The sequence below is a fragment of the Kitasatospora sp. NBC_00070 genome, assembly GCF_045041205.1.
Classification (GTDB): Bacteria; Actinomycetota; Actinomycetes; order Streptomycetales; family Streptomycetaceae; genus Kitasatospora.
Map to the genome: position 1 here is coordinate 7,396,038 of NZ_CP108247.1, position 222,268 is coordinate 7,618,305.

General features: G+C 72.5%; 226 protein-coding genes, 1 tRNA gene and 3 pseudogenes (2 of these 230 only partly in view). 104 read left to right on the forward strand and 126 right to left on the reverse strand.

From position 1 onward, the window contains the following. On the forward strand, positions 1-287 hold the end of the coding sequence (locus OHV05_RS33515) for an FAD-dependent oxidoreductase (RefSeq protein ID WP_405021069.1). Its footprint begins 1,096 nt before the window's first position; only the last 287 of its 1,383 coding nucleotides appear in the window; its start codon lies beyond the left edge, outside the window; its stop codon occupies positions 285-287. Between the two features lie 41 nt (positions 288-328). Here the strand turns inward: OHV05_RS33515 and OHV05_RS33520 are convergent, their stop codons facing one another. Both OHV05_RS33520 and OHV05_RS33525 read right to left on the reverse strand, forming a co-directional pair. Further along, positions 329-1,582, reverse strand: coding sequence for a putative PEP-binding protein (locus OHV05_RS33520; protein ID WP_405021070.1), 1,254 nt, complete (start codon positions 1,580-1,582; stop codon positions 329-331). Beyond that, entirely contained in the window at positions 1,583-3,466 is a 1,884-nt protein-coding gene (locus OHV05_RS33525) for an FAD/NAD(P)-binding protein (protein WP_405021071.1), read from the reverse strand. 332 nt (positions 3,467-3,798) lie between these two features. On the opposite strand from OHV05_RS33525, the gene OHV05_RS33530 reads away from it, so the two are divergent. Continuing rightward, positions 3,799-4,434: a DUF6629 family protein gene (locus tag OHV05_RS33530; RefSeq protein WP_405021072.1), complete on the forward strand. Its 636-nt coding sequence runs from the start codon at positions 3,799-3,801 to the stop codon at positions 4,432-4,434. Between the two features lie 158 nt (positions 4,435-4,592). On the opposite strand, the gene OHV05_RS33535 is transcribed toward OHV05_RS33530, so the two are convergent. After that, entirely contained in the window at positions 4,593-5,384 is a 792-nt protein-coding gene (locus tag OHV05_RS33535) for an NPP1 family protein (RefSeq protein WP_405021073.1), read from the reverse strand. Between the two features lie 235 nt (positions 5,385-5,619). Here OHV05_RS33535 and paaK point away from each other — a divergent pair, with 235 nt between their 5' ends. Continuing rightward, entirely contained in the window at positions 5,620-6,963 is a 1,344-nt protein-coding gene (paaK, locus tag OHV05_RS33540; RefSeq protein WP_405021597.1) for a phenylacetate--CoA ligase PaaK, read from the forward strand. Between the two features lie 94 nt (positions 6,964-7,057). On the opposite strand, the gene OHV05_RS33545 is transcribed toward paaK, so the two are convergent. Further along, positions 7,058-7,402: a RidA family protein gene (locus OHV05_RS33545; RefSeq protein ID WP_405021074.1), complete on the reverse strand. Its 345-nt coding sequence runs from the start codon at positions 7,400-7,402 to the stop codon at positions 7,058-7,060. 95 nt (positions 7,403-7,497) lie between these two features. Then, positions 7,498-8,535, reverse strand: a complete 1,038-nt coding sequence (locus OHV05_RS33550) for an NlpC/P60 family protein (RefSeq protein ID WP_405021075.1) — start codon at positions 8,533-8,535, stop codon at positions 7,498-7,500. Between the two features lie 347 nt (positions 8,536-8,882). On the opposite strand from OHV05_RS33550, the gene OHV05_RS33555 reads away from it, so the two are divergent. From OHV05_RS33555 to OHV05_RS33565, 3 genes are all read left to right on the forward strand, one after another. Then, positions 8,883-9,257: a YciI family protein gene (locus OHV05_RS33555; RefSeq protein WP_405021076.1), complete on the forward strand. Its 375-nt coding sequence runs from the start codon at positions 8,883-8,885 to the stop codon at positions 9,255-9,257. Between the two features lie 75 nt (positions 9,258-9,332). Next, complete coding sequence (locus OHV05_RS33560; protein WP_405021077.1) at positions 9,333-10,580, forward strand: RNA polymerase sigma factor; 1,248 nt, start codon at positions 9,333-9,335, stop codon at positions 10,578-10,580. 106 nt (positions 10,581-10,686) lie between these two features. Further along, complete coding sequence (locus tag OHV05_RS33565) at positions 10,687-11,280, forward strand: NAD(P)H-dependent oxidoreductase (RefSeq protein ID WP_405021078.1); 594 nt, start codon at positions 10,687-10,689, stop codon at positions 11,278-11,280. Positions 11,281-11,286: 6 nt separating this feature from the next. Here the strand turns inward: OHV05_RS33565 and OHV05_RS33570 are convergent, their stop codons facing one another. Further along, positions 11,287-11,619 (reverse strand): YkvA family protein, encoded by a 333-nt coding sequence (locus OHV05_RS33570; RefSeq protein WP_405021079.1) that lies wholly within the window; start codon positions 11,617-11,619, stop codon positions 11,287-11,289. A gap of 170 nt (positions 11,620-11,789) precedes the next feature. Here OHV05_RS33570 and OHV05_RS33575 point away from each other — a divergent pair, with 170 nt between their 5' ends. From OHV05_RS33575 to OHV05_RS33605, 7 genes are all read left to right on the forward strand, one after another. Continuing rightward, entirely contained in the window at positions 11,790-12,074 is a 285-nt protein-coding gene (locus OHV05_RS33575; RefSeq protein WP_405021080.1) for a hypothetical protein, read from the forward strand. 453 nt (positions 12,075-12,527) lie between these two features. Next, positions 12,528-13,178 (forward strand): hypothetical protein, encoded by a 651-nt coding sequence (locus tag OHV05_RS33580; protein ID WP_405021081.1) that lies wholly within the window; start codon positions 12,528-12,530, stop codon positions 13,176-13,178. Then, complete coding sequence (locus OHV05_RS33585; protein ID WP_405021082.1) at positions 13,175-14,041, forward strand: hypothetical protein; 867 nt, start codon at positions 13,175-13,177, stop codon at positions 14,039-14,041. Before OHV05_RS33580 ends, OHV05_RS33585 begins: the two co-directional genes overlap by 4 nt. A gap of 69 nt (positions 14,042-14,110) precedes the next feature. After that, a complete protein-coding gene (locus tag OHV05_RS33590; protein ID WP_405021083.1) occupies positions 14,111-14,275 on the forward strand; it encodes a hypothetical protein in 165 nt (54 codons plus the stop codon). A gap of 20 nt (positions 14,276-14,295) precedes the next feature. Next, positions 14,296-14,550: a hypothetical protein gene (locus tag OHV05_RS33595; protein WP_405021084.1), complete on the forward strand. Its 255-nt coding sequence runs from the start codon at positions 14,296-14,298 to the stop codon at positions 14,548-14,550. 263 nt (positions 14,551-14,813) lie between these two features. Continuing rightward, entirely contained in the window at positions 14,814-15,482 is a 669-nt protein-coding gene (locus tag OHV05_RS33600) for a hypothetical protein (protein ID WP_405021085.1), read from the forward strand. 28 nt (positions 15,483-15,510) lie between these two features. After that, the gene (locus tag OHV05_RS33605) at positions 15,511-16,146 is read left to right on the forward strand and encodes a class F sortase (protein WP_405021086.1); all 636 of its coding nucleotides are present in this window, start codon (positions 15,511-15,513) and stop codon (positions 16,144-16,146) included. Between the two features lie 191 nt (positions 16,147-16,337). On the opposite strand, the gene OHV05_RS33610 is transcribed toward OHV05_RS33605, so the two are convergent. From OHV05_RS33610 to OHV05_RS33635, 6 genes are all read right to left on the reverse strand, one after another. Continuing rightward, complete coding sequence (locus OHV05_RS33610) at positions 16,338-17,711, reverse strand: IS1380 family transposase (protein ID WP_405021087.1); 1,374 nt, start codon at positions 17,709-17,711, stop codon at positions 16,338-16,340. 122 nt (positions 17,712-17,833) lie between these two features. After that, complete coding sequence (locus OHV05_RS33615) at positions 17,834-18,733, reverse strand: endonuclease/exonuclease/phosphatase family protein (protein ID WP_405021088.1); 900 nt, start codon at positions 18,731-18,733, stop codon at positions 17,834-17,836. Between the two features lie 85 nt (positions 18,734-18,818). Continuing rightward, the gene (locus OHV05_RS33620) at positions 18,819-19,652 is read right to left on the reverse strand and encodes a PIG-L family deacetylase (RefSeq protein WP_403035389.1); all 834 of its coding nucleotides are present in this window, start codon (positions 19,650-19,652) and stop codon (positions 18,819-18,821) included. A 92-nt stretch (positions 19,653-19,744) separates the two neighbouring features. Next, positions 19,745-20,116, reverse strand: coding sequence for a hypothetical protein (locus OHV05_RS33625; protein WP_405021089.1), 372 nt, complete (start codon positions 20,114-20,116; stop codon positions 19,745-19,747). Between the two features lie 115 nt (positions 20,117-20,231). Next, positions 20,232-21,524: a M48 family metallopeptidase gene (locus tag OHV05_RS33630; RefSeq protein ID WP_405021090.1), complete on the reverse strand. Its 1,293-nt coding sequence runs from the start codon at positions 21,522-21,524 to the stop codon at positions 20,232-20,234. Positions 21,525-21,648: 124 nt separating this feature from the next. Further along, a complete protein-coding gene (locus OHV05_RS33635) occupies positions 21,649-22,371 on the reverse strand; it encodes an LURP-one-related/scramblase family protein (RefSeq protein ID WP_405021091.1) in 723 nt (240 codons plus the stop codon). 266 nt (positions 22,372-22,637) lie between these two features. On the opposite strand from OHV05_RS33635, the gene OHV05_RS33640 reads away from it, so the two are divergent. From OHV05_RS33640 to thpR, 3 genes are read left to right on the forward strand one after another with little or no spacing between them, the layout of a single operon-like run. Next, entirely contained in the window at positions 22,638-23,387 is a 750-nt protein-coding gene (locus OHV05_RS33640; RefSeq protein ID WP_403035384.1) for an ABC transporter ATP-binding protein, read from the forward strand. Next, the gene (locus OHV05_RS33645) at positions 23,384-25,102 is read left to right on the forward strand and encodes a hypothetical protein (RefSeq protein ID WP_405021092.1); all 1,719 of its coding nucleotides are present in this window, start codon (positions 23,384-23,386) and stop codon (positions 25,100-25,102) included. The genes OHV05_RS33640 and OHV05_RS33645 overlap by 4 nt, the downstream gene beginning before the upstream one ends. Before the next feature lie 43 nt (positions 25,103-25,145). Then, a complete protein-coding gene (gene thpR, locus OHV05_RS33650) occupies positions 25,146-25,727 on the forward strand; it encodes an RNA 2',3'-cyclic phosphodiesterase (protein WP_405021093.1) in 582 nt (193 codons plus the stop codon). Between the two features lie 7 nt (positions 25,728-25,734). Here the strand turns inward: thpR and OHV05_RS33655 are convergent, their stop codons facing one another. Further along, a complete protein-coding gene (locus OHV05_RS33655) occupies positions 25,735-27,138 on the reverse strand; it encodes a mycothione reductase (RefSeq protein ID WP_405021094.1) in 1,404 nt (467 codons plus the stop codon). Positions 27,139-27,266: 128 nt separating this feature from the next. On the opposite strand from OHV05_RS33655, the gene OHV05_RS33660 reads away from it, so the two are divergent. The 3 genes from OHV05_RS33660 (at position 27,267) to OHV05_RS33670 (ending at position 28,908) form a co-directional block, all read left to right on the forward strand. Further along, a complete protein-coding gene (locus OHV05_RS33660; protein WP_405021095.1) occupies positions 27,267-27,968 on the forward strand; it encodes a helix-turn-helix domain-containing protein in 702 nt (233 codons plus the stop codon). 95 nt (positions 27,969-28,063) lie between these two features. Beyond that, positions 28,064-28,618 carry a dihydrofolate reductase family protein gene (locus OHV05_RS33665; RefSeq protein ID WP_403035376.1) on the forward strand — a complete coding sequence of 185 codons (555 nt, stop codon included), beginning with the start codon at positions 28,064-28,066 and terminating at the stop codon, positions 28,616-28,618. 104 nt (positions 28,619-28,722) lie between these two features. Then, positions 28,723-28,908, forward strand: coding sequence for a hypothetical protein (locus OHV05_RS33670; protein ID WP_405021096.1), 186 nt, complete (start codon positions 28,723-28,725; stop codon positions 28,906-28,908). Positions 28,909-29,024: 116 nt separating this feature from the next. Here the strand turns inward: OHV05_RS33670 and OHV05_RS33675 are convergent, their stop codons facing one another. Together OHV05_RS33675 and OHV05_RS33680 are read right to left on the reverse strand one after the other, a co-directional pair. Further along, positions 29,025-30,230, reverse strand: coding sequence for a saccharopine dehydrogenase family protein (locus tag OHV05_RS33675; protein WP_405021097.1), 1,206 nt, complete (start codon positions 30,228-30,230; stop codon positions 29,025-29,027). Positions 30,231-30,344: 114 nt separating this feature from the next. After that, positions 30,345-31,466: an FAD-dependent oxidoreductase gene (locus tag OHV05_RS33680; RefSeq protein WP_405021098.1), complete on the reverse strand. Its 1,122-nt coding sequence runs from the start codon at positions 31,464-31,466 to the stop codon at positions 30,345-30,347. Positions 31,467-31,519: 53 nt separating this feature from the next. Here OHV05_RS33680 and OHV05_RS33685 point away from each other — a divergent pair, with 53 nt between their 5' ends. The 3 genes from OHV05_RS33685 to OHV05_RS33695 all read left to right on the forward strand — a co-directional run bounded on the left by OHV05_RS33685 (position 31,520) and on the right by OHV05_RS33695 (position 33,782). Further along, a complete protein-coding gene (locus OHV05_RS33685) occupies positions 31,520-32,212 on the forward strand; it encodes a TetR/AcrR family transcriptional regulator (protein ID WP_405021099.1) in 693 nt (230 codons plus the stop codon). Between the two features lie 214 nt (positions 32,213-32,426). Next, positions 32,427-32,909 carry a hypothetical protein gene (locus OHV05_RS33690; protein ID WP_405021100.1) on the forward strand — a complete coding sequence of 161 codons (483 nt, stop codon included), beginning with the start codon at positions 32,427-32,429 and terminating at the stop codon, positions 32,907-32,909. Between the two features lie 123 nt (positions 32,910-33,032). Beyond that, the gene (locus tag OHV05_RS33695) at positions 33,033-33,782 is read left to right on the forward strand and encodes an ATP-grasp domain-containing protein (RefSeq protein ID WP_405021598.1); all 750 of its coding nucleotides are present in this window, start codon (positions 33,033-33,035) and stop codon (positions 33,780-33,782) included. Between the two features lie 54 nt (positions 33,783-33,836). On the opposite strand, the gene OHV05_RS33700 is transcribed toward OHV05_RS33695, so the two are convergent. The 5 genes from OHV05_RS33700 to OHV05_RS33720 form a co-directional block, all read right to left on the reverse strand. After that, the gene (locus OHV05_RS33700; RefSeq protein ID WP_405021101.1) at positions 33,837-34,172 is read right to left on the reverse strand and encodes a hypothetical protein; all 336 of its coding nucleotides are present in this window, start codon (positions 34,170-34,172) and stop codon (positions 33,837-33,839) included. Positions 34,173-34,269: 97 nt separating this feature from the next. Further along, a complete protein-coding gene (locus OHV05_RS33705; RefSeq protein WP_405021102.1) occupies positions 34,270-35,511 on the reverse strand; it encodes an ABC transporter permease in 1,242 nt (413 codons plus the stop codon). Beyond that, positions 35,508-36,221, reverse strand: coding sequence for an ABC transporter ATP-binding protein (locus tag OHV05_RS33710; protein WP_405021599.1), 714 nt, complete (start codon positions 36,219-36,221; stop codon positions 35,508-35,510). The genes OHV05_RS33705 and OHV05_RS33710 overlap by 4 nt, the downstream gene beginning before the upstream one ends. A gap of 2 nt (positions 36,222-36,223) precedes the next feature. After that, the gene (locus tag OHV05_RS33715; protein WP_405021103.1) at positions 36,224-37,270 is read right to left on the reverse strand and encodes a peptidoglycan-binding protein; all 1,047 of its coding nucleotides are present in this window, start codon (positions 37,268-37,270) and stop codon (positions 36,224-36,226) included. Continuing rightward, positions 37,267-37,785, reverse strand: coding sequence for a hypothetical protein (locus OHV05_RS33720; protein ID WP_405021104.1), 519 nt, complete (start codon positions 37,783-37,785; stop codon positions 37,267-37,269). Before OHV05_RS33720 ends, OHV05_RS33715 begins: the two co-directional genes overlap by 4 nt. 86 nt (positions 37,786-37,871) lie before the next feature. Here OHV05_RS33720 and OHV05_RS33725 point away from each other — a divergent pair, with 86 nt between their 5' ends. Further along, positions 37,872-39,050: an ATP-binding protein gene (locus OHV05_RS33725; protein WP_405021105.1), complete on the forward strand. Its 1,179-nt coding sequence runs from the start codon at positions 37,872-37,874 to the stop codon at positions 39,048-39,050. Between the two features lie 5 nt (positions 39,051-39,055). Continuing rightward, positions 39,056-39,715, forward strand: coding sequence for a response regulator transcription factor (locus tag OHV05_RS33730; protein ID WP_405021106.1), 660 nt, complete (start codon positions 39,056-39,058; stop codon positions 39,713-39,715). A 181-nt stretch (positions 39,716-39,896) separates the two neighbouring features. Here the strand turns inward: OHV05_RS33730 and OHV05_RS33735 are convergent, their stop codons facing one another. From OHV05_RS33735 to OHV05_RS33750, 4 genes are all read right to left on the reverse strand, one after another. After that, complete coding sequence (locus OHV05_RS33735; RefSeq protein WP_405021107.1) at positions 39,897-40,250, reverse strand: hypothetical protein; 354 nt, start codon at positions 40,248-40,250, stop codon at positions 39,897-39,899. A gap of 58 nt (positions 40,251-40,308) precedes the next feature. Further along, positions 40,309-40,848: a DUF4259 domain-containing protein gene (locus OHV05_RS33740; RefSeq protein WP_405021108.1), complete on the reverse strand. Its 540-nt coding sequence runs from the start codon at positions 40,846-40,848 to the stop codon at positions 40,309-40,311. A gap of 213 nt (positions 40,849-41,061) precedes the next feature. After that, positions 41,062-41,784 (reverse strand): dienelactone hydrolase family protein, encoded by a 723-nt coding sequence (locus OHV05_RS33745; RefSeq protein ID WP_405021109.1) that lies wholly within the window; start codon positions 41,782-41,784, stop codon positions 41,062-41,064. 200 nt (positions 41,785-41,984) lie between these two features. After that, on the reverse strand, positions 41,985-42,902 hold the full coding sequence (locus OHV05_RS33750; RefSeq protein ID WP_405021110.1) for an NAD(P)H-binding protein: 918 nt from the start codon (positions 42,900-42,902) through the stop codon (positions 41,985-41,987). 109 nt (positions 42,903-43,011) lie between these two features. Here OHV05_RS33750 and OHV05_RS33755 point away from each other — a divergent pair, with 109 nt between their 5' ends. Beyond that, the gene (locus tag OHV05_RS33755; RefSeq protein ID WP_405021111.1) at positions 43,012-43,944 is read left to right on the forward strand and encodes a LysR family transcriptional regulator; all 933 of its coding nucleotides are present in this window, start codon (positions 43,012-43,014) and stop codon (positions 43,942-43,944) included. A 181-nt stretch (positions 43,945-44,125) separates the two neighbouring features. On the opposite strand, the gene OHV05_RS33760 is transcribed toward OHV05_RS33755, so the two are convergent. Then, on the reverse strand, positions 44,126-44,425 hold the full coding sequence (locus OHV05_RS33760; protein WP_405021112.1) for a hypothetical protein: 300 nt from the start codon (positions 44,423-44,425) through the stop codon (positions 44,126-44,128). A gap of 232 nt (positions 44,426-44,657) precedes the next feature. Here OHV05_RS33760 and OHV05_RS33765 point away from each other — a divergent pair, with 232 nt between their 5' ends. Both OHV05_RS33765 and OHV05_RS33770 read left to right on the forward strand, forming a co-directional pair. After that, on the forward strand, positions 44,658-45,518 hold the full coding sequence (locus OHV05_RS33765) for a LysR family transcriptional regulator (RefSeq protein WP_405021113.1): 861 nt from the start codon (positions 44,658-44,660) through the stop codon (positions 45,516-45,518). A gap of 115 nt (positions 45,519-45,633) precedes the next feature. Further along, positions 45,634-46,500, forward strand: a complete 867-nt coding sequence (locus tag OHV05_RS33770; protein WP_405021114.1) for an NAD-dependent epimerase/dehydratase family protein — start codon at positions 45,634-45,636, stop codon at positions 46,498-46,500. A 107-nt stretch (positions 46,501-46,607) separates the two neighbouring features. On the opposite strand, the gene katG is transcribed toward OHV05_RS33770, so the two are convergent. Both katG and OHV05_RS33780 read right to left on the reverse strand, forming a co-directional pair. After that, entirely contained in the window at positions 46,608-48,833 is a 2,226-nt protein-coding gene (katG, locus tag OHV05_RS33775) for a catalase/peroxidase HPI (RefSeq protein ID WP_405021115.1), read from the reverse strand. A gap of 551 nt (positions 48,834-49,384) precedes the next feature. After that, a complete protein-coding gene (locus OHV05_RS33780) occupies positions 49,385-50,185 on the reverse strand; it encodes a hypothetical protein (RefSeq protein ID WP_405021116.1) in 801 nt (266 codons plus the stop codon). Between the two features lie 394 nt (positions 50,186-50,579). Between OHV05_RS33780 and OHV05_RS33785 the strand changes: the two genes are divergently transcribed. Both OHV05_RS33785 and OHV05_RS33790 read left to right on the forward strand, forming a co-directional pair. After that, complete coding sequence (locus OHV05_RS33785) at positions 50,580-50,906, forward strand: nuclear transport factor 2 family protein (RefSeq protein WP_405021117.1); 327 nt, start codon at positions 50,580-50,582, stop codon at positions 50,904-50,906. Between the two features lie 128 nt (positions 50,907-51,034). Next, positions 51,035-52,486: an MFS transporter gene (locus OHV05_RS33790; protein WP_405021118.1), complete on the forward strand. Its 1,452-nt coding sequence runs from the start codon at positions 51,035-51,037 to the stop codon at positions 52,484-52,486. Between the two features lie 136 nt (positions 52,487-52,622). Here OHV05_RS33790 and OHV05_RS33795 read toward each other — a convergent pair whose 3' ends face one another. Next, positions 52,623-53,351, reverse strand: coding sequence for a class I SAM-dependent methyltransferase (locus OHV05_RS33795; protein ID WP_405021119.1), 729 nt, complete (start codon positions 53,349-53,351; stop codon positions 52,623-52,625). A 241-nt stretch (positions 53,352-53,592) separates the two neighbouring features. Between OHV05_RS33795 and OHV05_RS33800 the strand changes: the two genes are divergently transcribed. Continuing rightward, the gene (locus OHV05_RS33800) at positions 53,593-54,012 is read left to right on the forward strand and encodes an SsgA family sporulation/cell division regulator (protein WP_405021120.1); all 420 of its coding nucleotides are present in this window, start codon (positions 53,593-53,595) and stop codon (positions 54,010-54,012) included. 90 nt (positions 54,013-54,102) lie between these two features. On the opposite strand, the gene OHV05_RS33805 is transcribed toward OHV05_RS33800, so the two are convergent. Both OHV05_RS33805 and OHV05_RS33810 read right to left on the reverse strand, forming a co-directional pair. Continuing rightward, a complete protein-coding gene (locus tag OHV05_RS33805) occupies positions 54,103-54,819 on the reverse strand; it encodes a hypothetical protein (protein WP_405021121.1) in 717 nt (238 codons plus the stop codon). A 391-nt stretch (positions 54,820-55,210) separates the two neighbouring features. Then, positions 55,211-55,984, reverse strand: a complete 774-nt coding sequence (locus tag OHV05_RS33810) for a response regulator (protein WP_405021122.1) — start codon at positions 55,982-55,984, stop codon at positions 55,211-55,213. Between the two features lie 113 nt (positions 55,985-56,097). Here OHV05_RS33810 and OHV05_RS33815 point away from each other — a divergent pair, with 113 nt between their 5' ends. Together OHV05_RS33815 and OHV05_RS33820 are read left to right on the forward strand one after the other, a co-directional pair. Further along, entirely contained in the window at positions 56,098-57,708 is a 1,611-nt protein-coding gene (locus tag OHV05_RS33815; protein WP_405021600.1) for an ATP-binding protein, read from the forward strand. Then, the gene (locus tag OHV05_RS33820; protein ID WP_405021123.1) at positions 57,705-58,898 is read left to right on the forward strand and encodes a PP2C family protein-serine/threonine phosphatase; all 1,194 of its coding nucleotides are present in this window, start codon (positions 57,705-57,707) and stop codon (positions 58,896-58,898) included. Before OHV05_RS33815 ends, OHV05_RS33820 begins: the two co-directional genes overlap by 4 nt. Before the next feature lie 244 nt (positions 58,899-59,142). Here the strand turns inward: OHV05_RS33820 and OHV05_RS33825 are convergent, their stop codons facing one another. The 4 genes from OHV05_RS33825 to OHV05_RS33840 form a co-directional block, all read right to left on the reverse strand. After that, positions 59,143-62,400, reverse strand: a complete 3,258-nt coding sequence (locus tag OHV05_RS33825; protein ID WP_405021124.1) for an error-prone DNA polymerase — start codon at positions 62,398-62,400, stop codon at positions 59,143-59,145. 42 nt (positions 62,401-62,442) lie between these two features. After that, the gene (locus tag OHV05_RS33830; RefSeq protein ID WP_405021125.1) at positions 62,443-64,005 is read right to left on the reverse strand and encodes a DNA polymerase Y family protein; all 1,563 of its coding nucleotides are present in this window, start codon (positions 64,003-64,005) and stop codon (positions 62,443-62,445) included. 1 nt (position 64,006) lies between these two features. Further along, on the reverse strand, positions 64,007-64,681 hold the full coding sequence (locus tag OHV05_RS33835; RefSeq protein WP_405021126.1) for a hypothetical protein: 675 nt from the start codon (positions 64,679-64,681) through the stop codon (positions 64,007-64,009). Between the two features lie 143 nt (positions 64,682-64,824). Further along, complete coding sequence (locus OHV05_RS33840) at positions 64,825-65,688, reverse strand: LLM class flavin-dependent oxidoreductase (RefSeq protein ID WP_405021127.1); 864 nt, start codon at positions 65,686-65,688, stop codon at positions 64,825-64,827. Positions 65,689-65,826: 138 nt separating this feature from the next. Between OHV05_RS33840 and OHV05_RS33845 the strand changes: the two genes are divergently transcribed. Beyond that, entirely contained in the window at positions 65,827-66,909 is a 1,083-nt protein-coding gene (locus OHV05_RS33845) for a helix-turn-helix transcriptional regulator (RefSeq protein ID WP_405021128.1), read from the forward strand. Positions 66,910-66,960: 51 nt separating this feature from the next. Here the strand turns inward: OHV05_RS33845 and OHV05_RS33850 are convergent, their stop codons facing one another. From OHV05_RS33850 to OHV05_RS33860, 3 genes are read right to left on the reverse strand one after another with little or no spacing between them, the layout of a single operon-like run. Beyond that, positions 66,961-67,383, reverse strand: coding sequence for an arsenate reductase ArsC (locus tag OHV05_RS33850; RefSeq protein ID WP_405021129.1), 423 nt, complete (start codon positions 67,381-67,383; stop codon positions 66,961-66,963). Between the two features lie 37 nt (positions 67,384-67,420). Continuing rightward, a complete protein-coding gene (locus OHV05_RS33855) occupies positions 67,421-68,167 on the reverse strand; it encodes an aquaporin (RefSeq protein ID WP_405021130.1) in 747 nt (248 codons plus the stop codon). Continuing rightward, on the reverse strand, positions 68,164-68,550 hold the full coding sequence (locus tag OHV05_RS33860; protein ID WP_405021131.1) for an ArsR/SmtB family transcription factor: 387 nt from the start codon (positions 68,548-68,550) through the stop codon (positions 68,164-68,166). Before OHV05_RS33860 ends, OHV05_RS33855 begins: the two co-directional genes overlap by 4 nt. 88 nt (positions 68,551-68,638) lie before the next feature. Between OHV05_RS33860 and OHV05_RS33865 the strand changes: the two genes are divergently transcribed. Then, positions 68,639-69,067, forward strand: coding sequence for an ArsI/CadI family heavy metal resistance metalloenzyme (locus OHV05_RS33865; RefSeq protein WP_405021132.1), 429 nt, complete (start codon positions 68,639-68,641; stop codon positions 69,065-69,067). A gap of 97 nt (positions 69,068-69,164) precedes the next feature. Here OHV05_RS33865 and OHV05_RS33870 read toward each other — a convergent pair whose 3' ends face one another. From OHV05_RS33870 to OHV05_RS33895, 6 genes are all read right to left on the reverse strand, one after another. Next, positions 69,165-70,148: a hypothetical protein gene (locus tag OHV05_RS33870; protein WP_405021133.1), complete on the reverse strand. Its 984-nt coding sequence runs from the start codon at positions 70,146-70,148 to the stop codon at positions 69,165-69,167. Further along, the gene (locus OHV05_RS33875) at positions 70,145-70,660 is read right to left on the reverse strand and encodes a SigE family RNA polymerase sigma factor (protein ID WP_405021134.1); all 516 of its coding nucleotides are present in this window, start codon (positions 70,658-70,660) and stop codon (positions 70,145-70,147) included. The genes OHV05_RS33870 and OHV05_RS33875 overlap by 4 nt, the downstream gene beginning before the upstream one ends. A 348-nt stretch (positions 70,661-71,008) precedes the next feature. Continuing rightward, positions 71,009-71,392, reverse strand: coding sequence for a hypothetical protein (locus tag OHV05_RS33880; RefSeq protein ID WP_405021135.1), 384 nt, complete (start codon positions 71,390-71,392; stop codon positions 71,009-71,011). Between the two features lie 401 nt (positions 71,393-71,793). Beyond that, positions 71,794-71,991 (reverse strand): hypothetical protein, encoded by a 198-nt coding sequence (locus OHV05_RS33885; protein ID WP_405021136.1) that lies wholly within the window; start codon positions 71,989-71,991, stop codon positions 71,794-71,796. Positions 71,992-72,208: 217 nt separating this feature from the next. Continuing rightward, positions 72,209-72,475, reverse strand: a complete 267-nt coding sequence (locus OHV05_RS33890; RefSeq protein ID WP_405021137.1) for a hypothetical protein — start codon at positions 72,473-72,475, stop codon at positions 72,209-72,211. After that, a complete protein-coding gene (locus OHV05_RS33895; RefSeq protein WP_405021138.1) occupies positions 72,472-72,726 on the reverse strand; it encodes a hypothetical protein in 255 nt (84 codons plus the stop codon). Before OHV05_RS33895 ends, OHV05_RS33890 begins: the two co-directional genes overlap by 4 nt. Positions 72,727-73,077: 351 nt before the next feature. Between OHV05_RS33895 and OHV05_RS33900 the strand changes: the two genes are divergently transcribed. Further along, positions 73,078-73,806, forward strand: a complete 729-nt coding sequence (locus OHV05_RS33900) for an SDR family oxidoreductase (RefSeq protein WP_405021139.1) — start codon at positions 73,078-73,080, stop codon at positions 73,804-73,806. 549 nt (positions 73,807-74,355) lie between these two features. On the opposite strand, the gene OHV05_RS33905 is transcribed toward OHV05_RS33900, so the two are convergent. The 3 genes from OHV05_RS33905 to OHV05_RS33915 form a co-directional block, all read right to left on the reverse strand. Further along, on the reverse strand, positions 74,356-74,502 hold the full coding sequence (locus OHV05_RS33905; RefSeq protein WP_405021140.1) for a DUF6087 family protein: 147 nt from the start codon (positions 74,500-74,502) through the stop codon (positions 74,356-74,358). 108 nt (positions 74,503-74,610) lie between these two features. Then, a complete protein-coding gene (locus tag OHV05_RS33910; protein ID WP_405021141.1) occupies positions 74,611-75,045 on the reverse strand; it encodes an NUDIX domain-containing protein in 435 nt (144 codons plus the stop codon). A 47-nt stretch (positions 75,046-75,092) separates the two neighbouring features. Continuing rightward, a complete protein-coding gene (locus tag OHV05_RS33915; RefSeq protein WP_405021142.1) occupies positions 75,093-76,463 on the reverse strand; it encodes a tetratricopeptide repeat protein in 1,371 nt (456 codons plus the stop codon). A 123-nt stretch (positions 76,464-76,586) separates the two neighbouring features. Here OHV05_RS33915 and OHV05_RS33920 point away from each other — a divergent pair, with 123 nt between their 5' ends. After that, positions 76,587-77,636 (forward strand): NAD-dependent epimerase/dehydratase family protein, encoded by a 1,050-nt coding sequence (locus OHV05_RS33920; protein ID WP_405021143.1) that lies wholly within the window; start codon positions 76,587-76,589, stop codon positions 77,634-77,636. A gap of 65 nt (positions 77,637-77,701) precedes the next feature. Here OHV05_RS33920 and OHV05_RS33925 read toward each other — a convergent pair whose 3' ends face one another. Next, a complete protein-coding gene (locus OHV05_RS33925; RefSeq protein ID WP_405021144.1) occupies positions 77,702-78,580 on the reverse strand; it encodes a glycosyltransferase family 2 protein in 879 nt (292 codons plus the stop codon). A 30-nt stretch (positions 78,581-78,610) separates the two neighbouring features. Between OHV05_RS33925 and OHV05_RS33930 the strand changes: the two genes are divergently transcribed. Together OHV05_RS33930 and OHV05_RS33935 are read left to right on the forward strand one after the other, a co-directional pair. Then, positions 78,611-79,354 (forward strand): hypothetical protein, encoded by a 744-nt coding sequence (locus tag OHV05_RS33930; protein WP_405021145.1) that lies wholly within the window; start codon positions 78,611-78,613, stop codon positions 79,352-79,354. Between the two features lie 11 nt (positions 79,355-79,365). Next, complete coding sequence (locus OHV05_RS33935; protein ID WP_405021146.1) at positions 79,366-80,724, forward strand: hypothetical protein; 1,359 nt, start codon at positions 79,366-79,368, stop codon at positions 80,722-80,724. 11 nt (positions 80,725-80,735) lie between these two features. Here the strand turns inward: OHV05_RS33935 and OHV05_RS33940 are convergent, their stop codons facing one another. Next, positions 80,736-81,227, reverse strand: coding sequence for an ASCH domain-containing protein (locus OHV05_RS33940; protein ID WP_405021147.1), 492 nt, complete (start codon positions 81,225-81,227; stop codon positions 80,736-80,738). Positions 81,228-81,322: 95 nt separating this feature from the next. Between OHV05_RS33940 and OHV05_RS33945 the strand changes: the two genes are divergently transcribed. Next, complete coding sequence (locus tag OHV05_RS33945; protein ID WP_405021148.1) at positions 81,323-81,610, forward strand: hypothetical protein; 288 nt, start codon at positions 81,323-81,325, stop codon at positions 81,608-81,610. A 157-nt stretch (positions 81,611-81,767) separates the two neighbouring features. Here the strand turns inward: OHV05_RS33945 and OHV05_RS33950 are convergent, their stop codons facing one another. After that, positions 81,768-82,106 carry a hypothetical protein gene (locus OHV05_RS33950; protein ID WP_405021149.1) on the reverse strand — a complete coding sequence of 113 codons (339 nt, stop codon included), beginning with the start codon at positions 82,104-82,106 and terminating at the stop codon, positions 81,768-81,770. A 396-nt stretch (positions 82,107-82,502) separates the two neighbouring features. On the opposite strand from OHV05_RS33950, the gene OHV05_RS33955 reads away from it, so the two are divergent. The 3 genes from OHV05_RS33955 to OHV05_RS33965 all read left to right on the forward strand — a co-directional run bounded on the left by OHV05_RS33955 (position 82,503) and on the right by OHV05_RS33965 (position 84,528). Beyond that, the gene (locus OHV05_RS33955; protein WP_405021150.1) at positions 82,503-82,649 is read left to right on the forward strand and encodes a hypothetical protein; all 147 of its coding nucleotides are present in this window, start codon (positions 82,503-82,505) and stop codon (positions 82,647-82,649) included. Between the two features lie 203 nt (positions 82,650-82,852). After that, positions 82,853-83,614 carry a maleylpyruvate isomerase family mycothiol-dependent enzyme gene (locus OHV05_RS33960; RefSeq protein WP_405021151.1) on the forward strand — a complete coding sequence of 254 codons (762 nt, stop codon included), beginning with the start codon at positions 82,853-82,855 and terminating at the stop codon, positions 83,612-83,614. Positions 83,615-83,916: 302 nt separating this feature from the next. Next, complete coding sequence (locus OHV05_RS33965; RefSeq protein WP_405021152.1) at positions 83,917-84,528, forward strand: SMI1/KNR4 family protein; 612 nt, start codon at positions 83,917-83,919, stop codon at positions 84,526-84,528. A gap of 238 nt (positions 84,529-84,766) precedes the next feature. On the opposite strand, the pseudogene OHV05_RS33970 reads toward OHV05_RS33965, so the two are convergent. The 3 genes and pseudogenes from OHV05_RS33970 to OHV05_RS33980 form a co-directional block, all read right to left on the reverse strand. Next, positions 84,767-85,769, reverse strand: a pseudogene (locus OHV05_RS33970) (IS5 family transposase). 349 nt (positions 85,770-86,118) lie between these two features. Continuing rightward, the gene (locus tag OHV05_RS33975; RefSeq protein ID WP_405021153.1) at positions 86,119-86,763 is read right to left on the reverse strand and encodes an NADPH-dependent F420 reductase; all 645 of its coding nucleotides are present in this window, start codon (positions 86,761-86,763) and stop codon (positions 86,119-86,121) included. A gap of 45 nt (positions 86,764-86,808) precedes the next feature. After that, positions 86,809-87,624, reverse strand: coding sequence for an inositol monophosphatase family protein (locus OHV05_RS33980; protein ID WP_405021154.1), 816 nt, complete (start codon positions 87,622-87,624; stop codon positions 86,809-86,811). Between the two features lie 115 nt (positions 87,625-87,739). Between OHV05_RS33980 and OHV05_RS33985 the strand changes: the two genes are divergently transcribed. After that, a complete protein-coding gene (locus OHV05_RS33985) occupies positions 87,740-88,666 on the forward strand; it encodes a LysR substrate-binding domain-containing protein (RefSeq protein WP_405021155.1) in 927 nt (308 codons plus the stop codon). A gap of 44 nt (positions 88,667-88,710) precedes the next feature. Here OHV05_RS33985 and OHV05_RS33990 read toward each other — a convergent pair whose 3' ends face one another. The 4 genes from OHV05_RS33990 to OHV05_RS34005 form a co-directional block, all read right to left on the reverse strand. Continuing rightward, a complete protein-coding gene (locus OHV05_RS33990) occupies positions 88,711-89,103 on the reverse strand; it encodes a hypothetical protein (RefSeq protein ID WP_405021156.1) in 393 nt (130 codons plus the stop codon). Between the two features lie 93 nt (positions 89,104-89,196). After that, on the reverse strand, positions 89,197-89,817 hold the full coding sequence (locus OHV05_RS33995) for an L-threonylcarbamoyladenylate synthase (RefSeq protein WP_405021157.1): 621 nt from the start codon (positions 89,815-89,817) through the stop codon (positions 89,197-89,199). Between the two features lie 82 nt (positions 89,818-89,899). Beyond that, entirely contained in the window at positions 89,900-90,217 is a 318-nt protein-coding gene (locus tag OHV05_RS34000) for a hypothetical protein (protein ID WP_405021158.1), read from the reverse strand. Positions 90,218-90,779: 562 nt separating this feature from the next. Next, positions 90,780-91,253: a DIP1984 family protein gene (locus tag OHV05_RS34005; protein WP_405021159.1), complete on the reverse strand. Its 474-nt coding sequence runs from the start codon at positions 91,251-91,253 to the stop codon at positions 90,780-90,782. Positions 91,254-91,396: 143 nt separating this feature from the next. On the opposite strand from OHV05_RS34005, the gene OHV05_RS34010 reads away from it, so the two are divergent. Continuing rightward, on the forward strand, positions 91,397-91,630 hold the full coding sequence (locus OHV05_RS34010) for a hypothetical protein (protein WP_405021160.1): 234 nt from the start codon (positions 91,397-91,399) through the stop codon (positions 91,628-91,630). Positions 91,631-91,915: 285 nt separating this feature from the next. Continuing rightward, entirely contained in the window at positions 91,916-92,287 is a 372-nt protein-coding gene (locus OHV05_RS34015) for a hypothetical protein (protein WP_405021161.1), read from the forward strand. 111 nt (positions 92,288-92,398) lie between these two features. Here the strand turns inward: OHV05_RS34015 and OHV05_RS34020 are convergent, their stop codons facing one another. Next, positions 92,399-92,839 carry a VOC family protein gene (locus OHV05_RS34020; protein WP_405021162.1) on the reverse strand — a complete coding sequence of 147 codons (441 nt, stop codon included), beginning with the start codon at positions 92,837-92,839 and terminating at the stop codon, positions 92,399-92,401. 309 nt (positions 92,840-93,148) lie between these two features. Between OHV05_RS34020 and OHV05_RS34025 the strand changes: the two genes are divergently transcribed. Then, complete coding sequence (locus OHV05_RS34025; RefSeq protein WP_405021163.1) at positions 93,149-93,352, forward strand: hypothetical protein; 204 nt, start codon at positions 93,149-93,151, stop codon at positions 93,350-93,352. Positions 93,353-93,366: 14 nt separating this feature from the next. Here OHV05_RS34025 and OHV05_RS34030 read toward each other — a convergent pair whose 3' ends face one another. The 6 genes from OHV05_RS34030 to OHV05_RS34055 form a co-directional block, all read right to left on the reverse strand. After that, positions 93,367-94,860 (reverse strand): FAD-binding oxidoreductase, encoded by a 1,494-nt coding sequence (locus tag OHV05_RS34030; protein ID WP_405021164.1) that lies wholly within the window; start codon positions 94,858-94,860, stop codon positions 93,367-93,369. A 175-nt stretch (positions 94,861-95,035) separates the two neighbouring features. After that, a complete protein-coding gene (locus OHV05_RS34035; RefSeq protein ID WP_405021165.1) occupies positions 95,036-96,283 on the reverse strand; it encodes an MFS transporter in 1,248 nt (415 codons plus the stop codon). Between the two features lie 101 nt (positions 96,284-96,384). Next, on the reverse strand, positions 96,385-97,377 hold the full coding sequence (locus tag OHV05_RS34040) for a TauD/TfdA family dioxygenase (RefSeq protein WP_405021166.1): 993 nt from the start codon (positions 97,375-97,377) through the stop codon (positions 96,385-96,387). Positions 97,378-97,380: 3 nt separating this feature from the next. Continuing rightward, a complete protein-coding gene (locus tag OHV05_RS34045; protein ID WP_405021167.1) occupies positions 97,381-98,787 on the reverse strand; it encodes a hypothetical protein in 1,407 nt (468 codons plus the stop codon). Continuing rightward, on the reverse strand, positions 98,784-100,319 hold the full coding sequence (locus OHV05_RS34050; RefSeq protein WP_405021168.1) for an FAD-dependent oxidoreductase: 1,536 nt from the start codon (positions 100,317-100,319) through the stop codon (positions 98,784-98,786). The genes OHV05_RS34045 and OHV05_RS34050 overlap by 4 nt, the downstream gene beginning before the upstream one ends. Beyond that, positions 100,316-102,061, reverse strand: a complete 1,746-nt coding sequence (locus OHV05_RS34055) for a glycoside hydrolase family 36 protein (RefSeq protein ID WP_405021169.1) — start codon at positions 102,059-102,061, stop codon at positions 100,316-100,318. The genes OHV05_RS34050 and OHV05_RS34055 overlap by 4 nt, the downstream gene beginning before the upstream one ends. Positions 102,062-102,251: 190 nt before the next feature. Here OHV05_RS34055 and OHV05_RS34060 point away from each other — a divergent pair, with 190 nt between their 5' ends. Continuing rightward, entirely contained in the window at positions 102,252-103,262 is a 1,011-nt protein-coding gene (locus OHV05_RS34060; protein ID WP_405021170.1) for an aldo/keto reductase, read from the forward strand. Between the two features lie 82 nt (positions 103,263-103,344). Here the strand turns inward: OHV05_RS34060 and OHV05_RS34065 are convergent, their stop codons facing one another. The 8 genes from OHV05_RS34065 to OHV05_RS34100 form a co-directional block, all read right to left on the reverse strand. Beyond that, entirely contained in the window at positions 103,345-106,059 is a 2,715-nt protein-coding gene (locus tag OHV05_RS34065; protein WP_405021171.1) for a M4 family metallopeptidase, read from the reverse strand. A gap of 167 nt (positions 106,060-106,226) precedes the next feature. Further along, positions 106,227-107,216 carry an ATP-grasp domain-containing protein gene (locus OHV05_RS34070; RefSeq protein ID WP_405021172.1) on the reverse strand — a complete coding sequence of 330 codons (990 nt, stop codon included), beginning with the start codon at positions 107,214-107,216 and terminating at the stop codon, positions 106,227-106,229. Beyond that, positions 107,213-107,767 (reverse strand): hypothetical protein, encoded by a 555-nt coding sequence (locus OHV05_RS34075; RefSeq protein WP_405021173.1) that lies wholly within the window; start codon positions 107,765-107,767, stop codon positions 107,213-107,215. Before OHV05_RS34075 ends, OHV05_RS34070 begins: the two co-directional genes overlap by 4 nt. Next, a complete protein-coding gene (locus tag OHV05_RS34080; protein ID WP_405021174.1) occupies positions 107,764-109,068 on the reverse strand; it encodes a glycosyltransferase in 1,305 nt (434 codons plus the stop codon). The genes OHV05_RS34075 and OHV05_RS34080 overlap by 4 nt, the downstream gene beginning before the upstream one ends. Next, a complete protein-coding gene (locus OHV05_RS34085; protein WP_405021175.1) occupies positions 109,065-109,769 on the reverse strand; it encodes an HAD family hydrolase in 705 nt (234 codons plus the stop codon). Before OHV05_RS34085 ends, OHV05_RS34080 begins: the two co-directional genes overlap by 4 nt. Further along, on the reverse strand, positions 109,766-110,428 hold the full coding sequence (locus OHV05_RS34090; protein WP_405021176.1) for a PIG-L deacetylase family protein: 663 nt from the start codon (positions 110,426-110,428) through the stop codon (positions 109,766-109,768). Before OHV05_RS34090 ends, OHV05_RS34085 begins: the two co-directional genes overlap by 4 nt. Next, positions 110,425-111,606, reverse strand: a complete 1,182-nt coding sequence (gene wecB, locus OHV05_RS34095) for a non-hydrolyzing UDP-N-acetylglucosamine 2-epimerase (RefSeq protein ID WP_405021177.1) — start codon at positions 111,604-111,606, stop codon at positions 110,425-110,427. Before wecB ends, OHV05_RS34090 begins: the two co-directional genes overlap by 4 nt. Further along, positions 111,606-113,279, reverse strand: coding sequence for a purple acid phosphatase family protein (locus OHV05_RS34100; RefSeq protein WP_405021178.1), 1,674 nt, complete (start codon positions 113,277-113,279; stop codon positions 111,606-111,608). The genes wecB and OHV05_RS34100 overlap by 1 nt, the downstream gene beginning before the upstream one ends. A 258-nt stretch (positions 113,280-113,537) precedes the next feature. Between OHV05_RS34100 and OHV05_RS34105 the strand changes: the two genes are divergently transcribed. Next, positions 113,538-114,314 (forward strand): VOC family protein, encoded by a 777-nt coding sequence (locus OHV05_RS34105; RefSeq protein WP_405021179.1) that lies wholly within the window; start codon positions 113,538-113,540, stop codon positions 114,312-114,314. A 74-nt stretch (positions 114,315-114,388) separates the two neighbouring features. On the opposite strand, the gene OHV05_RS34110 is transcribed toward OHV05_RS34105, so the two are convergent. From OHV05_RS34110 to OHV05_RS34125, 4 genes are all read right to left on the reverse strand, one after another. Then, on the reverse strand, positions 114,389-114,811 hold the full coding sequence (locus OHV05_RS34110; RefSeq protein ID WP_403035219.1) for a hypothetical protein: 423 nt from the start codon (positions 114,809-114,811) through the stop codon (positions 114,389-114,391). 179 nt (positions 114,812-114,990) lie between these two features. Beyond that, a complete protein-coding gene (locus OHV05_RS34115; protein WP_405021180.1) occupies positions 114,991-115,728 on the reverse strand; it encodes a class I SAM-dependent methyltransferase in 738 nt (245 codons plus the stop codon). Positions 115,729-115,767: 39 nt separating this feature from the next. Further along, complete coding sequence (locus OHV05_RS34120; RefSeq protein WP_405021181.1) at positions 115,768-116,544, reverse strand: SGNH/GDSL hydrolase family protein; 777 nt, start codon at positions 116,542-116,544, stop codon at positions 115,768-115,770. Then, complete coding sequence (locus OHV05_RS34125; RefSeq protein ID WP_405021182.1) at positions 116,531-117,100, reverse strand: PadR family transcriptional regulator; 570 nt, start codon at positions 117,098-117,100, stop codon at positions 116,531-116,533. Before OHV05_RS34125 ends, OHV05_RS34120 begins: the two co-directional genes overlap by 14 nt. Before the next feature lie 84 nt (positions 117,101-117,184). Between OHV05_RS34125 and OHV05_RS34130 the strand changes: the two genes are divergently transcribed. Next, positions 117,185-117,607, forward strand: a complete 423-nt coding sequence (locus tag OHV05_RS34130) for a nuclear transport factor 2 family protein (protein WP_405021183.1) — start codon at positions 117,185-117,187, stop codon at positions 117,605-117,607. A gap of 84 nt (positions 117,608-117,691) precedes the next feature. Beyond that, positions 117,692-118,435: a hypothetical protein gene (locus OHV05_RS34135; protein ID WP_405021184.1), complete on the forward strand. Its 744-nt coding sequence runs from the start codon at positions 117,692-117,694 to the stop codon at positions 118,433-118,435. A gap of 82 nt (positions 118,436-118,517) precedes the next feature. On the opposite strand, the gene OHV05_RS34140 is transcribed toward OHV05_RS34135, so the two are convergent. Then, on the reverse strand, positions 118,518-120,056 hold the full coding sequence (locus tag OHV05_RS34140) for a carbohydrate binding domain-containing protein (protein ID WP_405021601.1): 1,539 nt from the start codon (positions 120,054-120,056) through the stop codon (positions 118,518-118,520). A 542-nt stretch (positions 120,057-120,598) separates the two neighbouring features. Between OHV05_RS34140 and OHV05_RS34145 the strand changes: the two genes are divergently transcribed. Continuing rightward, positions 120,599-121,897, forward strand: coding sequence for an ABC transporter substrate-binding protein (locus tag OHV05_RS34145; RefSeq protein ID WP_405021185.1), 1,299 nt, complete (start codon positions 120,599-120,601; stop codon positions 121,895-121,897). A gap of 111 nt (positions 121,898-122,008) precedes the next feature. Here the strand turns inward: OHV05_RS34145 and OHV05_RS34150 are convergent, their stop codons facing one another. Then, entirely contained in the window at positions 122,009-122,830 is an 822-nt protein-coding gene (locus OHV05_RS34150) for an SAM-dependent methyltransferase (protein ID WP_405021186.1), read from the reverse strand. A gap of 164 nt (positions 122,831-122,994) precedes the next feature. Continuing rightward, complete coding sequence (locus tag OHV05_RS34155; protein ID WP_405021187.1) at positions 122,995-123,405, reverse strand: hypothetical protein; 411 nt, start codon at positions 123,403-123,405, stop codon at positions 122,995-122,997. Positions 123,406-123,621: 216 nt separating this feature from the next. Here OHV05_RS34155 and OHV05_RS34160 point away from each other — a divergent pair, with 216 nt between their 5' ends. Continuing rightward, entirely contained in the window at positions 123,622-124,368 is a 747-nt protein-coding gene (locus OHV05_RS34160) for a hypothetical protein (protein WP_405021188.1), read from the forward strand. Positions 124,369-124,533: 165 nt separating this feature from the next. Next, complete coding sequence (locus OHV05_RS34165; protein WP_405021189.1) at positions 124,534-125,301, forward strand: hypothetical protein; 768 nt, start codon at positions 124,534-124,536, stop codon at positions 125,299-125,301. Here OHV05_RS34165 and OHV05_RS34170 read toward each other — a convergent pair. From OHV05_RS34170 to OHV05_RS34185, 4 genes are all read right to left on the reverse strand, one after another. Then, a complete protein-coding gene (locus tag OHV05_RS34170) occupies positions 125,291-126,517 on the reverse strand; it encodes a cytochrome P450 (RefSeq protein WP_405021190.1) in 1,227 nt (408 codons plus the stop codon). The two genes, OHV05_RS34165 and OHV05_RS34170, sit on opposite strands and share 11 nt — an antisense overlap. Before the next feature lie 65 nt (positions 126,518-126,582). Then, positions 126,583-126,786 (reverse strand): ferredoxin, encoded by a 204-nt coding sequence (locus tag OHV05_RS34175; RefSeq protein ID WP_405021191.1) that lies wholly within the window; start codon positions 126,784-126,786, stop codon positions 126,583-126,585. A 148-nt stretch (positions 126,787-126,934) separates the two neighbouring features. Next, the gene (locus OHV05_RS34180) at positions 126,935-127,381 is read right to left on the reverse strand and encodes a MarR family winged helix-turn-helix transcriptional regulator (RefSeq protein ID WP_405021192.1); all 447 of its coding nucleotides are present in this window, start codon (positions 127,379-127,381) and stop codon (positions 126,935-126,937) included. 65 nt (positions 127,382-127,446) lie between these two features. Next, positions 127,447-129,183, reverse strand: a complete 1,737-nt coding sequence (locus OHV05_RS34185; protein WP_405021193.1) for an MFS transporter — start codon at positions 129,181-129,183, stop codon at positions 127,447-127,449. A 192-nt stretch (positions 129,184-129,375) separates the two neighbouring features. Here OHV05_RS34185 and OHV05_RS34190 point away from each other — a divergent pair, with 192 nt between their 5' ends. Next, on the forward strand, positions 129,376-130,467 hold the full coding sequence (locus OHV05_RS34190; RefSeq protein WP_405021194.1) for a VWA domain-containing protein: 1,092 nt from the start codon (positions 129,376-129,378) through the stop codon (positions 130,465-130,467). A gap of 93 nt (positions 130,468-130,560) precedes the next feature. Here the strand turns inward: OHV05_RS34190 and OHV05_RS34195 are convergent, their stop codons facing one another. After that, entirely contained in the window at positions 130,561-131,124 is a 564-nt protein-coding gene (locus OHV05_RS34195) for a dihydrofolate reductase family protein (protein WP_405021195.1), read from the reverse strand. Between the two features lie 468 nt (positions 131,125-131,592). Next, a complete protein-coding gene (locus OHV05_RS34200; RefSeq protein WP_405021196.1) occupies positions 131,593-132,507 on the reverse strand; it encodes an NAD(P)-dependent oxidoreductase in 915 nt (304 codons plus the stop codon). Positions 132,508-132,559: 52 nt separating this feature from the next. Here OHV05_RS34200 and OHV05_RS34205 point away from each other — a divergent pair, with 52 nt between their 5' ends. Beyond that, the gene (locus tag OHV05_RS34205; protein WP_405021197.1) at positions 132,560-132,928 is read left to right on the forward strand and encodes a winged helix-turn-helix transcriptional regulator; all 369 of its coding nucleotides are present in this window, start codon (positions 132,560-132,562) and stop codon (positions 132,926-132,928) included. 405 nt (positions 132,929-133,333) lie between these two features. After that, entirely contained in the window at positions 133,334-134,071 is a 738-nt protein-coding gene (locus tag OHV05_RS34210; protein ID WP_405021198.1) for a DUF1206 domain-containing protein, read from the forward strand. Positions 134,072-134,484: 413 nt separating this feature from the next. Here the strand turns inward: OHV05_RS34210 and OHV05_RS34215 are convergent, their stop codons facing one another. Beyond that, positions 134,485-134,877 carry a nuclear transport factor 2 family protein gene (locus OHV05_RS34215; protein ID WP_405021199.1) on the reverse strand — a complete coding sequence of 131 codons (393 nt, stop codon included), beginning with the start codon at positions 134,875-134,877 and terminating at the stop codon, positions 134,485-134,487. A gap of 118 nt (positions 134,878-134,995) precedes the next feature. Here OHV05_RS34215 and OHV05_RS34220 point away from each other — a divergent pair, with 118 nt between their 5' ends. Both OHV05_RS34220 and OHV05_RS34225 read left to right on the forward strand, forming a co-directional pair. Further along, positions 134,996-135,448: a MarR family winged helix-turn-helix transcriptional regulator gene (locus tag OHV05_RS34220; RefSeq protein ID WP_405021200.1), complete on the forward strand. Its 453-nt coding sequence runs from the start codon at positions 134,996-134,998 to the stop codon at positions 135,446-135,448. Positions 135,449-135,571: 123 nt separating this feature from the next. After that, on the forward strand, positions 135,572-135,859 hold the full coding sequence (locus OHV05_RS34225) for a hypothetical protein (protein ID WP_405021201.1): 288 nt from the start codon (positions 135,572-135,574) through the stop codon (positions 135,857-135,859). 17 nt (positions 135,860-135,876) lie between these two features. Here OHV05_RS34225 and OHV05_RS34230 read toward each other — a convergent pair whose 3' ends face one another. Together OHV05_RS34230 and OHV05_RS34235 are read right to left on the reverse strand one after the other, a co-directional pair. Further along, a complete protein-coding gene (locus OHV05_RS34230; RefSeq protein WP_405021202.1) occupies positions 135,877-136,290 on the reverse strand; it encodes a PPOX class F420-dependent oxidoreductase in 414 nt (137 codons plus the stop codon). Positions 136,291-136,407: 117 nt separating this feature from the next. Next, positions 136,408-137,928, reverse strand: a complete 1,521-nt coding sequence (locus tag OHV05_RS34235; protein WP_405021203.1) for a S8 family serine peptidase — start codon at positions 137,926-137,928, stop codon at positions 136,408-136,410. A 454-nt stretch (positions 137,929-138,382) separates the two neighbouring features. Between OHV05_RS34235 and OHV05_RS34240 the strand changes: the two genes are divergently transcribed. Continuing rightward, positions 138,383-138,721: a cyclic-phosphate processing receiver domain-containing protein gene (locus OHV05_RS34240; RefSeq protein ID WP_405021204.1), complete on the forward strand. Its 339-nt coding sequence runs from the start codon at positions 138,383-138,385 to the stop codon at positions 138,719-138,721. Between the two features lie 45 nt (positions 138,722-138,766). Further along, on the forward strand, positions 138,767-138,922 hold the full coding sequence (locus OHV05_RS34245; RefSeq protein WP_405021205.1) for a hypothetical protein: 156 nt from the start codon (positions 138,767-138,769) through the stop codon (positions 138,920-138,922). Positions 138,923-138,981: 59 nt separating this feature from the next. On the opposite strand, the gene OHV05_RS34250 is transcribed toward OHV05_RS34245, so the two are convergent. After that, the gene (locus OHV05_RS34250; protein WP_405021206.1) at positions 138,982-139,419 is read right to left on the reverse strand and encodes a hypothetical protein; all 438 of its coding nucleotides are present in this window, start codon (positions 139,417-139,419) and stop codon (positions 138,982-138,984) included. A gap of 431 nt (positions 139,420-139,850) precedes the next feature. On the opposite strand from OHV05_RS34250, the gene OHV05_RS34255 reads away from it, so the two are divergent. The 5 genes and pseudogenes from OHV05_RS34255 to OHV05_RS34275 all read left to right on the forward strand — a co-directional run bounded on the left by OHV05_RS34255 (position 139,851) and on the right by OHV05_RS34275 (position 142,804). Further along, entirely contained in the window at positions 139,851-140,546 is a 696-nt protein-coding gene (locus tag OHV05_RS34255) for an alpha/beta fold hydrolase (RefSeq protein WP_405021207.1), read from the forward strand. Between the two features lie 91 nt (positions 140,547-140,637). Next, positions 140,638-140,898: pseudogene (locus OHV05_RS34260) on the forward strand (ATP-binding protein); the annotation flags it as partial. 149 nt (positions 140,899-141,047) lie between these two features. After that, entirely contained in the window at positions 141,048-141,893 is an 846-nt protein-coding gene (locus tag OHV05_RS34265; RefSeq protein ID WP_405021208.1) for a hypothetical protein, read from the forward strand. A gap of 310 nt (positions 141,894-142,203) precedes the next feature. Continuing rightward, positions 142,204-142,425 (forward strand): hypothetical protein, encoded by a 222-nt coding sequence (locus OHV05_RS34270; protein ID WP_405021209.1) that lies wholly within the window; start codon positions 142,204-142,206, stop codon positions 142,423-142,425. A 190-nt stretch (positions 142,426-142,615) separates the two neighbouring features. Further along, the gene (locus OHV05_RS34275) at positions 142,616-142,804 is read left to right on the forward strand and encodes a hypothetical protein (protein WP_405021210.1); all 189 of its coding nucleotides are present in this window, start codon (positions 142,616-142,618) and stop codon (positions 142,802-142,804) included. Positions 142,805-142,982: 178 nt separating this feature from the next. Here OHV05_RS34275 and OHV05_RS34280 read toward each other — a convergent pair whose 3' ends face one another. Both OHV05_RS34280 and OHV05_RS34285 read right to left on the reverse strand, forming a co-directional pair. Next, entirely contained in the window at positions 142,983-143,765 is a 783-nt protein-coding gene (locus tag OHV05_RS34280; RefSeq protein ID WP_405021211.1) for an SH3 domain-containing protein, read from the reverse strand. Between the two features lie 193 nt (positions 143,766-143,958). Continuing rightward, positions 143,959-145,569, reverse strand: a complete 1,611-nt coding sequence (locus OHV05_RS34285; RefSeq protein WP_405021212.1) for a hypothetical protein — start codon at positions 145,567-145,569, stop codon at positions 143,959-143,961. A 369-nt stretch (positions 145,570-145,938) separates the two neighbouring features. Between OHV05_RS34285 and OHV05_RS34290 the strand changes: the two genes are divergently transcribed. Continuing rightward, positions 145,939-147,600, forward strand: coding sequence for a hypothetical protein (locus OHV05_RS34290; protein ID WP_405021213.1), 1,662 nt, complete (start codon positions 145,939-145,941; stop codon positions 147,598-147,600). Between the two features lie 227 nt (positions 147,601-147,827). Then, on the forward strand, positions 147,828-149,522 hold the full coding sequence (locus OHV05_RS34295; RefSeq protein WP_405021214.1) for an ABC transporter substrate-binding protein: 1,695 nt from the start codon (positions 147,828-147,830) through the stop codon (positions 149,520-149,522). A 213-nt stretch (positions 149,523-149,735) separates the two neighbouring features. Here OHV05_RS34295 and OHV05_RS34300 read toward each other — a convergent pair whose 3' ends face one another. Then, the gene (locus OHV05_RS34300; RefSeq protein WP_405021215.1) at positions 149,736-150,128 is read right to left on the reverse strand and encodes a hypothetical protein; all 393 of its coding nucleotides are present in this window, start codon (positions 150,126-150,128) and stop codon (positions 149,736-149,738) included. 239 nt (positions 150,129-150,367) lie between these two features. On the opposite strand from OHV05_RS34300, the gene OHV05_RS34305 reads away from it, so the two are divergent. Further along, a complete protein-coding gene (locus OHV05_RS34305) occupies positions 150,368-153,190 on the forward strand; it encodes a BTAD domain-containing putative transcriptional regulator (RefSeq protein WP_405021216.1) in 2,823 nt (940 codons plus the stop codon). A 45-nt stretch (positions 153,191-153,235) separates the two neighbouring features. Here OHV05_RS34305 and soxR read toward each other — a convergent pair whose 3' ends face one another. Then, positions 153,236-153,700, reverse strand: a complete 465-nt coding sequence (soxR, locus tag OHV05_RS34310) for a redox-sensitive transcriptional activator SoxR (RefSeq protein WP_405021217.1) — start codon at positions 153,698-153,700, stop codon at positions 153,236-153,238. A gap of 96 nt (positions 153,701-153,796) precedes the next feature. On the opposite strand from soxR, the gene fdxA reads away from it, so the two are divergent. Further along, a complete protein-coding gene (gene fdxA / locus OHV05_RS34315; protein WP_405021218.1) occupies positions 153,797-154,120 on the forward strand; it encodes a ferredoxin in 324 nt (107 codons plus the stop codon). A gap of 123 nt (positions 154,121-154,243) precedes the next feature. Here fdxA and OHV05_RS34320 read toward each other — a convergent pair whose 3' ends face one another. Next, the gene (locus tag OHV05_RS34320; protein WP_405021219.1) at positions 154,244-155,194 is read right to left on the reverse strand and encodes a GlxA family transcriptional regulator; all 951 of its coding nucleotides are present in this window, start codon (positions 155,192-155,194) and stop codon (positions 154,244-154,246) included. A 71-nt stretch (positions 155,195-155,265) separates the two neighbouring features. On the opposite strand from OHV05_RS34320, the gene OHV05_RS34325 reads away from it, so the two are divergent. The 3 genes from OHV05_RS34325 to OHV05_RS34335 all read left to right on the forward strand — a co-directional run bounded on the left by OHV05_RS34325 (position 155,266) and on the right by OHV05_RS34335 (position 158,639). Then, positions 155,266-155,916 (forward strand): HD domain-containing protein, encoded by a 651-nt coding sequence (locus OHV05_RS34325; protein WP_405021220.1) that lies wholly within the window; start codon positions 155,266-155,268, stop codon positions 155,914-155,916. A 126-nt stretch (positions 155,917-156,042) separates the two neighbouring features. After that, entirely contained in the window at positions 156,043-156,561 is a 519-nt protein-coding gene (locus tag OHV05_RS34330; protein WP_405021221.1) for a DUF4240 domain-containing protein, read from the forward strand. 395 nt (positions 156,562-156,956) lie between these two features. Next, positions 156,957-158,639, forward strand: coding sequence for a serine/threonine-protein kinase (locus OHV05_RS34335; protein WP_405021222.1), 1,683 nt, complete (start codon positions 156,957-156,959; stop codon positions 158,637-158,639). Positions 158,640-158,666: 27 nt separating this feature from the next. On the opposite strand, the gene OHV05_RS34340 is transcribed toward OHV05_RS34335, so the two are convergent. Then, on the reverse strand, positions 158,667-159,248 hold the full coding sequence (locus OHV05_RS34340) for a TetR/AcrR family transcriptional regulator (protein ID WP_405021223.1): 582 nt from the start codon (positions 159,246-159,248) through the stop codon (positions 158,667-158,669). A gap of 118 nt (positions 159,249-159,366) precedes the next feature. On the opposite strand from OHV05_RS34340, the gene OHV05_RS34345 reads away from it, so the two are divergent. After that, positions 159,367-160,410 carry an FAD-dependent oxidoreductase gene (locus OHV05_RS34345; protein WP_405021224.1) on the forward strand — a complete coding sequence of 348 codons (1,044 nt, stop codon included), beginning with the start codon at positions 159,367-159,369 and terminating at the stop codon, positions 160,408-160,410. A 50-nt stretch (positions 160,411-160,460) separates the two neighbouring features. Here the strand turns inward: OHV05_RS34345 and OHV05_RS34350 are convergent, their stop codons facing one another. Both OHV05_RS34350 and OHV05_RS34355 read right to left on the reverse strand, forming a co-directional pair. Then, positions 160,461-161,702, reverse strand: coding sequence for a hypothetical protein (locus OHV05_RS34350; protein ID WP_405021225.1), 1,242 nt, complete (start codon positions 161,700-161,702; stop codon positions 160,461-160,463). Between the two features lie 77 nt (positions 161,703-161,779). Continuing rightward, on the reverse strand, positions 161,780-162,325 hold the full coding sequence (locus OHV05_RS34355; RefSeq protein ID WP_405021226.1) for a SigE family RNA polymerase sigma factor: 546 nt from the start codon (positions 162,323-162,325) through the stop codon (positions 161,780-161,782). A 142-nt stretch (positions 162,326-162,467) separates the two neighbouring features. Between OHV05_RS34355 and OHV05_RS34360 the strand changes: the two genes are divergently transcribed. After that, entirely contained in the window at positions 162,468-162,908 is a 441-nt protein-coding gene (locus tag OHV05_RS34360; RefSeq protein WP_403041019.1) for a hypothetical protein, read from the forward strand. 264 nt (positions 162,909-163,172) lie between these two features. Here OHV05_RS34360 and OHV05_RS34365 read toward each other — a convergent pair whose 3' ends face one another. Then, the gene (locus OHV05_RS34365; RefSeq protein ID WP_405021227.1) at positions 163,173-164,981 is read right to left on the reverse strand and encodes a choice-of-anchor P family protein; all 1,809 of its coding nucleotides are present in this window, start codon (positions 164,979-164,981) and stop codon (positions 163,173-163,175) included. A 293-nt stretch (positions 164,982-165,274) separates the two neighbouring features. Further along, a complete protein-coding gene (locus OHV05_RS34370) occupies positions 165,275-165,727 on the reverse strand; it encodes a hypothetical protein (protein ID WP_405021228.1) in 453 nt (150 codons plus the stop codon). Between the two features lie 304 nt (positions 165,728-166,031). On the opposite strand from OHV05_RS34370, the gene OHV05_RS34375 reads away from it, so the two are divergent. Beyond that, the gene (locus OHV05_RS34375; RefSeq protein WP_405021229.1) at positions 166,032-167,237 is read left to right on the forward strand and encodes an alpha/beta hydrolase family protein; all 1,206 of its coding nucleotides are present in this window, start codon (positions 166,032-166,034) and stop codon (positions 167,235-167,237) included. Positions 167,238-167,438: 201 nt separating this feature from the next. On the opposite strand, the gene OHV05_RS34380 is transcribed toward OHV05_RS34375, so the two are convergent. Next, the gene (locus OHV05_RS34380; RefSeq protein WP_405021230.1) at positions 167,439-168,185 is read right to left on the reverse strand and encodes a nucleotidyltransferase domain-containing protein; all 747 of its coding nucleotides are present in this window, start codon (positions 168,183-168,185) and stop codon (positions 167,439-167,441) included. A 247-nt stretch (positions 168,186-168,432) separates the two neighbouring features. Here OHV05_RS34380 and OHV05_RS34385 point away from each other — a divergent pair, with 247 nt between their 5' ends. Further along, a complete protein-coding gene (locus OHV05_RS34385; RefSeq protein ID WP_405021231.1) occupies positions 168,433-168,885 on the forward strand; it encodes a hypothetical protein in 453 nt (150 codons plus the stop codon). 27 nt (positions 168,886-168,912) lie between these two features. Here the strand turns inward: OHV05_RS34385 and OHV05_RS34390 are convergent, their stop codons facing one another. Continuing rightward, positions 168,913-169,350: a hypothetical protein gene (locus OHV05_RS34390; RefSeq protein ID WP_405021232.1), complete on the reverse strand. Its 438-nt coding sequence runs from the start codon at positions 169,348-169,350 to the stop codon at positions 168,913-168,915. Between OHV05_RS34390 and OHV05_RS34395 the strand changes: the two genes are divergently transcribed. From OHV05_RS34395 to OHV05_RS34410, 4 genes are all read left to right on the forward strand, one after another. Continuing rightward, complete coding sequence (locus OHV05_RS34395; RefSeq protein ID WP_405021233.1) at positions 169,329-170,060, forward strand: DUF6193 family natural product biosynthesis protein; 732 nt, start codon at positions 169,329-169,331, stop codon at positions 170,058-170,060. The genes OHV05_RS34390 and OHV05_RS34395 overlap by 22 nt on opposite strands. 52 nt (positions 170,061-170,112) lie before the next feature. After that, positions 170,113-170,982, forward strand: a complete 870-nt coding sequence (locus OHV05_RS34400; RefSeq protein ID WP_405018835.1) for an IS5 family transposase — start codon at positions 170,113-170,115, stop codon at positions 170,980-170,982. 26 nt (positions 170,983-171,008) lie between these two features. After that, on the forward strand, positions 171,009-171,389 hold the full coding sequence (locus OHV05_RS34405) for a hypothetical protein (RefSeq protein WP_405021497.1): 381 nt from the start codon (positions 171,009-171,011) through the stop codon (positions 171,387-171,389). A gap of 69 nt (positions 171,390-171,458) precedes the next feature. Further along, entirely contained in the window at positions 171,459-171,839 is a 381-nt protein-coding gene (locus OHV05_RS34410) for a hypothetical protein (RefSeq protein ID WP_405021234.1), read from the forward strand. Positions 171,840-172,072: 233 nt separating this feature from the next. Here OHV05_RS34410 and OHV05_RS34415 read toward each other — a convergent pair whose 3' ends face one another. From OHV05_RS34415 to OHV05_RS34430, 4 genes are all read right to left on the reverse strand, one after another. Then, positions 172,073-172,639, reverse strand: a complete 567-nt coding sequence (locus tag OHV05_RS34415) for an FABP family protein (RefSeq protein WP_405021235.1) — start codon at positions 172,637-172,639, stop codon at positions 172,073-172,075. Between the two features lie 234 nt (positions 172,640-172,873). After that, positions 172,874-175,627 carry a hypothetical protein gene (locus OHV05_RS34420; RefSeq protein WP_405021236.1) on the reverse strand — a complete coding sequence of 918 codons (2,754 nt, stop codon included), beginning with the start codon at positions 175,625-175,627 and terminating at the stop codon, positions 172,874-172,876. Between the two features lie 283 nt (positions 175,628-175,910). Then, positions 175,911-177,047 carry a peptidoglycan recognition family protein gene (locus OHV05_RS34425; protein WP_405021237.1) on the reverse strand — a complete coding sequence of 379 codons (1,137 nt, stop codon included), beginning with the start codon at positions 177,045-177,047 and terminating at the stop codon, positions 175,911-175,913. A 234-nt stretch (positions 177,048-177,281) separates the two neighbouring features. Further along, on the reverse strand, positions 177,282-181,010 hold the full coding sequence (locus OHV05_RS34430) for an XRE family transcriptional regulator (protein ID WP_405021238.1): 3,729 nt from the start codon (positions 181,008-181,010) through the stop codon (positions 177,282-177,284). A gap of 394 nt (positions 181,011-181,404) precedes the next feature. Between OHV05_RS34430 and OHV05_RS34435 the strand changes: the two genes are divergently transcribed. Next, positions 181,405-181,986: a fascin domain-containing protein gene (locus OHV05_RS34435; protein WP_405021239.1), complete on the forward strand. Its 582-nt coding sequence runs from the start codon at positions 181,405-181,407 to the stop codon at positions 181,984-181,986. Between the two features lie 103 nt (positions 181,987-182,089). Here OHV05_RS34435 and OHV05_RS34440 read toward each other — a convergent pair whose 3' ends face one another. The 4 genes from OHV05_RS34440 to OHV05_RS34455 all read right to left on the reverse strand — a co-directional run bounded on the left by OHV05_RS34440 (position 182,090) and on the right by OHV05_RS34455 (position 185,784). Further along, positions 182,090-184,042: a protease pro-enzyme activation domain-containing protein gene (locus OHV05_RS34440; RefSeq protein WP_405021240.1), complete on the reverse strand. Its 1,953-nt coding sequence runs from the start codon at positions 184,040-184,042 to the stop codon at positions 182,090-182,092. Positions 184,043-184,287: 245 nt separating this feature from the next. Further along, positions 184,288-184,692, reverse strand: a complete 405-nt coding sequence (locus OHV05_RS34445) for a hypothetical protein (RefSeq protein ID WP_405021241.1) — start codon at positions 184,690-184,692, stop codon at positions 184,288-184,290. A 167-nt stretch (positions 184,693-184,859) separates the two neighbouring features. Continuing rightward, entirely contained in the window at positions 184,860-185,393 is a 534-nt protein-coding gene (locus OHV05_RS34450) for a hypothetical protein (protein WP_405021242.1), read from the reverse strand. Positions 185,394-185,619: 226 nt separating this feature from the next. Further along, positions 185,620-185,784, reverse strand: a complete 165-nt coding sequence (locus tag OHV05_RS34455; protein ID WP_405021243.1) for a hypothetical protein — start codon at positions 185,782-185,784, stop codon at positions 185,620-185,622. A gap of 326 nt (positions 185,785-186,110) precedes the next feature. On the opposite strand from OHV05_RS34455, the gene OHV05_RS34460 reads away from it, so the two are divergent. The 3 genes from OHV05_RS34460 to OHV05_RS34470 all read left to right on the forward strand — a co-directional run bounded on the left by OHV05_RS34460 (position 186,111) and on the right by OHV05_RS34470 (position 188,248). Beyond that, a complete protein-coding gene (locus OHV05_RS34460; protein ID WP_405021244.1) occupies positions 186,111-186,284 on the forward strand; it encodes a CsbD family protein in 174 nt (57 codons plus the stop codon). A 224-nt stretch (positions 186,285-186,508) separates the two neighbouring features. After that, positions 186,509-187,267 (forward strand): nuclear transport factor 2 family protein, encoded by a 759-nt coding sequence (locus OHV05_RS34465; protein ID WP_405021245.1) that lies wholly within the window; start codon positions 186,509-186,511, stop codon positions 187,265-187,267. Positions 187,268-187,825: 558 nt separating this feature from the next. Further along, entirely contained in the window at positions 187,826-188,248 is a 423-nt protein-coding gene (locus OHV05_RS34470; protein WP_405021246.1) for an HIT family protein, read from the forward strand. Between the two features lie 12 nt (positions 188,249-188,260). Here the strand turns inward: OHV05_RS34470 and OHV05_RS34475 are convergent, their stop codons facing one another. Next, on the reverse strand, positions 188,261-188,485 hold the full coding sequence (locus OHV05_RS34475; RefSeq protein ID WP_405021602.1) for a VOC family protein: 225 nt from the start codon (positions 188,483-188,485) through the stop codon (positions 188,261-188,263). Between the two features lie 491 nt (positions 188,486-188,976). Between OHV05_RS34475 and OHV05_RS34480 the strand changes: the two genes are divergently transcribed. From OHV05_RS34480 to OHV05_RS34505, 6 genes and pseudogenes are all read left to right on the forward strand, one after another. Further along, positions 188,977-189,159 carry a hypothetical protein gene (locus OHV05_RS34480; RefSeq protein ID WP_405021247.1) on the forward strand — a complete coding sequence of 61 codons (183 nt, stop codon included), beginning with the start codon at positions 188,977-188,979 and terminating at the stop codon, positions 189,157-189,159. A gap of 228 nt (positions 189,160-189,387) precedes the next feature. Then, on the forward strand, positions 189,388-190,053 hold the full coding sequence (locus OHV05_RS34485; protein ID WP_405021248.1) for a glyoxalase: 666 nt from the start codon (positions 189,388-189,390) through the stop codon (positions 190,051-190,053). Positions 190,054-190,185: 132 nt separating this feature from the next. Then, the gene (locus OHV05_RS34490; protein ID WP_405021249.1) at positions 190,186-190,599 is read left to right on the forward strand and encodes a VOC family protein; all 414 of its coding nucleotides are present in this window, start codon (positions 190,186-190,188) and stop codon (positions 190,597-190,599) included. Positions 190,600-190,741: 142 nt separating this feature from the next. Beyond that, positions 190,742-191,176 (forward strand): YdeI/OmpD-associated family protein, encoded by a 435-nt coding sequence (locus OHV05_RS34495; RefSeq protein ID WP_405021250.1) that lies wholly within the window; start codon positions 190,742-190,744, stop codon positions 191,174-191,176. A gap of 385 nt (positions 191,177-191,561) precedes the next feature. Then, positions 191,562-191,900, forward strand: a pseudogene (locus OHV05_RS34500) (VOC family protein); the annotation flags it as partial. A gap of 65 nt (positions 191,901-191,965) precedes the next feature. Continuing rightward, positions 191,966-192,364, forward strand: a complete 399-nt coding sequence (locus OHV05_RS34505; RefSeq protein WP_405021251.1) for a hypothetical protein — start codon at positions 191,966-191,968, stop codon at positions 192,362-192,364. A 260-nt stretch (positions 192,365-192,624) separates the two neighbouring features. Here the strand turns inward: OHV05_RS34505 and OHV05_RS34510 are convergent, their stop codons facing one another. The 3 genes from OHV05_RS34510 to OHV05_RS34520 all read right to left on the reverse strand — a co-directional run bounded on the left by OHV05_RS34510 (position 192,625) and on the right by OHV05_RS34520 (position 194,176). Continuing rightward, complete coding sequence (locus OHV05_RS34510; RefSeq protein WP_405021252.1) at positions 192,625-193,041, reverse strand: hypothetical protein; 417 nt, start codon at positions 193,039-193,041, stop codon at positions 192,625-192,627. Between the two features lie 220 nt (positions 193,042-193,261). Next, on the reverse strand, positions 193,262-193,423 hold the full coding sequence (locus tag OHV05_RS34515; RefSeq protein WP_405021253.1) for a hypothetical protein: 162 nt from the start codon (positions 193,421-193,423) through the stop codon (positions 193,262-193,264). Positions 193,424-193,627: 204 nt separating this feature from the next. Further along, a complete protein-coding gene (locus tag OHV05_RS34520; protein ID WP_405021254.1) occupies positions 193,628-194,176 on the reverse strand; it encodes a hypothetical protein in 549 nt (182 codons plus the stop codon). A gap of 549 nt (positions 194,177-194,725) precedes the next feature. Here OHV05_RS34520 and OHV05_RS34525 point away from each other — a divergent pair. From OHV05_RS34525 to OHV05_RS34545, 5 genes are all read left to right on the forward strand, one after another. Continuing rightward, entirely contained in the window at positions 194,726-195,166 is a 441-nt protein-coding gene (locus OHV05_RS34525; RefSeq protein ID WP_405021255.1) for a cupin domain-containing protein, read from the forward strand. 113 nt (positions 195,167-195,279) lie between these two features. Beyond that, positions 195,280-195,951 (forward strand): GNAT family N-acetyltransferase, encoded by a 672-nt coding sequence (locus tag OHV05_RS34530; protein ID WP_405021256.1) that lies wholly within the window; start codon positions 195,280-195,282, stop codon positions 195,949-195,951. Positions 195,952-196,369: 418 nt separating this feature from the next. Beyond that, positions 196,370-196,519 (forward strand): GNAT family N-acetyltransferase, encoded by a 150-nt coding sequence (locus tag OHV05_RS34535; protein ID WP_405021603.1) that lies wholly within the window; start codon positions 196,370-196,372, stop codon positions 196,517-196,519. A gap of 944 nt (positions 196,520-197,463) precedes the next feature. Next, the gene (locus OHV05_RS34540; RefSeq protein ID WP_405021257.1) at positions 197,464-198,003 is read left to right on the forward strand and encodes an ArsR/SmtB family transcription factor; all 540 of its coding nucleotides are present in this window, start codon (positions 197,464-197,466) and stop codon (positions 198,001-198,003) included. A 17-nt stretch (positions 198,004-198,020) separates the two neighbouring features. After that, positions 198,021-199,286 carry an MFS transporter gene (locus tag OHV05_RS34545; RefSeq protein ID WP_405021604.1) on the forward strand — a complete coding sequence of 422 codons (1,266 nt, stop codon included), beginning with the start codon at positions 198,021-198,023 and terminating at the stop codon, positions 199,284-199,286. 355 nt (positions 199,287-199,641) lie between these two features. Here OHV05_RS34545 and OHV05_RS34550 read toward each other — a convergent pair whose 3' ends face one another. Beyond that, positions 199,642-200,304 carry a deoxynucleoside kinase gene (locus OHV05_RS34550; RefSeq protein WP_405021258.1) on the reverse strand — a complete coding sequence of 221 codons (663 nt, stop codon included), beginning with the start codon at positions 200,302-200,304 and terminating at the stop codon, positions 199,642-199,644. A gap of 367 nt (positions 200,305-200,671) precedes the next feature. Between OHV05_RS34550 and OHV05_RS34555 the strand changes: the two genes are divergently transcribed. Next, a complete protein-coding gene (locus tag OHV05_RS34555) occupies positions 200,672-201,868 on the forward strand; it encodes a hypothetical protein (protein WP_405021259.1) in 1,197 nt (398 codons plus the stop codon). Positions 201,869-202,197: 329 nt separating this feature from the next. Here the strand turns inward: OHV05_RS34555 and OHV05_RS34560 are convergent, their stop codons facing one another. The 3 genes from OHV05_RS34560 to OHV05_RS34570 are packed head-to-tail and all read right to left on the reverse strand — an operon-like array spanning position 202,198 to position 205,619. Beyond that, positions 202,198-202,812: a hypothetical protein gene (locus OHV05_RS34560; RefSeq protein WP_405021260.1), complete on the reverse strand. Its 615-nt coding sequence runs from the start codon at positions 202,810-202,812 to the stop codon at positions 202,198-202,200. 33 nt (positions 202,813-202,845) lie between these two features. After that, positions 202,846-204,645, reverse strand: a complete 1,800-nt coding sequence (locus tag OHV05_RS34565; RefSeq protein ID WP_405021261.1) for a hypothetical protein — start codon at positions 204,643-204,645, stop codon at positions 202,846-202,848. Next, complete coding sequence (locus OHV05_RS34570) at positions 204,642-205,619, reverse strand: sensor domain-containing protein (RefSeq protein WP_405021262.1); 978 nt, start codon at positions 205,617-205,619, stop codon at positions 204,642-204,644. The genes OHV05_RS34565 and OHV05_RS34570 overlap by 4 nt, the downstream gene beginning before the upstream one ends. Before the next feature lie 908 nt (positions 205,620-206,527). On the opposite strand from OHV05_RS34570, the gene OHV05_RS34575 reads away from it, so the two are divergent. The 3 genes from OHV05_RS34575 (at position 206,528) to OHV05_RS34585 (ending at position 207,888) form a co-directional block, all read left to right on the forward strand. Then, on the forward strand, positions 206,528-206,860 hold the full coding sequence (locus tag OHV05_RS34575; protein WP_405021263.1) for a metalloregulator ArsR/SmtB family transcription factor: 333 nt from the start codon (positions 206,528-206,530) through the stop codon (positions 206,858-206,860). Further along, complete coding sequence (locus tag OHV05_RS34580) at positions 206,857-207,603, forward strand: DUF2071 domain-containing protein (RefSeq protein WP_405021605.1); 747 nt, start codon at positions 206,857-206,859, stop codon at positions 207,601-207,603. Before OHV05_RS34575 ends, OHV05_RS34580 begins: the two co-directional genes overlap by 4 nt. A gap of 90 nt (positions 207,604-207,693) precedes the next feature. Continuing rightward, entirely contained in the window at positions 207,694-207,888 is a 195-nt protein-coding gene (locus tag OHV05_RS34585; protein ID WP_405021264.1) for a hypothetical protein, read from the forward strand. A 340-nt stretch (positions 207,889-208,228) separates the two neighbouring features. On the opposite strand, the gene OHV05_RS34590 is transcribed toward OHV05_RS34585, so the two are convergent. Continuing rightward, entirely contained in the window at positions 208,229-208,615 is a 387-nt protein-coding gene (locus tag OHV05_RS34590) for a hypothetical protein (RefSeq protein WP_405021265.1), read from the reverse strand. A 387-nt stretch (positions 208,616-209,002) separates the two neighbouring features. Next, positions 209,003-209,743 carry an alpha/beta fold hydrolase gene (locus OHV05_RS34595; protein ID WP_405021266.1) on the reverse strand — a complete coding sequence of 247 codons (741 nt, stop codon included), beginning with the start codon at positions 209,741-209,743 and terminating at the stop codon, positions 209,003-209,005. A gap of 607 nt (positions 209,744-210,350) precedes the next feature. On the opposite strand from OHV05_RS34595, the gene OHV05_RS34600 reads away from it, so the two are divergent. Together OHV05_RS34600 and OHV05_RS34605 are read left to right on the forward strand one after the other, a co-directional pair. After that, a complete protein-coding gene (locus OHV05_RS34600) occupies positions 210,351-211,196 on the forward strand; it encodes a helix-turn-helix domain-containing protein (RefSeq protein ID WP_405021267.1) in 846 nt (281 codons plus the stop codon). Between the two features lie 276 nt (positions 211,197-211,472). Then, positions 211,473-211,826, forward strand: coding sequence for a WXG100 family type VII secretion target (locus OHV05_RS34605; RefSeq protein WP_405021268.1), 354 nt, complete (start codon positions 211,473-211,475; stop codon positions 211,824-211,826). A gap of 532 nt (positions 211,827-212,358) precedes the next feature. On the opposite strand, the gene OHV05_RS34610 is transcribed toward OHV05_RS34605, so the two are convergent. Beyond that, positions 212,359-214,893 (reverse strand): collagenase, encoded by a 2,535-nt coding sequence (locus OHV05_RS34610; RefSeq protein WP_405021269.1) that lies wholly within the window; start codon positions 214,891-214,893, stop codon positions 212,359-212,361. A 992-nt stretch (positions 214,894-215,885) separates the two neighbouring features. Between OHV05_RS34610 and OHV05_RS34615 the strand changes: the two genes are divergently transcribed. Further along, a tRNA-OTHER gene (locus OHV05_RS34615) sits at positions 215,886-215,980 on the forward strand. Between the two features lie 120 nt (positions 215,981-216,100). Here OHV05_RS34615 and OHV05_RS34620 read toward each other — a convergent pair. The 4 genes from OHV05_RS34620 to OHV05_RS34635 all read right to left on the reverse strand — a co-directional run bounded on the left by OHV05_RS34620 (position 216,101) and on the right by OHV05_RS34635 (position 218,499). After that, complete coding sequence (locus OHV05_RS34620; RefSeq protein ID WP_405021270.1) at positions 216,101-216,775, reverse strand: hypothetical protein; 675 nt, start codon at positions 216,773-216,775, stop codon at positions 216,101-216,103. Continuing rightward, on the reverse strand, positions 216,772-217,596 hold the full coding sequence (locus OHV05_RS34625; RefSeq protein WP_405021271.1) for an ATP-binding cassette domain-containing protein: 825 nt from the start codon (positions 217,594-217,596) through the stop codon (positions 216,772-216,774). The genes OHV05_RS34620 and OHV05_RS34625 overlap by 4 nt, the downstream gene beginning before the upstream one ends. After that, complete coding sequence (locus tag OHV05_RS34630) at positions 217,593-218,078, reverse strand: hypothetical protein (protein WP_405021272.1); 486 nt, start codon at positions 218,076-218,078, stop codon at positions 217,593-217,595. The genes OHV05_RS34625 and OHV05_RS34630 overlap by 4 nt, the downstream gene beginning before the upstream one ends. Before the next feature lie 241 nt (positions 218,079-218,319). Next, the gene (locus OHV05_RS34635; RefSeq protein WP_405021273.1) at positions 218,320-218,499 is read right to left on the reverse strand and encodes a hypothetical protein; all 180 of its coding nucleotides are present in this window, start codon (positions 218,497-218,499) and stop codon (positions 218,320-218,322) included. A 277-nt stretch (positions 218,500-218,776) separates the two neighbouring features. Between OHV05_RS34635 and OHV05_RS34640 the strand changes: the two genes are divergently transcribed. Further along, the gene (locus OHV05_RS34640) at positions 218,777-219,256 is read left to right on the forward strand and encodes a hypothetical protein (protein WP_405021274.1); all 480 of its coding nucleotides are present in this window, start codon (positions 218,777-218,779) and stop codon (positions 219,254-219,256) included. Between the two features lie 45 nt (positions 219,257-219,301). Here OHV05_RS34640 and OHV05_RS34645 read toward each other — a convergent pair whose 3' ends face one another. From OHV05_RS34645 to OHV05_RS34655, 3 genes are all read right to left on the reverse strand, one after another. Then, complete coding sequence (locus OHV05_RS34645; protein WP_405021275.1) at positions 219,302-219,991, reverse strand: hypothetical protein; 690 nt, start codon at positions 219,989-219,991, stop codon at positions 219,302-219,304. 137 nt (positions 219,992-220,128) lie between these two features. Beyond that, positions 220,129-220,506: a hypothetical protein gene (locus tag OHV05_RS34650; protein WP_405021276.1), complete on the reverse strand. Its 378-nt coding sequence runs from the start codon at positions 220,504-220,506 to the stop codon at positions 220,129-220,131. Positions 220,507-220,794: 288 nt separating this feature from the next. Beyond that, complete coding sequence (locus tag OHV05_RS34655) at positions 220,795-221,529, reverse strand: hypothetical protein (RefSeq protein ID WP_405021277.1); 735 nt, start codon at positions 221,527-221,529, stop codon at positions 220,795-220,797. Between the two features lie 691 nt (positions 221,530-222,220). Here OHV05_RS34655 and OHV05_RS34660 point away from each other — a divergent pair. Further along, on the forward strand, positions 222,221-222,268 hold the 5' end (the start) of the coding sequence (locus OHV05_RS34660; RefSeq protein ID WP_405021278.1) for a hypothetical protein. The gene runs 84 nt beyond the window's last position; the window shows 48 of its 132 coding nt (coding positions 1-48); it begins with the start codon at positions 222,221-222,223; its stop codon lies beyond the right edge, outside the window.

The following is a 222,268-nucleotide window of genomic DNA, read 5'->3' on the forward strand; positions in this document are numbered from 1 at the left end:
GCGTGCCGTGGGACATGTCGGTCGGCGGCGACCTGCGGTTCCCGTTCGTGGAGGGCCGGCGGACGCTGCGGGTGCGGCTGCTCAACCGCTACGTGGCCCGGCTGCACCGGGTGGCGGCGGTGGACCCGGAGGTGGCGCGGGCGTTCCTGACGGTGGCCAACCTCAGCTCGCCGCCGCAGGGGCTGTTCGCGCCGAAGGTGCTGCGCCGGGTGTTGCGCGGGCCGTCGGGCGGTGCCGGGGCGCGGGCGGCGGTGCGTCCGCCCTCGGCGCAGGCCACGGGGGCCTGACGGCGGGGGCGGACGCTCCGGAGCGGACGGCTGAGGCCCGGTCAGGCCGCCCGTCCCGTCGGGGTGGAGAAGTCGGGGGCGGACCTGAGCAGCACCTGGCGGAGCTCGGCGGTGCACATCATGAAGCCGTCCGGGGTGGGCAGGTTCTGCAGGTAGTGGGCGAGGTCCGCGCCGAGGGCGAAGACCCGGACCGGGGTGCCGGCGGCGCGGGCGGACTCCACCACCCGGCGGACGCCGTCCAGCACCGCCGGGTGGCGGGTCTGGTAGGACTCGGCCACCAGGTGGTTGCCCCGGTCGGCGGCCAGGTAGAACTGCACCAGGTCCTTCACCCCGACGAACAGCTCACCCGCGCCGGCCGCGCAGATCGCGGGAGTGGCGTGCACGGCGGCGGGCGTCTCGATGAAGGCGGAGAGCGCCACCTCGGGCGGCAGCCGGAGGTGGGCCCTGAGCTGGGCGAACTCCTCCGCGTCGTTGAGGAAGGGCACCGAGAGGTGCACCCGGCGGGCGTCCTCGCCGAGCCGCTCGCGCAGTGCGCCGAGCACGGTGTGCAGGGCGTCCCGGTACTCGGCCGACCCCAGCAGCCAGCGGGCGCCGTGCAGGCCCAGCTCGGGGTTGGGCTCGACCGCGACGGCCGCCAGCTCGGTGACGCCGGCCGCGTGGTCGGAGCGGAGGTCCAGCAGTCGCAGGACCAGCCGCTGGTCGGGCAGCAGCACCTCGGCGAAGGCGCACAGCCGGTCCGCGACGGCCCGCCCGTAGGCGGCGATCGCGGCCGGGCCGCCGGCCAGGGCGTCCAGCGGCCGCAGACCCGCCGCCAGGCAGAGGAACTCCTCCCGGATGAAGAAGGACTCGACCCGTTTGGCGTTCGGGCCGCAGGCGTTCACCGTCTCGATGTCCTGGAGGTCGGCGATGACCGCGCAGGCCGAGCCCAGGTCGTCCACCGAGGGGGTGCCGCCGCCGGGGCCGGCGTCCCCGGTGCCGGGGGCGGAGCCGAGGACGATCGACTGGCTCTCCAGATGCAGCGTCACCTCACCGACCAGGTCGGCGAGATCGGCCTGGTCGACCCGGAGCACCGGGATTCCCCGGCCCCGGCAGAGCGACTGCATGTGGCCGGTCAGCCCACCGGAACCGCAGACGACCGCTCTCGCCGCCACGATCGCCTCGTACAGGCCGGCTTCCAGGGAAGGGGCGACGAGGATGGATCCCTCGCGCGGGGTTCTGGTGCGGTTGCAGGTGCCGTGCAGGACGTTCTGCGTGCCACCGGTCAGCAGGAATCCCTGAATCCGTCGCCCGTTCAACTAGTCCTCCAGATCCTCGGCGTCCGCCAGTCCCAGTTGTCGGCGCAGCTGTCGTGGCGTCACGGAGATGTCGGTGAGTCGTTCGACGGCCGCCCGGTTGACGGCCGCCCTGATCAGGCGGCCGGACCGGAAGGCGTCCATCGGGAGGGTCAGGAGTTCGCCCACGGACCTGAGTCGGGCGTCCAGGTGTGCGTCGAGCAGTTCCCGCTCATTTCGGGTCCGGGCGGCCAACCTCTTCGCCTCCAGGAGAACAGCGTCCTCGAAGCCCACCCGGGTCGCTTCCTCGATGTTGCCGAGATGGCCGTGCAATTGAGCCATGTTTCGGGCCAGACCTTCGTCGCGCAGCTCCACCTGCTCGATCGCCCGCGCGGCGACCGCGATCGAATGGTTCTTGATGGCGGCGAGATTGAAGGTGAACGCCCCGGTACGGCCGTTCCGGACGATCTCGTCACCCTCCCGCAGGACGCCGACCGCCGAGATCGGCCCGGCCGGCTCGCCCTCGGCGGTCAGCAGTGCGCCCTGGTCGTCGACCTCCAGGCCGCGCCCGGTGCGGGCGTGCGGGACGGCGATCCCCTTCCGGAGCAGGTTCCGCCAGAGGGCCTGGCCGACCCGGAGGTAGTCCGACTCCCGGCCGAAGTTGGCCACCACCAGATCGGCCTCGATGGTCTGCCGCCGGGCCGGGGCGACCACCGAGACGGCCAGCCGCCCGGAGCCGGTCGGCGCGATCTCGGCCACCCGGCCGACGACCAGCCGCACCGGCCCGTCGGCCGGGTGCAGGGCGCGCTCGATGACGGACATCGTGTACTCCACCGCACCGACCCGGAACGCCGCGATGGCGGTGCCGAACTCGTCCAGCAGGCCGCGCAGTTCGGCCGAGGGAATCCGGTCGATCGCCTCCGGCAGGTGCGGCTCCCACGCCTTGGCCACCCGCTCCGCGACCACCACCGGGTCGACCTCGGGGTGCTCCCGGGTCACCGCCGAACAGGCCGTCTCCCACTCGGTCCTGACCCGGCCGAGGAACTCCTCCCGGTTCCGGTACGGCTCCAGCAGCGTTTTCGGGCAGGGCAGTTGCAGCACCCCGTGCTCGTGACCGCCGGGGTAGGTCCGGAACATCGTGCCCGTCCTGGAGATCAGGTGGATCCGCCCGGTGTGGCCGCGCCGCAGCAGCAGGCCCGCCGAGTCGTACGCGCTCAGCACGGAGCCGACGATCGCGACGGTGGCCTCCGGTGGCAGCGCCTCCAGCCGGCGGACGGCGGAGGCGGAGTACGGGTTCCGGACGAAGGCCGCGTGGCCGCGTACGCCGGTGGCGAAGGGTGGATCACGCTGTTCGAGACCGGTGGCGAGCACGACGTGGTCGGCGAGCAGCACCGCCGGCTCCGGGCCCTCGCCGGCCGGTCGGCCGGCCGTGCTGAGCTGCCGGACCGTCACCTCGACCCCGGCGGGGCGGACCTCCAGGTCGACCGCCTCGCCGTCCGCCTCGATCAGCACCACACCCGGACCGGCCTCGCGGCGGGCCTCGGCCAGCCGGTCGGCCAGGTAGTCCTGGAAGATCCGCCGGGGTGCCGGCCCCTGTTCGACGAACTGCAGCCCGGCCCAGGGCTCGGGCCAGCTCCGGCGGTCGGCCTCGTGGTTGGCCCAGCGGACGAAGTCGAGGACGTCCTCCCGGAACGCCGACATCCGGCCGGCCTGGATGTTGAACACGTGGTCCCAGGGATTGCCGTCCCGGTGGTACGCGACCCCGGCGTTCCGGTAGTCGGACCGCCGCTCCAGCAGGACCACCTCGAGCGGGCTGCGCGCGAAGCGGAGCAGGCGGATCGCCGTGGCGGTGCCGGCCAGGCCCGCACCGACGACGAGCACCCTGGGGCACATGCCTGTTCGACTCATGGTGAAGCCTCCGGTGTGAGGGGTGGGGACGTGGCGCGGCGGTTGCGTTCGATCCCGGGGCCGGGTCGCCGGCCGGGCGGACGCGGGGTGTCCGGCCACCAGGCTAGGGGAGGTGGGGGTGGCCGGACGGTGGGTTGTGCAGGGTGATGCCGGGTCAGATCGCTTCTGCCGGTGAAGAGTTGGGGCCGGTGGTGCGGCCGGGTGACGAGTGGCGAGATGGTTGCCGGGGAGCGGCAGCGAAGGAGGGGGAGGTCCCGGTCGGCGGGTCGGACCGCCCGGGGCGGGGCGTCGGCTTACCGTGGACCAGCGATCATGGCCGCTGGGAGGAGCCGATGTGCTGGAGCGCCGAGGCGGATCTGGTCACCGGTGCCGTCGTCACGGGCCTCGGGGTGGCGTGCCTGAGCGGGGTGCGGCACCGGCGGCAGCTGGCGCTCGCGGCACTGCCGCTGCTGCTGGGCGTGCACCAGCTGGTGGAGGCCCTGGTCTGGCTCGGCGGTGAGGGCCGGGTCGACCCGACGGTCGCTCAGGCCGCGCGGTTCGTCTGGGCGTTGATCGCGATGCCGGTGCTGGCGGTGCTGGTGCCGTTCGGCGCCTGGTGCGCCGCCGGTCGGCCCCGGCGCCTGCTGCCGTTCCTGGTGCTCGGGGTCGCCACCGCGGTGCCGCTCACCGCGGCGATCCTGACCGGCCCCGTCACGGCGGAGGCCCACGGGCACACCCTCAGCTACGCGGTCGGCCTCCCGCTGGCACCCCTGCTGCTGGCCGGCTACCTGGTGGCCACCCTCGGCCCGCTGGTGGCCGGCCCCGACGCGGAGCTGCGCCGGCTCGGGTGGGCGATGGCGGCGGGCGCGCTGGTCTGTGCGGTCCTCTGGCGCACCGCCTTCGCCTCCACCTGGTGCGCGCTGGCCGCGCTGGTCAGCGTCCTGCTGCTGCGCTGGGTCCGGGGGACGGCGGGCGTGCGTGCTCGTTGAGCAGCTGGTCGTACGGGAGGGGGTGCTCAAGTGTGCACCGGGCTGGGGTGGTTGGTCGCTCGGCGGGGTCACCTCCGGGTTCCGGCCGCTGGGGAGTTGAGGCCGGAACGCCGACGGGTCCGCTGCCGTGGCGCGGTACGGCAGCGGCCCGGCCGGGCTCAGGCGTACGGGTCGAACGGGAGGCCGGCGGGCTTGGCGTTGTTGAGGGCGTCGTCGAAGGTGCTGTCGGTGATCTTGATCGTCGCCGAGCCGAAGTCGGCGGTGGTGAGCCGGTCGCGCAGGCCGGCCGGGTAGCCGCCCCAGCCGACCAGGCGCGGGTGGAACCAGCCGCCGGTGGTGTTCTCCGGCGGCTCGTCGTTGCCGTTCGCGAGCCGGAAGAAGTGGGTCGAGGCGCCGTCCTTGTGGTAGACGACCTTCGGGTGCGTCCCGTCGAAGCGCACCTGCGAACTCGGGTACCACTTCCAGCCGCTGTGCTGCGAGGTCGAGACGTACCGGACCTGGTTGTCGTTGATCCACACCACCACGTGTTCCCAGTCGTGACGGTGCCCGATGGCGGCCGGCCCGAGGGTGGCCTGGTCCTTCTCGAAGTAGCTCGCGTACACGACGGCGCACCAGCCGTTGTTGCACTTCTCGCGCGAGTACGTGTTGGAGTTCGCGAGCTGGGCGTAGTCGCGGCAGTGCCCGTTCACGTCCCCGCCGAGCTTCAGCCCGGGGTTGAGGGTGCCGTCGGGGCTGATCGCGGCGGTCGCGTAGCAGCCGTCCCGGTCGTAGTCGTAGGCGGGGGAGAAGGACTGCTCCAGCCCGTCGGCGTTCTGCGGGAGGGACTGGATGACACCGGCGTGCGCGACGCCGGGGACCGCCAGGGCCAGGGCGGCGGCGCTGAGCAGGCACACGGCTGCGGACTTCCGGCGCCGGGCCGGACGGGGGGTCGGTGAGAGCGGGCTGCGCACATCAACTCCTTGGCGGGGAAGGGGTGGTGAGGTGCCACGGGGTGGGGCTGGGCAACCCCGGTGGGCCACTGTAGTGGCCTCGGGGCAAGGCCCGGTGTTCCGGGCGTGAACATGCGTCATCCCTTGACAGGCGGCTCGAAAGCTTGATTGGTTGACGAGGCAGCAGGCCAACCGAATGTCCGGTCGGTTCATCGGGCGGAATCCGGTGGCCGGGACGGAGAAAGGCATGGAGACCATGAGTGTCGAGCCGACCGCCCCGGCCCTTGCACCCCGCCTGGGGGAGCCGCTGCCCGCCGAGCTGCTGGACGCCGGGGAGCGGCTGAGCCCGGCCGAGCTGCGCGAGCGTCAGCTGGCCGGTCTGCGCTGGACGTTGCGGCACGCGTACGACAACGTCGAGCTGTACCGCCGCAAGTTCGACGCCGCCGGGGTGCGGCCGGAGGACTGCCGCAGGCTGGACGACCTGAGGCGGTTCCCGTTCACCACCAAGGCCGACCTCCGCGCGTCGTACCCGTTCGGGATGTTCGCCGTGCCGCAGGCCGAGGTGCGGCGGATCCACGCGTCGAGCGGGACGACCGGGCGGCCCACGGTGGTCGGCTACACCCAGGACGACCTGGACATGTGGGCCGACGTGGTGGCCCGCTCGATCCGCGCGGCGGGCGGCCGCCCCGGGCACAAGGTGCACATCTCCTACGGCTACGGCCTGTTCACCGGCGGACTCGGGGTGCACTACGGCGCGGAGCGCGCCGGGTGCACGGTGATCCCGGCCTCCGGCGGGATGACGGCCCGCCAGGTGCAGATCATCCAGGACTTCCGTCCCGAGATCATCATGATCACGCCGTCCTACCTGCTGACCCTGCTGGACGAGTTCGAGCGGCAGGGCGTCGACCCGCGCAGCACCTCGCTCCGGATCGGCATCTTCGGGGCCGAGCCGTGGACGGAGGCGATGCGCCGGGAGATCGAGGGGCGCCTGGACATCGACGCGGTGGACATCTACGGACTCTCCGAGGTGATCGGCCCCGGCGTGGCGCAGGAGTGCGTGGAGACCAAGGACGGGCTGCACATCTGGGAGGACCACTTCTACCCCGAGGTGGTCGACCCGCTCACCGACGAGCTGCTCGCGCAGGGCGAGAGCGGCGAGTTGGTGTTCACCTCGCTGACCAAGCAGGCCCTGCCGGTCATCCGGTACCGGACCCGTGACCTGACCCGGCTGCTGCCCGGTACCGCCCGTCCGGCCTTCCGGCGGATGGAGAAGGTCACCGGACGCTGCGACGACATGATCATCATCCGGGGCGTCAACATCTTCCCGACCCAGGTCGAGGAGATCGTGCTCCGGACGCCCGCCGTCGCGCCGCACTTCCAGCTCCGGATCACCCGGCGGGGCCGGCTGGACCACCTGGCGGTGGTCGTCGAGGCCCGTCCCGGCGCCACACCCGACCAGCGCACCGCGGCGGCGGCCGAGATCGCCCGGGGCGTCAAGGACGGTGTCGGCGTCTCGGTGGAGGTGACCGTGGTCGACCCGGACACCATCGAGCGCTCGGTCGGCAAGATCCGCCGCGTCCACGACCTGCGCACCGGCTGAGACCTGACGCCCGGTCGGCACCACCAGGACGGCGCGCCCGGGTCGGGGCTCGCCCCGGGGTCGACCGGCGGTGGCCGGCCCCGGGGCGGGTGGCTCAGAGCGCGGCGGTGACGACGATCTCGACCCGGACCTCGGGGCGGTAGAGCGCGGCCTGCACGGTGGCCCGGGCGGGGGCGGCGTCGGCGGGCACCCAGGCGTCCCAGGCCAGGTTCATGTCGGCGAAGTCGGAGATGTCGGCGAGGAAGATCTCCGCGCGGAGGATCCGGCTCTTGTCGCTGCCGGCCTCGGCCAGCAGGCGGTCGATGTCGGCCAGTACCGTCTTGGTCTGCAGCTCGACGTTCTGGGTGAGGTCGTCGGCCACCTGGCCGGCCAGGTACACCGTGCCGTTGTGCACCACGGCTTCACTCATGCGCTTGCTGCTGCCGAACCGCTGGATCATGGACGTGCCTTCGCTAGTGCCGTTCAGGAGCGCCGATGGTACCGGCGCCGCCGAGCGGCCGTCGGGGGTGTCCAAACCGGGGCGTCGGGGGATTCTCAGACCCGGCGGATGGTGTTGATCTTGATGGCGTCGGCCTGCATCACCTTGACCACGTCGCCGGCCCGCGGGGCGTGCACCACCAGGCCGTTGCCGATGTACATGCCGACGTGGCTCCGGTCGGACTTGTAGATCACCAGGTCGCCGGGCAGGGCGTTGTGCCAGTCGGTGCCGACGCTGGTGCCCACCCCGGCCTGGGCCTGCGAGGTACGCGGCAGGGAGACGCCGGCCTTCGCGTAGGCGTAGACCATCAGGCCGGAGCAGTCGAACTTGTCGGGGCCGCCGGCGCCCCACAGGTACGGGTCGCCCTGCTGGGCGAGCGCGGTCTGCACCGCGACCGCGGCGTAGCCGCCGGCCGGGGGGAGCGAGGCGGGGTCGACCCGGGAGGAGCTGCGGGAGGCGGCGCCGTCGGAGCCGCGCAGGATCGCGGTCCGGTCCGCCACGCTGAGCTGGTTGAGCAGCTTCTGCGCCTCCTGGAGCTTCTGCTGCACCTCGGTCTTGGTGCTGTTCAGCGTCTGGGTGTTGCGGTCCAGCTCGGCCAGGACGGCGGCCGTCTCCTGCTTCTGCTGGTCGAGGCGGCGCTGCTGGTCCTGGAGCGACTTCAGGGTCTCGGCCTGGGTCCGGTTCACCTGGTCGACGCTGGAGGCCTTGGTCAGGTAGTTCTCCGGGTCGGAGGAGAGCATCAGGGCGATGGTCGGGTCCACCCCGCCGTCCCGGTACTCCTGGGCGGCCTCGGCGGCCAGGCCGCTCTGCAGGGTCGTCATCTGCTCCTGGCTGCGGGCCACCTGGTCCTGGAGCTGGTCGGCCTGCCTGCGCAGCTGCTCGGTCCGCTCCTTGGCGCCGTTGAACCGCTCGGTGGCCGCCTCGGCCTGCTCGTACAGGGCGTCGACCTGGACCTTGACCTCGTCCTTGCCGGGCTTGGCCGGCGCCGCCTGGGCGCCCGACTGCGCGGAGAGGGCGACCACGGTCGCCGCGGCAGCGGTCAGCACGGAGACCTGGGCCCGGCTCGGCTGCTTGGGGCGGCGGTGGGAAGCCAAGGGAGGTGCTCCTTCTGCCCGGCCGGCCTCACCCGTTCGAGTGATGATCCGGATCGCTGGTTGACGTCTGACCGTAGTGAAGTCCCTGCTTCGCGTCCACTCCGGTTCTCGAACCGGTCCTGCCGGAGGGAGAGGTGACGGGCCGTCAGCGATCGGGGTGGACCGCGGGGGCAGCCAGGTCTGCCCGGGCGGGCACGCGGAGTTTCCCTTCCGGACCGGCACAGGGCAGGCCGCCCGCTGGGTGGCGGGAAATTTCTTTCCGGTGGAGTGTCGATTCGGTCGGTCCCCGTTCGACGTACGGATGAGAGGCGGGGAACGGCCCCGCTTCCGGGCTTGAGGAGTGCACCGTGCCGCGTTACCTGACACTGATCCGTATCGACGAGCAGAAGGCCGCGGCCTTCGAGGCCGATCCCGGCTTCGAGGAGCGGATGGGCGCGCTGTTCGAGGAGATCACCAAGGCGGGGGTGATGCTGGAGACCAACGGGCTGAAGCCGACCTCCGAGGGGGTCCGGGTGAAGTGGGCCGGTGGTGCGCTGAGTCTGACCGACGGCCCGTTCACCGAGGCCAGGGAGGTCGTCGGCGGGTACGCGATGCTCCAGTGCAAGGACATGGCGGAGGCCGTGGAGTGGACCCGGCGCTTCCTGGCCACCCACCCGGTGGGCTGGGAGGTCGGCGCGGAGGTCCGGCAGTTCGACGAGGCGCCGCAGCTGCCCTCGGCCTGACCCGTGCGGTTCCGGGGTGGGGCAGAGCGGCCCGCGCGCCGCTTTGCCCCACCCCGGCGGGGGCTGCTCTGATGGGTGACCGTGACGGAGTGGGACGCGACGGCGGTCGAGACGGTGTTCAGGATCGAGTCGGCGCGGATCATCGCCGCCGTGACCCGGATCGTGCGGGACGTCGGCATCGCCGAGGAGATCGCCCAGGACGCGGTGGTCGCCGCGCTGGAGCAGTGGCCGCGGACGGGCGTCCCGGACCGGCCGGGGGCGTGGCTGACGGCGGCGGCGAAGAACCGCGCGATCGACCTGGTCCGCCGACGGGAGGTCTACGCGCGCAAGCTGGCCGAGGTGGGCCGCACCATGGAGGACGTGCCGCCGCCGGAGGTGGCCGAGCCGGACGACATCGACGACGACCTGCTGCGGCTGGTCTTCACCGCCTGCCATCCGGTCCTGTCGGCGGAGGCCCGGATCGCGCTGACGCTGCGTCTGGTCGGCGGGCTGACCACCGCCGAGATCGCCCGGGCCTTCCTGGCCGCCGAGCCGACGGTGGCGCAGCGGATCGTCCGGGCCAAGCGGAGCATCGCCGCCGCGAAGGTGCCGTTCGAGGTCCCGGTCGGCGCGGACCGGGCCGGGCGGCTGGCCTCCGTGCTGGAGGTCATCTACCTGATCTTCAACGAGGGTTATGCCGCCACCGCCGGTGACGACCTGCTGCGGCCGGCCCTGTGCGAGGACGCACTGCGGCTGGCCAGGGTGCTGGCCGGGCTGATGCCCGAGGAGCCCGAGGTGCACGGACTGGCCGCGCTGGTGGAGCTCCAGGCCGCGCGGCTCGCGGCGCGAACCGGGCCGGACGGCGAGCCGGTGCTGCTGGCCGAGCAGAACCGGGCCCGGTTCGACCGGCTGCTGATGCGCCGTGGAGCGGCGGCCCTGACCCGGGCCGGGGTGGCGCGGCCGGAGGCCGGTCCGTACACCCTGCAGGCCGCGATCGCCGCCTGCCACACCCTCGCCCCGCACTGGGTGGACACCGACTGGGTGACTATCGCCGGGCTGTACGCCCGGCTGGCCCGGCTGAACCCGTCCCCGGTGGTGGAGTTGAACCGGGCGGTCGCGCTGTCCTACGCCCAGGGGCCGGCGCAGGCCCTGGAGCTGGTGGACGCGCTGGCGGCGGAGCCCGCGCTGCGGGACTACCACCTGCTGCCCAGCGTCCGCGGCGACCTGCTGGAGCGGCTGGGCCGGCCCGCCGAGGCCCGGGCCGAGTTCGAGCGGGCCGCCGCGCTGGCCCGGAACACCCGGGAGCGGGACCTCCTGCTGGGCCGGGCCGTGCGCGGGGGGTGACGGTCCGTCGGGCCGGTGCGGACGTGCTGCGGCCGACCCCGGGTGGGGCGGGAACGCGGCCGGTCCGTACGGTGGTCGACGACGTCCGAGCCACCGGGGGAGAGACATGCGCATCGGGGTGTACCTCGCACATCCGCGACCGGGGAGTTTCAACCACGCGGTGTACGGCGCGGTGGTGGGGGAACTGCGGCAGCGGGGAGCCGAGGTGGTGGCGCACGACCTGTACGGCGAGGGGTTCGGACCGCTGCTGTCGGCCGAGGAGACGGGGACGGTCGGGGCGGCGGACGCCGCGCAGGACCCGCAGGTGGCGCTGCACCGGGCGGAGGTGGGCACGCTGGACGCCCTGGTCTTCGTCCACCCGAACTGGTGGGGCATGCCGCCGGCCGTCCTCACCGGCTGGGTGCAACGGGTGCTCGCCCCCGGCGTCGCCTACAAGCTCGGCACGGCGGAGGGGGAGCCCGCCGGACTCCTGAAGGCCGGCCGGGCCCTCGTGCTCAACACCTCGGACACGCCCGCCGAGCGGGAGCGGGACGAGTTCGGCGACCCGCTGGAGCGGATCTGGGCGGCCTGCGTGCTGCCGTACGTCGGGGTCGGCGAGGTGCGCCGGGTGGTCCTGCGGACCGTCGGCGACTCGACCGCCGCCGAACGGGCGGCCTGGCTGGCCGACGTACGCCGGGAGGCGGCCGCGCTGCTGGGCTGAGCGCCGCTACGCCAAGGTCTCGGGCGGCCGCTTCGACGGCGGGACGGCGGCCGCCCCGGTGCCGTCGGCGCCCGCCGCGCCGGCCTGGGTGAGGGAGCGCAGGGCGAACAGCAGGAAGCCGATGTCGTCCAGCAGGATCGGGTCGGGCAACAGGTCCACCGGGCTGACCAGGTAGACGACGGCCGCCCAGAACAGGACCTTCTTCGACATCGGGATGCCGGTCGCCCCCAGCGCCTTCTTGGCCCGGACCAGCTTGACCACCAGCACGACCGCCGTCGCCAGGGTGACCGCGACCACCGTTCCGCCCGCCACCCACCAGAACACCTCGCTGCCGGTCACCCGGCCACCTCCACTCGTAGCGTTCGCTCCCCAGCAGCCTGCCCTACTTTCGGCGGACCGTGCGCGGCAGGCTCCGCGTTGCGTCCGTGGGACGACAACGCCCGGGTGGGTCAGGCGAGTTGACCGTGCCGTTGCTGGTTCGTCGGCGCCGATGCGGGCAGACGGGGGCCATGAGAGGCATCCATTCGATCATCAGAGCAGTCGCCCACATCGTCGCAGGCATCCTGGTCATCTGGATCCTGATGGACCTGCTCGACGCCAACCAGGGGAACACCGTGGTCAGTTGGTTCCACTCGGCCGCCGACTGGCTGGCCGGCTGGTCGCGCGGGCTGTTCACGGTCTCCGGGCACACCCTCCAGGTGCTGCTCGACTACGGCATCCCGGCCGTCGTCTACGTGGTGGTCGGCAACCTCATCGGCCGGGCGGCGGACCGGAGCCGTGCTCCGAGCAGGTGATCACCGGTCCCTGAGCGGGCCCGCCGTCGTGCGCACACCGCCGCCCGGCCCGGGGAGTGTGACTCCCGTCACCTCCGGCGTCCGAGGTGGCCGGGCGAGCGGTCTGCGTGACCGTCGCCGGGCACTCCCATGAGCTGCGCAGACCCCAGTGCGCGAGGAGATCTGACGGGCCGGTTACCTGACGGCCCGTCATGATCGTTGGCTGATCGGCGAAATCGGTGGTTTCGGCGTGCGTGAACAGACACGGTCGCTTGGTTTGCTGGAACCAGGCCGAAACAAGGCCGGAACGAACCGATCGCACGTCAACCCTCGACGAATCAGGACGTTATGAACACCTACTCGGTCAAGCCCGGTCCGCAGCGATGGAAGCGGCACCGCAGAACGAACGAGCTGCGGGTCCGGTCGGGTGGTGCGGGCAGGACCCGCAGCGGGTACCCGGGCTGGGAGGCCTAAGTGACCGACGACCCGACCCCGGTTGGTCCCTTCCGCGCGCCCGACCCCGAGCCCGAGGTCACCGTGTGGGGTGCCCGGGTGGAGAACCCGGTGGACAACCTGCCCGTCGACTTCGAAGCCTACGTGCTGACCAACTACGACGTCTTCGTGGGCTTCGCCATCGAGATGCTGGCGGACCGGCACACCGCGACCGAGGTCGCCGTCGAGGTGTTCTCGCAGATAGCGATCGACTGGCCCAGGATCCTCCGCTCGCCCAACCTCGAGGACCACTGCTGGTCGATGCTGACCTCGGCGGTGCGGGTGCGGGTCATCTGCCGGGGCATCGAGACGGACGTCCGTGACCGGCTCGGTCGGGCCCGGCAGATTCTCGACCAGATGCGACAACTCCTGTACGACCCCGACGCCGAGGACAGCGACGTCGGTCTCTACCAGGCGCTCGGCCGGCTGACCCAGCGGGAGTTCGACACCGTCGTGCTCAAGCGTCTGATGGGCCGCACCACCCTGTTCGCCGCCAGCGTCCTGGCCGTCCATCCCGCCACCGTCGACCGCAGTTACGACAAGGCCATGACGCACCTCAGGACCGTCCTGCAGCGCCGCAAGCTGCTCAAGCCCACCCAGCCCGAGAGCCCCAGCAGAGGAGCCCGCCGGTGACCATCGACCCGAACAGCGGCGGACCCGCCGACAACCGTCTCGCCGACCACGACCGGGACGTCGAGCACCTGCTGGAGACCGGCTTCCTCGACACGGGTCACCGCACCCGCCCGGCCGAACGCGACCAGATCGTCGGCGAGTTCCTCAACCTCACCCAGCTGCCCGAGCCGGCTCCGGTCCCCGGTGGCGACCGGATCGGCGACGCACTGCGCCGGATCTCCGCCAACGTCGCCCGGCACCAGGCCGGCAGCTACGAGCGGCCCGCCTGGTGGCACGAGTACAACCGCGCCCGGAAGAGCCTGAACCAGATGGCCCGACAGGCGATCGCCAGGCCCAAGGCGTTGAACCTGCTGTCCCGGTTCGCCAGTCGCGACCAGGACGACCCGTACGAGGTGCAGGCCGAGAACACCATCTTCAGCGACGACGACCTCGACACCGAGATCAGCGGGGCACTGCTCTTCGGCTACCTGCTCCACCTGGCCGGACACCCCGTCAGCGCCAGCTTCTGGTGGAAGATCGCGGCCGGGGCGGGGGACCGCAACGCCGCCTTCGCGATGCACCTGCACCACCTCCAGCGCGGTGAGATGTCCGACGCCGCGTGGTGGTTCGTCGAAGCGTGCGGCACCACCGACGGCATCGGCGACGCCCTGCCGCCGAGCCTGCCTGCGGTGCCGGGCTACCACCGGGCCGTGCCCGCCGTGACGGAGCAGCAGCACGGTGGGAGTGAGTGCTCGCCCGTGGTGATCGCCGAGATGGTCAACAACCTGGTGGTCTGCGGGGACTCCGGCTGGTTCGACGAGATCGCCGAGCGGCCCGACCGCCGGATCGCCCCCCAGCTCGCCGACCTCGTCGGCCACTGCTGAGGCCCTTCCCGGTGGTGCCCGGCACCGACCGTCCGCCGGGCACCACCTCCGACCACCGGGACCACCACCATGTTCATCCTTGAGCCCGGCATCCTCGCGATGACCGTCCTCGGCCTCGGGTACGCGGCCGCGCCGGCCGCCATCTCGCTCGCCGCCCGATCGGCTCGCACCGCCGAACGCCGCCACCAGGCCCGCCGGCTCCGCGCGATCCTGTACCTGCACCGCACGTCCTGACCCGTCGTCCGGGAGCAGTCATGCCCGAAGAAGAGCAGTGCCCCACCCCCGAGCTGATCGACCTCGCCGCACGCCAGGCCCTCAACGTCACCGCCGGGGCCCATGCCACGATCAACATCGTCACTGCGGACCGGGGAGCCGCCGCCGGTGTCGGCGAGCACCCGCCCGCGAACCCGCCCGTCCCGATCGGGCACCGTACGACCGTCGTCTGGGCCGCCCTCTCCGCGCTCGCGACACTCGGCACCCTGGTGGTGGCCTGGTTCGCAGTGAGGTAACCCCCCACTGCTTCGCCCAGGAGGTCAGAGTGGGCCCGCTGGTCAATGATTCGTGAACGAATCAGATGATGGAGTTCTGTCGCGCGGACGGATTGAGCCGAGCGGGTTGAACGGTCACTCCAGCCGGGTGTCGGTCATCGGCAGCCGAGGGAGCCGGGGTTTGGCGGGGGCGGTAATTTCACAACCATTGCGTAAATGTCCGATACGCGAGCCGAGTCCGACCCCGGGTCGGACTCGGCTTCGGTTGTGAAAGGGGCTCGGAGATGGCCAAGTTCGCTATGGGACTGGCGGGTGCCGCGGTGACCGCGGCATTCCTGGGTACGGGTGGGTCGGCTTTCGCGGTGCCCCGGGACGGGATGCCGCCCGGGTGGTGTGCCACCCACCCCACCCGGTGCGGTGAGCCGCCGAAGGCCAAGTCGGCCGAACCGGATCCGGCCGATCCGGCCGATCCCGGCGGCCCTGGGGCGGCCGGGCCGGTCCCCGCCGCGGCGGTACCGCCCGCGCCGGTGCCCATGACGGTGGACCCGCCCACCACGCACCCGGGCGGGACGGTGCTGGTCAACATCGGGACACCCTGCCCCGACGGCGGTGTGACGCTGTCGTCCCCGGCGGTGCCCGCGCCGGTGCAGCTGCCGCCCGGCAGTCCCGGGGGCCAGCTCGTGCTGCCCGCCGACCTGCCCCCGGGGACGTACCCGGTGACCGCGACCTGCCAGGGCCGTCCGGTGACGGCCGGGACCGTCACCGTGGTGGCCCCGGCGGCGCCCGCCACCGGCGGTGGCGGTGGCTCCCGGCCGGTCGGTGGTCCCCCGACCCTGGCCGGGTACGGGGCGATCGCGCTGACCGGTGGGGCCGTCGGCGCCGCCGCGCTGCGGCTGCTGCGGCACCGGCGGGGCCGGGCCGCAGGCGGTGGCCGAGCTGTGCCCGGTGCCTGAACGGGGGCCGCGCCGTGGTCGGCGGGCGATGGCGGCACTGTCCGGGGTGGTGCTCCTGGTCGCCCTGGCCGGAGCCGCCGGCGAGGACGATCCGGGGCCGGAGGCGCAGGTCTCCGGCGCCCCGGTGGCCGCTGCGGTGCGGCCCGCCGCGCAGGTGACGGACCCTCAGGGCGCGTCGCCCCCGCCCGGCGGGCTCGCCCCGCTGGCCCCGTCCACCCCGCTGCGCCTCGCCATCCCCGCGATCGGCGTCGATGCGCCGCTGCTGGCGCTCGGTACCGACGACCGGGGCAGGCCGGAGCTGCCGCCGTACTCGCTGCCCGGCACGGTGGGCTGGCTGCGCGACTCCCCGACCCCGGGCGCGCCGGGCGCCGCCGTGCTGGCGGGACACGTGGACACGCTGCACGGGCCCGCCGTCTTCTGGTCGCTGGCCAGCGTCCCGGCCGGCGCCGTCGTCGAAATCACCCGGCTCGACGGTGGTACGGCCGTATTCACCGTGGACGACGTCCGCACGTTTTCCCGGCAGGAATTTCCGAATTCCCTGGTCCGCGGTCCGACATCGGCCGCCGAACTGCGCATCATCACGTGCGGCGGGCGCTTCAACCGCGCGGAACGTGAATACACCGGAAATGTCATCCTGTTCGCCCATCTGACCGGATCGCGGTGAGTGGGCCGACCGGACTAACCTCGATCTTGCATGACGGCTCGTCAGTTTGGCTGGCGGGTCGTTTCTGCTTGTCCGGGCTGGGTTTTCTGCCTGTAGAAATGCCGAGGGCCCGGCTGTCGCGTCGGGTGGGCGCCGGGTTCCACAGCTCCGGAAGTGGTCGAGTGCTCGTCGGGGTGGGGCGTTATCGCTGGTCAGCCGGGGTCTGGCAGGGCGTGTAGGCGTGCGAACGCGCTGGTGATCGTGTCGGTCCAGGGCCAGTGGCGGGCCAGGCGGAGGTAGCGGCAGCGGCCGGTGGTGACGAGCTGGGCGGCGGCGGAGAACAGCCGCAGCCGTAGGCGTTTGGGTTCCCAGCGGCGGGCGGTGCCGGTCAGGGCGAGCATGGGCATCCAGGCGAGCAGGTCGAGTGCGAGCTGGACGATCTCCAGCCAGACCTGGTTCTGCGCGAACCGGTGGAGGGGCAGGTTGCGCAGTCCGGTGTCGCGGGCGGCGCGGATGCGGTCCTCAGCGCGGGCCCGCTGGCGGTGCCGCAGCTCCAGCCGGGCTATCGGGGCGTGGGTGGTGTTGGTGGCGAAGCAGGTCAGCCGCATGCCGTCGGCGTCGGTGAAGCGCAACTGCGCGCCGGGGTGCGGCCGTTCCTTGCGGACGATCAGCCGCATCCCCTTCGGCCAGCCTTTGAGGACATCGCCGGCGAGCTCGGCAACCCAGGCGCCGTCGCGGATCTCTCCGCCGGGTTCGACTGCGGGGGTCCAGGCAGAGGCCGGGATCTTCAGCACGGCCTGGTGGATGCCGCCGGTGATGGTCATCCCCACCGAGTAGGACAGCCACCGGCCGCGTGTGGTGAGCCAGTTCAGGAAGTCGTGGGTGCCGCCGGCGGAGTCGGTGCGGATCAGGGTTCGGCGTCCGCGCCGGTACTTCTTCGGTAGCTGGGCCAGTGCCGTCCGGGCCGCTTCGATGTGGTCTGCGGCCGTGTTGCTGCCGGCGTTCCCCGGCCGCAGCAGCCCGGCGACCGGCTCTCCAGACCCGCCTGGGCCGTGGTCGACGAACGCGAACAGTGGGTGGTGCCCGAACGTCTTCTTCCAGGTCTTGGCCGCGTCCTGCTTTTCGGAGTGCGCGAGGACCAGCACTCCGTCGATGTCCACGACCACCTCGCCGCCCGCGTCCGGGGCCGCCTCGCCGGCCAACCGCCAGGCCCGCTCGCGGACTTCGGCCCGCGCCCGCCGGATCGCCGCGAGTGCGCGGGGCCCGGCCGCGGCGAGGGTGTCGACCAGACGGGAGACGGTCGGGTCGGAGGCCACCGGGCCGAACACGGCGGGCTCGGCCCGCAGCATCGCGACATCAGCCAGGCAGTCCCCGCCAAGGGCCACCGCGAGCGCGACATCCAGCAGGACCTTGCCGGGATCATGGACCACACGCGCCTTGCGCCACGGCACCAGCGCCGTCGATATCGCCGCATCCAGCCCCACCTTGCGGGCCGTCTCGACCAGCAGCACGGCACCGGACTGCGAGACCACCCCACGACCGTTGCCCTCGACGCGAACACGCGGATACGACCCGATACTGTTCACCTGAGAAGTGCTTCTTTCCACGCAGCTGACTGGACCCTAGACAAGTCCCATCGTTGCAGGTCAGAAGCACTTTTCTCTTTTCTGATCACCCGTCGGACAGTGCCCGCCGTGAAAGGCCGAGGCTAAAGCGGCAGCTCGACCACCAAGGGCCGGTGGTCCGAGATCGGCATTGCGGGTGCCCGCACCGGATCGGGCCGGAACACATCGAGGCCGGCCACGAGGACGTGGTCGAGCTGCACCAGGGGCCGGTGCGCCGGAAAGGTCCGGACCCGGCCGGCCGAACGCCAGCCCGCCCGGGGCGTCGCGGACCGCGACCGGGGGAGCAGGCCGGCCGCGTCGAGGGTGGCGGTGGGGATCGCGCCGCCGAGGTTGAAGTCGCCCAGCAGGACGTGCGGGCGGGGCAGGTCGGCGATCCAGCCGGGTACGGCGAGAAGTTGACGGACGTTCCACCCCGGGACGTACGACAGGTGCAGCGCCACCGCCGTGAACGGGCCGCGCCGTCCCTGGAGCACGGCGGCCAGGGCCGCGCGCGGCCGGTCGCGGATCACCGTGAGACCGGCCCGCCCGGCCACCGGCAGCGGCAGGGCGACGGGAGGCGCGGTGAACCGGCGGGCCCGCCAGTGCAGGACCGGCAGTGAGGTCAGCAGCGCCACGCCGTGGGAGGGGGCCGTGCCGTTGTGCCCGGTACCCGGCGGGCCGTACACCCGCATCCCCGGTTCGGACCGGTCGGGCTCCCAGACCCGGCCCGGCCGCGACCGGGCGTGCAGGGCCGAGACGTACCGCCAGTCGGTGGCGCCGGTCGCCTCGGCGATCGCCCGGGCCTGGTCGACGGAGCCGGACCGGTCCTGGAAGCGGTCGAGCTCCTGAAGTGCCACCACGTCCGCGTCCAGGGCCGCGACGGCGTCGACGAGCGGGCCCACGGTGGCGGTGCCGGGGGCGGTCGACGGCCGGCCGTCGGCACCGGCCTGCCGTCCGTGCAGGACGTTGAAGGTGGCCAGGCGCACCGGCGGGGAGTCGATCACGGTCAGACGCTACAACAGCGGTACCGGCCGCAGGCGTTGGGGGACGACCGCCCGGCCCGGGCGGGGCCGGGCGGTCGACGGGGGATCAGCGCAGACCGGCGAACAGGTCGTCCTCGGGCAGCGCCGCGCCGGTGGTGTCCCGGACCCGGACGAAGGTCTCCACACCCATCAGCTCGGTGAACCGCTCCAGGCCCATCTTCAGGAAGAAGATGTTCTCGCCCTGGCTGGCGTGCGCGGCCAGCGAGTCGAACTTCTGGGCGCTGAACGCCGCGGTGTCCACCCAGGTGCGGATCTCCTCGTCGGGGAGCCCGATCTCGGGGAACTCGAAGTCCTCCTCCGACTCCGGCTGCCCGCCGGTGTCCCCGAGCTCGCGCATGACCTCGCCGAACCGCCGCATCGTCGAGTGCGGCATCGTGGTCCAGTACACCTTCGGGGTGAGGTCGGTCAGCTCCAGCGCCGCCGTGGTGATGCGGTTCGCCTGGATGTGGTCGGGGTGGCCGTAGAAGCCGTTCTCGTCGTACGTCACCACCACGTCGGGCCGGTACTGCCGCAGCAGCTCGGCCAGGCGGGCGGCACCCTCCGCCACCGGTGTCCGCCAGAAGGAACCGGGCGCGTCGTTGGCGGCCCAGCCCATCATCCCGGAGTCGGCGTAGTCCAGCAGCTCCAGGTGACCGATGTTCAGCACCTCGCAGCTGGCCTCGAGTTCCCGGCGGCGCATCGCCGCGACGGCCGCCGGGTCGTGCCCGGGTTCCCCCGGCTTCACGCCGCCCGGTCCGTCACCGCACCCGCCGTCGGTACACGTGACGAGCACGGTGCGGATGCCCTCCGCGGCGTAGCGGGCCAGGACGCCGCCCGTCCCGGTGGCCTCGTCGTCGGGGTGGGCGTGGACCGCCATCAGGGTCAGGGGCCGGTCAACCATGGAAGACATCCTCCGGTTCGAATGGTGCCCGCCGCGTCGGCGGCCGGGTCCGGTCAGTCGATCAGTACGCGGCCCGGGGGCCGCGTCCGGGGTCACAGCGGGACGAGCACGTCCTCGTGCGCCCCGTCCAGGACGAAGCCGTTGTCGAAGCGGACCCGCACCGTCACCCGGTTCCCCTGCTCCCGGAAGGCCGCCCACTCCGGCTCCAGGGCGGCGATCCCGCCCTCCAGGCGCCTGCGGCTCTCCGTCGGCATGGTGTGGCCGTAGTCCTCGAACAGCGCCTTGAGCCGCCGGTACTCGCGGACCGCCTCGCGCTCCGGGAGTTCGCCGTCGACCCGCTCCACGGTGCCCTCGACCCCGGCGCCCAGGGCGAGGAAGCCGACCACGGCCGATCCGGAGACCGCCTCGCCGATCCCGAGGTCCACCGCCAGCCGTACCCGCCGACCCTCCGTCAGCCCGCCCATCCGCTCTCCGCCTTCCACCCGCTCGGTACCGCCGGCCCGGCCGGCCCGCTGCCCTGCCATTATCCGCCGCGTCCGACGCTGTTCCGGTTGCGGCCGCCGCTCCGCCGGGACCGGGTCAGCCGGTCAGCAGGTCCCGGCCCACCCGGTCCCGGGCGGGGGCGAGTTCGGCCTCCACCCGGTCCTGGTCGGCCTGGTCGAACGGCACCGGGGACGGTTCCACCGGACGGGCCAGCAGCAGCTGGATCCTCAGGTGGGTCGGCGGGTGGGTGACGTCCACCGCGCCGAACTCCCGGGCGGAGAGCCGCAGCCGGCGCTCCCGCTCGCGTGGGGTGAGGCTGTCGGTGAGGGTGGACAGCTCGGTCCAGAGGTCCGCCGTGGCGGGGCCCCCGGGACCGCGCTGTGACCGGCTGCGGGCCCGGACGACGGCGCTCTCCACGCTCGGGCCGAGCAGGAGCGTGCCGAGCATGTTGCGGGCCGCGGCCGGCGAGGCCACGGTGGCGGCCAGCTGGTCGGCGAGGTACTCGGCACCCTGGCCGGAGCGGACGCTGAGCCGGTCGAGCAGGGACAGCAGACGCTCCGTCAGGGTGAGCAGCAGCTGCCGCGGCAGCACCAGCAGGGCCTGCGCCAGGTCGACCAGCGAGTCGCCGGAACGACTGCCGCCCTCGCGGGCCAGCAGGTGCCACTCCTGCAGCGCCGTCAGCGCGGAGTGCAACCACAGGCCGCGGCGGTGGTCGCCGTTGACGTCGTGCCCGAACTCGTGCCCGAGCAGGGCGACGCGCTGCGGCGCGGTCAGTACCGCCCAGAACGGCAGACCGATGCTCAGCACACTGCGGCGGCGCAGCCCGTGCCGGCCGAAGGAGGCGTTGAACTCGTCGGTGACCTGGATGAAGTCGACCGGCCGGGCGCCCACGGCGGCCGCCACCCGGTCGGCGAGCGCGTAGAGCGCGGGCGCCTGAGTGCGGGTCAGGAAGGTGTGGTCGGGCCTGATCCGGCCGAGGCGGGGCCGCACCAGCAGGGCGAGCAGCAGGCCGAACCCGCCCAGTACGCGGAGCGGCAGGGTGCTCGACAGCACGACGAGCCACAGCGAACCGAGCAGCACGGTCAGGGTCACCAGGTGGACCAGGCCCGCCAGTGCGGCGGCGGCGATCCAGCTCCGGTCCTGCACGGCGCTGTCGCCACGCTCCAGCGACTGGTACAGCTGCTCCACCCGGTAGCGCACCAGCTGCTTGCGCCGCTCGTCCCTGGCCTGCGCGCGGGCCGCCCGGCGGCGGCGCTTCGGGTTCGGCGCCGGGGCCGGCCCGGCGGGCACCAGGTTCCACTCGCAGGCGTGGCACCAGGTCGGGAACCGGTCGTCGGACTCCAGAACGGTGGAGCAGTCGGGGCACCGGGTGGGGGTCGTTGTGGGCACGGAGCGAGATCATGCCAGACCGGAACGACAAGATCGGATGCATTTTCGGGAGACGGTTCGAGGTGCGCGGGAGCCCCGTCCTCCGACGTGCGGAGGACGGGGCCCGGACCGGCGCGCGGTGTGGCTAGCCGAAGCCGCGGGCGTCCTGCTTCAGGGCGGTGTCCACGGTCAGCGCGGTCGCCACGACCAGGCTGAGCAGCGGGTCGGCGAGCGGCCGGTGGATCTGGAGCACGTAGTTGTCGGCCGTGGTGAACATCGTCTTCGCCAGGCCCTCCCAGGTCTTGGTGATCCGGGCGATCTCGGTGTCCGTCTCGTCGACGATGGAGAAGTTCCAGGCCCGCCAGTTCTCCGCCTTGACGGCGCCGATCTTCCGGCCGCCGACCACGAGCGCGAAGTTGATCTTGCCGATGGCGTTCTGCTGGACGATCTGGCCGACCTCCTGGCCGTCCGGACGCTGAACGATCACCCGCGACTTGATCAGCTTCGCCGGGCGGGTCAGCAGCAGCACCGGGGCACCCTGCGGGTCGCGGATCTCCAGCTTGTGGGTCAGGTACTGGTCGATCGAGAGGACCAGGCGCAGCGCCTTGCGCAGCGCACTCTGACCGACCTGGACCACCGAGCCGAGGGTGGCGCCCTGCTGGTCGAAGACCGCGTACTCGTTGGTCAGCTCGATCAGCTTGGCCTTCTGGTTCACCACCAGGACCGGCTCGGAGAAGAGGGTGCCGCCGCCACCGGAGACCGGTCCGACGCCCGCCTGCTGCTGCACCTGGCGCTGCACCTTGGCGGGGTCGCCGGCCGGGGCGGCCGGCTGCCCGGGGACACCCGGGGTGTTCGTGTTCTGGGACATGGCGGGCAGGCTAGGCCCGATCCGCCGCGCGCAGCCAGATCGTTTCCGGCTCCGGCCGCACCGGTGGTCCGTGGATTCGGCTGCGGTCGGCGGCAGTTGGCGCAGGGGGCGACGGGCGGGTGTGGCCCATCTCACAGCCGGATCCGGGGCGTCACCGGCGGAACACGCGGCGTCCCGCCGGATCCGGGTCGGTGCGGCCCTCGTCGGGCCGGCCGGCGGCCGGTCGGTACTGTGGGCGGACAACCCGTTGAGAGGCGCCCTCCCCCATGGTCAAGAACGCCGCCGAACCACGCGCCGCAGCCCGCAAGGCCCTGCTGCAACTGACCGGCGTCAGCCGCTCGTACGGTGAGCGGGAGGTGCTGCACCCCGTGAGCCTGTCGCTGGCCGCCGGCGAGTGCGTCGCGCTGCTCGGGCACAACGGCTCGGGCAAGTCGACCCTGCTCCGGGTCGCGGCCGGCCGCGACGCACCCAGCAAGGGCACGGTGCGCTTCGACGGCATCCCGATGGACGAGAACGACCCCCGGGTCCGGGCCCGGGTGGCGGTGGTCGGCGACACCGTCGCCTGCTACCCGGATCTGACCGTCCGTGAGCACCTGCTGCTGGTCGCCGTCGCGCACGGCGTCGCCGACGCGCCCGACTGGGTCGCCCAGGTGCTCACCGACCGGATGCTCACCGAACGCGCCGACGCACTCCCCTCGGCGCTCTCCTCCGGGCAGATGCAGGCCCTGCTGCTGGCCTGCGCGCTGGTGCGCCCGCGCGACCTGCTGCTGCTGGACGAGCCCGAGCAGCGGCTCGACCCGGACGCCCGGCGGCACCTGGCCGAGCTGCTCAAGGGCGAACTGGCGGACGGCGTCGCGGTGTTGCTGGTCACCCACCACACCGACCTCGCGCTGGACGTGGCCGACCGGGTGGTGGTGCTGGAGGACGGCAAGATCCTCAAGCAGGGTGCGACCCGCAAGGTCCTGGCGGCGGAGTTCGCCGCCCGCACCGCCGCAGGCTCGGCGGGTGCCCGGTGACCACCGCCCACCCGGCGGCCGAGGCCGACTCCGCCGTCGATTCCGAGTCCGCTGTCGAGCCCTGGACGGACGACGACGACTGGACCGACGAGACCCTCGCCCTGCTGCGTGCCCTGCGCGCCCCGCACCGGCGCAGCCGCGCCAAGTCCGTGGGCTTCGCGGTCTACTGCGTGGTGCTGATCCTGATCATCTGGGGCGGCGTGCCCAGCCTCGGCCTGTTCCTGCAGGCGTCGATGGGCGCCGACTACACCGGCCACGGCGGCGACCTGCTCGCCGCGATGCCCGCCGGCATCACCGCGATCGGGCTGGCCACCTTCCTGCTGCTGGTCCGGGACGGCCTGTGGCGCGGCCCGGTGGTGCCGCCCCGGGCGGCGGCCGACTGGCTGCTGATCCACCCGGTCCGGCCGCGCCCGGTGCTCCGGCCGTGGTTCTGGCTGTCCTGCGCGGTGGCCGCGTTCCCCGGCCTGGTGGCGGCGGTCGGCGGCATGGTCGCGCTCGGGCTGACCGTCCGGGTCGGCCTGCCGGCCGCGCTCGGCTGGTGCCTGCTCGGCGGGCTCGGGGTGCCGCTGCTGGCCACCTGCGCCGCGCTGCTGGTGGAGCGCAGCGACCGCGCCGCCCGCTGGGTGCGCCGGCTGACCCCGTACCTGACCCTGCTGATCGTCGCGCTCGCGGTGCAGAGCGGGCTGGCCGTCGCCGGTCACCCCGTGCGGTGGCTGGAGTCGGTCGAGCTGTGGTCGGGCCCGTGGGGCTGGGCCGCGATCGCAGCCCTGGCGCCGACCCCGGCCGCCGTGGCGGGCGGTTGGGTGGCCGCCGGACTGCTGCTGGTGTCGACCGCCGCCGCCCTGGTGCTCGCCGACCGGGCCGCCGCCACGGTGCCGCTGGCCCGGCTCCGGGAGCGGGCCAGGACGGCCGCCGGGGTGCTTGCCGCGCTCCGGACGGTCGAACTGCGCAGCGCGCGGCTGGCGGTGAACAGCGCCAACGGCAGCTCCCGGCAACGCCGGGTCCGGCTGCCGGCGCCCCGGCGGGCCTGGCTGGTGGTGCCGTGGCGGGACACCCTCGCGCTGCTCCGCTCCCCGGCCCGGCTCGGCCGCGCGGTGGTGCTGACGGTGCCCGCGGCGCTCTGCGCCGTCCTCGCGCACGGTGCCACCGGCGGGCTGTCCTGGCTGGCCACCGCCGTGGCGCTGGTGTTCGGCTACCTGGCCGTCGCGCAGTTGCTGGAGCCGGCCCGGATCGAGACGGACGACGTCCGGCGGGCCTCCTGGTCGCCGTACCCGTTCGCCGGCCTGATGCTGCGTCATGCGATCGTCCCGACGCTGGCCGCGGTCCTGCTCGGGCTGGCCTGCACCGGGGCGCTGCTGGCGGCGGGCACCGGTCCGGCGGCCTGGCTCGCCCCGGCCGCCGCGCCGGCGCTGGTCGCGGCGGGGCTGGTGAACGCCTGCCGAGGGGTGCTGCGCAAGGACCTGATGTTCTCCCCGGCGCAGGGTGCGGGCGGCGGGACGGGCCCGGTGCTGTTCGCCGCCTGGTACGCGGCCGGACCCGCCGTCGGCGTGGCGGTGCTGACGCCGCTGTTCTCCTCGGCGCTGCGCGCCGGGGCGGCCGGACCGGTCGGCAGGGCCGCCCTGATGGCGTTGGTGATCGCGGTCCTGCTGCTGCGCTGGGCACAGGCCAGGGCCGTGAAGATGAGCAAGGCCCGCCCCGGGGAGAGCACCGCCTAGCGCGGTGGGGCCTGGGGCGTCGGGGAGGTGCTAGAAATCCCTGGTGAACGATCTTCCCGAGCCCTCGACCATCCGCGTCTTCGTGGCGCTGGCCCCGCCGGACGAGGCCAAGGACGAACTGGCCGAGGCCCTGTGGGCCGCCACCGCCGGGTACCCGCGGCTGCGGTGGAACCGGATCGAGGACTGGCACGTCACCCTGGCGTTCCTCGGTGAGCTCCCCGCCACGGCGGTCCCGCCGCTGCGGTCGGCGCTGGCCGGCCTGGCGGCGTCGCACGCCGCGCTGCACCTGGGCCTGCGCGGCGGCGGCCACTTCGACGGCCGGCTGCTGTGGAGCGGGATCGACGGGGACCTGGACGGACTGCACCGGCTCGCCGCCGACGTCCGGGACGTGGTCGGGTCCTGCGGGATCGCGTTCAACGAGCGTCCGCTGCGGCCCCATCTGACCCTGGCCAGGGCCCGCCGCGACGATCCCACCAGCGTGCCGGAGGTGGCCGCCGCCCTGGCCGGGTTCGCCGGCCGGCCGTGGCGGGCCGAACGGCTCCACCTGGTCGGCAGCAACGTCGGCCGGGGGCCCGGGCCGATCCGGTACCGCGACCTGGAGGCGTGGCGGCTCGGGGCCGGCTGACGGTGGGTCAGTCCAGCGGGAGGTCCCGCAGGGCGTTCTCGACCAGTTCGGGCATGGCCGGGTGGATCCAGTACTGGTTCTCCGCCATGGCGCGGGCGTCCAGCCCGAAGGACATGGCCTGGATCAGCGGCTGGATCAGGGTCGGCGCCTCCGGGCCGATGATGTGGGCGCCGAGCAGCTCCCCGGTGGCCGGGTCGGCCAGGATCTTGGCGAAGCCGGTGGTGTCCTCCATGGCCCAGCCGTAGGCGATGCCGCTGTACTCGCGGGTCGCGGTCACGTAGCGGCGTCCGTCGGCCCGGGCCTGCTGCTCGGTCAGCCCCACCGAGGCGATCCTCGGGGCGGAGAAGACCGCGTGCGGGACGTAGCGGTGGTCGGAGCTGCGAGGGGCGTCCGGGTGCAGCAGGTTGTGCCGGACCGTGCGGGCCTCGTGGTTCGCGACGTGCTTGAGCTGCCGGCGGGAGGAGACGTCGCCGAGGGCCCAGACACCGGGCACCGTGGTCGCCTGCCGGGCGTCCACGACGATCCGGCCGTCCGGGTGCAGGGCGAGCCCGCCCGCGGCGGCGTCCACCAGATCGGCGTTGGGCCGGCGGCCGGTGGCCACCAGGAGTTCGTCGGTCTCCAGGGTCTCGGGGCCCTCGGGACCGTCGAGGTGGAGCAGCAGGGTGTCCCCGGTGCGGGCGGCGCGCCGCAGGGTGCGGTTCAGGCGGACGTCCCACTGCCCCTGGGCCAGCTCGGTGAAGCGGCGCGCGAGGTCGGTGTCCTCCTGACGCAGCAGCAGGTCGCCGCGGGCGACCAGGGTGACCTCGACGCCCAGCGAGGAGAACACGTGGGCCAGTTCGGCGGCGACGAAGCCGGAGCCCAGGACGGTCATCCGGCGCGGGAGCCGGTCCATCCGCATGACGGTGTCGCTGGTGCGGTAGCCGAGCGCGTCGTCCAGGCCGGGCACGTCGGGGATCACCGGGCGGCTGCCGACGGCCACCACGACCCGGTCGGCGGTGAGCGTGACGGGACCGTCCGCGGTGTCCACCCGCAACTGCCGCACGCCGGTGAAGCGGGCCGTGCCGCGGTAGAGGGTGACGTTGTCGGACCCGGTCGCGCGGTAGCGCTCGCCGGCGGCCGCGATGGGGTCGATCCGGCCGAAGACCCGGTCGCGAACGGCAGGCCAGTCGACGCCGCGCAGCGCCAGGTCGAGGCCCAGGACGGCGCCGTGCTCGGGGGCGCGGGCGGTGTCGGCGGTGTGGACGAACATCTTGGTCGGGATGCAGCCGACGTTGAGGCAGGTGCCGCCGAAGCTGTCGAGCGGGCCGACGCCCTGCTCGACGAGGGCGACCTGCCAGGCGTCGAAGCGCTGGTCGACGATCGAGTTCCCGGAGCCGGTGCCGATGACGACGAGATCGAGATGACGGTCCATGAGGGAGACCCTATCGGCCGGGTGCAAGGCCACCGGGTGGCGCTGCGGATGCCGGCCGGGCCCGTTGTCGGAGGGAGGTGTGAGACTGGAGGTGCCGGGTCGGCCGGGTGGTCTGCGAGGAGTGCGGGATGGGTCTGGTGATCGAGAGCCGGCCGTCGGAGCTGGCCCACGTCGAGCGGGTGTGGCGCAGTCGCAGCGAGGACGCCGGCCGGATGATGTCGGTCGCGACGTCGCACTGGGAGCTGGTGTTCTGGGAGCGGCACGGCCTGACGCAGGCGGCGGTGCTGGGGCCGGAGGCGAAGGCGTCCTGGGCGCCGGTGCCGGGGGACGCGGCCTTCTTCGGGATCAGTTTCGCGCTGGGCACGTCGATGCCGCACATCCCGGTCAGCCGGCTGGTGGGCGGCAACGCGTCGATCCCGGACGTGACGCGGCGTTCGCTGTGGCTGAAGGGTTCCGCCTGGCACGTTCCCGACTACGACAACGCCGAGGCGTTCGTGCTGCGGATGGTGCGCGAGGGCATCGTGGACCTGGACCCGGTGGTGCCCGCCGTGCTCGGCGGCGCCGGCCCGGAGGTCTCCGACCGCACCCTGCAACGGCGGTTCGTCGCGGCGACCGGCCTGACCCAGGGCGCCGTCCGGCAGATCGGGCGCGCCCGCCAGGCCGCCGTGCTGATCCGGGAGGGGGAGCCGGCCCTGGAGGTCGGGCACCGGCTGGGGTACTTCGACCAGCCGCACCTGGCCCGGTCGTTGAAGCGGTACGTGGGTCGGACGGCCACGCAGCTGAGCAGCCGGGACACGGCCGAGCCGCTGTCGCTTCTGTACAAGACCTGACCTCGGGGCCCGCCTAGTGTTCACGACGTGGCCGACGGGACCGGCCCGTCCCGACCGGGACGGGCGGTGGGTCCCGCACTCATCGTGGAGGAATCATGCGCAAGGTGGTCTCGGGTCTGTTCGTCTCGCTCGACGGTGTCGCCCAGTCGCCGAACGAGTGGCAGTTCGCGTTCGACGAGGAGATGGGAGCGGCGCTCTCCGGCACGCTGGAGTCCGCCGACACCATCCTGCTGGGCCGGGTGACGTTCACCGAGTGGGCCGGGTACTGGCCGACGGTGACCGACGGGGAGGACGCCGGCTTCGCCAAGTGGATCAACGACTCGCCCAAGCACGTGGTCTCCTCGACCCTGGACAGCGTCGCGGACTGGGCGAACAGCACGCTGGTCAAGGGCGATCTGGTGGCCGCGGTGAACGAGCTCAAGGCGGGCGAGGGCAAGGACATCACCGTCGCGGGCAGCCCGACCCTGGTGCGTTCGCTGCTGGAGCTGGACCTGCTGGACGAGCTGGTGCTGCTGATCCACCCGGTGGTGGCGGGCGAGGGTCGCAGCAGGCTGTTCGCCGCCGACGGTGCGATGAAGAAGCTGGAGCTGGTGAGCGCACTGCCGACCAGCAGCGGGGTGATCATCGCGACCTACCGACCGGTGCGCTGAGCCGGGCCGCGACGCTGCCGGGGGCGGCGTCGCGGGCCGGTGCCGGGAGGCGTAGTGTGCGCCGGCGTGGTGCTGGTTTCGCCTGGTGGGGGAGTGGTTGTCGGATGCGGGTTCGGTCGGTGCGGTCGCAGGCGCGGTCGTTGTGGTGGCGGGTGGCGGCCGTGGTGACGGCTGCGGGATGGCTGCTGTTACACCACCCGTTCTGGCAGACGGTGTTGGTGGGGGTCTTCCTGGCGGTGAGCGTGGTGGACCTGGCGCTGGGCGTCGTGCAACGGCGCCGGGACCGTTGACCCGTGGCGGTTCCCCTCGTTCCCCGGCACGGGGCCGCGCTGTCGTCCCGGTAGTCGTGGACTCGCCGGTGACCGACTCGGCGTTCAGCCGGGTGGGCGGCTCCCGGCCCGCGTGTTCACTTGGAGGGCGGCGGGGTGTCCAGGACCCGGAAGGAGATGCCCGCCGCGACCAGTCGGTCGATCAGCGGCCGGCCCATCGCCACCGCCGTGGTCAACTGCCCTGCCACGGGCGGCAGATCGTCGTACGCCAGGCAGAGTGCCGACTCGGCCAGCATCTTCGCGGTCTCCTGGTAGCCCGGGTCGCCGCCGGACACCTCGGTGAAGACCGTCCGCCCGCCCTCGGCCCGGGCCAGGAAGCGGACGGTGAACCAGGAGCGGGCCCGCTGCTCCGCACTCGGCCCGTCGCCGGGCTTCCGCAGCTTCCCCAACGCCCGGCGCAGCGAAGGAAGTTGGGCGGCGACGGCGAGGGAAGCCACCGCAGCGGCACCGCCGAGGGCGATCGGCAGCCGGCGGACCGCCGCGTAGTGCGTGTAGCCGAAGTCCGGGCCGTACTCGTCCAGCGCGGCCGCCGAGCGGGACACCACCTGCGGGTCGATCGTGGGCATCGGCACGGCCCAGGCCCGCGCGGCCCGCGACCGGTGCGGCCGGCCGGTCGGCGTCCGGACCAGCCGCCCCTTCGGCCGGGGTTCGACCGCGCGGCGGGCCCGGGCGGCCCGCGCCATCGCCCGGGGCCGGGAGAAGGCCGTCATCGCCGAGGCGAAGGTGCCGCCGGAGACGGTGCCACCGGCCCGGACGAAGCCCTCCACCGAGAGTCGGGCCACCGGGCCGCCGCCGCGCAGCAGTTCCTCGACGGTGAACAGCACGCCGAGGTCGTGCGGCACCGAGTCGAAGCCGCAGGCGTGCACCAGCCGGGCGCCGGTCGCGACCGCCCGCTCGTGGTGGCGCAGGTACATCCGGTCGACGAACTCCGGCTCGCCGGTGAGGTCCACGTAGTCGGTGCCGCTCTCCGCGCAGGCCGCCACCAGCGGTTCGCCGTGCCGCAGGTACGGCCCGACCGTGGACAGCACCACCCGGGCCGAGGCGGCCACCTCGCGGAGCGCCTCGCGGTCGGCGGCGTCCACGACCAGCAGCGGCAGGTCGGCCCAGCGCGGGTCGGCCTCCGCGAGCTTCGTCCGGACGGCGGCGAGCTTGCGCTCGTTGCGCCCGGCGAGCGCCCAGCGGCAGCCGTCGGGCACGGCCCCGGCCAGGTACTCGGCGGTGAGCCCGCCGGTGAACCCGGTGGCACCGAACAGGACGAGGTCGTACGGGCGCGCCGTGGCCATCTGCAGTCCCTACTCGCGGGTAATCGACGGCGCCACGCTAGGAGCCCGTCGTGGCACTGTCAACGGCTCGGGCCCGCCGGCTCGGCGGGCCCGAGGCTTTGGTGCGCTGAGCGGTCAGGACGGGTGGACCCGGTCGAAGAGGGCGAGGGCCTGGGCGGGGTCCGGGCTCACCAGGCGTTCCAGCCCGGCTGTCGTGATCTTCGCCCACCGGCCGGCCCGCGCCCACATCCGCTCCTCGAAGGCGCGGACGGTCCCGTCCAGGTCTTCGGGGCCGGTGGCGACGGACTCGGCGAGTTCGGCGCCCTCCAGCATCGCGAGGTTCGCGCCCGCTCCCAACGGGGGCATCAGATGGGCGGCGTCGCCCAGGAGCGTCACCCCGGGGACGTGCGTCCAGGTGTGGGACACGGGCAGGACGTGGAGGGGCCGGTGGACGAAAGCGGCGCCGTGGCGGAGCAGGTCGCGGACGGGAGCGGCCCAGCCGTCGAACAGCGCCAGCAGGCTCGATCGCACGGCGTCGACGTCGGCCAGGTCCAGGCCGGTGTGCCAGTCCAGCGGCGCGCGGAACTGGGCGTACACCTTGACGTGGCCGCCGCTGTTGCGCTGGGCGACGAGCGCCCGGTTCACGCCGTACACGGCCAGGGAACCGTCGCCGACCAGCCGGGCGAGGTCGGGGTGGCGGGTGTCGACGTCGTCGAGGGAGGTCTCGACCGAGGTGACGCCGGTGTAGTGCGGCGTCACCGGTGAGACCGCCGGACGGGTCCGCGACCAGGCGCCGTCCGCGCCGACCACGAGGTCGAAGGTCTCCTCCCGCCCGTCCGCGCAACGGACCAGGACGCCGCCCCGGTCCTGCCACGGCACCACCTGTGTCACGTCCCGGCCCCACCGGACGTCGAGCGGGCCGAGCAGCAGGTCGCGCAGTCGTCCGCGGTCGATCTCCGGATTGGCCCGGTCGTCCGGCCGCGCCGGCCAGTCGCGCAGGACCGTCCCGCCCGGGTCGAGGATGCGCATGGCCTGTCCCTCGGGGCGGGACAGCGCCTCGAAGTCCGTCAGCAACCCCGCCTTGTCCAGCGCGAGTTGGCCCAGCTCCTGGTGCAGGTCGAGCATGCCGCCCGGGGGCCGGGCGTCGGGCGAGGGGTCGCGTTCGAGGACGGTGACGGGGTGGCCGTGGCGGTGCAGGACACGGGCGAAGGTGAGGCCGCCGGGTCCGCTCCCGACGACGGCGATACGATGTCTCATACCGATACACTGTATTCCGTCAGGGTGATCCAGCACAGCAGAACGGTGTGACCATGACCGTGTGGGACCGGCCGGAGCCGTCGGCACGCCCCGTGCCGCTCGACCGGGAGCGGATCGTCGCGGCCGCCGTCGCGCTGGCCGACGAGGGCGGGCTGGAGGCGGTGTCCCTGCGCAAGGTCGCCGCCCGGCTGAACGCCGGCCCGATGCGGCTGTACGGCTACATCGCCACCAAGGAGGAGCTGCTGGACCTCCTGGTGGACGAGGTCCAGGCCGAGATCCTCCCCGAGCAGCAGCCCGGTGACTGGCGGGAGGCACTGCACGTCCTCGCCCACCGCACCAGACAGGCCGCACTCCGCCACGAGTGGCTGGCCGACCTGCTCGGCGGCCGCCCGACCCTGGGCCCGAACGGCCTCGCCGTGACCGAGGCCAAGCTGGCCGCCCTCGACGGCCTCGCCGACGTCGACACCGCCCTGCGCGCCGTGGAGACCGTCAGCGCCTACGTCACCGGCGCGATCCGGCGCGAGATCGCGAACCTGCGGGCCGAGCGCGCCACGGGCCTGTCCAAGCGCGACTGGCAGCGCGCCTCCGGCCCGCACGTGACGAGGACGCTGGCCACGGGCCGCTTCCCGGCACTGGCCAAGGCCGTGCACGAGGGCACGGACGTGGACGCCGAGGCATCCTTCGCCACCGGCCTGGACTGGGTCCTCGACGCCGTGGCGGCCAGACTGAGCCCACCGCCTGCGTGACGCTCAGCCCTTGCCGGTCGTCGTGGACGGAGGCCCCTCCGCCCGGACGAGGCGCACCGGCTCGTCCGGGAGTTCGGCGCCATCGCGGAGGGCGAGGACGCAGTCCACTGCTTGCGGCAGGTTCAGCTGCTCCCAGCTCTCGGACCGCCGGGCCCCGGAGTGGAACCGCGGTGCGGTGGTTCGTCGTCGTACGGCAGGACCTTGGGGGAACATCGTGTACGCGTTCTTTGCGCTCGTCTTCGGCCTGCTGGCCTGCCTCGTTGCCGCGCCGGTGCTGACGATCCTCGGGATCAGGGCGGTGGTTCGGAGCGGTCGGGTTTCCGGCCGGGCGGACGGGGTGCGGGCGGTGGCTCTCCTCTCCGCCGCCGGGGCCGTGGTGGCGTACCTGTGGGGGGCGGTCAACCTCCTCGGTGCCGTTCTGACGACGGATGACAGTGGGGCCGACGCCTTCCCGATCCGCCCGTGCCGCGAGGGCGGGATCGATCGGGCGGAGACGGTCGTGGACCACCGGGTGAGCTTCCTGCCGTTGCGCTACACGTGCGTGCGTCGCGCCGGGGGTGACTACGCCGTGGCCGTGCCCGGGTACGTGAACCCGTTGGTGAGCGTCCTCGGGGTGAGCGCGGTCGTCGGTGGGACCTACGCCGTCGTGGCGGCGCGGCGCACCGGCCGCAGGCAACCGGTCTCCGGGGCCGTCTGACGGTCCGGTTCTCCGGCCGCCGGATTTCTCGGCTGCGGCTGACGGTGCGTCGGCACTAGCCTGGTGGTTTTGCGGAGTGGAGGAGTCGTGGTGCTGGTCATGCCCGGGCGGCGGACGTCGACGATGGAGCTGCTGGCGGTCGAGGCGGCGGGACGCGGGATGGCCGTCCGGGCTGCGGAGGATCCGGGCCCGGTGACGGGGCCGGCGTACTGGTACGGCGGGCCGGTCGCGGGTACGGGGTTGGCGGACCGGCTCGGGTTCGCGTTGCTCGAACCGACGGACGGGTGGCTCGCCGAGCTGCCGGAGGAGTTCACGGGCCGTCAGGTCCGGGCCGGGACCGTGGTGGACGCGTGGGCGCTCGACCGGCCGACGTTCGTCAAGCCGCCCCGGGAGAAGTCCTTTCCGGCGGACGTGTACGCGGACGGGTCCCGGCTGCCCGCCGGCCTGGACCCGGTGACACCGGTGCTGCTGTCGGAGGTGGTGACGTTCGCGGCCGAGTACCGGCTCTTCCTGCTGGACGGCCGGATCGCCACCGGCAGCCGGTACGCGGTGTTCGGCCGCCTCGACCCGCGCCCGCTCCTCGGGACCGGGACGGACCGCGCGGACCGGGTCGTCGCCGGGGAGATCGCGGAGTTCACCGACCGGCTGGTCGCCGCGGCCGGGCCGACGCTGCCGAGCGCCGTCGTGGTGGACGTCGGGCAGCTGCTCGACCCGTACCGCCCGGGCCACCGCTGGGCCGTGGTGGAGGCCAACATGGCGTGGTTCTCGCACGCGTACGCCGCCGAGCCGGCGCGGGTGCTGGACGTGGTGCTGCGGGCGGCGGGGCCGCGCGAACGGGTGCGGCCGGAGGACCTGGCGTTCGTGCGGGCCTGAGCGACGGTCCTGCGGCGGCCGTCCCGGGGCGAGCCCGGGTGCGAGGCCGTCGTCCTAGAGTGCTTCCTCGTAGGGGTCGCCGTGCGGCAGCCGGCCGTCCTCTTCCTGTTGGCTCGGCGGGCTCCAGGTGCCCGGCCAGGGGTTGGGGACCCGGCCGTCCCGGATGGCCCGGCGGGCGGCCCGGGTGTTGCGGTACCGGAGCGGGATCAGGGTCAGGGGCAGTTCCGCGCCCGTGCTGTCCGACCAGGCCCGGGACGGTCGGAGGTAGGTCCGGCGCCCCGGGCCGAGCTTGATCCACCGGGAGAGTGGGCACGCGACGTCGCCGGCGGGGTGCTCGATCAGCACCATGACGTCGGCGTAGTCGCTGGGGTGTTCGACGGAGTCCGGCACGACGAGGAGCGTAGCGGAACCGACCCTTCGGAGGCAGTGATCCGGCCGGGTCCGACCGTCCGATCGGAACGGGGCGGACGGACCCGGCGGCGGGCCGTCAGGGCTGGGCGAGGGCCTCGGTGGGGGAGAGGCGGGCGGCGCGGATCGCGGGGTAGAGGCCGGCGGCGGCTCCGATCAGGAGGGTCGAGCCGACGGCGGTGGCCTGGGCCCAGGCGGGGACGGAGACCGGCCAGTGCTGGGTGGCGGCGTAGCCGGCGGTGACGGCGGTGCCGAGGACGACACCCCCGGCGCCGCCGAGGGCGGACAGCAGCAGTGCCTCGGTGAGGAACTGGACGCGGATCTGGCCCCTGGTGGCGCCGAGGGATCTGCGCCAGCCGATCTCGCCCCGGCGCTCCAGCACCGAGATGATCATCGTGTTGGCGACGCCGACGCCCCCGACCAGCAGGGCGACCGCGCCGAGGCCGAGGAGCAGACCGGTGAAGGTCTGGTTGGTGGCCTGCTTGACCCGCAGGGCGTCCGAGGGGCGGTCGACGCGGACCTCGTTGGGGTGTTCGGGGTTGACGGTGCGTCCGAGCAGGGTCCGTACGTCGTCGACGGCGGCGGGGTTGATCCTGACGTAGAGCGTGCTCATCCGTCCGTCGAAGCCGAGGTGCTGTTGGGCGGCGCTCCAGCCGACGAAGGCGGTTCCGTCGAGGTCGGGGGCCAACGGGGTGGGGGCGAGCACGCCGATGACGGTGAACCACTGGCCGCCGAGCCACACCCGGGTGTCGGGGGAGGCGGTGTCGATGCCCAGGTAGCGGGCGGCGGTGGCGCCGAGGACCACGGCCTCGCCGTGCTCGGTGGCGCTGTTGAGCCAGCTGCCGGCGGCGAAGGTGGCGCCGACGGTGGCGGGCAGGTCGGCCCGGGCGGCCAGCACGGCGATGCCGTTGGTGTTGGCGGCCGGGACGCGGTCGGTGCGGTAGACGGACGCCTTGGTCCGGCCGGTGGCGGAGAGGTGTTCGACGTCGGGGATGCGGCCGGTCATGGCGGTGGCGGTGTCGGGCAGCGCGGCCTCCGCGCCGGCGAAGTCGGTGCCGGGGGTGACGGTGAGGACGTTGGTGCCGTAACGGGCGAGCCGGTGGTCCAGGTCCAGGCGGCTGGAGGAGGTGATGCCGACCACGGCGACCATCGCGGCGATGCCGATGGCGATGCCCAGGGCGGACAGCGCCGCCCGTACGGGGCGGGTGCGCAGGCCGACCGCGCCGACCCGGGCGACGTCGGCGGGCTTCAGCCGGGTGGGCTTGAGGGCCGAGCGCGGCGGTGTTCCCGGGGCGTCGGCGGTGGGGTGACGGTCGGTCATGGCCGGCTCCCGGCAGTTGCCCCCGCGCCGCCACTCGGGCGGGCGAGGGGTCGGTGGTCGTCGGTGACGCGGCCGTCGCGCATGAGGATCCGGCGGGGCAGGCCGGCCGCGAGGTCGTGGTCGTGGGTGATGACCAGGACGGTGGTCCCGGCCGCGTTCAGCTCCTTGAGCAGGGCCACGACACCCGCGCCGGAGGCGCTGTCGAGGTTGCCGGTCGGCTCGTCGGCCAGCAGCAGTCGCGGGGCGGCGACCACCGCGCGGGCGATGGCGACCCGCTGGCGCTCGCCGCCGGACAGCTCGTGCGGACGGTGCGTCAGCCGGTGCCCCAGGCCCACCCGTTCCAGCGCCTGCCCGGCCCGTTCGCGGCGGCGGCGCAGCGGCACGCCCAGGTAGAGCAGTCCGTCGGCGACGTTGTCGAGCGCGCTGACGCCCTGGGCGAGGTGGAACTGCTGGAACACGAAGCCGATGGTGCGGGCCCGCAGCGCGGCGACCCGCCGGTCCGCGAGGGTGGAGACGTCGTGGCCGGCCACCAGGACGCGGCCGGCGGTCGGGCGGTCGAGGGTGCCGGCGAGGTGCAGCATGGTGGACTTGCCGGAGCCGGACGGCCCGACGATCGCGGCGAGTTCGCCTTCGGCGACCTCCAGGCTGACGTCGTCCAGGGCCACCACGCCGCCGGGGTACTCCTTGCGGACCGCCTCCAGGGCGAGGATCGTCACGGGCCGGCCACCCCAACCCGGGTGCCCTCGGCGAGGCCGGGTCCGCTGACCTCGGCCCGCCCCTGGGCGAACATGCCGACCTGGACCGGGACCACGTGCCGGCCGCCGGGCCCGAACACCTCCACGCCGTAGCCGTCGCCGACGGCGAGCAGGGCGACGATCGGCACGGTGAGGGCGTCCTTCTTCTCCCCGCGCACCACCGTCACCTCGACCGCGTCGCCGCCGCCGAGTCCGGCCTGGTCGGCCGGGGTGGCGGTGACCCGGGTCTTGCCGCCGCCCTTCTGCCCGGTGTCGCCGTCGGCCGTGTCCGCCGGGCCCGTCGCCGTCACGGTGCCTTCGAGGGGTGTGCCGCCCGGGGCCTGCAGCCGGACCTTGGTGCCGACCTTGACCAGGGACACCTGCCGGTCCTCCAGCGTCACCGTCACCGAGCGGGTGGTGCCGGTGGTGGTGAGCACCGCCGTGCCGGGCGCGGCGGCGTCGCCGACGCGCTGCTTGTGCTCGGCGACCCGCACCGGCGCCGCGACGTACACGACCCGGCCCAGGTCGAGGGTGCCGCTCTCCGGCAGGCCCAGCGCCTTCTGCCACTTCTTCAGGGCGGTGGCCGTCGACTTGTCGAAGACGGTGTCGACCTTGAATCCGCCGTAGCCCAGCGCGCGCAGGTTCTCCTCGAACTGCCGCACGTCCGGGCCGCTCACGCCGTCCGCCAGCGCGCGGTACGCGGGCAGCGCGCCGAGCAGCACCACCACCGGCTGGTCGTCCACCCGGTACGCGGCGTCGCCCCGGTCCAGCACGGTGCCCGGGGCGGCGAGCGCGGTGACCGTGCCGGCCGAGCGGGCCGCGAGCGGCTGCGCCGGCCCGAAGTCCGCCCGGCCCGCCAGGCGTACCTGGTCCACGAGCGTGGCGCGGGTGACCAGCGCCGTCGAGGGGGCCGGCGGCTTCGGCGCGGGCGCGGGCCCGCCGCCGTCGTAGCCGAGGCCGGCGAAGACCGCCACCGCGACGCCCACCGCACCGGTCGCCGCCACGACGACCGTACGCCGGCTCACTTCGCCGCTCCGCTCGCGCCGTCGGCGTCACAGGCGCGGGACGCGTCGTCCAACTTGGTGACGGCCTGCGGGTCGTTCGGATTCATCGGCACGGCCTGCGCCTGGCCGTCCGCGGTCGGGTCGGGGTAGTCGATCCCCCGGGACCGCATGCACTGCGCGAACTTCACCCGCTGCGCCAGGTCGGCGGCGCTGAGCTTCTGCGGCTGCCCGCCGTTGGGGAGGAAGGCCCGGCACTTCTCGAACGCGTTGTCGTCCTCCGGCAGGTCCACCGCGCCCCCGCTGCTCAGCGCCTGCGGACCGGTGGACGCGGCGGGGTCCGGACCGGTGCCGATCCGACCGTCCTGCGTATCGGACATGTCCACCCCGTGCTCGCGCATGCACTGCGCGAACTTCCGTACCTGCTCCTGGTCCCCGCCCGCTGACGCACCGTCCGGATCCGCGCCGGACGCGCACCCGGTCAGCAGCAGCACCCCGACGGCGACGATGGGCCCGAGAGCCCGCAATGTCCTCTTCATGCCGCCACCCTCGCCGCGACACGGTGGCAGCCCCGTGTGGTGGGGCCACACACGGATCACACACCCGGTGTGGTCACAATGGGCGGATGAGCATGATCACCATCCGTGGGCGCCTCACCCTCTGGTACGCCGCCGTGTTCGTGGCCACCGGGGCGGCGGTGCTCGCCGCGATGTACTACCTGGTGCGGCGGGAGTTCATCAGCGCGGGACAGGCGGTGATCGACGGCATCGGCACCCCCGTCGCGGTCGAGCCCAGCGGCGTCGCTCCCAGCGGCCCCGGCGCCCATCCCAGCGCGATGGCGGGCACACCGCTGCCCTCCGTTTCGGCACAGCCGGCCAACGTCGAGGCCGCCACCACCCAGGCCCGCACCGACGCCCTGCGCACCATCGTTCTCGACACCGGAGCGCTGTTCGCGGTCCTGACCGTCGTGTCCCTGCTGCTGTGCTGGCTGGTCGCCCGCCGCGCGCTGCGCCCGCTGCGTCAGATCACCGCCACCGCCGCCGAGTTGTCCCACGACAGCCTGGACGCCCGGATCGCCCTGCCAGGCCCCCGCGACGAGATCCGCACCCTCGCCGACGCCTTCGACGCCATGCTCGACCGCCTGCAACGCGCCTTCCGCAGCCAGCGCCTGTTCGTCGCCAACGCCTCCCACGAACTGCGCACACCCCTGACCATCATCCGCACGGCCGCCGAGATGGCCCTGGACCGGGAGACCAGACCCGAGGCCCAGTACCGCCAGGCGCTGGCCACCATCGCCACCGCCGCCACCCGCAGCGACGCGATCCTCACCAGCCTGCTCCACCTCGCCCAGACCCGGCACAGCCCGACCCGCACCCCGGTGGACCTCGACCGCCTGGCCGCCGACGCCGCCGCCGCCTGGCCGGCCGACGCGCCGCGACTGCGCACCCACCTCGACGCCGCCCCCTGCACCGGCGACCCGACCCAGCTGGAGCTCCTGCTGCGCAACCTGCTGGACAACGCCGTCCGGTACAACACCGACCCCGGTGAGGTCTGGCTGGCCACCGGACGCGGCGACCGGACCTGCTGGCTGCGGGTGGACAACACCGGCCCCGTCGTCCGGCCCGGCGACGTGCCCGCGCTGCGCGAGCCGTTCCAACGCGGCGCCACCCGTACCGGCACCACCGGTGCCGGCCTCGGCCTGGCCATCGTCGACGCCATCGCCGACGCCCACGGTGCCCGGCTGACCGCCGCCGCACGCCCCGGTGGCGGACTGACCGTCACCCTCACCCTCCCCGTCAGGTGACCACCATGCTCCGAGTCCTCGTCGTCGAAGACGACACCGTCCTGGCCGGCCTCGTGGCGGAGGGCCTGCGCGAGCACGGGATGGTCGTCGACGTCGTGCACGACGGTGCCGCCGCCGTCAGCCGCGCGCTGGACGTCGTCCCCGACGTGCTGGTCCTCGACCGTGACCTGCCGGTCCTGCACGGCGACGACGTGACCCGGGCCCTGATCCGCGAAGGTTCCCCGGCCCGCATCCTGATGCTCACCGCCGCCGCCACCCTCGACCACCGCGTCGAGGGCCTCCAGTTGGGCGCCGACGACTACCTCGCCAAGCCCTTCGCCTTCCGCGAGCTGATCGCCCGGGTCACCGCACTCGGCCGGCGGGCCCCCGACCGCCGGCCCGCCGTCCTGACCCGGGGCGACCTGCACCTCGACATCGGCCGGCACGAGGTCCGCCGGGCCGGTCGCCCGGTCGCCCTCACCCGCAAGGAGTTCGGCGTGCTGACCGAACTCCTGCGCGCCGACGGCGAACTCGTCAGCGCCGAGCACCTCCTCAACCGCGTCTGGGACGAGAACGCCGACCCCTTCACCACGGCCGTCCGCACCACCGTCAAGACGCTGCGCCACAAGCTCGGCGGCCCCGACCCGATCACCACCGTGGTCGGTCGCGGCTACCGCCTGACCTGACGTCAGGTCCCGCCGTCACACCGTCGGCGCCCGCTCCGGGCGCTGTTCACGGCGGCCTCAAGACCCTTGGCCGGGCGGGTACACAGTGACGGGCCGCAGCGCCTGCGGACCGGGGGAACCGTCCGGCACGTCCTCCCCGACCTCGGCGAGGCTCTGCTCGACGCGAATCGCTGACGAGGCGTCACTGATGGTCCGGTGGCGACCTGTTGTGGGGTGCGTGGGATGCCGTTGCCCGTTCTGGCCGAGCCGCGCGGGGCCGCGAAGCCGACCCGGCCGGCTCGGTGAGGCGGGTCGACTGCTTCCCGTCGCGGTGCGAGAAGAGGTGCCCGATCGCAATGGCGGCCAAGCCGCTGATCGGTGAGGCATAAGCGCTGACCGTCTCGACGTCCATGCCTCGGATGATCCCCGTGAAGAGCACCACGGCCAGTACGGTGACCAGCAGTACCGCGAGCCAGAAACGGCTGTGCAAGGTGAAGAGGTACGCCCGGTCCTCGACACTCGTACGGCCGGGCGTCGGGGTCTCGTCACCGCTCATGTGCCGACGCCATCCGGCACCCGGGGCCGGTCGAGGTCGGTGACGCCGAGTCGACACGTCAGAGCTCGAACAGTGCGTCCTCCTGGGGCTCGGTCCGGGGGGCGAGGACTTCTCGGAGGTGGCCGACGCTCCGGCGCCACCGTGGGCCGTCTCTGGTGTCGTCCCAGAGTTCGGCGAGTTCGGATTCCGCTGCGAGGACTCTGCCGAGTGCCTCGGCGGCGAGCGTCCTTAGGTCGGTGGCGAAGGTAGGCAGCGCCTCGTGGGGGCCGAACCCAGTGGTGACCGGCTCGCCGTTCGGGCACTGCGCCGCGATGAGGGCAGCGGCAGCGACGGCCTCCACGGCTTCCGAGGCGTCGAGACTGTCCTGGGCCTCGACGGTGCGGAGCAGCGCGCGCCGGACGAGCTTCTCCCGCTCGTCCGGTTCCGCCTCGTCGAGGTCACCGGCGAAGTCCGCCGCCGTGTCGTCCTCGAAAGGGCCGATGCCCCAGGTGCCCATGCCGATCTCCTCGCGTTGCCGTTCGGGGATCCTCGCACCGGTCACCGACAGCGAGACCGCGCCGCGAGTGGTGGGGCGCCCGACGGCACCAGCGCCGGACAAGGAGCGCAACGTCTGTCCTCGGTCTGCCGGCCGGCGGGCTCGCGGCTCGCGCGGGGCCCGGCACGGCACGGTCAACCGCTCTGCCAGGTGGGCGCGTTCATGCTTCAGGCGCTGTGGGCCGCCGCCAACTCGGCGGCGGCCCACAGCGCCCGTCGGTGAGCAGTGTCGTGGCCGACGCCGCTCACCGTCGGGAGGTGGCCTGACGGCCCGGTGTCACTTCAGGTGGCGGTCCAAGAACCGGCAGCCGTCCTCGAGTTCGAACGCCGGGGTGCCGACGTGCCCGCCCAGGTTGGCGTGCAGCGTCTTCTGCTTGCTGCCGAAGGCGTCGAACAGGTCCAGGGCCCGCTGCCGGGGGTTCCCCTCGTCGTCCCACTGCAGCAGGAACAGCAGCGGAATGGTGACCTGCCGGGCCTCCTCGCGCTGGGCGCGAGGCACGTAGCCCCCGGCGAAGAAGCCTGCGGCGGCGATCCGAGGTTCGACCACGGCCAGCCGGATGCCCAGGGCGGTCCACCCGCCCGAGTAGCCGACCGGGCCGCCGATTTCGGGGAGCGAGAGGAGGGCGTCCAGGGTGGTCCGCCAGTCCGGGACCGCCTTCTCGACCATCGGGCCGATGAAGGACTCGAAGATCTCGTCGACCGGCTCGCCCGCCTGCATCGCCCGGCGGAGCTCGGCGCGGGCCTGGTCCTCGGCAGCGGTACGGGGCCGGTCACCGCACCCGGCGGCGTCGATGGTGGCCACCGCGTAGCCGCGCGCCGCCGTGTACCGGGCCCGGGCCATCAGGCGGGGATCCGCCTTGGGCAGGCCGTTGTTGTGGGACATCAGGATCAGCGGTGCCGGTGCGGACCCGGTCGTCCACAGGGTGCCGGGGATCTCGCCGAGGGTGAACTCGCGCTCGAGGACGCCGTCGTCGAAGCGCTGCTCGGAAATGAACTGCATGGTGGTGCCTTTCGGGAGTGCTCTGGAACGGCGCTCCCGGACGACCTATCGCCCGACCATGACCCCGGAGAGGAGCACCCATGTCGTCACTGTGTTCACGGGTACCACCTCCTTGTTCTCTCGCACGGCCACCGGCACCGTAGCAGCGGTCGCCGCCGCCCGCCAACGGGTTTTCGCGCGGGCCGCTCCGACCGTCGGCCTCAGTGCGGGTCGCCTGCCGCCGGTGCGGCGAGGACGGCGGGCTTGAGGGTCTGCGCGCACCACTGCGCGAACCCGGTGCCCGGGCCGGCCTGCGGCGCGCGGGTGCCGCCCGAGTCGAGGCCCTGGTCCTTGGCGCGCTTCATCTCGACCATGCCCTCGACGAACGCCTCGTCGAGGCCGTAACCGAGCAGGGCGGACCGCAACTCCTCGTACGGCTGGCGCTGGTAGCGGACCGGGCGGCCCAGTTCCTCGGTCATGATGCGGGCCAGGTCGTCGGGGGAGAGGTCCTGCGGGCCCAGCACCGGGACACTGTCGACGCCGGTCCAGGAGCGGTCGAGCAGCAGCTCGGCCGCCGTCGCGGCGATGTCGGCGACGGCCACCAGCGGGGCCGGCCGGTCCGCGGCGGCGGTGTCGGTGAAGACGCCGTGCTCGCGGATCGAGTCGGCGTCCTCCAGCAGGTTCTCGAAGAAGGACGGGTTGGCCAGGGCGCGGTAGGCGACGCCGGAGTCGGCGATCAGGTCGTCCATGGCCAGGGAGGCGGTGACCAGCCCGGCCCGGGCGGCCAGCGGGGTGCCGCGACCGAGCGCCGAGACCCCGACCACATGGCCGACGCCGTGGGCGGCGAAGGCCCGGGCGGCCGGGCGGGTGAAGCCGCGGTACGCCTGGTCGGGCGTGGTCGAGCCGTCCGGCGGGACCAGCCAGAAGACGGCGTCGGCCCCGGTGAAGGCGCGGTCGACGGTCTCGGCGTCGCCGTGCGAGCCGGTGACCACCTCGACCCGGCTGAGGACGGCCTCGGGGAGCCGGGCGGGGTCGCGGACCACGACGCGCAGCTCCTCGCCGCGTGCGGGCGCGGCCTCGACCAGCAGCGACAGCAGCCGTCGGCCGATGTTCCCGGTGGGGGCGGTAATGACGATCATGAAAACCTCGCGGTCTGGGTCGGATCGGTGGGGCCCCCTCATCCTGCTGATCCGAGTCGTGTTGCCACAATGGGAACTCCAGCAACAGATCATTGCCCGAAACGGAATCATGCCGGTGAGCAGCCCAGTCCCGAACCTCGACGCCAACCTCGCCGTCGCCCTCGACGCCCTGCTGACCGAGCAGAGCGTCACCCGCGCCGCCGCGCGGCTGCACACCTCTCCGGCGGCGATGAGCCGCACCCTGGCCCGGCTGCGACGGGTGCTCCAGGACCCGCTGCTGGTGCGGGCGGGGCAGGCGATGGTGCCCACACCCCGCGCCGAGGAACTGCGGGACGAGGCCGCCGCGGTGGTACGCCGGCTGGAGGCACTGCTCACCCCGAGCGGTGGGATCGACCCCGCCGCACTGCGGCGTACGTTCACGGTCCAGACCTCGGACCTGGTCGGCGCGGCCCTGGCGCCCGGTCTGCTCGGGCTGGCAGGCCGTCGGGCGCCCGGTGTCTCGCTGCGGGTGCTGGCCGAGGAGTGGGAGGCGGGCCCCGCGCTGCGCGAGGGCCGGATCGATCTGGAGATCGGGTCCATCGACCACGTCGACCCGGAGACCCGGGTCGAGGAACTGGTCACGCTCCGGATGGCCGCCGGCGTCCGGGCCGGCCACCCGCTCGCCGAAGGACCCCTGACCCCCGCCCGGCTGGCCGCCGTCGAGCACGTGGCGGTCAGCCGCCGGGGACGCTTCACCGGCCCGCTGGACGCGGCCCTGGCCGAGCGGGGACTCAGCCGCCGGGTCAGCGCCGTCCTGCCCGGACACCTGGCGGCGATGGCCCTGGCCGCAGCCGCCGACGTGGTCTGCCTGGTGCCGACCGCCCTGCCGGGGGAGCCTCCTTCGCCACTCGGCGACGCGGCACACGCGCTGGGGCTGCGCCTGCTGGAGATCCCGCTGCCGCTGCCACCCCTGACCATCGGCATGGCCTGGCACCCACGCCACAGCGCGGACGGTGGGCACCAGTGGCTGCGCGGCGCCGTACGGCAGGTACTGGAAGCCTGAGGGTACGGCGGGCCGGCAGCTGACAGGTCGTCAGGGGCTGCTGTACGAAGCAGGGTTCATCGGGTCATGGCCGGCTCGTCCGCCGCGGCTCGACCGCCGAGAAGGGCTGCCAGGCCGGGGTCCGGCCGGCGAGTAGGGAGCGGCCCGGCCGTCGCCGGGCCGCTCCTTCAGCTGGTGACGATCAACAGACCGCGGTGCGCTTGTAGGTGTACGGGCTGAAGCTGATCGTCGCGGTGCGCCCGGAAGGCATGGCGAGGCACTGGGTCTCGCTGCCGTTCGTGAAGACGATCGTGATGTACATCGTCTTGCCGCAGGAGTTGCCGAGGTAGACCTTCTTCAGCGACGTGTCGACGCTGCGGCTGACGCAGGCGGGCGCGGTGCCGCCCGCGGCCTGGGCCGCGCTCGCGAGGGCCACCGGTGACGCGATGGCGACCGCCGCCAGGGCGGCGGCCGTCATCTTGCTCTTCAAGGTCGTCAACATCCCGAACTTCCCTTCAGTTACCCGTCATCCGAATCGTTTGACGAGGTACGGACAATCTAGGGATTCGGCAGTGCACAAACCTTGCAGGCTGATTGCACGGCAGGTCAGGGTCACCGACCCGAATCCCGGCAGGGGGGCGGAAGCCAGGTCCCGCCAGGGATCGGTGGCCTCCCCGGTGACGGGGCCGGGAGGAGTTACGCTGGCGCACGATGTCCGTACGGTGGGAGATGTCGTGGATGTCGATCTGCGCAAGGTGCGGTACTTCGTGGCCGTGGCGGAGGAGTTGCACTTCGGCCGGGCCGCCGAGCGGCTGCACGTCACGCAACCGGTGCTGTCCCGGCAGATCCGCGCGCTGGAGCAGGAGTTGGGCGCGCAGCTGTTCGCCAGGAACAGGCGGACCACCGAGTTGACGGCCGCCGGCCGTCAACTCCTGGAGGACGCACGCCCCCTGTTGGCCGCCGCGCAGGCTCTGTGCCACCGGGTCCGGCAGGCCGCCCACGGACCTTCGGCGTTCACGGTGGGCTTCATGCCCGGGATCACCGTGACCGGCGCGGTGCGCGCCTTCGCCACCCGGCATCCCGAGCTGAGTGTGGAGGTGGTGCGCACGTCCTGGGACGACCAGGTCCAAGGGGTGCGCGAGGGCCTTCTCGACGTGAGCTTCGTACGGCTGCCCGTCGACCGTCGCGGCCTGGAACTGCGCCCGCTCTTCCAGGAGCCGCGCGTCGCCGTACTGCCGGCGGACCACCGGCTGGCGGGCAAGGAGTCCATCGTCATCGCGGATCTGGCGTCCGAGCGGCTGTTGCAGGACCCCGACGCCGCCCCCGAGTGGCGCGACCTCCCCGGGCGGGCCGGTGGCCAGGGAGCGGGGCCGCGGCCCTCGTTCGCCTCCGTCGAGGAGAAGCTGGAACACGTCGCGACCTCAGGGGGCGTCGTCGTCCTGCCGCTGTCCACCGCGGTCTACTACACCCACGCCGATGTCACGCACGTGCCCATCGATGACATCGGCCCGGGCGAGGTCTGCCTCGCCTGGAGTGCCGACCGCCGGTCACCGCTGCTCCCGGAGTTCGCCGACATCGCCGCCGGCCGGCGCTGATGCTCCAGGGGCATCAGTGGTGACGGAAGAGGTCTTGGACGCCGGGAGTGACGCGGGGTCAGGGTGGGGGAGCGGCGGAAACCCCCGCCGTCCCTTCTGACAAGGACCGCGAGAGATGCAGATCTTCCTCACCGGTGGCTCCGGCTACCTCGGCCGCTCCACCATCCGCGCACTGGTCGCGCGCGGTATCGGCGTGACGGCGCTGGCGCGCAGCGAGCACGCGGCGCGTACGGTGTCGGAGCTCGGTGCCACCCCGGTTGCCGGGGCGCTCACCGACACCGACGTCCTGCGTGCGGCGGCCGGCCGGGCCGACGGGGTCATCCACCTCGGGGTGGACTACGCCGAGGGCACCGCCGACATCGACCGCGCGGCGGCGCAGGCACTGCAGGACGGCGTGGGAAGCGGCCCCTATGTGCACACCGGCGGGGTGTGGGTGTACGGCGACACCGACGGGGTCGCCGACGAGGACGCCCCGCTGAGCCCGCCGCGCATCACCGCCTGGCGGCCGGAGAACGAGCAGCGGGTGCTCGCCCGGGCCGCCGCCGGAGGGCGCCCGGTGGTGGTGATGCCGGGACTGGTCCACGGCCGCTCCGGTGGTCTGGCGCAGTCGTTCTTCGTCGACCCGGGGCGCATCGCAGGTGCGGTGCCCTGCATCGGGGACGGCTCCAACCACTGGGCGCTGGTCCACGTCGACGACATCGCCGAGCTGTACGTGCTGGCCCTGAACGCCCGGGCCGGTTCCGTCTACGCCGGGGCCGGCGGCCAGAACCTTCCGCTGGCGCACATCACCCGAGCCCTCGCCCACGCCGCCGGATGCCCGGGCAGGATCGACTCGCTGACCCTTGACGAGGCCGTGGGGCGGATGGGCCCGATCGCGGAGGCATTCGCCCTCGACCAGCAGTTCAGCGGCGTTCGGGCGCGCCGTGAACTCGGTTGGACACCCACCCGTCTCGACGCCCTGGCCGAACTCGCCCAGGGCTGAGTCTCCAGGTCCGCGACGGGCGTCACCCGTGGTGCGTCGGCGGCCGCAGCACGTGCCGGGGCGGGGGCGTCCGGGCATGCCGGTTCGGGCAGGCCAGGTCGCCGCGCTCAGACCAGGTCGAAGCGGTCGAGGTTCATCACCTTGACCCACGCCGCGACGAAGGCGGTCACGAACTTCTCCTTCGCGTCATCGCTCGCGTAGAACTCCGAGAGTGCGCGGAGTTCGGAGTTCGACCCGAAGACGAGGTCGACCCGGCTGCCGGTCCACCTCACCTCGCCCGTCGTGGCGTCGTGGCCCTCGAACGTGTTCGCGTCCGCGGACGTCGCCGTCCACGTCGTGCCGAGATCGAGCAGGTTGACGAAGAAGTCGTTGGTCAGGGTCCCGGGGTTGGCGGTGAAGACACCGAGCTGCGACTGCGGGGAGGTCACACCCAGGACGCGCAGGCCCCCGACGAGGACCGTCATCTCGGGGGCGCTCAGGGTCAGCAGGTTCGCCCGGTCGAGCAGCAGGTACTCGGCCGACATCCGGTTGCCCGCCCCGAGGTAGTTGCGAAACCCGTCGGCGGTCGGTTCGAGCACTGTGAAGGACTCCACGTCGGTCTGCTCCTGCGACGCGTCGGCGCGGCCCGGCGCGAAGGGGACCTCGACGTCGAAGCCCGCGTCCCCGGCGGCCCGCTCGACGGCCGCACTCCCGGCGAGCACGATCAGGTCGGCGAGCGAGAGGCGCTTTCCGCCGTGCTGCGCGGCGTTGAACGTCTCCTGGATGCCCTCCAAGGTGCGCAGCACCGTGGCCAGTTGCCCGGGATCGTTGACCGGCCAGCCGCTCTGCGGCTGGAGGCGGATGCGCGCGCCGTTGGCACCGCCGCGTCTGTCGCTGCCCCGGAAGGACGAAGCCGACGCCCACGCGGTGGACACGAACCGGGCCGGCGGCAGCCCCGAGGCGAGGACCTGGCGCTTGAGGGAGGCGATGTCGTCCGCGTCGATCGGGTCGTGCGTGACGGCCGGCAGCGGATCCTGCCACAGCAGTGCCTCGGCCGGGACTTCCGGGCCGAGGTAGCGCACGACCGGGCCCATGTCGCGGTGGGTCAGTTTGAACCACGCCCGGGCGAACGCGTCCGCGAGCTCCCCGGGGTTCTCGAAGAAGTGCCGCGAGATCGGCCCGTAGACCGGGTCCGAGCGGAGCGAGAGGTCGGTCGTCAGCATCGTCGGCAGGTGGGTCTTCGACGGGTCGTGGGCGTCGGGGACGGTACCCGAGCCGTCCTTGGGCGTCCACTGGTGCGCACCGGCAGGGCTCCGAGTCAGCTCCCACTCGTGGCCGAACAGGGTCTCGAAGAAGCTGTTGTCCCAGGTGGTCGGGGTGCTCGTCCAGGTGCCTTCGAGGCCGCTGGTGATGGCGTCGCCGCCTTTGCCGGTGCCGAAGGAGTTCTTCCAGCCGAAGCCCTGCTCCTGGAGCTCGGCGCCCTCGGGGGCGGGGCCGACGTGGTCCGCGGGGCCTGCGCCGTGGGTCTTGCCGAAGGTGTGGCCGCCTGCGATGAGGGCGACCGTCTCCTGGTCGTCCATCGCCATCCGGCGGAACGTCTCACGGATGTCGCGGGCTGCGGCGAGCGGGTCGGGGGTGCCGTTGGGGCCCTCCGGATTGACGTAGATGAGGCCCATCTGGACCGCGCCGAGAGGATCCTCCAGCTCACGGTCACCCGTGTAGCGCTCATCACCGAGCCAGGTGGTCTCGGGGCCCCAGTAGACGTCCTCGTCGGACTCCCACTCGTCCACGCGGCCGCCGCCGAAGCCGAAGGTCTTGAAGCCCATGGACTCCAGGGCGACGTTGCCGGCGAGGACCATGAGATCCGCCCAGGAGAGGCTCCGGCCGTACTTCTTCTTGACCGGCCACAGCAGTCGGCGGGCCTTGTCGAGGTTCACGTTGTCAGGCCAGCTGTTGAGGGGCGCGAAGCGCTGCTGGCCGGCTCCGGCCCCGCCGCGGCCGTCGCTGATGCGGTAGGTCCCCGCGCTGTGCCACGCCATCCGGATGATGAGCGGGCCGTAGTGCCCGAAGTCGGCCGGCCACCAGTCCTGCGAGGTGGTGAGCACCTGCGCGATGTCCCGTTTCACCGTCGGAAGGTCGAGGGTCGCGAACGCCTCGGCGTAGGTGAAGTCCTCGCCGAGCGGGCTGGCAGCCGGGGGATTCCTGACGAGGATCTTCAGGTTGAGCCGCTCCGGCCACCACTGCTGGTTTCCGCCGCCCTGGACCGGCGCCGGCGCACGTGGAGACGTGACCGGGCAGCCGTCGTCGTCCCCTGTCTTCGGGTCAGTGACGATCGCATCATCGTTCTCGGACATGGGAATCCCTTCGCATGAGGTGGACCGCGGCGTTCGGGGCGTGGCGGCCCGTTTCTCGGCGGCCGGAACGTCTGCCGGCCGGGCAGGGTGGGAGAACGCGCTGTGCCGGGAGTCTGCGGGCATGAGTGCGTGGTCACCTCAAGGCCGGGAAGAGACGCCGCCACAACCGACCGTAGCGAGTCGCACCCCACCAGGTCCGTCGCCACGCCGCACCCGGTACGCGGCCTCCGGCCGGCGAGCTCAAGCCCGCGTCGGGGTCGGGACCGCGGTGCGGTGTGCGGCCGGCGCTCCGTCAGGACGGCCGCCAGCAGCTGCCCGTCAGATCGCAACGTCGGTGCCCCGGAGCAGGCGACCCCGGCCATCCGATGGGCAACCCGTTCAATGAGCGCCCACGGTAGGCCCAGGGCGGCAGGTCGCGCGATCAACTATGAGCATCGATAGGAGAGTTGGAGCACCAGGCCGCTCGGCCGGCTGCCCGGATTCGTCGCCCGTCCTGCGCTGCCCCGACCTCCCGGCCGGCACCCGATCGGTGGCCGCTCCGGAGGAGCTGCTCAGTAGCCGTCCCTCTTGATCAGGTCGATGCGCTGCACTGCCTCGACGAAAGCGGTGGGGGCGACCCGGACGCCGGATCCGTAGGGGTGGTTGATCTGAAGCACGAGCCAGATTCCGAAGGAGAACATCCCGCCGACGATGGCGATCATGATGACTCCACGTCGTCCCCTGGGCCATCCCAGGAGGGCCAGGAACACGATGGACAGCACTGCCGCCCCGACCAGGGTGTAGAGAAGGAAATCCGGGGCTTCGTCATGGGTGGAGGCGGCCCGGGTCCGGCGTTCGCCGAGCAGCTTGGCGACCGCGGTGTTGGCGTCACCGGCGGCCCTCGCGGGCGCGTCCGGTGGCAGGTCCTGCACGATGTTCTTGAGCTGGTAGACCGTGCCCCAGGTGTCGAGGTCGATCGACCCGCGCGCCATCTGCGGCCATTCCTCGGTGATGACCTGGCGGAAGTACTCCTCGGTATGGCTGCGGATCTGGTGTTTGGTGGGTTCGGGGAGTCGTCCGGCCGCCAGGTAGAGGTCGACGAGTGCCCCGGCCTCCGCGTAGTTGTTCTGGCGCGCGGACACGAGGCTCCCGGTCGAATTGACCAGCAGGAAAGCTATCGTGATCACGAAGAACGAGAAGACCGCTCCGGCGGCGGTGCCGACGGCCGGCCCGGTGTCCGGCAGGTTGTGCCGGTGCAGGAACCGGTGGCTCAGCCAGGCGAGAAGTGCTGCGGCAGCTCCCCCGGCAATGACGGTCAGCAATCCCGATAGCGCCATGTACCGCTGGTGCCCCTCCTGGATCTCGGCTCTCACCGAGCTGTGACTGCTCCAGCGGACGTCGGTACCCCCTCATTGTTCCGGAAGGGTGTCGGCGCTCACCGGGAAGTGTCAGAACCGTTCTTTCACACGATCACGGGTGGCGCACCACGGGCTGGTCCGTTCGACGGCGCAGGCTTCCATCGGCCCGAGACGGTAAGGCTCCGGCCGGGCGGGCACCACGCGGCACCACGGACACCGTCACATCGGCGCCGCCCACCGGCCGCCTGCCGGTGGATTCGTTCATCGAAGGGCCCATCGGTGACGTGATCCTGCGAAATCGCGGGAAACTCCCGCCTGCGGCGCCAGAATCACGGAACAAGATCGCTCCGCACAGGCCGCCCGCCGTCTGGCCGCCTGAACCCGTCCACCCCAGCAGGAGACCAAGCACATGACCGACCCGCGTGAGGTGGTCGAGCAGCAACTCGCCGCCTACAACAGCCACGACCTCGACGCCTTCGTCGCCACCTACACCGAGGACGTCACGGTCCACCGCGCCAACGGCGACCGACTGCAGGGCCGGCAAGCCCTCCGGGACAGGTACGCCGGACAGTTCGCCGAAGGCCGCTGCCGGGCCGAGATCGTGGGGCGGCTCAGCGAAGGCGACCGGGTGGTCGACCACGAGATCGCCCACGGCCTCGCCGACGAGCCGGTCCGCCTCCTGGTGGCCTACCGGGTGCGCGACGGACTGATCGACCGCGTCGACTTCCTCAACTGAGCAGCGCGCGGCGTCCGGCCGGCTCCCAATACGGCGGGCGAATGGGCGTGGCGCCGCGCTGTGCAGTCCGTGGGGACCGACCGAAATCCGAAATCGCCTGCCGACCCGTCCCCTCCCCAGGAGCCCGTATGCCCATCGCCCCCGCCCCGTCCGCGACCACCCGGTCGCTCGGAGCAGGCGCAAGGCCGCCCCGGCGGCGCCACGCGCCGACGGCGATCCTGCTGATCGTCTGCGCGGCCCAGTTCATGATCAACCTCGACGCGTCGATCGTGAACGTCGCCCTGCCGCACATGCGCCAGGCGCTGCACCTCACCCCGGCCGGCCAGCAGTGGATCGTCAACGCCTACACCCTCGGCTTCGCCGGCCTCCTGCTGCTCGGCGGTCGACTGGCCGACCTGGTGGGCACCCGACGCGCGTTCCTCGGCGGGCTCATCGTGTTCACCCTCGCCTCGCTCGTCGGCGGGCTGGCCTCCAACGGTGCCCTGCTGATCGGCGCCCGCGCGGCGCAGGGCGCCGGCGGTGCGTTCCTGGCGCCCGCGACCCTCACCTTGGTCATGACGACCTTCACCGAACCCCGGGTCCGGACCCGCGCCTTGGGCGCCTGGAGCGCGGTCACGGCCGGCGGCGGTGCGGCCGGCGCGGTCCTGGGCGGTGTGCTGACCCAGTACGTCGACTGGCGCTGGGCGTTCATCGTCAACGTGCCGCTCGGCATCGCCCTGCTGGGCGCCGCGCTCACCTACCTGCCCGCCGCACACGGGCGCGGTGGCGGGCTGCGCGGCCTGGACCTGCCCGGCGCACTGACCGTGACAGCCGGGCTGACCGCGCTCGTCTACGGGATCATCTCCACCGAGACCCACAGCTGGGAATCGCCCACCGTCTGGGGAGCGCTCGCCACCGCCGTACTCCTGCTCGCCGCCTTCGTGCGGATCGAGACGCGAAGCGCCGCGCCGCTGGTCCCGCTCAGCGTGTTCCGCCAACCGAGCCTGGCCATCGCCAACACCGCCGGCTTCGGGCTGGGAGCCGCGGTGATCGCGATGTGGTTCCTGCTCTCCCTCTACCTCCAGCAGATCCTGGGCCAGGGCGCGCTGACCGCCGGCCTCAGCTGCCTGCCCGGCTGCCTGGCGATCGTGGTGGGCGCCCAGCTGTCCACCCGGCTGGTCCGCCGCACGGGACCGCGTCCGCTGATCCTCACCGGTGCGGTGCTCAGTACCGTCGGGTTCCTGTGGCTGTCGCGCATCAGTGCCGACGGGAGCTACGCCGCCGACGTGCTGACCCCGCTCGTCCTGTGCACGCTCGGCATGGGTCTGGCCATGATGCCCCTCACCATCGCCGCCACCACCGGAACACACCCCTCGCAGGTGGGACTCGCCTCCGGCCTGATCAGCACCTCCCGCCAGGTCGGCGGCGCGTTCGGCCTCGCGGTGCTGGCCAGCATCGCCTCGCACACCACCGCCGCCCACGGCGCAGCCACCGCACAGGCGCTGACCGACGGCTACGGCCGGGCGCTGCTCGCCGCCGCCGCGTTCACCGCGGCTGCGGCCCTGACCTCCCTCGCTCTCCCCAGGGCCCGCACCCGTTGAGCTCGCCATCGAGGTGAACCGGCCGATGGTGGCGGCTGGGTGACCGGGGACCTGGACACGCACGACGACGTCTGCCGCCGGGTCGGATCGTCACCGAGGTCCTCACGCCGTACCCGCCCGGCATCCTGCGTGCGGGTCAGCCCGGACGCCGTGCAGCCATCAGGTCGGGCTCCGGGGCCTGCACCAGGCGCAGGCCCGCGGCCGTGAGCTCCTCGGCGATCAGGTCGGGCGCTGCGGGCCACAGGTCGAAAGCCTCGCGCTCCCGGCGCAGGACGCGGCCGTCCCGTTCGACGCGGTAGCTGAACTCCATGCGGATGATGCCGCGGTCCGGTGTCCGCGAGACGTCCGCGAGGTAGTGGTCCGGGCCCACGCGTACCGGGCCGAGCGTCCCGACCTTCTCGCGGTCGGCGGGGAGCGCCGGGGGCGGGGGGTCGAAGAGCAGCAGGCCGCCCGGGGCGAGCGTTGTGGCGACGGCCTTCCAGACGGCGCGGCGCGCTGCCGGGTCCAAGCCGGCCACGACGTTGGACGCGACGACCAGGTCCGCCGTCTCGGTCAGGCCCGCCTCCTGGAGCGGATCGGGGTGGACGGTGACCCGGGCGCGGCGGTCGGCCCCGACGGAGGCGAGCCGGCTCAGCAGCAGGGAGCGCATCGCGGCCGAAGGTTCGACGGCGTGCACCGGCACCGCGGCGGCGGCCAGCAGGACCTGCGTGACGATCCCGCTGCCCGCACCGACCTCCACCACGGCCAGGGTCGCCCGGCGGGCCGCCCCGGCGAAGCGGCGTTCGGCCCGCCGCCGGTCGGGCTCCGCCTGGAGGAGGTCGTAGAACTCGGCGGAGACCGTGTAGGGCTCGGACGCGTCGCTCACGGCACCCGCCCGTCCGTGGACGCCCGGCCCAACCAGCGCTCCGTGCAAGCTCCGTGATGATCCGTCATGTCACCAGTATGTCCACGGATCGGTGGTTCACCACCGCTGGTCCGGCTTCGGGGCCCGGCGGGCCGCGAGGGCCGTCCGCGGACGCGTGTGAGCCGGTCCGGACGGGGCAGCCGCTCACCGAGACGGCACAGGGCGACCCGCCCGGCCGCTCCGCCCGTCCCGAGGGGGAGCGATGGAAGCTTCGAAGACCACCCTGAAGTGCCTGGCCGTGCGGGTCCTCAGCAGCCCGTACCCGGAGTTGGTCCTCGCGGGCCGGCTCGCCTACGACAGCGCGCTGCCCTACGCCGTGTACCTGGGTGTGGCCGAGGTGTACCCGTTCGCGGGGGGCGAGCCGCCGGTCTGCTGGACCTTCGGCCGGGACTTGCTCGACCGGGGCCGGCGCGCACCGGCCGGAGCGGGCGACGTCCGGGTTGCGCCCGGCGCGGACGGCCTGGTCCTCATCGAGCTGCGCGGCTCCGCCGGCAGCGCGGTCCTCGGCGTCCCCGGAACGCAGGTGGGCGCCTTCCTCGACGAGGCCTTCGCCCTGGTCCCCGCCGGTACCGAGACCGATCACCTCGACCTGGACGGCTGCCTGGCCCAGCTGCTGGTCTGACCGCCGGGCGACTCGCCGGGCGCCGTCGGTCGGCCGGGGTGGCGCGGATCTGCGCTCCCGTCAGGCGGGCGGTGCGGGGCGACGTGTCGCTCAGTGCAGGATGCTGACGGCGCGGGCGATGACGAGCAGGGAGGTCATCAGGGCGGCGATGCTCTCGATGCTCATCAGGAGTTTGGCCCGGGTGGAGAGCGGCATCGTGTCGGTGGGGCTGAAGGCGGTGGAGTTGGTCACCGAGATGTAGAGGTAGTCCGGCAGGGTGGGGACCCAGTCGGACGAGCCGCTGGCGCCGTCGGCGACCTCCTCGACAGCGTCGTCGTTCTCGTCCTGGGAGAACCGGAAGTCCGCGAGGGGGAGTTCGGCGCGTGGGGCCTGGGTACGGCTGACCGGGCCCCCGCGGTCGAGTTCCCAGTACGCGAGTCCGAACACGATGATGTTCGTCAGCCAGACCTGGAGGGCGGCGACCAGGAGCTGGCCGCCGTCCTCCACCCCCTCCGTGACCAGGTCGTGGACGAGGATGCCGAGGGAGACGAGGTTGCTGGCCCCGATCAACAGGACGAGGGTGAGCGACAGGACGCGCGAGACGCGGTTCTGGCGGGTCAGCCGCAGGGGGTTGACGGCGATCAGCGGGATCAGCAGGAGCAGTTCGAGCGCCGGTAGGACGTAGCGGGGCGCCACCAGCAGCTGCTGGGGGAGGGCCACGTAGAGAAGGACGGCAGCCAGCGTGGCGAGCACGGCGGGAAGCCGGGCCTCGCCACGCCGCCCGTGCCGGGGATGGCGGAGGCGGGCATCCCCGCGACTACGCGTCATGGCCTTCTCCGGCGTTCGTGCACCGTGGTGGCGTTCTCGTGGACTCCCAGATCGGAATGCCGGTCATGACCGACGCCTCCTCGCTCCGTTACCGCGCGGGCTCAGCTCGCGCGGCGCGCTGCCTACTCAGCGACTGCCCGCACCGCGACCGTCCACACCCGCGTGGACCGGATGCGTCGGCACGGGCAGCCCGAGGCGCTCGGCCGGAGGTCGTCAAGGTCCCGTGGCGGACCCCACGCGGTGTCAGGGAGCAGGCCGTGCCAGCGGCGTGCGCGATGGCGGTCGGTGGGCCGACCCGCGAAGAAGGGGCGGCCCGGTGCCCGGGCCGCCCCTTCCGTGCTTTCACGGAGCGGGCTCAGCGGCCCGCCCCACCACGACGCCGGTCGGCGGGTCAGTCGCGGGGCGGCCGGGTGGCGGTGTCGAGGTAGAAGGCGTCGATGCTCTGGACCGCTTGCTCGAACTCCTCGAGGTTGACGGGCTTGGTCACGTACGCATTGGCGTGGCTGCTGTAGGCGTCGGTGACGTCGTCGGGTGCGGAGGAGGTGGTGAGGACGACGACGGGGATGGTCCGCAGGTCCTCGTCCGCCTTCAGGACGCGCAGCAGGTCACGGCCGTTCATCCGGGGCATGTTGAGGTCCAGGACGATCAGGTCCGGCCGGACGGCGCCCGGCGCGCGCAGGTGCTCCAGAGCGGCGATCCCGTCGGTCACCTGGACCAGGTTTCGAGCACCGCGCTCGGCCAGGGCTTCCTCGATGAGGATGGCGTCGGCCGCGTCGTCCTCGACCAGCAGGACGTCGAAGGCGCGGGCGGGGCTGGTCATCATCAAGGTCTCCGTAGGTGCTTCATCGGAATGGTCGTGGATCCCCGGCCAGCGCTGCCGCGCACCCTGGCGGGTCAGGCCGCAGGCCGAGCCGAGTTGGGGATAACCCGCCCCGGTCCGGGTGGCGGTGACAGCCGCCTCACGCTGCAGGCGTTCGGCGGCCCGCTGGAGGTGGTCCAGGACGTGCAGCATGCCCAGCGCCGGCGCCGGACCGCCCGCCCCGGGCGTCGGGGACTCCTCCAGCAACTGCAGGACCATGCGCCGTGCGAGCCGGCCCACCGCCGCATCCGCGATCGCCGCCGTCTCCTGCGGGGTGGACCGCAGTACGAAGTTCTTGCCAGGCATAGCCGGAACAGTAGGCCGGATCTGACCCTGCGACAACAACGCTTGTCGCGATGCCTCTACAGTATGCGCTGCGCCGCTCCGCCGGACGGCTGCCACCGGAGAGGGCGAACACGATGCAGGACGACCGCAGGCCGCCGCGTGAGCGGAGCCTGTCCGCGTGGACGACCAGGCGCTGGTTGCGTGCCGGCGTCGCGCTCTCCCTGACCGTGCTAACCGCGCTCGGAGTGGCGGGGTTCTGGGTGCTGGACCGGACCCAGACCATCAGCACCGACCTGGTCGACGTGCGTTCCCCGGCGATGTCCACCTCGTTCCGCCTGGAGTCCGCCCTGCTCAACCAGGAGACCGGGATCCGCGGCTACGGACTCACCGGGAACGTCGAGTTCCTCACGCCCTACCAGCAGGGCGTGACGGACCAGCAGACCCACGCCGCGCGCCTGGCCGAACTCCTGCGTGGCAACGACGCCGCACAGGAGGACCTCGCCTCCGTCGAGGCGGCGATCGCGAGGTGGCAGGCGGAGATCGCCCGTCCGATCGCCGCGTCCCCGCCGGGTGCACCCTCGGCGGAGGCCGCCGCGACCGCCGGCCTGGGCAAGGTCGCCTTCGACGCCGTCCGCGCCGAACTGCTGCGGGAACAGGACCACCTGCGCGCCGACCGCACCCAGGCACGCGACGACCTCCTGACGACGATGCGGGTGCGCAACTGGGTGTTCACGGCGATCGCGGTGGTCATCGCCCTGCTCACCGTGCTGGTCTTCGAAGGGCTGCGCCGGGGCATCACCCGGCCGCTGGAGCAGCTGGGCGAGGACGCCCGGCGGATCACCGGCGGTGACTTCGGACACCCGATCACCGCGACCGGCCCCGCCGACCTGCGGCGCCTCAGCGGCGAGATCGACTCCATGCGCCACCGCCTGGTGCGGGAGCTGTCCTCCATCGAGGAGGCCCGGACGCGCCTGGACGCGCAGGCGGCCGATCTGCAGCGCTCCAACACCGAGTTGGAGCAGTTCGCCTACGTCGCCTCGCACGACCTCCAGGAGCCGCTGCGCAAGGTCTCCAGCTTCACCCAGCTGCTCCAGCGCCGCTACGGCGGTCAGCTCGACGCCCGGGCCGACCAGTACATCGACTTCGCCGTCGACGGTGCCAACCGCATGCAGATCCTGATCAATGACCTCCTCGAGTTCTCCCGGGTGGGCCGGGTCCACCAGAGCCACCAGGAGGTGGACCTGGAGAAGACGCTGGAACGGACCCTGGACGCACTGAGCGTCGGCATCGAGGAGGCCGGCGCCCGGATCACCCACGACCCGCTGCCGGCCCTGGTGGCCGACCCCACCCAGATGGGGATGCTCTGGCAGAACCTGATCGGAAACGCCGTCAAGTTCCGCCGACCCGATGAGGAACCCCGCATCCACGTCTCCGCGACGCGCGGGGACCAGCTGTGGCACTTCGCCGTCACCGACAACGGCATCGGCATCGCCCCGGAGTTCGTCGACAAGGTCTTCGTCATCTTCCAGCGCCTCCACACCAAGGACGCCTACAGCGGCAGCGGCATAGGTCTGGCGATGTGCAGGAAGATCGTCGAGTTCCACGGCGGCACCATCACCGTGGACCCGCAGTACGGCGACGGCACTCGCATCAGCTTCACCCTCGCCCCCGAGCCACTCGAGACCCCGGGACACTCCACCATGCCGGAGGCCGGTCGCGCAGACACGGAGCCGCAGACACGATGACCTCGGTCACCACCACCCAGCCCGGCACGGCCGAGGACGAGCCGACCTACCGCGTCCTGCTGGTCGAGGACGACGACGCCGACGTCGTCCTGGTCGAGGAGCTCCTGCTCGACACCGGCCTGCGCTTCGAACTCACCGTCAGGTCGACCCTCGGCGCGGCCAAGGCGGTCCTGGCCGCCCGGCAGATCGACTGCATCCTGCTGGACCTCCACCTGCCCGATGCCGCCGGAACCGCCGCCGTCACCGCGGTCCGCGACCTCGCACCCCACAACGCCGTCATCGTCCTCACCGGCCTCTCCGAGGCCCGGGCGGGCACCGAGGCCATGGCCGCCGGCGCCCAGGACTATCTCGTCAAGGGCAAGGTCGACCCCGAACTGCTGCGCCGCACCCTGCGCTACGCCGTCTACCGCAGCCAGACCGAGCGCGCCAGCATGGAGGCCCAGACGATCCGCCTGCGCGCGGAGGAGAACGCCCGCCTGGAACGCGGGCTGCTCCCGCCGCCGATCCTCGGCACCTCAACCGTGACGGTCACCAGCCGCTACCTGCCCGGCACCGCCATGGCCCTGCTCGGCGGCGACTTCCTCGACGTCGTCGAAGGCGACGACGGACTCCTGCACGCCGTGGTCGGCGACGTCAGCGGACACGGTCGCGACGCCGCCGCCCTCGGCGTCCTGCTCCGGATAGCCTGGCGCTCCCTGATCCTCGGCGGACACCGAGGTGAGGACCTGCTCCACCTGATGGAACGCGTCCTGGTCGCCGAACGCGGAAGCGAGTCGCAGTTCGCCACCTGTACCCTGCTCACCCTCGACGAGGGCCGGGCAACCGCGACCTTCCACCTCGCCGGTCACCACGAACCCCTGCTCGCCACCGCCGAGGGCACCCGGGAGGTGACCGCCGCCCACGGCATCGCGCTCGGCATCCTCCCCGGCTTCCGGAACTGGCCCCGCACGGTCGTCCCGCTCCCGGACACCGGCTCCCTGACCATCTACACCGACGGCCTCACCGAGGGGCACAACGGCTCCACCGGCGAGCGGCTCGGCGTCGACGGACTGCTTGCGCTGATCAACGCCTCGGCCCTGGCGGACCCGGCCACCCACGTCGACCTGCTCATCCAGCAGACCCACACCCTGAACGCCGGCCGCCACACCGACGACCTCGCCGTCCTCCACCTCCACTGGGGCCGACGCTAGTGCTCTGACCGGAGCCGTAGCGGCCCGAAGTGCGCCTCGATCGGATTCGCCCAGGAGGCTTTGCCTGTACGGCGATTGACAACCGGTCCGTGGCAGTAGCTGCCGACGCCGACCTGACGGTGCGGACCTTGGGGCCTGACCGTCATCGACCGGCGGACTTCCTCGGCCGGCCGGCCGGTCGGCGTACGGCCGGGCAACTGACGTGCCGTCAGGTCTCCGGCTGTGGCCGGTGTGGTCCGTTCTGTCAGCGGAAGTCCCGGCTGCGGGCGCCGGGGGCGAGGGTGAGCGGGACGAGACGGGTGGCGACCAGGTTGATGGCGCCGTCGCGGCGCTCGGCGGTGCCGTGGACGAGCAGGCCGGCGCTGCCGAGTGCCACCTTGCGCTGGCGTTCCCACACGTGCGGCTGGACGACGATGTTGACCAGGCCGGTCTCGTCCTCGAGGGAGATGAACAGGACCCCGCCTGCGGTGGGCGGGCGTTGGCGGTGGGTGACCAGGCCACCGACGCTCACCAGGGTGCCGTGGACCGCCTCGTCCTTGAAGCCGACGGCGGTCAGGGCGCCGCACCGGTCCAGGTGGGGGCGGGCGTGCTGGACGGGGTGGGTGGTGGCGGAGGTGCCGGTGGACCACAGGTCGGCGATGGTCTCCTCGATCGCGGTCATCTCCGGCACGCCGTCCGGTGGGGTCAGGGCGAGGGCGGTGCCGGGGAGCATGTCGCCGGTGGTGCGGGCGAGCAGTCCGGCGGACCACAGGGCCTGACGGCGGGTCACCCCGAGCCCGGCGAAGGCGCCGGCGGTGGCGAGGGCTTCGAGGGCGGGTGCGGGTAGGGCGGTACGGCGGGCGAAGTCCTCCAGGTCGGTGTAGGGCTGCCCGGCGGTGATGGTGGCGGCGTGGTCGTCGCCGAGCCCTCGTACGGCGGCGAGGCCGAGCCGGATGGCGGGGCGGGTGCCCGGGACGGGTTCCAGGGTGGGGGCGGGGCGGGAGTGGTTGACGTCGGCGGGCAGCACGGTGACGCCGTGTCGGCGGGCGTCGGCGATCAGGCTCAGCGGGGAGTAGAAGCCCATCGGCTGGTTGGCCAGCAGGGCGCAGGTGAACGCCTCCGGGTGTTTCAGCTTGAGCCAGGCGCTGGCGTAGACGAGCAGCGCGAAGGAGGCGGCGTGGGACTCGGGGAAGCCGTAGCCGGAGAAGGCGTCGATCTTGGTGTAGACGTCTTCGGCCACGTCGGGCGGGATGCCGTGCCGGTCCATGCCGGTCAGCAGGCGCTCGCGCAGCTCGGCGACCCGCTGGTGGGAGCGTTTGGAGCCCATCGCCTGCCGGAGCCGGTCGGCCTCGGTGGGGGTGAACCCGGCGCAGTCGATGGCGAGTTGCATCATCTGCTCCTGGAACAGCGGGACGCCGAGGGTCTTGGTGAGGGCCTTCTCCATCGACGGGTGCGCGATGGTGGCGGGTTCGTGTCCGTTGCGGCGGCGGATGTAGGGGTGGACCGAGCCGCCCTGGATCGGGCCCGGCCGGATCAGGGCGACCTGGACGACCAGGTCGTAGAACTTGCTCGGGCGCATCCGGGGCAGGGCGCCGGCCTGGGCGCGTGACTCGACCTGGAAGACGCCGACGGTGTCGGCCCGGGAGAGCATCTCGTAGACCTCCTTCACCTCCTTGGGAATGGTCGCCAGGTCGTAGCGGAGGCCGTGGTGACGTTCGATCAGGTCGCAGGCGTCGTGCAGGGCGGAGAGCATGCCGAGGCCGAGCAGGTCGATCTTGACCAGTCCGGCCTCGGCGCAGCCGTCCTTGTCCCACTGGAGCACGGAGCGGCCGGGCATGGTGGCCCACTCGGTGGGGCAGGTCTCGGCGATCGGGCGGTGGGTGAGGACCATGCCGCCGGAGTGGATGCCGAGGTGGCGGGGCAGGCCGCGCAGCCCGGCGGCCAACTCCCGGACGTCGTCCGGCACTCCGGCGTCGGCCGGGGGCATCTCGTGCCAGCCGGTGGCGGTGGCGAAGCGGTCCAGGTCGCCGGGGGCGTAGCCGAGGGCGCGGGCGGCGTCGCGGACGGCGAGGCGGGGTTGGTAGGTGATGACGTTGGCGACCTGGGCGGCGTGGTCGCGGCCGTAGGTGTCGTAGACGTACTGGATGACCTCCTCGCGGCGGCGGTGCTCGATGTCCAGGTCGATGTCGGGTGGGCCGTCCCGCTCCGGGGAGAGGAACCGCTCGAACAGGAGGTCGTAGCGGATCGGGTCGACGGCGGTGATGCCGAGGGCGTAGCAGACGGCGGAGTTGGCGGCCGAGCCCCGGCCCTGGCACCAGATGCCGGACCGGTGGGTGAAGGCCACGATGTCGTGGACGATCAGGAAGTACCCGGCCATCTCCAACTGCTCGATCACGTCGAGCTCGTGGGCGACCTGGCGGTGCGCCTTCGGGTTGCCGGGGGCGAACCGACGGGCGGCGGCGTCGAGGGTGAGGCGGCGCAGCCAGCTGCTCTCGGTGTGGCCGTCCGGGACGGGGAAGCCGGGCATCTCGGGTTCGAGGGCCTTGAAGTCGAAGGCGAGTTCGCGGGCGAGGTCGACGGTGGCCTGCTGGACGCCGGGCCAGGGGGCCAGGCGCCGGGCCATCTCGGCCGGGGAGCGCAGGTGGGCGGTGCCGGCCGCTGCGAGGTACGCCTCGGCGTCGGCCAGCGAGCGGCCCTGGCGCAGGGCGGCCAGGGCCTGGGCGAGCCGGCCCTGGGCGGGGGCGGCGTGGTGGGCGGCGGTGGTGGCCACCAGCGGGAGCCCGGTTCGGGCGGCGAGTGCCGCCAAGGCGTCGTTGCGGTCGTCGTCGCCGGGCAGGTGGTGGTCGGTCAGCTCGACGAAGACGTTGCCGGGGCCGAACCGGTCGGCGAGGAGCCGGAGTTCGCGCTCGGCGCCGGCCGGCCCCTCGGTGTCCAAGGCGCGGCGGACGGCGCCCTTGCGGCAGCCGGTCAGGACCGCCCAGTGCCCGGCGTGCGCGTCGGTGAGCCGGTCGCGGTCGTACCGGGGGCGGCGTTTGGCGCCACCGGCCAGGTGGGCGTCGCCGATCACCTTGGCCAGCCGCCGGTAGCCCTCCACTCCCCGGGCCAGTACGAGCAGGTGCTCACCGTCCTGGTCCGCGACGCCGGTCGGCGCGAGCGCGGCGTCCAGGGTCAGCTCCGACCCGAAGACCGTGGCGATGCCGGTGCGACGGGCCTCGGCGGCGAACGTCGCGGCCGCGTAGAGGCCGTCGTGGTCGGTGACCGCGAGCGCGCCGATGCCCAACCTCGCCGCCTCGTCGACCAGTTCGGCCGGATCGCTGGCGCCGTCCAGGAAGCTGTAGCTGGTGTGGACGTGCAGCTCCGCCCAACCGGGGCCGGGGCGGCTGCTCGCACGTGGGGACGGCGGCGGAGTCGGGGTCGGCTCGGAGCCGGGGAACGGGATGACCGTACGGTCACCCGGCCGGGTGCCGGTCATGGCGCGGTGCAGGTCGCGCCACGGTGTCTTCGGGTGGTTGGTGAAACCCATGCTGCGGTGTCCGGTCCTGCGGGGGGGAGGGGTGATCGGGGGTCAGGTGTCGTAGTCGCCTTCCAGGCGCCAGCGGCCGCCGGTGACGGCGAGCAGTAAGGCCCGTCCGTCGGCGACGGTGACCTGCATCCGGGCGGTGCGCCGGGCCTCGTCCGGGGCCCACCAGCGTTCCTGCTCCGGCCACGGTCCGGCCCAGCCGGTCACCTCGACGGCTCCCGAGTGCAGGACCAGGCGGGCCGGGGTGCTGCGGATCTCGGCCCGCGCGGTGACCTCGACCTCCCGGCCCTCGGCGTCCAGCAGTCGCACCGGTACCGGCCCGGCCGGCACCCGGGTCGGGGACGGCGCGGGCAGCCGGCCCGGCCAGGGCCCGTCCGCGCGGCGCTCCCGGTGGGCGTCCCCCCAGGGCGTGCGGACGATCCGGTCGGCGGGGGTGCGGCCGCCGGCCAGCTCGACGGTGACCGGCGCGGTGTGGCCGAGGATCGCCCGCACCCGGGCCACGGCCCGCTCGATCCGCTCGGTGGCCTCCTGATCCCCGTCGGCCAGCGACAGTTGGCGGCCCGGATCGCGGACCAGCCCGTCCGGGACCAGCCGCAGCACCACGACCCCGCCGGAGGTCTCGTCGAACAACTGCCGTTGCTGCCACGCCTGCAACTGCCAGCGCGTCCGCTCGGCCACCGCCCCGACGGAGAGCAGGCCCTCGTGTCGCCAGGCCCGGGACGCACCCGTGCCGTCGGCGCACTCCACCTCGATCTCGACCCGCCCGCAGGCCAGGCCCGCCCCGGCGAGACCGGCGTGCAGACGCTCGGCCAGCGCCCGGGCCGCGAACACCAGCGGCTCCATGACCGTGAACGGCTGGTCGAAACGCTGCTCCACCGTCAGTCGCACCTCGGGCGGGCGGGCGACGACCGGACGGGCCTCCAACCCCCGGGCCAGCCGGTGCGCGACCACGCCGGCCCGGCCGAAGCGGTCCGCGACACTGCCGACCGGGAGGCCGGCGAACTGACCGATCGTCACGATGCCGAGCCGCCCGAGCAGCTCGGCCAGCTTCGGCTCCGTCAACTCCGACACCGGGATCGCCGCCAGGAACCGGGCGCTCTCCCCGGTCGGCACCACCCGCTCCGCCCGGGCCGCCAGCTGCGCCGCGAACAGGCCGTCGGCGAGCCCGATCCGGCACGCGTGGCCGACGGCCTCCACCGCGTCGACCACCTTCTCCGCGAGCGCGTCCTCGCCGCCGTGGAACCGGGCCGCGCCCGTGGCCGGAAGTGCCAGCATCCCGGGGCGCACCACCTCCAGCCGTGCGGCCAGCACACCCACCGCGTCCGCCACCGGTTCGAACAGCCCGGCCTCCGTGTCGGCCCGGCGCTCGTGCACCGCCAACCCGGCCACGAGCGACTGGGCCGAGCGCACCTTCTGCCCCTGCCGCACCCCACCGCGCCGGGCGGCGGCGGAAGCCGCCAGCACCCGGCCGCGCTCGACCACGACGACCGGCCGGTCCGGCCCCGGCTCCGCACCCAGGACGGCGATCACGGGCCAGTCGGGCACCCAGACGGCCAGCACCCGCGGGGGTACGGCTTCCCCGTGGACGTCCTCTCGGGTCCGTGGCACCTCAGACCACCGCCAACGGATCGTGCGTCGCGTCCGCCTCGCGGCGGTGCGTGTTCGGGCCGGCGGTCCGGACCGCGCCCTGACCGTCCGGCAGCCAGAGTTCGTGCTGCCGTTCACGGGCCGCGGCCCCGCGGCCGCCGGTCTCCACCACCAGGCGACGGGCCCGCAGCCGGCCGTGTCCCTGACCCACGCCCTCCCAGGACCGGGAGGCCACCCGCAGCCGGACCCGCGCACCGGGCCACTCCCCGGACACCACCAGCGCACACCCGCGGTTCCTGGTCACCGTGACCACCTGCTCCGCCACCCGGTCCGAGACCCGGCCGGACGGGCGCAGCAGCAGCACACCGACGCCGTCGGCCAGGGCCATCGCGACCCGGGCCCACTGGTCGCCGGCGTCCTCGACCACCACCAGGCGCGACAGGTCGACCCCGAGCTCGGCCGCCGCCAGCAGGCCGAGCCCCTCGACGCCGACCGCCGCGCACCAGGTGCCGCCGGTCGACGCGGCGGCCGCGAGCGCCAGCAGCAGCGCGGTTCCGCCGCCGGTCACCGACACCACCGCGCCCGGGCGCAGACCGCGCTCCGGGAGGAGGCTTTCGAGCGCGGGCAGCACCGGGACCAGCTGCCCCGGACGGGACAGCTGGAGCCGGGGTGCCAGAGCGGTCAGGGATGCCTCCATGCCCCCACTGTCGAACAAATGAACGAAAAAGGGAAGCCGGGATTCAACTTCACGTGAATCGGTCACCAGTTCGATCTGATGCTGTTACTGCAGGTCACGGGGGTGGATGTGAGGCAGGTCGATCGAGAGCCCCGGCAATCGGGTCAGATCACCGGCGGCCCCGCCTCGATCCGGCGCAGCACCGGGGGCAGGCGGTCCAGGTCGGGGCCGAGCTGGAGCTGTCGCTCGTCCCACCAGGTGGCGCCGGCGTCGTGGAGCGGACCGATCACGTCCTTGGCCCTCGCCGCGTCCAGGGGCGTGGCACCGCCGAGCACGAACTCGAAGGGGCGCCCGGCCTCGGCCGTGCGGTGCTTGCGCACGAAGTCGACGAGGTCCCGTACCTCCGCCACATCCGGCACCTGTCCGTGCCGGGCGGTCTCGAACAGCGGCACCGCGCCGTCCCAGCGCGCTGCCCGCCGCATGGGCGAACGACGCGGCCAGAACCCGCCGATCCATACCGGCGGACCGGGCTGCTGAACGCTTGCCGGCAGCAGTGTCACGTCCCGGGCCTCGTAGTGCCCGCCACGGTGGTCCACCGACTCGCCCGACCAGAAGCGCCGCAACAACTCCAGTCCCTCGTCCAGCCGTTCGGCGAGGACGGGCGGCTCGGCGGCGTCGCCGAAGCTGCGGTACTCGTCCTCGATCGGACCGCCCAGGCCCGCCGCGAAGATCACCCGGCCGCCGCTGAGACCGTCCAGGGTGGCCACCTGACGGGCCAGTTGCTCGGGACGGTAACGGGGGACCGGCGTCAGCAGGGGGCCCAGTCGGATCCGCGAGGTGGCCAGTGCGGCTGCGGTCAGCAGCATCCAGGGATCGCCGAAGGGGCGTCCCTGGTGTCGGCGGTGCAGGACGTGGTCCCAGACGAAGAGCCCGTCCCAGCCGGCCTGTTCGGCGGCAGCCGCCACCGTCGCGACGTTCCGGGGGTCGGCGAAGTCACCGAAGTTCGGGATGTTGATGGAGAAGCGCATCCCAGCAGTGTGCGCAACCCGCCGCGAGGACGGCAATCGGATTGGGAGACCTTCACCGCAGGCTGGGTCAGGCACCGGAGCGGACGGGCTGACGTCAGGTCAGGGGGGTGGTCCCGGCGGGCGTGCTAGCTTCCGGCCATGGGAGTGCGCGGGGTGGGCGGGGTGGCGGCGCGGCAGGCGATCGAGGGTTTACGGGAGTTGGCGGGGGCCGGGCTTCCGGTGGCTGCGGTGTTCCGCAGAGCGGATGAACTGCTGCGCCAGGTGCTGGAGTTCGATGCCGTCTGCTGGCACACGGCCGATCCGGCGACCGGGCTGGTGAACTCCGTGCTCAGCGACGATCTGGGCCTGGGCGCCTTCGAGGAGGCGGTCCGGTTGGAGGTGTGGGCGGACGACCTCGCCACGTTTCCGAAGATCCGGCGCAGTGGTTTCCGGGCCGAGACCTTGAGCCGGGCGACCAGGGGCCGACCGGAGCACAGCGTCCGGTACCGGGAGCAGGTCGCACCGGCGGGCTTCGGCGACGAACTGCGGACGGTGTTCGACGCGCACGGCGGGATGTGGGGCTGCGCCGCGTTCCTGCGGGCGCCCGACCGGGGTCCGTACCTGGCCCGTCAGCGTCAGTTGGCGGACACCGCCGCCCGGCACCTCGGCCGCGCGCTGAGTGCCTGCCACGCCCCGCCGCCCGAGGCGCCGGGACCGGGCGGATCGGGCGGCGGGCCGGCCGTGATGGTGCTGGGCATGACGAACCGTCCGATCGCCGTGTCGGGACCGGCGGAGGAACTGCTCGCCCGGCTGGCGGATCCGTCGCGGACCTCGCTGGCGGTGCCGATCGCCTTCGCGATGGCCGCCGAGGGGGCCCGGCGGGCGGCCGCCGGGCTGCCGGTCTCGCAGGCGAAGATCCGGGTGCAGGATCGGGACGGGCACTGGTTCGTGCTGCACGCCTCGGCGCTGCGGGGCTCGGCGGGCGGCGAGGTCACGGTGGTCGTGACCCGGGCCACGCCGGCGGACGCGATACCGCTCTACCTCTCCGCGTACGGCCTGACGGCCCGTGAGCAGGAGGTGGCCCTGCTGCTGGTGCGCGGTTGCGACACCAAGGAGGTGGCACGGTTGCTGGCCATGACGCCGTACACGGTGCAGGACCACCTGAAGTCGGTGTTCGCGAAGGCCGGGGTGGCGAGTCGTCGTGAGCTGATAGCCCGGATCATGCTCGGCGGACTGGGCTGACCGCTTCGCGCCGTTGGGGGAGGGCGGGGGGCGGGAGGGCAGGGCGGCCGGTCAGGCGGCGGGTTCGATGCCGAGCTGGTCGGTGAGCAGGTCGCGGATCCGGGCCTCGATCTGGTCGCGGATCGGCCGGACCGCCTCGACGCCCTGGCCGGCCGGGTCGTCCAGCTTCCAGTCCAGATAGGTCTTGCCCGGGAAGAAGGGGCAGGCGTCGCCGCAGCCCATGGTGATCACCACGTCGGAGGCCTGCACCGCCTCGACGGTCAGGACCTTCGGGATCTCGGCGGAGATGTCGATGCCGACCTCGGCGAGGGCCTCGACCACCGCCGCGTTCACGCTCCCGGCGGGGGCGGAGCCGGCGGAGCGGACCTGCACCCGTCCGCCGCCGAGGTGGGTGAGGAACGCGGCGGCCATCTGGGACCGCCCGGCGTTGTGAACGCAGACGAACAGCACGGACGGGACGGCGGAACTGCTCACGGAACTGTCCTTCGGGTACGGGCCGGAGCCTGCGGGGTCAGTGGGCGGCCGTGGCCGGGTGGTGGTCGCCACGCGGGACGGGGATGTCCTCGGCGGCGGGCGCCGGGCGGCCGAACAGGGCCGCGACCAGCGCGAGGCCGACCACCAGTCCGGCGAGTTGGGCGGCGACGAACGGCAGCACCGAGGCGGGAGCGATGCCCGCGAAGGTGTCGGTGAACGCGCGTCCGATCGTCACCGCCGGGTTCGCGAAGCTGGTCGAGGAGGTGAACCAGTAGGCGGCGCCGATGTACGAGGCGACCGCGACCGGGGCGAACCGCGCGCGGTCGGTCCGGGTCAGGCCGAAGATCAACAGGATCAGGCCGGCGGTCGCCACGACCTCGCCCAGCCACAGGTGCGGAGCCCAGCGGTCGTGGGCCGACCACCGGACGAGCGGCTCGGCGAACATCGCGTCCGCCAGCACCGCACCGCCGATCGCGCCGACGGTCTGGGCCGGGACGTAGACCGCGACCTCCCGCAGGCTCGGCCCGTCCCCGCTCCGGCGGCCGGTCCACCAGGCGGCCAGGGTCACGGCCGGGTTGAAGTGGGCACCGGAGACCGGGCCGAGCAGCAGGATCAGCGCGCCGAGGCCGAACACGGTCGCGAGCGAGTTGGCCAGCAGCTGCACGCCGACGTCCTGGGACAGCTCGGTGGCCTGGATGCCGGAACCGACCACCACGGCGACCAGGGCGGTGGTCCCGACCAGTTCGGCCACGGCCCGGCGGGCCGGCGGCGGTGTCCCGGTCATCTGGATCCGCCTGCGGTGGCCGGGGTGGCCGGGGTTTCCAGGAGCGCGGACAGGCGGGTCAGTGCGGCGGGCAGCACCCAGTAGTAGACCCAGGTCCCACGCCGCTCGGACCCGACCAGCCCGGCTTCGCGCAGCACCTTGAGGTGGTGGGAGATCGTCGGTTGGGACACGTCGAACGGTCCCGTCAGGTCGCAGACGCACGCCTCGCCGCCCTCGTGCGAGGCGATCAGTGACAGCAGCCGCAGCCGTACCGGGTCCGACAGCGCCTTGAACATCTTCGCCAGGTCGACGGCGGCCGCCTCGTCCAGCGGCTCGCGGACCAGCGGCGAGCAGCACGCCGTGGCGTCGTCCGGCCCGAGCACCGGCAGTTCCAGATTCGACATGTGTCTATGTTGACATTCATCTATCCCGGGAGGCAAGCTCGCTGAATCGACAGCTGTCGAATCAAGGATCCGGATCGAGGAGACCACCATGTCCCGCGTTCAGCTCGCCCTTCGCGTCGCCGATCTCGAAGCCTCCGTCGCCTTCTACTCCGAGCTCTTCGGTACCGGGCCCGCCAAGCGCCGGCCCGGCTACGCGAACTTCGCCATCGCCGAGCCGCCGCTCAAGCTCGTCCTGATCGAGGGTCAGGAAGGCGAGGACACCCGGCTGGACCACCTCGGCGTCGAGGTCGGGAGCACCGGGCAGGTCACCGCCGCCGCCACCCGCCTCCGGGACGCCGGCCTGGCCACCTCCGAGGAGAACGACACCTCCTGCTGCTACGCCCTCCAGGACAAGGTCTGGGTGACCGGCCCCGGCCGGGAGCCCTGGGAGGTCTACGTCGTCAAGGCCGACGCGGACACCCTCGGCAAGAGCGCCCCCGGCAACTGCTGCACCGGCACCGAGGACCTCGCCTCCTGACGGAGCGGGCCGGGCGCCGCTGACCGCAGTGAACCTGCGTCGGCAACGAACCGTGCGGCCGGTGTCCCCCGGGGCACCGGCCGCACTGGCGTTTGCGCTACTTGAAGTCGGGGGTCACCTCGATCCCGTCCAGCACCTTCCGGATCAGCTCCTGCTCTTCGGGCGTCAGCCCCCTGAACGCGGCCTGATCGGAGCTGAGGCAGAGGTGGACGTCCCCCACCATCCGGCACTCGCCGTTGGACGGCTCGATCTGGTCGGAGGAGGGCGTGCCGTCCGGCTGCAGGTGGGTGCTGCGGGTGGCCACGACGGACATCCGCTGCCCGTCCACGTCGGCCGAAAGCCCCATCCACCAGTGGATCTCCCCGGCGCTGTTGGAGCGGATCAGACTCGCGCCGCGAGCCCGGACCGGGCCGAGCGCGTCGGCGAAGTGCACCGGCAGTGGCACCTGCACCGCCTCGACGGTCATGCCCGCCGCGACGCGCAGCACGTCCCGCTCCGACGCCGCGGTCCGCGGCAGGTACACCGTTTTGAGTTCGGCCCACCGTCCATCCCGGACCTGCCACCGCAGCAGGTAGCCACGCTCATCCGGCACGGCGGTGAGACTCTCGTGCATCAGCCAGTACGCGGGTCGGCCGTTCACCTTCGGAGCGTCCTGCAACTCGTACTTGCTCTCCGGCTCCGACCCACGGGGCGTCAGCGTCAGGGAGAAGGCGGGTTCGGTGGCGCCGTCCATCTGGACGCTCGCGTGCCCCCGGCCGTCCTCGACGGTGTACCCCAGGCCAGAGTGCACCCAGTCCGGCAGCCAGCCGAACCGTACGTTCATGGTGATCGAGCTCGGCCCCACGGTCGGGCTGACCGCCGGTGCCGGGGTCCCGTCGTGCCGGTCCCGGAGTCCGGCGCCCAGCAGGCCGACCGTCACCAGGACCGCCAGCGTCCCGGCGAGGCCGGACAGCCGGCGTCGCCGCAACCGGCTCCGCCCGAGGCGTCGGCCCAGCTCCAGGTCCAGTCGCATCTCCGGGGCGGGCTCCTCGGCAAGCTCGGCCAACCGCGCCGCCAGCTGCGGCATTTCGTCGTTGATCACGCCACTCCTCCGGGTGCACTGAAGGGTTCGTCCGTCAGGGTGCGGCGCAGCGTGTCGAGGCCGCGCGAGGTCTGGCTCTTCACGTTGCCCGCCGAGCACCCCAGCGCCTCGGCGGTCTGGTCCACCGTCAGGTCGCAGTAGTAGCGGAGCACCACCGTGGCCCGCTGCCGGGCCGGCAACGCCGCGAGTGCCCGCCGCAGATCCAGGGAGGCCTCCAACTCGCCGATCGGTGCGGCGCCGTCCACCACCGCCTGACCCCGTGCGGTCCGCCGCCACCACGAGGTGCGCTGCTCGGCGAGGAACGTGTTGACCAGTACCGTCCTGGCGTAGCCGTCCAGGTTGTCCGCCCGTGTGGCCCGGTGCCAGTTCACATAGAGCTTGGCGATGCACTCCTGCACCAGATCGTCCGCCCGGTGCCAATCAGTGCAGAGCAGGTAGGCCACCTTGCGCAACCACCCGCTTCTCGAGGTAACGAATGCCGTGAACTCGGCGTCGCGTGACACCTTCGCCATCGAGACTCCCCCCTTTCGGGCGGCACACAGGCGCACCCTGCCACCCTGATGTCGTCGGACCGTCGAAAGGTTGCACGCGACCTCGGGCCGTTCCCGACGGCCGGCCGACCGCTCCCGCCGCTGAGCGGGTCAGAGGGTCCGGGACCGGGCGACGGCGCCGGACCGCAGGCCCGACCTGCGCGGATCCGCTGTTGGCCGGTGGAATTCCGGTACGGGAGCATCCCTGCGGGCGGCTGACGGTGCGTCGACCCGACCCGGCGGTGGGCGCCTGCGATGGCGTGACAAACCGGCCAGGCCCTCGTACCGCCGTTGCGGTACGAGGGCCTGGCCGGTTTCGGGACGCTGTGGTTACGGCGCGGGCATCCACACGGAGTTGATCGGGCTGAGGTTGGTGTCCCAGTACTCCCACGGCTGAACGTCGTTGCCGCCGGGGCAGTTGGAGGCCCCGTAGCCGAGACACAGGTACGCGACGGCCCCACCGGTCTGGTTGTTGAACACCCGGTGGGAGCCCTCCATGTTGGCGAGGTTGTGGGCGCCGTAGTTCTGCCACTGGTAGACGATGCGGCTGTTCCAGCTCGCGTCGGCGTAGATGCACACCCAGCCGGTGCGGCACCCGGCGAAGTCGCCCTGGGAGGTCGGAGGGGCGGAACGGGCTTCGGCGGAGACGGTGCCGAGCACCAGCGAGGCGGCGGCGAAGCCCAGGGCTATCGCGGAGCGGAAGGTCTTACGCATGACATGTTTCCCATCGTCGGTATTCCAGGACGGACGCAACCAGTCGCGGCTGACCGCACCGTCGGCGCCTGTGCGGCTCGATCGGGCAACGGAGGGACGGCACCGTTGCCGCTGACTCGCCTGCGACCTCAGGTCACCGGTCGTCCCGGCGGGTCAGGACCCGTCCCCGGCCATCAGGTGCGGGCACGGATGTGTGCGGCAGACCTGGGGGCGCGGAGGCGGTGAGAATTCGATCGAGGCTCCCAGGAGTTGACCTGCCGGGTGTGAGTCTGACGACCGCATCAGTTCGTGGGAACCTATAACTTCATAGGACCAACCGCTTGCTCTGCGTGACGGCGTACCGCAGCTCACCGGGGGCCGGCAAAGCTCGGGGGCAGAGGGCAACGCGGCCGGGGGTTCGGTCAGCGGCCGACCAGGTGGCGGGAGGCGAGTTCGATCTCGGCGAGCTGAGCGGTGGTCAGACGCCGGGCCTCCAGGGCCGCGCCGGAACCAGGCTCGTACCGGTGGTGCGGCCGGTGGACCCCACATCGACCCTCCCGCCGTACCAGGGGCTGCGCCCGGATCGCGTCCAGCAGTCGAGGCCGGTTGACGGTGGGCATGACCGCCGTGTTGTGGACGACGGAGCGGACCGACCAGAGCCGATTGCGGGTGACCGGCGCCAAGCCGTCGGGGACCGGCTGCCGAGGAGTCGAGTGCTCGATGCTCCAGCAGGTGGGCAAGCAGTGCACGGAACCGGTCACCGCACGGTCGACGCCCGGTGGGTCTACGACGCCGCCGCCCCGGTCAGGGCCGGCTCTCGGTGAGCCGGAGGGGTGTTCACAGGATGGTGAGGGTGATGATCCACAGGTGCGGCACGGGTGGGTCCGGGAGCACGACGTAGTGGGCGATCGTCTCGGGCAGGACGATCTGCCGGATGCTGTCGTCCAGGTCTTCCCGGTCGCTCGGCGGCCAGGACCACGGGTCGGCCATCGCCTGTTCCAGCGCGGTCTGGAGCTGCTTGCGCTGCTCGTCGCCCAGGGCGGTGCGGATCAGCTTGCCGGCCTCTGCGGAGAAGCGGGCGCCGAAGCCGTGGTCGGCGCTCACCGGCCGAAGACGTCCTCGAAGCTCAGCGCGCCGTCCTCGGACCGGCCGGCCCGGTCCCAGGAGTGGTACGCGGCAGCGGTGTGAGCGGCCGCACGGGCGATCTGCGCCTCGCGGGTGCCCCGGGCGGCCAGGTGATCGGCCGTCAGGACCCTGGACAGATAGGTGTCGAGGTCGATACCCGCACGCTCCGCCTCCTGCTGGAGGTGGGCGACCAGCGCGTCGTCCAGATGGGTCGTCAGCTCAACCGTCATGGCCCGATGGTACTTGCCCCGGCGCCGGGAGCAGCAGGGCGCGTCGGTGGGTCCGGGGCCGTCGGCCGCAGGGTCGCCGCTCGCAGCGGGAGCGGCCGCCCGGGCCGTGCTGCGGCGATTCCACGGCGGTAGGTGCTCCTGGAGCCCGCTCGCCAACGTGGCCTGAGCGAACATCAGAGCCGCTCATCGGGATCGAGGTTCGCGAGTACGTCACAGTCGGCCCAGTCCTGGGAGTGCCGCAACGAGTGGTCGCATCCGGTCTCCCACTCCTGCTTCGGTCGAGGGGTTCAGCCGTTCGGACCGCACGGCTAGGCTGGTAATGATCAAGACCGGGCAGAAGGAGGTGTGCGGGTGGATCTCACCGGGCGCACAGTGGTGATCACCGGGGCCGGGCGTGGCTTCGGGCGGGCGTTGGCGTTGCAGGCGGGTCGGTCGGGTGCGCACCTGTTCGTGTCCGCGCGTTCGCCGGCTGCCGCTCAGACGGTGGCCGACGAGGTGGCGGCCGACAGCGGCGCGAAGGCTGACGCATTCGCCTGCGACCTGGCGGACCCGGCCTCCGTACGGGCGTTCGCCGACGGGGTCACGGCCCGTGCCGACCGGGTGGATGTGCTGGTCAACAACGGTGCCCGCTACCTGGTGGGCCCCGACCTGCTGGACGCCGACGACGTCGCGATCACCGACACCATCGCCTCCGGCGCCACCGGCACGGTCCTGACGGTCAAACACTTCCTGCCGCTGCTGCGCGCCTCCGTCGGAGCGGACGTGGTCAATCTGGTCTCCTCGGCCGCGGAGACCGGCAACCACCGCTCCCCGGCGCACCCCGCGTTCTACGCGGCCAAAGCCGCCCAGGCCGGCTTCGCCGACATCCTCTCCCACCGGCTCCGCCCCGAGGGCATCCGCGTCATCTCGCTCTACCCTCCGGACTTCACGGACGGCGACCCGCTCCACCCCGGCTGGGACCAGGCTTCCCGGACCGGAAGCGACCCGCTGACCGCCCGATCCGTGCTCGACTGCGTCCTGTTCGCGATCGGCCAGCCGCGCGACTGCTTCATCCGCTCCTTCCACTTCGAGCAGATGTAGGGGCTGCCACGCGCTGGTCCCACCAGTCGCCAAGGACGCCAAGGGCGTGTGAGGCAGGTACCCGTCGTCGAACAGCTGAAGCACCGGAACCGTGGCGACAGGTGCCAGTGGTCCGCGCATGGGAGAGCAACTCCGGGAAGCACCCAGCGACCAGCCGTCATCGCAGGACTACGCAGACACCCCGGCTCTCCAAGATTTCCGCGATGAGGTCGAACAGCAATGCCTCGCCCGCTGCAAGGTGAGTGGCGGGGCTGCGCGCCATTTGCCGGTCAGGCAGGCGTCCAGGGCGTCCAGGTTTCAACCGAAGTATCCGCCGGGCCCGTTGACGGCTTCACCCATCGCGGAGTAGGAGCTGTCCTCGTCAAGGTGGAGGTCGGGTCCGCCGTCGCGGTCAGCTGCGGGAGCTGATGCGGAGCCGTTCGTCGGCAGGTCTCGCGCCGTTGGGGTGCGCTGCCTCAGGGGGTGCGACGGTGCCGGCCGGCCTTCTTTGGCTTCGGTGTGCTGGTCGATCTGCCGCAGGCAGCCACTGGTATCCATCCCAGCTCATGATCAGACGGGGGGTGCGTCTCGGCGGACGTGCGCACCGCCTCCGCTGCTGCCGTTCCTGGAGACGGCTTTCAGTCTCCCGACCGGTCGGAGCTCGGCCTTGCGGCGCGCGACCCACTGCTCCGACGGTTCCTCGTCGTGGTCGTGCACTTCCTGCCCTCGTCTGATCGGTGGCCTGGCTGTACGACGTGGGTGCGTGGCCGGTGCTCTCGACTGGAAGCAGCGGCTCGCACCCGTCCCTTGCGGGAGCCCGCGACGCTACGCCGTGGCCAGCAGGCCGCCGGGTCCGGTCGCAGCAGCCAGCACGTCCTTGATCTGAGGCGGCATCAAGTTGAGGGCACCGATTGCTTCGGGGGTCAGGGGGACCTCCTCAAGGAGGTACTCGCCGCGGTCGTCCCGCTCGAACTCGGGCCCGGTGCGGTTGTCGAAGTCCCACGCGGTGACCCGCGCGACGTAGAAGTGCTCCGTCTCGCCAGCCGGGTTCGTCAGTTGGTGGAGGTGGCGCAGGACCTGGGCGTCGCCGGCGATCTCCTCGCGGACCTCGCGCAGCAGGGCCGCTTCGTTGCTGGTGTCGGTGTCCTCGACGCCACCGCCGACGAGGACCCAGTACGGGTCGACGCCGGGGCGGATGCGCTTGATCATGAGGGTGGTGCCCGTCGGGGTGACGAGGACGGCGCGGACGCGCTGCGGCATGGAGAACTCTCTCTCACGGTCGGTAAGTTGGGGGTGTTCGGCCCGGCTCAGCCGAGCATCGGGCTGGGCGGGACGAGTGCGGCGCGTTCGGCGAGCGCGGCGGCACCGACGATTCGGCGCTTGGCGTAGGAGGTCATGGTCGAGCGGAGCGTCGCCAGTTCTTTCCGGCTGCGGTCGGAGGTGACGTCGCCCGCGATGTCCAGGAACTGGGCCCACAGGGCGACGGCTTCTTCGTGACGCCGTTGCGCACCAACCGACTTGGCGATGTTGGCGATGGTGAGCGCGCGGGTGCGCTGGTAGGTCTCCGGGGCGCGGCCGGTCACGGCGGACCGGTAGTGCCGCTCGGCGGCACGGTGGTCGCCCATCTCGGTCAGCGTTTTGCCCATGTGGGAGGCGACGGTGGCGGAGACGGGGCCGGAGGCGGCGGCGTAGCCGGGCGCTGCGCTGCCGGCTCCGGCGAGCATCGCGTCCTCGGCCGCCAGCAGGGCTCGGGCGGCGTCCCGCCCCTGCCCGTTGGCGCCGTAGGCCCGGGCGGCCGTGACCAGCAGCAGGGCCTCGGTCTGGCGATCGACTTCTCCTCGGGCGCGGGCGAGCCCGGCTTCGGCGAGCTCGACGGTGTGGTGGGGCTGCCCGAGGTCGAGGGCCTGGTGGGTGAGGGCGCGGAGCATCCAGGCTCCGTGGCCTGCCGGGTCGGCCTCGCAGGCGAGTTGGAAAGCGAGCAGGTAGAAGCGTTGGGCGGCGCCTTCGCGGCCGACGTCGTGCATCTTCCAGCCGACGAGGGTGGCGAGTTCGGCGGCGGCTCCGTAGGCGCTGCGGCGCACGTCGTCGGTGGGGTAGGTGGCTTGGAGCATGGGGATGACGGTGTCGGTGAGGTAGGAGGTGACGGTGGTGAGGCCGTGGCCGCCTCCGAGCCGGTTGTCGGCGGTGCGGAAGGACTCGGTGAGCTGGCGGACGGTGGCGATCTCGGTGGTGCCGACTCGTCCGCCTGCTCGGGCCGCGCGCAGGGTAGCGGCGGCGGCCTGGTGGTCGTAGGTGAGCGGGAGTCCGACGGCAGTGGCGGAGAAGGCGAGGGCGAGGAAGTCGCGGCGGCGGTGCATGACCAGCCTCCCGAGGTCGGCGGCGGTTGCCAGGGGGTCGGCCGTGATGGCCTCCCCGATGCTGTCGGAGCCTGGACCGATCTCGGTGAGGGTGACCTTCCGGTTGAGCATTCTGGTGAGGGCTTCGGCAATGTACGTCGCTGTTCGGTCAGTTGGTGACCCGCCCGCGATCCAGGAGTGAACGGCCGAGGGCGCGGTGTACAGGGTCTGGCCTGCTTCGGTAGCTATCGCCCGGACCGCCTTCGCCAGGGATTGGTACGTGCACCCTGCTTCTTCGATGACTGCCGCGAGGGCAGCGTTCGGCGGCTTACGCACCGTCAATTTCCGCTCCCACAGGTGATCTTGAACGGATTGAACGAGGTGGGGGAGGAAACACCGTACCGCCCCTCACCCTCCCGGCGCTTCACTGAGGGCATCAACTCACCCCTTCGAAGAGGGAGATCCATGCCTGAGATGCCGTCGGACCCCCGTCTGCGTCAACTCGACAATGCCCGCGTGCTGGTGACCGGCGGAGGCGGCCTCGTCGGCAGCCGCATCGTCGCCCAGCTCTCCGCTCTGGGCGCGCAGCCGGTCGTCCTGGATCGGTTCGACGCCTACCCGCACCCGGTGCGCGACCGGTTCGGGGTGGACCGGCACGCTGCCCAGGTCGTGCTGGGGGATGTCCGGGAGCGGGCCACCGTGCGCTGGCTGGCCAACCGGGCCGACTTCGTGATCCATGCCGCCGCCTTCGCGGATGTCGCCGCGTGCACCCGCCGGCCGGACACGGCGTTCGCCGCCAACGTGCACGGCACCCAGACCGTGCTGGACGCCGTCGCCGACTCGGCGGTGAAGCGTCTGGTGTTCGTCTCTTCCGCCTCCGTCTACGGCGACGGCGCGCCCGGCACGGTGCCGCGGTTCTCCGAGGAGCAGCCGCTGACGCCGATCTCCGTCTACGCCAACACGAAGCTCTGGGGGGAGCACCAGGTGCGGCTGATGCTGCCCGGCACCGGCACGGAGCACGCGATCGTGCGGTACTTCTCGGTGTACGGCGAGCCGCAGGTGCCCAAGCCCGGGTCGCACTCGTGGATGGTGCTGTGGATGGCGATGTCCGCCGAGAGCGGGCTGCCGCTGCGGCTGAACGGCGGTGGCCACCAGGTGCGGGACATGGTGCACGTGGACGACATCGCCTCCGCGACGATCCTCGCCCTGGTCGCCGAGGAGGCGGCCGGGCGGACAGTCAACATCGGTACCGGGAAGCCGACTTCGGTGCGCGAGATCGCGGAGCAGATCGCCGCGCACTACCCCGGGGCCCGGTTTGTGGAGACGCCGATGCCCGAGGGGGACCCGCGCGGCGGCTACGCGGACACCCGGCGCGCGAGCGACCTCCTCGGGTGGAGCCCGACCGTCACGCTCGCCGACGGCATCAACCGCTACGTGGCCTGGCTGAAAGCCACCCCGGACGCCGTCCCGGACTGGTTCACCCAAGCGAGCACCCCGGCCGCGCTCGCGGCCTGACCGGCAAACCGACTGGTGGGTCGACGGACAGCTGCCCGTCGACCCACCAGCCCCCGGTACACCGGTCAGAAGATCGGCGGGCGGCCCAGCTGCGCCATACGGCGCACGGTGCTCCACCGCATCGGACGGCGCGGCGGGCACGCCACCCGCACGCCCTCGAAGAACCCGCCCCACCATGCCTTCAACCCGTCCATCGGCGGGCGGCGCAGCAGGGTGTAGGCGATCCAGGAGGTGAGGTAGACCGGCACGAGGAGTGCCGGGAGGTGCCGCTTGGCAAGCCAGACGCGGTTACGGGCGGTCATCCGGTAGTAGGCGGCGTGCCGGGCCGGGTCGGTGCGGGGGTGCTGGAGCACCATGTCGGCCCGGTAGTCGATGCCCCACCCGGCGTCGAGTGCGCGCCAGGCGAAGTCGGTCTCCTCGTGCGCATAGAAGAACTCCGCCGGGAACAGCCCGACTTGGTCGATCACAGGCATGCGGATGGCGTGGCCGCCGCCGAGGAAGGTGGTGACGGGGCCGGACTGCATCGGGTCGGATTTGCCGAGGCGGGGGACGTGGCGGCGCTGGGTGAAGCCGGTCTCGTCCGCGATCCGGAAGGACACGATGCCCAGCTTGGGGTTCTGCTCGAACGCCTCGCGGACCAGAGCGAGGGTGTCGGTCCTGGGGAGGAGGCCGTCGTCGTCGAGGACCACCAGCACGTCGGTGCCGCCGATCTCGCGCAACCGCTCGACGCCGGCGTTCCGGCCGCCCGGGATGCCGAGGTTCTCCGGCAGCTCCACCACGTCCACCCACCCGGGCAGTTCGGGGAGCTTGACGCCCTGGCCGAGCACCACGGTCCGCACGCCGGTATCGGCACCCTCCTGGGCCGCCACCGAGTCCAGCAGCGCGAGCAGCTCCGTAGGACGGTTGCCCATTGTCAGCACCACCACGCCCAGCGTGACGCCCATCGAACCGACTCCACTTCCAAGGGGAAATCCATGACCACGTCGACACCACGCTCGCTGCGGGAGCTGGCCGAGGCCGGGCAGCTCCCCGATCACCAGGTGATGGACCGTCCGACCGTGGACTGGATCGCCGGCCACCGGCCCGTCGACGCGGGTGTCGGGGCCACCCTGCCACACTGGCCGGTGCTGCTGGTACCCGAAGTCTCCTGGTTCGCCCGCACGGAGACGGCCACCTCCATCCACGGCGTGCTGCACGGCGGGCGGGTCGCCGTCCTGCTCCAGCTGCTCGCCGCGGACCAGGGCATCGCCCCGGAGTGGGCGGTGGCGATGGCCGCCGCTGCGGCCTGTCACGACTGCCGCCGGCGCCACGACCGGGCCGACCCCGGGCACGGCGAGCGGGCCGCCCACTGGCTCACTGAGCACCCCACTGTGCCGCAGGCGGCGTTCGGGTCCGCCGCCAGTCCTGAGGCGATCACCGCCGTCGCCCTGCACGACGTGCCCCTCCACGACTTCACCTCCGAGCAGGCCAACGCGTACCGACAGCACCGGACGGCGGTCGACCTGCTCAAGGCCGCCGATGCGCTCGACCGCTACCGCCTCCCCCTCCTGCGTTGGTGGCCCGACCTTGCCCTGCTGCGCGGCCAGGTCCCCGCGTGGGCCCCGGGGCTGGCCCACGACCTGGTCGTTCGCAGCGAGCGCGCCCTCCTCGACGGCGCGGACGCCACCGAGGCCCTCAACCACGCACTCCAGCTCATCCCCGCCACGACGACCGACTAGGAGAACACCCCGTGCGCACCTCGTGGGACCACGCCCACACCGACTTCAGCACCCCGCCCACCGACCGGCCGGTCCCGGCCGGGCTCGCCGACGCCGACTGGCACCACCGCATCGACCCGGCCCCCAACGGCCACCTGCTGCGGCCCGACGGCAACGCCATGCTCCGCACCCTGGCCTCCGGCGGCCCGGTCCACCTGCTGCACCTGACCCGCTCCCTCGACGCCATCCGCGACAGCGGCCGGCTCCTCGCCTCCACCGGCTGCCTGGTCGGCGCGGTCTACGCCTCCCCGCTTACCCCGCTGCCTGGCGGCGCTCTGCTTCCCCACAACCTCGGCGCCCACCTCCTCGACAACACGCGGGACCTGGACAGCAGGCGCGGCAGCACCCCGCTGGTCATCGAGATCACCCCCGACCGCCCGGCCCCGCCGGTCGGCCTGGACTACCTGCGTCTGGGCGCCGTCCACCTGCGCGCCTACACCTCCCACCGGCACACCCTGACCGAGGCCGAGGATGATCACGTCACCCGCTCCGTCACCGACCGGGTGCACGCTGCCGCGCCGCTGCTCGACCTCCTGCTGCGCACCGCCACCGGTCACCCCTCTCTCGAGCGGCTGCTCCTGGACGCGCTCGCCGATACGGTCCCGGTGATGCCGTACCTCGGGTACCTCTATTTCGAGACCGTCGCCGAGTACCTGATGCTGCACTCCACCAGCCGCACCAGCCGCGAACTCGCAGCCCGAGGCGAGATGAACAACCACCTCTACAAGAAGCTCGCCTTCACCGCCGTCGACGGCACGGGCACCCTGTTCGACGTCGGCCGCTTCCGCCCCGACCACGACCGGCTCCTCGAACTCGTCGCCTCCGTCGAGCCCGGCTTGGCCGACGGAGCCGGCGAGTTCGTTCGGGACCGCCTCGCTTACCGCTTCGCGGTGACCGCGCTCGCGCCCGCGACGGACACCATGACGTTCACCTTCCGGAGCGCGGACACCGACGTGCTGGCAAGGCAGGCCCCGCACCTGCTCGGCCAGCTGCTCTTCCGGGACGTCCGGCTGCTCGACCGCTACCCGCAGCTGTTCCACCTGTTCGAGCGCGCCAAGGCGGGAGAGGCATGGGCGTACTGGAACGAGCGGGGCATCGCGACGCCGTTCAACGGCACCTGCGGCCCCAAGGGCGAGATCGGCATCAACCCTGCCCACCCGACCGCCGCCGTGACCGTCTGGAAGGCGGAGATGTGCTCACGCGGGCTCGTCCACCCGATCGAGCAGGTCGCGGCCCTGCCCGCCCCGCGCCTGGCGCCCTGGGTGTTCGCTCCGCTCCGGGACCGCACCGAAGAGGATCGGTGGAACAACCGGACCGTAGCGCCTGCATGAGCCGGACCGGCTCAGGGCGTCGGCTGGCTGGTGAACTCGATGGCGAGCACACCGAGGGCTTCCCGTTCCGGGGAGTAGATGTCGCGCAGGGCGCGTAGCGCCCCGGCCTGGTCAGTGAGCCGGTTCACCGCAGGCAGCGGCTCGGCGGCGAGGAGTTCGGAAAAGCTGTCGTAGCGGGTAGCCCTGGTGACCCGCACCTCGATGTGGGTGGTCTCGTCGGTGGTGAACCGGAGGAGGTCCCCGTGCCGGATCGTCAGCTTCCTCGGCGTAGCGACTCTGACCTCGATGGTCTTCGTGCCGTCTGCAACGAGATCGAAGTACTGGGGCAGGAGATGCAGGTCGTGCACTGCAGGTTCGCCGTCCGCTTCCCGAACCGGATCAGTCGGGTGGGGGGTGACGGGTTCGTTCGCGGGGCGCGGGTTGGTGTCGCCCGGCGGTCCTACGGTGGGTTTCGGCTGCTTCAACTCTGCTCCGGGCTGGAGGATTTCGTCGTGTCGGTCCACCTGCCAAGCCTATGAGCCGCCACGGTCGTCTGTGGTCGTCCGCTGTGACTCGGCAGGCAACCTGTCGTGTCGGCACGGCATCTGTCGTCCAGGGTGTGACTGAGCACGCCATCGAGTCCTGGGACGAGCGATGGGAACCTGTGATGTTCTCACCGGATCGTACGGTCGGCGCCGTCGTGATCTCGCACCTGGGCTGCGCCGCCCGCCAGTGGCTGATCATCAGCGGTTCCGAGCAGGGGCGGATCTGGTCCGACAACCGGGTGGACGACGAGGACCTCACTCCGCTGCTGGACGAGCGCGGCGAGCCGACGACCTTTGCTCGGTGGTATCTGACGTGGCTCGATGTGAGCGAACGTCAACACCAGCAGGCCAGCCCCTCATAGCGTCTGCCTGCCGAACGATCGCCAGCCGCCAGATACCTCGCCAATTCAGCGGCAGTTGTCGTGCTGACCTGAGCAGAGAACCGCGTCAAGTACCACTGTTGGCGACAACTAGTGCACTGAGTCACATCCTTACTGGCTCAACTCCGGCACTACCACATCAGTCCCCGATGAACCACAAGTAGCTTCCCGGCGTCGTCGCGCAGGCCTTCAGCAGGGCAGCCAGGTCGGTCACGGCAGCGGTCTGTGTGGCGTCGGAGCACTGCTTCAGCAGTCCGGCGATCTCGCCTAGCGCGGCGTGCGCCTCCTGCTCGTTGAACTGGGTGTTGCCGCACGGATCCACCGAGCACAGCTTGCCGGGGCCGTTCACGTTGAGCCGTCCGAGGACCTCCGCCAGCGCCTCGCCGTGCTCGTACGAGCCCTGCAGGAGCGAGGCCCTGGACATGTTCCAGTTGCTTCGCGCCGGTCGAACGGAATGCACTTCGAGCTCAATCCCCATGATCGCCTCCTCGGCAGCAGTTTAGAGCGCCGCGCCGCACGCCCTGACGGTCCAGTTGCCGGCCCGACCAGGTCACTGGTCGGGCCGGTTCGGTTCGCCGGGCCGGCGACCGGTCATGGCTACCTCGATCAGGTCCGTTCCAGCCCGGGCGCGGCTTCGCGCGGGCAGCCTCTGGAGAGGGTGACACCATGCCGGTCACGGTCACGCCCGTCCGCCCTTCGACGCCCTCGGCTGAGCTCCACCGTCGTCGTCCCGCCGGCCACCCTCGCCCTCGTCGGTGCCGCGCCTGCGCCCGCCCTCGCTCATGGCGGACCGTCATCGAGCGGGGAGCACCAGCTGTGGCGGGGACTGGCCGAGCTCGTCGGGGCGCAGGACGGGCCGCCCGGCGCGATCACCGTGCTACACGCAGCTCGCGGTGGGCACCCCCGGCGCAGCCTCTCGTTCTCCATCACGAAGCAGCTGGGCGACCCCGCCACCCCTCAGCTGGTCACCCAACTCCGCGCCGGGCAGGAGGACTTCGTCCGCAAGCTGCTGGCGGAGTAGTCCCGTACAGGGGTTCCTGCCGGCTCCACCTCCTGGACCTCCTCGGCATCGAAGCCGCCCGAACCCGCCGGCTACGGACCTGATTCAGCGACCCGTGAAGTGCGGGGTCGGCAGCCAGGCCGCGCACATGGCAGCGCAGGCGCCGCACTTGGGCGTTCGATAATCACGGCATTCAGGCGAACGCGTGTGCTGAACTGGCCGGCATGGATGTTCCCCGTCTCCTCGAATGCCTCGCGGCCGACTTCGCCAGGCTGCGCGCGGTCGCCTCGACCGACCTGGCGGCCACCGTGCCGACCTGCCCCGACTGGACCGTGGCGGACCTGGCCCGGCATGTTGGCCAGGCCTACCTGCAGAAGACGGTCACCATGCGCGAAGGTGCCGAACCCGATCCCTGGCCGCCGGCCGGGCTCGCCGACGAGGAACCCCTCGCCCTGCTCGACCGCACCTACGCCGACCTGCTCGCCGAGTTCGCCGCACACGAACCGGAGGACCCGGCCGACACCTGGTACGCCCCGGACCGGTCAGTCCGCTTCTTGATCCGGCGGATGGCACAGGAGACGGTGATCCACCGCATCGACGCCGAACTCGCCACCGGGCGGCCGATCGCGCCCATCCCGGCCGACCTCGCTGTCGACGGCATCGACGAACTGCTCAAGGTCTACGTTTCCTTCAGCGTCCGCACCTGGGGTGACTCCTTCACCGAAATCCTCGCGGATTCGCCCGGGCGGACGTACGCCGTACGCACGGACGACGCGTCCTGGCACGTGCGAACCGGCCCCGGCCGGTTCACGGTCGAGGACGGCGCCGACGAGAAGGCCGACGTGACGATCAGCGGCGCACCCGCCGACGTGCTGCGCTGGGTATGGAACCGCACCGTCGCAGGCGAGCCGAGTGGCGTCACGGTCGACGGCGCCACCGAGGCGGTCGAGGAACTTCGCCGCTGCATCGCCGTCGTCACGCGGTAGCCGTCGACTCAGGCAGCCGGCCGGCCCGGGGTGGTGCCGGCAAGATGGCCGGGCTCCACCACGTCGCCCCCACCGCCCGCATGATCATGTGTCACCCCTCTTGGCCCGCCCGGTCATCGTGGTGATCAGCATGCCGTCGAGGGAGGAGGTGGCGGTCATCGCAGCGGAGTACGGGGCCCGCGCGGTGTGGTCAGGGCCCGCTCGGGGGGCGACGGCTTCCGGAGTCGGGCTTCCCGAGACTGTCGTCCCCGCGTGCCGCACGGCGTCGGCTGTTGACACCCCGGTGGTGCAGACTGCCCGTCATGGCAACTGTTGATCACGACGTTCTGACCTCGTGGAGCCGCCGTGCCGGCACCTGGCTCACTGCACACACCCGAGGCGTCCCGGCGAGGCGGGCGTCGGATACCGCGCGTCTGGACGCGTTCGAGGCGGACCTCGGCCGGTCGCTGCCGGCCGACCTGCGGGCGTGGTGGCTGCTGCCCGAGGTCAACGCGGGCTACTGGATTCCGGGCGAGTTCGCTCCGGTCCCACTGGACGAGGCCCTGGAGACCCACGAGATCTGGCTCCTGGTCGCCGAGGAGGAAGGTGACTCGTTCGACGAGAACGGCCGGCCCGAGCCCCGCTACCTGCGGGACTTCATGCCGATCGCGTTGAACCCCGGCGGCGACGGACTGATCGTCGACCTGCGCCCCGGTGACACCCACGGCGCGGTGCTCATCTGGGACCACGAGACCTGGATCCTGGACGTTCCCCAGTGGGCCTCGGTCACCTCGATGCTCCAGGACATCACCCATGCGCTGGAGACCGGGACGCCCGCACTGCTGCCCCACGCAGCCCTCGGCGGCTCCCAGGAGCCGTGCACCGCCACCGTCGACGCCGCACTCGACCTCACTTGGCAGCCCACCACCGCGTGACCCGCCGGGCAGACGGTCTGCCGATCCGTCAGGGGCTCCGGTGCGAGGGGAACGCTGTCAGCACCGGCCCGTTGCCGTGGGCCGTTGGGTGGCCGTGAGCCGGGATCCCGCGACGGTGCGGATGCGTCGGGTGTGGCCGTTGTCGGCCAGGACGGCGAGCGCGGCCGTGGCCGGGGACGTTTCGGCGGTGCGGATGACGAGGGCGGCCGCGTCCGCTAGGGAGCGTATTTGGTTGTGATCAAGTGGAGCTTCGCGTGAGGTCCTTGATCCAGATAATCGAGGCGCGGAGGTGGAGGCCGGCGAGGTAGCTGCCCGGAGTCTTGTCGTAGCGGGTGGCGATGCCGCGCCACGCCTTCATCCTGTTGATCGCGCGCTCGACGGTGTTCCGCTCCTTGTAGAGGTCGGCGTCGTGGCTGACGGGGCGGCCGCCTCCGGAGCCCTTCTTCTTCCGGTTGGCGGCCTGGTCCTTCTTCTCCGGGATGACCGCCTTGATTCGGCGTTTACGCAGGTGGGCGCGGTTTCCGCGGGACGAGTAGGCCTTGTCCCCGGCGACCGCGTCCGGCCGGGTGCGGGGACGGCCGACGGGCCCGCGCACCCGCACCCTCTTCAGAACGGGGATGAACTGCGGGCTGTCCCCGGCCTGTCCGGCGGTCAGGACAAGTGCAAGCGGACGGCATCCGCGGTCCGCGGCGAGATGAATTTTGCTGGTGAGTCCGCCCCGGGACCTGCCGAGCAGGGCGGCCTTCAGTCGGAGTCCGTGCCGACGCCGGATGCGTCTTCGCTCCTCTCGCGCGGGATCGCTTTCGGCCTCCTGCCCGCTTTGTTCTTCGAGGCCGCCCCCTTGACCTAGCCTTCTCCTCCTCGGCGGCGGCTTTCTCCAGGGCGGTGACGACGTCCCCGTCGAGGTGCATGCCGGCCGCGTCGTGGTGGGCCCGGGCGGTGGTGGAGTCGATGCTGACCAGGGACAGATCTACCTCACCGCGCTTCGCGGCTTCCGCGATCGTGCCCTCCAGCAGGGCCTCGAAGACCCCGGCGTTGCGCCACTGCCGGAAGCGGTTGTGGACGGTCGACCAGGCGCCGAACTCCGTCGGCATCTCCCGCCACTGCCCGCCCGTCTTGAACCGCCAGATCACACCCTCGAACTGCTGCCGCAGCCGCTCGGGGTACGGGCCGTACTCGCCGATCGGCAGGTACGGCTCGATGAACTCCCACTCATCATCAGTCAGTTGAACTCGCGTCACGCAAGACGGTCTACCGGACCGGGCCGTGCCACGAAGGCACATCCCACAGATTGATCACGACTCGATACGCTCCCTAGGGCCACCTCGTCGAATGCCTTGCGGTAGCGGGCGAACCGCACGTGCTCGTCCGGGTCCCGGTCCGCGTCGTCGGCTGACGCTGGGTCAGGCAGTGTCACCGTCGCTCCTCACGGCCGGCTTGGGACGGAAGCCTGCCACAACGGCGGTACCCCGGGTACCTGTCGAAGTCCGGTGGCCGCGTCGCCCGGGGCGTTCTGGCCGACGTACGAGGGTGGGATCGGCGCTCGGGACGGCGGCGTTACCGGTTCTGGTCCGGACCCGGGCGTGACGGTCAGCGGGTGAGGGAGACGGCGAAGGGCTTGAAGCCGTTTCGGCGCAGGACGTGGGGGACCAGGAGGATCATGGCCTCGGTGGCGCGGGCCGTGGTGATGTCGCCGAGGTCCTCGATCCATCCGGGTTGCCAGCCGAGGTCGCCGAGCAGGCCGGTGACGGTCTCCTTGGCGTTCCGGTCGTCGCCCGAGAGGAAGGCGGTCGGGGGAGTGGTGAGGATTTCGGGAGCGGTCATGACCATGAACAGCATGGTGTTGAGGGTCTTGACCACGCGGGTGTCGGGGAGGGCGGCCTGGAGTTGTTCGGCGAGGCTGCTGCCGGGGTAGCAGAGGTCACCTGGCAGGCCGTCACCGGCGTCGCGGGTGGCGTTGGAGACGTCGACGAGGAGCTTGCCGGAGAGCTCGGTGCGCAGGTCGGTCAGGCGCTCCAGGGAGTCGTGGCCGGGCGTCGCGTTGATCACGATGTCCGCGGTGCGGGCCGTGGTGCGCTGGTCGGCGAAGGCGATCTGCGGAGCGGTGCCGGTGGCAAGCGCTGCGGCCGCCTCCGGGTCGCGTACGCCGAGGGTGACGTGGTGTCCGGCGGCGGAGAGCTTGCCGGCGAGGTTGGCGCCGACGCGGCCGGCGCCCAGGATGCCGATGCTGGTCATGTGGTGATGCTCCTTGCGGTGGGGAGGAGAGCGGAGGGCGGCGGGTCAGGCGATCGGGGACAGGACGTCGAGGGCGGCGGTGTGGATGCCGGGGGCGGTGGCCAGGAAGTCGCGGCTGGCCGTGCTCCAGGGCGCGCCCGCCAGGTCGGTGACGGTGCCGCCGGCCTCGGCGACCAGCAGCGCGCCGGCGACCAGGCCGGAGCGGACGTCGGAGAACTGCCAGAAGGCGTCCGTGCGTCCGGCCGCGACGTGGATGAGCTGCATCGTGGCGGGCACGGACACCCGCACGACCAGGCCGTTGACGAGCATGGCGGTGACCGAGTCGCCGATCCGCCGGAAGGTGCGCTCGTCCTCGCCGGGCCTGGCCTGGCCGGTGCCGACGAGGGCGGCGCCGAGATCGGTCTTGGCGGACACCTTCAGCGGCCGGCCGTTGAGGTGGGCACCGCCGCCGGCGACCGCCGTGTAGGTGTCGCCGGTCAGCGGCAGGTGGACGACGGTGAGCACCGGCTGGTTGTCGCGGACCAGGGTGGCGGTGACGGCCCAGTCCTCCATGCCGTGCACGTGGTTGATGTTTCCCTCGGCCGGGTCGACGACCCACCATTCCCCCGCCGGGAGCGCACCCCCGGCCAACTCGTCCTCGGCCCACCGCGATCCCGGCCGGGCCCGCAGCAGTGGCTCCCGCAGCACGTCCAGGACCGCGGCGTCATTGGCGTGGATCTCGGCGACGATCTCCTCCAGGCTCACGCCCCGGGCGTGCGGGGTGTGGCGGTCGCGCAGGGTGAGCCCTGCGGTCCGCACCGCGGCGGTGACCTCGGACAGGAGCGTCGGGCCGGCGGCGAAAGGCACGGCTGTGCTGCTCATGGTGGGCTCCCTGGATTCGATGTGGGCGGAGGGTTCGTCTCGCGCCTGCTCTTCGAAGGTAGGCTCCCCGGTCATTAACGACAAGTGCATGCTGTTCACTTGTAGAGTTACTGCCATGCAACTGGATCTGAACCTGCTCATGGCCCTGGACGCACTGCTGGAGGAGGGCAGCGTGGCCGGCGCCGCCGCGCGTCTCCACGTCACCGCACCGGCGATGAGCCGTTCCCTGGGCCGCATCCGCAAGGTCACCGGTGACCAGATCCTGGTCCGCACCGGCCGCAGCATGGTCCCCACCACCCGCGCGCTCGCCATGCGCGCCCAGGTCCACGCCCTCGTCCAGCAGGCCCATCAGCTGCTGTCCGCGCAGCAGGAACTCGACCTGGCAGCCCTGGACCGGGTGTTCACCGTGCGCTGGCACGACGCCCTCACCGCCGCCTGCGGCACCGCCCTGATCACCGCCGTCCACCGCCAGGCACCCGGCGTACGGCTGCGACTGTCGGCCGAACCCGGTACGGACGACGCCGAGTTGCGTCGGGGTGAGGTCGACCTCGAATCGAGCTCCGGTACTCCGGCGCTCCCCGACATCCGGCACCGCCTGGTCGGCAGCGACCGGCTGGTCCTCGCGGTCCGACCGGGTCACCCGCTCACCGAAGGCCCGCTGGGCATCGAGCGGTACGCCGCCGCCGAGCACCTCACCATCTCGCGCCGTGGCAGCCTGCACGACCCGATCGACGACGCCCTGACGGCCCGTGGCCTCTCACGACGCGTCGTCGCGGCCGGGCCCACCGCCGCCTTCGCCCTGCAACTCGCCCGCGACACCGACCTGGTCGTCGCCGTCCCCGACGCGGTCACCCGTGCAGCGCGGGAACAACTCGGCCTGGCCACACTGCCGTTGCCACTTCCGCTGCCCGAGGTCCCGCTGTACCTGCTGTGGCACCAGCGGTACGACGACGACCGCGCCCACACCTGGCTGCGGGACCTGGCCACCGCAACCGTCCGGGCTCTCTTCGCACCGTCGGACGGGACGGACGGTGGCAGCTGATCCCTCGTGCACATCAGCTGTCCGTACGAGCGGGTGACTCCGCCCTACCAGAGGGTGGCCGGACCCGAGAGGACCCAGCCGGCGTCAACGGGCTTGACCCGGAAGTTCAGTGACACCTCGATGATCTGCGTGCGGTAGCTGATCTCGACGTAGAAGTTGGTGCCCGAGTGGCCCCAGTGGAAGTCCGCGAGTTCGAGTTCGGCGAGCCAGGACAGGTCCTGCGCCCACGCGTCGGCAGCAGGGCTGGAACTCGCCTCGTCCTCGTCGGTGTTCGCTTCGACCGAGCCGTCCCACAGCGACCTGAGCACGTGCCGGACCGGGGCGTGATCGACGAGCTGCTCGGCTTCGGGAATCCGCCCGGCCCGGAGCAGGTCGAAGTAGTGACGGACGACTGCTTCGACCTCGCTCTGGGCAGGGTGCTCCGTCCAGATCTTCATGGTGGGATCCTAGGACTTCGCTGACGCCCCCGGCCAAGCCTTTCCGCTCCCGGAGGGGGAGCGGGGTGACGGTACGTCAGCCGGGCGGTGTCGTCATTCGAAGGGGGTGGGGTCGCCGGCTCCGCGTCGGACGATCTCCGCTTCGCCGTCGGAGAAGTCGATGACCGTGGTCGGGGTGGTGCCGCAGTCGCCGGAGTCCATCACGGCGTCCACCACGTGGTCGAGCCGCTCCTTGATCTCCCAGCCCTGGGTCATCGGCTCGTCCTCGCCGGGGAGGAGCAGGGTGCTGGAGACGAGGGGTTCGCCGAGTTCGGCCAGCAGGGCCCGGGTGACGACGTGGTCGGGGATCCGGACCCCCACCGTCTTCTTCTTCGGGTGCATCAGCCGGCGCGGGACCTCCTTGGTGGCGGGGAGGATGAAGGTGTAGCTGCCCGGTGTCGCCGCCTTGACCGCGCGGAAGACCGCGTTGTCGATGTGGACGAACTGCCCCAGCTGGGCGAAGTTCTCGCACATCAGGGTGAAGTGGTGGCGGTCGTCGAGACGGCGGATCGACCGGATCCGTTCGAGGCCCTCGAGGTTGCCCATGCGGCAGCCGAGAGCGAAGCAGGAGTCGGTCGGGTACGCGATCAGGGCTCCGGAGCGGAGGCTGTCGGCCACGGTGCCGATGGTGCGGGCCTGGGGGGACTGCGGGTGCACGTCGAAGTACTTCGCCATTGGCCGACTCTACGGGATCCACCCGCCCCGTTCCGCGCGGCGCGGCGTGGGAGGTGGGGGCGACAGGGGTGACGGCCGCGCGCTACGGGACGAGGGGGCCGATGGCGACGGAGGTGGACCGGATCCGGCCGCTGCCGCAGTTGGCCGTGGCGGTGCCGTCGCCGAGGCGCAGGCCGCTGGTGACGTTGATGCCGGACTCACAGGTGGCGTGGACGGCCCAGGCGCGGCGCGGTTCGATGCCGGAGCAGACACCGATCCCGAAAGGGCCGGAAGGGTACGCAAAACACGAGCCGCCGCCCGGGCTGGGGACCGACGTGGGTCGGGCGTTGGCGGCGGGGGCGGCCAGGACGCCGGTGCCGAGGAGCAGAGCGGTCGTCAGGAGTGCTGCGGTGCGGCGCATCGGGGGTGGTCCCTTCGGAGGCGGCGGTGGCACGGGGCGCCCGCGGATCCGGGAGGCGGGCTGAGGTTCCCGGGTTGTGCAGGGCGGGTGAATCTTGCGGCGGCCTGTGATGGCTGTCAACGGGTGGTGACATGCACAGGCGAATACGCGCCACCCGGCCCGGTCATGGACGGGGGCGGTCACCACCGGAACGTCCAGTTCCTCACGGCACCTCAGGTCCGGCACGCCGGCCGGCGAGTTCCGAGCACGACCGACAGGGAGGATCAGGATCGCTTGTCCGACCTGGCTCTGGGTGTTGTGGATGCGAGGGCCGTGCTGGTGTGCACGGCCCTCGCATCCGGGTGTGGGGCGCCCCGTTCCCGCCCTCGTCGTCCGGATCTGCACGTGGTGATGAACTGTGCGGTGTGCACTGTCACTTGTACGCGGTGCTGAGCTGCACTGTGAGTGGGGAGTCGAACCCCTGCGTTGCTCTTCACGCACCAAGGGCCGGATAAACCGCCGGCCCGCGGTGTGTGCACGCCTCCGTGGCGACTACCTGCTTTCCCACACCCGGCTCGTGGGGTCAGCCCTCCAGCAGGTCGATCTCCCAGTTGGTGCGCTGGATCAGGGTGTCCACCTCGCGGATCTCCTTGGCCAGGACGTCCGCCCGGGCGCGGAGCTCGGCGACCGGCAGGGCCGAGAGGATCCTCAGCTCGGACCGCATCTGACGCACCGTCCCGCGCTGGTCGTGCCCGGAGGCGGCGTCGGCGGCCGAGGTGATCACCGAGTGGCGCATCCGCAGGACGTCCCGGCGGGCGAGGGCGTCGGTGAGGGTGCCGCCGCCCTCGATGCGTGCGGTGGAGTTGGTGAGGTTGATCTGACGGATCAACCGTTCCAGCTCGTCCAGCACCTTGCCCGCCTCGGCCAGGACCTCCGCCGCGTTCTCGGCCGGTTCCTCGCCCTCCTGGTAGCGGGCGCTGCCGACGACGCGCGCCCGCAGCTGCTCGACCCGCCGTACCGCAGCCGTGCGCTGCGCGAGCGCTTCAGCCAGTTTCACCGCGTCATCACCTCAACGTCCTGCTGATCATCCGGTAAGTATGCACGTCAGGGCCCGATGGTGCGGATCGCAGGGCTGCGGCGGATGCGGAAAGAGTCCGCGCTGCCGGTGTAGGCGGGACCGGGTGGGGCAACCATGCTTGCATGGGGGCCGAAGGGTGGTTCATTTTCGGGATGTTCATGTTCTTCGGTGCGTTCCCGATCGGGGTGGTCCTGATCGACTTCTGCCTGCACGCCACCGGCTGGTGGAACGCGGTACTGCGCACCGTCGGGGCGCTCGCGGTGGTGGGTCTGATGGCCGCCCTGTTCTACGGGATAGCCAGGGGAGCCGAGAGCTGCGACGACACCGTGAAGGACTGCAGCATCAGCACGCCCTGACCGGGGCGGTGGTCCGGACGGTCGGTCGCCGGGTGCGCGTACCGACTGCGGCGATTGAGCGCTGGGTGGCCTGGCGTCGGCGTGGGATCAGGGCGCGGCCGACTACGATGATCGGCATCGGCAGGGCAGAGTGTGCGGGAGTGTGGCGCGAGCGGTTACCGCGGGCGCTGACGACGTCCGGGCGTATGTGCGCCCGGCTACCTGGATCACCGCCCGCTGTTCACCAAGCGCCGCACGCGCCGGCTCGGCCCGGAGCGCGGACGGCACCCCGAAGGAGACCCCGTAGTGCCCTGGAAGTCCCAGCTCACCTGGACCGGCCACACCGCCGGCAACGCCACGACCGTCCACGAGGGCCGGACCTGGCACCTGTCGAAGCACCTCAGCCCGCCGGACGACCAGGGCCGCTACAGCCCCTACGAGCGCTGGTACCTCCACGCCGACGACGGCCAGGGCCGGCCCCAGGCCGAGCTCGCCAGCCCCACCCTGGGCCGCAACCGCGTCAACGCCCAACGCCTGGCCGAACTGATCATCACCGGCTGGGAGAACAGCCAGCAGCTGCGCCCCGGCGACGGCGTCCAGCTGTGGCGGCGTACGGGTGGCGAGGGCGACGGCGCCCTGGTCCCGCTGGACGAGCTCCTCGCCGGACGGCATCGCTGACGGCGACCTTCGGGTTCTGCACCGAGGTTGATGGAAGCCTCTCGCTCATTGGCCGAGGCGCTGCGCTGATCCTGCCGGTCGGGCCTCCGTTCGCGCGGATGCCCGACCGGCTCAGTGGAGTTGCTCGGCCAGGCCGACGATGATGCCCTCCGGGCCGCGGACGTAGCAGAGCAGGTAGCTGTCCTCGAAGCGGGCGATCTCGCCGAGGAGTTCGGCGCCGTGGGGGCGTAGGCGGGTGACGGTGTCCTGGAGGTCGTCGACGGCGAACATGACGCGGTGGGTGCCCAGGATGTTGTGCGGGCGGTTGCGGGGGTCGGTGCCGGTCGCTGCCGGGCTGCGGTACCTCGCGAGCTCGAGTCGGCTGTGGCCGTCGGGGGTGCGGATCATCGCGATCTCGCAGTGGACGCCGTCGAGTCCGGTGCACTGGTCGGCGAAGAGGCCCTTGACCTCGCCCCTGCCCTCCAGTTCCATTCCGAGTTCCACGAAGAACGCGATGGCGGCATCCATGTCCTCGACGACGATGCCGACGTTGTCCATCCGCTGAATCGCCATGCTGGTCTCTCCCTCTGTCTGGTGCGGCCGGGGCCGGCCGCCGCTGCTGTCCCTGGGACGGAGCCGGTGGCACGTTCTCGACATCCTCCGCCGAGCAACCTGCGGGGCAGGGGCAGCGGTGAACTGCGGTGGAACCGTGTGCGACCTTCTGGCGAACCCGGGTCGGTCGGTGGGGTACCGGTCGGTACGCTCCCGCGAATGAGGACTCTGCTGAAGGTAGTTGCCGTGATCGCCCTGGGTCTGAGCCTTTTCGGGGGGTGTGCCTGGTCGAACCACAGCAGGGGTGTCCCGGAGTGTGACGGGAAGGCCATGGAGCCGGGGGACAGCTGCCGGACCGTCGGGCGGGGAGGCGGGTCGACCCGGACGTACGAGGAGACGAAGCGGAGCCTGGCGGATTCGGTCCCGGTGGACCGGGCCCTGGTGTTCGGCGGTGCCGCGGTCTTCGTGGTGACGGTGGTGGCGGTCCGGGCCACCCGGCGGCGGGAGGACCGGGAGGTGCGGGAGGCGGCCTGAGAGGTGAGGCACCGTCAGGCGCGGGCCACGGACCGGGGGAACGTGAACACCTGGTCGGGGTCGTACTGCCGGGTCACCGACTTCAGGCGGGCCAGGTTGTCGCCGTAGTAGGCGGTGCCCCAGTCGGGGAGGGTGGCGTCGATGTAGTTGACGTAGGCGCCGGTGGCGCCGAGTGCCCCGAGACCGTCGCGGATGGCGTCGACGGCGGCGGTGGCGGCCTGTTGTCCGGCCGGGGTGGCGCCGGCGTAGATCTGGGCGGAGGCGAGCGCGGAGCGGTGCGGGAAGGCGGTCGCGTCGGGGGCGAGCCGGGAGACCGCGCCGCCGAGGGAGTCGAGCAGGAGGTCGATCCCGGGGTGACCGGTCATCAGCCGGGTCACCTGCTGGGCGTCCAGCGGGGTGGTCAGGATGCGGGAGGCGGCGACGAACCCCTCCCGGGGCAGGCGGCCGCCTTCGGAGACGGGGTGGCACTGGGCGATGGTGTCGTTGGCGCAGCCGGCCATGTACTTCATGGCGTCGAGGTAGCTCTTGCTCTGGGTGGTGCGGGAGGCGGGCTGCGTCCCGGCGGCGGTGACCAGCCGGTCGAGCAGTGGGTCCAGGTCGCCGGGGCCGCCGACGTAGCAGCCGCCGACCCGGGCGGTGGGCCGATCGGCGCCGGAGACCACGCAGTTGGTCCAGAGTTCCGACGGGGCGTCGGCGATCCACTCCTGCCAGGCGCCGATCACCGAGGTGGCCGCCTCGGCGGGGAAGCGCAGGGCGAAGACGGTCAGGTCGGGCGCCGGTTCGGTGCTGAAGGTGAACTCGGTGACGACGCCGAAGTTGCCGCCGCCCCCGCCGCGCAGCGCCCAGTAGAGGTCCGGCTCGCAGGACGGGGAGGCGGTGACCAGCCGGGAGTCGGCGGTGACCACCCGGGCCGAGACCAGCCGGTCGCAGGTGAGTCCGTACCGGCGGCTGAGCACGCCGATCCCGCCGCCGAGGGTGAGGCCGCCGATGCCGACCGTCGGGCAGGAGCCGGCGGGCAGCAGCCGTCCGGCGGCGGCCAGGGCGGCGTAGACCTCGATCAGCCGGGCGCCGGCGCCGACCCGTACCGTGCCGTCTGGCCGGACCCGGACCCGGGCCATCGGGCGGAGGTCCATCACGAGCCCGTCGTTCGGCACGCTGTAGCCGAGGTAGCTGTGGCCGCCGCTGCGGGCGGCGATCGGTACGCCGTGGCCCCGGGCGGCGTCCAGGCAGCTGCGTACGTCGTCCGGGGAGGTGCAACGGGCGACCGCCGCCGGGAGTTGGGCGTCGTTGAGTTCGTTGTAGCCGAGCCGGGCCACGGCGTAGCCCTGGTCCTGCGGCAGCAGCAGCCGGCCGTCGAGCCGGGCCTTCAGGGCCGACCAGTCCGGTGGGGTGGTCGTGTCGCGGGGTGCCCGGGGCCGGATCGGTCCGGTCGCGTAGGCCCGGCCGGCGCCCGTCAGGGCCATCGTGCCGCCGATGCCCAGGGCGGTCAGGAACCCTCGTCGGTCCATCGTCCTGCACTCCTTCCGGTCCGGGAATGCGGTCAATTCGCCAGGTCACGCTAACCGTCGGGCCATCGGCGGACACGGTGACGCGCCGTCAACTCCGCAACCGCCGCCCCCGATCCACCGCATGGCCCCGCAGAGCAGCCGAGCAGCCGAGCAGCCGAGCACCGGCGGACCGGGGTCAGGCCGCTCCGACGGTGGCCGCCGGTCGGCTGCGGGCCGGTGTCCGGAGGGCGGGCAGCGAGAGGGCCACCGCCAGTGGCACGGCCACGGCGATCAGCCCGAAGGCGGCGGACGAGCCCTGGGCGGCCGCCACGTAGCCGCCGACGGTGAGGCCGACGGCATGGCCGGCGGTGTTCGCCACCGAGCCCCAGCCCTGGAGCTGCATCCAGGCCCCCGGGGGGCTGATCAGGTCGAGGATCTGGAAGCCGAGCGCGGCCAGCGGGGCCACGCAGAGCCCGGCGAGGGCGAAGGCCAGGCCGACCGGCGCGGGTCCTGACACCACGGCGACGGAGGCCAGGCCGGCGCCCAGGCCGAGTGCGAGCAGGACGAAGCGGACGGAGACTCCGCCCCGCCAGCGGAGCGCGCCGTGGACCAGGCCGCCGATCACGCTGCCGACGCCCATGATCGTCAGGTAGGTCCCCACCGAGGCGAGGGTGGCACCCTCCTCGGTGGCCCGCTGGGTGAGGGCGACCTCGATCAGGCCGAACGGCGCGGCGAGCAGGGCCATGCCCAGGACGAAGCTGCCGGCCGTGAACAGGCCGGGGGCCGCCGGTGCAGGCTGGTCGGTGGACTCCGGGCCGGGGCCGACGGGTGCGTCGTCGGCCGTACCGGTGAGGGCGGGCAGGCCGGCCGCCCGGAGGAACTGGACGGTGCCGACGGCGGTCAGCAGTGCGGCGGCCACCAGGACGGGCCGGACGCCCACGGCGGTGACGGCCCAGGCGGCCAGTGCGGGCCCGCCCAGGTAGACGACCTCCAGCAGGACGGAGTCCAGCGCGAACGCGGTGCCGAGCTCCTCCGGCGGCAGGGACCGTTTGGTCACCAGCCGGGTGCAGGAGGACAGCGCGGGCACCGACGCCCCCTGGACGAAGGCCAGGGCGACGACCACCCAGTCCCGGCGGTCACCGGTGACCGCCGGGGCGAGTGCGGCCAGGGCGAGGACCTGGCCGGCCGCGAAGCCGGCCACCACCCGGGGCAGCGGGAACGCGTCGAGCAGCCGGCCCTGGACCGGCGCGCCCGCCGCCATCCCGACCACGGCGGCGGAGCTGACCCAGCCGGCGAACTCGAGGGAGCCGGTGCTGATCCTGGTGCCGAGGAACAGCGAGAGGGTCACGGCGCCGAGCGGGATCCGGGCGACGAACGACCAGAGCAGGATCCGGCGCAGCCGGCCGTACCTGGCCAGCAGCCGGAGCTGGGCCGGCGCGCTCATCGGGGGCCCGCCACGACGGTGCGGCCGGTGGAAGGGGGAAGGGGAAGGGCGGCGGGAATGGTGGAACTCCTCGTGGTGGTCGGCTCGGGGTGGTCAGCGGCTCAGAACGGGTTGAGCACGCGGGCGCGGGCCGAGGGCAGGGCGGTGTCCGGGGGCGACAGTTCGCGCAGCACGGTGGCCTTCCGCAGCCAGCGGTCGGTGCCGTCGTACCGGGCCCGGAACGGCCGCCGGCCGTGCACCGCCCGGTGGTTGTTGATCAGGAGCACGTCGCCGACCGGGACTTCGACGGGCACCAGGCGGTCGGCGAGCTGGGCGCAGAGTCCGTCGAAGGCGCGCCGGGCCGCCGGATCGGCCTCGGGTGCCCGGGTGAAGGCCGGGTCCACCCGGAGGGCGGGGGAGTCGCGGCGGCCGTGCAGGACGGCGCTGAGCCGGGGCTGCGGCCGGTCGGCGGCCGGGAGGCCGCGCAGGTGCTCGGGGTCCGGGCTGATCAGGAAGCGGGGCTCGAACAGGACGTCCAGGTCGAGCGCGGCGAGGTCGAGCGATCCGGTGGTCGCCAGGGTGGTCGGCACCCGGTCGACGTTGCGCAGGGTCAGCAGCGCCAGCAGGTCGCAGCGCCGGTCGTGGAAGGCGTCCTCGACGTGGAACGCCAGCTCGGTCGCGCTGCCGTGGCCGGTCTGCTCCTCCTCCTCGCCCTTGATCGGGAGGACGTCGCCCAGCAGTCGGGAGCCCTGCAGCGTGCTCCAGCAGACCGGCTCGCCGAGCTGGGAGGCCAGCAGGGTCAGCCAGAAGTCCTGGTACCGGGTCGCGCCGGGGACGCGGTCCTGCCAGTGGCCGGGGGTGGGGGGCACGCCGTCGCCGACCGGTCCGCCCCGGACCACCAGCGCGGCGGTGTCGTCCGACTCCCGCATCTGGAAGAGACGTTCGTGCAGGGCCAACGGGAGGGCGGCGCCGAGGCCGGGGGCGTCGTGGAGGAAGGCCGGGGCGTCGGCGCGGTCGTAGCGGCGCACCAGGCTGTCGAGCAGTGACCGCAGGCCGGGCCGGTCGGCCGGGTCGACGGTCGTCTCCACGATGTCGGGGGGCAGGGTCGGAGCCATCGTTCACACCTCCGGGTGCAGGGCCGCCGCCAGCTGCGACAGCAGGGTGGTCCAGGGCAGGTCGGGGAAGCGCTCGGCGACGATCTCCTGATTGCGGGTCAGGGCGTCGAGGGTGTCCCGGTCGCCGTCGCGGGTGCGGGCGATCCAGTCGGCGAAGGCGGCGCCGGCCTCCGGGTAGGCGCCGGGCAGGACCCGGACCTGGCGGAACCCCGGGCCGTAGACCTCGTCGAGGACGCCGTACCCGGTGCTCGCGCAGGGCACCCGGACCAGCGCCGCGAGCGCGGGGCCGAGGCCGACGCTCTCGACGTCGGGGCGGTTCGGGGTGAAGAAGACGCCGCCGTGCGAGGCCGCGCAGAGGGCCAGCAGGTCGGCCTCGTCCAGGTGCCACCGGCCGTGCCGGTCCCGGTGGCTGGCGAGCGGCACGCCGTCGAGGAACCGGACGTCCGCCGCGACGTCGAACTCGTCGACCGCCGCCAGGACTTCGGCGGCGTACTCCGGATCCTCGCCGAGCGAGCCGAAGACCAGCAGCACCGGATCGGGCTCGCCCCGTCGTCGGGTCTCGGCCCGGACGGCGGCGAGCAGTTCGACGGACAGCTCGACGCCCTTGACCCGGAAGACCCGGACCGGGCAGAGCACGACCGGACGCTCCGGGCCGATCCCGAACCGGGCCAGGAACTCCCGGTGACGGTCCGTCGGTTCGGGTCTGACCACGGGCAGCACGTTCGGCACGGTGGTCGGCCGCAGTGCGGTCGGGTAGCCGTCGGCCTCGGTGGCGAGCCCCGGCGAGACCACCGCCCAGCGGTGGGACGGGTGGCCGCCCGGCAGCGGCGTGAACGCGTTCGGCCGCACCGGGTAGACCCGGGTGGTGCCCTCGTGGACGGCGTAGCTGCCGAACAGGTCGTGGTCCCAGAACAGGATGCCGCCGGGCCGGCCGGCCGCCCAGTACCGGGCCGCCGCGCGGTGCAGGGCGAGGGTGACCGGCACGGCGTCGGACAGGGTCATGTTGACGGCGACCACCCAGTCGACCCGGTGGTCCGTCAGCAGCCGGGTGAAGTGCTCCTCGTACGGGCCGGCCAGCAGCTCGATCCGGGCGTCGAGCTCCCGGCTCTCGTCCGGGGAGAGGGTCTCGCCGATCGCCACCCGGTCACGGATCCAGGTCAGTTCCTTGGCGAGCCGGGCGCTGTCGGCGACCGGGCGCGCGGTCGTGACGTCCAGCCAGTCGGGGTGGCCGGCCGGGTCGATGCCCTCGGGGTAGAAGGCGGGCTTGTCCGGACGCCAGGAGAAGCCGAGATCGGCGGGGACGGGCAGGGTGAGCTCGTGCTGCTGCCGAGCCAGGGCGACGACGTTGCGGAACACGGTGAGCAGGCCGCTCACCGGCAGTCCGTCGCCGGATATCAGGGCGAGCCTCATGGGCGGACCTCTCGTGCCCCGGCGGCCGGGGCGGTGGGTGCGGGCGGGCCGAGCGGGAGCAGCGCCGCGAGGCGGCGGGCCAGTGCCAGCACGGTCAGGGACGGGTTGGCGGCGCCGCTGCGCGGGAACGAGGCCGGGCCGGCCACGTACAGCCCCCGGGTGCCGCGCAGCGCGTGGCCGTCGTCGAGCCACCGGCTCAGCGGCAGCGTGCCCGCCTCGTGGTACTCGGTGCCCAGCGGCCGGGTCCAGGTGACCGGCACCGCGTCGGCGGGTGCCTCGTCGACCCCGGGCAGGACGTCCTCCAGGATGCGTTCGGCGCTCTCGAAGTCGGGGAACTCCAGCGGCGTCGCGGTCCGGCCGCTGGCCAGGCAGAACTGCTCCCAGAACTCCCGGAGCGCGGTGCGCTGCGCCGCGACCACCTCGGTGTCCCGGGGCCCGAGGCCGCAGCTCACGGCGGTGGTCCACGGGGCCTGCGGATCGGCGTCGGGGCTGAACCGCAACACGCCCTCGGCGCCGGGCAGTTGTTCACCCATCAGCCAGGTGTCGAGGACCACGGCCCCGGTGCGGTTGCGGTAGAGCCGGACGAACAGGTTGGAGCGGGCGGCCGGAGGCCCGGGGGCGTACAGGAAGGCGCCGGCGTCGGCGGCCGCGGCGATCCCGGCGGGGATCCCGTCCGGTGGCAGTGCCACCACGAAGCCCTGCGCCAGGTGGTCGACCAGGCCGTCGAAGGGTTCCCGCCGCCCGAGGCTCTGGGCGACGATCCGGGTGGACTCGACGGTGCCGGCCGCGAGCACGACGGTGCGGCAGCTCACCGTCCGGACGGCGCCGGCCGGCCCGGAGCGGACGGTCACCCCGGTGACCTGACCCTCGGTCAGTCGGACGGTCAGCACCCGGGTGTCGGTGGCGAACCGGGTCCGCCGGGAGTCCAGGCCCTGCTCCCAGTGGGTCAGCGGGCTGTACGCCTCCCAGCGGTGGTCGTCGGGGCCGGGGACGGCGCGGACGGCCTGGGGTGCACGGACCAGCCGGACCGATCCGAGGCCGAGGGTGTCCGGCCCGGCGGCCGGCGCGGGGCCGTCGGCCGCCGCCCAGTCCCGCAGGTCGGTCCCGACCCGGGTGAGCAGCGAAGGCCCGTCCTGCCAGGACCGGGTGAGGTCGCGCACCACGGCGGCCGGCCACCAGGGCTCCCGCAGCGCCCAGTTCTCGACCGGCAGGGTGACGCCGTGCCAGTACAGCGAGCGTCCGCCCAGCCGGCGCCGCAGGCCCGCGACCCCGAGGTAGTGCGGTGCGGAGTGCGAGCTCCACGGCCGCCAGAAGTGCGGGTCGCCGTCCGGGGCGAGCCACATCCGCAGCGCGGTGTCGGCGTCGTGCGCCGCGTTGACGTGGGTCAGGTCGTCCGCCGGGCCGGCCTCCAGGACCAGGACGTCGGGGGCCCCGCGCAGGTCCAGCTCCTTGGCGACCTCCAGGCCGGCCATCCCGCCGCCGACGATCACGACGTCGGCGTGCTCGGGATGCTCGGGGTGTCGGTCGGTCACGCCGTCACCTCGTCCAGCACGGCGAGGCCAGACGGCGGGACGGCGAGGGCGGTGAGGCCGCTGCCGAGCCTGACGGGCCCGCTCGCCACCAGGTCGCCGCAGGCGTCGAACGTCCGGTGCCGGAAGTCCCGTCCGGGGCCGGTGAGTTCGATCACCACCCGGTCGGCGGTGCCGCCGTTCACCACCGTGGTGCGGGCGGCGCGGGGCAGGCCGACCACCCGGTCCTCGTGGACGATGACCACGCACTCGTCGTCCCGGACGGCGGTGATCAGCTGGTAGAGGCCGTCCGGGCGCCCCGGTTCCAGGGCGCCGCCGGTCAGGGTGGGCTGCAGGCGCCGCCACTGGCCGAGCCAGAAGGTGAGCATCCGCCGGTGCTCGGCCGACAGGTCCGCCAGCCGGGCCGAGAGCTGCGGGACGGCGTGCAGGACGGCGATGAGCTGCCGGGCCGCGATCTGCGGGGTGCTCAGCGGATCCCACATCAGCATGTCGGAGTGGACGGCGCCGCCGACGCCGAGCAGCGAGATGTCGATGGTCCGCACCCGGTTGTCGACGGCGTCCGCCGGGCAGTCGTCGGCCCGGAAGAGGTTGCCGTACGGCGCCATCGCGGGGCCGGCGTACGGCTGGCGCAGCTCGATCAGGACGCCCGGGCGGACCGCCTCCAGCGCGGTGCGCAGCTCGTCGAGCAGCAGGCCCATGGCGGCCCCCACGTCGGCGGTGTCGGCGCCGGGCGTGGGCGGCGTCCCGGCGTAGACCATGACGTCGTTCAGGAAGTCGAACTTCAGCCCGTCGAGCCCGTAGTCGGTCACCAGCCGGACGCCGGTGCGCACGACGTGGTCGCGGACCGCGGGCAGCCGCGGGTCCAGGACGTGCGCGCCGGGGGCCGGGGCGGCCAGCGGTGCGGAGCCGGCCAGCGTGCCGAAGGCCGCCGAGCGGGGGCCGAGGAGCAGCGGGGCCACCCAGAGCAGGTACTTGAGGCCGAGGGCCTGGACGGCGGCGACGTGCGCGCGGAGGTCGGGGAACTTGGCGGTGTCGGGGAGCCAGTCCCCGACACCGGCGTAGCCGCGGCCCGATCCGTGCTCCTGCCAGCCGTCGTCGAGCAGCAGCACCCCGCACCCCAGCTCGGCGGCGAGCGCCGCCTCGGCCTCGACCGGTGCGGCGGCGACGTGCTGGCTGAAGGCGTACCAGGTCGAGTAGGCCGGACCGTCGCCGCCGGGCGGCAGCGGGGGCAGGGTGACGTCCCGCCGGATGCGCTCGCGCAGGCGGCGCATCGCGGTGGCCACGGTGGGTGCGGTCCGGGCCAGCAGCAGCCGGTACGGGCGGGCCCCGGGGTCGACGTGCAGGTGGACGACGTAGGTCTTGTGCTCCTCGGAGACGCCGAACAGCATCCGGCCGCCCGGGAGGTGATCCAGCGTCACGAAGGTCAGCCGGGTCTGTCCGGCGGCGCCGTAGAGGCAGCCGGCGATGGTCCCGTCCACCAGCGAGGCGGTGGCCCGCCCGCCCCAGTCGGCGACGATCGTGCGCTCCCAGTGGCACTCGGGGTGCCAGAAGCCGGCCGCGTCCCCGAGAGGTACGGAGAGCCGGATCTCCAGCTCGCCGTCGCCCCGGAGGGTGAGCAGGGAGACCTCGTCGGACTCGTGCGTCAGCTCCCAGCGAGCGCCGTCCCCCAGCACCGCGATGCCGATCTCGTCCAGCAGGGGTCGAACTTCGGCGGGGGCGAGCTCCGCCGTCGTCACGCTGAGCATCCTGGCTCCTCCTCGGCACGGGTGCGGGCCCGTCGGATCGGGCCGCGCCGCGTCAGGCTATCCACGTCATCAGGTGACTTGCCATCAGATTAGGAAAAGTTTCATTGCCGATCTGCTTGCAGCGATGGAAGTCTGACGCATGATTTGCAGAAGAGTCCTGCAAGGGCGCATCGAGGCACAGGGGGAGCCCATGGGAACCGCACGGGCCGCCGGACTTATCCGGCTGGGCAGCAGGACCGACGTGGAAGTGACCGAACTCGGCCTGGGGCTCGCCCCGATCGGCGGCCTGTACCGAGCGGTCGGCGACCGGTCGGCCACCGCCACCGTGGACCGGGCCTGGGAGCACGGCATCCGGTTCTTCGACACCGCGCCGCTCTACGGCTACGGGCTCTCCGAGCAGCGGGCCGGGCGCGCCCTCGCCGGACGGCCACGGGCCGGGTTCACCCTCTCGACCAAGGTCGGCCTGGTGCTGGAGCCCGGCGGCCCGGACACCCAGGAGGGCTGGCCGGAGGGTGAACTCACCGGCGTCGCACCACGGTTCGACTTCTCCTACCGGGGCACCCACCAGGCTCTGGAACAGAGTCTGGCCCGGCTCGGCACCGACCACGTCGAGCTCCTGCACATCCACGACGCCGACCGGCACTACCAGCAGGCGATGGCCGGCAGCTACCGGGCGTTGGCCGAACTCCGGGCGGCCGGCGTGGTGCGGGCCATCAGCGTCGGGCTCACCCAGGCCCCGCTGCTCGCCCGCTTCGCCGAGGCGGCGACCGACCCGCCGTTCGACTGCGTGCTGGTCGGCGGCCGGTACACGCTGCTCGACCAGTCGGCGCTCGACGAGCTGCTCCCGCTCTGCGTGGACCGGCGGATCACGGTGATCGCCGGCGGGGTGTACAACTCCGGGGTGCTCGCCGCCCCGGTGGCCGGCTCGCACTTCCACTACGAGCCGGCCACCGACGCCGTGCTGGCCAGGGCGCGGGCCGTCGAGGCGGTCTGCGGCCGGTACGGCGTCCCGCTGCGGACCGCCGCCCTGCAGTTCCCGCTCGGACACCCCGCCGTGCGGTCCGTCCTGGTCGGGGCGCGCTCGCCCGAGCAGGTCGACGACAGCGTCGCGATGTTCGAGCTGCCCGTCCCCGGAGCGCTCTGGGCCGACCTCAAGGGCGCGGGCCTGCTGCCGGAGCACGCCCCGACGCCGCAGCACTGAGGGCCACCGCCGGGGTCCGGCGGTGGCCCTGCGAGGTGCGTGACGCCCGGTCAGTCGGCCGGGAGGCCGGGGCCGGGGCCGGTCAGCAGCGGCCGGCCGGGTGGTCGCGGACCACCAGGTCGGTGCGGCCGAGGGTGCCGTCCAGCCAGAGCACCCGGGTGCCCCGGTCGGCGGCGGGTTCGTACTGGCCGCCCCGGTTGCAGGAGACCCGGACGGGGGTGCCACCGGTGATCGGCAGCTGCCAGAGCTTGGGGAGGGCCGCGTTGGTCCAGCCGCCGGCCGGCTCGCCGCTCTCGGTCCGGAAGGTGACGGCCTGGTCGGAGGCGGTCAGGCCGACGAGCCCCGGGGTGTACGGGGAGTCGGCGGGGAGCAGGTCGGTCACGCCCGAGCCGTCCAGGGCGCCGGAGCGGATCGCGTTGCGCGGGTTCGGTCCCGCCGTGGTCTCCACCCAGAGCAGGCGTCCGCCCGCGAGCAGGGTGGCGCCGACCGTGCCGGCCGACTCGTACCTGGCGGTGGTCCGGCCGGTGGTGAGCGAGTGGACGGCTGCCGCGGAGCGCTGCCGGTCACCGGCGGTCCACTGCTCGCTCCAGCCGAGCAGGCCGTCCTTGAGGGTGAGGTTGCGGGCCTGGTGGCCGTCGGGCAGCGGCAGTTCGACCGGCGCGGCGCCGTCGTGGGAGACCCGGACGGTGCTGCGGCCGGTCCGGTAGTCGTCCACCAGGAAGGCGATGTCGCCGCCGGAGATCCGGACCTCGCCGAGCTGTTCGGTCCGGGAGGCGAGCAGGCTGCGGATCGGTCCGCCCGCCAGCGAGCGGGTCAGCACCTCCATGCCGAACTTGCCTTCGGCGTCGGGGCCGACGGCCAGCCAGGCGGCGGACCGTCCGTCGGTGGCGGCCCAGCTGTGCCGGCGGCCGTCCGCCGGGCTCAGCCGGGTGGGCGCGGCGGAGCCGGTGGTGGAGCCGGTGGTGGAGCCGGTGTAGAGGACGGGGTCGCCGCCGCCGACCGAGTTGCCCATCACCCAGCGGCCGCCCGCGACGGCCGGGGCGGCCATCGAGGTGGGGATGCCGCGCACCAGCGCGTGGCTGTCCGTGCCGAGCCTGGACTCCCAGCCCGCCCGGATCCCGTGCGCGTCGAACGCGGCTGCCACCGTGCGGAGTTGGGCCCGGTCGAGGTTCATCGAGCGGCCGGCCGCGAGCACCGCGTTGCGGCCGTCGACGAAGTCGTCCAGCGGGGTGAGGTACTCGGCGAGCGCGCGGTAGACCAGCCGGTCGGCGGTGAGCGGGTCGAGGGTGCGCCGCAGGTCCCAGAGCGCGCCGGAGAAGATGGTGGAGTTGAGGTGCACCCCGCCCGCGTCGAGGCTGGAGTCGGTGCCCAGGTAGTCGTCCACGGTGGTGCGGCGGTCGTCCAGCCGACGCCCCGCGCAGCTCTCCGGGGTGCCGGTGCGGCACAGGCTCTCACCGAGCAGCGCGGCCTTCGGGTCGGTCATCGACATCTGGTGGGCCGTCACCTCGACGGCATTGCCGAAGTAGTCGGCCAGCCCCTCGTTCATCGCCCCGCTCTGGCCGAAGTTGACCAGCCCGGCGGTGTGGTCGATGACGCCGTGGGTCATCTCGTGCCCGGCGATGTCCAGCGCGACCGCGAACGAGTGGTACAGCGGGCCGCCACCTCCGTACGTCATCATCGTGCCGTCCCAGGACGCGTTCATGATGGGCGCGCCGTCGTTGGTCATGTTGACCAGCGAGACGATCGGGGCCCCCTTGCCGTCCAGCCCCTCCCGGCCCAGCCGGTCGCGGTAGAAGTCGTACACGGTGCCCGCGTTGCGGTGCGCGTCGGTGGCGCCACTGGTGCCGGTGGCGGCCGGGAAGTCGGCGGTGGGTGAGGCGGCCGGGCGGAGGTCGGCGGGCAGGCCGCCGATGAAGTCCAGCAGGTCGCGGCCGGCGCCGTCGTAGGTGGTGATGGTGGCGGGCCTGGTCCGGTCGACCAGCTGGTGGCTGCCGTCGGGCAGCCGGGTGGTGTGCACCGGCACCCGGCGGCCGTAGGAGTCGGGGGCGGTGCCGGTGGCGGGTTCGGGCGCCGAGGCGGCCGACGCCGACGCCGCGCCGGTGCCGGGCGGGTACGGGGTGCGGGCGTCGTGGGCGAGGGCGATCCCGCCGACGGTGGCGTCCACGTACACCTCGCGGGTGGTCGGCTGCCCGCCGGAGCGGTCGCCGCCGCGCACGGTGAAGTGCCGGGTCAGCCGCCCGGCGCCGCCGGGCAGCAGCACCGCGCCCCGGTCCTCGGCGGTGGCGCCGGACCGGGCGCGCGGGTCGGTGAGCGCGCCGAGCGCGAAGCCGCGCAGCGCCGCGTCCGGGACGGCGGCGGTGGTCGGCGCGGTGAGCCCGGTGAAGTACTTGCCGCCGGCCGACTCGACCCGCTGATCGGCGCCGGTGCCGGTGAGGTGGACCAGGTACTGCGCGCCGAGCACCGGCACCCCGCCGTGGTTCTGCTGGAACCTGACGGTCTGTCGCCCGTCGGCCGCCCGCTCGGTGCCGACCTCGGTGAGCTGCCCGGGGTCGATCCGGTACCGGTCCCGGTGCTCGGCCAGATGCGCCAGGGCAGCTGCGGCCGCGGTCCCCTCGGCCCGCTCGGCCAGGCCGGTGACCAGCTGCGGGGCGGCGGTGTCCCGACCGGCCACCAGACCCGGCACCGGGTCGGGGTCGGCGGTCGGTGCGGCGAACGCGGGCGGTGCGGCCAGGGTCAGGCTCAGCGCGGCGGTCACGGCGAGGCCGAGCGCCCTGGGGGAGCGGGACGGGTGCGGCACGGAGGTCCTCCACGGAAGTCGGATCGATGACGGTGCGTCAGCTCGATGCTTCATCGCGGAAGTCGGGAATATCCAGACGTTTGACGGGAGATGCAGAGAATTCGGGCGTTTCGTGCACGTTCGGGCCGTGGGCGGCTGCCCGAACGGGCAGCCGCCCACGGCCCGGCTCACCGGCCGGCGGCCACCAGTGCCTCGCGCTGGGCGAACCACCGCACGGTGGTCACCCCGTCCCGGCCCCGCAGGGCGTCCGGCCGGACCGGCAGGCCGAGGGTGCCCCGGAGGAACTGGCCGACCAGGTCGGCGCCGGCCGCCAGCGAGATCGGCAGCCCGCCGGAGAAGCGCGGGTTGACCTCCACCACCCGGGCCGGTCCTTCCTCGTCGAGGAAACCCTGGACGTTGCACACGCCGGTCAGGCCCAGCGCGGCCGCCAACTCCGCCACCAGGACGTCGATCCGGGCGTCCGTGAAGGTGGTGCCCCGGGTGGAGATGCCCGCCCGGGTCTGCGACCGCCAGCGCGGGACGCTGCCCAGCACCGTCCCGTCCCGGTCGATCAGGCAGTCGGCGGTGAACTCACGGCCCGTCAGCCGGGTCTGCACCAGCGGCTCCGGCACCCGCCGCAGCAGGGTCGGGAAGTCGGCCGGGTCGTCCACCGGGTACACGTCCCGGGACCCCCGGCCGAACCGTGGCTTGACGATCCACGGGCCCGGCAGCTCGCCGGGCGCCCCCAGCGCACTGCGCGGGCCCGCCACGCCCGCCGCCTCGATCCGCTCGGCGAAGGCCCATTTGTCCAGGCAGGCCGCCACCGCCTGCTCGGCGGGGAACCAGGCCGCCACCCCCTGGGCGGCGAACTCGGCCTCCAGGCCCGCCACGCGGAGCAGCTCCTCGCTCACCGTCACGACCACCGCCGCGCACCGCTGCGCCACCGCCGCCGCCAGCAGGCGGCGCGGGTAGTCGGGCGCGTCGGCGAACGGCAGCAGCACCGCCGGGTGCCCCAGGTGCAGCCCGGCGGCGTACGGGTCGCAGTCGGCGGCCACCGGGACGGCACCCAGCGCGGCCAGTTCCTCGACCACGGCGACGCCCGCCGGGCCGCCGCAGCCGGTCACCAGGACCCGGCGGCCGGCCAGGTCGGGGGCAGTGGGTCGGTCGGTCGGGTTCACGGTCGGGGTCCTTCGGTCAGCGGGGGTTCGGCGGAGCGGGCGCGCCGTCGGCCGGGCAGCCGGACGGCGATCAGCAGCAGGACGGCGGCGAGCAGCAGCGCGTACGAGAAGACGGTGCCGCCCCAGTCGTGGAAGGTGACCATGGCGGGGATGCCCGCACCCTGGCCGACCCAGAGCACGGCGGCCAGCCGGACCAGGTTGCCCAGGGCCAGTACCGACACCGCGAGCACTGCCCCGCCGACCCGCCGGCGCCGGCTGCCGCCGAGGATCAGCAGCGAGACCCCGGCCGCCGCCGCGCCCACGGTGAGGGCGGAGCAGGAGGGGGTGACCCGGATGTAGAACGGCTGGTAGCCGTGGAAGCCCCGGACCAGGTTGGTGCCGGGCACCGCGCGGGTCAGCTCCAGGCCGGTCCAGCGGGCCAGCCTGGCGGTCGCGGCCGCCTCCAGACCGGTCACCGGACCGGCCGCATACCAGCCGAGCAGGACGGTCAGCCCGACCACCGCGAGCACCCGCACCAACGGGTGGCCGAGCCGGACCCGGCGGGCGCTCACGCGGCCGCTCCCCGGGCGTTGGGCGCCTGGGCGGTGCGCTCGGTCTTCACCCAGGAGTAGCGCGAGCCGGCCCAACCGTCCAGCAGCGCACGGGTGCAGAGCAGCATCGAGACCACGAACAGGAACGGGAACAGCAGCAGCGGCAGCACCTCACGGCGGCCGGCGCCGGCCCGGATCAGGCCGCCGCCGATCTCCAGCACGGGCCCGGCCGCCATCAGCGGGGCGACCGGCCAGAGCAGACCGACGGTGGACAGCCCGGGCAGGCTCAGTTCGAGACCCGCCAGCAGCACGGCGGCCACGCACAGCACCGGCACGTGGAACACGTACAGGAACAGCAGGGCCTCCGCCTTCTCCAGCCACCCCAGGTGCGGGCTGCGCAGCAGCTGCCCCCGGTAGTCCCGGCAGACCTGCTGGTGGCCGCGGGCCCAGCGGTAGCGCTGGCGGTAGTAGGCGCCGAGCCCGGTGACGGCCAGTTCGGTGTCGACCGCCCGCTCGGCGTAGCCGATCCGACGGCCGCTCAGCCAGACCCGGAGCGAGAGGTCGGTGTCCTCGGTGACCGAGGCGACGTTCCAGCCGCCGAGCTCGCGGAGCACCTCGGTGCGCACCGCGCAGTTGGCGCCGCCGTACGCGGGCAGGCCGAACACCCGGGCCCGGCCCGCCATGTTGACCAGGTAGCCGCACAGGTAGTCCACCGCGACCAGGCGGGCGATCACGCTGTCGCCGGGATTGCGGACCACGCAGCGGCCCTGTGCGGCGGCCACCTCCGGGTCGGCGAACGGGCGGAGCAGCTCGCGCAGGCAGTCGGGGGCGGGCTGGTGGTCGGCGTCGAAGACCACCACGATCTCGCCGGTGGCCAGCTCCAACGCGTCGTTGAGCGCGGCGGACTTGCCGCCCACCGCGTCGGCGGCGCGGCGCAGCAGCTGCCAGTTCGGCCGGTCCCCGAGGGCGGCCGCCAGCAGGTCGCCGGTGCCGTCGGCGGAGCGGTCGTCGACGAAGATCACCTGGAGCCGGTCGGCCGGGTGCTCCAGCGCGGCCAGCGCGGTGGTCAGGCCGTCCACCACCTTCGCCTCGTTGTGACAGGGGATCAGCACCGTGACGCGGGGCGGGTGTACGGGCCCGGCCGGCTCGGCGGGGGCCGGGCGCAGGGCGGCGGTCAGGAAGACCAGGTGGCGCAGCAGGTAGGCGGCGAACACCGCCGTGAGCAGCAGCACGGCCGCCCGGTGCACCCAGCGCGGTACCAGCACCAGGGCCGCGACCAGCAGGGCCGCAGCGGCCAGCCGCAGCAGGACGGTCCGCCTCACCGGCCGGCCTCCCCGCCGCAGAGCGCGATCAGCTGGTCGAGCGCCTCGGCCGTGGTCGCGGCGGTGCGCCAGAGCCCGGCCGGGTCCGGCCGGCCGGCGTACTCGCCCTGGCGGACCCGCAGGGCCCGGATGCCGAGCGCGTGCGCCCCGGCCACGTCCTTGTCCGGGCGGTCGCCGACCATCACCGCGTCCGCCGCCGGACAGCCCAGCACGGCCAGGCCGTCCAGGAAGCCGGACGGGTGCGGCTTGCGGTGGCTGCGGCCGTGCGGCTGGTCCGTGCAGACCACCGCCCGCAGCGCCGGGCCGAGCCCGGTGGCGGCCAGCTTGGCCCGCTGCTGGTCCGGGTTGCCGTCGGTCAGCAGCACCACCGGGACCAGCGCGGCCAGCCGGGGCAGCCGCTCGGCCACGCCCGGGTAGGGGGCGAGCACGGTCGGGCGGAAGGTCTTGAACGCCGCCACCAGCGCGGGGGCGGCCGACGGGTCGGCGCCCAGCTCGGCCAGCGCGCCGTCGATCAGCCCGCCCCGGTCGCTGCCCGCCTCGGCGGCGCCGTGCAGCGCGGCCCGCAGGGCGGGGCCGTCCAGCCCGAGCCGGGCCCCGGCGGCGGCCACCTCGGCCCAGGCCAGGGCGAGGAACTCGGCCTGCGGGTAGAGGGTGTCGTCCAGGTCCAGCAGGACGCCCAGCGGCGCCCGGTCCGCGCTCACACCCGGCCCTCGGACCCGGCGGTGCGGCGGGGCTGAGGGATCGCCAGGGACCGGACGCTGAGCAGCGCGCGGGTCACGGAGAACCCCTCCGCCTCCGTCACCCGCGCCTGGAAGCCCCGGAACCTGGCCTGCGCGGACAGCGCCTCCAGGTCCACCCGGCTCGCGCCGATCACCTGGGAGACGTGGTGGCGCAGCAGGGTCAGCTTGTCGGGCAGCAGCCCGGTCACGTCGCCGAACACGGTGGGCTGGAACTCCAGGGTGGAGGGCGACTCGTAGTGCAGCACGCTGGACAGCGCCCGGGCGGCCGCAACCGTGGCGTCGGCGGCGGCCCGGTGGTCCTGGTGCGAGTCGGCCGGGGCGTGGGTGAGCACCAGGTCCGGGCGGACGTCGGCGAGCACCTGCCCGATCCGGTCCACCAGGGCCGGGCCGTGCACCAGTTCGCCGTCCCGGAAGCCGCCGTCGACCAGGTCGGCGCCGAGGTACTCGGCGGCCTGGCGCTGCTCCCTGGCCCGCAGGCCCGGGTCGCCGGGGCCAAGCCGGCCGTCGGTGAGCACCAGCATGGTCACCTCGGCGCCGTCCCGGCGGGCCCGCAACAGGGTGCCGCCGCAGCCGAGTTCGATGTCGTCGGGGTGGGCTCCGACGGCCAGGACGCGGGTCACGGGGAGTCCTCCTCGACGGTGCGGCGGGTGCCGGGTTCGCGCAGGGCCAGCAGGTCGTGCCGGTGACGGTCGGTCAGCAGCCGGGCGATCCGTTCGGCGGAACGCCCGTCGCCGTACGGGCAGGGCATCGCGGCGATCCGCCGCTGCTCGCCGGGGGTGAGCAGGGTGCCGGCGGCGGCCAGGGCGCGGTCCCGGTCGAGGCCGGCCAGGACGGCCTGGCCGAGCGCGACGCCCTCGGGGCGCGGAGTGCTCTCGCGGAGCACCACGGCCGGGACGCCGAACCAGCCGGCCTCCTCCTGGAGGCCGCCGGAGTCGGTGACCACCAGGGCGGAGCCCGCGATCAGCTCCAGCATCCGGCGGTGCGGCTGGGGTTCCAGCAGGGTGAGGCCCGGGTGGGTCAGCCGGTCCGTCAGGCCGAAGACGGCCAGCCGGTCGGCGGTGCGGGGGTGGACCGGGAAGACCACCGGCGCGTGCCGGTCGGCGAGTGCCCGGACCACGGTGACCAGGGCGGCCAGCCGCTCCGGGGTGTCCACGGTGCCCGGGCGGTGCGCGGTGACCAGGACGCCGCCGCGGTCGGCGGGTGCCACCGGCTCGACGCCGGAGGCCCGCAGCACGTCGCAGACGGTGTTGCCGACCAGGTGCACCGCGTTCTCGGGGACGCCCTCGCGCCGCAGGTTGGCGGCGGCACCCTCGGTGGGTGCCAGGTGCACGGTGGCCAGCGCGGCCGCCACCTTGCGGTTGGACTCCTCCGGGGAGAGCGGGTTGGCCGAGCGCAGCCCGGCCTCGACGTGGGCCACCGGGACGCCGTGCCGGCGAGCGGCCATCGCCACCAGCGGCACCGTCCAGGTGTCGCCCTGCACCACGGCCACGTCCGGCCGGTCGGCGGCGAAGTGCGCCAGGGCGCGGCCGAGCAGCGCGGCGACCCGCTCGGACTCGTCCCCGGCCAGTGTCCAGCGCTGGTCCGGTTCGACGCCCAGGCCGGTGAAGAAGGACCCGGCCATCCGCTGGTCGTGGTGCTGCCCGGTGGCGACCACCCGGACCTCGGCGCCGGCGGCGCGCAGGGCCAGGGCGACGGGGGCGAGTTTGACGATCTCCGGGCGGGTGCCCGCGAACAGGGTGGCCCGCAGGGCCCGTCCGGGGCGTGCCGCCCCGGACGGGCCTTCGTTCTGAGTGTCCATCAGGCGGACGGCACCTCGAGGCCGCTGCGGCGCTTCTGCCAGGCCAGGTAGCCCGCACCGGCGGCGAGCGCGGCGCCGGTCAGGACGGCCGGCATGCCGAACGCCGGGGTGTCCACCACGGAGGTGGTGCGGGCGATGGTGACCCGGTCGACCTCGGTGCCGGCCTTGGCGCCCTCGACCGAGATGGCCCGCATGGTCAGGGTGGCCCGGCCGCCCGGGGCGGCGGGCTTGACGTCCACCGCGATCAGGTTGTGGCCGCGGTAGCGGACCCGGGACCAGGCGACCGTCTCGGCGGTCTTGCCGCCGGAGCCGCTCCAGGCGTAGCCGGTGACCCCGGCGGAGTCGTGCACGTTGCCCGCGTAGCTCTCCGGGCCGTTGGCGGGCAGGCTGTAGAGGCTCGCGCCGCCACCGCCGGCCACCACGTACGTGGTGCCGTCGGCCACCGGGTCGACGGTGTCGCCGACCGCGACCGCGCGGGTCGCGGTGCCGCCGCGGATCGGGTCGGTCCGCTCGTACATGTGGTTGTGGCCGTTCACCACCAGGTCGACGTTGTACTTGTCGAACAGCGGGGTCCAGGAGGTGCGCACCCCGCCCTCGGAGGCGTGACTGGTGGTCACCGCGTAGGCGCAGTGGTGGAAGAAGACCACGATGAAGTCGATCGCCGGGTTGGCGCGCAGGTCCTTGAGGGTCTGCTCCAGCCAGCTGGTCTGGGCGCCGCCGGAGTAGCCCCGGTTGGCCGGGATCTCGTTGCTGACGTCGTTGGCGTCCAGCGACAGCACCGCGAGGTTGCCGTAGGTGAAGGCGTACACCGACGGGCAGTTGGCCGGGCCGTTGGTGGGCAGGTCCAGGCGCTTGGCGTGGCCGCCGTAGCCGTTGGGGGAGTACCAGGGCTCCATGTCGTGGTTGCCGGTGGCCACCATCCACGGCACCGACTGGGCGACCGGCTCGATCTGGGTCAGGTAGCTGTCCCAGACCTTCGGGTTGTACGAGTCGGTCAGGGTGCCCCGGCCGCTGGAGTCGGCGTAGCAGATGTCGCCCGCGAGCAGGTGGAACACCGGCTTCTGGGCGAGGATCTGGGTGTTCTCCAGCGCCGCCTGGGTGCTGGCGCCCTGGTCGCCCATCGCGGTGAAGGTGAACGGCTCCAGCGAGCCGCCGGAGCCGGCCGGGGCGGTGGTGAAGCTGTTCACCGGGCCGCCGGCGGCCTCCAGGCCGTCGTGGCCGATCGCGTAGTAGTAGGTGGTGCCCGGCGCGAGGCCGTCCAGCGCGGCGTGGCCGTAGAACTGGTCCAGCGGCGCGGCGGTGCCGTACTCGCTGTGCAGGCCGCGCAGGTCGCCCTGGACCAGCTGGCTCAGGTCGTTCGCCGAAGTGCCGAGCCGCAGCACCGGGTTGGAGACGGCGGCCGGGACCTGCCAGGCCACCCGCATCTGCTTGGTCGGGTCGTTGCCGAAGGCCAGGTGGCGGCCGAACGGGGTGACGGCGTCGCCGGAGGCGGCGTGCGCGGAGCTGGTCAGCAGGGTCGGTCCGACCGCGACGGCGGCGGCGCCGACGGCGCTCGCCTGGAGGAAGCGGCGGCGGGAGACGCTCTTCCTGACGTCCTGCCAGTAGTCGTACTGCTCGGCGATGGTCATCTCGTCGGCGCGGCGACGGGACACCCGGAACCCGGGGAGGTCCACCTGGTTGCCTTTCTCGGTGGTGCGGGGATTCGGAAGGGCGCGTTCCGCCCCGGTGAGGCTCGTCGGTCACCGTGACCGGCCGGGTGTCGGAGGGTGAAGCCCCGGCATTGGCCGGATGTATGTTCGGTTAAGACCGACCGGCGGTACCTCCGGGCGGGTGAACACGGACGGCCGGGAGGGCAGGGCGCCGTCGTGCGGGTGCCGGGGCGTGTAGTCGTACATACGCGTGACTCGCGAACCCCGTCCCAGGAGGCCCCCATGCTCGGTACCGACTTCCGCACCGGATCCCCCAGTTGGATCGACCTGGGGAGTCCGGACATCCCCCGGACCGCCGCCTTCTACCGGGCGGTGTTCGGCTGGGACTTCCAGCTGCTGGGGCCCGACACGGGTGGGTACGGTTTCTTCCAGGTGGACGGGAAGACCGTCGGGGCCGTCGGCGAGCTGGACGCGGGGGCGAGCTCCGGGTGGACCGTGTACTTCCAGACGGAGGACATGGACGCGACCACGCAAGGTGTGCGGGACGGCGGCGGCACGGTCCGGGTCGAGCCGATGGACGTGATGGGCGAGGGTCGGCTCGCGCAGTACACCGACCAGCAGGGCGCCGACTTCGCGGTCTGGAAGCCGGCCAGGACGCGGGGGCTGGACCTGACCTCCGCCGAGAACACCCTCTGCTGGGTGGAGCTGCACGTGGCCGACCCGGTCGCGGCCCTCGGGTTCTACCGGGGCCTGTTCGGCTGGCGCTCGAAGGAGATGTCCGTGCCCGGGATGACCTACCGGGTGGTGAGCATCGCCGACGGCGACCAGGAGGACGGTTCCTTCGGCGGTGTGGCGCCGCTGATGGAGGGTGAGACGGCGGCACACTGGGTGCCGTACTTCACCGTCGCGGACGTGGACGCCGTGGCGGACACCGCGCAGGCGAGCGGCGGTGCGGTCCTGATGCCGGGCTCGGACGTGCCGGAGGTCGGCCGGATCGCCTGGCTGACGGACCCGGCCGGGGCCGTCTTCGCGGTGCTCAAGCCCGATCCCCGGATGTGACGTCTCGGGAGTCCGGCTGACCGAACGTCAGCGCCCGGACCCCGCAAGGGGATCCGGGCGCGGCGTCGGTTCGGTCAGGAGGCGATCTGCTCGCCGGTCAGCGCCGGGACGAACTGGTCCAGCTCCGCGCGCCAGTAGCGGGCGATGTTCAGCCGGGTCGGCTTGGCCTCGCCCGGGAACTGGAAGCGCAGCGAGCTCCACAGGGTGCGGCGCTTGACCTCGGTGACCAGCGTGCGGGCCTGCTCCAGCGGGATGACGTGGACGAGCTCCTTCGGGCGGTTGGCCAGGCGGCCGGCCCGGTGCACCACGACCACGCGCTCGGTCAGCGTGACGAAGTAGTACTTGACGAAGAACTGGCCGAGCAGGCCGAGCTCGTTCATGATCCACGGGCTCGGCCCGGTGATGGTGTGGAAGGTGACGACGGCCCGGTCGGTGGGCTCGATCGCCGCGATCGCCTCGGCGACCTGCTCCTGCATGGTGGACTTGCGGATCGCCATCTGGCGTGTGCTCCCCGTTGAATTCCGGCACCGGAGTTCGATGCGCTCGGAGCCGGGACCTTAGCGGCGATCGAACGCGTGCTTCAACGGCCAAATCGGGGCATCTGTACGAAACTTCGAATTGTTCATCGGATTGATACCGACTGCGCCCCGAGGGGCGGAATCCGGATCGTCGGGCGTCACCGTTCGTCGCGGCGGCGCGCGAGATGAACGGTGATGTCGGCGGCCAGTTCGACCCGGGCGGGCAGGACCCGGCCGATCCGGTCGAACACCTCCGCCCGGTCCGGTGCGGGCAGCACGAGATAGGCCGAGACGGTCGAGAGATGGCCGAGGTAGTCGTGGGCACTCACCGTCAGACGCCGGGCGAGGACGGCCTGTCGGACGTCGGTGAACCACTCGGACCGTTCGAGTTCGGTGCCCGGCCACTGCATGGCCCGCTCCGGGGGCGTGCCGTCCGGGGACGGGATCTCGTCGGTCGCCAGGAACGGCGCCCGGGCCAGCCGGACGGCCTCCTCGACGGCCGGGTCGGCCAGCTGCACCGGACCGCCGAAGGAGGCGAACACCCCACCGGGCCGGAGCAGCGCGGCGATCCGCGGCCACCGACCCGCCGGAGCCGTCCAGTGCAGCGCCGCCGCCGCGTAGACCAGCCCGTACGTCTGGTCCGTCGGCAGTTCCTCGAACGCCAGCTGCGCCGTCCGGACCTCGGCCGGCAGGTGCCTGCGGAGCTCGGCGAGCATGGCCGGGTCGGGCTCGGTGGCGGTGACCGTGAGCCCGGGGCGGGCGAACAGGCGGGTCGCCTTGCCCGTCCCGGCGCCGATTTCGAGGGCGGTCCGGACGGGGTCTCGCGCGTACGCCGTCACCAGCCGGAAGAGCTCCTCGGGATACCCGGGCCGGAACCGTTCGTAGGATTCCGCCATCGCCCCGAAGCTCCGTGCACGATCAGACATCCGGGCGGCTCACCCGGCCAACGGCGCGAGGTGGGGGCGGCGGGCGGTGCGGTGGTCCCCGGAGGATCGGCCGCGGACCCGGCGGGCCAGCCAGGGGCCCAGGAAGTCGGCGGTCCACCGGAGTTCGGCCCGGGCGGTGCGCAGGAAGCCGGCCGGCGGGAGGGGGGAAAGGGGATCGGCCCAGCTGTCGTCGCTGTCGGGAAGGCCGAGCGCCTCGGCGAGGGCGGCGGCGATCCGGGCGTGGCCGAGCGGCCCCGCGTGCAGCCGGTCGGTGCTCCACAGCCGGGGGTCGGTGGAGACGGCCGGCCGGGCGGTGTCGGCGACCAGGACGCCGTGGCGGGCGGCCGCGGCCCGGACCCGGTCGTTGAGTTCGTGGATCCGGCCGCTGAGCGGGCGGGCGATCGGGACCAGCCGGCTGAGGTCGGGGAAGGTGGCGGTGGCCACCGTGGCCCCGGCGGCGGTGAGGGCGGCGAACATCTGCTCCAGCTCCCCGACCACCGCCTCGGCGTCGAACTTCGGCCGGAGCAGGTCGTTCACGCCGGCCACCACGGTGGCCAGGTCGGGTCGCAACTCCAGGGCGGGGGCGAGCTGTTCGGCCCGGACCTGGCCGGCCAGCCGGCCGCGGACCGCCAGGTTGGCGTACTGCAGGCCGGGGTTGGCGCGGGCCAGCCGCTCGGCCAGCCGGTCGGCGAAGCCGCGCAGGCCGACGGTGTCGTCACCGTCGCCGAGGCCCTCGGTCTGGCTGTCGCCCAGGGCGACGTACCGCTGGTGGTCAGTTCTCGACATCGGCGTGCTCTCTCGCTCTCAGGACGGCGGCGATCCGGCGGCACCAGTCCCGGGTCTCGCGCTCGTGGGTGATGCCGCGCAGGCAGGTGAGGTACGGACCGATCCGCTCGCCGTGGAGCAGGAACTCGTCCTCGTCCAGGTCGCCGCGGAGCTTCCTGAGCAGCTCACCGAGCAGTTCGACCTTGGCGGCGGCCGCGGCGGCCCGCTCGTCGAGCTGCCCGATCACCTCGGCGGTGCCGATCCGGTCCGCGTACTGGGCTTTCACCAGCAGGTCGTCGCGGATGAAGGAGGGCTTGGCCGGGGTGGCGGCGAAGGTCTCCAGCTCGGCCCGGCCGGTGGCGGTGACCTGGTAGACCCGTTTGTTGGGCCGGCCCTCCTGGACCACCCCGCGGCCGGTGATCAGCCCGGCCTGCTCCAGTTTGGCGAGCTCGGTGTAGAGCTGCTGGGGGAGCGCGTGCCAGAAGTTGGCGACGCCGATGTCGAAGGCCTTGGCCAGCTGGTAACCGCTGAACTCGCCGTCCAGCAGCGCCGCCAGGACGGCATGTCGCAGGGCCATCCGATTCCCCTTCCCTTTTCCGGTCCGTGGCTGCATCATACTCAAGAAATTGAGTAGTCACCTTCTTGAGTACCCGGGAGAGCCATGGAGACCGCCGAACGCTTCCGCGCCGCAGTGGAGAAGCGTGAACTCGCCGCCCTGGAGGAGCTGTTCACCGAGGACATCCGGTTCTACAGCCCGGTGAAGTTCACCCCGTTCGAAGGGCGGCCGATGGTGCTCGGGCTGTTCGGGGTGCTGCTCCGGATCTTCGAGGACTTCCGCTACCTCGGCAGCCTGGCGGGCACCGTGGAGACCACCGGGGACGGTGCCGAGGCCCCGTCCGTGGTGCTGCCGTTCCGGGTCACGGTGAACGGCCGGGAGATCCACGGCATCGACCTGCTCCAGTTCGACGAGGCGGGCCTGATCAAGGAGTTCACCGTGATGGTGCGCCCGCAGTCGGCGGTGCACGCCCTCGGCGAGGCGGTGCTGGCCGGACTGGTCGCCGACGGGCTGGTGCCGGGCGCCTGAGCGGCCGTCAGGCGGGCCCGGCCCCGCCCCCGTCGGTCGCTGGGGCATGGCACTAGGCTGCGTCCGATCGGTCGAGGAGGTCGGGTGTTCCGCCGTTGGTGGTTTCTGCGTCTGCTGCGGCCCGAGGAGCAGGAAGCGCGTCGGCCGGGCCGGCGTGAGTCCAAGCAGGCCCGGGAGTTGGTGCTGCGGGAGTGGGAGGTGCTCCGCGACCGGCTCGCGGAGATCGCCGCCGAGCGGGTGACGGCGGCCGGTGACGTGCTCCGGGCGGCCGAGCTGCAGCTCCCGCCGGAGGAGACCGGGGCCCGCCGGGACTACCTGTGGGCGCTGGAGGCGTACGACGCGGCGGGGCGCCTGCTGGACGAGGCCGCCGACCTGCCGGACTTGACCGCCGCCGTGGTGCTGGCCGAGCAGGCGGTCGAACGGCTGGCGGCCGCGCACGTCGCGCACGCGGGCGGGCGGCCCCGGCCGTTCGCGGTGCGGTGCTTCTACAACCCGCTGCACGGCGCCGCGGTCCGCCCGGCCGCGGGGCCGGCCGGCACCGGCCGCAAGGCCCGTCGCCGACCCACCGTCAGCGTCCGGGAGGCCGCCGCCGAGCGGCGGCCGGCCTGTCCGGCCTGCCGGAACGCGATCCTGGCGGGCCAGAGCCTGGACGTGCTGCCCGCGCTGATGCCGCGCGGGGCGCGCGGTCGGCGCGGCGGGCCGGTGCTGGTGCCGTACTACACCGTCCCGCAGCAGTACTCGCCGTGGTCGGCCACCGCCTGCGGCGCGTACGACGACCGGACGCCCGCGCTGGTGCTCCGGGGCGGGCACCGCCGTCCGCAGTCCTGACCGGGCCCGGCCCGGTGGCGGGTACCGGAGCGGGGCCCCGGGAGCGGTGAACGCTCCCGGGGCCCCGCCCGTCAGTGGGGTGTCAACGGCCCTGGAGGGACTTGACGTTGTCGCCGAAGGACCAGCCCTTCGAGCCGTCCCAGTTGATCGACCAGGTCATCAGCCCCTTGAGCCCGCCGCCGAAGGCGTTCCAGGACTGGCTGACCAGGCTCGGCGCCAGGTAGCCGCCGCCCGCGCCGGACTGGGCCGGCAGGCCGGGGACCTGCTTGTCGTAGGGCACCTTGACGGTGGTGCCCTGGATGACCAGACCGTTGTTCAGGCAGGTGGTCTGTGCGGTGAAGCCCTGGACGGTACCGGCCTGGTAGGAGTCGCCGGAGCAGCCGTACATGCTGCCGTTGTAGTACTGCATGTTCAGCCACCAGAGGCGGCCGTTGTCGACGTACTTCTTGATGATCGGGAGGTAGGAGCCCCAGATCGACCCGTAGGTGACGCTGCCGCCGGTGACGTAGGCGGTCTCGGGGGCCATCGTCAGGCCGAAGCCGGCCGGCATCTGGGCGAGCACGCCGTCGATGATGCGGATCAGGTTGGACTGGGAGGCGGACAGCGTGGTGATGCTGCCGCTGCCGGAGAGGCCGGTCTCGATGTCGATGTCGATCCCGTCGAAGTTGTACTTCTTCAGGATCGGGACGACGGTCGCCACGAACTTGTCCGCGACGGTGCTGGAGCTGAGGTCGATGCCCGCGGCGGCGCCGCCGATCGACATCAGCAGAGTCGCCCCGGCCGCCTTGGCCTGGCACATCTCGGCGGGGGTGGAGACCTTGACGCCGGCGTCCATGCCGTCCTGCCAGAGCACGGTGCCGTCGGAGAGGATCACCGGGAACGCGGCGTTGATGACGTTGTAGCCGTGTGCGGCGATCCGGCTGTCCGTGATCGGCACCCAGCCCATGCCGGGGTGGACGCCGTTGGAGGCGCCGTCCCAGTTCTCCCAGTAGCCCTGCAGGACCTTGCCCGCGGGCTTGGGCTTGGTCGGGCAGGTGTCACCCGGCGAGGTGGGGCTGGTGCTCGGCGACGGACTGGTCGACGGGCTGCTCGACGGGCTGGGGCTGGTCGAGGGGCTGCTGCTCGGTGACGGGCTGGCGGAAGGGCTGCCCGACGGGCTGGAGCTCGGCGAGGGGCTGCTGCCGCCGGGGCCGGTGAGCGACACGTCGTCGGCGTAGTAGGTCGGCTGGCCGTACCAGCCGTGCAGGAAGACGGTCACCGAGGTGGTGCTCGCCCCGGTGGCGAAGTTGACGCTGAGCTGGCCGTACGTCGCGCTGTTCGGCGTCCAGGTGGACGTGGTGCCGGTGAGACCGGTGCCGGTGGCGCCCAGGTAGACGTAGCTGCCCTGGACGTAAGCGCTCAGCGTGTACTGGGAGTTGGGCTGCACGCTGATGGTCTGGGTGCACTGGGCGCTGTCCTGGCCGCTCGGCGTGGCCTTGAGCGCGGAGCTGCCGCCGTGGACCGGGCTGCTCACCGCCGCGCCGGAGCCGGCGGTGCAGGTCCAGCCCGAGAGCCCGCTCTCGAAGCCGGGGTTGGCCACCAGGTTGGTGGCGGCGGCCCCGGCCGTGACCGAGCCGGCCATGACCAGGCCGGCACCGATGACGGCGGCGGCGCTCACCCCGGCGACGGAGCGGTTCAGGACGGACCGGCCGGGCGTGGCGTGGCTGGTCCGGTTCGGCTGTGCCGCGCGTGAGCTGGGGTGGAGTGCACCCGACGGGCGTGGAGTACGTGACCTCCGACGGAACATGCTGTGCTGCCTTCCCGCCGAACGCCATGGAAAGGACCAGTGCGTGGGGGCGTGACGCCCGGCTGTGGGTGAGGTGGGGACATGTGGGGATGTGCCGGACCGGATCGTAGAAGGGGCGGCGGGGCCCGTCAATAGGTCTGGACCATTGCGGCGATGCCGGGGCACACTGTCGGGACTGGCATCGCCGGAGTGGGCGGGTGGGTTGATGCCGCGTCAGTACCGCCGGGACGATCGTGCGGGTGCCGGTGGGGCTGTTGTTACGTGGGTGTCCGCTGGGTGTTCGTGCGTTGTCCCTCTGGTTGTGCGGCGGTGGCGTTTTGCTGTCGGGCGAGTGAGCGCGGTTCCGCGTCGCGAGCAGTCCAACGAGGGCAGGAAGCATGAGCAGGCAGACCGCGGCGGCCGGGGGAGAGACCACCGAAGGGCGGCGGGCGGGCGGACGTCGGGTGGGGTCGGTGGCGGCCGCCGCCGCGCTGTTGGCGGTGGCGGGCTGCGGCGGGCCGGCCGGTGCGGCGGGCGACGGCGAGGCACTGGTGGTGATGACCTGGGCGCCGTCCGGGACCGGTTCGGTGGACCGGCCGGGGGTGACGGCGCTGGCCGAGGAGATCGGCCGCGAGGTCAACGCCAAGGGCGGCCGGGCAGGCCGGAAGCTGAAGGTCCTCACCTGCAACGAGCACAACACGGCGGCCGGTGCCACCGCCTGTGCGCAGCAGGCCGTGGCCGCCCACGTGATCGCCGTGATCGGTTCGTACAGCCAGTTCGGTGACACCTTCATGCCCGTGCTGGGGGCGGCGGGGATCCCCTATCTCGGCGGGTACGGTGTCTCCGGTTCGGACTTCAGCAGCCCGCTGTCCTACCCGGTGGCCGGTGGCACACCGGCACTGATCGCGGGCAGCGGACGGCAGTTGGCGGCGGCCGGCTGCAAGACGGTCGCGCTGGTCCGGCCGGACACCGGCAACGGCGACACGCTCACCCGGTACCTCGCCGCGGCGGTCACCCCGGCCGGGATCAAGCTGGTCGACGTCACGGTGCCCGAGGGCGCCGGAGCCGGCGCGATGGCGGGGCCGGTGCAGAAGGCGGTCGGCGAGGACCGGGCCGGCAGCTGCGTGTCGGTGGCGCTCGGCCCCGAGCAGACGCTGCTGCTGCTGGACGCGTACCGGAAGGCGGCGCCGAAGCGCACCCAGCTGGCCTCGGTGATCGGCAGCGTCCACCAGGGGGTCATCGACTCCACCGGAGGTGCGGGCGGCCCGCTCAACGGGGCGCTGGCCACCGGGTGGTTCCCGCCGGAGGGTTCGAAGAGCTGGGACGACCTGCGGACGGCGGCCGCCGACGCGGCGACCGCGGGCGCCGCGCCGGTCGACACCACCGACCTCGCCGTGCAGACCACCTGGGTCGCCTACCAGGTGTTCCTGCAGGCGGTCGACCGGATCGCCTCGGCGGGCCAGCCGCTGACCGCGAAGGGCCTGCGCGGCCAGCTGGACAGCGGCGACTCGATCGACACCGGCGGCGTCACCCCGCCGCTGAGCTGGGGGCAGACCGACATGCTGCCCAGCGCGGAGTCGCCCCGGCTCACCAACACCTGGGTGACGTTCCAGCAGGTGAAGGGTGGTCGGCTGACGGAGCAGCAGAGCGGCTTCGTGGACGTCCGCTGGGTGCTCACCGGCGGGAAGCCGCAGTAGCCCGGACGTCGCGGGCGACGGGGGCGACGGGGGCGCCCGCTGCGCCCGGGCGAGGCGGGCGCCCCCGGTGGGCAGGTGCTTGCGCCGCCCGCCCGCCCACCTGCGTGCGGGTCAGGGCATCCGGGCGGTCGCGCCGTAGCCGAGCGCCTTCGACGGTGTCTGGGCGTCCACCGCGTGGCCGGGGGTGGGGCGCCAGTCCGCCATCAGGGTCAGACCCGGTTCGACGAGTTCCATCCCCTCGAACCAGGACGCGATCACGTCTCTGGGGCGGACGTAGAGCTGCTGGCCCACGCCGGCGAGGTAGGCGTCGGTCATCCGCCCGACCTGGGTCCGGGTCTCCGGGTCGGCCAGGTCGTCGGAGAGGTGCGAGATGGCGAGGTAGCTGCCGGGCGCGCAGGCGTCCCGGTAGCGGGCCACCAGGGCGGCGGGGTCGTCCTTGTCGTCGACGAACACCAGCAGGCCGCCCATCAGGACGCCGACCGGCCGGCTGAGGTCGATCAGTTCGCGGACCCGGGGGTGCTCCCAGATCCGCTCCGGGAACCGGCCGTCCGCCTCGACCATCGCCACCAGCGGCTCGTCCGCGAGGATCTCCTCGCCGTGCAGCACGGCGGAGGGCTCGTGGTCCACGTACACCACCCGGGCCTGCGGGTTCCGGGCGTGTGCCACCTCGTGCACGTTGCCCATGGTGGGCAGCCCGGACGCGAGGTCGACGAACTGGTCCACGCCCTGGGTGAGCAGGAACCGCACCGTGCGGCGCAGCCAGTCCCGGTTCGCGCGCGCGAGCAGGTCGACGCTGGGCAGCATCGACCTGATCCGCTCGGCCTTCTGCCGGTCCACCTCGAAGTTGTAGAGCCCGCCCAGGTAGTAGTCGTAGATCCGGGCGATGTTGGCGGACTCGACGTCGGCCACCGGGCGCTCGGTGCTTGTGGTCATGGGGACCCCTCGCCTCGAGATGGCGGCACGTCACGACGGCGTGCCGTCCACCGCCGGTGAGTATAGTGACGCGCCATCAGTTCCGGTGCTGGACAGCAGGGTTGGGCGAGCGACGGTGCGGGTGGCCGCCGACGCGCGCTCGCGTCGGCGGCCACCGGCCGGTGTCAGCTGCAGGAGTGCCAGGGGGTGGGCTGGTTGACGATCGTGTTGCCGTTGGGGTCGAGCTCGATGACCCACTCCCGGATGCAGCTGCCGGGGGCGTAGATGGTGACCGGGCCGGCGTAGGTGGTGAAGTAGCCGCCACCGCCGTCGATCCAGCCCGGGTCACCCGCCTTCTGGACGTAGATGTCGGTGTAGGTCCGGGTGCCGGAGTAGAGGGACTTCACGAACACCGAGCAGTTGGTGCTGCCGTTGTAGTACGTGTGGACCGTCCCCGCGCCCGCCACGTCGCCGGACCAGACGTGGCTCCCCGAGCAGCCGTAGCCGCCCGCCTGGGCCGCCGGTGCGGCCGCGATCGCGCCGAACGAGGTGAGGGCGGCGATGCCCAGGGCCGTGATCGCCTTGCGTGCACGCATGGTGGTGCCTTCCTGGAAGGGAGTCGGTGTCCGGCCCCCCGGCTCGGCAGGGCCTGCGCGGCGCCCGCCAAGTTGTCCGAAGAACCGGTGGAGGTCCCACCGTGGCAACTGGTTGATTGTCCATCTACCGGAAGCCGGCCGGTGCCCAAGTGAGCAGCGGACAACGTGGGTTGACCGCGGACAGGGCCCGGCCGAGGCGCAGAGGGGGGAACAGGGGTGGGAAACGCCGGACGCCCGCAGGGGCACCTCAAGGGGGAGACGGAGCAGGCGGACGGGCTGGCCAGGTTCGTGCGCGAGATCACCGCGGGGGTCACCGTCCGCGAGCTCGCGCAGCGGTACCCCGTCGGCCGGACCAGCTGGAGCGAGTACCGCTCGGCCGGGAAGGACATCCCGTGGCACTGGTTGGAGCGGCTGGTCCGCGACCACGCCAGGGATCCGCACACCAGGGCGGCGCTGCTCGACCGGGGTCGGACCCTGCACGAACAAGCCACTCGGGCGGCGGCGGGGATCCAGCCACGGGCGCAGGCCCGGTCGGCCGCCGAAGAGGCGCTGGACGGTGCCCGCCGCGCGCAGCGGCAGGCGGAGGAGGAGGCGGCGGGGGCGGACCGGCAGATCCGCGCGCTGGTGGCGACCGTGGCCGAACTGCGGGGGCAGCAGCGGGAACCGGCGGTCACCCCGCCGGCGCGCGGCAGCCGGCCCGCCGCCGGGCTGCGGGCGGTGCGGACCGGGGCCGCCGTCGCGGCCGCCGGGGTGCTGGTCCTGGCCGGGGTGCTGGTCGGTCAGCAGCTGGACACCGGGGAACCCGCTCCCGGCGCCGATGCGCCGCTGGCCGCGGCCTGCAACGGGTGGTCCGAGCAGGTCTGGGTCTGGAGCGGCAGCACCCTGCGGAGTCTGGAGAGCGGTGAGTGCCTGGACCCGGTCGCGTACACCGGCACCACCAGCGCCGGTCCGCCGGGCACCTGACCTCGTCGGGCGGGGCGGTGGGGGCGGGGTCGGTGGTGGACGACCGGCCGGTTCACCGGAGCCCCTTCTGTCGCGTTGTCGCCTCGGATAACGTCACGTATCCGGGGCGACGAGCCCGACCTGACGACCCGTCGGTCCGGCCGCCCGAGACCGAGGGGGACCACTGTGCCGAAGAAGAGCGCTGCATCCGCGGAGCGGTTCGCCGGTGACCTGAGCAAGGCCGACGTCGCCGAACTGCTCGGCTGGGTGCGCGACCGGCTGGACCAGGCGGACCCCACCGCCCGGGCGCTGGAGGTGTTCCTCGGCGAGAGCGCGGCCGTCCTCAACCTGAGCATCGAGCTGCGGGACGCCACCCGGCCGCAGGACGGCTTCACCGAGCTGGCCCACCTGCAGGCGATCCGCCGGGAGTGGAACCAGCTGGTCCGGGTCGCCAGGCCCTGGCGTGACCGGCCCGGCTACGACCCGACCCGCTGGGACGCGGTGCAGACCAACGCGTACTTCGCCCGGGGCAACCACGAGAGCGAGCAGCGGGCGATGCAGCGGCTGCGCGCCGAGCAGGAGGCCGCCGACCTGTGGTCGGCGGCCTGGCAACCGGTGAACGTCCGGCTCGCGGAACTCGGCGCGGGCCCGGCCGAACCGGAGGACTGCCCCGGGATGACCGCCGAGGAACTGGCCCAGATCGGGCAGCTGACCCTGACCCAGACCGAGGCGCTGCTCCGCTGCCCGGTCGCTGCCGAGCGGACCCTGGAGCAGCGGCTGGCCGCCTGGATCGGGGTCAACGCGCGGCTCGCCGAGCTCGGACTGGAGCCGGTCGAGGTGATCGGCGCCGAGCGGGACACCCTTCCGGACGGAGCGCGGGCCCAGTGCGCGGTGCTGACCCTCCGCCAGGCCGTCGCGCTCTGCGCGGCCGGCCCGGGGACGCTCACCAGCTGACCGGCAGTTCCCGCAGGCCGTGCACCACCGAGGAGGTGCGGTACTCCAACTCCTCGAACGGGACCGCCAGTCGCAGGCCGGGCAGGCGGCGCAGCAGGGTGCCGAGCGCGATCCGGAGTTCGAAGCGGGCCAGCGGCTGCCCCAGGCACTGGTGCACGCCGAAGCCGAAGGCGAGGTGGCGGCGGGCGTCCCTGGTGACGTCCAGCTCGTCGCCGTCGGTGAACATCTCCTCGTCCCGGTTGGCCGTGGACACCATGCAGATGACGCCCTCGCCGGCCCGGATCAGCGTCCCGTCCAGCTCGACGTCCGCCAACGCGACCCGGGGGACGCCGTGGTGGACGATGCTCAGGTAGCGCAGCAGCTCCTCCACCGCGCCGTTCATCAACTCCGGCTCCGCCCGCAGGCGTTCGGCCTGAGCCGGGTTGCGGAGCAGGGCCACGGTGCCGAGCGCGGTCATGTTGGCGGTGGTCTCGTGCCCGGCGACCAGCAGGAGCAGGCCCATCGCGGCGGCCTCGGCGAGGGTGACCTCGCCGCGGGCCACCAGGCGGCTGAGCAGGCTGTCGTCGGGGCTGCGGCGCTTGGTCTCGGCGAGCTCGACCAGGTAGCCGTTCAGCTCCTGCTGGGCGGCGGCGACGTCCTCGAAGTCGGCGGTCAGGTCCAGCAGGGTGCGGCTGTGCCGCTGGAAGAAGTCGTGGTCGGTGTACGGCACGCCGAGCAGCAGGCAGATCACCAGCGAGGGGACCGGCAGGGCGAACTCGGCCACCAGGTCGGCCGGTCCGCCGCCGGCGGTCATCCGGTCCAGTGCCTCGTCGACGATCCGCTGGATCTGCGGGCGCAGCGCGTCCACCCGCTTGATGATGAAGTCCCCGGTGAGCAGGCGGCGTTGGCGGGCGTGCTCGGGGTCGTCCAGGCGGATGAAGCTGGGCGTGGTGCGGGCCACCAGTTCGCGCCGGCCGGGGGAGAGGAACGGGAAGCCCGGGTGGCGGGCGTCCGCGCTGAAGCGCTGGTCGGAGAGGACGGCGCGGACCTGCCGGTAGCCGGTGAGCAGCCGGCAGGCGGTGCCGTCCCAGAGCCGGGCCTCGCCGATCGGTGCGCTGCGGTGCGCCTCGCGGTACGCGGGCGGCGGGTCGAACGGGCAGCCGCCGGGGGTGGCGGGGAGGTCGGTGACGGCGGGTCCGGGGTGGCTCGGCCGTGCGGTGGGGGTGTCGATGCTCATCGGGCAGCGGTCCTTCCAACGTCCAACGGGGTCAGCTGGATTGGCGGGGTCGGGCTCGGTGGGGCTCAGCCGGGCCGGCCCGCCAGGGTGATGGCGCCGCCCGGGCAGAGCGCGGCGGCGAGCCGTACGTCGGGGGCGGAGGCGGGCCCGGGGTTCGGGTCGAGCAGCCGGACGAGGCCGTCGTCCTCGCTCTGGTCGAAGACGCCGGGGGCGGTCAGCACGCACTGGCCGGAGCCGCAGCACCGGTCCTGATCGATGGTCACCTGCATGGTGGGCACCTCGGTCTCAGGGGTGAATCGGTTTCCCTAGGCAACCAATTCACCGTAACCCAGTGCGCATCGCACACGAAGAGGTGGCGCGCCCCGCGCTGGAAATGGCGGGAAACCGCCCCTCGGTTCCCCGCTTGGAGCGGCCCGCTCAGTCCTGCTCCGGCTCCTCCGCCAGCAGCTCCAGCACCGGGAGCGCGGCGAGCAGCGCGGCCCGCTGGTCCGGGGTGAGCCGGGACACCCGGTCGGCGAGCAGTTGCGAACGTTCGGCGCGGATCCGGGCGATCGTCTCGCGGCCGTGGTCGGTGACGGCGATCAGGGCGGACCGGCGGTCCCGGGGGTCCGGGTCCTTGGTGATCAGCCCGTCCTCGTGCAGCGGGGCCAGGGTGCGGATCATCGAGGGCGGGGCGACCCGCTCACGGGCCGCCAGGTCGCCGAGCCGGATCGGGGCGTACTCCTCGATCCGGGCCAGCGCGGAGAGTTGGGCGAAGGTGAGATCCAGCCGACTGGACGCCTGCACCATCCGGCGGTGCAGGCGCGAGATCGCCAGGCGCAGTCGGGACAGCTCCGCCGGAGGCAGCTCGGGTCGGGTCGCCATGGGTCCTCCGGTCTCTCGTGGTCCTCGCGCCCGGCCTGTGGGGCTGTACTGGTTCGGCGCACCGGTCAGGCGCGCCGCACCGGGGCGGCTGCCCGGTCCGGGCCGTCCGGCGCCTTCACGGTACCCGTCGTACGGCCCCGCGCCTGCGGACGGTCCGTCACCAGCGAGGCGGCGGCCCCGAGCAGCGAGAGCGCGATGGCGAACCAGAACACCACGACCAGGCCGTCGTGGAACGGCCCGGAGATCAGTTGGGGGAAGAACTCGCGCCCGGTGAGGGTCTGCGCGTTGCCCGCCGGCAGCCGGGCCAGCAGGTCGGGCCCGAGCAGTTCGCGGACCGGGTTGTAGCCGAGGAAGGCGGCGAACAGCGTGCCCACCGGGGGCAGCCCCGCGATCGACCGGGCGGCCGGGGCCGGGACGCCCTGGGCGGTCAGCCCGCTGTCCAGACCGGCCGGGAGCGAGCCGGCCAGCCCCGCGACCATCAGCGAGAAGAAGATCCCGATCGAGAGCACCATGCCGGCGTTCTGGAAGGTGGCCCGCATCCCCGAGGCCGCGCCGCGCGCCTCGGCCGGCACGCTGGACATGATCAGCGAGGTGTTGGGCGCCGCGAACAGCCCGCCGCCCAGCCCGTTCAGGAAGATCAGGAAGGCGAACCAGCCGTAGCCGAAATCGGTCGGGATCAGCAGCAGCCCGCCGAACGAGACCGCCATCACCACCAGCCCGCCGGCCGCGAACAGCCGGGCGCCGTACTTGTCGGAGAGGTGCCCGGCCAGCGGCCCGGCCGCCAGAAAGCCCACGGTCAGCGGGATCATGTAGAGGCCCGCCCAGAGCGGGGTGGACTCGTAGTCGTAGCCGTCCAGCGGCAGCCAGATCCCCTGCAACCAGATGATCAGCATGAACTGCAGCCCCCCGCGCGCGACCGAGCCGAGCAGGGTGGCGACGTTGCCGCCGGTGAAGGTGCGGTTCCGGAACAGCCGCAGCGGGAACATCGGTTCGGCGACCTGACGCTCGATCAGGCAGAAGGCGACCAGCGTCGCGGTGCCGCCCAGCAGTCCGGCCAGGACCCAGGGGTCGGTCCAGCCCATGGTGTGGCCGCCGTACGGCTGGATGCCGTAGGTGATGCCGGCCAGCAGGGCGGTCAGGCCGACGGCGAAGGTGAGGTTGCCCCACCAGTCGATCCGGGCGGGTCGGCGGAGGCCGGTGTCGCGCAGCGAGCGGTAGGCCCACAGGGTGCCGAGCAGGCCGATCGGGACGTTGACCCAGAAGATCGAGTGCCAGTTCCACTCGGCGAGCACCCCGCCGAGCACCAGGCCGACGAACGAACCGGCGATGCCCGCCACGATGTTGACGCCCAGTGCCATCCCGCGCTGCCGGGCCGGGAACGCGTCGGTGATGATCGCCGCCGAGTTCGCCATCAGCATCGACCCGCCGACCGCCTGCGCGACCCGCCAGCCGATCAGCCAGAGCGCACCGCCGCCGCCCGCCATCGGGTCGAGCGAGAGCGCCACCGAGGTGAGCGTGAAGACCAGGAACCCGGCGTTGTAGATCCGCACCCGGCCGTGGATGTCGCCGAGCCGGCCGAGGGTGACCACCAGCACGGCGGTGACCAGCAGGTAGCCCATCAGCATCCAGAGCAGGTAGCTGACGTTGCCGGGCTCCAGCGGGTTCAGCCCGATCCCGTTGAAGATGGCCGGCAGCGAGATCAGCACGATCGAGCTGTTGATCGTCGCCACCAGCGTCCCCAGCGTGGTGTTCGACAGGGCCACCCACTTGTAGCGCGGATGGTCGTGGTCCACCGCTTGCATGTCGGCCTCCCCAAGACGTTAGTTGCCTTCAGCTAACTATCGGCCGGGGGGGCTCCCGAGGCAAGGGGGTCGTGGCCGGGGCCGGGTCGGCCGGCTCCGGAGTGGATTGTCAGTGCCTCCTCGTATTCTGTAATCAACGTTGGAGGGGGCGCCGAAAAGGCGTCGACAACGCGCCGAAAAAGGGGTGGCACTATGTCTGCGAACAGGATCAAGCACAAGGTCAACCACGTCTCACTGGTGGTCGACAATTCCGGTTCGATGCATAAGCACGAGGCGCAGCTGGTCCGCGTGGTGGACGAATTCGTGAAGGGTCTCCAGGAGGAGTCCGACCGGCTCGGCCACGAGACCCGCATCAGCCTCTACGCGTTCGACCACGTGGTGCAGAACCTGGTCTGGGACATGGACGTCAAGCACCTCCCGTCCCTGCGGGGCCTCTACAAGGTCAACAACGGGGCGACGGCACTGATCGAGGCGGCCGTGAAATCCCTCGACGACCTGACGAACATCTGGGAGGGGTACGGGGAGCATTCCTTCCTCCAGGTCGTGGTCACCGACGGCGAGGAGAATGCGTCCGGCTTTTCGGAGACCGGCCGTATGCACACGCGGCTGAGCGGCAATCAGGGGGCGGATGTCCTGGGCACCTGGGTGGGGCGGGTCCGGAGTGCGATGGACAATCTCCCCGACCACTGGACATCGGCGATCCTGGTCCCGAACTCCCTCGCCAAGCGCACCGCCCAGGGCTACGGCTTCCCGGCCGGCAACATCGCGATCTGGGACGCGGATTCCAGCCAGGGCGTCGAGGAGGCCATCGGCACCGTCAAGGCGGCCGCCACCAGCTTCCTGCGCGGCCGCGAGCAGGGCGTGCGCGGCACAAAGAACCTCTTCACCATGGGCCAGGACCTGAGCACCGCCGAGGTCAAGGCCAACCTCGACGCTCTCGACGCGGGCAAGTACATCCTGGTCCCGGTCGACCAGCCGACGCCGATCCGCGACTTCGTCACCCGCTCCGGGCACCCGTACCAGACCGGCTGCGCCTTCTACGAGCTCTCCAAGCGGGAGAAGATCCAGGGCAGCAAGCAGCTCGCCGTGGCGGAGAAGGACCAGACCACCGGCCAGCTCACGGGCCGGGTGTTCTCCGGCCCGGCGGCCCGTCAACTCCTCGGCCTGCCGGCCTCCGAGGCCACGGTCAAGCCCGGCGACAACCCGGCGTACACGGTGTTCGTCCAGTCGACCTCGGTGAACCGGAAGCTGGTCCCGGGCACGAAGCTGCTCGTCCTCCTGTAGGAGGAGTGGGCGCTGACGGGTGGGGACGGCGTCCGTCCCCACCCGTCAGCGCGGTGCCGATCCGATCCTGCGGGTCCACACGGGGAGGGGCGCTCAGCGCCTGGTCTCGTACCTGGTCAGGATCACGCCGCAGGGAAGCGTCCGGGTCTCCACCAGGTTCAGGTTCACCCAGTTGTCCAGCGCGGTGAAGAACGGCGTGCCGCCGCCCACCAGGACCGGTGCGGTGGCCAGCACGTACTCGTCGATCAGGCCGGCCCGCATGGCCGCCCCGGCGAGCGTCGCACCGCCGATGTCCATCGCGCCGCCGTCCTCGGCCTTGAGCCGGGCGATCTCGGCGACCGCGTCGCCGGTGACCAGGCGGGTGTTCCAGTCGACCGTGTCGACCGTCGAGGAGAACACCACCTTCGCCATGTCCCGCCAGCGGCGCGCGAACTCGATCTCCGCCGGGGTGGCGTTGGGCAGTTGGTCGCCGGTCGGCCAGTAGGAGCTCATCGTCTGCCACAGCTTGCGCCCGTACAGCGACAGGTCGGTCGCCTGCAACCGGTCGGACCAGAACTGGAACAGCTCGTCGCTCGGCACGCTCCAGCCGATGTCGTCGCCGGGCGCGGCGATGTAGCCGTCCAGGCTCAGGTTCATGCCGTAGATCAGTTTCCGCATGGCGCCAGCATTCCGTGAGTCGGTCCCACGCGTACGGACCGGCGCGCGGGTGCGCGATCCGAGGTCACTGTGGTCCTCCGGGGTCGCTGCTCGACCTCCGCCAGCCGACCGCCGCATGTGCGGGGCCGACTGGCGGCTGGGTGGGACAGCTACCTGCGGCGAATTCTCTTGACGATGCAGACGACGGCGGGGGTGAGCAGCGCCAGGGCGATGACGACGTAGTGCCAGGGTTCCACGGTGGTCTCCTCGGACGGTGGTGCAGCGGCGCCATCCTGCCGCACTGTGGCCGGGAGTGAGGGGGCAACGGCGGAGGAGACCGTGATCGTTGGTCAGTTGTCGGGAAGCCAGGGGGTGATGGCGCCCGGCCACTGCCGGTGCCCGTCGTTGAGGGCAGACGGTGGGGGTGCCCGAGGCCAACATGCGGAGGGCCTGCGGCTGTTGCCCAGCCGCAGGCCCTCCCAGCAGGGGTCAGGGGTTCGGCGCCTGCTCGGGCTGGTAGCGGCGGCCCAGCACCTCGGCGAGGCGGCTCACGCCGTCCTGCCCGTGCCCGAGCGCGATGGTCCGGCGGACCAGGCCCTCGGCCGCGCGCATCACCCCGGAGTCGATGCCGTGCGACTCGGCGGTGTGCACGACGTGGGCCATGGTGGAGACCCCCGAGGTGAGCGGGTTGATCGCGCCCGAGTAGCTGCCGCTGTCGAAGTCCTCGGCGAACTCCGCGAACAGCGGGGGCAGGATCGCGCCGATCCCCTGGGCGAACGGCGCCAGTTCCCGTCCGCTGATGCCCTCCGCCTTGGCCAGCGCGAGCGCGTGCACGTACCCGGCCATCGCCGTCCAGAAGATGTCCAGCAGCGCGATGTCGAAGCCGGCCGCCCGGCCGATCTCCTCGCCGAGGTGGGTGTGGGTGCCGCCGAGCAGCGCCAGCACCGGCGCGTACCGCTCGTAGAGTTCGGCCGGCCCGCTGTGGATGAAGACCGCCTCCGGCGTGCCGATGCTCGGGGCCGGCGTCATGATGGCGCCGTCCAGGTACCCGACGCCGTGCTCCGCCGCCCAGACGGCCGTGGAGCGGGCCCGGTCCGGCGAGTCGGCGGTCAGGTTGACCACCGCCCGGCCCTTGAGCGCGGCCTCGACCTCCTCGCGGCGCAGCACGGCGTCCGAGGCGTCGTAGTTCACCACGCAGACGACGGTCAGCTCGCTCGCGGCCACGGCCTCCTCCGCCGTGGCCGCACTCACCGCGCCCCGGGCGACCGGCTCGGTGTCCCGGCCCGGGGTGCGGTTCCAGACCGTGGTGCGGACGCCGGCGTCCGCGAAGGCACCGGCCAGGGCGCGGCCCATCGGCCCGAGGCCGAGCACGGTGACGGTGGGTCGGGTGTGGTTGGTGGACATACTTCAGCTCCTGTAGACATGGTGGTGGACAACGATGAGCCCGGGGGAAGAGATGACGCGCAGTCAGGCCGTGAACCCGAACGTGTGCGGGGTGACCGCCGCGATCGCGGTGATCGACGGCAAGTGGAAGACGTCGCTGCTCTGGCTGCTGGAGGCCGGCCCGCACCGCCCCGCCGAACTCCGCCGACGGCTGCCCGGCCTCAGTGAGAAGGTCCTCACCCAGGCCCTGCGCGAGATGGAGTCCGACGGCCTGGTGCACCGTGAGGTGCACGACGTCCTGCCGCTGAAGACGGTCTACTCACTGACCGACTTCGCCCGCCGCCTCTCCGAGGCCCTCGGCCCGGTCTCCGACCTGGGCCACGAACGCCTCGACCGCATGGCGGCCGAGCAGGCCGGAGCGGCCGAACTGTCGGCGTCCTGACCCGCAGTCATCTCCCTTCGCCCTTCTGGGCACCAGTCTCGTCGCACCCGCAGGCCCCTGCCCAGTACGCACAAAAAGGTGGCCACTGGGCCGGGACGCGACGGTCATCAGGCGACGGGCGGAGCCGCCGACATGCTGGCCGTCCAGCCAGACACCCGGCGCGGGATCTGGGCCGCACGTACGCGGCCGATCTCGGGCGGACCCCTATTCCCGGCTCGCACTGACGGTGGCAGTGCCCGTGGCGGCGGGTCGAGGGCATGGGACCCCCTGATGCCGGGCATACGCGCGGTCATCGCGAGGTGCGGTTGAGTACCGCATGAAGAGGGGGATGTCCTGGTGGATGCCGTACCGAGGGACGCAGGTCGGCGCGACCGATGGCTGCGTATCGCTGGCCGGTCGGGCTTCGTGGCGCGAGGGGTGGTGTACCTCCTGGTCGGCTACCTGGCGCTGAAGATCGCGTTCGGACAGGGTGGTGGGAAGGAGGCCGACCGTCAGGGTGCGCTCCAGCAGGTCGTGGAGCAGCCGTTCGGCTGGGTGGCGCTCTGGCTGCTGGTCGTGGGCTTCGCCTGTATGGCGATCTGGCGCGCGTCGGTGGCCGTGTTCGGTGGCTGGGAGCGGAAGAAGGTCGGGAGTCGGATTCTCAACGGCGGCCGGGCCGCGTTCTACGCGGTCGCCTGCTGGGGAGCCGCCGTGTTCGCTGCCGGTGCGGGGGCCTCGTCCAGCAGCGACACCAAGTCCCGGGACTGGACGGCGACGTTCCTCGGCAAGCCGGGCGGCCGTTTCCTGGTCGGGGCGGCGGGGCTGGTCGTGATCGGGATCGGCATTGGCATCGCCGTCCGCGCCGCCCTGCGGAAGTTCCTGCGGAAGCTGGACACGGCCGCGATGGGACCCAGGACCCGCACCACGGTCACCGTCAGCGGTGTGGCCGGCAACGTCGCCCGTGGCACGGTATTCGCCGCCGCCGGCGTCTTCGCGCTGATCGCGGCCGTCCGCTTCGATCCCGGCCAGGCCAAGGGAGTTGACGACACTCTGCGCTCCTTCACGTCCACCCCGGCCGGCCCCTGGCTGCTGGCCCTGGTCGCCTTGGGCCTGCTGCTGTTCGGCGGCTTCTCCTTCGCGGCCGCCCGCTGGCGCCGCCTGTGAAACGTGTCGGTTTGGCAGGTCCGCCCCCGTGCCACCAGTCCTCTGTCCGCGGGACGCGGCAGGTACGGGCGCATGAGGTCAGCACTGATGGTGTGCATGATCAGGGTCGGCCGCGGGGCCCCGGTGCTGTCGTCCCGGTGGAGGTAGCCGGGCGGGGTGGTGCCCTCGTACGGGATGGCGACCGGCTCGATCTGCGGTGTGTACAGGGCCGCCGCCGTCCGGAAGTAGGCCCCGCTGCGGTTGTAGGCGTGATCGTGCCGCGGGTCGTACGGGTGGCCGTGCAGGAAGAACTTCGCCGACCGGTAGTAGTTCGACGCCCGTAGCGCAGGGTCTCGAACCAGAACTGGGGGTTCTCGGGGAACAGCAACTGCCTCATGGGAGGTCTCCCGGGGTGTGGGAGCGGGCCGGGGTTCTCAGCGGGCGCTGCCGAGGTTGCGGTCGCTGTCGGCGCCTTCGAGGAGGAGGGTGGTCTCCTCGATGCGGCGGAAGCGGCCGTCGGGGGCGAACTCGGCGAACAGGTAGACCTCCATGCGGACGGTGGATCCGTCGGTCTTGGTGATCTCCATCGTGTGGCGGTCGGCGTACCGGTCGCCGGAGGTGAGCTCGTCGTGGACCTCGACCGAGCCGTCCGCCACAACCGTGCGCAGGTGGGCGATGTGGGCGAGGAACTCGGTACGGTCGTCCCAGCGGCCGTCGGTGCGCTGGCGGTAGTCGGGGGCGAAGTGCCGGTCGGCGGCCTCGTCCAGGTCGAGGCCCGGGGTGAGGAGCAGGTCGGTCAGGGCGGTGCGGATGTCGGTGCGGCTCATGGGGATTCCTTCGGTTGCATGCGGGAGTGCCCCGGCGGGTTCGATTCGGAGATGCGTGCCTTGAGCACGCTTATGACCATAGCGGAAAAGCGTGCTCCGCGCACGCTATTCTGGAGTCATGACGAACACGACCGGAGACGACATCGCCGACGCCCTCGGGCTGCTCCTGCGGCGCAGCGCCCGCGCCCGTCTCCACGCCCGTCTCACCGACGGCCTCGAAGCGGTGGACGACCTGACCTACCCGGTCCTCAGCGGCCTGGCCCGCACCGGCCCGCGCAGCGCGGCCGACCTCGGCCGCGAGGTCGGACTGGACCGCACCACCGTCACCCGGCGCGCCGACCACCTGGAACGGGCCGGCCTCCTCAAGCGCCAGCCGGACCCGAACGACGGCCGCGCCACCCTGCTCGCGCTCAGCGATGACGGGCAGGCCGTGCTGGCCGTCACCCGGCGGCGACTCGCGGACGCCATCGAGGACTCGCTCGCCACCTGGCCGCAGGCCGACGCCCAGGCCTTCGCCCGTCTCCTGCGCCGCTTCGTCGACCAGGGACCCTTCGCCGCCGACCACGACTGACCGTCAGGGGCCTGGCGGGCGTCCGCCCGGATCACGGCGAAGGCCGACGAGGTGGTCCAGGGCGCGGCAGGTGACTTGGGCGAAGTGCCCATGTTTGGTGTGCGGGCCCGGCATGCTGGTGGGATGGGTGCTTCGTACGGTTCCGATGATCTGCTGGACGACGCTTCGCTGGTCGCGGCGGCGCTCGTGCGGGCCAGGGCGGCGGCGGGGTCGGCGGTTGCGGCCACCGAGGTGCAGGTCGGGTTGCTGGATGCGTATGTCGAGCGGTTCGGGGCCGAGGGGTGCAGGGTGCTGGTGGCGGTGCTGACCGAGCTGCTGGTCACTCAGGCCGGGGACGTGGAAGGGCTGTTGGCCGGGCTGGAGGAGCTGGAGCTGGGTGTCCTCACCGAGGCGCAGCGGCGCGAGCGGTGAGGACACCGGCGGTCAGGTCAGCGGGCGAGGTTGCCGGCCAGGCGTTGCGGGGTGATCCGGACGGCCACCCGCACCACCTCGGGCGGTAGGGCGAGGTACTCCTCGCCCGCGTCGGGCCCCGCGTACTTCTCGGCCAGGGCGACGGCCACCTTCCGGCCCAGGTCCTCGGTCACCGTCGCGGTGCCGCGCACCTCCAGGTAGCGCAGCGGGTCGGTGCGGTCGTAGACGGTGAGGCTGACCCGGGCGTCGCGTTCCACGTTGGTGACCTTGCGGCGGCCGGCCGCCGATGAGATCAGCAGGTCGTCGCCGTCGAGGGCGACCCAGACCACGGAGGTCTGCGGGCTGCCGTCGGGGTTCAGGGTGGCCAGCACTGCGGGATTCACATCGTCAAGGAGCCGGCGGGCGGCATCGTTCAACTCGATCGTCGTCACACCAGCGACCCTAGTCAGGTCGTCAGGTGGTGTCGACCGTCCGCCCCTTGCGCGCATGACGGCGGTCGTACGGGGGAGCGGCCCCGCCCGGTGTCCGGGCGGGGCCGGTCGTCAGGTTCAGAACTGCAGGGCCCAGCGGTCGAGGTAGCCCTCGAAGTACTCGGAGCCGCCCGCCACCCGCAGGCGCCACACGCCGTTGGCCGTCCGGGCGGAGGCGTCGACGCCGAAGGTGGTGTGGACGCCGGCGTTGAAGGAGCCGAGGAAGACCGGGTCCTTGAGGCGGTAGACGGTGCCGTCGGGGGCGATCAGGTCGATGACCAGGTCGTCGGGCCACTGGTGGACGATGTCGACCGCGATGTCGAGGTTGGCGGGGCCCCGGCCGGCGACGCCGGTGACGGTCACGGAGGACTCGATCACGGCCTCCTCGATCGGGAGGTCGGTGGCGTTGGTGAAGCGGGGGCCGGGCGGGCGGTTCGGGATGCTGCCGGTGTACAGCAGCCGGTCGGGCGTGCCGTCCTCCAGTCCCTGCACGGAGCCGACGGTGGCGGCGGAGGTCAGGGCGGTGGTGACCTGGGCGGGTGTGGCGGTGCGGTGGTCGGCCAGGTAGAGGGCGGCGGCGCCCGCGACGTGCGGGGAGGCCATCGAGGTGCCGGACATGGTGGTGTAGTCCTCGTCGTAGGCGATCCCGGCCGAGACGATGTCCGAACCCGGTGCGTGGATGTCCACCAGGGGACCGTAGTTGGAGAACCAGGAGGCACTGTCGTCGCTCTCGGTCGCCCCCACCGTGATGGCGGTCGCCACCCGGGCGGGAGAGTGCTGTGACGCGTCGACGCTGCCGTTGCCCGCCGCGACGGTGTAGGTCAGGCCGGACGCGATCGAGTTGCGGACGGCGGTGTCGAGCACGTCGTCGGGGTCGCCGCCCAGGCTCAGGTTGACCACGGCGGGCTTGACGGCGTGGGAGGTCACCCAGTCGAGGCCGGCGACGACTTCCTCGGTGGTGCCCTCGCCCCCGTCGTCGAGGACCCGGACGGCCACCACCTTGGCCTGCTTGGCGACCCCGAAGGTCGCGCCGGCCACGGTGGCGGCCACGTGGGTGCCGTGGCCGTGGCCGTCGTCCGCCTCGGCGTCCCCGTCGACGGCGTCGAAACCGTAGGAGGCCCGGCCACCGAACTCCTCGTGGCTGATCCGGACGCCGGTGTCGACGACGTACACCGTCACGCCCTTCCCGGCCGTGGTCGGGTAGTCGAAGCGGTCGGTCATCGGCGGGCGCCGCTGGTCGATCCGGTCCAACCCCCAGGAGGGCGGGGCGGACTGGCTCCCGTCGACCCGGACCTTGCGGTTCTTGACGACCTCGGCGACCGCCGGGTCCGCCGCCAGGCGGCGTGCCTGCCGCTCGGAGAGCTCGGCGGAGAAGCCGTGCAGTGCGGCGTCGAAGCTCCGCCGGACCTTGCCGCCGTACCGGGCGGCGAGCGAACTGCTCTGCCCAGCAGCCGACTTAGCGGCCTGCGGGGTGAGCATGACGAGGTAGCTGCCTGCGATGGTGCCCGGTGTCCCGGCCCCCCGGACCACCCCCTCCGGGCTGCTCGCGTCGGCCGGAAGTGCTCCGCCCGCCGCGAGTGCCACGGCCAGTACGGCCATGGCCAACCCCCGGAAAACCTGCCGCCTTGCTGTCATGGCGTTCCTTCCATCCCCCCGCGAGGTGCGCGCCCGGCGATCGCGGCCGCACCTCGCACCCTCAGGCGTGTGGTGCGGCGCACCCCCGACGGTGGGCGCGGCCCGGCGCATCGGCCACGGCCGCTGTCTCCCCCAACTCGCCTGCCATCGAAGAAGACTGACGCAACATCAGGTGCGTGGCAAGGAGGGAATCGGTCGGACGGTCACCCGGCCGGTGCGGGTGGGACGGGGGTGGTCGCGGGTGTCCCGGTGTGGGGCCCGAGCCGAAAGCAACTGTCAACGACTGTCGACCAGTTCGCTGCTGCTAGCCGGTCCGGACGACCCGGACGAGGAGATCGGCCCGCTCGGCGAGCCCGACGGTCCGGAGGGCGGGACAAACGGGTTTCGGTGCGGGGGCCGTACCGCGATGATGGGGCGGGTGAACCAGGATCAACCCACCCAGGCGCCGGTCATTCTCGGCATCGACGACCTCCGGCCGCTTCCTCGCGCCACCCGGATCGCCCGCACCAGCAGCGAAGGCGTCCGGCTACTGGCGGAGCACCGGGACAGCTTCATCGACGAGCTCTGGCTCGACCACGATCTCGGCGGCGACGACAACATCCTGCCCGTGGTGACCGTGCTGGAGGAAGCCGCTTTCAACGCACGGCCGTTCCGGATCGGCACGGTCTTCGTGCACAGCGCCAACCCGACCGGAGCCGCGACCGTGGTTCGGGCGCTCACCCGCTGGGAGTACCGGGTCCGGCGGGCAACGGCCTAGCTGCCCGGCCCGCCGCTGAGCCGGGGGAACCGTGGTGGTCTGGACGTGCCGCTTCCCGCGCAGGGGAGGCGCTTCCTGGGCTGGTCCACCGGGCGGGCCATGCAGGTGGTCGACCGCGTCGGCGACACCCACGCGCGCGTCATCGCCTGCCTGAAGGCCGCCGACGGCGCTCCGGCGCACGTCGACCCCGAACTCTCGTGAGCCGTCGGCCTGGGCGGATGGGGAGGCGGGGCGGCCGGTCGGGCCGCCCCGCCGGTGTGTCAGCAGTTCACCACGGTGGAGACGGTGGCGGGGGAGGACGGCCACCCCGGCTGGTTGACCGCGAAGTTGGCGATGACGGTGGAGCCGCAGGGGGCGGTGGTGAAGACGCTGCCGACCTGGGTCCCGCCCGCCGATACGAGCACGGTCGGGTTGATGGGCGGGATCGGGGCGTTCCCGATCACGGTGGCGGCCACGGTGAAGCCGACCGGCTGGGGCTGCCAGGCCGGGCTGTTGGGGGTGGCCCAGCCGTACACGCGCACCTGGTTGCCCGTCACCTCGATGCAGGTCCTGGTCAGCAGGTAGCCCGGGGCACCCGGGGCGCCGCAGGTCACGGCGGCGCCGACCGGGCCGAAGGCGGGCGCGGCGACGGCGTCCTGAACGGTGGCCAGGGCGGCCAGGGACGCGGTGGCTGCCAGGACGGCGGCGAGCTTCTTCATGGTCTCTCCTTCGTAGCGTGCCTTCACCGCAGGGTGAGGGCAATATGAAATGTCACATTGCTCCAATGGTGACAGGTGACGGTCCGTCGGTGCCGGGTTCCGGGGCGAAGCGCGATCTCCTGCCGGTATCCGCCGTCGAATGGCCTGAACGGCCTGTCAGTGATCACGCAAGTACCGCCCGGCCCTGGGCGGTGGGAAAGGCCAGGCGTCGGTGTGGCGGCGTCCCCGACACGGTCCGATGAACGGTCGGCGGAGGTCACGAGCGTGCAAGGCCCGCCGCGGACGCTGCTGTCAGGTGGGGAAGACTCAGGTCTCGGGTGGCCCGAGACCAGCGGTCCGGGCCGGTCCAGCACCGCCGCGCCGCTGCGGGGTTGATCAGGCTGCCGGGGCGACGGAGGATTCTCGGGGGTCCGGTCGACGTGGAGGTGCCGATGAGGGTGGTTTTCGTGCACGGGGCGTGCGTGCGGGACGGGTCGTGGTGGTGGCACCGCACCGCCGAACTGCTGGCGGAACGGGGAGTGTCGAGCGTGGCCCCGGCCCTGCCGAGCTGCGGCGAGGCGGGGCCGCCCGGTGGCGTCGGAGGTCCGGGCCTGCCCGAGGACGTGGCCGCCGTGCGGCAGGTGCTGGGGGCGGACGACGAACCGACCGTGGTGGTCGCCCACAGCTACGGCGGCATCGTCACGGCGGAAGCCGCTGCGGGCGCCGGGTCGGTACGCCACCTGCTGCTGATCTCCAGCTACCTGCCCGAAGTCGGCCAGAGCCTGTCGGACTTCGGGGACGGCGGCCCCGCCCCGTTCCTCGACGTCGACCCCGAGGCCGGCACCTTCGGGGTCCGCCCCGAGCTGCTCGTGGACACCTTCCTCCAGGACTGCGCCCCCGAGATCCAGGCCCGGGCGGCGGGCCACCTCGCCCGCCAGAGCGTGCAGGTGACCGGCCAACCGGTCGGGGCGGCCGCCTGGCAACACCTGCCCTCGACGTACCTCGTCTGCGCCCAGGACCGGGGCACCCCGGCCCGGCTCCAGCGGGAGTACGCCCGCCGGGCGGGCACCGTCGTCGAACTCGACGCCGGCCACCACCCGTTCCTGTCCCGACCCGAGGCGCTCCGGGACCTGGTGCTGACTCTGTGACGGCAGCCGCGGATCTCGAGTCCGCCTGACGGTGTCGCCTCAGCGGCGGAGCACGGTGAAGCCCTCGGCCGCGTAGACGAGGTGGAAACCCGTGGCGGTGTCCAGTACGGCCGCCGGCGGTGCGGGGAAGTTCGAGGCGTCACCGCGCCGTCCGGGCGTCCGGCTGGAGGTCGAGGACGACGGCCTCGGCATCCCGGCGGACGACCGGGAGCGGGTCTTCGAGCGCTTCATCCGCCTGGACGACGCCCGCACCCGGGCGGTCGGCGGCTCCGGTCTCGGCCTGGCCATAGCGCGCGAGATCGCCACCGCGCACGGCGGCACCCTGGCGGTCGAGCCCGCTGACGGCGGGGCGCTGCTCACGGCCCGGTGTGCGGCGGCGGGGGTGTTCAGCGCGCCGCCGCCCACGCGTAGCTGCCTGCGTGCTTCTGCGCCGGGCCGCTGGCATGATCGAGCCCGGGCGGCCGAACCGACCGACCAGCACCTGCCCGGAGGGTGATCCGTATGAGTTCCCGTGTCGTCCCGGTCGCGCCAGGCGTCCTCATCCGGGGCGGGGAGATGCAGCTGCTGGACCATCCCTGGCAGTCCGAGTACGCCGAGTACTTCCGCACCGGTCAGTGCGACGGACTTCTGGTCGGGGACGGTGATCTCGGGTGGCTGCCCACGGTGCCCGGCCTGAAGCGGCTGCGGCTGGGGAGCGGGACCGGTGCGCCGGCTCCGGCCGCCGACTGCGCCTCCCTCACCCTCCTGTGGCTTCCCCTCCACGGGCGGCGAGGCGGCTTCGACTTCTCTCGGCTGGCCGCGTTGGAGGTGCTCGAAACTCCTGTCCTGCCCGGCTTCGAGACGCTGCGTTCCGTCACCTCGCTGCGCGAGCTGACGGTCGTTCACTGGCGGGACCAGGCGCTGACCGAGCTCGGCCCGAAGCCGAACCTGACGTTCCTCCGGATCGCCTGCGTCCGAGGCCGGGGTCTCTCGATGGCGGGGGCCGGCCAGTTGCCCGCCCTCGACCTGCTGTGGATCGAGGACGGTGTCCTCACCGACACCGACCGGCTGTGCGACGCCGAGCAGCTCACCGAACTGCGCCTGGTGGGCGCGAAGACCTCCACCCTCGCGTTCGCCGCCCGCCTGCCGAGGCTGCGGACCCTGCTGCTCGAGAACTGCGGCCCGATCGACTCGCTGGCCCCACTGGCAGGCCACCCCGCCCTGCGCGAGATCACCGTCTGCGGGAGCACGGTCATCGCCGACGGCGACCTGGTCCCCCTGACCGACCATCCGGACCTGACGCAGGTCGCCCTCGAACGCGGCGCCCCGCACTACAGCCACCGCCCGGCCGAGGTCGGACGAGGCTGAGCGGGCCCACCCCTCCCCGGGGGGGGGGGGGGGCACTGCGAGTGCGGCCGGCCTGGGCCGATCTCCCCAAGGCAATCGCCCTCGGGCAGAGGTGACGTGCACAGCCGAGCTTGCGAGAGGAGAGGCTGGTCCACCTCTACGGGTGCCGCTTCACCCTCTCTGACCTGCTCGGCAAGCGCGCTCTGGGACTCGCCCCGGCCGCCGTCTCCGCAGCAGTGGTCATCGCCGGTCCCGCGACAACGACCCAGGCGTCCGGCTGCGGGGTGAGCGGCGGCAAGCGCTGGTGCAGCAACCGGGTCGTACCGGTCAAGTGGGGCCCAGCTCCTACTCCGAGACCGGCGACGTGCTGCGCAGCACGTACAGCTGGTTCGCCTGCTGGACCACCGGCCGGCTCCACGAAGGCGGCAACACGACCTGGTACCACACCCAGGGGGGCGACTCGGGCATGTTGGGCTACGTGCCTGCGGTCGCCCTGGACACCTCCAGTGCCTTCGACGCCAATCCGACCGGCTACGGCCTGCGGCACTGCTGATCACGAGGGACAGACCATTCCGGCTCGGGGCGGGGCAGGGTCCGTCCCGAGCCGGGCAGCCCCGACAGCTCTACCGCGCCGTCGGGCCCCGGGCAACCTTCCTGGGAGGTGCGCTGGTCGGCGCCGCTCCGGTGCCACGGTGTGGGCGGCCACTAAGGACACTGAGGTCCAGAACAGCTGGACCGGCTACATGTACTCAAGTACCAGCTGGTTCGCCTGCAAGATCGACGACGGCCAGTACAACGGCAACGACACCCACCCGTACCGGTGGCTGCTCACCCAGGCGGACAACGGTCACTGGGGCTGGATGAAGGACACCGACATCTCGGACGAGACCAACTCGGTGCCGAACTGCTCGCTCTACCGGTACGGCTGGTAGCAAGTCAGCCGACGGGGCGGTCTGCCACGGGATGCGGAGCACGCGGCTGGCCCGAAGCCCCTCGGCCCCGTGCTCCGGCATGCAGCGGCGTGAGCCTCCCCGCTTCGGCCCGTCGGCGCACCCGGCCCGCCGCCGGTGTACGGGGCGGGCCGGGGGAGGGTCGTTCTACGGGCCGGGGTCAGGGCCTGGGTTCCAGCCGGTTGACCGTCAGGGTGTCGCAGTCCGGCACGTTTGCGAGCCAGGCCGGCCCTTCGACGTAGATGTTGGTGATCCAGCCACCGTGGTCCGGCAGGTATGACCAGGCGTCGTTGGTGGTTCCCTCCGCCGACACCGACTGGGCGTGCTTCTGGCACTGGACGTTGACGGTGCTACCGCCCGGAAGCGTGCTCAGCACGTTGCTCGCAGTGCTGGGCTGGGACCGGACGTTGGTCCCGGAGCCCCACGTGCGGACCGCGCCGCCACCGCTGCCGGTGCTGCCGGCACACTCGGCCACGCCCGGGATCCAGCCCGGTCCCTCGACGTAGATGTTGGTGATCCAGCCGCCGAGATCGGGCAGGTACGACCAGGCGTCGTTGGTGGTGCCCTCGGCGGTGACGGCCTGTGCGTGGCGCTGGCACTGGACCCGGACGGCGGCGTTGTGCTGGAGGGTGCGCACGACGGTGCCGTTGGTGCCCGGTGCGGAGCGGACGTTGGCACTGTCGCCCCACATCATGAAGCTGCCACCGGAAGGTACGACCGGTCCGACCTCCGGTCCGGTGCCCGGTGCGGACCCCGGAGCGGGATGGGCGGAGTAGCCCTTGCCGCGCATCCACACCCCGAGGTCGTCGGTGGGGGCGGTCCACTCCTTCTCGGTCTGGGCCCAGTCGTCGCGCAGGCCGCCGCCGGCCCCCGCAGCGCTGTCGACCACCCGGACCTGGCGGCCGCTGTCGAAGTACCCGACCACGGTGACGTAGTGGTACACCTCGCGGTTAGGGTCACGACCTCGCGGGTCCGCACACCGCGAGGCCGCCGGTCGGACGCTCGCCGCACCACACGGGCGGGATCTACCGGATTGGACGGCTGGAGTCGGACCCTCGCGGAACTGCTGCGCTGGGCCGGGTCGGTGGCGTGCAGCGGCGCCCAGTTGGTCAGGGCAGGCTTGTCCGGGTTCCTGATCAGCGCAGGGCGCCGAGGTCCTTCGGGGCGGTGGCTCCGCTGAAGGTCAGCAGGTGACGATCGGCGGTGACGGCGTACAGGTCGGGCTGCCCGTCGCCGTTGCCGTCACCCGAGCTGCCGAGCGTCGGGTACTGGGCGACCGGGAAGGTGCCGACCACCGTGCCGGTCGCGGGGTCGGCCAGCGCGGTGAAGTCGTACGTGCCGTCGGCGCCCTTGGCGATCGGGTACGTCCGCAGCTCGCCGGTGGCGCGGTTGCGCGACCAGAGCGCGAGCGTGCCGTCGGCGGCCCTGCCCGGGGCGATCAGGTCGTACCCCGTCCATGCGGCCGAGGTGGAGATCCTCACGAAGGTCTGGTAGCCGTACAGGAAGCCGGGGTCGGTGAAGAGCCAGAGGCTGTCGTCCTCGACCGTCAGGATCGAGGTCCGCTGGTCCGCTCCGAGCGCGCCCAGGGGCACCAGTTGGGTGGCCTTCGACCAGTCCGGGTTGAAGCCCTCCGGGAGCACCGGCGGGTCGAACGGGTCGACGGCCCGCTCGACCGAGGAGGAGCCGCGGGCGAAGGCGCCCATGTCGAAGTTGCGGTAGAGGGAGAGGCCCGCGCCGCCGGGCTGGTGGGCCATCAGGTCGTCCACCGGTGCGTGCGACCGGTCCCAGCCGCGGTGCAGCAGCTGTACGCCGTTCCACCCGGCATCGCCCGGCGCGCGGACGGCGGCGACGGTCGAGGTCGGCACGGTGGTGGTGGCGTCCGCGCTGATGACCTGGAGGTTGCCGGCCGCGTCGGGCAGCAGGATGTCCGGTATGCCGTCACCGTTGACGTCGCCGGGGGCGACCGGCGGGTTCGGGTTCGAGGGCGCGTAGAAGCTGTAGGTGACCGGCGGGGTGACGTTGCCCGCGTTGTCGACGGCCTGCACGGTGAGGATGTTGGTGCCCCACTGGGTCGGCTTCAGCTGGAACGTCGCGGTGCCGTCGGGGCCGGCCGCCACGGTGCCCGGGCCCTGGCACGGCGAACCGACGCTCGACGTGCCGTTCAGGACGTACCGGTAGCAGGCCACGCCCGAGCCCTGGTCGGTGCCCTTGACGGTGAAGGTTCCGGTCTGGCCGGCGTACTTGAGCGGGGTCGCCCCGCTGGTGGACTCCGGGAAGTCGGTGGAGCCAACGGTGAACTGCGGCGCGGTGGCGTCGACTCCGAAGTGGCAGGCCGCAGTCGGCTTCCCGCCGCCCGGGCCGTAGTCGGGCCAGACCTGCCAGGAGTAGCCGGCGCCCTCGACGAGGCCGGTGGGCCGGACCTGGACGGTGCCGTCGGCAGCCGTCCGGGCGGTGCGGTCGAAGATCTTGGCGCCGGCCGCGTTCCACACCTTGAAGCGCGCGCCGGGTGCGGTGGTGCGTGCGGTGAGCGTGGGCTCGGTGGTGGTGATCCAGCCCGGCGCCGTGGTGTCGTCGCACGCGTCGGTGGACGCACCGGTGGCGAGCGAGCCGGGGCTCGGGACGGCCTTGGGGTCGGTCACGGCCGACTGCCCGCCCGTGGCCGTGGCCGTGGGCACACCGATGGTCATCAGGACGACGGCGGCGGCGCCGAGCGTGGCGGCCAGGCGCCCGCCCATGGTCTCTGACATGCGGTTCTCCCTCTATTCGAACGTGTTCGATCTCGCGGCGGGAGCACTCTCTCAGCGGGCTGAGCCGGCGTCAAACGCTTTCGGGCGGGACAGGGGGAGGCTGTCCCACGGCAAATGATCTTGACGGGAGGTTCGCTGCTGCCCGGCGGGTTCCGCCGTCCTGGCGGCACGAAGCTCTGGACGGTGCGCGACGGTTCGGAGCAGTCGGCGAAGTCCCGGATCAAGGGAGGAATCCGACGGTGGCGCAGGTGCCCGTGGGGCTCGCGAATCACGTCCGGCGCGGAGCATTTCAGGCAGGGCTGAAACATGCCGAAAGCGTCCTGTGGAGAACCTAGGGTGCGGGTAAATCCCCGTGACCAAAGGACACCTGTGGCCTCCATACGTCTGGCCCGACCCGTCGGGATCGCCGCCGCCCTCGCCCTGGCGGCGGCCGGCAGTACCCTTCCGGCTGCCGCGGCCGACGGGTTGAAGCTCGAGCTCGACGGGCCGAGGACCGTCTCGGTCGACCCCGACGTCAAGTACGAGCCGTGGCAGGGCGATGAGCTGAAACTGGTCCTCGACAAGGTGGGCGAGGGCTTCGCCAAGGACCCCGTTCTCCGGTACGACACCCGGGACTTGACCGGAATCGCCGAGCTGACCCTGGCTCCGCACTGCACCACCCAGGACACCGTCAGTACCTGCCGCAGCTCGGTCGGCCAGATCGACAGCCCGCTGTACGTCTCCGACAGCCCGGTGGTGAACGCGGCCAAGGGCGCGAAGACCGGCACCAAGGGCGTCCTGCACATCACGGCCACCAGCTCCAACGCCGCCCCGGCGACCATGGACATCGAGGTCGTCATCGGTGGTCCCCGCCTGGAGCTCAAGCGGATTCCCGAGCAGAGCGGCGTCAAGCCCGGCAGCACGATCGACGCCGCCCTGGAGATCACCAACTCCGGTACGCTGCCCGCGAACCGGGTGGTCCTGGAGTTCTCCACCGAGGAGATGCTCCGGTTCGAGCAGCGGTTCGCCAACTGCCGGTACGGGGTCAACGACCCGGACGGCTGGGTGCACTCCACCGGGATGGTGTGCGTGATCGAGAGCCGGATCGACCCGGGGGAGACCGTCACGGTCGACCCGATCCGGGTCGGGGTCACCCCCGGCGCCTATTCGGCCCAGGTCCTCTTCCGGGTGTTCGCCAACCTGACGACCACGTACGACAGGATCCTCGAAGGGTTCACCCTCGAACCCGGCGCCGGCCCACGGCTGACGTTCGGCAAGCCCGAGACCCCCGTCGCCGACATCGGCGGCCCGAACCTCGTCGGGAACCACCGGGAGTTCACCTCGCTGGACGTGAAGGCGGACAACAGCGCGGACTTCGAGGTCGTCGGCACCTGGGCACCGGTCGCCGGTGGCCGTACGGGCGCCCTGACCGTCGGCCTGCGCAACCACGGTCCCGCCTCGATCCTCGACCGGAGCGGCGGCGACCAGATGCCGATGATCCGGTTCAAGCTGCCGCAGGGCGTCACCGCCGCCAAGGTGCCCCCGTCCTGCTACGAGGTGCCATCCGAGGGCAGCTCGACCCCGGAGAAGGGCAACTTCCAGTGCGCGGTGGGCAACTGGGCGCCCAACGGCTTGGTGAAGACCTACGAGTTCCAGCTCGACGTACCGGCCGAGGCCGAGGACGCGGCCGTCACCGTGCGGCTGGCGCCCGGCCTGACCGACCTGCCGTGGGACCGGAATCGGGACAACGACCTCACCAAGGTGCTGCTCGGGAAGACCGCCACCACTCCGTCCCCCGCGCCGTCCGGGACGCCGACGCCCACCCGGGAGCCGAGCGCCACCCCGACCGTCACCGCGACCCCGACGGTTTCGGAGACGCCCACCTCCACCCCCACTCCGAGTGCCACCGTCACCCGCTCCGGTTCGCTCGCCACCACCGGCGGCGGCTCCGCGGCCGGACCGATCGCCATGGCGGGCGCAGGTGCGGTCGCCCTCGGCGGCGGCCTGCTGGTCGTCGTCGCCCGCCGCCGCAGGTCTGGTGCGCACCGGTAGCCGGTGTCTGCGGCGGCACCACCGCGGATGACCGACGATCCGTCAGGGGCCGGTTCCGGGCAGTCGCCCGGAGCCGGCCCCCGCTGCTGTCCGGGGTGGTTGATTGTTTCGGCGGTCCGACGCTGGCGACCAATTCCGCGCCCTGATGAACTCCAACTGGCGCGGACGCCCAGCGGTTTGTGTGCGAATCCGGCCGCACCCGCCAGACGAGATCTCCCGGAGGAACGATGCGATCGACCCTGACCACCCGCAACGCAGCTCTGCCCGGCCGGACTGTCCCGGGCGCGAACGGCGCGTCCACCCGGGCCGCCCGGGGCACGGTCATCAGCTATCACGGCACTGAGCCGGAGAACGCGCTGATACCCGGGCATACGACGGAATCCGGCGGGGTCAAGGTGATCGCGGCGCTGTTCCGGGGCCTGGTCTCCTACGACCCCGTCGATGCCCACCCGAGGAACGCGGTCGCCGAATCCATCACGACCACCGACTCCACGGTGTTCACCATCGAGCTGAAGCGCGGCTGGACGTTCCACGACGGCACGCCGGTCACCGCGAGCAGCTTCGTCGACGCCTGGAACCACACGGCGCACGGCCCGAACAAGATGCAGGCGGCCAGCTTCCTGGCGCACATCGAGGGCTTCGGCGAGGTGAACGCCCCCGACTCGACGGTCACGGAGCTGTCCGGCCTGAAGGTGGTCGACGACCACACCTTCGTGGTGACCCTGTCGGCGCCGTTCTCCGAATTCCTCGTCACGCTCGGCTGCAGCGCGTTCTTCCCGCTGCCGAAGGCCTTCTTCGACGACCGGGCGGCGTACGAGGCGCACCCGATCGGCAACGGCGCGTTCCGGTTCGTCTCCCGGGAGGTGGAGAAGAACATCCTGCTCGAGCGCTACGAGGGCTACGCCGGGGACGACAAGCCGCAGATCGGCGGCGTCGACTTCCGGATCTACGCGGACCTGGGCGACGCCTACCACGACGTGGTGGCGGACCGGCTCGACTACCTGGACGTCACCCCGTTCTGGGCGCTGGAGGGCAGCCGGTACCTGAACGACCTGCCGAACCGCACGTACGACCGGACCTACCTCGGCATCCAGACCATCACCTTCCCGCTCTACGACCCGCGGTACGCCGACCGGCGGGTGCGGCAGGCGATCTCGATGGCGATCGACCGGGTCAAGCTGATCGACAAGATCTTCCAGGGTCACCAGGCACCGTCCGACGGCCTGGTCCCGCCGGCCGTCTCGGGCCGGGCCGAGAACCAGGGCGGCGAGTTGTGCAGCTACTCCCCGGCGCGGGCCAGGGAGTTGTTCGAGGCGTCCGGGTTCGAGGGTGACATCGAGCTGACGTCCAACATCGACTCGCCGAACCAGCCCTGGATGGAGGAGGTCTGTGCCTCGGTCACCGAGACGCTCGGCGTGCGCTGCCGCTTCGTGTCGATCCCGACCCTCGGGGAGCTCCGGCGCAGGCTGAACGCCCAGGAGGTGACCGCGGTGTTCCGCTCCGGCTGGATCGCCGACTACCCGTCGATCGAGAACTTCCTCAGCCCGATGTTCCGGACCGGCGCGTCCGACAACGTCGGCCGGTACAGCAACCCCGCCGTCGACGCCCTGCTCACCGCGGCCGACACCGCACCGACCAGCGAGCAGGCGTGGGACCTCTACCAGCAGGCGGAGCGGGCGATCCTGCAGGACATGCCGACCGTCCCGATCTGGTACCAGAGCACGCTGTCGGCCTGGTCGACGCGGCTGCGGACGGTCCAGCCCAACCCGTTCCGCGAACTCGACCTGTACAGCGTCACGGTGGCGGAGCAGGACGACACCTCGGGAGCCCGCGCGGCCCGGCGGCGCCGGCGCAGGCGGCCGGAGGGCCTGCCCGCCCGCAAGGCGCAGGCGGGGTCGGCCGGTGCGGGCCGCTCCCGGTAGGCGCGGCCCGCGCCGGGCGCCGGTACGGCCGGCGCCACCCACGGGTGTTCACGGCCCGGGCCGGGACGACGATCTCGTCCCGTCCCGGCCCGGAGGCCGTCCAGCAGGGCGCAGGCCGCGCCGGACCGCTGGACGGCCTCCGGTGTACGCCCGACCGCAGGACGGTGTCACGGGCGCGCTTCGGTCCGGGCCCGGGTCACCGGGCGGGTCGGGTCAGCAGAGCGGGAAACCATGGGAGTTGCTGTTGTTCTCGTTGTACAGGTAGGCGCCGGACACCCACTGGGTCGGGTGGTTGGTGTAGGTGGGACCGGTCCAGGCGCCCTTCTTGATGTAGCCGTCGAGCCCGAACCAGATCCGGTTGGCGGTTCCCAGGGTGTCGGTCGACCAGGCGTAGCAGACGATCATCACCGAGTCGTGGTCCGCGTAGAAGAGGTCCGGGCCGCTCTTGGGGTTGGCGCTGCCGGGGCCGGCGTAGATCCCGATGTTGTGCGGGCCGTGCAGGGCGACGGTGTAGCTGGCGTACGCGCTGGCCGGGCCGGCGCCGAGCACTAGGGTCGCGAGGCCGGCCGCGGCAACGGCGAGACCGCTCAGGAGTCTGGATCGCATGGGGTGTCCTTCGCAGGGGAGTGGGTCGGCTCGCCCCGACGCTCGGCCCGGTGGATACCGAGGGGGCGTCAGGACGGTGTGCGGCGCCCGGCGGGTGCCGGGAGACCGGACCTCCGCCGGTGGGCCGGGCGGCCGGTCCGGCGGGTGGTCTACACCACCTTCGCGGCTCGCCCCTACACTCCCCCTACAAGATCACAGCGTGCGAAATCCGTTCTGGGGGAAACGTGGAGTTCGGGCTGTTGGGTCCCTTGCGGATCCGGGACGACGCCGGCGCGTCGATCGACCTGCCGCAGGGGCGGTTGCGGACGCTGGTCGCCGCGCTGCTGGTGCAGGCGAACGCGGTGGTGTCCGCCGAGGCACTGGTCGAGCAGATCTGGGACTCGCTGCCGCCGAAGCAGCCCCGGGAAGCGCTCCAGGTGATGATGGTGCGGCTGCGCAAGCACCTCGGTCCCGGCCCGGCCGCGCGGGTCCGCGCGGTGCGGGCCGGCTACGCGATCGAGACGCGGCCCGGCGAACTGGACCTCCACCGGTTCGAGGAACTGTGCCGCCGGGGCGCCGACGCCTGCGCGCGGCAGGACTGGGGCACCGGAGGTGCCGTCCTCGCGCAGGCACTGGACCTGTGGCGCGGACGTCCGTTGGAGGGCATCCCAGCGGACCGGCTCACCGAGACGGTCGTGCACGGGCTGGAGGAGCGCAGGATCCGGGCGTTGTCCGACCGGATCACCGCCGATCTGGCGCTGGGACGCCACGCCCGGCTGCTCGGTGAACTGACCGAGGTGGTCGGTCTGCACCCGTTGCACGAGGGGTTCCGGGGGCAGCTCATCCTCGGCCTGCACCGCAGCGGCCGTACCGCCGACGCGCTGGAGTGCTACCGCGAAGGGCGCCGAATCCTGGTGCGGGAGCTCGGACTCGAACCAGGCGTCGCGCTGACGGAGCTGCACCAGGCGATCCTGAGCGGGACGCTCCCGGCGTTCGGCGGGACAGACCCGGGTGCCGGTTCCCCGCCACCCGCCCCGTGCCAACTGCCCGACGCAGTCGCCGACTTCGTGGGCCGCTCGGAGAGCCTGGCACAGATCTCGGCCCACCTGCTCCGGCCCGCCCCGGACGAGGTGGTGCCCGTGATGGTGCTGTCCGGTGCGGGCGGCGTCGGCAAGAGCGCGCTGGCCGTGCACGCGGCACACCGACTGCGGGCGGAGTTCCCGGACGGGCAGGTCTTCGTGCCGCTCAGCACCGGCGGCCGGGAGCGCCCGGTCGAGGACGTACTGTCGGAGCTGATCACGTCGGTCGCGGGGCGGGAGACCGCGCTGCCCGAGAAGCCGGCGGCCCGGGTGGCACTCTGGCGCAGGGTCAGCTCCGGCCGCCGCCTGCTGCTGGTCCTGGACGACGCCCGCTCCACCGCCCAGGTCCGCCGGCTGCTGCCGGGCCCGGGCGGCGGGGCCGTGCTCGTCACCAGCCGCAACCGGATGCCCGGACTGACGGGCCGTCGCCTCCTGGAGGTCGCGACCCTGCCCCGGGACGCGTCGGTGGCCCTGCTGCGCCACGCGATCGGGGACGCCAGGGCGGACGCCGAACCCGAGGAGCTCGTCGAGCTGGCCGAACAGTGCGCCGACCTGCCCCTGGCCCTGCGCATCTCCGGCGCCCGGCTGTCCGCGCGCAACACCTGGACGGTCCGGTCCTTTCTCCGGGGCCTGCGCGAGGCCCGGCTCCGGCTGGACGAGTTCAGCACCGGAGACCGGACCGTGCGCGGCACCATCGAGAGCAGCCTCCCCGAGGCCGGTGCCCCCTCGCTGTCCGGCGTCGACGTCCGGGCGGCCTTCGCGCACCTCGGCCTGATCGGCGGCGCCCCGTTCGGCACCGGTGCCGTGGCGGCGGTGCTGGACATCAGTGCCCGTCAGGCCGAGGACGTCGTCGAGCAGTTCGTCGACCTGCACCTGCTGGCGATGGCCGGGCCCGGGCGCTTCGGCTTCCACGATCTGGTGCTCGAGGTGGCCCGGGAGCACGCCGGTTCGCGACTCGACGCCGGCACCCGGACGGCGGCCCTCGGTCGCTGGGTCGGCTGGGCGGCCGGCACCGCCTGGCACGCCGAACGTCTCACCAACGCCCGCCGCCGACCGACCGCCTTCGAACAGGACTGGATCCGGCACGCCGAGTGGCAGCCGGGCGCTGCGGAGGACGCCGAGTCCGCCTGGGCCTGGTTCGACCTGGAATGGCAGGCCCTGCTGGCGGCGGCCCGCGCCGGGGCGGCGGCCGGGCTGCACGAGCCGCTGGCGGTGCTCAGCCTCGCTGCGGCGTATCCGGGCAGGCTCCGGTGCTGGTGGCGGGAGACCGAGGAGCTCACCCGCCTCGGCCTGGCCGCCGCCCACGCGGTGGGTGACACGGAGGTCCGCATCGCGGCCACCAACGACCACGCCATCTCGCTGGCGGTGCAGCAGCGGTTCGACGCCGCGCTGCCGGTCTTCGCCCAGGCGATGGCGTTGGCCAGGACCTCCGGTGACCGACTCCGCGAATCCCAGGCCGGGCTGAACACGGCGATCGCCGCCCGGCACCGGGACCTGCCCGAGCAGGCCCTGGCAGTACTCGACGAGGCGACCAAGGCGCTGGACGAGCACGAGCGCAGCACCGAACCCACGGCCATGAGCCGACGGATCAGACGCTCCATCATGCTGTGCCAGGGCATCTCCCTGTCGGCGGTGGGACGCCACGGACCCGCCCTCGAACTCCTGAACCGGCTGCTGAGCCTGGCCGAGGCAGCTCAGGACGTACCGCACCTCAACCAGACCCGGCTCCACCTGGGCCGGCTCCACGTCGCCAGGTCGCATCCGTCCGAGGCGCTGCCCCATCTCGAAGCCGCGCTCGCCGGCTTCGAGGCCATGGCGGACCCCGAAGCCACCGCCTCCGCCCTGCACGCCCTCGGCCGGGCCGAGCTCGCCCTCGGCCGAACCGCCGAGGCGCTGGGCGCGCTGCGGCGGGCGCACACCCTGTTCAGCGACCTGGACCACCAGGAGGCCGAGCAGGTGCTGGAGCTGATCCGGCAGAACGAGGAGGCCACCGTGGGGTGCTGACGGCCCGTCCGGTAGCCAGTACCGACCGTCGTGACCGTGGGTCGCTCAGAGGCGGCGGGGCCCGGCGCCGTCCCCGGCGAGCGTGTCACCGGGGTTCAGCAGGGCGCAGGCCTTCATCGAGAGACAGCCGCAGCCGATGCACCCGGTGAGCTCGGCCTCGAGCCGCTCGATGGTCAGCCGCCGCTCCTCCAGCTGACGCCGCCACTCGCGCGAGGCGCGCTGCCACTCCTGATGGCTCGGCGGACGGTCGAGCGGCACATCGGCGAACGCCTCCCGGAGGTCCTGCAACGGGATGCCGATCCGTTTCGCCACCGAGACCAGCGCGACCCGGCGCAGCATGTGCCGTGGGTAGCGGCGTTGGTTGCGACCGTCGCGTTCGGACGCGATCAGGCCGAGTTCCTCGTAGAACCGCAGCGCGGAGACGGCGGCCCCGGTCCGCGCGCCCACCTCGCCGATGCTCAGCCAGTCGTCCGGGCCGGCCAGGACTTCGCCGTATTGATCACTCGTCACGCCGGAACCCCCTCTTGACCTCAAGCTTACTTGAGGTCCTACGTTCGGCTGCGTCAGAACGACGAGCAGGAACGCTCCGGAGAGGACGGCAGTTCGATGACGTTTGTGATCGCTTTGCCCTGTGTGGACGTCAAGGACAAGGCATGCCTGGACGAGTGCCCACTCGACTGCATCTACGAGGGGGAGCGCATGCTCTACATCCAGCCGGACGAGTGCATCGACTGCGGGGCCTGCGAGCCGGTGTGCCCCGTCGAGGCGATCTACTTCGAGGACGACACCCCGCAGGAGTGGCAGCACTTCACCGCCGTGAACGAGGAGTTCTTCGCCGAGCTCGGCGCCCCCGGGAGCAGCGCGAAGATCGGTCCGATCGGACGGGACCATCCGACCGTGGCGGCGCTGCCGCCGCAGGGCGCAGGCTGAGCCGCTCGCGGGGTGGTGATCGGCCGTGGGACGGACATTCGTTGGGTCGGCAGGTGGCGCGACCTCTGATCCGACGGGCCGTCACCGGACCGAGCGCGGCCCTGGCCGGGGAGGGGCTGCCGGTCAGCCGAGGAAGGTCGCGCGGTAGACGCTGGGCGGGACTCCGACGTGCGTCTTGAACTGCGTGCGGAAGTTGGCCGGCGTGCCCAGGCCGCAGCGGCGTGCGACGGCCTCGACCGTGAAGTCGCCGGATTCGAGGAGTTCGCGGGCGCGGGCGAGCCGGGCGTCGAGCAGCCAGCGCATGGGCGGCAGCCCCGTGTCGGCGTGGAAGCGGCGGATCAGGGTGCGGCGGGACATGCCGGCCCGGCGTGCCAACTGGTCGACGGTGAGCGGCTGGTGGAGGTTGCGCAGGGCCCAGTCGTACAGGGCGGGGCTGGCGGAGGGCTCGGGGCGTACCGGCAGGTCGATGAACTGGGCCTGGCCGCCGGTGCGGTGCGGGGCGGCCACCAGCATGCGGGCCTGCCGGTTCGCCAGGTGGGGGCCGTGGTCGCGGCGGATGAGGTGGAGGCACAGGTCCAGGCCGGAGGACACGCCGCCCGAGGTGAGTACCTGCCCCTCGTCGATGTACAGATCCTCGGGCACGACCGTCACCTTGGGGTACTGCCTGGCCAGCGCCCGGGCGTACAGCCAGTGCGTGGTGGCCCGGCGGCCGTCGAGCAGGCCGGCGGCGGCGAGGGCGAACGCACCGGTGCAGATGGACGCGATGCGGGCGCCGCGGGCGGCCGCCGCCGCGAGTGCGGCGGTCACCTCGGCGCCGGGTGCGGCCGGGTCCAGGTAGCCCGGGACGATCACGGTGTCGGCGGACGCCAGGCGGTCCAGTCCGTACTCGACGGACAGCGCGGGGCCGCCGTGCACCTGGACGGGGCCGGGCCGGTCGGTGCAGACCGAGAGCGTGTAGGGACCGTCCGGCCAGCTCCCGAAGATCTGCCAGGGGATCCCGAGGTCCAGGGCGAGGACGTTCTCGAGGGCGACCACGACCACGTGGTGTGCCCCGCCCGAAGCCCGATCCGTCATGGCACGATGCTATCGCTCCCTGGCATCCGTGCCACTGACGGTCGGGCCCGACCCGCACCTACGGTCGGCTCATGGACACCGAAGACCGCATCCTGCCGCTGCTCCCGGAGACCCCCGCCGCCCGGGCCGCCGTCGAACTCGTCCGGTCGTGCGAGAGCGAACCCGTCGCCAACCACAGCATCCGCAGCTACCTGTTCGCCACGCTGCTGGCCGAACACGAGGGGCTGGCGCCCGGCACCGACTTCGACGCCGAACTCCTCTTCCACTCCTGCGTCCTGCACGATCTCGGCGCCTCGCCGTCCGCTCCGGGCCGGGCGCGCTTCGAGGTCGAGGGCGCCGACCTGGCCGCCCGGTTCCTCACCGAGCACGGTTTCGGCGCCGACCGGACCGACCTGGTCTGGGAGGCGATCGCCCTGCACACCTCGGACGGCATCGCCGAACGCCGGGGCGTCCTGGCCTACCTGACCCGGCGGGGCGTCGGCATGGACTTCGGTGTCGGCAGCGCGTTCCTCAGCGATGCCCAGGGCGAGGCGCTCCACGGTCGTTACCCGAGGCTGGACATGGCGACCGTGCTGGTGGACGACATCGTCCGGCAGGCCGCCCGTTCCCCGCAGGCCGGTGCTCGCTACACCCTCCCCGGTGAGTTCCTCCGCGAGCGCGGCGGGCCCGGTGCCGTCACCGCCGTGGAACTCATGGCGAGGGCCTCCCGCTGGGGCTCCTGACGGCGGGTGCCGAGGCCGAGTCCCGGTAGCCGCGACCTGCGTGTCGGACCGGCGTGGCAGGATCTGTGTCCGAACAGCCCGCCCGTCCGCCCGTCCGACCGTCCGACCAGGAGTGAAGCGCACGTCATGGACCCCGTCTCCGAGCAGTACCGCCCGGCCATGTCCTGGGACCGCTTCTGGCAGCTGATCGACCGGCTCGGGGTGACCGAGGACGGCCGGGTGGACTGCGCCGACCTGGACGATGCGTGCGAGGACCTCGCCGCCACCCTCGCCGAGGAGCCGGTCGAGCAGATCCTCGGCTTCGGCGAGCGCCTCGCGGAGGCGCTGTTCACCCTCGACCGCGCGGAGTTCGGCACCCTTCCGGTCCTCGGCCTGACCGCGCCGGGCGGCTCTCCCTTCCCGCAGTCCGATGACGGCTTCCTCTACTCGCGTGCCGCCGTCGTCGCCGCCGGCCGCCGCACCTACGAGAGCGTCCTCGGCCACCCCGAGCGCTTCGCCCCCTTCACCGACCTGCACGCCGAGGCCGTCCTCCACATCCACGAGGAGGCGTACGAGCAGGCCACCGGCGAGGAGTGCGACCACCTCACTGTCCACGACTACGAGACCTGCTCGAACACGGCGGGATGGCCCGAGCTCGCCCGCTGACCCAGCGCGGGTGCCTGAGTGGCCGTCAGCAGGTCACCCACCACGAGTATTCGGGCACGTCCACGCGAGCGGCTCCCGGCTGCTGTGATGGTGCCAGTGTGTACGAGACCCCGGGACTTCAGCGGGGCCCGCGAGCCCTCCGAGGCCGTGACCTGGCGAGACGTCAGCGGCGGGGCCCGTCGGCGCGACCGGCCATGAATGGCCGGTGCCCTGATCTGGCGTTGCGGGCGGCCGAGCCGCCATCATCGCGGTGGCGGCCCGCGAGACCTCACACCGTCGAAGCCTCCGGGACCGCGCGCCTGCGCCTCCCCCCTCGTCGAACGTGAGAGAGACATGCTGACTGTGCTGCCCGACCCGCTGCTCGTGCCCGCAGCGACTGCGTCGGGGGTGGCGCGTTGAAGGCGCTCCAGGACAGCGATCCGCGACAGGTCGGCCGGTACGAGCTGCTCGGTGTGCTCGGCGTGGGCGGTATGGGCCGGGTCTACCTCGGGCGGCACGACGAGGTCCTGGTCGCGGTCAAGGTCATCAACGAGGAGCTGACGCAGAACTCCGACTTCATCGCCCGGTTCCGTCGTGAGGTGACCGCGACCCGGGCCATGTCGGGGCCGTACTTCGCCGCGATCGTCGACCACGACGTGGACGCGGAGCAGCCCTGGCTGGCGACCGAGTACGTGCCCGGCCCCACGCTGAACGCGGTCATCGCCGAGCACGGGCCCCTCGACACCGTGTCGGTGCGGGCGTTGGGCGTGCGTCTGACCGAGGCGCTGAGCGCGATCCACGCGGCCGGACTGGTGCACCGGGACGTCAAACCCGGCAACATCCTGCTGGGGCGGGACGGTCCCCGACTGATCGACTTCGGGATCGCGCGGGGCGCGGCGGTGACCACTCTCACGCAGACCGGGGTGGTGCTGGGGACGCCCCAGTTCATGGCGCCGGAACAGTTGCAGATGCGGGGCCGGATCGGTCCGGCGGCCGACGTGTTCGCGCTCGGGTTGGTGATGGCCTTCGCGGCGACCGGGGAGCACCCGTTCGGCCAGACGGACGCCTTCGGCCTGGGCTTCCGGATCGTCCACGAGGAGCCGGCCCTCGAACAAGTCCCGGCCGCACTGGCCGGTCTGGTCCGCCGCTGTCTGGCCAAGGACCCCGACGAGCGGCCGACGCCCGCGGAGTTGGGTGCGGAGCTGAGCCTGGGTGAGGAGACCCTCGACCGGACCGGCCTGGCCGTGCTGATCCGGCACGCGGGCGACACGACGATACCGACCCTGTCGCCGACCCCGACGGAGCGGAACACCGTCGAGCGGCCGCCTCGGCGACGCCTGGCGCTGATCCTCCTGGCGGCCGCGGTCGCCATCGGAACGGCCGTCACGGTCGTGTTGGGCCCGGGCGGGGGCGGTACGCCGGAGGCCCAGGGCCTCGGCTCCCAGAGTGGCAGCCCCACCGGCTCGTCGGCGCCGGTGACGCCCGTCGCACCGACGAGTACCACCGGCCAGCCCAGTGCCCCGGCCACGTCGCCACCCCCGTCGACGGCGCCCCCGACGGCCGACGTCGCACCCGTCACCGGGCCGCCGGCGGGCGGCGGTGACGGATCGTCAGGAGCCACGGTCGGCGGCAAGAGCAACGGGAGCGCCGGTGGGAGCGGCTCCGGTGGTTCCTCGGGCAGCACCCCCGCCAGCGGTGGCGGTGGCGGGGGTGGCGGCGGCGGTACGCCGGGAGGGAGCAGTGCGGGTTCGCCGTCGACCCCGCCGCCTCCGGCGCCCAAGCCCACGCCGACCCCCGCGCCGCAGGGGACTCCGCCCGCGGCCATGACGGCTTACCGGGCGACCTTCGACCATGGCTGCGTCGGTGCCTGCGACATGCCGTTCACCATGACCTGGGACGTGCAGCCGGACACGACCCGGTACGACGTCCAGTACGACAACCAGACCTCGAAGGTGAACAAGGTCTACTCGACCGCAGGCACCAGCTACCACGTCACCGGCCCGTTCTCCGGCGACCACGTCTGTATCGCCGTGCGTGCGGCCAACCAGTACGGAGCCTCCGCGTGGAGCGAGCGCTACTGCTTCGACGTGCCCTACTGATGCCCGGGTGCCCTGACGCCTGGGACCTCACGGCGGGTAGACGACGTCCAGGAGGTCGCGGACGAACCGGTCGAGGTCGTCGAGGCCGGCGTGGGTCAGGGTGCCGGGGCCGCCGGTGAGCAGGTGGGGGATGGCGGCGTGCAGGGCGAGGGTGACGGTGGCGGCCCGTTGCGGGGTGACGGGGAGTCCGGCCATGCGTTGGGCCTGTTCGAAGCCGGTGAAGTCGGCGGCGGCGATCTGGTCGAGGACGGCGGTGAGCTCGCTCCTGCGGGCCGCCTCGTTCTGCAGCTCCAGGTAGGCGAGCATCCGGGGGCGGCCGGGGCCTGCGACGTTGCGGAGCAGGCCGGCGAGCAGGGCCACCAGGCCCTCGCGGTCCACGGGGCCGGCTCCGGCGGCGGCCAGCTCCGCCGTCAGCCGGTGGTACTGCTCGGCGCAGCGCTCAGCTGCGGCGCGCAGCAGGGCGTCCCTGGTCGGGTAGTAGTTCTTCGCGGTGCCCAGTGGCACGGCGGCGGCCGCGTCGACGGCCCGGTGCGTCAGTCCTCGTCCGCCTGCGGCGGCCAGGACCTCGATCGCGGCGTCGCGCAGCAGATCCCGACGATTCCCATTCACCGTCAACTCCCGTTCTTCCTCAGCATGTTGCCCAGAATACCCCAGCCGTGGTACCACAGCTGTAGTGGTCTGCCGTCGGTGGACGCGGTGAGCGGGGGGCGCAATGTCGGGGGGCGTGATGACGGGTACGGCCGTTGTGGTGGGGGCGGGTGTCGGTGGGTTGGCGACGGCGATCGGGCTGCGCCGGGCGGGGTGGCAGGTGACCGTCCGTGAGCGCCGCACCGAACTGGAGCGCTACGGCACCGCGTTCGCCCTCCACCCCACCGCGCAGGACGCCCTCGACCGGCTCGGCGTGGGTGAGGCGATGCGCGGCCGGGCGGTGCCGTACCGCTCCGCGCAGGTCCGCACTCCTGAGGGGCGGGTGCTGGCCCAACTCCCGCTGGAGCGCCTGGAACGCAAGGCGGGACGCCCCGAACTGCTGATCTCCCGGCCCTACTTGATGGATGCGCTGCTGGCCGAGCTGGACGCCGTGGGCGACGTGACCGTCGAACTCGGCGAGGCCGTCACCGACGTGGCCGCCCTGGCAGCCGGGTACGACCTGGTGGTCGGGGCCGACGGCCTGCGCAGTGCCGTACGGGATGCCTGGTTCGGCGCTGGCAGCGGCCCGCGGAAGGTGGGGTCGGTCGCCTGGATCGGCATCGCGGACTTCGACAGCGACATCCATGGTGAGACCTGGGGCCGGGGCCGCTTCTTCGGCCTGACCCCGGTCGAACCGGGTCGCACCAACTGGTACGCCGCCGTCCCCGAGGGCACCACTGCCGCCGACCTGCGCGGTCTCTTCGAGGGCTGGCACGACCCCATCCCCCGGATCCTCACCGAGACCGACCCCGAGACCTGGCTCCGCTACGAGATGCGTCACCTCTTCCCTGCCCTCCCCACCTTCGTGCAGGGCGGCAAAGTCGCCCTGGTCGGCGACGCGGCCCACGCCATGACCCCCAATCTGGGCCAGGGCGCCTGCACCGCCATCCTCGACGCGGAAGCCCTCACCCGTGCCGTCGCCGACCACGGCCGCTCGGGCCTGCCGGCGGCCCTGCGCAGCTACGACCAGGAACGCCGCCGGACCGCCCAGCGCACGGCGCTCGCCTCCCGCACCCTGCACCGCTTCGTCTCCACCGAGCGCACCTGGCTCCGCGACACGGCAGCCCGTCTCCTGCCGGGCTGAGCCGACCCCGGCGGGAGGGACAACCGTCGCGTGGGCTGAGGGACGCGCGGTCAGCCCGGCAGCTTCCACTCGGGGCTGGTGGCGATCGCCTTCAGCTGTTCGGTGGTCAGTGCGCGGGTCGTCCGGCTCGCGGGCTGGTGCAGGCCGGCGCTGTTGTACACCGACACCACGACCCGCAGGCCGTTCGGACGCAGTGCCTCGGCCGTCCAGTGGCCGGGGTTGGAGCCCTCCTGGCTGGTCAGGAGCCTGGTGCCGTCCGGCAGGGTCTCCCCGGTCGAGTACTGGCCCGAGATGGTGTTGATGCTGCGGCTCCAGTCCTGGACGTTGATCTCCACCAGGCTCGCGCCCTTCCCGTCGTCGACGGTGAAGCCGGCGTAGCCGTCCTCGCTCGCGCTCACGTTGGCCGGTGTGAGCCCGGGCGGGAGGAGGCGGGCTGCGGTGGCGACGATCTCTGCGGTGGGGAAAGCCGCCGGGCGGGTCTGCTGCGCTTCGGTCACGGGGAGGTCGGCCAGGACGGCGTCCCACACGTGCGAGGTCACGGCGCTGGTCAGTTGAGCGGGAGTCAGCGGGGGAGTGGGGCGGGTGCTCGGGGCGCCCTTCGACGCGGACGAGTTCCACTCGGAGAGCTCGACCAGCCGGCCGTCCCGGCCCGACAGCGTGGCTGCCCACCGCTTGGTGTCCAGCCGGCCGTCGGGGTACTCCGGTCCTTGGAACAGGGTCAGGACCGAGCCGTCGGCGAGGGTGCTGGTCTGGCAGGAGCCGTACGCCCGGAGCCCCGGATCCGGGCACCTGACCTCCTGGGCGCCGGCCGTCAGCTGCTGGGCCCAGCGCTCCACCCGCACCGACACCACACCGAGGCCGTGCCCGTCGTCGAAGCGCGCGGTGAGCATCGCGCCCGGGATCGGGACGTCGGCATCCTCGAGCCCTTCGGTGTTGCTGAACGAGCCTGCGGGCAGGGCCGTCTGCAGGGCCGTCAGCATGCGGGCGCTGGAGACCGGCGCCGGACCCGAAGTCCGCCCCAGGCCGGCCGGGGAGGGGGTGGCCGACCGGTCGGAGGCCGCAGCGGCGGCACCGCCGGTCGGTGCGATCCCGGCCATGAGGTAGACGCTCCCGCCGACCAGGGCCAGGGTGGTCGCGCCGGCCGCCGTCATGGTCGTGCGGCGGTGCCGCCAGGCGCGGCGGCCGCGTTCGAGGCCGACCAGGTCCAGCCGCGTCGTCTCGGTGCGGAACGCCTCTGCGGTCCGCGACAGGGCGTACGTCAGATCCTCTTCGAACTTGCTGTCACTGGACACGCGAAAGCCTCATCACTGTCGTCATGGTCGTCGTCGGAGCGGAACGGGCGGAGCGGAACGGAGCGGAACGGGCGGGGTCAGCGGGCCGCCAGCTCGGCGAGCGAGTCGCCGAGCAGCAGGCGCAGCTTGGCCAGCGCGCGGGTCGTCCTGGTGCGCACCGCGCCCGGACTTGTCCTCATCACCTCGGCGGTCTCCTCGATGCTGCGGTCCTCCCAGTGCCGGAGCACCAACACCGCGCGGTCGTGCGGCGGGAGTTGCGCGAGCGCGTTGAGCAGTGTCAGCCGGAGCGCGCTGTCCGGGCCCTGGGCCCGGGTCTCCGGCAGCTCCCCGACCGGGAGCTCAGCGCTGGAACGTCGCTTCCGGTGGGCGAGGAAGGTGCGGACCAGGACCCGGTGCGCGTACGCGCCCGGGGCCTCGATCCGGGTATGACCCATCAGCCAGGAATTCTGCCGTCGCCAGATCGTGTACATCCGGGCCAGCGTGTCCTGGACCAGGTCTTCCGCCAGGTGGGTGTCGCCACCGGTCAGCAGGCACGCCGATCGGTACAGCTGTGCAGTCCGCCCAGCCGTCAATTCCAGGAACTCGGCATCCCTGGATTCTGCAGCTACGCGACTGCCGGCCATTGCTTTCCCCCCTTGTGGTCCCGTACACGGTAAGAGAGGGCCCAGGATGGTCCGGACGTTACAGACGAGTTTTCGTGCCCCGGGACGTCGGCCAGCAGGCCCTGGTGTGCGCGGGGGCGGCAGGGCAGGCTAGTTTGCTCGGGTGAGTCTCCTTGATGATGTGGCCGAGCGTGATGGCTGGCTGTGCTGGGTGTGCGACGAACCGGTCGATCCGGACGAGTCGGTGAACGATCCGCGAGGGCCCAGCGTGGACAGCCGCACCGCGGACCGGAAGGCCAAGATCCCGGAGCGGCTCGCGCACCGTGGGTGCAACACCCGCAAGGGCGCGGTCAAGGTGGTCATCGCCTGGCCGGACCGTCTGTACGTGGTCGAGCCGGCGCCGCTGATCACCGTCGCCGGGAGGCTGGAGCGCAAGGGCGGCCGCGAGATGGTGGGCCGCTGCCCGACCAGGAAGGACGCCCAGGCTGCGGCGGACTGGCTGGTGGACCGTTTCTCCCGGCTGGTACCGGGACTGCCGGTGACCGCCGACATCGAGCCGGGCGGCGGTCAGTTCCTCGTCATCCTGTCCACCGGCCGCCGCTGACCGGGGGTCACCAGCGCGTGCCGGGCCGGCCCCTCGTCGTCCTGTCCTGACACGAGTCTGTGCTGGTCGGCTGATCAGCGCCGCGCCGGAGCGTCTCCGGCGGACCGGGAAGGACGAGCGGGTCCGGTACGTGGTGGCCTTGGAGCTCAACGGGCCTGACGACGGGCCGGGATTCGGTGCGGCGGTACCCGTGAGGTGGTAGCAGAGCGCCGTCCCCGTCACCGGCGGGTGCCGGTGACGGGGACGGCGGTTGCCCGGTGGAGGTCAGGACGCGGGGCAGGCGTCGGTGCTGGTGAGGAGGGCCGCGGTGCTCTGGGCGATCGTGAGATGCACCCCGCTGAGGAGCGTCAGTGAGAGGGCGGTGACGGTGATGCCCTTGCCTCCCGCGAGGGGTGTCTGCTGGTTGACGACCAGTGAGCCGACCAGCGGCAGACCGATGGTGGTGTTCGGTGCGGTGTCGGCCGAGACGGTCACCCCCGCGACGCGGAGGTTGGTGAGGGTGGTCGCGCCGGTCAGGGTGATCGCTCCCGGGCCGGTGCCGGTGAGCGGCTGCCGGGCCTGGGCCGAGGTGCCGACCAGGTCGGCGGTGACCAGGCCGCCGAGCAGGTTGACCCCGGCGACCTGGGCATGGGCCGCGGCGGTGCGGGTGCCGTCGGGGTCGACGGCACCGGAGGCGTCGGTGGTCAGTACGCCGAGGGTGCCTACGCCACCCAGTCCGGCGCCGAGCACGGTGTGGTCGTCCTCGCCCGGCAGCGCTGTGCAGGAGTGGGCGGACGGTGCCAGCGGCCCGATGCCCGTCAGCGGCGAGGTGAGGCGTACGCCGTGGGCGCGCGCGTCGAAGACGGGCGCCGTGAAGGTCACCGAGGAGCAGCCGGGCAGGTCGACACCGACCCGGGCGGTGATCGCCGACCCGCACACCTGGTAGCTGCCGCCGGTGGTGGAGGTGAGCCGGACGGTGGCGGTGCAGGACTGCTGGCCGGCGGCGAGGTCACCGTGCACGGTCAGCGTGCCCTGCGCGGCATCCGCGGTGGCCGTACCGGAGCCGCAGCCGGTGGCGGCGCTCGCGCCGTCGAGGACCAGCCCGGCGGGCAGCTGGGTGGTGAAGGACCAGCCGTTCTTCGCGGCCAGTTCGGCGGTGTTGGTGACGGTGACTGTCAGCGTGGTGGGCGCGCCCACGGGGAGCGTGGCCGGCGCGAAGCCCTGGTCGAGCTGCGGGGTGGCGTCCAGCAGCCGGATGTTGTCGATCGCGCCGTCGTTGCCGCCGCCGCTGGCCTGCTCGTTGACCAGCCGGATGCCGGCCGAGTCACCGGTGAACAGGACCGAGCCGTTGCCGGCGTAGGTGCCGACCGCAGTGCCGTTGATGACCTGGCCGGGGTTGTTGCAGGGGTCGATGGGGGAGCTGAACGCGGGGCGCGCGGTGCCGCCGTCGAGCAGGTAGAAGGCGAGCAACGGGTGGCTGGCGAAGCAGTTCTGGGCCGCCGCGTCCACCGAGAAGGTCAGGAAGCGGTTCTGTGCGCTGAGCGGGATCGGCTGCACGGTCTGCAGCTCGGTGCGCCCCGCCCCCGGATTGGCCGAAGTGTAGGCGGTGAGCGAGTGGTTGGTGGCGGCGCTGTTGCCCGCCCAGGTACCCAGCGCGGCGGCCATCTGCTTGTTGGCCGCCCAGAACCCGCCGCAGTTGACCCCTGGCGGCGGGGAGGCGGGGCCCTGCGCCGAGACGATCAAGCCGTTGCAGGCGGTCAGCCAGGCCGGATCCGCGGTGTACCCCTCCGCCAGTGGCGCGGGACCGGTGTAGTCGGTCAGCAGTGTCACCGCCGAGCCCTGGCCGTTTTCGAAGCCCTCGACGAACACGGTGGTCGGCGCACTCGGTGTGCCGGGGTTCCCGGGCGCGTTCGCCTCGGCCGGCCCGATCGCGGCCAGCGATCCGGCGGCCAGCGCGACGACGCCCAGCAGGGCGGTGGCAAGACGGGTTCGCCACCGTCCGCTCGCCCGCCCGGATTCCCGCCTGCGAATCCGCCTCCGCAGTGCCGCATCGGCCGAACCGATGCCGGCTCCCCCCAGCTCGAAGTCCCTCATCCCGCACCCCTGTTCCGCCGCCCGACCGCTCGCCACGGCCACACCGCACCGATGCGACGGACGTCTCGGCCACCATCCCGGCTGACGGCGCTCCGCACATCGGCGCGCGGAGTCCGGGCTGATGCGCGGGCGGGTGCGTGCGCCGCGCAAGCCGGGGTGTGCTGCCGTGAGCCTGGGGCCCGTGATCGACCGTGTTCCCGGCGCGGGTTCCTGGGGATGGGCGGGCTGATCCGGGTTCGGAACGGCCGGTGGGTGTGCGGGGCCGGGCGGAGGGCCTTCGCCCGGCCCGGAAGTCAGGACTTCGACTTGGCGAGCTGTGAGATCCGGTCGGCCAACTGGCCGAACGCGCTCTGGGCGGCAGCGGCCTCGGAGAGGGTCGGGCCGCCGGAGAAGGAGTCCGTGTTCTGGATGCAGGTCGTGGCGGCCGTCTTGACCTGGTCGAGCGCCTTCTCCCAGCGCTCACGGGCGATCTCGTCGGGCAGCGGACGGTACGCCGTGGCCGACTTCACGTGGTCGAGGACCTGTTGGCAGCGCGGTGCGCTGCCGGCCGCCTGGCCGGAGAACTGGATCAGCGTGCGGATGTCGTCGCCGATCACCCGGATGTGCTCCCGGCCGCCCTGGGTGGACCAGCTCGCCACGGTGTCCTTGTCCTCGGAGCAGCCGGTCAGTCCGACGGCCAGCAGAGCCGCGGCGCCGATGGCGAGCGCACCGCGTAGGGCCGGACGAGGGCGGATCTTCGAACGCATGCGGACACTTCCTTCGACGTGGGTGAATCGGATCGTAAAGCTGACAGCCTGTCAGTTTTACGTGTCGGCTGTACAGGATGGGGAGTTGCCGGCCGACCCTGGCCGTCTGCCGCGCGGCCGGTGTCGTGTGCTGCGGCGAACCGGCCGTGACCTGGTACCGGGGGACGACACCGTCGGCCGCATCCGCCCCCGGGTGTAAACCCGTGGGCCGATGCCGCAGGGGAGGGGCCCGTGACAGCGTTCACCCGTGCCCACGGACCGCCCGTCGCGGCACAGTTGACGATCCGTGACCACGGGAGGGCCCATGACCACCACGCCGTTCATCCGCCGGAAGGGCATGACGCGCCGCCGGGTGCTGGGAGCCGCGCTGGCCGCCGTGCCGCTCGCCTCGATCGCCGGCCCCGCGTCGGCGGACCCGGGCACCCCCACTCCGACGCGGCTCACGCTTCCGGCGCCCACCGGCCCGCACCCCGTGGGAACGGTCGAGCTGCATCTCGTCGACCGGTCGCGCCCGGACGCCATCGCGGGCCCCGGGCACTTCCGCGAGCTGATGGCCACGGTCTGGTACCCCGCGCAGGACGTCCAACGGCACCCGGTGGCGCCGTGGATGCCGGCCGGCGCCCTTCAGGCGTTCCTCGCCGACGTGGGGTTCGGCGCGCTGGTCCCGCTCGCGCCGCTCACCGTCGGCCATGTGGGTGCACCGGTGCTGCGGTCGGGGCGGCGGTTGCCCGTCGTGGTGTTCTCGCACGGCGCGCACAGCCACCAGGGCGACCACACCGTCATGGTGCAGGAGCTCGCCAGCCACGGCTACGCGGTGGTGACGGTGGCTCACCAGTACGACACGTACACCGAGTTCCCGGACGGCCGGGTCGCCGTTCCGCTCCGCGACCGCGACGCGCCGACGCTGCCCGGTGACTTCGCCGCCGACCTGCGTTTCGTCCTGGGGTGCGTCGAGCAGCTCGCCGCCGGGTGCAATCCGGACGTCGACCGGCGGAAGCTGCCGACCGGGTTGCTCGGCTCCCTGGACCCGCGCCGGATGGGCGCGTTCGGCTGGTCGAAGGGCGGGACGGCCACCGCCTGCGCGGCGCTCGCCGACGAGCGCATCCGGGCCGGCCTGAGCCTCGACGGCCCGATGCAGATGAACCCGCCGCTGGCCGGTGACCTGGACCGGCCGTTCATGATGATGTCCGCCGAGTTCACCCGGGCCACGGACCCCGAGGCCGCCGCGTTCTGGTCGCACCTGCGGGGCCGACGGCTGAACATCCAGGCCGAAGGCGCCGCCCACATCTCGTACGGCGACAACGAGGCGCTGTACGCCCAGGTGGCGAAGCTGCTCGGGTGGAGCGGGCAGCAACTCCAGGACGTGATCGGCACCCTCGACCCCGAGCAGGCGGTGAGGATCCAGCAGGCGTACCCGCTCGCGTTCTTCGACGAGCACCTGCGCCACCGGCGTGGGCACCTGCTCGACGGGCCGTCCGCGGCCTTTCCGGCGGTGACCTTTCTCCCGTGAGCAACTGATCGTCTCGGTGCGGGGGTTCGGCAGTCGAGGTGGTCCGGGCGGTGGGTGCGTGGTGGGTCGGGAGGTCCGGGTGCCTCTGCTACGCCGGCAGCACCTGCACCCGCTGCCTGTCCGTTGCCTCCAACGAATCGTCGCAGGGCGGGAGATGGCGGTCGCCTCAGTTGCCGCCGAGGCGTCACCGGCTTCGGCCCGTCACTGCCCGGAGCCAGTCGCAATCGATTCGATGACACCGTGCCAGGTCCTTCGGTAGCCCTCGCGGAGCGGCCCGCCGACCAGGTCGAGAATTCCTGATGCCGCGTCGATCATGAGCGCCGGGTCTCCCGTCCGACCCAGGTGCAGGTGCCCGTCGAGCAGGGCCGCCCCGCGCTCCGGGTCCGCCTCCAGGAGGCGCCGCGGCAGCCACTTCCCGCCGCCGATCCACGCGTGGTGGTAGTCGAGGAGCAGATCGGCGGTGGAGCTGAGAACGGCGCCGGCCACCGCAAGGCGCTCGATCTGGTCGTCCGCGTCGGCGAGGTCGTCCAGGGCGTCCGTCAGCCCGTATCTCTTGGTTTCGACCGTCGCCGGTTCCAGCGACGGCGGGCCCTCGCGGAGGTCAGCCTCGGCCAGGGCACGGGCGCGTCCGGCCTCGCCGTCGGTGTCGAACAGGACGAGACCGGTGGCGTACATGCTCTGCAGGACCGCGCGACGTGCGGCGACGTCTGCGGCGAACAGGTCCCTGAGGCCGGCACGGGTGTGGACGAAGAGCTCTACGACGCGTCCCTCGAACCGGATCGTCTCCCGGTAGGTCGCGCCGCCGTCTCCGACGAGCACCGCGATGTCCAGGTCGCTACTGGCAGTGGCCCGCCCCGAAGCCGTCGACCCGGCAAGGATCGCAGCGAGCGCATCGGGGAAACGGTCACGGACGAGACGTCGTGCCTGGTCGACGGGGTTCGAGGTCATGACGGCCAGGGTTCCACGAACCTCGTGTCGACGGCGATCGAGTTTTGCCACGGCGAGCTCGCCGTCTGCTGTGAGGCGATGGTTTGCGCTCCGAACTGACGTGGCGGGCGTCGAAGTTGCCCCAGCTGTTTCCCGTCCTCCGACGCGCGGTATGGGTGCCCTCGGAACCCGGCGGCCTTCAGGGGCGGGACCTCGACGATTAATGTCAGATTGACGATAACTGTGCCATGGGGCTACCTTGCCGGGTATGAGAGTGAAAGTGGTCCTGACGCGAGACAGCGTGTGCATGGGGGACGACTGCGATGCGCCGCACCAGCAAGCCCCCACCTTCGACGCCGCCACCACGCTGGGCGATTTCGTGACCCAGGTGGCGGACTACCCTCCTCGCATGCGCGGCGCCCGCTGGGTGGTGTTCCTTGGCGGGAACCGCGCCGACGGCTCCCCGATCGCCGAGATCTCGCCGGAGTGGGCGATCCCTCGCTTCATGTCCGGAGTCGACCCGCTGGTACCCCTGGCCACCCTCGCCCCTGTCGACGGCGACCTGAGCTTCTTCTTTCGCTACCACTCCGGCAGTGTCCCGCTGGCGGCGCCGCCCGAACCCGGCCCCACCACCCCCGAATCGCTCTCAAGTCGGCTCGCTCTACGGCTCGCTGAGGCCAGCTCAAGGGTGTTCGCCCGCCACGGGACTGTGGGTCGGTAACCCGGCCCGGTCAGTTGAACAGCAGGGCTAGTCGATGACCACGTCGAGGTGCCAGAACGCGCGGTCGCCGATCCGGCCCACGAGGTCACCGGCGAAGGCGGACGTACGCGGGGGTCGGTCCCAATCGCTCTGTCCCCGCAGCGGTAGAACCGTGCCGGGTTCTTGGTTCGCATCGTCCTCGATCAGGGGCATCCGTAACCAGGGGGTACCGTCCGGGCCGGCAAACAGGACTGCATTGGCACCAGGCACGTCTTCCCTCAGCACCTCCTTGACGCCGTCGGGTCCGAACTTGCGGTCGCCTCCATCCGCCATGGGCAGGAGGGTTGCGCAGAGCACACCCGGGCCGGAAGCGTGGTCCGTGAGCGAGGGCCAGGTGCGGTCGGGCGAGAGCTTCGAGGCCCCGGGGGTGGGCCGGGTGTCGGCTTCGGGCACAATCACATGCCGTGCCCACTCCTCCTGATCCATCCCTTCTGTATCCCGAGGTCGCGGCCTACGGCAGCCTCGCCGCAGCGCTCCGGGCTGCGGCGGAGGACCGCCTCGGAGCTGTCCCCGCCATCTCCTCCAACTCCGCCCCGCTGCTCCATGCGGCCGTCGCGAGCACCCTGCCGCACCGCGGCCTGCTGGAGATCAGCGCGTGGTCCCACGAACGACGGTGGACGATCCGCGGTACGGATGTCTTCCAGGGGCTGTCCCTCGTCGACGGCACGACGGACGACCTGGCAGAGGTCGCGAAGGCGGCCCGGGCGTGGCACGACGGGGCGGCCCTGGAGGCCATCCGCCGGGCCGCCCCCTTCGTGCACCCGACCGGCCGGTTCGATGTGCCGGACCGAGAGCCGGCGCGCCTGACGGATTCCGAGTGGCAGCACCTTCGCCAGGCGGCGGCCGAGCTCGAGTACGACTGGCAGGAGCCGTACCAATGCCTGATCGAGGCGGCGTATGCCGAGCCGGCACTGCGCGCCCTCTACCCGTTCACGAGCCACTGGGCGCTGCGCTTCTCCAGCACCACCCGCCCGGACCTGACCATCGTGGGGCCGAGCCTGACGGCGGGTGGTGACGGCACGTACGGGCTGGGCAGAGGCTTCATCACCCCCGACCTCGGCCGGTTCGCCACGGCAGGCGAAGCCGTGGCGATGGCCGTACGCCACCTGCCGCCCGGCCTCACTTCAAGTACGTGACGGGCTAGGCCGTGTTTTGGAAGGTGGTTTGGTGTGATGCCAGGCTGTGTGGATGGGGCGTGGGGATCTGTCGGATGATCAGTGGGCTGTGCTGGAGCCGTTGTTGCCGATGGCCGGGGTGGGTCGTCCGGCGAGGTCGCGTCGTAGGCTGGTCAACGGGATTCGGTGGCGGGTACGGACGGGAGCTCCGTGGCGGGACGTTCCGCCGGAGTACGGACCCTGGCAGACGATCTACGGCCTGTTCCGCCGCTGGCAGCGACAAGGTGTCTGGCAGCAGCTCCTTGCCGGCCTGCAGGCGCGGGGCGATGCGGCCGGGATGATCGTCTGGGAGGTGAACGTCGACTCCACGATCTGCCGGGCCCACCAACACGCCGCGGGCGCCCGACGTGACGGGGCCGCGCAGAAGGAGCCGCCGGGCGGCGTGGGCAAGGAGCCCGCGGACCACGGGCTGGGCCGGTCACGAGGCGGATTCACGACCAAGATTCACCTGGCGTGCGAGCAACGGCAGAAGCCGCTGTCCCTGCTCGTCACGGCCGGCCAGCGCGGGGACTCGCCGCAGTTCGAGGCGGTGCTCGACGCGATACGTGTGCCCAGAACCGGTCCGGGCCGACCCCGCACCCGCCCGCTTCGGGTGCGCGGCGACAAGGCGTACTCGTCCAAGGCGAACCGGGCCTACCTGCGTCGACGCGGCATCCGGTGCACCATCGCGGAGCCGGCCGACCAGATCCGCAACCGCAAGCGGAGGGGTGCGGGCGGTGGACGTCCACCCCGCTTCGACCGCGAGGACTACAAAGCCCGCCATGCTGTCGAGTGCGGCATCAACCGGCTGAAGCAGCACCGGGCGGTGGCCACCCGCTTCGACAAACTCGCCGTCCGCTTCGAGGCGGCCGTCCTCGTCGCCGCGATCAACCAGTGGCTGTGAGAGTCGACGTGCCGGGCTCGCGTGCCATGCTGGCCGCGAGCCCGGAGCGGGGTGTCGCACAAGGGGAGAAACCGGTGGCCGCTACCCACTACTGCGCCGACAGCGAGAACGGCGACCACATCGACGACCCGTCCGAAGACGCCATCTTCATGCTGCTCGACGACCTCAACGACACCGACAACACCTTCGTCGTCATCCAGCCCGACGAGGACGACCCGGCCTGGTACGTCTCGGTCGCCGTCCTCGACAAGGGCGAATACGAGATCGTCCGCCGCGACGCGAGCCGACACGAACACCACATCGTCACCGAGACCAGCATCCACACGACCGCGCGCGACCTCATCCTCTGGCTGGCCACCCGAAGCTCCCCCGGACAACCAACCAGACACACCTTCGACGCCTTCTAAAACACGGCCTAGCTGAGTTCGCTTCAAACTTCTGTACGGGTGCGTGCGGTGGGCGTACCGTCGGTGGCTGTGGACAACGGGGCGGACAAGACAGTCTTCGGGTTGCCGGTCGAATGGCGGCTTCGCGCGGTGCTGATCTCGTTGGTGCTGGGCGCTTTCGCCGGTGTGGTCGCGGTGGCGCGGTTCCCGGCGAGTCCGGTTGCGGCGGCGCTGATCGCGGGGGTGCCGAGTGCGGGGGTGTCGCTGCTGGTCAGCTTCGGCGGGCGGGTGACGTTGAGCCCGGCGGGGCTGAGGGTCCAACAGGTCTTCGTCACAGTGCACTTCTGCCCCTGGGACGAGATCCAGGACATCCGGTCCATCAAGTGGCGCTCCGACAACCCTCGCTTTCCTGACTACCGCTACCAGCGCATCGTCGTCGAGCGGCTCGGCCGCTCGGCCGCTCGGCCCTGACGTTGCCGCATCCGTTCATCGCGTACGGGCGCCCGGCGCCAGACTTCGCACTCAAACTGGACGGGATCTTCACGTACTGGCGCCGCCGCGTACCCGTTCCGCCTCGAGGCCGGGCAGGTCGGCCGGCCCGCCTGCCCCGGGCGCGGCGCCGCTGAGGGCCCGCACCGCGGTCGGTGGCAGCAGACGCTTCATCAGTTCGGCGGCCGGTGCATCCGCAGGTGCGGTGACCCGCCTCATTCGCGGGACACGTTCCGGCCCTGGTGCCACAGCTGTGCCGAGAGGTGGTGCTGGAGCGGCTGGCCGACTGCCGCGAGGTCGTGGAGGAAGGTGAGCGAGCCGTCGTCGGCCAGGGTGTAGCGCCGCCGGGTGGCGCTGACCTCCTTGGCGGTGGGTGCGAGCGCGACCTCGTGGGTGGCGAGGTCGACGGCGGTGCCGTCCGCCCGGCCGACCAGGATCTCCGCGATGCCGGTGGGCTGGGTGATCAGTGCCTCGACCCTGCCGTCGGGCTGGAGCCGCCACCAGCCGCTCTCCCGGGCCGACGGGCGCAGCGGTGCGTCGTCGGCGTCGAGCAGCCATGCCCGGGTCTCGTAGTGGAGGAAGGGCCGGCCGTCGTGGCTGAAGGTGACCTCCTGCGCGTAGCTGAACTCGGCGGTGAGGGTCGGGTATTCGCCGCGTCCCCGGCCGCGCCAGGTTCCCAGGAGACCGAGCACCGGTTGCAGGAGCGGGTGCGGGGCGGGCGCCTCGTCCGGTCGGTGGGCGTCGGGGTACGGGTACGGGTGCTCCGGTGCGGGGTCGAACACGGTGTGCGCTCCTCAGGTTGGGTCTGCCGACGGTCCGGGTGACGAGGGAAGCCTAGAGCCCCGTCCGCTCCCGGGCCGGGCGGTGCCCATGCTCCGACGACCGCCGGGGGTCGTTCCTCGGCGGCTGGCGCACCTGGACGCCGGACCCCGCCTGGCCGTTGCCAGAACCACCGGCCGACGCCGGCTCTGCAGCCGCCCGGTGACCAGGGCGCGGGTGCGGTGGTGGGGCGGTGGTCACCGGTCACCGGCTCGCAGTTCGGTGGTGATCTGGCGGCGGGCGGTGACGGCGGCTTCGGCCAGGACTGCGAGGGCGGCCAGGACGGCCAGGCCGAGGGCCTGGGTGGTGATCGGGGCGGAGAGCAGTCGCAGGCCGGGCTCGACGGCGGTGCCGACGAGTGGGGAGAGGTCCACGGCTGGGCCGAGCAGCAGTACGGCGACCATTGCGACCCCGGCTCCGCCGACTGCGGCGAGCAGCACCGGCGGGAGCGATTCGGCGAGGACCAGGGCCATCCCCTGACGGGGCCTCAGGCCCATGGTGCGCAGGCGCGCGAGCAGGGCGGCCCGTTCGGGTGCGGCCCGGACCAGGGTGAGCAGTACGGCGAGCACCGCGTAGAGAGCGGTGGTGGCGACTGCGGCCCAGAAGGTCCGCTCGGCGGCCTGCTGGAGCGGCTCCTCGCCGAGTTCGCGTTGCGCCTCGGTGCTGGTGTGGAGGCTGAAGCCGGGTGCCTTGGCCTCGGGCAGGTCGGGGGCGTCGACGGTGGGGAAGCTCCGTTCGGCCAGCGCGCGCAGGGCGGACTCGTCCACCGGGCCGGTGGCCATCCAGGTGTTCGGCGGGTCGAGGGTGTCGACGAAGGCGATCTGCACGGTGGGGACGGCGCTGCCGACCGCCGCCGGGCTGGCGGTGACGGTGCCGACGGTGTGGATCCGCAGCATTCCGGTGGGCAGGTAGAGGCGGTAGTTGCCCTGCGGCAGGTCGGGGCTGACCAGTGCGGGCACCAGGTCGTCCTTGGCGGGCCCGAGCAGGGCCGGGTCGAAGGTGCCGCGCCCGGCGGTCCTGGCCACCTCGGCGTACGGCTCGGGGTCGGCGGCCACCAGGTTGACCTGGGACCAGCCGCCGTTCTCCGAGGTGAGGGTCAGGCCGTCGTCCGTGCGGACCGGGAGGGAGGTGCGGACGCCGGGCAGCCGGGCGGCGGCCTCGGCGAAGCCGGCCGGGAGGGTACCCGGCGCGGTGGACCGGACGACGGCGTCCCCGCCGACCCGGTAGCGGGCGGCGGCGGCGCGCTCGGCGGTCACCCCCGCCAGTGCGGTGGAGCCGAAGGCGGCGCAGCCGACCGCGAGCAGCAGGGCGAGCAGCAGCAGGACCGAGGGCCGGCCGCCGGGGCCGCCCCGGGCGGCGCGGGTCAGCCCGAGGAAGGTCACCGCGCCCGAGCGGCGGGCGGACCAGCGGGCCGGCAACCCGACCAGCAGCGGCTGGAGCCGGGCCAGCAGCACCGCTCCGGTCAGGGCGAGCAGCAGCGGGGCGGCCACCAGCAGCGGGTCGATGCCCTCGCCGACCGGGGTCACGCCCCGGCGGCGGGCCTGCGTCACGGCGGCCACCGTCAGGGCCAGGACGACGAGTTCGGCCATCGGACGGCGGCGGGCGGCGGCCTTGGGCGGCCGCAGGGCGAGCACCGCCCGGACCGGGAACGCCAGCCAGGCGAGCAGGCTGACCGTCACCGCGGCGACCAGTGCGGTGGTGTGACGGTGGGTCGGGAACAGCAGCAGGGCGGTGGCGGTGCCGACCGCGGCGGCGGGCAGCACGGTGAGGAGGCCCTCGGCGAGCAGCCGACGGGCCAGCCAGCCCGTACCGGCGCCGCGTGCCCGGAGGAGTCGCAGCTCGGTGATCCGGCGGTCGGCCGCCAGCGCGGCGGCCAGGCAGAGCACCACGGCGGCCACGCCAGCGGCTCCGGCGGGGCCGACCGAGGTCAGGGTGGTGGCGGCGGCCTGCCGGTCCCTGGCCTGGTCGATCAGGGTGCGCAGTTGGGACTGCAGCCGCAGGTCGGGGCGTCGGCTCTCGGTGGCCAGGGCGGCGGCGACCGGTCCGGAGGTGACGGTGGCCAGCGCGGCGGAGGTGTCCGGGAGCCGGTCGGCCCGCAGCGTCCGGGTGTCGACCGGCAGCCGCCAGAAGTCCTGGGCACCCTGTCCCCAGGCGGCCACCGTCCGGACGTACTCGGGGCTGACCAGTGCGGCGGCCTGCCAGTACCGGTCCGGTGGCCGCAGCGGTGTGAACCGCTGGCAGGCAGTCAGCGCGCAGCCGTGGCCGATCCAGAACGGGTCCTTCGGATCGGCGGTGAAGAGGCCGGCCACCTTGACCCGTTGGGGCGGCCCGGGCTTCTTCGGATCCGGGCCCTCGTCCAGCACCTGGCCGAGGCGGGCGCCCAGGGTCCTGGCGCTTTCCTCGGAGAGCACCACGGGGTACGGCTCGCCCTCCGTTGGCGGGCCGGTCGGCCACTGACCCTCCGTCAGCCGAACGTGGGCCGGGGCATCGTGCAGGTACATCAGGGAGAGCTGCGGAGGGACCCCGTCCGGGGCGGCCAGTCCCGGGGTGGCGAGGCTCGTCCAGCGGGCGCCGGCCGTGCCGTACACCAGGCCGTCCGGGTCGAGCGGCAGCCGGGTGCCGATCCGTTCGGTGAGCAGCTCGGCGGTGGAGTCGAGACCGCTGATCTCGTTCCCGGTCTGGCTGCGCGCACTGGCGTGCAGGCCGGTGGAGTCGAGCCCGGCGTCGGCCAGGTAGCCGCGCAGCGCCCGGTCGGCGCCGCGGTCCCCGGTCAGCGGGAGGGCGGCGGCCAGGAAGGCGGTGACCAGCGCGAGCAGGGCGGTCAGCAGGGCGGCGGCCGGCATGGCGCGCAGCCGGGTGCGGATCCAGGGCGCTCCGGCGCGGGTCGGCCGGAGCACCCTGGGGTCCGGCTGCTCCGGGGTCCCCGGCTCGACGGTCCGACGGGTGCTCATGGTTCCTCCGTGCGGTGCAGGTCGGTGGCCGGGACCGTCGAGTCCGCTTGCGCGAGCACAGTGCCCGTGGTCAGCACCGCAGCGGCGAGCGGCAGTTGCCCTGCTCGCAGGCTGCGCAGTACGAACTTGAGCGTTCCCCCGTAAGACCCGTCCCGGACAGCGGACGACTCTGTCAGAGATCGTTCGTCACGGGAAGGGTCTTGCGCGAATCATGAGGAGGCCCGGGTGGTCCTGGTGGCGTGCCGACACCACCCGGGCGCGTGCGCCGAGTTGGCGGGGTGGCTCAGCCGGCCTCGCTCACGATCCTGGCGACATCGGAGCGGAGCGCAGGGAGGGCGTCGTACATCTGGGCGCCGGGGCAGTCGGTGGCCAGCCAGTCGCGGTGGCCGCTGATGGTCTTGACCGCCTTGGTGACACCGTTGATCGGGTTCACGTAGGTGAGGTCCGCCTCGGGGGCGAGGTTGTGCCGGCGCGACAGTTCGGCCAGCAGCGCGGTGAGCGACTGGCGGGCGGCCGCGGTGGCCTGCTGGCCGGTGAGGGTGCCGAGCAGGCAGATGCCGAGGTTGCCGGAGTTGTAGCCGGCACTGTGGAAGGCGGTGACCAGCTTGCCGGTGCTGTCGTGCGCGGGCAACGGGTCGGTGCCCGAGTAGCGGCCCTCGTAGATCCGACCCGCCTCGTCGATCAGGAAGTGGTAGCCGATGTCGCCCCAGTCCAGGGTGATGGCGTGGTAGTCGTAGATCGCGCGGACGGTGGCGGCCGGGTCGGGGTCGGCGTTGACGCCTGCGCTGTGATGGACGGTCAGCGTCTGCAGCGGGTAGAACGCGGGCGGGGTGTTCTCGGCCCCGTTCTTGAACCGCTTGGATTCGTCCGCGCCCCAGGCGGCGCGGGTGAGGTACTCGATCCCGCCGAAGGTCCCCGGTGCGGTGGCGGCCACGGCGACCCTGCGGACCGGGCCCTGCCGGGTGTCGATCGCGGCGGAGCGGACGTCGGTGGCGCCGTCCGGCAGCCGCAGGTCGTAGCCGGTCGCGCCGGCCGCGGCGATCAGCGCGGTGGCGGTGCGCGCCGGGTCCGTTGCGACCCCGTCCGGGCCGGCCGCGCAGCCCGTCACCAACTGCCGCCAGGCGCCGGGAGTCCCGTCGGTGCCGTGCAGACGGATCTCCGCACCGCGCTGGGAGCCGGTCCAGCTGACCCCGACGTACCCGATCGGGAACGCGGTCCGTACCGCGGTGGCCGCCGCACCGGTGGCCGAGCGGGCCCGGGTCCGCGGGACCTCGGTGATCCGCTGCCCGGTCGCGGGGGCCGTCCCGGACGAGGGGGCGGCCGCGGCGGAGGCCAGGGGAGTGAGGGCGACGGCGGCCGCGGTGGCGCCGATGGTGCCGATCACGGTGCGGCGGCTGACGGCGGGTGAGTGGTGGTGCATCGGTGTCTCATCTCGGTACGGAGGTGCAGCCGGGACGCTTGTGAGCGCGTGTTCCGGGTGGCGGTTGATCAGTATCGTCTGTATACACGCCGACGGGGGACGAATCGGTCGGAGGGTGGCGGATCGTGCCCGAATTCTTGGTGCGCGGTGCCCGTCCGGCCACCCGGCCGGTGTACTCCGGTGACTTCGCGCGGTGCCGCGGCGGGTTGTTCACGGTCGCGGACCTACCGCAGCTCACCGGCAAGTACCCCGATACTCCAGCGACGGCAGGTAGTCGTCCCACTGTTCCGCGCTCAGACCCCTGCCCGCGCCCCGGCAGATGTCGCCCGCCGCGCGGTCGGGGTCGAGCGGCCAGCGGACCACCCGGCCGTCCTCCGCGCCGGAGAGCAGCGCGCCGTCGTCGGTGAAGGCGAGTGCCCGGATCCGGGCGGTGTGGCCGGTGAGGGTGGCCAGCCTGCGCCGTGCCGCGACGTCCCACACCAGCACGCTTCCGTCGTCGCCCGCCGAGGCGAGCAGGCGCCCGTCCCGGCTGAAGGCCAGCGTCTGGACGGCCGAGGCGTGGCCCTTCAGCAGCGCGGTCTGCCGACCTGTCCGGCCGTCGCGCAACGCCACCGTGCGACCGTCGCCCGAGGTGGCCAGCACGCTGCCGTCCGGGCTGAGCGCCAGCACCTGAACGGCTCCCTGACCGGTGTCGTCACGGCTCAGCAACGCCCCCGAGGTCGGGTCCCAGCCGGCCAGTTTCCCTGACGGCCCGACACCCAGCAGCCGCTCACCCGAGGGGGTGAAGACCACCGAGGTGGCGAGTCGCGAGGCGAACCGGGCGGTGACGTCCACCGGGGCGGCCGGGGCACCGACGTCCCAGGCGAACAGCCCCAGCGCCGCCACCACCAACAGCTTCCCGTCGGGCGCGACGGCGATGCCGGTGGCGGAACCGAAACCGAACGGCCCCAGCGGCCCGCCGACCCGAAGGCGCCGGGCGACGTCCCACAGGGTGACCAGACGGTTGCGGGTCACCGCGGCCAGCAGCCGTCTGTCGGAACTGAAGGCCACCGCCGCCACCTCGTCCCCCTGGCCGTCCAGCACTCCCGTCGGCCTGCCGTCCCGGGTCCAGAGCCGTACCGCGCCGTCGCTTCCGGCGGTGGCGACCGTGGCACCGTCCGGGCTGGTCCGGACATCGGTCACCTCGGCACTGAAACCGCCGAACGGTTCGGCCGCCAGGTCGTGCACCACGACGCCGCCGTTGTAGCCGGCGGAGGCGAGCATGCCCGCGTCCCGGCTGAGCGCCACCGCCACCGTCTCGCTACGCCCCCGGTCCCGGTAGGAGCCGAGCGCCACACCACGCCGGAAGTCCCAGAGGTGCACCGTGCCGGTCTCGTCGGCGACCGCGATCCGGTCGCCCGCGGGGGCGGAGGGTGTCCAGGCGTACGAATCGGCCAGGGCGGGTGGCGCGATCGCCACCGGGGCCGGTCCGCTCAGGTCCCACAGGCTCAGGCCGTGGTCGTCGGCGGAGGTCGCCAGGATCCGGCCGGTCGTCCCGAAGGCGACCGAATCCGAGCGGGCGGCGGAGAGTTGGGCGATCCGCCGGCCCGTACCGACCTCCCACACCAGCGGTCCGTCGGCGCCGGAGACGGAGGCCAGCAGACCTCCGTCCGGACTGAAGGCCAGCGAGGTGACCTGGGCCTGACCCGCCGCCAGGACCGTCCGCGCACCGGTGGAGAGGTCGTGCAGCGCGATCGAGCCGCCTGCCGCGCCGACCGCGACCAGGTGCCCGTCCGAGCTGAACGCCATGCCCCGGCTCACGCCCTCCTCCACCAGTCGGACGACCTGGCGGCGCTGCGCCACGTCCCAGACGATCACCGACCCGGACGTGCCGTCGACCCCGGCCGAGGCCACCAGCCGGCCGTCCCCGCTGAACCGCACCTGCTGCACCACGCCCTGGCCGCCCGCGAGTTCGGCCACCAGGGTGCCGGTCACCGGGTCCCACAGGGACACCGATCCGGCCACCCCGCCCGAGGCGAGCAGGGTGCGGTCCGGGGCGAAGTCGACGCTGTACACGGGCACACCGGGGGTGCCGAACTCGGTGCGGTGGGGCGTCGCGGCGGCGGCGCTCAGCACGGCGCCCCGGGTCTCGGCGTCGGGGTGCATCCGGGCGGCCGTCACGGCCAGCAGACCCGCGAGGACGGGGTCGCTCGACAGCAGCGAGCGGGACTTCAGGGCCAACTCCCCGGCCAGAGCCGCTGTCTGACGCTGCTCCGCGGTGTGCCGCTCGTTGAGCGCCACACTGCCGCCGAGCAGCGCCAACACCAGCAGCACCGCAGTACAGGTGACCAGCCGCTGCAACAGGCGGGTCCGTCGGCGCACCGCCCCCAGCTCGGCCGCCGCCAGGTCGCCACCCGCCCGTAGGAAGTCGGCCTCCCACCGGTTGACCTCGCCGGGGTGCTCCGCTGCCCAGGCCCGTGCGGTCTGCAGTTGGGTACCCCGGTAGAGCGCCCCGGGATCGCGGTCGAGGGCCCGCCAGTGCTGGGCGGCGTCGGTCAGCCGGCGGTGCACCAGCAGGCTCGCCCGGTCGTCGGTGAGCCAACGGTGCAGCCGGGGCCAGGCCCGGATCAGCGCCTCGTGCGCGAGCTGGACGCGATCCCCGTCCAGCACGACCAGCCGCGCCCCGGCCAGCAGGTCCAACACCTCGGCGAGCGCCGGATCAGGGGCCAGACCGTTCAGTTCGGACCGGGTGATCGGCCGACGGGTGTCCTCGGAGCCGTCGCCGAGCACGGCCAGCCGGAGGAGGATCCGCCGGGCGAGATCCTGCTGCCGACCGAGGCGCTGGTACACCTCCTCCGCCGTCTGAGCCAGGGCACCACGTACACCGCCGCAGGCCCGGTAGGCGGCCGCCGTGAGCTCCTCGTCGGTGCGCCGGCGCCAGGTCTCCAGCAGCGCGTGCGAGACCAGCGGCAGTGAGCCTGGCTGTTCCGCCGCGTCCGCCAGGACGACCGCCGCCAGCTCCGGATCCAGCCGCAGGCCCGCCCGCGCGGCCGGCTGCACCACGATCTCCCGCAGCTCGCTCTGCGACGGTGGCCCCAGCAGGAGTTGGGCCTCGTCCCGCAGCGCCTCGGTCAGCCCGGGGTGCCGGGTGATCCGGCCCAGGAAGTCGGCCCGCACCCCCAGGACGACCGTGGTCCGCCGGCCCGGGCCGTGGGCCGCGTCCAGCAGGGCGTCGACGAACCGGAACGCCTGGCCCTCGTCCGCGCAGAGCGTGAAGACCTCCTCGAACTGGTCGACCACCAGCAGCAGTCGGGTCTCGGCGGGCCCGGCGGCCAGAACGCCCCGCACCGCGAGGTCCAGGACAGCCGGATCGGCCGTCAACTCCTCGTACAGGTGGGCGGCATCGCCGTCGGACAACTTCGCCAGCCGGTCGGACAACTCACGCAGCGGGTGCGCCGTCGGGGTCATCAGGACGGTCCGCCAGCGGCTCGCAGCCGCCTGGTCCGCCTCCAGCGCACCGACCAGCCCGGCCCGCAGCAGCGAGGACTTCCCGCTGCCGGACGCCCCGAACAGCCCTACCAGAGGCAGCCGTTCGACCCGCTCGCGCAGCCGCCCGGCCATCTCCGCCCGGCCGAAGAACCACGGGGCGTCCTCGGGCTGGAACGCCGCCAGGCCCTGGTACGGACAGGGCGGCGCGGAACTCTCGCGCACCGGCACACCTCCGGCGTCGGCCGCCGACTCCCACCGGGTCCGCCACTCCGCCTCGTCGCCGCCGCAAGCCGTCACGTACGCCAGCGTGACCTCCAGCGACGGCAGCCGCTGTCCCTTGGCCGCCTCGGCGAGGGTGCTGGCGGAGAAGTGGACGCGCTGGGCCATCAGCCGGTAGCCCGGGCGCCCCGCCCGCTCCCGCAGCTCGCGGAGCCCGGCCGCCAGGAGTGCGGTCCGACCACCGTCCGGGTCCAGCGGCTTCTCGGGACGCCCCACGCCAACCCCCCATTGACCACGGTTGTTTGTCCGGCCCCCAGGCCCCTGCCGGACAACCCCTGGCCCGATTAGACATGGTGCCGCAGCCACAGTCCAGGCTGTTTCCGTCCAGCAGACGCAGGCGCCCTGATGACCCGCGAACGTTGACGGGCCCACCGCGACTCGGCCGCCCCGGCCTCTCCGCCCCGGCCGCGCCGCCACCGGTACCGAACACCGCGGACCTCGCACGGCCTCCCACGGGGGTGGGGGCCGCGACCAGCGGTGATCAGGGCCCACCCGGCCGTCGTGATGCACAGCCTGACGGCTGTTCACCTCCGCCGCGCCGGGACGCGTCCGAGCACATCACCGCACCACTGAACCGATGTCACCCGTTCCTCAGAGAGGACACCCAGCCTTGAAGCTCTGGAAGACCCTTCTCATCGGCCTGGCCGCCACCCTGCCGCTCACCCTGACCGGTACGGCGTCGGCGAGCGCACCGTCGGCCGGCCCCGCTCGTCAGGCAGCGGCGTCGGCCCTGGGGGCGACCCAGTCGCTCGTCGCCGTCGACTGCTACGACAACATCGTGATCATGGGAGCGAACGACAGGTTCGTCTCCGCCGAACTCGGATACGCGGGAGCGCGCTACGGCGAACTCCGGGCCCGCGCCACGGCGGTCGGCCCGTGGGAGCTGTTCGGGCTCTGCCGGAACCGGAGCACCGGGGAGACGATCCTGTGGTCCGAGGCCAACGGCGACTTCGTCTCGGCGGAGATCGCCTACGGTGGGTCCGACTACGCGGAACTGCGGGCCCGCGCCACCGAGATCGGTCCGTGGGAGAGGTTCTACACACCCAACACGCCCGGCTCCGGCAACACGTACTTCTTCGCCGACGCCAACCTGGGCTACGTCTCCGCCGAACTCGCCTACTCCGGCGACGGATACGCCAAGCTGCGCTCGCGCGCCACCGAGCGCGGCGCCTGGGAGACCTTCCGCTGGTAGCACGCCCGCCGCACCTGAGCCACGGGCGCGGCTGAAAGGCCGTACAGACTGCCCCCGCCGTCGGTCGAACCGGCGGCGGGGGCAGGACTGTGGGGGCTCCGGATCAGTGGAACAGGCTCCCGTACGAGGCGACGTAGCCCGGGGCGGGCGTGCCGACGCCGGTGACGTCGTCGTAGCCGCGCACCGCGTGCAGCGAGCTGTCCTTGCCGAGGCTGCGCACCGAGGTGCGCAGGCCGTCGGTGGCGTCCACGGTGTTGGCGAAGTCGACGCGGGCGACCGCGAGTTCACGGTTGGCGCCGAGCGGCCGGTCGGTCACGTCGTGGTAGAGCGGCGAGTCGTAGCGGGCGTAGATCCCCGGGTTGGCGAAGCCGATCGGGAAGTGCCGGGCCTGCTGCGCCAGCGCCTGGACACCCGCGATCACCGGGGCGGCCAGCGAGGTGCCGCCGATCCGGTACTCGTCGTAGGAGACGGTGCCGTCGGGCCAGGACTGGGTCTGGCCGACCAGGAAGCCGGTGTTGGGGTCGGCGACCGCGGCGATGTCGGGGATGGTGCGCATCCGGGTCGGGCCGTTGGCCTTCGCCAGCGAGTCGGGCACGACCCCGCGCTGGTAGAAGGGCTGCTTGACGGTGGCACTGGTGCCGCCGCCCGCGCCGCCGGTGTAGGTGCCCGGGAAGTCGGTCCAGCTCTTGCCGTCGGCGGAGAGGGTCGCCTTCTGCGTGCCCCAGCCGGTCTCGAACTGGTACCGGTCACCCTTGCCGACGGCCAGCGAGGTGCCGCCGACGGCGGTCACCCAGGCCGAGCTGGCGGGGATGTCGACCTGCTTCTTGCCGGTGTTGGCGACCTCGTCGCCGTCGTCGCCGGAGGAGAAGTAGAAGCCGATGCCCTCGATCGCGCCCAGTTTGAAGGTGCGGTCGTAGGCGGCCGCGGTGTCCGAGGTCTGGTTGGCCTCGATGTCGCCCCAGGAGTTGGAGACGATGTCGGCGAGCCGGCTGTCGACGATCTTGTTGAGGGCGTCGAGCAGGTCGGGGTCGTTGCAGGAGGCACCGGCGACGTACACGATGTTCGCGTCCGGGGCGAGCGCGTGCACCGCCTCGACGTCGAGGGACTCCTCGCCGTACCAGCCGGAGGCGCCGCAGTCCTCCACGCTGTTGTAGGAGGCGGGCAGCACCTCGGTGTACTGGCCCTTGCGGTAGGGCTGGTCGCCGTTGCGCTTGGCGTACGCGGCCGCGTCGGCCGCCATGGTCGGCGAGGCGTAGGCGTCGGTGATCGCGACGGTCACGCCCTTGCCGGTGTACTTGCCCGCACCGTAGGCGGCGCGCAGCTGCGTGCCGGTGTACCCGTGGACGGCGTACGGGATCTTCGCGCCGTACGCGTCCGGCAGCGTGGCGGCGGTGTTCGAGCCGTAGTAGGTGGAGAACGGCCCCGCGTTGCGGAAGCCGGCGCCGGGGCCCGGCAGGGTGTCCTTCGGCTCGGCGCGGTGCGGCGCGTTGTCCAGGCCGGTGACGGTGAGCACGGCGTCGGCCAGCTCGCGCGGGGCGGAGGCGGCGTGCGCGGGAGCGTGGAAGGTACGGCCGTCCTTGCGGTAGTCGTGCAGCGGCGTGGCGAACGCCTTCTGCACGGCCGCGGCGTCACCGGTGACCGCGAGGTAGTGTCGGCCGTCGCCGGTGACGCTCAGACCGGCGGACTTCAGCCACGCGGTGACCGCCGCGATCTGCTGCGGGCTCGCGCCGAAGCGCTCCTCGGCCTGCTGGGGCGTCAGGTACTTGCCGTACGAGGGCGAGGCCGGGTCGGAGACCGCGGTGGCGTAGGCGGTCAGCCCCTGGGCGTCCCGGCCGGCGAGGTACACGCGGGCACCGACCTGGGTGGATCCGGCCGTGGCCCCGGTGTCGGTGGCGCCGCCGGTCCACTCGGGGGCCGTGCCCTCCAGGGTGGCCCGGCCGTTCGGGACGGTCTCCGCCTGTGCGGACGGAATGCCTATGGCCAGCGTGCCGGCCAGCAGTGACACGGCTGCCGCGGCCCGCAGGCCGGTACGCCGTCGGATGTGATCGGTGGTCATGGAGCGATCCCCCCTGAGATGTCCTGGCGGATTGTCAGGTGCGGATCGTATCGACCACTTGTCGCATTCCCCAGTGATGGAAGCAGGTTGATCCAACGTCAGGGGAAAGCTTTACCCAGCCGTGGGTGACCGCTTGCCGGGGGACGGTCGGCGGGGCGGCGCAGAGGTGACGGACGGCGGCACGACGTCCGTCGGCGACGCGGCGGGGGACGTTGTTCTGGCGGCGGGTACGGCGTCGGCCGCGGTCAGTGGGGCTCGATCGGATGCCGCAGGTCGGCCACTGCTTCCAGCAGGGGCCAGCCGTCGACCTCCACCGCCGGTGGGTCCTGGGGCTGCCACCCGAGGGAGACCGCCGCATCCAGCAGGGCCCGGACGGTGCCCGGTTCGTGCAGGTTCAGGGCGCTGCCGTGGGTGAGGCCCACGTCCCCCGATCCCGTGGGGAAGCCGCCCGGGACGTACCGGCCAGGGCCTTCGGCGAAGACGACGCGCAACGGGCCGCCGCTGCCGACCGGTTGCGGGTACAGCGTGAGGGTCTCGCGGCAGCCCGAGGGCGAGCCGTTCCCCGCCGGGCGGTGACTGTGGCCGAGGGTCCACAGGTAGACGCGCCCGTCGGCGACCAGGCGGCGGGGCTTCTTCGGATGGCGGGGCACGGTGCTGAGCGTACGCGGCTGGGCTCACCCGCCCCGGTGCGGACGGCGCCGGTCGGACGGGTCGGTGTCCTGCGGCAGATGGTTCTGACCGTTCGCCGGTGATCTCGACCTTCCGGCCGTGGCCGGCCCTGCTCGCGGGCGACCCGGGGCGTCCGGCGGGGACGGTGTCACTCGTAGATGCGGGCCGCCCCCAGTTGCCAGGCGACCGAAGCCCAGTTCACGGGTTCGATGGGTGGGACGCCGGGAAGGTCCGACCGCCGGTCGAGAGAGGAGCCGAGCCAGCTCTCCCACGATTCCAGGAATCCGGCCAGTGAGCCGCTCGCCCAGCCACCGCCGTCGCCCGCCCACAGGCCCCGCGCCTTCCGGTCCGCCGTCCAGGCGCGGTCGCGGGCGTGGTCAGCCGCCAAGTCACGTAGTCGGGACCGTAGTTCGCCCGACGTGGCGACCGGCGGCACGGTGCCCAACGGGGCGGGATCGGCGAGCCCGGCCGATGGTGCGGCGAGCGCGCCGAGCAGTTGGTCGGCCAGACCGGTCCAGCCGGGATCCGGTGCCCCGCCCGGGAGGGTGGCGGCCCACCGGAGCAGGACGTCGTCCACTGCGGGTGCGTCCGGCCCCAGGTCCTCGAAGTGTCCGGAGAGGCGCTGCAACAGTTCTACGAAGTCCTCGCCGGTCTCGACCGTGTTCGTCATCAGGTTCGTCACCGCGCGAGGTTAGCCCCGCAGTGGTGTTCCGTCGAGCGGTCTGTCCGGCGGTCGAACCCCGTTGTCCTCGCGCCCTCCCAGCTGCGTCGCAGGTCGGCGGGTATGACCGTCTTGCTGGGACGTCCCAGGTCGTTCTGTCCGATGGTGGTGCCCGCACTTCGAGGCATTGGCGGCATGGACCACCCCCGACCACGGTCGGTGTCTCACCGGAGTCTGACCGCCGGGTTCAGAAGGGCGGGTAGGGCTCGATCTCGGCCGCCCACTCGATTGCCGCCGCCACCACCGATTCGGCCGTCAGCCGGGTGGTGACCACGACCGGCTCGCCCGCATGAGTCCGGCGTTGCCAGGGAGGCAGGAACTCCGGGTCCAGACTGACGTTCGCGACCCTCAAGACCCTGATCCACCAGCTCGAAGGACCCGGAGCCCAGGGAGCTCATTACGCCGTTGTCGACGGCGGGTACGGCCAGCGCTGCAGACCGGCGCCGACTGCGGGAGTGTCCCTCCGGTGTGTGTGAAGGGGGGCGCGTCGTTACCAGTGGTGGTAGGTGCTGGGCCGAGTGGGTGCCGCAGGCGACGAGCTCACCAGCAGGGGCCTGTCGTCGACGGAGGCTTCTGCCCTGGTGCGGCGCAGATATTCGCAGGAATCTTCCAGAGCCGGGTGGGCAGGCGCTTCGTCGTCAGGACGACGGCGTACTGACTGAAGGCGAGGAGATCGTGATGAGTGCGGGCGACAAGATCGAGAACAGTGGTGAGAAGGCCAAGGGCAAGGTCAAGGAGGCTGCCGGCAAGGCGGTCGGTAACGATCGCCTTGAGGCCGAGGGGAAGGCGGACCAGGCCAAGGGCGACCTCAAGCAGGCCGGCGAGCACATCAAGGACGTGTTCAAGCGCTGAACCACCTTGCACGCGGGCCCGGCAACTTCAGGTTGCCGGGCCCTGCGGCGGTGGCGCTGACCGTCCGATCATCGTTACCGGCGGAGAGCACTGGTTCCTCTCCCATGGGTCTGCGGCGTGAGTCTCCAGGGGCAATTCCGGCGTGCGGCGACGACCCGGGACGGCAACAGTGTGGTGTAGGCAGGTGGACAGCCTGTCACTGAACCCCGGATCGGAGTCATACCGTGAGCAGCAAGGACATCGTTGCCAAGGCCGCGGCGGAACTGTTCGGCCACAAGGACCCCAGTGCGGTCGACCGCTGGGTGGCCGCCGACTACCGCCAGCACAGCAGCCTCGCCCCGGACGGCCCTGAGGCCCTGCGGCAACTGGTGGCGGGACTGCCGGAAGGCTTTCGCTACGAGGGCGTCCGGGTGATCGCCGACGGTGACCTGGTGGTTCTGCACGGGATCTACCACGGTTTCGGTCCCGATCCGCTGGTGGCCTTCGATCTGTTCCGTGTCGATGCCGATGGCAAGATCGCCGAGCACTGGGACGCGCTGACGCCCCTGGTGAGTGACACCGCGTCCGGCCGCACCCAGACGGACGGGCCCACCGAGCCGACCGATCTCGGCAGGACCGAGGCCAACCGGGCGCTCGTCCTGGAGTTCGCGGAGAAGGTGTTCAAGGGCGCCGACTACTCGGTTCTGACCGACTACATCTCCACCGAGACCTACCACCAGCACAACCCGGAGGCCGCCGACGGCCTGGACGGCTTCGGCGCAGCCGCCGCGACGTGGGGCGAGCAGGGCAAGAACCTCATCTACAAGGACGTTCACAGGGTCGTCGCCGAAGGCGATTTCGTACTGCTCCAGTCCGAGGGCGAGTTCGGTGTCCCGGTCGCCTACTGGGACCTGTTCCGCCTCGCCGACGGCAAGATCGTCGAGCACTGGGACATCGTCATGCCCGTCCCGGCCGAACTGCCGCACAGCAACGGCCTGTTCTGAACCGTCCAGTCGAAGACCTCAGCGGGGCGACAGTGAACAGGGCGCTACGGTCACTGGCTCGGGCCACCTTCACCCCGGCGGCCGTGATCGGCCGTCAGAGATCGCCCGCGACCGTCTCCGCGGCCCAGCGACAACAACGTCAAACAGGACCGGGGACGCACACGTCGGGCTGGACGGGCATCCGGAGGGCCAGGGCGTCCCGGTCCTCCGGACGCGGGCGTGGAGAACTCAGCGGTTGCTGACATCCAGAGTCTCGACCGTCCCGTGGAGGGTCCGTGACCCCGAGTACGATCCGCTCCACGTTGCCGTCGGCACCGGCACCGTGAGTCCGTCCCAGCCGGTCAGGGGAGCAACTCCCCTGCTGGGCCGCGCGATGCTTGCCGGCGGCGGGTGTGCCCCGGCGCAGAAGTAGAAGTTCGGTGTCGTGGGCAGCCGTCTGCCGGTAGCGCGTGAGGTCCCTGCGCTCGGGAGCACTGCGGGCCGGCTACTCGGCTGTGGGCCGGATCCGACCGGAACCGGCTGGCGATCGGGCTTCCGGGTCTGACAGGGTCGGGTCGTATGGATTGCATCTTCTGCAGGCTCATCCGTGAGGACACTGCGCGCTGGGTGGCTCGTGGTCCGGTGGCCTGTGCGTTCACTCCGCTGAACCCGTTGGCGCCTGGTCACACGCTGGTGGTTCCAACGCTCCACCACGCGGATGTCTTCGAGACCCCGCCCGAGGTCCTCACCGTGGTGACGGCACTTGTCCAGCGTGTGGCCGAGGCCGCGCGGACCGGCTTGAACGCCTCAGGCGTGAACATCCTCAGCGCCAGCGGCCCCGGATCGGAGCAGTCGGTGCCCCACCTGCACTTCCACGTGGTTCCGCGGTGGCCGGACGACGGGATCTCGACCTGGCCGACCGGAGACTCCGTACACCAGGTCACGGGCGATCCGGGGGCGCGGCTCGCCGACGCTCTGGCTTCGGGGCGGCGCCTCTCCTGATGAGCAGCCGGTTCAGGTGATGCCTCCCGGACTGCTGTCGAGGCGCCACTCTGCGAGGTGGCCAGACCGGAGCCAGGTAGCAGTCCGCCTGCTGGAACACGAAGAACGGTCCTTGCGGTGAAGCGGCGACGACGGCTGTTCCCGACCCTCGCGCCCGATGTGCCAACCCAGGAGTTCGGCATAGAACCTGGCCAGGGCGCTGGGGTCCGGCGCCTCGATCGTCGTGCCCCACCACATGCCACCGGTTGTGAGCGCTCGGGGATTCCGACGCCGTACCCAGGTCGACTCCACGCCGCGCCCGGCCGGCTGTGGCTGCTGACCGAGCGTCAAATCGGCCTGGGCGGTGTTCACGTTCGTTCAGCCGGGAACGTGAACGCGGCCTGCGCCCAGGCGAGGAACGGCTTCGCGGTCGGGCGCCCGGACTGCCGAGGTGGCAACGGTACGCGGAAGGGTCGGCGGCCCTCGGGGCATTCGGTCCTTTGCCAGGGTGGGAGCGTCGGCTCCCGGTACGCGCGCGCCCCCGGGTACGCCGGGGCGGCTCCTTTCGGGTCTCCTCGGGAGGCTGATTCGGCTGCGCTGATCGATCAGTTGACGCTGTTTCGGCTGGTGGGGCCCGTAGGGTGGCACCCATGACGGGGGCGGGGCCGGGACGGTCGTTACAGGGAGCCGGGGCGGAGTCCGGGCCGGACGGGTGGCCGGAGTCGCTGCCGCGGTACGAGGTGGTGCGGTTGCCGCCGGACGACCGTGGCCACCGGCCGTGGGCGGTCCTGAACCGGTCGACCGGCGGGTGGGTGCACGCCGGTGGGGAGGTCGACTTCTACGTCACCGAGGACGGTGCCCGGGCCTGTGTGCGGCGGTTGCGCTATCTCGACGAGGCCGGCATCCGCAGCACGACCACCGCCGGCGACTGACACAGCCGGCGCCGGCCCCAGCCACCTGGCCCGCTGCGCAAGCACCTGCCGTCCGGGCTGCTCGCCCTCGAACACCCTTCTCAAGCCCGGCAGTTCGCGCCTGTCCCGTTCCTTCCGGGGGCCGGGGAGCGGCCCGGCCCGGCACGACCGGGCAGGGTGGGAGGGGGAACAGGTCTCAGGACCGGTCAGGAATCGAGAAGCCCCGGCTGCCGCCCAGCCCCTAGCGTGATGGTCATGGCAACCACCGCTTCCACCGCAGCCAACACGTCCCTCGCGTCCGTCACCCTCGAGGTGGCCGACCTTGAGGCCGCTCGCCGTTTCTACAGCGCCTTCGGCGTGGACTCGTACATACGCCTGCGGGCCTCCGAGGCGCACTCCGCCGGATTCCGCGGCTTCACCCTGGCGCTCACGGTGGCCGGGCCGGCCACCGTCGACGGCTTCGTCGGTGCGGCCGTGGACGCCGGCGCCACGGTCCTGAAGCCCGCCGCGAAGTCGCTCTGGGGTTACAGCGGCGTCGTCCAGGCCCCGGACGGAACGATCTGGAAGATCGCGACCTCCGCGAAGAAGGACACCGGCCCCGCCACCCGCGAGATCGGCGAGGTGGTCCTGCTGATCGGCGTCGAGGACGTGAAGGCCACCAAGCAGCTCTACGTCAGCCGGGGCATGACCGTGGCCAAGAGCTTCGGCGGCAAGTACACCGAGTTCGCCCCCGGTCGGTCCGGCGCCGTCACGCTGGCGCTGTACAAGCGCCGTGCCCTCGCCAAGGACCTCGGGGTGCCGGTCGACGGCACCGGCTCGCACCGCATCGTCCTCGGCAGCACCGCCGACGCCTTCACCGACCCGGACGGGTTCGCCTGGGAGGCTGCCGCATCGCTCGCCCCGACGCCGTCCTGACTCCGGGCCTCCGCTCGGGCCCCGACTGACCCTCGGGTCCTACCGATTGACCGGCGCACACGCGCCGGTGCGGCAGCCGGCCCCCGGCCCGGATGCCGGGTACACATCCATCCACAGTGCAAGGAGCACGATATGAAAGCGCACGTCAGCTCGATTCTCCTCGGTGTCCGGGACATGGACCGGGCCAAGCGGTTCTACGTCGAGGGGCTCGGCTGGAAGATCCAGAACGACTACGGCATCTCGGTGTTCTTCGACTCCGACGGCGCGTCGCCGGTGGGCTTCTACAGTCGTGAGGGTCTGGCCGGCCAGGTGGGCACGGACCCGGTGGGCAGCGGCTTCAGCGGGCTGGTGCTGACCTACGTCGTCCGCAGTGAGGCACGGGTCGAGGAGATCATCGCGGAGGCCCGGGAGGCCGGTGCCACGATCCTGAAGCCCGCCGGTGCGCTGCCGTGGGGCGGGTACGGTGGAACCTTCGCCGACCCGGACGGCTATGTCTGGAGCGTCGGTTACAGCGCCCAGGGAACCGACCAGCCCTACGCGGAGTAGCCGCGACTTCCTGCCTCGCAGCCTCCCGGGACGGCGCGCGCGGACCGCCGCCGTCCCGGGCACGGCGATGCTCCCGGGTGGGAGTGGGAGCCGCTTGTCGGAGCCGGGTGGGCCGGATCCGCAGAACGACAGGAGAAGGATCATGAAGTTTCGCGCACGCGTCGAGCCGCCCGAGCCCATGCGGGGCCTGGAGGTTCCGCCCGAGGTGGTGGCGGCACTCGGCGGGGGTGCGCGGCCGCCGGTGACGATCACGGTCGACGGGCATTCGTGGCGGAGCCGGGTCGCCATCCTGCGGGGCCGCCACCTGATCGGCCTGAGCAACGCCAACCGGCAGGCCGCAGGTGTCGCGATCGGCGACGAGGTCGAGGTCGAGGTCGTGCTCGACACCGAGCCACGCGTCGTCGTCGAGCCCCCGGATTTCGCCCGGGCCCTGGACGACGACCCGGTCGCCCGCGCCGCGTACGACAACCTCGCCCCTGGCCGCAAGCAGGAGCACGTGCGCGCTGTCGAGAGCGCGAAGCGGCCCGAGACGCGCCAACGGCGTATCGAGAAGGCCATCGCCACCCTGCGCGGCTGAGCCTCGAAACAGCGAAGACTTCGGCGGCACTCCTGGCACACGCCGGTATCCGGCCGACGCGGACGTGCGGTGCTGCGCCAGGCCGAGCCGGAGGTCCCGCCGGCTCGGGGTGATGCGAATCAACTGCCGTTCGCTGCCGGTACGTTCGACGTGATCACCTCTACGTCCGCTACCTCGGAACCCACTTGCACGCGGTGCACCTCGATTCCGGTGGTGGGAAAGGTACTTCGCGTGTCCTTCACATTCTCCCGTCGGTGTCCGTCGGTGAAGCAGTACCGACCGACAGACCTACGGACGGACGCATCATGCTGACGAACATCATGTACGTAACGCTCCATGTCACCGACCAGGAGCGCGCGTTGAGGTTCTACATCGAGCAGCTCGGCCTGGAGAAGCGGATCGACCACCCGGGGCCCGACGGACGTTTCCTCACCGTGGGGGTGCCCGGAGCCCCGGTGGAGATCGTTCTGTGGCCGCAGCCGGAGGCTGCGGGACGGCCGGGCGGCACCCAGGGCCGGTCTTCCTCGAATCGGACGACCTGCGAGCGGACTTCAAGGTGCTACGCGACCGCGGAGTGACCTTCGACCAGCCCGAACCGGAGGACTACGGGTTCGGCGTCCGCATCGAGGCCGTGGACCCGGACGGCAACCGGATCTCGCTGCGCCAACGCGCGGCCTGGCAGGGCCGCAGCGAGGGCTGCCCGTCGGCGGGCCACGCGCCGTAGGTGTGCTCTGTCGGCCCGAGGGGCGGCGGGTGTGTACTGGGGGCCTGCCGTTGCGAGGGGGACGTATGCCGAACACGCCGGATCCGGAGGGGCCCGATTCGCCGCAGGAGGAGGAGCCCTGGCTGGACAGTCGCGAGGTCGCCGCGCTGTGGCCGGTACGTGAGGACTGGTTGCGGGGCGCCGCTGGGCGTGCCGACGTCCGCATCCGCCAGTTCGGCGGGGAGAGCCGAGGCACGTACGGGGCGGCGCCGACGTACTACCACTATCACCCCGGGGATGTGCGGCGGGCCGCCGCGGCGATCGCCGAAGGCCGCGTCGACATCCCGTCGGTCTGGCGCACCGACACTCCCGACGGTCGGCGGGCGGAGTACTGGAGCAGGTTCCGGTTCCGTCTCACCTGCGCGGTCATGCTGGCCCTGTTCCTGCTCCTCCTGGGGTTGGCGGTCTACGACATGGTGTCGTGAACCCTGCCCGGGCCCCTGATCTGTTTCGGTCGGCTCGGGCCGGGAGAGCAGACTCGGTGGGGTGGCCGGGGAGTGGTGTCCGAGCCGTCCGCCGGCTGCGGGGTTGAGACGCCGCCCGCGCTCATGGTGGCGTTGTGCCTCGGCGTGTCCGCCCCGGCCTCGCGTCTTGGCCGGAGGTGGACAGCCACCACTGTGACGAGGTGTCGGCCCTCCCGACCGGGCAGGAGGGCCGGGCCCGGAGGCCGCCCGGCTCGACGCCGTTACTCGCCCGGCCGCACCCATGGAGCGAACCGCTGGTCAGGTGCCACGTCCTCGCGCCAGTACCTCAAGACGATGCCCTGCACGATATCCAGGCGATCCGCGGCGATCAGGCACGAGACAGGCTCCGACCCACCCGCGTCCGCTTCGAAGGCAACGAGCACGGGCGGCGTTTCACCAAGTCGGCGGGTGACCGTCGCCAACTCCTCGGACGTGGGAGCGCGAAATTCAGGATCGTGAAAGTTCGCTGGGCAGCTGACGAACGTCGGCATGGTGAACACCAGCTCCAGCGCGTGGTGATAGGTGAGGTCGTAATCGGCCGCGAGCAGGAACCGGCCACGATCCCAGGCGACAACGTCCCAGTCCCACCAGGACCCCGCGGGGAGCTCTATCGCGCCATGGACCTGCTCGTCGTTCACCTTCAGGCCCCCAGACTGTGCGAACGGAACCACAGGCTACCCAGCAGCGCGGAGCACCACCTGGGGGACACCGCCTGGCCGCCGCGGTGCGGGTCGCGGGTCGTGGAGGGATCGCCGCGCTGCGGATCGTTCGGTGTCCGTCTCCGGGGCCGTGACCTCGTTCCGTGCGGTGTGGCGTGATTCCGCACGTTCTCGGGCGATCGGTCCGCTGATGACCGGTTCAGCCTGACAGGCGTTCGACGATGGCGTCCGGTACTGCGGAGGCGCGGCTGCGGAACACCACACAGAAGACGGCCAGGGCGATCAAGGCCAGCATGAGTTCGCCCTGGCCGAGCCGGTCGCCTGCCCGGACGGCAGCGGTCCGTCGGGACGTCCACATCACGGTCCGGTCCTTGACCGGCCGCCCCGCCGGCCCAGATCGGCTGGTACATGATCTCGTACCGACGGAACCGCTCGGGTCCGGTGGGCTCGGGAGGCTGTCCCCGGGCCGCACACCTGGGCGCCAACCAGTGATCTGGAGGTGCGGCACCTGCCGGTGGACCGAACGGGGACACCGGCAGGCGCGGGCGGCGCGGCGGACGGGCCGTCAGAGTGTGGTCTGCTCGCCCGGGTTGGAGCGGGCTCCGGTGACGGGTTCGGGGTGGGGGCCGGAGACGGTGGGGTTTGGCAGGCAGAGCATGGCGAAGGAGATCTGGAGGACGATGAAGAAGATGACCGGTACGAATCCGCCGAGCAGGAGCAGTGCCGGGCCCATGTTGATCAGTACGGCTGCGGTCGTGTGCCCTTTGTTGCCTCTTGCGGCTCGGCGGGAGATCCAGAGGAGGACGATGAGCGCGGGGCCGGCGGTCCAGAGCGTGGTGATGGCGGCCAACTCCATGAAGCCCATCTGGCCCGGGGCGCCGGGTACGAGGAGCGATGCGGGCAGCATCACCAGGAGGAACGGTGTCGAACACATGGCGAGGTACCGCGTCGCTGCCTGTGCGAGCCAGCGCATCTCCGCCCTGAAAGCGGCCGCCCGGCCGGGAATGGCACCGCGGATGGCCAGGAGTACCAGCACCGCGACACCGGCCCACGAGAGTGCGGAGCCTATCTCGTCGACGTAGTCGGGGGCGGACACGAGGAACAGCACGGTCATGAGCACAGGTGGTGCAGCGGCGATTGTCACCAGGGCCCGGTTTGCGGCCACGCGCCTGACCCGGTTCGCCAGGGACGTGGATGGGGCGATGGTTGGCTCGCTCTGAGCTGGTGAGCTCACAATGCCTCCTCGTTTGAACACGTTCAAACCTATCGTGTGCTCACCGCCCGGTCCACCCCCGACTCGGATGACTGGCACTGCGTCAGATCTCCTCCTGGGTCGACCGACAACGGCCGTCGAGGCTCGGAGGCGCGCCATCCGGCTCCACCTCCGCCGGTGGCGACCCGGCGGTGAGGAGCTCGACATCGGACCGGCAGCGCGGCTCAGACCCTGCACACGGAGCGGACCTACGGAGACGTCCTCGACCGGTCGCGGGCCACATTCCTGGCGAGTGAACCACCCCCGCTACGGCGTGTCGAAGAGGACCTCGGACGCGGTTGACCACCACCCGTGGGACCGCATCGCGCGAGGGCTCCTGTGCAAAGGGGCGCTGATAGGGTCCGTAACGAAGATCATCATCTAGTCGGATCGACCAACGGGGTGGGACATATGAGCAGCGGAAGCCAGAGCGCCATGGGCGGACTCGTACTCGACGCGCCACCGGCCGTCACCGCGGCCTACCAGGGCAGCGGTCTCGCGGCCACCGACCTCGCCATCGGCACCACCGGCAACGGCCTCGCGCTCGGCACCGAGGGCGGCACCGACGTGGTCTTCCGCGAGATCACCATCGCCCCCGGCGGCAACACCGGCTGGCACTACCACCCGGGTCAGGTGCTGGTGGTGGTCAAGTCCGGCACTCTCACCCGGGTGTTGGAGGACCGCTCCACCGAGGTCACCCCGGCCGGCGGCGTGGTGGTCGAGGCGGCCGGGGCCCGGCACGTGCACATCGGGTACAACCACGGCACCGAGCCGGTGGTGCTGCTCGCCACCTACCTCGCCCCGGCGGGCAGCCCGCTCTCGGTCTGCGCCCCGGCCCCTGGCTGCGGCTGACACCCCGTCGGAGGCCGGGGGGCACGGGTGTTGGCGTCCGGTCAGACCTCGGGAAGGTCGGCCTGTGTGAGCTGGAGGAGGCTTCCGTTCTGGGGTTGTTCCTGACTCTCGGCGTGTACCAGCACGTGATCCTCGCTGAGACGAGCCGGAGCGGGGCGACCGTCCACTGCTCCGGCGGCCTGATCGAGAGGGTCACGCCGGAGGCCCGGGAGGCGGCGCGGACGTTCGCCCGTGAGATGGTTGCTGCCATGACAATTGGCGCGACTCCAGGCAGCGAAGTTGTACTCGAGACGAGTCGCCTGTTGCTCAGACCTTGGCGGGTATCCGAGGCTGCCGTCCAGCGTGAGCTGTGGACCGAACGTGATCCACGAGTGCCGCCGCACCGCCGGATCGACGCGGACGGACACCCCACGGTCGCGGAACTCGAGGATTCGATCCGCTCCAACCAGTTGTGGTCGATCGGGTTGCTGGCGGTCGAGCGGAAGACCTCTCGTGACGTCATCGGCTACTGCGGGCTGGTCGACAGCGGGCGAGGGTCGGCAGGGGAGCCGGAGCTGGCCTTCGAGCTGCTGTACCGGGTTTGGCGTCAGGGTTACGCGACCGAGGCCGCGTTGGCGGTTCTGGAATGGGCGAGAGCGTTGGGCCACGATCGCCTGTGGGCCACGGTCTGGGACTGGAATACGGCCTCTCGCCGCGTGCTGGCCAAGGTCGGGTTCACCGAGACCGAGCGGAAGGAAGTGGACGCGGTGCACGGGACCACCCTGTTCACCACGAGACGGCTCTGACGCACCCGATGTTCGGTCCTGCAGACGGCTCCGTGCGGGGCCGGCAGGCGGCACTCGTGTCCATTCCGTCGGCGAAGGCGGATGCGGCACACGCTCGATGCGGGTTGCTGGGGCGGAAGATCAGGGCGGCCGCCGGACCGTTCTCGCGGGTGTTGCTGAGCCCAGCCCGGTGGTCGGGGCATCGTGGGTGCTGGCGATGCTCCGCAGGAGTCCGTGGAGGGTGATCACAGTTTTGGGTGGGTGGCAGGCTGCTCTGCCTGGTGGTCAGTGATTCGTCGCGGGCCGGCGACGAGGTGTCGGTAGTGAGCCCTGATCTGCCGGATGTTGAGCTCAACGAGTTGTTCGGTGCGTCGTGGCCGGCTCACAAGTCGATCTCCTTCGCGCCGATGCTCTCTCAGAGTCTGACCTGGATTACGGCGTGTCGAGGGGCCGGTTGGTCGGATTCGTCAACGTTGTCGGCGATGGTGGTTCGCGCGGCTTCGTTCTGGATATGACGGTGCATCCGGACGAGCGCCAGCGGGGGATCGGGATGCGGCTGGTGAGGGCGGCTGGTGAGGGCGGCTGCTGACGAGGCGAAGGCTCGCGGTGCCCGAGCGGCTGCATGTCGACTACGAGCCGCGCCTGGAGTCCTTCTACGGTCAGTGCGGATTCCGGCCGACCGCGGCCGGGCGCATCGGGCTTTGAGCGGGCTGCCTTCGTAGGTCCACCGGTATGGCCTGGCGGCCTCGTTGTGCCCGATGACGTAGGTATCCAGCTTCTCGATCGGGCCGTCGCGGCCGGCGAAGTCGTCGTGCCGCATGACCAGGCGGGTGGGGGCGGGGAAGAACATCTCGGCCTGGTTGGCCAGGATGCGTGCGGCGGGGTCCGGCGGACGTGGGTGCGGTGCGGTGCGGTGCGGTGCAGTGCGCGGCCGGCCAGGCTCTGGTGTGGTCGGTGGTGTGTGGGGAACCGTTGTCGAGGACCACGTGGATCTTCTTGCCGGGGTGGTCGTCCGGTCGGGCTGAAGGGCTCCGCGTTGTTGCGGGCGATCACTTCTGTGAGCATCTCGCCGCTGTGCACGTCGAGGGCGGCAGCGACCCCGGCACGGCGCCCTCGTGGTCCGTGCCAGCCTGTCGGCCGGGCCCGGACGGGGCGCTTGTCGGGACGTCTGGATGCCGTCCAGCGCCGGTATCCGAGGGTCCGTCACCGCCACGTCGGGGCGCAGCACCTGGGCCGGTGCGACGGCCTCGGCGCCGTTGCCGGCCTCGTCGGCCGGCTCCAGCCCGGGGCGTCGGCGATCACCCGCCGGGGCCAGTGACGGGACGTCAGCATCTCCCGGGCCGCCTCGGAACCGCGTCAGGTCCCGGCCGGTGACCGGGGCTCGGCCGCTTCGGCGAGCCGGGCTGGATCAGCTCGTACGGCGGCTGCACCGGAGGGTGCGGGAGCGACGGGTTCACCTGCTGGAGGGTCGATTCCGGAAGACCGTACGGAACCCCCTTGCGCAATGGTCAAGAATCGTTGACCATTGAGCGCGTGCCTACCGATGATCTTCCCGAGACGTTCCACGTCACCACGGACGAGCAGCTACGCGCCGTCTCCAATCTCACGCGCCACCGGATCATGGCGGTGCTCCGCTTCGAGCCCGCGACCATCACCCAGATCGCCGAACGGGTGGGCCTCGCGAAGGGCAGTTCCAGCTATCACGTACGGCTGCTCGAGCGGGCCGGCCTGGTGACGGTGGTACGGACGCGGAAGGTCCGGGGGGTCACCGAGCGGTACTACGCGATGGCCGCCCGGTCGATCGTGCTGCCGGACCCGGGCGAGGGCGGCCCGGACCTGCTGATGCGGCACGCGGTGGCCGACCTGGAGGCAGCACCGGCCGACGGCGAGCGGCACGTACGGATGGCGCATCTGCGGCTCACCGATGAGCAGTTCGCGCAGCTGGGGGCCCGACTGGAGGCCCTGGCGGACGAGTACCGGGAGCTGTCCGACCCCTCGCTGCCGGACGCCTCGCTGGTCTTCGCACTGTTCCACCCGGCGCCGGTCCGGCAGATCGAGGGAGACGCCAAGTGAGCTCGGACACAACGAAGTTGCCGACCGGGTTCGGACGACTGTGGACCGCCCAGACGGTCTCCTCGCTCGGTGACGGGGTGACACATGCCGCACTTCCGCTGCTCGCGCTGACGCTGACGCGGGATCCGATGGCGCTCGCCGTCGTCACCGCCGCCGGTACGCTGCCGTGGCTGCTCTTCGGGGTGCTCGGCGGAGCACTGGTGGACCGCTGGGACCGCCGGCGCACGATGTGGATCGCGGACGCGGCGCGTGCGGCGCTGCTCGCGATACCGGCGGCCGCCGCCGCACTCGACACGCTGAGCATTCCGCTGCTCGCCGCCGTCGCCTTCCTGCTCGGCCTCGGCGGACTCTTCTTCGACACCGCCGCCACCGCCTACCTGCCGGACCTGCTCGGCCGCGACCCCGCACTCCTGGAGCGCGCCAACTCCCGCCTGCGCGGCGCCCAGACCGCCATGTCCGGCTTCGCCGGGCCACCCGCGGGCAGCGCCCTGCTCGTGCTCGGACGGGCGGTCCCGCTGCTCGCCGACGCGGTCTCGTTCGCGCTCTCGGCACTGCTCGTACGGTCACTGCCCGCCGCACCCCGGCCCGCACCCCAGGCCCGCGAGTCGCTGCTGCGGCAGGCCCGGGCCGGAGCCGCCTACGTCTTCCGCGACCGGCTGCTGCTCGGGCTCGCGCTGCGCCCGGCGGTCGGGAACATCGCCTTCCTCGCCATCGAGACCGTCCTCGCCCTCTTCGCCCACGACCGCCTCGGCATCGGCACCTTCGGCTTCGGCCTGCTCCTCACCGCCGAGGCCACCGGGGGTCTGCTCGGCGCGGGCATCGCCTCCTTCCTGGGCCGACGACTCGGCACCGGCACCGCGCTGACCTGCACGGCCGCAGTCGAGGGACTCGCCATCCTGGTCCTTGCCGCCGCCCCGAACCCGTACGTCGCCGGTCTCGCGCTCGCCGTCTGCGGAGCGGGCATGGGCGCCACGATGGTGCTGGCCCCCTCCTTGCGGCAGACGATCGTCCCCGCCCACCTGATGGGCCGGGTCGCCTCCACCTCCCGCATGCTCGCCATGTGCGCCGCCCCGTTCGGCGCCTTCCTCGGCGGCTGGTTGGCCACCACCTACGACGTACGCACCCCGCTCTACACCGCTGCCGGCCTCCTCCTGACCATGACCGCCGTCACCGCGACCATGACCAGCAACCGCCGGGTCGAGGCGGCCCTGCGTGCCGCAGCGTCGACCGGCGGTCCGGGCCAACCGGAATCCGAGCATCTCGTTCGGGAGGGTGCCGTGTAGGGCTCCTGCCCTGTCTCCCCGACCCGGCGAATCCGCGAACGCACGGTCAGATCTCCTTGGGAAACTGCGGCGCCCGGCCGGTGCAGCACCGCCTGACCAACCGCACGGGCCTGAGGCCCGCCGGTCGCCGCAGGTTTCCGCTGCGGGCGCGTGCCGTCCGGCTGCGCTCACGCGTTCTCGACCGGCTGTCACCCGTGGGTGGAGCGCGATGAGCGATCAGTGTGGACAGTGACGGTCCGTGGCAGTGGACTTCTCGCCGCGAAGCCTGGGGGAGGGGCGGCGGTGAGCGGCTCCGCCGCCGGCAACGGGGCGTGAGCGCCTGCCGCCGCCCCGGGGAGGAGCGGGGGCTGTGGGCTCAGGCCGGCTGACGGACAGCCGCGAGGGCGTCCTTGACCTGCTGGGCCACCCGGGCCGCGTCGTCGGGGACGTGCACCACGTCGGTGTTGTTCATGTCGATGACCAGGACCTCGCTGGCCGAGTAGTACTTGTGCACCCAGTCGTCGTACCCGGACCAGAGCGTCCGGTAGTACTCCACCAGGCCCTCGTCCTGCTCGAAGTCGCGACCCCGCAGCCCGATCCGGTGCAGCACTGTCTCGAAGTCCGCCTTGAGGTAGACCATCAGGTCGGGTGCCTTGCGGTACGGCAGGCCGTCGATCTCCCGCATCATCTCCGCGAGCAGGCCCTCGTAGACCTGCATCTCCAGGGCGCTGATCCGGCCCAGGTCGTGGTTGACCTTGGCGAAGTACCAGTCCTCGTAGATGGAGCGGTCCAGGACGTTGTCGCCCTGCCGGTACGCCTCCTTGATCGCGGCGAACCGGGTCTGCAGGAAGTACAGCTGGAGCAGGAAGGGGTATCGGTTCGCCTGGATCTCCTCGGGGCTGGCCGTGTAGAAGAGCGGCAGGATCGGGTTCTCGTCCACGCTCTCGTAGAAGACCTCGCTGCCGAGCTCCTTGGCGAGCAGCTCGGCGACGCTGGTCTTGCCGATGCCGATCATGCCTCCGACGCAGATCACTGGCATTCCTCACTTCTCCCTGGGGTTTGCCGTGGGCTCCTCAGGGCCGAGGTCCCGGACACCACATCGCTAGGGCAAGCGATGATTCTATGTCGAACGCCGGAGTGGTCGGAGCCAGTGGAGACCTGCTGCGCGGAGCTGCCGAGGGTCCGGGCGGGTTGACGGGCGCGGTCCGCCCGTCCCGCTGGTTCGAACGGGCCCCTCTCCGCGGGCTGACTGGACGCCTGAGCCCGCTTCGCCGCCGCACCAGGCACCCGTTGCCACGTCGCCGCCAGGCGGGCGTGGCAACGGCTGCTGACCTCAGGTGCGGATAGTGTGCTCGGCGGCCGGGGTGGGGTAGGTACGGGGGAGTACTGCAGAAGTGAGGGGCACCGTGTCTGAGTTCCAGTTCTACCAGTTCGTGGCGATGGAGCGGCCTCTGACGGCTGAACAGATGGTCGAGGTGCGGCGCACCTCGACCAGGGCCGAGATCACGCCGACGTCGTTCGTCAACACCTACCAGTGGGGTGACTTCAAGGGGAGCTGTGAGCAGCTCATGGAGTCCTGCTACGACGCTCACCTGTACTTCGCGAACTGGGGGGACCGCAAGGTGGTCCTGCGCTGGAGCGCGGACGACCTGCCGCTGGAGGTGGCCCGGCGCTACTGCGCGGGACCGTCCGCACAGGTCCGCCAAGCAGGCGACCGGGTGATCCTGACCCTCAGGTCCGAGGACGAGGACGGTGACCACGACGACTTCGACGACCTCTTCGACCGCGGCGACTGGGGCGACTGGGGCGACGAACACGGAGCCGAGGAGCACTGGCTGCCCTCCATCGCCGAGGCCCGCCACGACGTCGCGGCCGGTGACCTTCGCCTGCTGTACCTGGCCTGGCTGCTGTGCGTCGGAGGCGGCGAAGTGGCCGACCACGCCGTTGGACCGCCGCTGCCCGCCGGCCTGGAGGACCTGCCGGACTCACTCGCCGACCTGACCACGTTCCTCAGGATCGACGCCGACCTCGTCACAGCCGCCGCCACGGGCCGGCCGCAGCCGGACCCCGTCCTCGAACCCGGCTTCCCCGGGGAACGGGTGGCCGCGCTGCCCGACGAGGACAAGAACGCCCTGCTCTGCAGGCTGCTGAGTGAGGACCCGAAGCAGGTCGCCGCAGCGTTGCGGCGCAGGCTGCGTCAGGACTGCCCGAAACCGGCCGCAGATGGGGCTACGGCCGGTGTCCGGACGGCCGGTCAGCTGCGTGCCGCCGTCTCCGATGTGACAGCGGGGCGCCTGGCCCGAGAGGCGACTGAGCGGCACGTACGAGAGGAGGCCGTTCGGGAGGCCGCCGTGGTGGCTCGGCGGGGTCGGGTCACCGTGCTCGCCGGCGACCGTGAGGGCGCCTGGGCCCGGGCGGAGGACCTGATCGGGCGTCGGGTCGGGCGGGACTACGCCACCGCTGTGCAGCTTTTGGCGGACCTCGCCGCGCTCGCCGAACAGGACGGCGCGACAGCCGAGTTCGACGAGCGGCTCCATGACCTCCGTCAGCGCCACCGGACCAAGAAGGCGTTCCTGCGAGAGCTCACCGCTGTCGGCCTTTGACGGCGGGCGGGCGTCCGGCTCGGGCCGATCGTTCCGCCGCTCAGGCTGTAAGTGTCAGCTGCGCGACGTGGTCCTGGTGCGGACGAGGCAGGCGACATCACGTACCCCCGCCTCCTGCTCCCAGGGCCGAAGGCGCCGGTTGATCGGTGTCCACCGCCGGCTGCGGCTGAGCCTGCGCCGCCGCCGAGGAGTGTGGGACAGCCCCGCCGGACACCCCGTGGACGAGTGATCAGTGGGAGACCGGGACGGTCCCATGCTTCACGAAGTCGCGGGCAGCGCCGGCCGCCGTGCCGACGCTGCCCGGCCCGGCGGTCGACCGTGTTCGCGGGTCACTGCCAGAGCTGCTTCGACCAGTCACCCCAAACGCGGTAAGCACGGCCGTCACCGACCTGCTCCGTCCCACCGGGAACGACGTCCTCGTGGTACGGGTACTGCTCCGTCACCGCCGCCAGCAGGAACTCCAGGAAGCCGCCCTCGAACAGGTCCCATTCCCGCATCGAGTCGAACTTGGCGGCGACCGGCCAACGGTCCGGGTCCGGACCCCGCGTCAGCCAGAAGAACTGGTCGGAGCTCCAGTTGTTACCCCACTTCAGAAGGCCGCCCTCGGCCGGCCACAGCGGATACGGGCACTCGTCGTGGTCCCCGTCCCGGTAGGCCTGGGCCAGCATGGCGCAGTATCCGTAGGGGTCCGTCGTGTAGTACAGGAATCCCTCGAAGCCGAGCGGCTGCTCGGTCTTGGGACTGGGCGCTGCCGACGGTGTGTAGACGTGCAGCTCGTCCCTGATGCTGACCATCCCGTACCGGTCGGCGAACGACCGGTAGTCCGCAGGCAGTTGGAAGCCCAGCGCATCGGGCGCGAGCTCCCACGGGACCGGGACCACTCCGCCCACCGGCGGTGGCCCGATCACCGCGCCGAGGCGGTCCAGCAACTCCTCGATGTTCACGTCCACTCCCGTCAGCCGTCCGTTCTCCGGGTGCTAGTTTCCGAGGTTCACATATCCGATGGAGCCGTACCTCCCGTTGTCGACGGTCGTCCGGGCCGAGTCGGTGGTCGAGCCGGTGGTGGCGTCCCAGGCGTTGAGCGACATCTGCCACTTGTTCGGGATGGTGCTGCCGGTGCTGTCGTACTGCGGGAACACGTTGTACAGCACGGGGCCCTTGCCCATGTCGACTCCGGCTCGGGCCTCGAACGTCCGCATGCTGTTGGTGATCGTGCCGCCGGTTCGCTGGTTGGTGTTGGCCCCGAGCTGGAAGCACGGCGTCAGGTTCCGCTCGTCCGCTGTTCCGCCGGCCATGCGCGGTACGGAGTGGCAGCGGGCGAGGTCGGACCTCGGAGTGAACCCGAGGGCGGTCGCCCGCGCCGTGGCGTCGATCCAGCCCCGGATATCGCCGGCCGCGGTCGCGGACTGCCCCCTGCCGGAATCGGGCTTGCCTTCGAGACAGGCGTTGACTCCCTGGTTACGGCCCTGACCGTCCGACGGCAGGTAGGCGACCCACCCGCCGCCGTTCAGGGGTACAGCCCCCGACGGCTCCACGTCCTTGCAGGTGGGGACACGCCGGTTGCCGCTCTCCCCGGTGCCCGTGTTGCCGGGTGCGGGGCCGGGCGCCGGGGAGGCGGGTACTTCCTGAACCGTCGTGATCCCGTCGATGGAGAGTTGTTCGCCGTTGCGGTACGCAACGAGCCCGCCGGAGTCGAAGACCTCCGGGGCCGGAGCGGGTGCCGGGGCGGGGGATGCGGTGGTGGTGGGCGCCCGGACCCGGAGCGCCGTGTAGTGCCCGTTGGGCTTGCGGACCAGCCCGTCGTAGGTGATGGCGGGTCCTGTCAGCGTGGCGGCCTGCGAGGCCGGCAGTCGCTTGACGGCTTCGGGCGTCAGGTACGCGGTGCCCGGCCGCGGGTCGACGGTCGTGCCGGTCTGCTGCGCGTACTGCTTCATGGCGGAGGTCTGCGGCTGTCGGTAGGGGCTGTCGGCGGTGTCGGCTTCCAGACCGCGGACCTCGTCGTTGTGTTCCAGTGGCGCGGGTGCGTCGCCGCCCTGATCCATCGTCGCGGCCGGGTCGGGTGGGGACTGGGCCAGGCTCTGGAGCAGCTGGGCCATCTCCTGGAGCAACTGCTGGGTCTGGAGCTGGAGTTGCTGGGCCCGGGCCTTGGCCTGGGAGGCCTTCGCGTCATTGGCCTTGGAGGCGGCGTTGAGCTGGGACTTGCGTGAGTTGAGCTGGGCTTCCTCCTGCTTGATCTGGCCCTGCTCGCCCTGGAGCTTGGTCTCCTCGGCCTTGACCTGGTTCTGTTCGGCCTGAAGTTGGGAGGCTTCGGAGTTGTAGCGGCTGACCGCGGCAGCCTGGTCGGCAGGGGGCTTGGCCGCGTTGTGGGCGTCGATCTTGCCGCTCAGTGTCCTCGCGCGCGTGTTGTGGGCGTCGATCTCCGTGTTCACCGCAGCGGCCTTGGCCTGGAGCGCGGTATCGGCGCTGCCCACCTCGGCGGCTTCCTTGGTGATCCGCTCGGCCTCGGCGACCACCTCCTTCGCCAGCTGGTCGATCTCGGCTTCCGTCAGCTTCTGTGCCTCGATCCTCTGGGCGAGCGCCGGGGCGACGGCCGCGATGTCCCTGGACGGGGACAGCGCGGCCACGGTGCCGGACGGGGTCAGGACCGGCGTGTCGGCGGCGGCCCTCGTCGCAGCCGCCGTGCCGATGACCGGCAGCAGGAGCGCCAGCACCAGGGCAACGCCACGCCTCACCGCCCGCCGGAGGCGGGCAGCCGGCCTGAAGTGATGTGTGGTCATCCGGTCACCTTCTTGGTGAGCTCTTCGGCGATCTTCCAGCTGGTCGGCTCGCCGTCACCGGCCTGGCAGACGGAGACCTGCAGCAGGCTGGTGCCCTTCACCCATGCCTGGTGATAGCAGGCCCAGCCCGCGCCACCGTCCTGCGCCGCAGTCCACGCCACGGCCACCTCGGTGGCGGGGCGCGCCGTGTAGATCCACTTCGAGCTACGGCCGGCCTGACCGGTGACCGTGGCGGACGGGCACTTGGCGAGACCGTCGGTGAGCGTCCGGAAGGCGGCCCCGGCCTTCTCGGTGTCCGGGAAGACGCCGAGCACCTGGTTCACGGTGTAGGCGCCGTCGCCCGCGGAGTCCTGGTAGGTCGCCGACAGGAACGCCTTCCACCCTTGCCCGTACACCGCCTGCGTCGTCGGCCCCGCCGTCACCGCGCACTCCGAGGGCGCCACGGTGAGCGGGGCGTGGGGCCGGTTCGACTGGGGGCCGGCGACCATCGTCGTCCCGGCCAGCCGGCTGACGCTGTCGGCGCTGAGGAGGTCCGCCTGGACCGTCCCCTCAGCTATGTGCGGTGCACGCCCCGTGGGCTGCTGCGGCCACACCCACCACCCGATGCCGGCGAGTACGAGGCAGGGAAGGAGCGCGGCCACCAGCAGCGGCCAGTGGCGCAGCACCCCGGCTCCCCGGCGCGTTCCCCGCACCCCGGGCGGCGGCGTCGCCCCGGGCGGCGGCTGCGCGCCCGGCCCGGCGGCCGCTTGCGTAGCCGCCTCGGTGGGCTGCGGTGTGCCCCAGCCCGGTGGTTGCGTCGGCAGCGCGAGGGCGGGCGGCGCCACGGCAGGCGACGTGGCGGGCACCGGCCCGACCGGGGTCGATGCCGCGGCGCCGCCGCTGTGGTCGAGCCGGGGCGGCACCGCGCGGGGCGTCTGCTGCCTCGTGGGCGGTGTCGGTGCAACTGGGTCCTGGTTCAAGTAGCGCTCCGTCATGGCGTCCTCCTTGTCGCGGGGTTCGGGTCGGCGCTGTTCATCGGTGGCACGGGACGGCGAGGAGGGACACCACGACCGCCACGGCGGTAGCGGTCGGACCGGAAGCCCAGAAAGCCCAGGACGGCCGGCCGGAGCTTGGCCGCGACGATCGGCTCCGCCCGCGGGCCCTCGCACAGGGTCACCCCGTCACTCGGCTCGTCGGCCACCATGCAGGCGGGTAGCAGGACGCCCCCTCCGCCCTCGGAAAACCGCCTCTCTCACGTACGCGCACGGGTGTTGCGGACGTGGCAGCCCGATCGGCTGCGCACGGGGCACCGGGGCCGTAGAACCGGTCGTCCACAGCTCGATGCTGACGTGCCGCCAGGCATTCGGACAGGTCAAAGCACCGGCCAGGTATGGCCGGTTGTCAGGGCGTGGTCTCCGTGTTCCGGATCCTGGGGATGGGCGGGTGCGCATGGCGGAGCTGCCTGGAGAACCGGTGCGTCGGCTGCCCGCGACGGGGGCCGCGGTGACGGGGGCTGGTTCCACGTCCGAGTGGTCACGACGTACCGACGGCCAGAGCGTGTTCACCGGCCACGGGCGCGCCGGCGACTGGATCGACGGGATGCCGCTGGTGCTGCCACACGTCACCGGCGCCGGGCGGGCATCCACGCCGCAAGGTGAACCCCAAGCCGGTCAAGCACAGAGCCGTAGTTCAAGCATGACCAGCGCGGCCAGCAGCTACTGACCTCACCTCAGCCCTGCACCTCGGCAACAACCGCCCCCCACGGCAACCCCAACCCGGCCAACCGCGCCAACTGCTGTCCACCGAGCCGCTCCCGACGGCGCTCGGTGTTCGACAGCCACGCCCCCGAGCTTCATCCCACCCCCTCTTGTTAGCTGTTTAGCTAATCTGCTAAATATCAGGCATGACAGAAGTTCAGGACGAAGCGGGGGTCTTCCGGGCTCTCGCCGATCCGACGAGGCGCCAGATCCTCGAGGACCTCCGAGGCGGCGAGCTCGCGGCCGGCGAGATCGCGAGCAGGTTCGCGATCAGCGCGCCCTCCATCTCACGCCATCTCGGCGTGCTCAAGGCCGCCGGACTGGTCACCGAACGGCGCCATGGCAACCGAATCCTCTACACACTGGCTGAAGATCGCCTGGCTGCCTGCGTCGGTCGGTTCCTCAGCGCCGTCTGCCCCGAGCAGGTCGTGCTTCGCCACACCAAATGGCGTCCCAGGGCACAGAGCGAGGGATCATGAGGCTGCCGCAGCTGGCCAGCGTCGTCGAACGACGGCTGCTGGTGAACTACCGAGTCGCACCGGACGCCGCGGTACGCCTGCTCCCGCGGCCACTGCGCCCGCAACTGGTGAACGGCCACGCGGTCGCGGGCATCTGCCTGCTGCGCCTGGGAAGTGTCCGGCCGGTCTGGGCACCCAAGGCGTTCGGGTTGCGGAGCGAGAACGCGGCACATCGGATCGCCGTCGAATGGGACGGGCCGGACGGCGTCGAGACCGGGGTCTACATCCCACGGCGCGACACCGCCTCGCGGCTGAACGCCTGGGCCGGCGGCCGACTCTTCCCCGGTGAACAGGGCCGCGCCGACTTCGAGGTGCGCGAGACACCCGGTCAGATGCGCGTCGCACTGGCGACATCGGACGGCGACATCCGCGTGGATGTCACCGTCGAACTGTCCGACGAACTGCGCGGGAGCGAGCTCTTCACGGATCTTGCCGAGGCCTCCCGTTTCTTCCAGGGCGGGGCGAAGGGCTTCTCGGCCACCAGCTCCGGCCGACATCTGGACGGCATGGAACTGTGGACCGATGCCTGGCACGTGGAGGCCGGCCGGGTCCGCTCCGCCGCGTCGTCCTTCTTCGACGACCCGGACCGGTTCCCACCGGGCAGTGCGACCCTTGACTGCGCTCTGATCATGCGCGACGTCCCCGCCAGTTGGCTGCCACTTCCGGCCATGGCTTCCGAACGAGGTGCCCAGCTCGCGAGCTGAAGCGCTGAGGCACAGGACGCCAACCGTCAGCACGACCGTGATCCCGGAACTCCGGGACCCCGCCACCGACCAACCGGAGGAGAGCAGACCATGCCCACGCATCCCCGCTCCGCGCTGTTCGACGTCTTCCGCAGGACCGGAATCGTCGACCGGGAGAGCTTCACCCTGAACACCTACGATGCCGACACCGGCAAGGTCACCGGCCACATCAGCGCCGAAGATCTCGCAGACCAGATCCTGAGGGCCCTCCGCCTCCACGAGAGCGACCAGGATCCCGACGAGTAGACGCACGGCTCGCCACAGCACGAAGGGGGGCCATCCGGAGGTGGCGCCCCTTCGGCGCTCAGGCGGGTTCCCCGGGATTGCCTGTGGCTTCCGGGTTTTGGGCGTGAACGGGCGCTGGTGGACGCCGGCGGTAGGACGAGCGGTTCGCGGTCACTCTCCTGTGCACGGCCCTGCGGCGGCGCCTCGCTCGACCGGCGCGGTAGGTGGCGGTGCGGGGCGCGCGGCTACCGGCTGCGGCGCCTCAGTGTGTACGCGTCGCAGTTGGCTGGGCCTGGTCGGTTGGTACGCGAAGGTTCCCCAGGGGTGGGGGCGATGCGGTGACGGTGGGTTTGGTGGCCGGTCACCAGGCTTGGCAGCGGCTGTCCGAGTGTCCGTCCGGGTCGTCCTCGGTGTTGTGCCAGTTGCCGGCGCGGTCGCAGTGCCAGTCGTTCTGGTTCGGGTCACCAGGGTCACCGGAGCCGGGGTGGCCGGCTCCCCACCACACGTACGCGCTGGCCGACGGAGACGGCTCGTCTGCGGGGACGGGTTCCCCGGCGCTCGCCGTCCCCGTGAGCGAGCCAGCCATCAATGCGCTCACGACCGCCGCGCTCATGACGGTGGCGGTCAGCCAGCCGCCGACTGTCTTGCGGTTCACCGTGGTTCCTTCCAGTGATTCGAGTCTCGACCGGCAATCTACGGCGAGGAACCGGATATTCTCGACATCTCGGTTGTTGTTGCGCAGAACCACCCGTCTGGAGGATGTGACTGGGGCCCGCGCGCACCAGCCGCCGCGCGGCGCGTCCCTGACGGTCTGCCAGGGGAGCGGAACGGTGGCGGGGCGCACGGGCTCGCAACGCCGTAAAGGCATGGCTCCGTCGCTGCCCGCAAAGCACGCGATTGCGGCACGGGGAGAGAGCCGATAGATCACTCCCCGTTCGTACGCCTGAGATTCCGTCAGGCCCGGCCGTTCCGACCACCTGGGCGTGACGGCCCTTGTCAGCAGCACCGGGGCAGTCTCCCGTCCCGGGGCTGCAGTCCGCCCAGCAGGTACCTCTCCCGCGCCCTGCGTACCGACTGATCCGGCCTCGGACGAGTTGGCTCTCGCGGGCGCAGAGCCGCTCAAGGTCATCCTCGGTCAGTTGTCGTAGAGGCTGCGGCCTCCGCCGTCGGCGGCGTGCTCCAGGACCTCGGCCAGCTCCAGCGGCGCGGAGAGCATCGGGTAGTGACCGGTCGCCAGCTCGAAGAAGGTCACGCCAGGCTCGGCCAGCTTCGCGAAGCGGGGCATCCCGGTGGCATGCAGCGAACGGGCGAACTCCAGGTTCAAGCCGCTCGACAGACAGAACACCCCGGTGGTCGGCACCCGCAGCCAGTCGCCGGTCAGCTCGACCGGCTCGGTGACCGTCCGCACCGGCTGCGGGGTGGCCAGGCGGAGCCAGCGCTCGTGCTCCGCCTCCGGCACGCCGTGCACCGCCGGGATCTCCTTCGGCACCGGCACCACGTCCCCCGTCACCGCCGCCGGCAGGTCCAGTTGCGGCATCGTCAGTACCACCGACTCACCCGTCTCCGGGGAGCCGGTGTCCACGAACACCAGCCGCGACACCAGCTCCGGCCGGCGGTCCACCGCCGCGACGCACGGGAACGCGCCGTAGCTGTGCGCCACCAGCACCGTCCCCGGGCCCTCGGCGACGAGCACCTCCGCCACCGCGTCCACGTGCGACGCCAGCCCGATGTCCGACGCGTCATCGCCCGCGCGCTCCGCCAGCCCGGGCAGCGTCACCGCCACCGCCCGGTGCCCCTTGGCCTCCAGCTCGGCGGCCACCGCCTCCCACGCCCAGGCCCCCATGAACAGACCCGGCACCAGTACGAACGTCGCCATGACGCACTTCCTTTCTCGGCGGCCGCACCCTGCGGCGCCGAGTGGAACGCTATGAGCTCCCCCAGGGGGAGATTCCAGCCCGCGCCAAGGGCAACACACCACGCGCCCAGGTTCGCGGGCGATGGCGCCCACAGCGGCGGCGCCCTGGGCGTGGTCATCGGGGGCGGGTCGTGTGCGGCGACGACCGGTGCGGTGCGGTACTCATCCGGCCGGCGCCGCCGGCCCCACGGACCGTCACCGACCGCCCGCCGGAACGCCCCTGGCGATCTGTGTGGCGAGACTGCCGGCGATCCCCGCATGCGAGGCCGGCCGGGCCGGGATCTACGATGTCGATCATGGATCAGAATTTCGACACGTGGGAACAAGGAGGAGGCTGCGGCGTCGGCTTGCCCGGTGTGCGGCAGTCCTTGCGCCGATCCACTGTTCCGTGCCCCTGACACGCCGTCGGGAGCGTGTGGGCGCAGCCCAGGCGGGACGTGCTGCGTGCAGAGGTTGAGACGGGGGCTCCGCTGGGGAGGCGCGGGGCGGGGTTTGCCACGGTGCTGATTTCGGGGTGCGATGACCTATGACGTCTTTTGATGGACACCTGACAATCGCGGACGGGGTCATGCCGGACGGTGGAACGTGGCAGACGGCGCATGCCCGCCGGTACCGCGGGTACCGGCTCGACCTGCGCCGTGGGCGGCGGCTGGAGGTGCCGACGGACGTGGTCACCGTGGTCGTGGGGCTCTCCGAGCCTCTGCGGCTCACCGACGCGATCGACAGCCGGGTCGTGCTCGACGCAGCCTCCCCGGTTGGCGGGCTTCGGCGGACGGCCACCGTCGCGGAGCACCAGGGCCGACTCGAAGGCGTTTCCGTCTCGCTGCACCCGGCAGATGCCCACCGGCTCTTCGGCCCGGTCCTGGGCGAGTTGGACAACCATTGGGCGAACCTGCCCGATCTCCTCGGCCGGCCGGCGCAGCACCTGACCGAGCGGACGGCCGAGGAACCCGGCTGGGCTCAACGGTTCCGTCTCCTCGACGACTTCCTGACCGCCCGCATCGACCAGGGGCCGCAGTGGCCGGCCGAGGTCTCCTGGGCCTGGGCCGAACTGCGGCGCACCGGTGGCACCGTCTCGGTCCGCGACCTCCTCCAGGGCACCGGCTGGAGTCGGCGGCGGCTGGAGATGAGGTTCCGCGAAGCCACTGGGCTCGCGCCGAAGCAGGCCGGGCAGGTCCTGCGGCTCCAGCGCGCGCTGTCGTGCCACCAGCGCGGCGCCACCCGCAGCTGGGCCGAGACCGCGGCTGTCTGCGGCTTCTACGACCAGGCGCACCTGAGCAACACCTTCCGCGCGACGATGGGCTGCTCACCCGTGCAGTTCTTCGGCCACCGTGCTGCCGCCGAACCTGCCGCCGAGCCGTCCGACCGGGTTCCCGACCGTGTGACCAGCGCTGTCCTCCCGCAGCTGCGTTGACACAAGCGGCGGTGCGCATTTTTACAAGACGGCACACCCGGTACCGCGCCAAGATCCTTCCGAGGCGGCGGACCGCCCGGTGGTCCACAGGGGAGACCACCGGGCCCATCCGGCTGTCCGCAGAAGAGATCTTCCGTATCGGACAAGGGGACACGTCACGCGCAGGAGTGGAAAGCTCGCCATCGCCACCGTACTGACCGGAGCCGAGGGCTGGGGCATTCACTGAACTTTTGACGGATTGTCATCCTGCAGGTGCGAGGTTCCGGGGGAGCCATTTTGAACTTCATCAGCGAGGCATGGGACGACGCCAAGGACCTGGTCGGTGCGGGTGCCAGGGTGGTCAAGGACATCGTCATGGCACCCGCCGAGATCGCCCGCTGGGCCCTGGGCGAGATGTTCGGCGGCGGCGAGGACGAGCTGCGCCAGATCGCCAAGGAGCTCGCCGACCTCGGCGAGGAGTTCGACAAGCTCAGCACGGAGGTCAACTCCGCGCTGGGCAAGCTCACCTGGCACGGCGAGGCCGCCGACGCGTTCACCACCCACGCCCAGGGCCGGGTCCGGGAGATGGCCGGGGTGGCGGACGAACTGACCGGACTGAGCAAGGCGGTCGAACGCCTGGCCAGCTTCTGAGCCTGTCGCCGCATCGAGAACTCCGGTTCGGACGGCACGGTCTCCCGGGTGGCCACGATAGGCGACACGTACGGCTTCTACCGCCGCAAGGACCTCTGGGCCGTCGGTCGGTCACCGCCACGGGGCGGTGACCGACCGAGGTCGGAACAGGATGAGTGGTCAGGAGAAATCGGACCGGTGGAGCAGAGAGGCCATCGCGGTCGATCCAGGTTGGGGTCGAGCCCGGGAGCCGGCCCGTCGCGTGCTCGTCGATGTGCTGGGTGAGTGGCTCCTGCCGAACCCCGGGCAGTGCCAGGTCCTCCTCGGCCCTCGGGCAGCAGCAGCCGTGGGGAGGTCGGGTAGCGCTGCTGCCAGGCCCGGAGCACGCTCTGCGAGTGTGAGGTGCGCCGCAGGATGGGCGGGGACCGTGCGGACGGGCTGCCCCGGGGTCCATGGCCCGACGTGCGAGCCGGGTGCGCGAAGAGTGCTGTCCGGTGCGCCACCTTGGCGCACCGGACAGCGGGTCAATTCGGTTCGGTCACCCGCTGGTTGCTCAGAAGGACGCCGTCACCGAAACGCCCCCGAAACCCGCGTAGGCGTACAGGCTGAGGTAGACGGTGCCGGTCGGCGGGTTGGTGACGGTGATGGTCTCGCTGTTGTCCGACCGACGCGAACTGGCGGTCTGGTTGGCGGTGGTGGCCCAGCCGTTGGCGCTGTAGTAGAGGTCGGCATCGCCGGTGCCACCGGTCGTGGTGATCGTCAGCTGGGTGGTCCCCGCCGGGACGTTCAGGTACAGGTGGCTGTAGTTCCCGGTGGTCGCGGACAGGTTGCTGCGCTTGCAGTTACGGCCGAGCTCACGGGAGTCGGGCGCGGCGCACTCGGCTGCGCCGAGGGCCGCCACGGTGATCGCCTTGCTGGTGGTGGCGGTGGCCCCGTTGTTGTCGGTGACGGTCAGCGTCACGGTGTAGGTACCGGCCGCAGAGTAGGACTTGGCAGGATTGGTGGTGGTGGTGGCGGCGGCGGTGCCGTCGCCGAAGTTCCAGGAGCGGGCCGCGATGGTGCCGTCCGGGTCCGTCGAGGTGTCGGTGAAGGCGGCCGAGAGGCCGGTGGTGGCGGCGGTGAACCCGGCGGTCGGCGCCTGGTTGGCCGGCGGCACGGTGCCGCAGTTGCCGGCCGCGCAGGCGGCCAGCCAGGCGGCGAAGTCCGCGTCGTAGCGGGTGCCGATGGTGGAGGTGAGCAGGGTGCGGGCGGCCGCCCAGTTGCCGGCCCGGTAGTACCCGAGGATGGTGTCCACGTCGGCGCGGTGCGACTGGAGCATGTAACGGACCGCCAGGTAGCCCCAGTTGTAGACCCGGGTGCTGTCGCTGTTGTCGTAGGTGGTGTTGAACAGCGTGCTCAGCTTGTAGGTGTTCTGGCCGGCCTGGGTGACGGCGTTGTCGTAGGCGACGCCCCGGTAGGTGTAGGAGACGAACTCCGCGAAGCCCTCCACCCACCAGATGGTCGGGGTAGTGACACCGGCGTTGAAGTCGCCGGCCATGTCGAACCTGCCGTCGAGGTAGTGGGTGTACTCGTGGTTGAGGTTCCAGATCTGGAAGTCGGGGCGCAGCCACTCCGCCTCGTGGGCGATGAACCGGGGCTGGTTGCCGGCCGTCGCGGGGTTGCCCTCCAGGTACATGCCCCCGTTGTCGGTGCTGATCCCGAAAATCTTCCCGGCGTAGGTCTTGTAGTCCGCGCTGGAGTCGAAGACCACCACCTCGATGGTGGAGTTGAGGTCTCCGGCGACCGGTCCGCGGTCCTTGACCACGCTGTGGAAGTACGCGTCCTGGTTGCGCAGGCTGGTGCAGCTCGCGGCCAGTTCGGCGTCGGTCATCTGCTGGGCCACGATGTCGATGCTCGGGCTGCAGGTGTAGTGGATCGTCAGGACCCTGTCGCGGAGCCTGGACGCCAGGTCGCAGGTGTCGTAGTAGGCACAGTCGGCCGCGTCGTAGTCGTCGGTCGACTCGGCGAGGCCCACCCAGAGCTGGGCGGTCCGGCCGGTGATGGAACTGCGACCGAGCAGTTCCTTGACCAACGGGCGGACGGTGGACCGGAGTTCGCTGTGCTGGAGGAAGCGGCCCAGCTCGCGGCCGGCGTTGGCGGTCAGGTAGCCGTTGCCGGTGCCGAGCAGCGCGTCGTTGGTGACGGCGAAGTCGCGCAGGGTGGTCAGCACGCTCGGGTCGGCCTGCACGGCGGCGACGAAGCCGTCCGCCTGGTGGCCGCGCCACAGCACCGTGTAGCTGTTGTTGACCGCGAGGAGCATCGAGTAGGAGCTGTCGTACGAGCTGTTGTAGCCCGACAGCAGCCGCTTGACGACCGGCAGGTAGCGGGCGTTCTCCTGAGCGCTGTCGATCAGGGTGACGGCCTCGGCCAGGGTCGCGCCGTTGGATTCGGTGACGTCCCTGGAGTGGGCGTTGCCGTAGAAGGCGTCGAGGGCGCCGCGGATCGCGGTCTGCAGCGTGCTGCCGTAGCTGCCGACCGTCTCGGGGTTGTACCACTGGACGAAGTAGCCCGCGCGCAGGAAGGTCACCAACTGGGCAGCCGAAGTGCTGTTGTTCCCAGGGTAGTTGACCGATACGGCGCGCAGTGCGTTGGCGACGGTGACCATCTGCGTCTCACCGAAGGCGGCGGTGGCATCGGCGCCCTTGAGGCCGAAGAGGGAGTTCACGCAGTCGGTGCTGGAGGACTTGATCTGCGCGACGAGCGCGCTGCCGGTGCGGCTGGTGAAGTCGCCGACACTGCACACCGCGAGAGCGGCCGGCCCCTGCTGGGCTGGCAGGCCGTACTTGCTCTCCACGGCCCTCTCGGCCGGACTGGCGGCGCGGAACGGAGCGCGCTGCGCAAGGCTGACCGACTGCTCGGCGGACTCCGCCTCGGCGTCGACCGAGAGCCGGGTGGCCGCCGCCAGCGGCGGCACGCCCGGCCTTGCGGGCTTGGCTGTCGGAGCGGGCGTCCGGCCGCCGGCTGCCGCCTGTGCGGTGGAAGCGAACAGGGTCGCGCCGAGACAGCAGACGAGTGCGGCTATCAGCAGTCTGAGCAGGTCCGTGGGCATGGAGGAGGAACGTCGCATGTGGGGGCCTTCCGGCTGTTCTGCGGCCACGCCGAAGGGCGCGGTCATGGGGGAGTGGCAGGAACGGGAGTTGGGAAGCCCGTCCGCGCGGCACACCGTGGGGGATGTGTGACATGTACCATTGCATGCTCGCCGCGGTCGTTGGAAGGCCTCTTGGCGAGGTTTTCCGGGGGTTTTCGCGATCTGAACGACGCGCTTCCCGCCGGGTCTCGGATAACAGAAATTCCTGCGACAGCCAGGCCACAGTTCCGCTCGCGCCGACTACGTCCGTCCGCGTTTGGTGGCGCCCCGGTGCGGGCGGTCGGCGGGCGCGGAGGTCGTCGAGTCACATGGGACGATCCGTCACCCTGCGGACTGTCGGGTGGGCTCCGCTTCCGGCTCCGTTGATCCAGACCGGGGCCGTGGAGCGTGGTGATGTCCCGGGTCGGCACATGGGACGGGCGGTTGTGACCGACAGCTCCGACCTTCGTGGCGGACCCTGTCGGCGCTCCTGTGGGCACTCTGACCAGGCATCAGCTGTTCGCGGGAGATGATGGACGGGCGTCAGAGGGAGAGTCCGTCCACCGCGTCGCCGGCTGGCCGGACCACGTGCTCACCGGCCGGTGGCGACCGCCGCCGGTGCGGGTGTCCGCCCGCCCGCCACCGCCGACCTGACGGGTTGTCCGGACCCCGCCGCGTGACTCCTGCGGGCCGGACCGGCGGTGCTTCATGACAGCGGCATCTGCCGCCCTGATCCGTCACGACCCGCGACCGCACCACCCCGGCGGGGTCCGCACGATATCTCGGTGCGGACCCCGCCGGGGTGGTGCGGGCCGGGCGAGGGGCGCACGGAGGCTTCGCCGGTGGGCAGGCCGAGGAGTTCGTGCAGCTCGCGGTGCCCGTGGCACCCGGTCAGGCGGAGGTCAGGCCGGGGTCAGGTCGGGCGGGCAGAGTGGTGTCACGCCGAAGGGGCAACGCACCGCCCCGGAGGCTTGGGAGAGGTGCCCGGAGTGGCTGATCGGGTGCCTGGCCGGTAACGGTCGAGCAGGACCTCCCGGGGTCCGCGCAGGTTCGAATCCTGCCCTCTCCGCCCACCGAACGCCCCGGGCCTGACCGGTTGCCACCAGACGGCGACCGGCCATGCCGGGACTCTTCCAGCGGGCATTGGAGTGCCGGAGAGCGGGCCGATCCTCATGCCTCGCACGGAAGGTCAACCGGACTCCCGATCGGAGGCGGCGCCGGCTCGGCCGACCGCCCAGGCAGAGGCCCACCAGCAGGCCAAGACCAAGGGAAGCGCGGCCAGCAACGGCAGCATCGGGAAACGTACACCGGTCCGGCCGGAGGAGAAGACTTCGCGGACGGCGGCGTTCGCCGGTGAGGCGGAGAGCACCAACAGCATCGTCGAGCCGATGACCAGCGCCCCTACCCCGCCTGCTGTCGTGCGCACCAAGGGTGGGGTGCAGACCGCCCCGAGCGCGCTGCCCGTCAGGGAGCAGATCAGCCCGACAGCCAGTCCGTCGCCGAACACTGCCACCACCGGGACGCCCACCGGCACCGGGCAGGTCAGCAGCGAGCCTGCCGCCGCGAGCAGCACGAGCAGCAAACCTACGGCCAGGGGGACGGCGAGCGCGGCGTACTGGGGTCGGCGGGCTCCGGTCGCGGCGGCGAGGCAGGCGCGGGCGGCGGGCGGTTCCGCGGTCAGCTGGGCACGGGTGAGCCAGGCAAGAGTGGGCACCAGCATGGCAGCGTTCCAGCCGAGCTGGCTGCCGAGCTGAGACTGGCCGTCCAGTGAGATCACCACCAGCGCGGCGTAGAGCAGTACGGGCGGGAGCCAGCGCTGGGAACGCAGCAGCAGTACGCCGTGATAGCGGAGCAGCGCTCTCATCGCCGTCCCCCGCTCACGCGGCGGACATGGGTGCCCGGCTGGGCGAGCAGTGCCCGCAGCAGTGCGTCCGAGTGGATCTCGTCCGTCTCCAGCCGGATGCTGCCGTCCGCAAGCGTGCTGGTCGCCCGTACGCCCGGCAGGCCGGACAGACCCCCCGGTCCGCCCGTCACGCCCGTGCAGTCGATCCGCACCGCAGCTGAGGCGACCTGCTGTGTCACGGCCACCGTGCCGCCGCCGACGTCCCACCGCAGGTCGGTGTGCTCTGCGAGTCGGGCCGGGTCGTGGTCGACGAAGACCACGGTCGTGCCCTTTGCCAGCAACTCCTCCACCGACTCGTCCAGGGCGGTCCGCGACTCGGTGTCCAACCCTGTCCACGCCTCATCCAGCACCAGCAGCCCCGGATTGGCAAGGAGCGCCTGTACCACCGCCACCTTCTGGCACGTCCCCTTGGAGAGCCGGGCGAGCGGGCGGTCCGCGTGCCCCTCGGCGCCGAACCGTGCCAGCAGCTGCACACCGCGCCGCTCCGTCTCCACGCCCGGCAACCCGTGTACCCGGCCCATGAGCCGCAGGTACTCCAGCGCGGTGAAGGGCAACGCGGGCGGGAAGCGCTCCGGCACGTAGGCGGTGCGCGCCGGACGTCCGAGCACCCGCCCCCGACCTGGCCGAGTGGCACCCGCGATCACCCGCAACAACGTCGACTTCCCGGAACCGTTGCCACCCTGAGCTCGGATCAGCCGACCGGGCGGCAGTTCCAGACGCACGTCGCGCAGTACCCATGGGCCGCGCCACCCGTAGCGCAGGCCGACCGCCTCAAGTTTCACCCGGCCAGCATAGGAGGGATCAGCCGAGTTCGAGGGGAAGCTCGATGATCGCCCTCGAGGACGACCAGAGCCTGGACGAGGCCCTGCTGCGCATCGCCACCTACAGCAGCTTCGGGCCCTCCGCCCGGCAGACGATCCGCGAGCAGCAGGAACGCGCCTGGGGTATCGGGCAGCTCGCCACCGAGTACGCCGACGCCACCGAGCGGGCCACCCGCGAGCGCTACGCCGCAGCCGCCCGCCACGCCCTCGACGAGGCCGCCGAGCTGCTCATCGCCGACGACGCGTTCACCGCGATCGCCAACGCCCTTGGCCGCGCCGAGCGCGTCGGGTTCATCCCCGGGCGGATCGTCGCCGCCCACCGCGAAGGCACCCTGGCAGGCCTGGACGTGCCCGGCGCCGTCCTGGCCTGGCGGATCGACCGCCGCCTGCGCACCGCCCGCGCCGCCGAAGCCCAGGCCGACGCCGACTCCCAAACCCGTCACCGCCGCCGGACTCCGCCACCCCGCGTGGCCCACCTGCCCCTACGGCACCTTCACCCCGGGCCAGCGCGCCGACCAGCTGCGCGGGAAGCGCCGCGGCTGCCTGCGGGCCGCCGACGAAGGCGACCACCAGGCCGAACTCGCTGCCCTCGAAGACCTGGTGGCCCTGCGCGCCGAGCAGATGCGCCGCCAGATGCCCTGGCGCGACTGCTCCCGGGAGGACTACCAGTGCACCCGCCCTCACTCACCGGCCACTGCCCCCGACCCCGCTGCGGCGGCCGCCGCCGACGCCGAACACGCGGCGCAGCGCCAGCGGTCGGCCCGCGAGGCCTGGCAGCGGGCCGAGGCCGTCGCCGCCCGCACCGGCGCGGAGCGCCACCTGAGCCGCCTGCTCCCCGATCGCCCATCCACCGACACCGACCACGAAGGCGATTTGCCCGAATGGCTCACTCCCACCGCCGCCCTGAACGACCCGCACACCCCCGAGAACTGGCGCCGCCACCCCACCACGCGCTGCGGCATCGTCGGCCGTCACCTCGCCGCCAGGGGCGCCCAACTGGCCGCCGACATGCCCCGCCGCTGGTCCCGACCGAACAGCTCACCCGCTGGGGACTTGAGCCTTGCGAGGCAGCTCCACGTACCGGCGCCGGGCCGCATCCGCCACTGCGCCGGCGCAGCGCTGCCCAGCGCCGCCGCTTCCGTTGCCCCAGGCCGAGCGACTGGGCCAGGACGCCCTGCCCGCCGCCCTGGCTGGACAGAAAGCCCCCCAGAAGTGGATCGAGCAGGTCCCCGTCCCCGACGAGGAAGACACCGGCCACCAACACCTCTACCGACGTCTGGTGACAGCCGTTGCCGACTGGCGGCTGCGCCAGGGCATTACCGGCACTGACCCGCTCGGCCAAGCCCCGAAGACGACCGCGCCCCCCGAGTGGCAGCACCTCTCCCAGGCCCTCGACCTCTATCGCACCGCCCGCATCACCGACCGCCTGCAACTGCTGCGCGTACGCCGCGAAGCCGACCGCGAACGTCTGGAAGCTGCCGCGCGGCAGGCCGCCGAGGCCGGGACCCGGCCCCCGCCGACGCCCCGGCCCGCCCGCGCTCCGCACGCCCACGCCGCCCCGGCGGCCGCCGATGCCGGTGAACACTGCCGGGCCTCCACAGCACCCGGGGGTTCTTTCTGACCACCGGCGGGCAGGTGACATCCTTGCCAAGCCGCAGCCGCAGCCTCAGCTGTAGGCGATGCGTTCGACCTCGAAGAGCTGGGCGGCGCCGATGCGGCCTTCTTCCAGAGAGAGCAGCCAGCTCAACAGCTCTGGTCCAGCTGCCAGTTCGTCGTAGAAGCCGAGCCGAAGATCAGCGAGCCCCCACCCGACGAGCCAGCCCCCGAGTGCGTCGCCGAGGTGGCGGTCGGCCGCCTCGGTGCGAGTTTCGGCCCAGAGGACCAGCCACGGCGAGAGGCTTCCCGTGCTGACGGAGATCGTCTTCAGGACCCCGGCGACGCGGTCGGTGCCGGGGTACTCGTGCAGGGCCGACCGCCACCAGGCGCCCCAGACGCACTCCAGCGCCTGCTGCTCCGGCGCGGTCCAGTCCCGCCAGCCTGCCTCGAGCAATCGGGAGGCGACCAGCCCGTGGTCGATGTGCAGCTGGCCCGCGGCCAGGAGGCGGACGATCTGCGGTGTCATTCGGCGGTACAGGGCGGAGAAGTTGTCCCAGTGGTCGGTTGCTTCGGCGGCGACGGAGGAGATCAAGTCGTCCGGTACCTGGTGTGCGGGGCCCGAGAGGGCTTCGAGATCGGTGCCGGTGTAGCAGTAGGTGCATCCGCCGACGGCGAACGGGGATTCGGACAGCGGCGCGAAGGCGGCGTCGAGCGCGTCAAGAGCGATCTGGAGTTGCTGGGAAGGCGTGGTCACGGGCACCTGCTGGGGACCTCATCCGGCCTACCGGAGAAGGGAGCGACGCTATCACGCGGCTTGTGGCAGCCACCGTAGCTCCCGCCGGCCGACACGATGTTCACCTGCACGTCGACACCCGGCGCTGGACCCCCTGCTACTTCTCATCCGATCCGGTTTTTTCGCCACCACGTGGTGATGCGTCGCAAGACTGTGGGCCTGGGCTCGTTCTGCCGGTCGAACAGCAGGCGGGCCGCCTCCGCAGGGGTTGACGGGGTCTGACCCAGGCCGTTCAAGTGCCAGTGGCGGGCGAGCCGCCGTTCGAGGTCGGCATGGTTCTCCTGGTCGGTTCGAACCAGGACCACCACCTCGCCCCTGCCGGTCATCGTGATGATGTGACCGTCGACGGTGAAGGCCGCGGTGTATTCGCCGGCCTCGACGTCGACGGCCTCCATCCAGCAGGCGGCATCAGTCATGGACGTGAACACCATGGCGTCCTCCTCCTGATCGAAGACGAACACCACGCCGATGGGCGTGCTCATCTCGGGCATGCCGCTGCCCGGGGCATTGCGCTGTGGCGGGCCTGACGGTGGCGGGTCACGAGGTTGCTGCCTTGTGCTTGGCGGTGGTGGAGGCGAGCGGCGGGAGCCGGCGCCGGTCTCGATGATACGGACCGTGACAGTTCCTCAGACACGACCGCAGTGACCCCCGGTTGCCTGCCACCACTGACGCGGACGGACTGTGCCCGCCCTGTACAGGCTGGGCTTTGCGTACCGGGCTGCGTTTCTGTCATCGGCTGAAGAGCAGGCCAACGGGAAGCGCGCCGGGATTCACCGGTCCTTCCCGGCGGTGAGGCTGCCGGGTTTCTGCCCCCGGTACGGTATCCATCGATATCCGGGCAGGAACTCGACGTAGTCGGCGCCCAGGCCGAGTTGGCTGTGGAGGCTCTCGCAGAGGACGAGCCCGTGGATGGTGCCGTCGTTGAGTTCGTCCGTGCAGTCGGTCTTGAGGTCAACGGGGTCCACAAGGGATTCCGGATCCCAGCCGACCACGGCGGCGACGTATCCGTGGAACTTCGCGAGCAGGGTGTAGAGCTGGTGGCCCAGTTCCGTCAGCTCCGCCGCGGTGAGCCGGAATCTGGGAAGAGTGCCGTCGAGGACGACGCCGTAGCCAACAGCCACAGGCAGGAACGCGAGCTCGATGTAGGGACCTCCTGTTCGCAGCATCGGCCGGTGCAGCGGGATGCGGTGGGCACCCGCGCGAAGAACAATCGGCCTGACCTCGGTCAGGGCGGCAGCCTGCGCCCAGGAGCGTTCGACGAGTACGGCGTTCTTCGGGAGCACGGGTACTCGAACAGTCGAAGACAGCATGGCGCTGTGCGCACGGCCGACCCTGAGCCGACCCCGGCTAACTGGGTCCGGCAGGGGTGCGCGTGATCCCGCCAGGTGGGAGCGGTGACCGGATGATCCCACCTGGCCGACCTCGACCTGTTCACCACACAGGCCCCTTCTGGTCTGAGCGAGGGTCAGCGCGCCCGTCGGCGAGCGGCCGTCGTCGACCTGCAACGCGACCTCCTCGTTCTGGACCCCGCCCGGCACCAGGCGCGGATCGAGGCGCAGCCTGGGACCGCGTCACCGCTGCTGACACGGTGCTTTGCCCACCGGTCAGCCGAATGCGCAAACCGCCGCGGATCGGTAGGCCACCTATGGCACCGGGTGGGCCGGACCCAGGGCCCCGATGTCCGTGCGTCCCCGGGGGCCTCACCTTCTCAGACCCGGACCGCCATGTCTGGGCGTTACCACCGCGGGTTGCGCCACGTCCAGGACCAGCCAGCCACCCAGCCCCACCGTCCGGTGTCTTCCAGCGCCTCCACCTGGACAGTGGTCGTATTCGGCCCGGCTCCCGCCTCGGATATCGTGTTCCCCATGGGGTGCCATAACGGATGTGACGCCCCCACCGGAGGTAGTCAGCGTATGAGTTCAAAGCGCAGCAAGAATCCAGCCCTGCCCGTACTTGACGACGCATTCCGACTGGCGTCGGTCAAGGACGCCGAAGAGTCCACCCGTGACTTGGCCGCGCGGCTGGCCACCACCGAGCTGCGCCGCGTTTCCCACCCGGGCCGGGTCACCTGGGAGCCCGTCGATCAGGCCGAGCCCGTACCGGCCCCGCCGACTGTGGTCGACGGCGACGGGGACCTGTGGCTGCGGGACCGACGGGGACCTGTGGCTGCGGGACCGGGGCACTGGCACCTGGACCATGCCCGAGTTCAACCCGCAGGAGTTCCCGGCGCGCTGTGGTGAGGTT

Coding starts and splice junctions, on each gene's coding strand:
- OHV05_RS33525 (WP_405021071.1), bottom strand. CDS start 3,466: ATGAGTCGAACAGGCATGTGCCCCAGGGTGCTCGTCGTCGGTGCGGGC.
- OHV05_RS33530 (WP_405021072.1), top strand. CDS start 3,799: ATGTGCTGGAGCGCCGAGGCGGATCTGGTCACCGGTGCCGTCGTCACG.
- paaK (WP_405021597.1), top strand. CDS start 5,620: ATGAGTGTCGAGCCGACCGCCCCGGCCCTTGCACCCCGCCTGGGGGAG.
- OHV05_RS33545 (WP_405021074.1), bottom strand. CDS start 7,402: ATGATCCAGCGGTTCGGCAGCAGCAAGCGCATGAGTGAAGCCGTGGTG.
- OHV05_RS33565 (WP_405021078.1), top strand. CDS start 10,687: ATGCGCATCGGGGTGTACCTCGCACATCCGCGACCGGGGAGTTTCAAC.
- OHV05_RS33575 (WP_405021080.1), top strand. CDS start 11,790: ATGAGAGGCATCCATTCGATCATCAGAGCAGTCGCCCACATCGTCGCA.
- OHV05_RS33590 (WP_405021083.1), top strand. CDS start 14,111: ATGTTCATCCTTGAGCCCGGCATCCTCGCGATGACCGTCCTCGGCCTC.
- OHV05_RS33595 (WP_405021084.1), top strand. CDS start 14,296: ATGCCCGAAGAAGAGCAGTGCCCCACCCCCGAGCTGATCGACCTCGCC.
- OHV05_RS33600 (WP_405021085.1), top strand. CDS start 14,814: ATGGCCAAGTTCGCTATGGGACTGGCGGGTGCCGCGGTGACCGCGGCA.
- OHV05_RS33605 (WP_405021086.1), top strand. CDS start 15,511: ATGGCGGCACTGTCCGGGGTGGTGCTCCTGGTCGCCCTGGCCGGAGCC.
- OHV05_RS33620 (WP_403035389.1), bottom strand. CDS start 19,652: ATGGTTGACCGGCCCCTGACCCTGATGGCGGTCCACGCCCACCCCGAC.
- OHV05_RS33625 (WP_405021089.1), bottom strand. CDS start 20,116: ATGGGCGGGCTGACGGAGGGTCGGCGGGTACGGCTGGCGGTGGACCTC.
- OHV05_RS33635 (WP_405021091.1), bottom strand. CDS start 22,371: ATGTCCCAGAACACGAACACCCCGGGTGTCCCCGGGCAGCCGGCCGCC.
- OHV05_RS33640 (WP_403035384.1), top strand. CDS start 22,638: ATGGTCAAGAACGCCGCCGAACCACGCGCCGCAGCCCGCAAGGCCCTG.
- OHV05_RS33655 (WP_405021094.1), bottom strand. CDS start 27,138: ATGGACCGTCATCTCGATCTCGTCGTCATCGGCACCGGCTCCGGGAAC.
- OHV05_RS33660 (WP_405021095.1), top strand. CDS start 27,267: ATGGGTCTGGTGATCGAGAGCCGGCCGTCGGAGCTGGCCCACGTCGAG.
- OHV05_RS33665 (WP_403035376.1), top strand. CDS start 28,064: ATGCGCAAGGTGGTCTCGGGTCTGTTCGTCTCGCTCGACGGTGTCGCC.
- OHV05_RS33670 (WP_405021096.1), top strand. CDS start 28,723: ATGCGGGTTCGGTCGGTGCGGTCGCAGGCGCGGTCGTTGTGGTGGCGG.
- OHV05_RS33675 (WP_405021097.1), bottom strand. CDS start 30,230: ATGGCCACGGCGCGCCCGTACGACCTCGTCCTGTTCGGTGCCACCGGG.
- OHV05_RS33680 (WP_405021098.1), bottom strand. CDS start 31,466: ATGAGACATCGTATCGCCGTCGTCGGGAGCGGACCCGGCGGCCTCACC.
- OHV05_RS33685 (WP_405021099.1), top strand. CDS start 31,520: ATGACCGTGTGGGACCGGCCGGAGCCGTCGGCACGCCCCGTGCCGCTC.
- OHV05_RS33695 (WP_405021598.1), top strand. CDS start 33,033: ATGGAGCTGCTGGCGGTCGAGGCGGCGGGACGCGGGATGGCCGTCCGG.
- OHV05_RS33705 (WP_405021102.1), bottom strand. CDS start 35,511: ATGACCGACCGTCACCCCACCGCCGACGCCCCGGGAACACCGCCGCGC.
- OHV05_RS33720 (WP_405021104.1), bottom strand. CDS start 37,785: ATGAAGAGGACATTGCGGGCTCTCGGGCCCATCGTCGCCGTCGGGGTG.
- OHV05_RS33725 (WP_405021105.1), top strand. CDS start 37,872: ATGAGCATGATCACCATCCGTGGGCGCCTCACCCTCTGGTACGCCGCC.
- OHV05_RS33730 (WP_405021106.1), top strand. CDS start 39,056: ATGCTCCGAGTCCTCGTCGTCGAAGACGACACCGTCCTGGCCGGCCTC.
- OHV05_RS33735 (WP_405021107.1), bottom strand. CDS start 40,250: ATGAGCGGTGACGAGACCCCGACGCCCGGCCGTACGAGTGTCGAGGAC.
- OHV05_RS33745 (WP_405021109.1), bottom strand. CDS start 41,784: ATGCAGTTCATTTCCGAGCAGCGCTTCGACGACGGCGTCCTCGAGCGC.
- OHV05_RS33750 (WP_405021110.1), bottom strand. CDS start 42,902: ATGATCGTCATTACCGCCCCCACCGGGAACATCGGCCGACGGCTGCTG.
- OHV05_RS33755 (WP_405021111.1), top strand. CDS start 43,012: ATGCCGGTGAGCAGCCCAGTCCCGAACCTCGACGCCAACCTCGCCGTC.
- OHV05_RS33760 (WP_405021112.1), bottom strand. CDS start 44,425: ATGTTGACGACCTTGAAGAGCAAGATGACGGCCGCCGCCCTGGCGGCG.
- OHV05_RS33770 (WP_405021114.1), top strand. CDS start 45,634: ATGCAGATCTTCCTCACCGGTGGCTCCGGCTACCTCGGCCGCTCCACC.
- katG (WP_405021115.1), bottom strand. CDS start 48,833: ATGTCCGAGAACGATGATGCGATCGTCACTGACCCGAAGACAGGGGAC.
- OHV05_RS33785 (WP_405021117.1), top strand. CDS start 50,580: ATGACCGACCCGCGTGAGGTGGTCGAGCAGCAACTCGCCGCCTACAAC.
- OHV05_RS33790 (WP_405021118.1), top strand. CDS start 51,035: ATGCCCATCGCCCCCGCCCCGTCCGCGACCACCCGGTCGCTCGGAGCA.
- OHV05_RS33800 (WP_405021120.1), top strand. CDS start 53,593: ATGGAAGCTTCGAAGACCACCCTGAAGTGCCTGGCCGTGCGGGTCCTC.
- OHV05_RS33805 (WP_405021121.1), bottom strand. CDS start 54,819: ATGACGCGTAGTCGCGGGGATGCCCGCCTCCGCCATCCCCGGCACGGG.
- OHV05_RS33810 (WP_405021122.1), bottom strand. CDS start 55,984: ATGCCTGGCAAGAACTTCGTACTGCGGTCCACCCCGCAGGAGACGGCG.
- OHV05_RS33815 (WP_405021600.1), top strand. CDS start 56,098: ATGCAGGACGACCGCAGGCCGCCGCGTGAGCGGAGCCTGTCCGCGTGG.
- OHV05_RS33820 (WP_405021123.1), top strand. CDS start 57,705: ATGACCTCGGTCACCACCACCCAGCCCGGCACGGCCGAGGACGAGCCG.
- OHV05_RS33825 (WP_405021124.1), bottom strand. CDS start 62,400: ATGGGTTTCACCAACCACCCGAAGACACCGTGGCGCGACCTGCACCGC.
- OHV05_RS33835 (WP_405021126.1), bottom strand. CDS start 64,681: ATGGAGGCATCCCTGACCGCTCTGGCACCCCGGCTCCAGCTGTCCCGT.
- OHV05_RS33840 (WP_405021127.1), bottom strand. CDS start 65,688: ATGCGCTTCTCCATCAACATCCCGAACTTCGGTGACTTCGCCGACCCC.
- OHV05_RS33845 (WP_405021128.1), top strand. CDS start 65,827: ATGGGAGTGCGCGGGGTGGGCGGGGTGGCGGCGCGGCAGGCGATCGAG.
- OHV05_RS33855 (WP_405021130.1), bottom strand. CDS start 68,167: ATGACCGGGACACCGCCGCCGGCCCGCCGGGCCGTGGCCGAACTGGTC.
- OHV05_RS33860 (WP_405021131.1), bottom strand. CDS start 68,550: ATGTCGAATCTGGAACTGCCGGTGCTCGGGCCGGACGACGCCACGGCG.
- OHV05_RS33865 (WP_405021132.1), top strand. CDS start 68,639: ATGTCCCGCGTTCAGCTCGCCCTTCGCGTCGCCGATCTCGAAGCCTCC.
- OHV05_RS33875 (WP_405021134.1), bottom strand. CDS start 70,660: ATGGCGAAGGTGTCACGCGACGCCGAGTTCACGGCATTCGTTACCTCG.
- OHV05_RS33880 (WP_405021135.1), bottom strand. CDS start 71,392: ATGCGTAAGACCTTCCGCTCCGCGATAGCCCTGGGCTTCGCCGCCGCC.
- OHV05_RS33885 (WP_405021136.1), bottom strand. CDS start 71,991: ATGCCCACCGTCAACCGGCCTCGACTGCTGGACGCGATCCGGGCGCAG.
- OHV05_RS33895 (WP_405021138.1), bottom strand. CDS start 72,726: ATGACGGTTGAGCTGACGACCCATCTGGACGACGCGCTGGTCGCCCAC.
- OHV05_RS33910 (WP_405021141.1), bottom strand. CDS start 75,045: ATGCCGCAGCGCGTCCGCGCCGTCCTCGTCACCCCGACGGGCACCACC.
- OHV05_RS33920 (WP_405021143.1), top strand. CDS start 76,587: ATGCCTGAGATGCCGTCGGACCCCCGTCTGCGTCAACTCGACAATGCC.
- OHV05_RS33925 (WP_405021144.1), bottom strand. CDS start 78,580: ATGGGCGTCACGCTGGGCGTGGTGGTGCTGACAATGGGCAACCGTCCT.
- OHV05_RS33930 (WP_405021145.1), top strand. CDS start 78,611: ATGACCACGTCGACACCACGCTCGCTGCGGGAGCTGGCCGAGGCCGGG.
- OHV05_RS33950 (WP_405021149.1), bottom strand. CDS start 82,106: ATGGGGATTGAGCTCGAAGTGCATTCCGTTCGACCGGCGCGAAGCAAC.
- OHV05_RS33960 (WP_405021151.1), top strand. CDS start 82,853: ATGGATGTTCCCCGTCTCCTCGAATGCCTCGCGGCCGACTTCGCCAGG.
- OHV05_RS33965 (WP_405021152.1), top strand. CDS start 83,917: ATGGCAACTGTTGATCACGACGTTCTGACCTCGTGGAGCCGCCGTGCC.
- OHV05_RS33975 (WP_405021153.1), bottom strand. CDS start 86,763: ATGACCAGCATCGGCATCCTGGGCGCCGGCCGCGTCGGCGCCAACCTC.
- OHV05_RS33980 (WP_405021154.1), bottom strand. CDS start 87,624: ATGAGCAGCACAGCCGTGCCTTTCGCCGCCGGCCCGACGCTCCTGTCC.
- OHV05_RS33985 (WP_405021155.1), top strand. CDS start 87,740: ATGCAACTGGATCTGAACCTGCTCATGGCCCTGGACGCACTGCTGGAG.
- OHV05_RS33990 (WP_405021156.1), bottom strand. CDS start 89,103: ATGAAGATCTGGACGGAGCACCCTGCCCAGAGCGAGGTCGAAGCAGTC.
- OHV05_RS33995 (WP_405021157.1), bottom strand. CDS start 89,817: ATGGCGAAGTACTTCGACGTGCACCCGCAGTCCCCCCAGGCCCGCACC.
- OHV05_RS34000 (WP_405021158.1), bottom strand. CDS start 90,217: ATGCGCCGCACCGCAGCACTCCTGACGACCGCTCTGCTCCTCGGCACC.
- OHV05_RS34010 (WP_405021160.1), top strand. CDS start 91,397: ATGGGGGCCGAAGGGTGGTTCATTTTCGGGATGTTCATGTTCTTCGGT.
- OHV05_RS34020 (WP_405021162.1), bottom strand. CDS start 92,839: ATGGCGATTCAGCGGATGGACAACGTCGGCATCGTCGTCGAGGACATG.
- OHV05_RS34025 (WP_405021163.1), top strand. CDS start 93,149: ATGGAGCCGGGGGACAGCTGCCGGACCGTCGGGCGGGGAGGCGGGTCG.
- OHV05_RS34030 (WP_405021164.1), bottom strand. CDS start 94,860: ATGGACCGACGAGGGTTCCTGACCGCCCTGGGCATCGGCGGCACGATG.
- OHV05_RS34035 (WP_405021165.1), bottom strand. CDS start 96,283: ATGAGCGCGCCGGCCCAGCTCCGGCTGCTGGCCAGGTACGGCCGGCTG.
- OHV05_RS34040 (WP_405021166.1), bottom strand. CDS start 97,377: ATGGCTCCGACCCTGCCCCCCGACATCGTGGAGACGACCGTCGACCCG.
- OHV05_RS34045 (WP_405021167.1), bottom strand. CDS start 98,787: ATGAGGCTCGCCCTGATATCCGGCGACGGACTGCCGGTGAGCGGCCTG.
- OHV05_RS34055 (WP_405021169.1), bottom strand. CDS start 102,061: ATGCTCAGCGTGACGACGGCGGAGCTCGCCCCCGCCGAAGTTCGACCC.
- OHV05_RS34060 (WP_405021170.1), top strand. CDS start 102,252: ATGGGAACCGCACGGGCCGCCGGACTTATCCGGCTGGGCAGCAGGACC.
- wecB (WP_405021177.1), bottom strand. CDS start 111,606: ATGGACACTCAGAACGAAGGCCCGTCCGGGGCGGCACGCCCCGGACGG.
- OHV05_RS34105 (WP_405021179.1), top strand. CDS start 113,538: ATGCTCGGTACCGACTTCCGCACCGGATCCCCCAGTTGGATCGACCTG.
- OHV05_RS34110 (WP_403035219.1), bottom strand. CDS start 114,811: ATGGCGATCCGCAAGTCCACCATGCAGGAGCAGGTCGCCGAGGCGATC.
- OHV05_RS34115 (WP_405021180.1), bottom strand. CDS start 115,728: ATGGCGGAATCCTACGAACGGTTCCGGCCCGGGTATCCCGAGGAGCTC.
- OHV05_RS34120 (WP_405021181.1), bottom strand. CDS start 116,544: ATGTCGAGAACTGACCACCAGCGGTACGTCGCCCTGGGCGACAGCCAG.
- OHV05_RS34125 (WP_405021182.1), bottom strand. CDS start 117,100: ATGGCCCTGCGACATGCCGTCCTGGCGGCGCTGCTGGACGGCGAGTTC.
- OHV05_RS34130 (WP_405021183.1), top strand. CDS start 117,185: ATGGAGACCGCCGAACGCTTCCGCGCCGCAGTGGAGAAGCGTGAACTC.
- OHV05_RS34140 (WP_405021601.1), bottom strand. CDS start 120,056: ATGGCCGGCTCGGTCACGGCCGGGGCCGCCGCCACCAACCTGGTGGCC.
- OHV05_RS34145 (WP_405021185.1), top strand. CDS start 120,599: ATGAGCAGGCAGACCGCGGCGGCCGGGGGAGAGACCACCGAAGGGCGG.
- OHV05_RS34150 (WP_405021186.1), bottom strand. CDS start 122,830: ATGACCACAAGCACCGAGCGCCCGGTGGCCGACGTCGAGTCCGCCAAC.
- OHV05_RS34155 (WP_405021187.1), bottom strand. CDS start 123,405: ATGCGTGCACGCAAGGCGATCACGGCCCTGGGCATCGCCGCCCTCACC.
- OHV05_RS34170 (WP_405021190.1), bottom strand. CDS start 126,517: ATGAGCATCGACACCCCCACCGCACGGCCGAGCCACCCCGGACCCGCC.
- OHV05_RS34175 (WP_405021191.1), bottom strand. CDS start 126,786: ATGCAGGTGACCATCGATCAGGACCGGTGCTGCGGCTCCGGCCAGTGC.
- OHV05_RS34180 (WP_405021192.1), bottom strand. CDS start 127,381: ATGGCGACCCGACCCGAGCTGCCTCCGGCGGAGCTGTCCCGACTGCGC.
- OHV05_RS34185 (WP_405021193.1), bottom strand. CDS start 129,183: ATGCAAGCGGTGGACCACGACCATCCGCGCTACAAGTGGGTGGCCCTG.
- OHV05_RS34190 (WP_405021194.1), top strand. CDS start 129,376: ATGTCTGCGAACAGGATCAAGCACAAGGTCAACCACGTCTCACTGGTG.
- OHV05_RS34195 (WP_405021195.1), bottom strand. CDS start 131,124: ATGCGGAAACTGATCTACGGCATGAACCTGAGCCTGGACGGCTACATC.
- OHV05_RS34200 (WP_405021196.1), bottom strand. CDS start 132,507: ATGTCCACCAACCACACCCGACCCACCGTCACCGTGCTCGGCCTCGGG.
- OHV05_RS34205 (WP_405021197.1), top strand. CDS start 132,560: ATGACGCGCAGTCAGGCCGTGAACCCGAACGTGTGCGGGGTGACCGCC.
- OHV05_RS34215 (WP_405021199.1), bottom strand. CDS start 134,877: ATGAGCCGCACCGACATCCGCACCGCCCTGACCGACCTGCTCCTCACC.
- OHV05_RS34220 (WP_405021200.1), top strand. CDS start 134,996: ATGACGAACACGACCGGAGACGACATCGCCGACGCCCTCGGGCTGCTC.
- OHV05_RS34225 (WP_405021201.1), top strand. CDS start 135,572: ATGGGTGCTTCGTACGGTTCCGATGATCTGCTGGACGACGCTTCGCTG.
- OHV05_RS34235 (WP_405021203.1), bottom strand. CDS start 137,928: ATGGCCGTACTGGCCGTGGCACTCGCGGCGGGCGGAGCACTTCCGGCC.
- OHV05_RS34250 (WP_405021206.1), bottom strand. CDS start 139,419: ATGAAGAAGCTCGCCGCCGTCCTGGCAGCCACCGCGTCCCTGGCCGCC.
- OHV05_RS34255 (WP_405021207.1), top strand. CDS start 139,851: ATGAGGGTGGTTTTCGTGCACGGGGCGTGCGTGCGGGACGGGTCGTGG.
- OHV05_RS34265 (WP_405021208.1), top strand. CDS start 141,048: ATGAGTTCCCGTGTCGTCCCGGTCGCGCCAGGCGTCCTCATCCGGGGC.
- OHV05_RS34275 (WP_405021210.1), top strand. CDS start 142,616: ATGTACTCAAGTACCAGCTGGTTCGCCTGCAAGATCGACGACGGCCAG.
- OHV05_RS34285 (WP_405021212.1), bottom strand. CDS start 145,569: ATGTCAGAGACCATGGGCGGGCGCCTGGCCGCCACGCTCGGCGCCGCC.
- OHV05_RS34295 (WP_405021214.1), top strand. CDS start 147,828: ATGCGATCGACCCTGACCACCCGCAACGCAGCTCTGCCCGGCCGGACT.
- OHV05_RS34300 (WP_405021215.1), bottom strand. CDS start 150,128: ATGCGATCCAGACTCCTGAGCGGTCTCGCCGTTGCCGCGGCCGGCCTC.
- fdxA (WP_405021218.1), top strand. CDS start 153,797: ATGACGTTTGTGATCGCTTTGCCCTGTGTGGACGTCAAGGACAAGGCA.
- OHV05_RS34320 (WP_405021219.1), bottom strand. CDS start 155,194: ATGACGGATCGGGCTTCGGGCGGGGCACACCACGTGGTCGTGGTCGCC.
- OHV05_RS34325 (WP_405021220.1), top strand. CDS start 155,266: ATGGACACCGAAGACCGCATCCTGCCGCTGCTCCCGGAGACCCCCGCC.
- OHV05_RS34330 (WP_405021221.1), top strand. CDS start 156,043: ATGGACCCCGTCTCCGAGCAGTACCGCCCGGCCATGTCCTGGGACCGC.
- OHV05_RS34345 (WP_405021224.1), top strand. CDS start 159,367: ATGACGGGTACGGCCGTTGTGGTGGGGGCGGGTGTCGGTGGGTTGGCG.
- OHV05_RS34355 (WP_405021226.1), bottom strand. CDS start 162,325: ATGGCCGGCAGTCGCGTAGCTGCAGAATCCAGGGATGCCGAGTTCCTG.
- OHV05_RS34365 (WP_405021227.1), bottom strand. CDS start 164,981: ATGAGGGACTTCGAGCTGGGGGGAGCCGGCATCGGTTCGGCCGATGCG.
- OHV05_RS34370 (WP_405021228.1), bottom strand. CDS start 165,727: ATGCGTTCGAAGATCCGCCCTCGTCCGGCCCTACGCGGTGCGCTCGCC.
- OHV05_RS34375 (WP_405021229.1), top strand. CDS start 166,032: ATGACCACCACGCCGTTCATCCGCCGGAAGGGCATGACGCGCCGCCGG.
- OHV05_RS34380 (WP_405021230.1), bottom strand. CDS start 168,185: ATGACCTCGAACCCCGTCGACCAGGCACGACGTCTCGTCCGTGACCGT.
- OHV05_RS34385 (WP_405021231.1), top strand. CDS start 168,433: ATGAGAGTGAAAGTGGTCCTGACGCGAGACAGCGTGTGCATGGGGGAC.
- OHV05_RS34390 (WP_405021232.1), bottom strand. CDS start 169,350: ATGGATCAGGAGGAGTGGGCACGGCATGTGATTGTGCCCGAAGCCGAC.
- OHV05_RS34400 (WP_405018835.1), top strand. CDS start 170,113: ATGGGGCGTGGGGATCTGTCGGATGATCAGTGGGCTGTGCTGGAGCCG.
- OHV05_RS34405 (WP_405021497.1), top strand. CDS start 171,009: ATGCTGGCCGCGAGCCCGGAGCGGGGTGTCGCACAAGGGGAGAAACCG.
- OHV05_RS34420 (WP_405021236.1), bottom strand. CDS start 175,627: ATGAGCACCCGTCGGACCGTCGAGCCGGGGACCCCGGAGCAGCCGGAC.
- OHV05_RS34425 (WP_405021237.1), bottom strand. CDS start 177,047: ATGCACCACCACTCACCCGCCGTCAGCCGCCGCACCGTGATCGGCACC.
- OHV05_RS34440 (WP_405021240.1), bottom strand. CDS start 184,042: ATGACCACCGATCACATCCGACGGCGTACCGGCCTGCGGGCCGCGGCA.
- OHV05_RS34460 (WP_405021244.1), top strand. CDS start 186,111: ATGAGTGCGGGCGACAAGATCGAGAACAGTGGTGAGAAGGCCAAGGGC.
- OHV05_RS34470 (WP_405021246.1), top strand. CDS start 187,826: ATGGATTGCATCTTCTGCAGGCTCATCCGTGAGGACACTGCGCGCTGG.
- OHV05_RS34475 (WP_405021602.1), bottom strand. CDS start 188,485: ATGTGGTGGGGCACGACGATCGAGGCGCCGGACCCCAGCGCCCTGGCC.
- OHV05_RS34485 (WP_405021248.1), top strand. CDS start 189,388: ATGGTCATGGCAACCACCGCTTCCACCGCAGCCAACACGTCCCTCGCG.
- OHV05_RS34490 (WP_405021249.1), top strand. CDS start 190,186: ATGAAAGCGCACGTCAGCTCGATTCTCCTCGGTGTCCGGGACATGGAC.
- OHV05_RS34495 (WP_405021250.1), top strand. CDS start 190,742: ATGAAGTTTCGCGCACGCGTCGAGCCGCCCGAGCCCATGCGGGGCCTG.
- OHV05_RS34505 (WP_405021251.1), top strand. CDS start 191,966: ATGCCGAACACGCCGGATCCGGAGGGGCCCGATTCGCCGCAGGAGGAG.
- OHV05_RS34520 (WP_405021254.1), bottom strand. CDS start 194,176: ATGACCGTGCTGTTCCTCGTGTCCGCCCCCGACTACGTCGACGAGATA.
- OHV05_RS34525 (WP_405021255.1), top strand. CDS start 194,726: ATGAGCAGCGGAAGCCAGAGCGCCATGGGCGGACTCGTACTCGACGCG.
- OHV05_RS34550 (WP_405021258.1), bottom strand. CDS start 200,304: ATGCCAGTGATCTGCGTCGGAGGCATGATCGGCATCGGCAAGACCAGC.
- OHV05_RS34565 (WP_405021261.1), bottom strand. CDS start 204,645: ATGACCACACATCACTTCAGGCCGGCTGCCCGCCTCCGGCGGGCGGTG.
- OHV05_RS34570 (WP_405021262.1), bottom strand. CDS start 205,619: ATGACGGAGCGCTACTTGAACCAGGACCCAGTTGCACCGACACCGCCC.
- OHV05_RS34575 (WP_405021263.1), top strand. CDS start 206,528: ATGACAGAAGTTCAGGACGAAGCGGGGGTCTTCCGGGCTCTCGCCGAT.
- OHV05_RS34580 (WP_405021605.1), top strand. CDS start 206,857: ATGAGGCTGCCGCAGCTGGCCAGCGTCGTCGAACGACGGCTGCTGGTG.
- OHV05_RS34585 (WP_405021264.1), top strand. CDS start 207,694: ATGCCCACGCATCCCCGCTCCGCGCTGTTCGACGTCTTCCGCAGGACC.
- OHV05_RS34595 (WP_405021266.1), bottom strand. CDS start 209,743: ATGGCGACGTTCGTACTGGTGCCGGGTCTGTTCATGGGGGCCTGGGCG.
- OHV05_RS34600 (WP_405021267.1), top strand. CDS start 210,351: ATGCCGGACGGTGGAACGTGGCAGACGGCGCATGCCCGCCGGTACCGC.
- OHV05_RS34610 (WP_405021269.1), bottom strand. CDS start 214,893: ATGCCCACGGACCTGCTCAGACTGCTGATAGCCGCACTCGTCTGCTGT.
- OHV05_RS34620 (WP_405021270.1), bottom strand. CDS start 216,775: ATGAGAGCGCTGCTCCGCTATCACGGCGTACTGCTGCTGCGTTCCCAG.
- OHV05_RS34650 (WP_405021276.1), bottom strand. CDS start 220,506: ATGAGCACGCCCATCGGCGTGGTGTTCGTCTTCGATCAGGAGGAGGAC.